The 227497-nt window shown below is 62.0% G+C and carries 224 protein-coding genes, 2 tRNA genes, 1 pseudogene and 2 riboswitches (2 of these 229 only partly in view); of the genes and pseudogenes, 103 read left to right on the plus strand and 124 right to left on the minus strand.

Translation table 11 applies throughout. The annotated features are described in order from the left end of the window. Positions 1–1274, plus strand: the 3' portion of a protein-coding gene (locus tag ACQK2M_RS16760; protein WP_425418724.1) for an undecaprenyl-phosphate glucose phosphotransferase. 259 nt of this gene lie to the left of the window's left edge; only the last 1274 of its 1533 coding nucleotides appear in the window; the start codon falls outside the window, past its left edge; it ends in the stop codon at positions 1272–1274. Continuing rightward, positions 1271–2530, plus strand: a complete 1260-nt coding sequence (locus tag ACQK2M_RS16765) for an O-antigen ligase family protein (RefSeq protein WP_425418725.1) — start codon at positions 1271–1273, stop codon at positions 2528–2530. Before ACQK2M_RS16760 ends, ACQK2M_RS16765 begins: the two co-directional genes overlap by 4 nt. Here ACQK2M_RS16765 and ACQK2M_RS16770 read toward each other — a convergent pair. The 9 genes from ACQK2M_RS16770 to ACQK2M_RS16810 all read right to left on the minus strand — a co-directional run bounded on the left by ACQK2M_RS16770 (position 2500) and on the right by ACQK2M_RS16810 (position 10227). Continuing rightward, positions 2500–3507 (minus strand): glycosyltransferase family 4 protein, encoded by a 1008-nt coding sequence (locus ACQK2M_RS16770; RefSeq protein WP_425420069.1) that lies wholly within the window; start codon positions 3505–3507, stop codon positions 2500–2502. The two genes, ACQK2M_RS16765 and ACQK2M_RS16770, sit on opposite strands and share 31 nt — an antisense overlap. Before the next feature lie 144 nt (positions 3508–3651). After that, positions 3652–3728: transfer RNA gene (locus tag ACQK2M_RS16775), tRNA-Pro, on the minus strand. Between the two features lie 76 nt (positions 3729–3804). Further along, on the minus strand, positions 3805–5643 hold the full coding sequence (gene glsA / locus ACQK2M_RS16780; protein ID WP_425418726.1) for a glutaminase A: 1839 nt from the start codon (positions 5641–5643) through the stop codon (positions 3805–3807). Between the two features lie 200 nt (positions 5644–5843). Further along, on the minus strand, positions 5844–6401 hold the full coding sequence (locus tag ACQK2M_RS16785) for a MerR family transcriptional regulator (protein WP_425418727.1): 558 nt from the start codon (positions 6399–6401) through the stop codon (positions 5844–5846). 124 nt (positions 6402–6525) lie between these two features. After that, entirely contained in the window at positions 6526–6846 is a 321-nt protein-coding gene (locus ACQK2M_RS16790) for an integration host factor subunit alpha (protein WP_223476810.1), read from the minus strand. A 97-nt stretch (positions 6847–6943) separates the two neighbouring features. Then, positions 6944–7915: a beta-ketoacyl-ACP synthase III gene (locus ACQK2M_RS16795; protein WP_425418728.1), complete on the minus strand. Its 972-nt coding sequence runs from the start codon at positions 7913–7915 to the stop codon at positions 6944–6946. Positions 7916–7925: 10 nt separating this feature from the next. Further along, on the minus strand, positions 7926–8990 hold the full coding sequence (gene plsX / locus ACQK2M_RS16800) for a phosphate acyltransferase PlsX (protein ID WP_223476812.1): 1065 nt from the start codon (positions 8988–8990) through the stop codon (positions 7926–7928). Between the two features lie 125 nt (positions 8991–9115). After that, positions 9116–9667 (minus strand): YceD family protein, encoded by a 552-nt coding sequence (locus tag ACQK2M_RS16805; RefSeq protein WP_425418729.1) that lies wholly within the window; start codon positions 9665–9667, stop codon positions 9116–9118. Further along, a complete protein-coding gene (locus ACQK2M_RS16810; protein WP_425418730.1) occupies positions 9667–10227 on the minus strand; it encodes a ubiquinol-cytochrome C chaperone family protein in 561 nt (186 codons plus the stop codon). Before ACQK2M_RS16810 ends, ACQK2M_RS16805 begins: the two co-directional genes overlap by 1 nt. A 150-nt stretch (positions 10228–10377) precedes the next feature. Between ACQK2M_RS16810 and ACQK2M_RS16815 the strand changes: the two genes are divergently transcribed. Then, positions 10378–10851: an outer membrane protein assembly factor BamE gene (locus tag ACQK2M_RS16815; protein WP_425420070.1), complete on the plus strand. Its 474-nt coding sequence runs from the start codon at positions 10378–10380 to the stop codon at positions 10849–10851. 82 nt (positions 10852–10933) lie between these two features. Here the strand turns inward: ACQK2M_RS16815 and ACQK2M_RS16820 are convergent, their stop codons facing one another. From ACQK2M_RS16820 to ACQK2M_RS16870, 11 genes are all read right to left on the minus strand, one after another. Next, complete coding sequence (locus ACQK2M_RS16820) at positions 10934–13069, minus strand: sodium-translocating pyrophosphatase (RefSeq protein WP_223476816.1); 2136 nt, start codon at positions 13067–13069, stop codon at positions 10934–10936. A 153-nt stretch (positions 13070–13222) separates the two neighbouring features. After that, positions 13223–14461, minus strand: coding sequence for an MFS transporter (locus ACQK2M_RS16825; RefSeq protein WP_425418731.1), 1239 nt, complete (start codon positions 14459–14461; stop codon positions 13223–13225). A gap of 9 nt (positions 14462–14470) precedes the next feature. Continuing rightward, positions 14471–14959, minus strand: coding sequence for a transcription antitermination factor NusB (nusB, locus tag ACQK2M_RS16830; RefSeq protein WP_223476818.1), 489 nt, complete (start codon positions 14957–14959; stop codon positions 14471–14473). Beyond that, complete coding sequence (locus ACQK2M_RS16835) at positions 14952–15398, minus strand: 6,7-dimethyl-8-ribityllumazine synthase (protein ID WP_425418732.1); 447 nt, start codon at positions 15396–15398, stop codon at positions 14952–14954. The genes nusB and ACQK2M_RS16835 overlap by 8 nt, the downstream gene beginning before the upstream one ends. 39 nt (positions 15399–15437) lie before the next feature. Next, the gene (locus ACQK2M_RS16840) at positions 15438–16064 is read right to left on the minus strand and encodes a riboflavin synthase (protein ID WP_425418733.1); all 627 of its coding nucleotides are present in this window, start codon (positions 16062–16064) and stop codon (positions 15438–15440) included. Beyond that, entirely contained in the window at positions 16064–17173 is a 1110-nt protein-coding gene (gene ribD / locus ACQK2M_RS16845) for a bifunctional diaminohydroxyphosphoribosylaminopyrimidine deaminase/5-amino-6-(5-phosphoribosylamino)uracil reductase RibD (protein ID WP_425418734.1), read from the minus strand. Before ribD ends, ACQK2M_RS16840 begins: the two co-directional genes overlap by 1 nt. 15 nt (positions 17174–17188) lie before the next feature. Then, the gene (gene nrdR / locus ACQK2M_RS16850) at positions 17189–17683 is read right to left on the minus strand and encodes a transcriptional regulator NrdR (RefSeq protein WP_223476822.1); all 495 of its coding nucleotides are present in this window, start codon (positions 17681–17683) and stop codon (positions 17189–17191) included. 9 nt (positions 17684–17692) lie between these two features. Continuing rightward, a complete protein-coding gene (glyA, locus tag ACQK2M_RS16855) occupies positions 17693–19012 on the minus strand; it encodes a serine hydroxymethyltransferase (protein ID WP_223476823.1) in 1320 nt (439 codons plus the stop codon). A gap of 145 nt (positions 19013–19157) precedes the next feature. Then, the gene (locus ACQK2M_RS16860) at positions 19158–20438 is read right to left on the minus strand and encodes a L,D-transpeptidase family protein (protein ID WP_223477263.1); all 1281 of its coding nucleotides are present in this window, start codon (positions 20436–20438) and stop codon (positions 19158–19160) included. Positions 20439–20729: 291 nt separating this feature from the next. Then, positions 20730–21239 carry a transcriptional regulator LdtR gene (gene ldtR, locus ACQK2M_RS16865; RefSeq protein ID WP_223477264.1) on the minus strand — a complete coding sequence of 170 codons (510 nt, stop codon included), beginning with the start codon at positions 21237–21239 and terminating at the stop codon, positions 20730–20732. Positions 21240–21387: 148 nt separating this feature from the next. After that, the gene (locus ACQK2M_RS16870; protein WP_425418735.1) at positions 21388–21813 is read right to left on the minus strand and encodes a DUF6163 family protein; all 426 of its coding nucleotides are present in this window, start codon (positions 21811–21813) and stop codon (positions 21388–21390) included. A gap of 209 nt (positions 21814–22022) precedes the next feature. Between ACQK2M_RS16870 and hemB the strand changes: the two genes are divergently transcribed. The 3 genes from hemB to ACQK2M_RS16885 all read left to right on the plus strand — a co-directional run bounded on the left by hemB (position 22023) and on the right by ACQK2M_RS16885 (position 24386). Beyond that, entirely contained in the window at positions 22023–23024 is a 1002-nt protein-coding gene (gene hemB / locus ACQK2M_RS16875) for a porphobilinogen synthase (protein ID WP_425418736.1), read from the plus strand. A gap of 65 nt (positions 23025–23089) precedes the next feature. After that, positions 23090–23566: an RDD family protein gene (locus ACQK2M_RS16880; protein ID WP_425418737.1), complete on the plus strand. Its 477-nt coding sequence runs from the start codon at positions 23090–23092 to the stop codon at positions 23564–23566. A 70-nt stretch (positions 23567–23636) separates the two neighbouring features. After that, complete coding sequence (locus tag ACQK2M_RS16885) at positions 23637–24386, plus strand: arginyltransferase (RefSeq protein ID WP_425418738.1); 750 nt, start codon at positions 23637–23639, stop codon at positions 24384–24386. A gap of 13 nt (positions 24387–24399) precedes the next feature. On the opposite strand, the gene ACQK2M_RS16890 is transcribed toward ACQK2M_RS16885, so the two are convergent. After that, positions 24400–24903 carry a flavin reductase family protein gene (locus ACQK2M_RS16890; RefSeq protein WP_425418739.1) on the minus strand — a complete coding sequence of 168 codons (504 nt, stop codon included), beginning with the start codon at positions 24901–24903 and terminating at the stop codon, positions 24400–24402. A 175-nt stretch (positions 24904–25078) separates the two neighbouring features. Continuing rightward, positions 25079–26236 (minus strand): LLM class flavin-dependent oxidoreductase, encoded by a 1158-nt coding sequence (locus ACQK2M_RS16895; RefSeq protein ID WP_425418740.1) that lies wholly within the window; start codon positions 26234–26236, stop codon positions 25079–25081. Between the two features lie 133 nt (positions 26237–26369). Between ACQK2M_RS16895 and ACQK2M_RS16900 the strand changes: the two genes are divergently transcribed. Continuing rightward, on the plus strand, positions 26370–27089 hold the full coding sequence (locus tag ACQK2M_RS16900; protein WP_425418741.1) for a GntR family transcriptional regulator: 720 nt from the start codon (positions 26370–26372) through the stop codon (positions 27087–27089). A 10-nt stretch (positions 27090–27099) separates the two neighbouring features. Here ACQK2M_RS16900 and ACQK2M_RS16905 read toward each other — a convergent pair whose 3' ends face one another. Further along, positions 27100–28083, minus strand: a complete 984-nt coding sequence (locus ACQK2M_RS16905; protein WP_223476831.1) for a glycoside hydrolase family 25 protein — start codon at positions 28081–28083, stop codon at positions 27100–27102. A gap of 193 nt (positions 28084–28276) precedes the next feature. On the opposite strand from ACQK2M_RS16905, the gene ACQK2M_RS16910 reads away from it, so the two are divergent. Then, positions 28277–28927 carry a BA14K family protein gene (locus ACQK2M_RS16910; RefSeq protein ID WP_425418742.1) on the plus strand — a complete coding sequence of 217 codons (651 nt, stop codon included), beginning with the start codon at positions 28277–28279 and terminating at the stop codon, positions 28925–28927. A gap of 27 nt (positions 28928–28954) precedes the next feature. On the opposite strand, the gene ACQK2M_RS16915 is transcribed toward ACQK2M_RS16910, so the two are convergent. Next, the gene (locus tag ACQK2M_RS16915) at positions 28955–29902 is read right to left on the minus strand and encodes a GlxA family transcriptional regulator (RefSeq protein ID WP_425418743.1); all 948 of its coding nucleotides are present in this window, start codon (positions 29900–29902) and stop codon (positions 28955–28957) included. 132 nt (positions 29903–30034) lie between these two features. Between ACQK2M_RS16915 and ACQK2M_RS16920 the strand changes: the two genes are divergently transcribed. Continuing rightward, complete coding sequence (locus ACQK2M_RS16920; RefSeq protein ID WP_425418744.1) at positions 30035–30958, plus strand: 3-keto-5-aminohexanoate cleavage protein; 924 nt, start codon at positions 30035–30037, stop codon at positions 30956–30958. Next, a complete protein-coding gene (locus tag ACQK2M_RS16925) occupies positions 30955–32394 on the plus strand; it encodes a carnitine 3-dehydrogenase (protein WP_425418745.1) in 1440 nt (479 codons plus the stop codon). The genes ACQK2M_RS16920 and ACQK2M_RS16925 overlap by 4 nt, the downstream gene beginning before the upstream one ends. Before the next feature lie 12 nt (positions 32395–32406). Here the strand turns inward: ACQK2M_RS16925 and parC are convergent, their stop codons facing one another. Further along, positions 32407–34689 (minus strand): DNA topoisomerase IV subunit A, encoded by a 2283-nt coding sequence (parC, locus tag ACQK2M_RS16930; RefSeq protein WP_425418746.1) that lies wholly within the window; start codon positions 34687–34689, stop codon positions 32407–32409. Between the two features lie 181 nt (positions 34690–34870). On the opposite strand from parC, the gene ACQK2M_RS16935 reads away from it, so the two are divergent. Beyond that, positions 34871–36292 (plus strand): putative bifunctional diguanylate cyclase/phosphodiesterase, encoded by a 1422-nt coding sequence (locus ACQK2M_RS16935; RefSeq protein ID WP_425418747.1) that lies wholly within the window; start codon positions 34871–34873, stop codon positions 36290–36292. Here ACQK2M_RS16935 and galE read toward each other — a convergent pair. The 5 genes from galE to mscL form a co-directional block, all read right to left on the minus strand. Further along, on the minus strand, positions 36264–37259 hold the full coding sequence (gene galE, locus ACQK2M_RS16940; protein WP_425418748.1) for a UDP-glucose 4-epimerase GalE: 996 nt from the start codon (positions 37257–37259) through the stop codon (positions 36264–36266). The two genes, ACQK2M_RS16935 and galE, sit on opposite strands and share 29 nt — an antisense overlap. Before the next feature lie 154 nt (positions 37260–37413). Beyond that, on the minus strand, positions 37414–38739 hold the full coding sequence (locus tag ACQK2M_RS16945; RefSeq protein WP_425418749.1) for an HlyD family type I secretion periplasmic adaptor subunit: 1326 nt from the start codon (positions 38737–38739) through the stop codon (positions 37414–37416). Next, positions 38736–40562, minus strand: coding sequence for a type I secretion system permease/ATPase (locus tag ACQK2M_RS16950; protein WP_425418750.1), 1827 nt, complete (start codon positions 40560–40562; stop codon positions 38736–38738). Before ACQK2M_RS16950 ends, ACQK2M_RS16945 begins: the two co-directional genes overlap by 4 nt. An 80-nt stretch (positions 40563–40642) precedes the next feature. Next, positions 40643–41833: a pyridoxal phosphate-dependent aminotransferase gene (locus ACQK2M_RS16955; protein ID WP_425418751.1), complete on the minus strand. Its 1191-nt coding sequence runs from the start codon at positions 41831–41833 to the stop codon at positions 40643–40645. A 72-nt stretch (positions 41834–41905) separates the two neighbouring features. Next, positions 41906–42319: a large conductance mechanosensitive channel protein MscL gene (mscL, locus tag ACQK2M_RS16960; protein WP_425418752.1), complete on the minus strand. Its 414-nt coding sequence runs from the start codon at positions 42317–42319 to the stop codon at positions 41906–41908. A gap of 158 nt (positions 42320–42477) precedes the next feature. On the opposite strand from mscL, the gene ACQK2M_RS16965 reads away from it, so the two are divergent. Next, positions 42478–45984 carry a PAS domain-containing hybrid sensor histidine kinase/response regulator gene (locus ACQK2M_RS16965; RefSeq protein ID WP_425418753.1) on the plus strand — a complete coding sequence of 1169 codons (3507 nt, stop codon included), beginning with the start codon at positions 42478–42480 and terminating at the stop codon, positions 45982–45984. A 31-nt stretch (positions 45985–46015) separates the two neighbouring features. On the opposite strand, the gene ACQK2M_RS16970 is transcribed toward ACQK2M_RS16965, so the two are convergent. Further along, positions 46016–46684 carry a response regulator gene (locus tag ACQK2M_RS16970; protein WP_425418754.1) on the minus strand — a complete coding sequence of 223 codons (669 nt, stop codon included), beginning with the start codon at positions 46682–46684 and terminating at the stop codon, positions 46016–46018. Between the two features lie 89 nt (positions 46685–46773). After that, on the minus strand, positions 46774–47091 hold the full coding sequence (locus ACQK2M_RS16975) for a hypothetical protein (protein ID WP_425418755.1): 318 nt from the start codon (positions 47089–47091) through the stop codon (positions 46774–46776). Between the two features lie 109 nt (positions 47092–47200). Here ACQK2M_RS16975 and ACQK2M_RS16980 point away from each other — a divergent pair, with 109 nt between their 5' ends. Beyond that, the gene (locus ACQK2M_RS16980) at positions 47201–48193 is read left to right on the plus strand and encodes an alpha/beta hydrolase (RefSeq protein WP_425418756.1); all 993 of its coding nucleotides are present in this window, start codon (positions 47201–47203) and stop codon (positions 48191–48193) included. Here ACQK2M_RS16980 and ACQK2M_RS16985 read toward each other — a convergent pair. The 4 genes from ACQK2M_RS16985 to ACQK2M_RS17000 form a co-directional block, all read right to left on the minus strand. Continuing rightward, complete coding sequence (locus tag ACQK2M_RS16985; RefSeq protein ID WP_425418757.1) at positions 48184–48951, minus strand: N-acetylmuramoyl-L-alanine amidase; 768 nt, start codon at positions 48949–48951, stop codon at positions 48184–48186. The two genes, ACQK2M_RS16980 and ACQK2M_RS16985, sit on opposite strands and share 10 nt — an antisense overlap. Next, on the minus strand, positions 48948–49685 hold the full coding sequence (locus ACQK2M_RS16990; protein WP_425418758.1) for a TerB family tellurite resistance protein: 738 nt from the start codon (positions 49683–49685) through the stop codon (positions 48948–48950). Before ACQK2M_RS16990 ends, ACQK2M_RS16985 begins: the two co-directional genes overlap by 4 nt. 125 nt (positions 49686–49810) lie before the next feature. Continuing rightward, positions 49811–50404, minus strand: a complete 594-nt coding sequence (locus ACQK2M_RS16995; RefSeq protein WP_425418759.1) for a hypothetical protein — start codon at positions 50402–50404, stop codon at positions 49811–49813. 116 nt (positions 50405–50520) lie between these two features. Then, entirely contained in the window at positions 50521–51027 is a 507-nt protein-coding gene (locus tag ACQK2M_RS17000) for a winged helix DNA-binding protein (protein WP_223476850.1), read from the minus strand. Between the two features lie 90 nt (positions 51028–51117). Between ACQK2M_RS17000 and ACQK2M_RS17005 the strand changes: the two genes are divergently transcribed. Then, complete coding sequence (locus ACQK2M_RS17005; protein WP_425418760.1) at positions 51118–54762, plus strand: hydantoinase B/oxoprolinase family protein; 3645 nt, start codon at positions 51118–51120, stop codon at positions 54760–54762. A gap of 3 nt (positions 54763–54765) precedes the next feature. On the opposite strand, the gene ACQK2M_RS17010 is transcribed toward ACQK2M_RS17005, so the two are convergent. Beyond that, the gene (locus ACQK2M_RS17010) at positions 54766–55104 is read right to left on the minus strand and encodes a DUF4440 domain-containing protein (RefSeq protein WP_425418761.1); all 339 of its coding nucleotides are present in this window, start codon (positions 55102–55104) and stop codon (positions 54766–54768) included. 79 nt (positions 55105–55183) lie between these two features. Here ACQK2M_RS17010 and ACQK2M_RS17015 point away from each other — a divergent pair, with 79 nt between their 5' ends. Then, positions 55184–55726, plus strand: coding sequence for a cupin domain-containing protein (locus tag ACQK2M_RS17015; RefSeq protein ID WP_425418762.1), 543 nt, complete (start codon positions 55184–55186; stop codon positions 55724–55726). Between the two features lie 172 nt (positions 55727–55898). Next, positions 55899–56465, plus strand: coding sequence for a transglycosylase SLT domain-containing protein (locus ACQK2M_RS17020; RefSeq protein WP_425418763.1), 567 nt, complete (start codon positions 55899–55901; stop codon positions 56463–56465). A 3-nt stretch (positions 56466–56468) separates the two neighbouring features. Here ACQK2M_RS17020 and ACQK2M_RS17025 read toward each other — a convergent pair whose 3' ends face one another. Next, entirely contained in the window at positions 56469–57851 is a 1383-nt protein-coding gene (locus ACQK2M_RS17025; protein WP_425418764.1) for a serine hydrolase domain-containing protein, read from the minus strand. 220 nt (positions 57852–58071) lie between these two features. On the opposite strand from ACQK2M_RS17025, the gene ACQK2M_RS17030 reads away from it, so the two are divergent. Beyond that, positions 58072–58839, plus strand: a complete 768-nt coding sequence (locus ACQK2M_RS17030) for a glycoside hydrolase family 25 protein (RefSeq protein WP_425420071.1) — start codon at positions 58072–58074, stop codon at positions 58837–58839. A 35-nt stretch (positions 58840–58874) separates the two neighbouring features. Continuing rightward, positions 58875–60056 carry a lytic murein transglycosylase gene (locus tag ACQK2M_RS17035; protein ID WP_425418765.1) on the plus strand — a complete coding sequence of 394 codons (1182 nt, stop codon included), beginning with the start codon at positions 58875–58877 and terminating at the stop codon, positions 60054–60056. A gap of 6 nt (positions 60057–60062) precedes the next feature. On the opposite strand, the gene ACQK2M_RS17040 is transcribed toward ACQK2M_RS17035, so the two are convergent. The 3 genes from ACQK2M_RS17040 to ACQK2M_RS17050 all read right to left on the minus strand — a co-directional run bounded on the left by ACQK2M_RS17040 (position 60063) and on the right by ACQK2M_RS17050 (position 62804). Further along, positions 60063–60308, minus strand: a complete 246-nt coding sequence (locus ACQK2M_RS17040; RefSeq protein ID WP_223476857.1) for a hypothetical protein — start codon at positions 60306–60308, stop codon at positions 60063–60065. Positions 60309–60402: 94 nt separating this feature from the next. Then, positions 60403–61581 (minus strand): MFS transporter, encoded by a 1179-nt coding sequence (locus ACQK2M_RS17045; protein ID WP_425418766.1) that lies wholly within the window; start codon positions 61579–61581, stop codon positions 60403–60405. Positions 61582–61583: 2 nt separating this feature from the next. Beyond that, entirely contained in the window at positions 61584–62804 is a 1221-nt protein-coding gene (locus tag ACQK2M_RS17050) for an alanine racemase (RefSeq protein ID WP_425418767.1), read from the minus strand. Between the two features lie 84 nt (positions 62805–62888). Between ACQK2M_RS17050 and ACQK2M_RS17055 the strand changes: the two genes are divergently transcribed. Continuing rightward, positions 62889–64127 (plus strand): amidase, encoded by a 1239-nt coding sequence (locus tag ACQK2M_RS17055; RefSeq protein ID WP_425418768.1) that lies wholly within the window; start codon positions 62889–62891, stop codon positions 64125–64127. 404 nt (positions 64128–64531) lie between these two features. Here the strand turns inward: ACQK2M_RS17055 and metF are convergent, their stop codons facing one another. Together metF and ACQK2M_RS17065 are read right to left on the minus strand one after the other, a co-directional pair. Continuing rightward, on the minus strand, positions 64532–65452 hold the full coding sequence (metF, locus tag ACQK2M_RS17060) for a methylenetetrahydrofolate reductase [NAD(P)H] (protein ID WP_425418769.1): 921 nt from the start codon (positions 65450–65452) through the stop codon (positions 64532–64534). After that, positions 65449–66468 carry an ArsR/SmtB family transcription factor gene (locus ACQK2M_RS17065; protein WP_425418770.1) on the minus strand — a complete coding sequence of 340 codons (1020 nt, stop codon included), beginning with the start codon at positions 66466–66468 and terminating at the stop codon, positions 65449–65451. The genes metF and ACQK2M_RS17065 overlap by 4 nt, the downstream gene beginning before the upstream one ends. A 77-nt stretch (positions 66469–66545) precedes the next feature. Between ACQK2M_RS17065 and ACQK2M_RS17070 the strand changes: the two genes are divergently transcribed. Beyond that, positions 66546–66884 carry a DUF2293 domain-containing protein gene (locus tag ACQK2M_RS17070; RefSeq protein WP_425418771.1) on the plus strand — a complete coding sequence of 113 codons (339 nt, stop codon included), beginning with the start codon at positions 66546–66548 and terminating at the stop codon, positions 66882–66884. Here ACQK2M_RS17070 and ACQK2M_RS17075 read toward each other — a convergent pair. Then, positions 66875–67465: an MOSC domain-containing protein gene (locus ACQK2M_RS17075; RefSeq protein ID WP_425418772.1), complete on the minus strand. Its 591-nt coding sequence runs from the start codon at positions 67463–67465 to the stop codon at positions 66875–66877. The two genes, ACQK2M_RS17070 and ACQK2M_RS17075, sit on opposite strands and share 10 nt — an antisense overlap. A 136-nt stretch (positions 67466–67601) precedes the next feature. On the opposite strand from ACQK2M_RS17075, the gene ACQK2M_RS17080 reads away from it, so the two are divergent. Further along, positions 67602–68783, plus strand: a complete 1182-nt coding sequence (locus ACQK2M_RS17080) for a hypothetical protein (RefSeq protein ID WP_425418773.1) — start codon at positions 67602–67604, stop codon at positions 68781–68783. Between the two features lie 41 nt (positions 68784–68824). On the opposite strand, the gene ACQK2M_RS17085 is transcribed toward ACQK2M_RS17080, so the two are convergent. Further along, positions 68825–69427: a hypothetical protein gene (locus tag ACQK2M_RS17085; protein ID WP_425418774.1), complete on the minus strand. Its 603-nt coding sequence runs from the start codon at positions 69425–69427 to the stop codon at positions 68825–68827. A gap of 38 nt (positions 69428–69465) precedes the next feature. Further along, positions 69466–71253 carry an aspartate--tRNA ligase gene (gene aspS, locus ACQK2M_RS17090; RefSeq protein ID WP_425418775.1) on the minus strand — a complete coding sequence of 596 codons (1788 nt, stop codon included), beginning with the start codon at positions 71251–71253 and terminating at the stop codon, positions 69466–69468. Positions 71254–71413: 160 nt separating this feature from the next. Here aspS and rnd point away from each other — a divergent pair, with 160 nt between their 5' ends. After that, positions 71414–72568, plus strand: coding sequence for a ribonuclease D (rnd, locus tag ACQK2M_RS17095; protein ID WP_425418776.1), 1155 nt, complete (start codon positions 71414–71416; stop codon positions 72566–72568). Between the two features lie 6 nt (positions 72569–72574). On the opposite strand, the gene ppx is transcribed toward rnd, so the two are convergent. The 5 genes from ppx to ACQK2M_RS17120 form a co-directional block, all read right to left on the minus strand. Then, on the minus strand, positions 72575–74095 hold the full coding sequence (ppx, locus tag ACQK2M_RS17100) for an exopolyphosphatase (protein WP_425418777.1): 1521 nt from the start codon (positions 74093–74095) through the stop codon (positions 72575–72577). 29 nt (positions 74096–74124) lie between these two features. After that, positions 74125–76332 carry an RNA degradosome polyphosphate kinase gene (locus tag ACQK2M_RS17105; RefSeq protein WP_425418778.1) on the minus strand — a complete coding sequence of 736 codons (2208 nt, stop codon included), beginning with the start codon at positions 76330–76332 and terminating at the stop codon, positions 74125–74127. 122 nt (positions 76333–76454) lie between these two features. After that, entirely contained in the window at positions 76455–77153 is a 699-nt protein-coding gene (locus tag ACQK2M_RS17110; protein ID WP_425418779.1) for an HdaA/DnaA family protein, read from the minus strand. 35 nt (positions 77154–77188) lie between these two features. Continuing rightward, a complete protein-coding gene (locus tag ACQK2M_RS17115) occupies positions 77189–78310 on the minus strand; it encodes an AI-2E family transporter (RefSeq protein ID WP_425418780.1) in 1122 nt (373 codons plus the stop codon). Next, positions 78307–78891 (minus strand): CDP-alcohol phosphatidyltransferase family protein, encoded by a 585-nt coding sequence (locus ACQK2M_RS17120; protein ID WP_425418781.1) that lies wholly within the window; start codon positions 78889–78891, stop codon positions 78307–78309. The genes ACQK2M_RS17115 and ACQK2M_RS17120 overlap by 4 nt, the downstream gene beginning before the upstream one ends. A gap of 169 nt (positions 78892–79060) precedes the next feature. Here ACQK2M_RS17120 and purM point away from each other — a divergent pair, with 169 nt between their 5' ends. From purM to ACQK2M_RS17135, 3 genes are all read left to right on the plus strand, one after another. Then, positions 79061–80143 carry a phosphoribosylformylglycinamidine cyclo-ligase gene (gene purM, locus ACQK2M_RS17125; RefSeq protein ID WP_425418782.1) on the plus strand — a complete coding sequence of 361 codons (1083 nt, stop codon included), beginning with the start codon at positions 79061–79063 and terminating at the stop codon, positions 80141–80143. Beyond that, positions 80140–80727, plus strand: coding sequence for a phosphoribosylglycinamide formyltransferase (gene purN, locus ACQK2M_RS17130; protein WP_425418783.1), 588 nt, complete (start codon positions 80140–80142; stop codon positions 80725–80727). Before purM ends, purN begins: the two co-directional genes overlap by 4 nt. A gap of 87 nt (positions 80728–80814) precedes the next feature. Further along, a complete protein-coding gene (locus tag ACQK2M_RS17135) occupies positions 80815–82113 on the plus strand; it encodes a flavin-dependent oxidoreductase (protein ID WP_425418784.1) in 1299 nt (432 codons plus the stop codon). 132 nt (positions 82114–82245) lie between these two features. Here the strand turns inward: ACQK2M_RS17135 and ACQK2M_RS17140 are convergent, their stop codons facing one another. The 3 genes from ACQK2M_RS17140 to ACQK2M_RS17150 all read right to left on the minus strand — a co-directional run bounded on the left by ACQK2M_RS17140 (position 82246) and on the right by ACQK2M_RS17150 (position 86090). Continuing rightward, positions 82246–82722 (minus strand): hypothetical protein, encoded by a 477-nt coding sequence (locus ACQK2M_RS17140; protein WP_425418785.1) that lies wholly within the window; start codon positions 82720–82722, stop codon positions 82246–82248. Positions 82723–82746: 24 nt separating this feature from the next. Beyond that, complete coding sequence (locus ACQK2M_RS17145) at positions 82747–83559, minus strand: IS5 family transposase (RefSeq protein WP_425416307.1); 813 nt, start codon at positions 83557–83559, stop codon at positions 82747–82749. Between the two features lie 425 nt (positions 83560–83984). Further along, on the minus strand, positions 83985–86090 hold the full coding sequence (locus ACQK2M_RS17150) for a molybdopterin-containing oxidoreductase family protein (RefSeq protein WP_425418786.1): 2106 nt from the start codon (positions 86088–86090) through the stop codon (positions 83985–83987). Between the two features lie 47 nt (positions 86091–86137). Between ACQK2M_RS17150 and ACQK2M_RS17155 the strand changes: the two genes are divergently transcribed. The 3 genes from ACQK2M_RS17155 (at position 86138) to ACQK2M_RS17165 (ending at position 88275) form a co-directional block, all read left to right on the plus strand. Continuing rightward, positions 86138–86995: a 23S rRNA (adenine(2030)-N(6))-methyltransferase RlmJ gene (locus tag ACQK2M_RS17155; RefSeq protein WP_425418787.1), complete on the plus strand. Its 858-nt coding sequence runs from the start codon at positions 86138–86140 to the stop codon at positions 86993–86995. A gap of 107 nt (positions 86996–87102) precedes the next feature. Beyond that, positions 87103–87564 carry a hypothetical protein gene (locus tag ACQK2M_RS17160; protein ID WP_425418788.1) on the plus strand — a complete coding sequence of 154 codons (462 nt, stop codon included), beginning with the start codon at positions 87103–87105 and terminating at the stop codon, positions 87562–87564. A gap of 18 nt (positions 87565–87582) precedes the next feature. Next, entirely contained in the window at positions 87583–88275 is a 693-nt protein-coding gene (locus tag ACQK2M_RS17165; RefSeq protein ID WP_425418789.1) for a ribonuclease T2 family protein, read from the plus strand. A gap of 27 nt (positions 88276–88302) precedes the next feature. Here the strand turns inward: ACQK2M_RS17165 and ACQK2M_RS17170 are convergent, their stop codons facing one another. Further along, positions 88303–88464: a hypothetical protein gene (locus ACQK2M_RS17170; RefSeq protein WP_425418790.1), complete on the minus strand. Its 162-nt coding sequence runs from the start codon at positions 88462–88464 to the stop codon at positions 88303–88305. 167 nt (positions 88465–88631) lie between these two features. Here ACQK2M_RS17170 and ACQK2M_RS17175 point away from each other — a divergent pair, with 167 nt between their 5' ends. Next, on the plus strand, positions 88632–89234 hold the full coding sequence (locus ACQK2M_RS17175) for a glutathione S-transferase (protein WP_425418791.1): 603 nt from the start codon (positions 88632–88634) through the stop codon (positions 89232–89234). Positions 89235–89294: 60 nt separating this feature from the next. Here the strand turns inward: ACQK2M_RS17175 and ACQK2M_RS17180 are convergent, their stop codons facing one another. Then, positions 89295–89939, minus strand: coding sequence for an outer membrane protein (locus ACQK2M_RS17180; RefSeq protein WP_425418792.1), 645 nt, complete (start codon positions 89937–89939; stop codon positions 89295–89297). 245 nt (positions 89940–90184) lie between these two features. Here ACQK2M_RS17180 and ACQK2M_RS17185 point away from each other — a divergent pair, with 245 nt between their 5' ends. The 6 genes from ACQK2M_RS17185 (at position 90185) to ACQK2M_RS17210 (ending at position 95355) form a co-directional block, all read left to right on the plus strand. Beyond that, positions 90185–91129, plus strand: coding sequence for a calcium/sodium antiporter (locus ACQK2M_RS17185; protein WP_223476883.1), 945 nt, complete (start codon positions 90185–90187; stop codon positions 91127–91129). A gap of 15 nt (positions 91130–91144) precedes the next feature. Next, the gene (locus ACQK2M_RS17190) at positions 91145–91906 is read left to right on the plus strand and encodes an SDR family oxidoreductase (protein WP_425418793.1); all 762 of its coding nucleotides are present in this window, start codon (positions 91145–91147) and stop codon (positions 91904–91906) included. Between the two features lie 64 nt (positions 91907–91970). Then, entirely contained in the window at positions 91971–93989 is a 2019-nt protein-coding gene (gene uvrC / locus ACQK2M_RS17195) for an excinuclease ABC subunit UvrC (RefSeq protein WP_425418794.1), read from the plus strand. A gap of 55 nt (positions 93990–94044) precedes the next feature. Further along, positions 94045–94641: a CDP-diacylglycerol--glycerol-3-phosphate 3-phosphatidyltransferase gene (gene pgsA / locus ACQK2M_RS17200; RefSeq protein WP_223476885.1), complete on the plus strand. Its 597-nt coding sequence runs from the start codon at positions 94045–94047 to the stop codon at positions 94639–94641. Further along, positions 94638–94895, plus strand: coding sequence for a molybdopterin converting factor subunit 1 (moaD, locus tag ACQK2M_RS17205; protein ID WP_425420072.1), 258 nt, complete (start codon positions 94638–94640; stop codon positions 94893–94895). Before pgsA ends, moaD begins: the two co-directional genes overlap by 4 nt. A 1-nt stretch (position 94896) precedes the next feature. After that, entirely contained in the window at positions 94897–95355 is a 459-nt protein-coding gene (locus tag ACQK2M_RS17210) for a molybdenum cofactor biosynthesis protein MoaE (protein WP_425418795.1), read from the plus strand. Positions 95356–95385: 30 nt separating this feature from the next. Here the strand turns inward: ACQK2M_RS17210 and ACQK2M_RS17215 are convergent, their stop codons facing one another. Then, complete coding sequence (locus ACQK2M_RS17215; protein ID WP_425418796.1) at positions 95386–96696, minus strand: PqqD family protein; 1311 nt, start codon at positions 96694–96696, stop codon at positions 95386–95388. A gap of 409 nt (positions 96697–97105) precedes the next feature. Between ACQK2M_RS17215 and ACQK2M_RS17220 the strand changes: the two genes are divergently transcribed. The 6 genes from ACQK2M_RS17220 (at position 97106) to ACQK2M_RS17245 (ending at position 100049) form a co-directional block, all read left to right on the plus strand. Then, complete coding sequence (locus tag ACQK2M_RS17220) at positions 97106–97324, plus strand: hypothetical protein (protein ID WP_425418797.1); 219 nt, start codon at positions 97106–97108, stop codon at positions 97322–97324. Positions 97325–97422: 98 nt separating this feature from the next. Beyond that, positions 97423–97683 (plus strand): hypothetical protein, encoded by a 261-nt coding sequence (locus ACQK2M_RS17225; RefSeq protein ID WP_425418798.1) that lies wholly within the window; start codon positions 97423–97425, stop codon positions 97681–97683. Positions 97684–97869: 186 nt separating this feature from the next. Then, the gene (locus ACQK2M_RS17230) at positions 97870–98085 is read left to right on the plus strand and encodes an Arm DNA-binding domain-containing protein (RefSeq protein WP_425418799.1); all 216 of its coding nucleotides are present in this window, start codon (positions 97870–97872) and stop codon (positions 98083–98085) included. 278 nt (positions 98086–98363) lie between these two features. Beyond that, complete coding sequence (locus tag ACQK2M_RS17235) at positions 98364–98780, plus strand: hypothetical protein (protein ID WP_425418800.1); 417 nt, start codon at positions 98364–98366, stop codon at positions 98778–98780. Positions 98781–98931: 151 nt separating this feature from the next. Further along, positions 98932–99597: a sulfotransferase family 2 domain-containing protein gene (locus ACQK2M_RS17240; protein WP_425418801.1), complete on the plus strand. Its 666-nt coding sequence runs from the start codon at positions 98932–98934 to the stop codon at positions 99595–99597. A 107-nt stretch (positions 99598–99704) separates the two neighbouring features. Further along, on the plus strand, positions 99705–100049 hold the full coding sequence (locus ACQK2M_RS17245) for a hypothetical protein (RefSeq protein ID WP_425418802.1): 345 nt from the start codon (positions 99705–99707) through the stop codon (positions 100047–100049). Between the two features lie 702 nt (positions 100050–100751). Here the strand turns inward: ACQK2M_RS17245 and ACQK2M_RS17250 are convergent. Next, positions 100752–100827 (minus strand) — tRNA-Ala (locus ACQK2M_RS17250). Positions 100828–100888: 61 nt separating this feature from the next. After that, positions 100889–101530 carry a PAQR family membrane homeostasis protein TrhA gene (gene trhA / locus ACQK2M_RS17255; RefSeq protein ID WP_425418803.1) on the minus strand — a complete coding sequence of 214 codons (642 nt, stop codon included), beginning with the start codon at positions 101528–101530 and terminating at the stop codon, positions 100889–100891. A gap of 136 nt (positions 101531–101666) precedes the next feature. Between trhA and ACQK2M_RS17260 the strand changes: the two genes are divergently transcribed. Next, positions 101667–102104, plus strand: coding sequence for an acyl-CoA thioesterase (locus tag ACQK2M_RS17260; protein ID WP_425418804.1), 438 nt, complete (start codon positions 101667–101669; stop codon positions 102102–102104). Between the two features lie 49 nt (positions 102105–102153). Here the strand turns inward: ACQK2M_RS17260 and ndk are convergent, their stop codons facing one another. Further along, entirely contained in the window at positions 102154–102576 is a 423-nt protein-coding gene (gene ndk / locus ACQK2M_RS17265) for a nucleoside-diphosphate kinase (protein ID WP_223476891.1), read from the minus strand. 326 nt (positions 102577–102902) lie between these two features. Here ndk and ACQK2M_RS17270 point away from each other — a divergent pair, with 326 nt between their 5' ends. The 4 genes from ACQK2M_RS17270 to ACQK2M_RS17285 all read left to right on the plus strand — a co-directional run bounded on the left by ACQK2M_RS17270 (position 102903) and on the right by ACQK2M_RS17285 (position 106841). Then, positions 102903–103091: a hypothetical protein gene (locus tag ACQK2M_RS17270; RefSeq protein ID WP_425418805.1), complete on the plus strand. Its 189-nt coding sequence runs from the start codon at positions 102903–102905 to the stop codon at positions 103089–103091. Between the two features lie 272 nt (positions 103092–103363). Next, positions 103364–103924, plus strand: a complete 561-nt coding sequence (locus ACQK2M_RS17275; protein ID WP_425418806.1) for a polysaccharide biosynthesis GNAT family N-acetyltransferase UppQ — start codon at positions 103364–103366, stop codon at positions 103922–103924. Between the two features lie 237 nt (positions 103925–104161). After that, positions 104162–104656, plus strand: a complete 495-nt coding sequence (locus ACQK2M_RS17280; protein WP_425418807.1) for a DinB family protein — start codon at positions 104162–104164, stop codon at positions 104654–104656. 292 nt (positions 104657–104948) lie between these two features. Next, positions 104949–106841, plus strand: a complete 1893-nt coding sequence (locus ACQK2M_RS17285; protein WP_425418808.1) for an ABC-F family ATP-binding cassette domain-containing protein — start codon at positions 104949–104951, stop codon at positions 106839–106841. Here the strand turns inward: ACQK2M_RS17285 and ACQK2M_RS17290 are convergent, their stop codons facing one another. The 5 genes from ACQK2M_RS17290 to ACQK2M_RS17310 form a co-directional block, all read right to left on the minus strand. Then, a complete protein-coding gene (locus ACQK2M_RS17290; RefSeq protein ID WP_425418809.1) occupies positions 106842–108194 on the minus strand; it encodes a hypothetical protein in 1353 nt (450 codons plus the stop codon). It abuts the gene before it with no gap. Positions 108195–108284: 90 nt separating this feature from the next. Continuing rightward, positions 108285–108944 (minus strand): hypothetical protein, encoded by a 660-nt coding sequence (locus ACQK2M_RS17295; RefSeq protein ID WP_425418810.1) that lies wholly within the window; start codon positions 108942–108944, stop codon positions 108285–108287. 12 nt (positions 108945–108956) lie between these two features. Beyond that, a complete protein-coding gene (locus ACQK2M_RS17300; RefSeq protein WP_425418811.1) occupies positions 108957–109661 on the minus strand; it encodes a class I SAM-dependent methyltransferase in 705 nt (234 codons plus the stop codon). Further along, positions 109658–110110 (minus strand): DNA polymerase III subunit chi, encoded by a 453-nt coding sequence (locus tag ACQK2M_RS17305; protein WP_425418812.1) that lies wholly within the window; start codon positions 110108–110110, stop codon positions 109658–109660. The genes ACQK2M_RS17300 and ACQK2M_RS17305 overlap by 4 nt, the downstream gene beginning before the upstream one ends. Positions 110111–110120: 10 nt before the next feature. Next, entirely contained in the window at positions 110121–111617 is a 1497-nt protein-coding gene (locus ACQK2M_RS17310; RefSeq protein ID WP_425418813.1) for a leucyl aminopeptidase, read from the minus strand. Positions 111618–111896: 279 nt separating this feature from the next. Between ACQK2M_RS17310 and ACQK2M_RS17315 the strand changes: the two genes are divergently transcribed. The 6 genes from ACQK2M_RS17315 (at position 111897) to rsmA (ending at position 119463) form a co-directional block, all read left to right on the plus strand. Beyond that, positions 111897–113078 (plus strand): LptF/LptG family permease, encoded by a 1182-nt coding sequence (locus ACQK2M_RS17315; protein WP_425418814.1) that lies wholly within the window; start codon positions 111897–111899, stop codon positions 113076–113078. A 4-nt stretch (positions 113079–113082) separates the two neighbouring features. Further along, positions 113083–114168: an LPS export ABC transporter permease LptG gene (gene lptG / locus ACQK2M_RS17320; protein WP_223476903.1), complete on the plus strand. Its 1086-nt coding sequence runs from the start codon at positions 113083–113085 to the stop codon at positions 114166–114168. Between the two features lie 47 nt (positions 114169–114215). Further along, positions 114216–116516 carry an LPS-assembly protein LptD gene (locus tag ACQK2M_RS17325; protein WP_425418815.1) on the plus strand — a complete coding sequence of 767 codons (2301 nt, stop codon included), beginning with the start codon at positions 114216–114218 and terminating at the stop codon, positions 116514–116516. A gap of 100 nt (positions 116517–116616) precedes the next feature. Then, on the plus strand, positions 116617–117561 hold the full coding sequence (locus ACQK2M_RS17330) for a peptidylprolyl isomerase (RefSeq protein WP_425418816.1): 945 nt from the start codon (positions 116617–116619) through the stop codon (positions 117559–117561). Between the two features lie 22 nt (positions 117562–117583). Then, complete coding sequence (gene pdxA / locus ACQK2M_RS17335) at positions 117584–118615, plus strand: 4-hydroxythreonine-4-phosphate dehydrogenase PdxA (protein ID WP_425418817.1); 1032 nt, start codon at positions 117584–117586, stop codon at positions 118613–118615. Continuing rightward, positions 118612–119463 carry a 16S rRNA (adenine(1518)-N(6)/adenine(1519)-N(6))-dimethyltransferase RsmA gene (rsmA, locus tag ACQK2M_RS17340; RefSeq protein ID WP_425418818.1) on the plus strand — a complete coding sequence of 284 codons (852 nt, stop codon included), beginning with the start codon at positions 118612–118614 and terminating at the stop codon, positions 119461–119463. Before pdxA ends, rsmA begins: the two co-directional genes overlap by 4 nt. 4 nt (positions 119464–119467) lie before the next feature. Here the strand turns inward: rsmA and gmk are convergent, their stop codons facing one another. The 7 genes from gmk to fabD all read right to left on the minus strand — a co-directional run bounded on the left by gmk (position 119468) and on the right by fabD (position 125836). Further along, positions 119468–120133, minus strand: a complete 666-nt coding sequence (gene gmk, locus ACQK2M_RS17345) for a guanylate kinase (RefSeq protein WP_425418819.1) — start codon at positions 120131–120133, stop codon at positions 119468–119470. A gap of 10 nt (positions 120134–120143) precedes the next feature. Beyond that, positions 120144–121031, minus strand: a complete 888-nt coding sequence (locus tag ACQK2M_RS17350) for a YicC/YloC family endoribonuclease (protein ID WP_425418820.1) — start codon at positions 121029–121031, stop codon at positions 120144–120146. 46 nt (positions 121032–121077) lie between these two features. Further along, positions 121078–122259: an endolytic transglycosylase MltG gene (gene mltG, locus ACQK2M_RS17355; RefSeq protein WP_425418821.1), complete on the minus strand. Its 1182-nt coding sequence runs from the start codon at positions 122257–122259 to the stop codon at positions 121078–121080. Between the two features lie 184 nt (positions 122260–122443). Further along, on the minus strand, positions 122444–123706 hold the full coding sequence (gene fabF / locus ACQK2M_RS17360) for a beta-ketoacyl-ACP synthase II (protein WP_223477269.1): 1263 nt from the start codon (positions 123704–123706) through the stop codon (positions 122444–122446). A 66-nt stretch (positions 123707–123772) separates the two neighbouring features. After that, entirely contained in the window at positions 123773–124009 is a 237-nt protein-coding gene (locus ACQK2M_RS17365) for an acyl carrier protein (protein ID WP_223476911.1), read from the minus strand. Positions 124010–124127: 118 nt separating this feature from the next. Next, entirely contained in the window at positions 124128–124865 is a 738-nt protein-coding gene (gene fabG, locus ACQK2M_RS17370; protein WP_425418822.1) for a 3-oxoacyl-[acyl-carrier-protein] reductase, read from the minus strand. A gap of 23 nt (positions 124866–124888) precedes the next feature. After that, the gene (gene fabD, locus ACQK2M_RS17375) at positions 124889–125836 is read right to left on the minus strand and encodes an ACP S-malonyltransferase (protein ID WP_425418823.1); all 948 of its coding nucleotides are present in this window, start codon (positions 125834–125836) and stop codon (positions 124889–124891) included. Between the two features lie 143 nt (positions 125837–125979). On the opposite strand from fabD, the gene ACQK2M_RS17380 reads away from it, so the two are divergent. From ACQK2M_RS17380 to ACQK2M_RS17445, 14 genes are all read left to right on the plus strand, one after another. Then, positions 125980–127629 carry an FAD-binding dehydrogenase gene (locus ACQK2M_RS17380; RefSeq protein WP_425418824.1) on the plus strand — a complete coding sequence of 550 codons (1650 nt, stop codon included), beginning with the start codon at positions 125980–125982 and terminating at the stop codon, positions 127627–127629. Between the two features lie 108 nt (positions 127630–127737). Next, positions 127738–128031 (plus strand): hypothetical protein, encoded by a 294-nt coding sequence (locus ACQK2M_RS17385; protein WP_425418825.1) that lies wholly within the window; start codon positions 127738–127740, stop codon positions 128029–128031. A gap of 244 nt (positions 128032–128275) precedes the next feature. Beyond that, entirely contained in the window at positions 128276–128728 is a 453-nt protein-coding gene (gene rpsF / locus ACQK2M_RS17390) for a 30S ribosomal protein S6 (protein WP_425418826.1), read from the plus strand. Beyond that, positions 128728–128976 (plus strand): 30S ribosomal protein S18, encoded by a 249-nt coding sequence (rpsR, locus tag ACQK2M_RS17395; protein WP_223476917.1) that lies wholly within the window; start codon positions 128728–128730, stop codon positions 128974–128976. Before rpsF ends, rpsR begins: the two co-directional genes overlap by 1 nt. 130 nt (positions 128977–129106) lie before the next feature. Further along, positions 129107–130081 (plus strand): DUF2232 domain-containing protein, encoded by a 975-nt coding sequence (locus tag ACQK2M_RS17400; protein WP_425418827.1) that lies wholly within the window; start codon positions 129107–129109, stop codon positions 130079–130081. A 21-nt stretch (positions 130082–130102) separates the two neighbouring features. Further along, complete coding sequence (rplI, locus tag ACQK2M_RS17405) at positions 130103–130726, plus strand: 50S ribosomal protein L9 (RefSeq protein ID WP_223476919.1); 624 nt, start codon at positions 130103–130105, stop codon at positions 130724–130726. 113 nt (positions 130727–130839) lie between these two features. Then, positions 130840–132099, plus strand: coding sequence for a class I SAM-dependent methyltransferase (locus tag ACQK2M_RS17410; RefSeq protein ID WP_425418828.1), 1260 nt, complete (start codon positions 130840–130842; stop codon positions 132097–132099). A 158-nt stretch (positions 132100–132257) separates the two neighbouring features. After that, a complete protein-coding gene (locus ACQK2M_RS17415; protein ID WP_223476921.1) occupies positions 132258–133757 on the plus strand; it encodes a replicative DNA helicase in 1500 nt (499 codons plus the stop codon). A 2-nt stretch (positions 133758–133759) separates the two neighbouring features. Beyond that, positions 133760–134917: an alanine racemase gene (alr, locus tag ACQK2M_RS17420; protein WP_425418829.1), complete on the plus strand. Its 1158-nt coding sequence runs from the start codon at positions 133760–133762 to the stop codon at positions 134915–134917. Between the two features lie 18 nt (positions 134918–134935). Next, on the plus strand, positions 134936–136345 hold the full coding sequence (radA, locus tag ACQK2M_RS17425; protein WP_425418830.1) for a DNA repair protein RadA: 1410 nt from the start codon (positions 134936–134938) through the stop codon (positions 136343–136345). 83 nt (positions 136346–136428) lie between these two features. Continuing rightward, the gene (locus tag ACQK2M_RS17430; protein ID WP_425418831.1) at positions 136429–136953 is read left to right on the plus strand and encodes a CvpA family protein; all 525 of its coding nucleotides are present in this window, start codon (positions 136429–136431) and stop codon (positions 136951–136953) included. Continuing rightward, on the plus strand, positions 136950–138413 hold the full coding sequence (gene purF / locus ACQK2M_RS17435) for an amidophosphoribosyltransferase (protein ID WP_223476925.1): 1464 nt from the start codon (positions 136950–136952) through the stop codon (positions 138411–138413). The genes ACQK2M_RS17430 and purF overlap by 4 nt, the downstream gene beginning before the upstream one ends. A 25-nt stretch (positions 138414–138438) precedes the next feature. Beyond that, a complete protein-coding gene (locus ACQK2M_RS17440) occupies positions 138439–139179 on the plus strand; it encodes an SDR family NAD(P)-dependent oxidoreductase (protein ID WP_425420073.1) in 741 nt (246 codons plus the stop codon). 134 nt (positions 139180–139313) lie between these two features. After that, positions 139314–141548: an AMP-binding protein gene (locus ACQK2M_RS17445; protein WP_425418832.1), complete on the plus strand. Its 2235-nt coding sequence runs from the start codon at positions 139314–139316 to the stop codon at positions 141546–141548. A gap of 4 nt (positions 141549–141552) precedes the next feature. On the opposite strand, the gene pssA is transcribed toward ACQK2M_RS17445, so the two are convergent. Both pssA and ACQK2M_RS17455 read right to left on the minus strand, forming a co-directional pair. Then, positions 141553–142389: a CDP-diacylglycerol--serine O-phosphatidyltransferase gene (pssA, locus tag ACQK2M_RS17450; RefSeq protein WP_425420074.1), complete on the minus strand. Its 837-nt coding sequence runs from the start codon at positions 142387–142389 to the stop codon at positions 141553–141555. A 14-nt stretch (positions 142390–142403) separates the two neighbouring features. Then, positions 142404–143102, minus strand: coding sequence for a phosphatidylserine decarboxylase (locus tag ACQK2M_RS17455; RefSeq protein WP_425418833.1), 699 nt, complete (start codon positions 143100–143102; stop codon positions 142404–142406). Positions 143103–143279: 177 nt separating this feature from the next. Between ACQK2M_RS17455 and ACQK2M_RS17460 the strand changes: the two genes are divergently transcribed. Further along, positions 143280–143705 (plus strand): hypothetical protein, encoded by a 426-nt coding sequence (locus tag ACQK2M_RS17460; protein WP_425418834.1) that lies wholly within the window; start codon positions 143280–143282, stop codon positions 143703–143705. Here the strand turns inward: ACQK2M_RS17460 and ACQK2M_RS17465 are convergent. From ACQK2M_RS17465 to ACQK2M_RS17475, 3 genes are all read right to left on the minus strand, one after another. Beyond that, entirely contained in the window at positions 143702–145618 is a 1917-nt protein-coding gene (locus ACQK2M_RS17465) for an ABCB family ABC transporter ATP-binding protein/permease (RefSeq protein ID WP_425418835.1), read from the minus strand. The genes ACQK2M_RS17460 and ACQK2M_RS17465 overlap by 4 nt on opposite strands. A gap of 12 nt (positions 145619–145630) precedes the next feature. After that, positions 145631–145957: an ArsR/SmtB family transcription factor gene (locus ACQK2M_RS17470; RefSeq protein WP_223476931.1), complete on the minus strand. Its 327-nt coding sequence runs from the start codon at positions 145955–145957 to the stop codon at positions 145631–145633. An 89-nt stretch (positions 145958–146046) separates the two neighbouring features. Then, complete coding sequence (locus ACQK2M_RS17475; protein ID WP_425418836.1) at positions 146047–148164, minus strand: LysM peptidoglycan-binding domain-containing protein; 2118 nt, start codon at positions 148162–148164, stop codon at positions 146047–146049. A 138-nt stretch (positions 148165–148302) separates the two neighbouring features. On the opposite strand from ACQK2M_RS17475, the gene ACQK2M_RS17480 reads away from it, so the two are divergent. Continuing rightward, complete coding sequence (locus ACQK2M_RS17480) at positions 148303–148908, plus strand: TIGR00730 family Rossman fold protein (protein WP_425418837.1); 606 nt, start codon at positions 148303–148305, stop codon at positions 148906–148908. Between the two features lie 18 nt (positions 148909–148926). Further along, a complete protein-coding gene (locus ACQK2M_RS17485) occupies positions 148927–149916 on the plus strand; it encodes a CorA family divalent cation transporter (protein WP_425418838.1) in 990 nt (329 codons plus the stop codon). On the opposite strand, the gene rarD is transcribed toward ACQK2M_RS17485, so the two are convergent. The 11 genes from rarD to ACQK2M_RS17540 form a co-directional block, all read right to left on the minus strand. Then, entirely contained in the window at positions 149913–150839 is a 927-nt protein-coding gene (gene rarD / locus ACQK2M_RS17490) for an EamA family transporter RarD (RefSeq protein ID WP_425418839.1), read from the minus strand. The two genes, ACQK2M_RS17485 and rarD, sit on opposite strands and share 4 nt — an antisense overlap. 91 nt (positions 150840–150930) lie before the next feature. Then, positions 150931–152550 (minus strand): citramalate synthase, encoded by a 1620-nt coding sequence (cimA, locus tag ACQK2M_RS17495; RefSeq protein WP_425418840.1) that lies wholly within the window; start codon positions 152548–152550, stop codon positions 150931–150933. A gap of 30 nt (positions 152551–152580) precedes the next feature. Further along, a complete protein-coding gene (pip, locus tag ACQK2M_RS17500) occupies positions 152581–153534 on the minus strand; it encodes a prolyl aminopeptidase (protein ID WP_425418841.1) in 954 nt (317 codons plus the stop codon). A gap of 17 nt (positions 153535–153551) precedes the next feature. Next, positions 153552–153674, minus strand: a complete 123-nt coding sequence (locus ACQK2M_RS17505) for a hypothetical protein (protein ID WP_274384750.1) — start codon at positions 153672–153674, stop codon at positions 153552–153554. A gap of 10 nt (positions 153675–153684) precedes the next feature. Further along, on the minus strand, positions 153685–154068 hold the full coding sequence (locus ACQK2M_RS17510) for a VOC family protein (protein ID WP_223476937.1): 384 nt from the start codon (positions 154066–154068) through the stop codon (positions 153685–153687). A gap of 75 nt (positions 154069–154143) precedes the next feature. Continuing rightward, complete coding sequence (locus tag ACQK2M_RS17515; protein WP_425418842.1) at positions 154144–154629, minus strand: GFA family protein; 486 nt, start codon at positions 154627–154629, stop codon at positions 154144–154146. After that, positions 154616–155101 carry a GFA family protein gene (locus ACQK2M_RS17520; protein ID WP_425418843.1) on the minus strand — a complete coding sequence of 162 codons (486 nt, stop codon included), beginning with the start codon at positions 155099–155101 and terminating at the stop codon, positions 154616–154618. The genes ACQK2M_RS17515 and ACQK2M_RS17520 overlap by 14 nt, the downstream gene beginning before the upstream one ends. Further along, a complete protein-coding gene (gene cysS / locus ACQK2M_RS17525) occupies positions 155098–156537 on the minus strand; it encodes a cysteine--tRNA ligase (protein WP_425418844.1) in 1440 nt (479 codons plus the stop codon). Before cysS ends, ACQK2M_RS17520 begins: the two co-directional genes overlap by 4 nt. 392 nt (positions 156538–156929) lie before the next feature. Beyond that, a complete protein-coding gene (locus tag ACQK2M_RS17530; RefSeq protein WP_425420075.1) occupies positions 156930–157529 on the minus strand; it encodes a LysE/ArgO family amino acid transporter in 600 nt (199 codons plus the stop codon). Between the two features lie 24 nt (positions 157530–157553). Beyond that, positions 157554–158327, minus strand: a complete 774-nt coding sequence (locus ACQK2M_RS17535) for an SOS response-associated peptidase (RefSeq protein WP_425418845.1) — start codon at positions 158325–158327, stop codon at positions 157554–157556. After that, positions 158327–158890, minus strand: a complete 564-nt coding sequence (locus ACQK2M_RS17540; protein ID WP_425418846.1) for a DUF2799 domain-containing protein — start codon at positions 158888–158890, stop codon at positions 158327–158329. The genes ACQK2M_RS17535 and ACQK2M_RS17540 overlap by 1 nt, the downstream gene beginning before the upstream one ends. A gap of 79 nt (positions 158891–158969) precedes the next feature. Between ACQK2M_RS17540 and ACQK2M_RS17545 the strand changes: the two genes are divergently transcribed. The 4 genes from ACQK2M_RS17545 to ACQK2M_RS17560 all read left to right on the plus strand — a co-directional run bounded on the left by ACQK2M_RS17545 (position 158970) and on the right by ACQK2M_RS17560 (position 160989). Then, complete coding sequence (locus tag ACQK2M_RS17545; protein WP_425418847.1) at positions 158970–159398, plus strand: NUDIX hydrolase; 429 nt, start codon at positions 158970–158972, stop codon at positions 159396–159398. Between the two features lie 81 nt (positions 159399–159479). After that, positions 159480–159872, plus strand: a complete 393-nt coding sequence (locus ACQK2M_RS17550) for a TIGR02301 family protein (protein WP_425418848.1) — start codon at positions 159480–159482, stop codon at positions 159870–159872. Positions 159873–159999: 127 nt separating this feature from the next. Continuing rightward, positions 160000–160260, plus strand: a complete 261-nt coding sequence (locus ACQK2M_RS17555; protein WP_425418849.1) for a hypothetical protein — start codon at positions 160000–160002, stop codon at positions 160258–160260. 87 nt (positions 160261–160347) lie between these two features. After that, the gene (locus tag ACQK2M_RS17560; protein WP_425418850.1) at positions 160348–160989 is read left to right on the plus strand and encodes a hypothetical protein; all 642 of its coding nucleotides are present in this window, start codon (positions 160348–160350) and stop codon (positions 160987–160989) included. Positions 160990–161143: 154 nt separating this feature from the next. Here ACQK2M_RS17560 and ACQK2M_RS17565 read toward each other — a convergent pair whose 3' ends face one another. After that, the gene (locus ACQK2M_RS17565; RefSeq protein ID WP_425418851.1) at positions 161144–162484 is read right to left on the minus strand and encodes a tetratricopeptide repeat protein; all 1341 of its coding nucleotides are present in this window, start codon (positions 162482–162484) and stop codon (positions 161144–161146) included. Positions 162485–162787: 303 nt separating this feature from the next. Between ACQK2M_RS17565 and ACQK2M_RS17570 the strand changes: the two genes are divergently transcribed. Both ACQK2M_RS17570 and ACQK2M_RS17575 read left to right on the plus strand, forming a co-directional pair. After that, a complete protein-coding gene (locus ACQK2M_RS17570) occupies positions 162788–163420 on the plus strand; it encodes a TetR/AcrR family transcriptional regulator (RefSeq protein WP_425418852.1) in 633 nt (210 codons plus the stop codon). A gap of 172 nt (positions 163421–163592) precedes the next feature. Further along, positions 163593–164030 carry a hypothetical protein gene (locus ACQK2M_RS17575; RefSeq protein WP_425418853.1) on the plus strand — a complete coding sequence of 146 codons (438 nt, stop codon included), beginning with the start codon at positions 163593–163595 and terminating at the stop codon, positions 164028–164030. Here ACQK2M_RS17575 and ACQK2M_RS17580 read toward each other — a convergent pair. After that, the gene (locus ACQK2M_RS17580; RefSeq protein ID WP_425418854.1) at positions 164003–165334 is read right to left on the minus strand and encodes a dihydroorotase; all 1332 of its coding nucleotides are present in this window, start codon (positions 165332–165334) and stop codon (positions 164003–164005) included. The genes ACQK2M_RS17575 and ACQK2M_RS17580 overlap by 28 nt on opposite strands. 84 nt (positions 165335–165418) lie before the next feature. On the opposite strand from ACQK2M_RS17580, the gene ACQK2M_RS17585 reads away from it, so the two are divergent. From ACQK2M_RS17585 to ACQK2M_RS17595, 3 genes are read left to right on the plus strand one after another with little or no spacing between them, the layout of a single operon-like run. Beyond that, the gene (locus ACQK2M_RS17585) at positions 165419–166273 is read left to right on the plus strand and encodes a YgfZ/GcvT domain-containing protein (protein WP_425418855.1); all 855 of its coding nucleotides are present in this window, start codon (positions 165419–165421) and stop codon (positions 166271–166273) included. Beyond that, a complete protein-coding gene (locus ACQK2M_RS17590) occupies positions 166270–166911 on the plus strand; it encodes a hydrolase (RefSeq protein WP_425420076.1) in 642 nt (213 codons plus the stop codon). The genes ACQK2M_RS17585 and ACQK2M_RS17590 overlap by 4 nt, the downstream gene beginning before the upstream one ends. Position 166912: 1 nt before the next feature. Continuing rightward, positions 166913–167443 carry a tyrosine phosphatase family protein gene (locus ACQK2M_RS17595; RefSeq protein ID WP_425418856.1) on the plus strand — a complete coding sequence of 177 codons (531 nt, stop codon included), beginning with the start codon at positions 166913–166915 and terminating at the stop codon, positions 167441–167443. Between the two features lie 110 nt (positions 167444–167553). Here the strand turns inward: ACQK2M_RS17595 and ACQK2M_RS17600 are convergent, their stop codons facing one another. The 3 genes from ACQK2M_RS17600 to ACQK2M_RS17610 form a co-directional block, all read right to left on the minus strand. Then, positions 167554–167961, minus strand: a complete 408-nt coding sequence (locus ACQK2M_RS17600) for a curlin (protein ID WP_425418857.1) — start codon at positions 167959–167961, stop codon at positions 167554–167556. 177 nt (positions 167962–168138) lie between these two features. Further along, positions 168139–168537 (minus strand): curli-like amyloid fiber formation chaperone CsgH, encoded by a 399-nt coding sequence (csgH, locus tag ACQK2M_RS17605; RefSeq protein WP_425418858.1) that lies wholly within the window; start codon positions 168535–168537, stop codon positions 168139–168141. A gap of 82 nt (positions 168538–168619) precedes the next feature. Beyond that, positions 168620–169054: a curlin gene (locus ACQK2M_RS17610; RefSeq protein WP_425420077.1), complete on the minus strand. Its 435-nt coding sequence runs from the start codon at positions 169052–169054 to the stop codon at positions 168620–168622. Between the two features lie 221 nt (positions 169055–169275). Between ACQK2M_RS17610 and ACQK2M_RS17615 the strand changes: the two are divergent. Beyond that, positions 169276–170123: pseudogene (locus ACQK2M_RS17615) on the plus strand (mechanosensitive ion channel family protein). A 41-nt stretch (positions 170124–170164) separates the two neighbouring features. Here the strand turns inward: ACQK2M_RS17615 and nadC are convergent. The 5 genes from nadC to ACQK2M_RS17640 all read right to left on the minus strand — a co-directional run bounded on the left by nadC (position 170165) and on the right by ACQK2M_RS17640 (position 175477). Continuing rightward, on the minus strand, positions 170165–171043 hold the full coding sequence (nadC, locus tag ACQK2M_RS17620; protein WP_425418859.1) for a carboxylating nicotinate-nucleotide diphosphorylase: 879 nt from the start codon (positions 171041–171043) through the stop codon (positions 170165–170167). A 36-nt stretch (positions 171044–171079) separates the two neighbouring features. Next, positions 171080–171589, minus strand: coding sequence for a GNAT family N-acetyltransferase (locus ACQK2M_RS17625; protein WP_425420078.1), 510 nt, complete (start codon positions 171587–171589; stop codon positions 171080–171082). A gap of 5 nt (positions 171590–171594) precedes the next feature. Then, on the minus strand, positions 171595–173160 hold the full coding sequence (locus ACQK2M_RS17630) for an L-aspartate oxidase (RefSeq protein ID WP_425418860.1): 1566 nt from the start codon (positions 173158–173160) through the stop codon (positions 171595–171597). 116 nt (positions 173161–173276) lie between these two features. Continuing rightward, positions 173277–174356 carry a quinolinate synthase NadA gene (nadA, locus tag ACQK2M_RS17635; protein ID WP_425418861.1) on the minus strand — a complete coding sequence of 360 codons (1080 nt, stop codon included), beginning with the start codon at positions 174354–174356 and terminating at the stop codon, positions 173277–173279. A 173-nt stretch (positions 174357–174529) separates the two neighbouring features. Next, entirely contained in the window at positions 174530–175477 is a 948-nt protein-coding gene (locus ACQK2M_RS17640; protein WP_425418862.1) for an AEC family transporter, read from the minus strand. A 119-nt stretch (positions 175478–175596) separates the two neighbouring features. Between ACQK2M_RS17640 and ACQK2M_RS17645 the strand changes: the two genes are divergently transcribed. Beyond that, entirely contained in the window at positions 175597–176034 is a 438-nt protein-coding gene (locus tag ACQK2M_RS17645; RefSeq protein WP_425418863.1) for a YqaA family protein, read from the plus strand. A gap of 4 nt (positions 176035–176038) precedes the next feature. On the opposite strand, the gene ACQK2M_RS17650 is transcribed toward ACQK2M_RS17645, so the two are convergent. Next, positions 176039–177427 (minus strand): aldehyde dehydrogenase, encoded by a 1389-nt coding sequence (locus tag ACQK2M_RS17650; protein WP_425418864.1) that lies wholly within the window; start codon positions 177425–177427, stop codon positions 176039–176041. A 137-nt stretch (positions 177428–177564) separates the two neighbouring features. On the opposite strand from ACQK2M_RS17650, the gene ACQK2M_RS17655 reads away from it, so the two are divergent. From ACQK2M_RS17655 to ACQK2M_RS17675, 5 genes are all read left to right on the plus strand, one after another. Continuing rightward, positions 177565–177897: an ArsR/SmtB family transcription factor gene (locus tag ACQK2M_RS17655; protein WP_223476962.1), complete on the plus strand. Its 333-nt coding sequence runs from the start codon at positions 177565–177567 to the stop codon at positions 177895–177897. A gap of 18 nt (positions 177898–177915) precedes the next feature. Further along, a complete protein-coding gene (locus ACQK2M_RS17660; protein WP_425418865.1) occupies positions 177916–178440 on the plus strand; it encodes an arsenate reductase ArsC in 525 nt (174 codons plus the stop codon). After that, positions 178437–178955: an arsenate reductase ArsC gene (locus ACQK2M_RS17665; RefSeq protein WP_425418866.1), complete on the plus strand. Its 519-nt coding sequence runs from the start codon at positions 178437–178439 to the stop codon at positions 178953–178955. Before ACQK2M_RS17660 ends, ACQK2M_RS17665 begins: the two co-directional genes overlap by 4 nt. Positions 178956–178959: 4 nt before the next feature. Beyond that, the gene (gene arsH / locus ACQK2M_RS17670) at positions 178960–179688 is read left to right on the plus strand and encodes an arsenical resistance protein ArsH (protein WP_425418867.1); all 729 of its coding nucleotides are present in this window, start codon (positions 178960–178962) and stop codon (positions 179686–179688) included. Positions 179689–179755: 67 nt separating this feature from the next. Then, positions 179756–179964: riboswitch (cobalamin riboswitch) on the plus strand. Between the two features lie 50 nt (positions 179965–180014). Then, positions 180015–180698 (plus strand): energy-coupling factor ABC transporter permease, encoded by a 684-nt coding sequence (locus ACQK2M_RS17675; protein WP_425418868.1) that lies wholly within the window; start codon positions 180015–180017, stop codon positions 180696–180698. 54 nt (positions 180699–180752) lie between these two features. Here ACQK2M_RS17675 and ACQK2M_RS17680 read toward each other — a convergent pair whose 3' ends face one another. Then, a complete protein-coding gene (locus ACQK2M_RS17680) occupies positions 180753–182060 on the minus strand; it encodes an HD-GYP domain-containing protein (RefSeq protein ID WP_425420079.1) in 1308 nt (435 codons plus the stop codon). Between the two features lie 258 nt (positions 182061–182318). Here ACQK2M_RS17680 and ACQK2M_RS17685 point away from each other — a divergent pair, with 258 nt between their 5' ends. Both ACQK2M_RS17685 and ACQK2M_RS17690 read left to right on the plus strand, forming a co-directional pair. Then, on the plus strand, positions 182319–183554 hold the full coding sequence (locus tag ACQK2M_RS17685; RefSeq protein WP_425418869.1) for an MFS transporter: 1236 nt from the start codon (positions 182319–182321) through the stop codon (positions 183552–183554). A gap of 81 nt (positions 183555–183635) precedes the next feature. Next, positions 183636–184088, plus strand: coding sequence for a TlpA family protein disulfide reductase (locus ACQK2M_RS17690; RefSeq protein ID WP_425418870.1), 453 nt, complete (start codon positions 183636–183638; stop codon positions 184086–184088). A 13-nt stretch (positions 184089–184101) separates the two neighbouring features. Here the strand turns inward: ACQK2M_RS17690 and ACQK2M_RS17695 are convergent, their stop codons facing one another. The 15 genes from ACQK2M_RS17695 to rpoZ form a co-directional block, all read right to left on the minus strand. Beyond that, a complete protein-coding gene (locus tag ACQK2M_RS17695) occupies positions 184102–184608 on the minus strand; it encodes a copper chaperone PCu(A)C (protein WP_425418871.1) in 507 nt (168 codons plus the stop codon). Positions 184609–184632: 24 nt separating this feature from the next. Continuing rightward, complete coding sequence (locus ACQK2M_RS17700) at positions 184633–185955, minus strand: ABC transporter permease (protein WP_425418872.1); 1323 nt, start codon at positions 185953–185955, stop codon at positions 184633–184635. 3 nt (positions 185956–185958) lie between these two features. Then, a complete protein-coding gene (locus ACQK2M_RS17705) occupies positions 185959–186633 on the minus strand; it encodes an ABC transporter ATP-binding protein (RefSeq protein WP_425418873.1) in 675 nt (224 codons plus the stop codon). An 81-nt stretch (positions 186634–186714) separates the two neighbouring features. After that, complete coding sequence (locus ACQK2M_RS17710; protein WP_223476972.1) at positions 186715–187140, minus strand: hypothetical protein; 426 nt, start codon at positions 187138–187140, stop codon at positions 186715–186717. 103 nt (positions 187141–187243) lie between these two features. Continuing rightward, positions 187244–188731 carry an alkaline phosphatase gene (locus ACQK2M_RS17715; protein WP_425418874.1) on the minus strand — a complete coding sequence of 496 codons (1488 nt, stop codon included), beginning with the start codon at positions 188729–188731 and terminating at the stop codon, positions 187244–187246. Positions 188732–188907: 176 nt separating this feature from the next. After that, a complete protein-coding gene (locus ACQK2M_RS17720) occupies positions 188908–189426 on the minus strand; it encodes a PaaI family thioesterase (protein ID WP_425418875.1) in 519 nt (172 codons plus the stop codon). Beyond that, positions 189423–190172 carry a DNA repair protein RecO gene (gene recO / locus ACQK2M_RS17725; RefSeq protein ID WP_223476975.1) on the minus strand — a complete coding sequence of 250 codons (750 nt, stop codon included), beginning with the start codon at positions 190170–190172 and terminating at the stop codon, positions 189423–189425. Before recO ends, ACQK2M_RS17720 begins: the two co-directional genes overlap by 4 nt. Positions 190173–190187: 15 nt before the next feature. Then, positions 190188–191102, minus strand: coding sequence for a GTPase Era (gene era, locus ACQK2M_RS17730; protein WP_425418876.1), 915 nt, complete (start codon positions 191100–191102; stop codon positions 190188–190190). Further along, positions 191095–191799, minus strand: a complete 705-nt coding sequence (gene rnc, locus ACQK2M_RS17735; protein ID WP_425418877.1) for a ribonuclease III — start codon at positions 191797–191799, stop codon at positions 191095–191097. The genes era and rnc overlap by 8 nt, the downstream gene beginning before the upstream one ends. Next, positions 191796–192539, minus strand: coding sequence for a signal peptidase I (lepB, locus tag ACQK2M_RS17740; RefSeq protein ID WP_223476978.1), 744 nt, complete (start codon positions 192537–192539; stop codon positions 191796–191798). The genes rnc and lepB overlap by 4 nt, the downstream gene beginning before the upstream one ends. Positions 192540–192641: 102 nt before the next feature. Continuing rightward, a complete protein-coding gene (acpS, locus tag ACQK2M_RS17745; protein WP_223476979.1) occupies positions 192642–193040 on the minus strand; it encodes a holo-ACP synthase in 399 nt (132 codons plus the stop codon). Beyond that, the gene (locus ACQK2M_RS17750; RefSeq protein WP_425418878.1) at positions 193037–193618 is read right to left on the minus strand and encodes a DUF2062 domain-containing protein; all 582 of its coding nucleotides are present in this window, start codon (positions 193616–193618) and stop codon (positions 193037–193039) included. Before ACQK2M_RS17750 ends, acpS begins: the two co-directional genes overlap by 4 nt. Before the next feature lie 125 nt (positions 193619–193743). After that, entirely contained in the window at positions 193744–194322 is a 579-nt protein-coding gene (gene pyrE / locus ACQK2M_RS17755) for an orotate phosphoribosyltransferase (protein ID WP_425420080.1), read from the minus strand. Between the two features lie 54 nt (positions 194323–194376). Further along, complete coding sequence (locus tag ACQK2M_RS17760; RefSeq protein ID WP_425418879.1) at positions 194377–196638, minus strand: RelA/SpoT family protein; 2262 nt, start codon at positions 196636–196638, stop codon at positions 194377–194379. Positions 196639–196734: 96 nt separating this feature from the next. Beyond that, positions 196735–197115, minus strand: a complete 381-nt coding sequence (gene rpoZ / locus ACQK2M_RS17765; protein ID WP_223476982.1) for a DNA-directed RNA polymerase subunit omega — start codon at positions 197113–197115, stop codon at positions 196735–196737. Positions 197116–197367: 252 nt separating this feature from the next. Between rpoZ and ACQK2M_RS17770 the strand changes: the two genes are divergently transcribed. The 5 genes from ACQK2M_RS17770 (at position 197368) to ACQK2M_RS17790 (ending at position 203249) form a co-directional block, all read left to right on the plus strand. Then, a complete protein-coding gene (locus ACQK2M_RS17770) occupies positions 197368–197964 on the plus strand; it encodes an NYN domain-containing protein (RefSeq protein ID WP_223476983.1) in 597 nt (198 codons plus the stop codon). Positions 197965–197975: 11 nt separating this feature from the next. Next, on the plus strand, positions 197976–198629 hold the full coding sequence (locus ACQK2M_RS17775) for a uracil-DNA glycosylase (RefSeq protein ID WP_425418880.1): 654 nt from the start codon (positions 197976–197978) through the stop codon (positions 198627–198629). Between the two features lie 156 nt (positions 198630–198785). Continuing rightward, positions 198786–199757: a hypothetical protein gene (locus ACQK2M_RS17780; protein WP_425418881.1), complete on the plus strand. Its 972-nt coding sequence runs from the start codon at positions 198786–198788 to the stop codon at positions 199755–199757. Between the two features lie 24 nt (positions 199758–199781). After that, positions 199782–201272, plus strand: a complete 1491-nt coding sequence (locus ACQK2M_RS17785) for an AMP-binding protein (protein ID WP_425418882.1) — start codon at positions 199782–199784, stop codon at positions 201270–201272. 21 nt (positions 201273–201293) lie between these two features. Next, a complete protein-coding gene (locus tag ACQK2M_RS17790; protein ID WP_425418883.1) occupies positions 201294–203249 on the plus strand; it encodes a tripartite tricarboxylate transporter permease in 1956 nt (651 codons plus the stop codon). Between the two features lie 24 nt (positions 203250–203273). On the opposite strand, the gene smpB is transcribed toward ACQK2M_RS17790, so the two are convergent. Both smpB and dapA read right to left on the minus strand, forming a co-directional pair. Next, positions 203274–203753 carry an SsrA-binding protein SmpB gene (gene smpB, locus ACQK2M_RS17795; protein ID WP_425418884.1) on the minus strand — a complete coding sequence of 160 codons (480 nt, stop codon included), beginning with the start codon at positions 203751–203753 and terminating at the stop codon, positions 203274–203276. A 25-nt stretch (positions 203754–203778) separates the two neighbouring features. Next, positions 203779–204675 carry a 4-hydroxy-tetrahydrodipicolinate synthase gene (gene dapA / locus ACQK2M_RS17800; protein WP_425418885.1) on the minus strand — a complete coding sequence of 299 codons (897 nt, stop codon included), beginning with the start codon at positions 204673–204675 and terminating at the stop codon, positions 203779–203781. Positions 204676–204871: 196 nt separating this feature from the next. Between dapA and ACQK2M_RS17805 the strand changes: the two genes are divergently transcribed. After that, complete coding sequence (locus ACQK2M_RS17805; protein ID WP_425418886.1) at positions 204872–206905, plus strand: transglycosylase SLT domain-containing protein; 2034 nt, start codon at positions 204872–204874, stop codon at positions 206903–206905. Positions 206906–206996: 91 nt separating this feature from the next. Next, positions 206997–207887 (plus strand): alpha/beta fold hydrolase, encoded by an 891-nt coding sequence (locus ACQK2M_RS17810; RefSeq protein WP_425418887.1) that lies wholly within the window; start codon positions 206997–206999, stop codon positions 207885–207887. A 29-nt stretch (positions 207888–207916) separates the two neighbouring features. Here the strand turns inward: ACQK2M_RS17810 and ACQK2M_RS17815 are convergent, their stop codons facing one another. From ACQK2M_RS17815 to ACQK2M_RS17840, 6 genes are all read right to left on the minus strand, one after another. Then, positions 207917–208633, minus strand: a complete 717-nt coding sequence (locus tag ACQK2M_RS17815) for a M23 family metallopeptidase (RefSeq protein WP_425418888.1) — start codon at positions 208631–208633, stop codon at positions 207917–207919. A gap of 124 nt (positions 208634–208757) precedes the next feature. Beyond that, positions 208758–210200: a class I adenylate-forming enzyme family protein gene (locus ACQK2M_RS17820; protein WP_425418889.1), complete on the minus strand. Its 1443-nt coding sequence runs from the start codon at positions 210198–210200 to the stop codon at positions 208758–208760. A 276-nt stretch (positions 210201–210476) separates the two neighbouring features. Further along, the gene (locus ACQK2M_RS17825) at positions 210477–212426 is read right to left on the minus strand and encodes a tripartite tricarboxylate transporter permease (RefSeq protein ID WP_425418890.1); all 1950 of its coding nucleotides are present in this window, start codon (positions 212424–212426) and stop codon (positions 210477–210479) included. Positions 212427–212591: 165 nt separating this feature from the next. After that, the gene (locus ACQK2M_RS17830) at positions 212592–213524 is read right to left on the minus strand and encodes a Bug family tripartite tricarboxylate transporter substrate binding protein (protein ID WP_425418891.1); all 933 of its coding nucleotides are present in this window, start codon (positions 213522–213524) and stop codon (positions 212592–212594) included. A gap of 127 nt (positions 213525–213651) precedes the next feature. Continuing rightward, a complete protein-coding gene (locus tag ACQK2M_RS17835; protein ID WP_425418892.1) occupies positions 213652–215100 on the minus strand; it encodes a class I adenylate-forming enzyme family protein in 1449 nt (482 codons plus the stop codon). 248 nt (positions 215101–215348) lie between these two features. Next, positions 215349–216428 (minus strand): porin, encoded by a 1080-nt coding sequence (locus ACQK2M_RS17840; protein ID WP_425418893.1) that lies wholly within the window; start codon positions 216426–216428, stop codon positions 215349–215351. A gap of 872 nt (positions 216429–217300) precedes the next feature. Here ACQK2M_RS17840 and ACQK2M_RS17845 point away from each other — a divergent pair. The 5 genes from ACQK2M_RS17845 (at position 217301) to ACQK2M_RS17865 (ending at position 223543) form a co-directional block, all read left to right on the plus strand. Further along, complete coding sequence (locus tag ACQK2M_RS17845; RefSeq protein ID WP_425418894.1) at positions 217301–218425, plus strand: porin; 1125 nt, start codon at positions 217301–217303, stop codon at positions 218423–218425. Between the two features lie 159 nt (positions 218426–218584). Continuing rightward, a riboswitch (glycine riboswitch) is annotated at positions 218585–218668 on the plus strand. Between the two features lie 155 nt (positions 218669–218823). Then, entirely contained in the window at positions 218824–219927 is a 1104-nt protein-coding gene (gene gcvT / locus ACQK2M_RS17850) for a glycine cleavage system aminomethyltransferase GcvT (RefSeq protein ID WP_425418895.1), read from the plus strand. Between the two features lie 4 nt (positions 219928–219931). After that, positions 219932–220300 (plus strand): glycine cleavage system protein GcvH, encoded by a 369-nt coding sequence (gene gcvH / locus ACQK2M_RS17855; RefSeq protein WP_223476993.1) that lies wholly within the window; start codon positions 219932–219934, stop codon positions 220298–220300. 8 nt (positions 220301–220308) lie between these two features. Then, positions 220309–223095 (plus strand): aminomethyl-transferring glycine dehydrogenase, encoded by a 2787-nt coding sequence (gene gcvP, locus ACQK2M_RS17860; protein ID WP_425418896.1) that lies wholly within the window; start codon positions 220309–220311, stop codon positions 223093–223095. Between the two features lie 73 nt (positions 223096–223168). Then, positions 223169–223543 carry a DUF423 domain-containing protein gene (locus ACQK2M_RS17865; protein ID WP_425418897.1) on the plus strand — a complete coding sequence of 125 codons (375 nt, stop codon included), beginning with the start codon at positions 223169–223171 and terminating at the stop codon, positions 223541–223543. 12 nt (positions 223544–223555) lie between these two features. On the opposite strand, the gene ACQK2M_RS17870 is transcribed toward ACQK2M_RS17865, so the two are convergent. Continuing rightward, entirely contained in the window at positions 223556–224401 is an 846-nt protein-coding gene (locus tag ACQK2M_RS17870; RefSeq protein ID WP_223477277.1) for a MurR/RpiR family transcriptional regulator, read from the minus strand. A gap of 124 nt (positions 224402–224525) precedes the next feature. Between ACQK2M_RS17870 and ACQK2M_RS17875 the strand changes: the two genes are divergently transcribed. The 4 genes in view from ACQK2M_RS17875 to ACQK2M_RS17890 are tightly spaced (at most 57 nt apart) and all read left to right on the plus strand, a layout consistent with a single transcriptional unit that may run on beyond the window. Beyond that, positions 224526–225341, plus strand: coding sequence for an N-formylglutamate amidohydrolase (locus tag ACQK2M_RS17875; RefSeq protein ID WP_425418898.1), 816 nt, complete (start codon positions 224526–224528; stop codon positions 225339–225341). Further along, the gene (locus ACQK2M_RS17880) at positions 225338–225844 is read left to right on the plus strand and encodes a TRAP transporter small permease subunit (protein ID WP_425418899.1); all 507 of its coding nucleotides are present in this window, start codon (positions 225338–225340) and stop codon (positions 225842–225844) included. Before ACQK2M_RS17875 ends, ACQK2M_RS17880 begins: the two co-directional genes overlap by 4 nt. Continuing rightward, positions 225844–227166 carry a TRAP transporter large permease gene (locus ACQK2M_RS17885; RefSeq protein ID WP_223476998.1) on the plus strand — a complete coding sequence of 441 codons (1323 nt, stop codon included), beginning with the start codon at positions 225844–225846 and terminating at the stop codon, positions 227164–227166. The genes ACQK2M_RS17880 and ACQK2M_RS17885 overlap by 1 nt, the downstream gene beginning before the upstream one ends. Before the next feature lie 57 nt (positions 227167–227223). Next, on the plus strand, positions 227224–227497 hold the beginning of the coding sequence (locus tag ACQK2M_RS17890) for a TRAP transporter substrate-binding protein (RefSeq protein WP_223476999.1). The gene runs 773 nt beyond the window's last position; 274 of the gene's 1047 nt are visible here — the first part of the coding sequence; it begins with the start codon at positions 227224–227226; the stop codon falls past the right edge of the window.

Here is a 227497-nt window from a genome sequence, read left to right on the forward strand (position 1 = left end):
CGACCTTCGGCGGCAGCCTTCTCTTCGTCGTCCTCAATGAAATCGGGGCCGGCTACACGATCCGCGCGCTGCGCAGGCCGCTCAAACGGTTCCCGCGTGTCATGCTCGCCTGGTCGGGAACCTTCGCGCTCCTGGCGGTCGCCGGCTTTCTCATGAAGATCTCGGAGGACTTCAGCCGCGTCTGGGGCGGCTCATGGTTCGTGGGCGGATTGGCCTTCCTGCTGCTGACGCGCATTGTCCTGTCATGGCGCATCCGCAAATGGGCGCGCGACGGCGCGATGGAACGCAGGGCCGTGATCGTCGGCGGCGGCAAGCCAGCCGAGAAGCTCATCCGGGCGCTTGAACTGCAACACGACAACGACATCCGAATCTGCGGCATCTTCGATGACCGCGACGACGCGCGTTCGCCGCCGATTGTCGCCGGCTATCCCAAGCTGGGCAATATTGCCGAACTGGTCTCGTTCACGCGGCGCGCGCATATCGACATGCTGATCGTCTCGCTGCCCCTGGATGCCGAAGACCGGGTCCTGACCATGCTGAAGAAGCTGTGGATCCTGCCGGTCGATATTCGCCTGTCGGCGCATTCCAACAAGCTGCGCTTCCGGCCGCGGACCTATTCCTTCATCGGCTCTGTGCCGATGCTCGACATTTTCGACCGTCCGATCCGCGACTGGGATTCGGTGGCGAAGCGCGCCTTCGACATATTCTTCTCGCTGCTGGGAATTGCGGTCTTCTCACCGGTCATGCTCGCCACGGCGATCGCGATCAAGCTGGACAGCAAGGGCCCGGTGATCTTCAAGCAAAAGCGCCACGGGTTCAACAACGAGCAGATCAACGTCTTCAAGTTCCGCTCGATGTATGTCGAGCAGTGCGACCCGACGGCGCGCGCGCAGGTGACCAAGGACGATCCGCGCGTCACCCGCGTCGGCCGCTTCATCCGCAAGACTTCGCTCGATGAATTGCCGCAGTTCTTCAACTCTCTGCGAGGCGAACTGTCGCTTGTCGGCCCTCGCCCGCATGCCGTGACCGCCCAGTCCTCCGACCGCCTCTATGCCGATGTGGTCGATGGCTATTTCGCGCGCCACCGCGTCAAGCCAGGCGTGACCGGCTGGGCGCAGATCAATGGCTGGCGTGGCGAAATCGATACCGACGAGAAGATCCGCAGGCGCACCGAGTTCGATCTCTACTATATCGAAAACTGGTCGCTCTGGTTCGACCTGAAAATTCTCTTCCTGACGCCGATTCGGCTGCTCAATACGGACAACGCCTATTGACCGACGCCGCGCTCACGCTACCGCAGGGTGCGGTCAACCGGGCGATCGGCGCCACGCTGGCGAGCGCGGCGATCTGGATCGGCGTCTTCCTGTCAGGCTTCGTCATTCGCGAACCGGCCCCCTATGAACTCTTCATGGTGGTGCTGATCGGGATCTGGGCGATGTCCGGGCTGTTGACGATCCCGCGCGCCGTGATGCTGCCGTTCCTACTGCTGATGGTTTTCAACATCGGCGGCGTCATCTCCATGACGCAGATGACGGAGTGGAAGAACGCACCGCTCTATATCGCGTCCTCGATATTCCTGGCGCTGAGCGGCGTGTTCTTCGCCTGCGTCATCGCCGCGCGGCCGGCGCGCCTGGCGCTTGTGTTCAATTCATGGACGGCGGCGGCGCTGCTGACGTCTCTCGCGGCGATCGCAGGCTATTTCCACCTGTTTCCGGGCGCGGAAATCTTCACGCGATACGGTCGCGCCAAGGGCGTCTTCGAGGACCCGAACGTCTTCGCGCCCTATCTCGTTCTGCCGGCCCTGTACGCCGTGCACGCATTGCTGACGCGGCCGGCGCGCTATCTGCTTCCGGCAGCAGCGGCGTCGGCCATCCTTTCCTTCGCGATCTTCCTGTCCTTCTCGCGCGCCGGCTGGGGGCTGTTGCTCATGTGCGGCGTGCTGCTGGTCGCCGCCCTCTTCCTCAACAGTACATCGGGGCGTTTCCGGCTGCGCATCCTGCTTCTGTCGCTGTTTGCGGCGGCTGGTGCCGTCGTGGTGCTGATCGTGGCGCTGCAGTTCGAGCAGATCCGAACGCTGTTCTTCGAACGCGCGCAACTCCTGCAGGATTACGACGCGGCGCGGCTTGGCCGGTTTGAGCGGCACTGGATCGGCTTGCTGAAAGCCGCCGAGACGCCGCTCGGCATCGGCCCGCTGGAGTTCGGACGCATCTTCGGCGAGGACACGCACAATATCTGGCTGAAGGCGCTGTTCGACTATTCATGGCTCGGCTTCGCGGCTTACCTTGCCCTCACCGTGCTGACGCTCGCGGCCGGCTTTCGGCTGCTGTTCCGCGACCGGCCGTGGCAGCCCTATCTCCTGTGCGCCTACATCGCCTATGTCGGGCACGTCGTGGTCGGCACCGTGATCGATACGGACCACTGGCGACACTTCTATCTGTTGCTGGGGATCATCTGGGGATGCATCGCGCTGGAAGCCCGCCATCACTATCCGCGCGACGATCAGGGTTTGGCGGCCAGCAGTTCCCGATAGATCGCGTTGATCGCATCGGCCTCTTTCTCGATACTGAACCGCGCCTGGACATGCTCGACGGTATTGTTCGACCATTGTTGCCGTTTTCCGGGATCATCCAGCAATTCTGCCGTTGCCTGTGTCAGGGCATCGAGATCCTCGATGTCGACCAGCGATCCTGTCTTTCCGTCGACCACGATATCCTCGAAGGCGCCGGCCCGCGTCGTGACCACCGGTACGCCGCAGGCCATGGCTTCGAGCGGCGTCAAGCCGAAGCCTTCCCAGCGTTGCGGCGCGATGTAGAGATCGAGCGCCCTGAACCAGGGCGAGATGTCCCAGTTCTTTTCCTCGGGCAGGAAGAGTATCCGGTTCTGCAGGCCGGCGGCGCGCACCTTTTCTGAAAGGCGAGCGGCATAGGCGCGGTTCTCCTCGGTGACGCCACCCATCATCACCGCCACGACATCCGGTCGTTCGGGCAACAGGCGGATCATCGCCTCGACGAAGAGATCGTTGCCCTTCTGGTGACGCACCCGGCCAAAGCAGCCGACCAGCACCGCGCTTTCGGGCAGCCGCAAGTCACGACGGATCGCCGCCTTGTCTTCGGCGGGCCGAAACAGTTGCGTGTCGATACCGTGGAGGATCACGGTGTTTTCGACGTCCAGAAAGGCCGCCGACTTCGAACTCGTCGCGATGACACGGTCCATGCGCGAGATCAGCCATTTCGTCAGCGGCTGGTGCCGGCGCTGTGCCGCCGAGGTGAACACCATTCGCAGGCGCTTGAAGAGAAGCCATTTCAGCGCGAGGCCGGCCGCCATCTCGACATTGCGGCGCGCATGCCAGATCCGCACGCCGGACGGGCCGCGACGGGACATGAAGACCAGATCGCGCAAGCGAACGCGCGGGACCGTATCAGGAATGGTCGGACCCGCGGCTGCGATCGCGACCGAGCGGGCCTGTACCGGAACGAGGCGAAACACCGTCGAGGTGACGCCGGACATGCGCTTTTTCAGATTGGGTGCGATGACATCGACTTCTTCGATGTCCACCGCATTCGGCCGTTCCCCGCGATGCAAGGCGTTTTCCATCCGTTTGCCATCGACACGCGATGCGGCACCGCGCGAATTCCGGGGATCCGGGCGAATTGGTCGGAGCGGCGGGATTCGAACCCACGACCCCTTGACCCCCAGTCAAGTGCGCTACCGGGCTGCGCTACGCTCCGAACCGCGGAAAGCCCTATAATCCCTGATGTAGGGAGGCAAGAAGAAAATCGGACAATCGACGTTTTGCAACGACAATCACTGCAAGGCACGGATTTCATCGTTGGCGAGGCGCAGCCTGTCGGAGAGGATGCGGACGAGGTTGCCGAGGATCGTGGGCAGGATTGCCGGGGCCTCGTCACTCATCTCGCGCAGGCGCTCGACGGAAAAGAGATAACAGATCACCGGCACGTCGGCGATGACATCGGCTGAGCGCTTGCCGCCGTCGAGAAGCGCCATTTCGCCGAACGGCGCGCCCTGCCCCACCGATCCGATCCGGCGTGTCCTCGAACCATCGACGGTGACCGAAACGCTGACCGAGCCGCGCGCGACCACGAAGAACACCCGCGCATCGTCGCCCTCGCTGATGATCCTGTCGCCAGCCGCGTACTGGAACGTCGTCGCCACGCCGGAGAGCCTCTGCAGGTCGTCTTTCGACAGTCCATCGAAAATGTCGATTTCGGCGAGCGGCAGGATACGGTCGTAGAGGCTGAAATCCGTCTCGGCGAGGATTTCGTCCTCGAACAGTTCGATGGCGAGATCCGTGTCGGAGACGAGGCGGACGCGCAGCGAGGAACCGACGCGCTCTTCCAGGGCGCTCTTCAGGCCCTGCAACTCCTCCTTGCCAGAGAGCTCGGTGAAGACGATCGTGCAGTCGCCCGACGATAATACAAGCGCCGTCTGGCAGATCAGCTCGATCGCTGTGCGGTCGGCATAGGCGGCGCGCTTGAAGTCGACGATCACGGTGCGGCCTTCGCGGGCGATTTCCGTCAGCCGCCGGAGAAATTTCTCGGCCGAGCCGAAAAACAGGGCGCCCTGGATTTCCATGACCGAAAGGCGTTTGCCGTGATCGGCCAGCATGTCGCGTTCCCACATCGAACGGACACGTTTTGAAGGCACGTCGGCGGCGGTGTATTCCCGGCGGATGACCGAGTGCACGTCGGTCCGGCCATCGAAGACATGCAGGCTGAAATCATGCGAGATCTTCTTGCAGGCCTCGACGCCGCGCACACTGTTGCCGACCCGGTCGAGCGGCGGCGAATAAACCGCAATCCCGAGCTGCCCCGGTATGACGGCGATGACGCCGCCGGAGACGCCGCTCTTGGCGGGGACACCGACATCGAAGGCCCATTGGCCAGCATAGTCATACATGCCGCAGGTGCTCATGACGGTCAACACGTCGCGGACGTGATCCGGTTCGAGCACGGTTTCGCCGGTGACCGGATTTGTGCCCTGCGCGGCCAGCGTCGCCGCCATGACGGCCATGTCCCGGCAATCCACGCTGATCGAGCATTGCTTGAAATAAAGCTCCAGCACGTCCTCGGGATCGCGGTCGAGCATGCCGGTGTTCAGCATCATGTAGGCGATGGCGCGGTTGCGATGACCTGTAGCGTGCTCGGAACGGAAAACCGATTCGTCGATGTCGAGGTCGCGGCCCGCGAAAAGACCGAAGTACCGCATCATCTCGTCGTAACGCCGATCCGCCGTCTCGCCCTCGACCAGCGAGGTCACGGCGATCGCGCCGGCATTCACCATCGGGTTGTAGGGCCGGTTGGAGACCTGGTCGAGAACGATGGAATTGAAGGATTCGCCGGTCGGTTCCACGCCGACGCGTTTGAGAACCGTCTCCATGCCATGCGTGTGCAGCGCGTATCCGTAGATGAACGGCTTCGACATGGATTGAATCGTGAAGCGGCTGTCGACGTCACCGGCCGTATAGACCTGGCCATCGACGGTGGCGATACAGATGCCGAAGGACCCGGGATCAGCCAGTCCGAGTTCGGGAATGTAAGTGGCGACTTCGCCGTCATCGTTGGATTGGAGCGATGCGTGAAGAGACTTCAGGTAGTCGCTGATCGGCGATACCGCCAATGTCATATGCACGTCCCCACAGTGAACCAGCCTCACGCGGACCGCCTTCCCCGCCGGGAGGAATGGTGCACCGCAACCAAGACGATTAATTCGGGAAATTCCCCTGCTGGCAAGATGCTCGCGAGCAAATTGCCAACAAAGTCCTTGAAATGCCCGCACAATCCGAAACTACGCACCCCAAGGGAAGCGTCAGCCGGACCCGGCGATCACCGCGATTGGTCGAGGAGCCGTTTGCATTCGAGCAGATCGAACAGCGCCTCCTGGAGAAGCGCCCGGTTTTCCTGCGACAGTTGAAACTTGTTGCCGTCCTGGCCATCGGCATCGGCTTTTCCACCCAGACCGAAGATCCCCTTGCCGCGCACCCTCGGTTCTCCCACCAACATGTTGGAGTCACCATCGGCGGCAACGGGCTGCCTTTCGCGCTTCTGTTCCTCCTCGACGACCCTCGCCGCATCGGCGTTCTTGCGGGTCATCTCCTCAAAGGCCGACATGTCGCCGGTTCCGATCGCGACGGCAAATTGCACGCCGTTTTCCCGCAACAACTTCTGGACGCCCTTGATCGTGTAGCCTTCCTCGTAGAGGAGGTGCTTGATGCCACGCAGCATGTCGACATCGTTCGGGCGGTAATAGCGCCGCCCGCCGCCGCGCTTCATCGGCTTGATTTGCGAGAAGCGTGTCTCCCAAAACCGCAATACGTGCTGTGGCAGATCCAGTTCTTCGGCCACTTCGCTGATCGTGCGAAATGCGTCGGGGCTCTTTTCCATCGGTCACCGTATTCCTTGCGAATCCCACGGATAGTACTCGCACCCCCGCCGCACGCAAAGCTTCGAGGGCGTTTCCTGCAAGATTTAATAGTAAAAGATACAGGCCGCCGTCGGCGAAAAAGAACTATTCCGCGTCCGGAGTGCCCTTGGAATGCGCGTCGGCGATCTTCTGCTTCAGGACGTTGGATGCCTTGAAGGTCATCACGCGACGCGGGGAAATCGGCACTTCCTCGCCGGTCTTCGGATTGCGGCCGATTCGCTCGGCTTTCGAGCGAACCTGAAAGGTCGCGAACGACGACAGCTTGACCGTTTCGCCGCGAACCACAGCGTCGCAAATCTCGTCGATTATCATCTCGACGAGAGAAGCGGATTCGCTGCGCGACAGGCCAACCTTGCGATAAACTGCCTCCGCCAGATCTGCACGCGTAAGCGTCTTGTCACCCATCTGACCGGGCTTCCCTCAACACACTGAAAATTCAAGGGAAAGGCTACCGTGTGACCGCACCACGGTCAAGCAAGCTAGGAAGGATAGTGGGTAATTTTTACCAACGCAGCAAGATAGCGCCCCATGTGAAGCCGCCACCCATCGCTTCGAGCAGGATCAGGTCGCCCTTTTTAATGCGTCCGTCCTCGACCGCGACCGAAAGCGCGAGCGGCACGGACGCCGCCGATGTATTTCCATGACGATCGACAGTAATGACGACTTTTTCTTCAGCGATTCCAAGCTTTTTCGCCGATGCCTCGATAATACGGCGGTTGGCCTGATGCGGCACGAACCAGTCGATATCGTCCGGCTTGATGCCGGCAATGGCGAAGGAATCCTCGATCACGTCGGTGATCATTCCGACAGCGTGCTTGAAAACCTCGCGTCCCTGCATGCGAAGGTGACCGACCGTTTTCGTCGTGGACGGACCGCCGTCGACATAGAGTTTTGTCTTGTGGCAACCGTCGGAACGCAGCTTGGCGGCAAGAATTCCGGTATCGGATGTCAGGCCGACACCCTCGGCAGCTTCGAGGACCACGGCTCCCGCACCATCGCCGAACAGGACGCAGGTCGTTCTGTCTTCCCAGTCAAGGAGCCGCGAGAAGGTCTCGGCGCCGATGACGAGGACGCGCTGCGCCACGCCTCCCCGGATATAGAGATCCGCCGTCGTCAGGGCGTATATGAAGCCGCTGCAGACGGCCTGCATGTCGAATGCTGCGCCGTGATGCATGCCGAGACGGTTCTGTATTTCGACGGCCGTCGCGGGAAAGGTGTTGTTCGGCGTCGAGGTCGCGAGGACGATCAGATCGATATCGGAAGGCTCAAGCCCGGCCGAGGCGAGCGCCTTGCGGGCGGCCGCCTCGCCGAGCGACGCCGTGGTCTCGTCTTCGCCCGCGATGTAGCGCTGGCGAATGCCGGTGCGCTGGACGATCCATTCGTCGGTCGTATCGACGACATGCTCGAATTCGCTGTTGGTCATGACGCGCTTCGGCAAAGCGCTTCCGATTCCTGTTACCGCAGATCTGATCATACGCTGGACTTCACTCCGAATTCGTGGCGGCGGCCGCATCGCCGGACGCGCCCAATGCTGGCTGGCCGTGGTAGTTCTTCAGATCGGTCTCGATCTTCTGCAACAGCGCGTTGCGCACCATGTCGTAGCCGACATCGACAGCCGCCGCGAAGCCCTCGTCATCCGTGCCGCCATGGCTCTTGATGACGATGCCGTTGAGGCCGAGAAAGACACCGCCATTGACCTTTCTCGGGTCCATCTTGTCGCGCAGACGGCGAAACGCGCCGCGCGCCATGAGATAGCCGATGCGCGCCATGAATGTCCGGCTCATCGCGGCGCGAAGATATTCCGCGATCTGCTTGGCGGTGCCTTCGGCCGTCTTCAGCGCGATATTGCCGGAAAAGCCCTCCGTGACCACGACATCCACCGTGCCCTGACCGAGATCGTCGCCTTCCACGAAGCCGCGATAGTCCAGTGTCGGGAGGTCGGCGAGCCGCAACAGACGCCCGGCTTCCTTGACCTCTTCCTGGCCCTTGATCTCCTCGACGCCGACATTCAGCAGGCCGACCGTCGGCCGCTTGACCTCGATCAGCGCCCGCGCCATCGCAGCGCCCATGACGGAGAAATCGACGAGTTGCTGCGCATCCGCACCGATCGTCGCGCCGACATCGAGCACGATGCTCTCGCCGCGCAAGGTCGGCCAGATCGCAGCGATCGCCGGTCGCTCGATGGCGGACATCGTGCGCAGGCAGAATTTCGACATGGCCATCAGCGCGCCGGTGTTTCCCGCCGATACGCAAACATCGGCCTCGCCGGTCTTGACCGCCTCGATCGCCTTCCACATGGACGACTTCCACCTGCCCTGCCGCAAGGCCTGGCTCGGCTTGTCGTCCATGCGCACCGCGACCTCGCAATGCTCGAAGCGCGAGGCTGCATTCAGTTTTTCATAGCGCTCGAGTACGGGAAGGACCTTGTCCTCCTGTCCGAAAAAGACAAAACGCAATTCCGGATGCCGCTCGAGCGATTTGGCCGCGCCGGGAATCACGACCGCAGGTCCGTGATCTCCTCCCATCGCGTCAATCGAGATTGTTATCAAACCATCCGATCCCGTCTTTGTTCCCCGCCTTCGGGCAGTTGGCCATTCGCCCTCGGCGTCCGGCGCGCCGAACATAACTTTTCTTCGGGATGTCTCAACACCTTATTTTTCCGGCGTCACCGGTTTCACAGCTTATCGCGCAGCGCCGCAAGGCCCGCGAAAGGCTTTTCCGACGCGTCTTCGCCGTCGCTGTCTTCCGCTTCCATCTCCGCGCCGGGCGCACGCGGATAGGGATCGATGTCGAGTGCGAAGAACTCCTCGGCAACCGCGCCGGCATCGATGACGCCGCCTTCGAATATCTCCGGAAGGTCGGGGCCGTCCGGATCGACGATCAGCGCGCCTTCCTCGTCAAGCGGACGCGCGAGCTTCGAGCCTTCCGGCAGGAACACTGCATCCACCGGCACGTCGAGATCGGTGACAAGAGGTTCAAGCGTAACGACGCATTCCTGCCGAATGCGAGCCTGGACGTTTCCGCGGATGCGAACGCCGTCCCTGCGCCAGCGCTTGAGTTCGAGTTCGGCGATGAAGCTGTCGACGGCAAGCAGGTCATGCGCTTCGGCCAGCGCGGCCTTCTGATCTTCGGTCGCCTCGATGCGAGCGGAAAATCCTGCCGACGGAAGGACCGAGACGACGACGGTATGCGAAACCGGGCTCTGCTTTTTGTCCGATCCAGCCATTATGCCGGCCTCCTATCCGCTTCCGCCGGGTCCGGAAAGCGGACGCCGCCGGCAAGCAATTCGCTGTCGGGGATCTCGGCGAGATACCGCGCCGAGCGCATCATGTAGCGGGCGATCCCGTCCCGGTCGATCACCGCCGGGTCCTCGGGAGCGACATTGCGCGCGAGCGCCTCGCCGAGTGCATCGGCGTCTTCGCTATCGAGCGCGGACCAATAGTGCCCCATGCGGCCATAGAACATGCGGGCGAGCTTCTTCATGCGCTTGGGCACCGACGGATCGCCAACGCCGAGTTCACGCATGGAGTGATCGACGTCCTTGAAGAACTCGTCGAGCACGTCCTGGACAAATTCATCGAGCGGGCTTTCCGCGCCGCGGGTGCGGTGGAGGAAGAGAATCATGTGCAGCCCGACGCTCTCGTAGCGCCCGAGCGGTGTGTCGGGCACGCCCCATTCTGCGTAGAGAACCGGGTTGCGCGCAGCCGCGACGATGGCGTCATAAGCCTTGTCGACGATCTTTTCGTTGAGCTTCCTCGGCGCGCGCCGAAACAGTGACATAATCATCGTGCAAAGGCACCTTCCATAGCACCGGCCGGAACAGGTCGGCGACCTTGCAACCGGACGTGAGTCGGTTTACCGATCCAGTCCCGAACAGGCCAGTGGCCGCTACGATTGACGGAGATGATGGTGACGCCGCAAAAAATCAAGAAAAGAATGCGATTGGCGACGACCCTCCCCGTTCTGCTTGCAAGCAGCGCGATCGTGCTGAGCGGTTGCACCACCGCGAAAGTGCTGTCTCCGAGCGAGACCTACAAGCAGGGCTTCGTCGTCGATGAGCAGACGCTGCAGCTCGTCCCGCCGGGCTCCAGCCGCGAACAGGTGCTGCTGACGCTGGGAACACCGACCACGAAAGAAGTGTTCGACAACGAGGTGTTCTACTACATCTCCCAGACCCGCCGTCGCGCCGCCGCCTTCCTGAAGCCGAAGCTGATCGACCAGCGCATCCTGGCGGTTTATTTCGATGACCAAGGCACGGTGGAACGGATCGCGAATTACGGCATGCAGGACGGGCGAGTCTTCGACTTCGCGTCCCGCACCACGCCGACCGGAGGCCGCGACCAGACCTTCCTGACGCAGATCCTTTCCGGCGGCCTGACCCCGAACAAGGACACCGTGCTCGCCCGCTGACCGGCGGCACGGTTTTTCTAGGCAACAAAAAACCGGCGGTGGGAGACCACCGCCGGTTTTCGTTTTTTCCGTCAGGCGCTGATCAGTGCGCCAAGACCGCCAGCAGCAGCAGAGCCACGATGTTGGTGATCTTGATGGCCGGGTTGACGGCCGGGCCGGCGGTGTCCTTGTAGGGGTCGCCGACGGTGTCGCCGGTGACGGACGCCTTGTGGGCTTCCGAACCCTTCTCGTGCTTGACACCGTCCTTGTCGACGAAGCCGTCCTCGAAGGACTTCTTGGCGTTGTCCCACGCGCCGCCGCCCGAGGTCATCGAGATGGCGACGAACAGACCGTTGACGATCACGCCGAGGAGCATCGCGCCAAGCGCGGCGAAGGCGGAAGCCTTGGAGCCCGAGATCAGCAGCACGCCGAAATAGACGACCAGAGGCGCCAGAACCGGCAGCAGCGACGGGATGATCATTTCCTTGATCGCCGCCTTGGTCAGCATGTCCACCGCACGGGCATAGTCCGGACGGTCCGTGCCTTCCATGATGCCCGGCTTTTCGCGGAACTGCCTGCGCACTTCCTCGACGACCGCGCCACCTGCACGGCCCACAGCCGTCATGGCGATGCCGCCGAACAGGTAGGGGATCAAACCGCCGAAGATCAGGCCGGCCACGACGTAGGGATTGGAGAGCGAGAAGGAGATCTCGCCGACATCCTGGAAGTAGGCGAACTGGTCTCCATTGGCGGCGAAGAACTCCAGGTCGTTCGAGTAGGCGGCAAACAGCACCAGGGCGCCGAGACCGGCGGAGCCGATGGCGTAGCCCTTGGTGACGGCCTTGGTGGTGTTGCCGACAGCATCGAGCGCATCGGTCGACTTGCGCACTTCCGGATCGAGACCTGACATCTCGGCGATACCGCCGGCGTTGTCGGTGACCGGGCCGAATGCGTCGAGCGCGACGATCATGCCGGCAAGACCGAGCATGGCGGTGACCGCGATGCCGGTGCCGAACAGACCCGCCAACTGGTAGGTCACGATGATACCGCCGACGATGACGATGGCCGGAAGAGCCGTCGATTCAAGCGAAACGGCCAGACCCTGGATGACGTTGGTGCCGTGGCCGGTGACCGAGGCCTGCGAGATCGAGTTGACCGGACGCTTGTTGGTGCCGGTGTAGTACTCGGTGATCACGACGATAAGGCCGGTGACCAGCAGACCGACGATGCCGCAGATGAACAGGTTCGTACCGGTGATCGCGATTTCGTTGACGGTTGCGATGTCGCCCCAGCCGACGGTCAGGGACGTCGCGGCGCCGAGGCCGATGATGGACAGGACACCGGTTGCGATGAGGCCCTTGTAGAGCGCGCCCATGATCGAGCCGTTGGCGCCGAGCTTCACGAAGAAGGTGCCCGCGATCGAGGTGATGAGGCACGCAGCGCCGATGGCGAGCGGGTAGAGCATCAGGTCCGGGAGCATCGCCGAGCCGGCGAAGAAGATCGCCGCGAGAACCATGGTCGCGACAACGGTCACGGCATAGGTCTCGAACAGGTCGGCGGCCATGCCCGCGCAGTCGCCGACATTGTCGCCGACATTGTCCGCGATGGTCGCCGGGTTGCGCGGATCGTCCTCGGGAATGCCCGCTTCGACCTTGCCGACGAGATCGCCGCCGACATCGGCACCCTTGGTGAAGATGCCGCCGCCGAGACGGGCGAAGATGGAGATCAGCGAAGCGCCGAAGCCGAGCGCGACGAGCGCGTCGATGACCGTGCGGTCATTGCCCGCCATGCCCATGACGGACGTCAGGATGTAGTAGTAGATGGAAACGCCGAGCAGCGCGAGGCCTGCAACCAGCATGCCGGTGATGGCGCCGGACTTGAATGCGATTTCGAGGCCGGCCGCGAGGCTGTGCGAGGCAGCCTGGGCGGTGCGCACGTTGGCGCGCACGGACACGTACATGCCGATATAGCCCGCGAGGCCGGAAAGGACCGCGCCGATCAGGAAGCCGATGGCGGCCACACCCGAGAGAAGGAGCCAGGCGATAATGAAGACCACGACGCCGACGATGGCGATGGTGGTGTACTGGCGGTTGAGATAAGCCTGCGCGCCTTCGCGAATTGCGCCTGCGATTTCCTGCATGCGCGCATTGCCCTGGTCGGCGGCGAGAACCGATTGCGTCGCCCAGATCGCATACACGATCGAAAGCAGCCCGCAAGCGATGACAGCTAGAAGAACCATTCCCGTTTCCTTTGATTATCTTCGGGCCGGAATTCCCCTCCCAGGCCCTCTTAGATACTGCGACAGCACGGATTCCGCGCTTGAAGTGGCGCATACGTAGTTTAAGCCGCAAGTCGAGGTCAAGCCGGGATAAGCGGTGTTCCGCCGGAATCCTTACTCGGCGGCTCCTGCTATAGTCTTATGCCGCGAACCGAGCACGAGAAGACCCAGAAGCACGAGACAGAAAGCGGCCACGGGGAAGACGATCCAGTTGAGCATTTCCCATCCGAAAGCGTTCAGCGTGAAGCCGGACATCAGCGACGCGAAGGCAACAGTGGAAAACAGCAGGAAGTCATGCAGGCCCTGCACCTTGTTCTTCTCGCTGACATGGTAGGATTCAGTCAGCATAGTGGTGGAGCCGATGAAGGCGAAGTTCCAGCCGACGCCGAGCAAGACCAGAGCCGACCAGAACTGCCAGAGCGCGATACCGGACAGGGCGACGATGGCGCAGCCGACGAGAAGCAGCATGCCGATCGCGACGATGCGCTCCTTGCCGAAACGGGCGATCAGGCGGCCGGTCACGAAGCTCGGTGCGAACATCGCCATGACGTGGAAGGAAATGCCGAGCGCGGCCTCGTCCGGCGTGAATCCGCAGCCGACCATGGCAAGCGGCGCACCGGTCATGACAAAGCTCATCAGCGCATAGGAGCCGACGCCACAGGCAAAGGCGACCATGAAGCGGGGCTGCAGGATGATCTGCGACAGCGGGCGCGCCGGTTCTCCGGTGACGCCGGCCGTGGTCTTGTTCTCGCGGGCAACATTCAGCGTGGAGAGGATCGCCGCGCCGATCAGGCCGAGCGCGATCAAGGCGACGAACGAGCCTGCAAACAGAACCGGTTCGAACAGGTCGCGCGTCCAAACGACTGTCTGCGGGCCGATCACGGCCGCAAAGACCCCGCCCCCGAGAACCCAGGAAATCGCACGCGGGCGGAAATGCGGCGGGGCGTTGTCGGCCGCGGCGAAGCGGTATTGCTGAACGAAGGAACCGCCCAGGCCCACGACGATGAGGCCGAACGCGAACAGCCAGAATTCGGAACGGAAAAGCGCGATGGCGGCAATCGCGCCACCAAGCGCGGTGATGATAGACCCGGTCACGAAGCCCGGACGTCTGCCGAGTGCACGCATCAGAAGCGCCGCCGGCAAGGCACCCAGGGCGACGCCGATGTTGAAGCCGGTCACCGGCGCGGTGGCAAGCGCGGTGTCGGCGCCGTTCAATTGCAGCAGGTAAAAACCCGCCAGACCGCCGAGCGATATCGAAATCGGGGCGGCTGAACCGACAACGGATTGCGCCGCCGCCAAAATAAGCGCCGTGCGCTTTGCGCTGTTCTCGGAAATTTCGGCCGGTTTGTGCATGACGTCCGACTACTTAGCAGTGGAGCGGTCTCGCGCAATGCGGTCAAGCACCGCATTGACAAGCCGAGGCTCTTCGCCGTCGCCATAGAAGGCGCGAGCGATATCGACATATTCGGAAATCGCGACCGCAGCGGGGAGATCCTTAATTCCAGTCAGCTCGAAAGCCCCTGCCCGCAGAATCGCGCGCAATGTGGAATCCAGCCGCGACAGCGGCCAGTCTTCCGTCAGCGCGTTGCGGACCACGGGATCGAGCTGCTTCTGACGGCTGACGACACCGGACAGGACCGAACGGAACCATGCCGGATCCGCCTCGCGATAGAGCTCGCCGTCGATTTCCTTGCCGAGACGAAACGTCTCGTATTCGGCCGCCGTTTCGAGCACGCCGCCACCCGACACGTCCATCTGGTATAGAGCCTGAACCGCAGCCAGACGCGCCGCACCACGCTTGTTGGCAGGCTTCGGACCAGCAGGTTTCTTCCTGTCTTCCAACTTAGTCATCCGCGCCAAGCTGCTTTCGCAGTTCGATCATCCTCAGCGCCGCACGGGCGGCAAATCCGCCCTTGTCCTTTTCAGACTTGCGCACGCGCGCCCAGGCCTGCGCCTGGTTTTCGACCGTCAGAATACCGTTGCCGATCGCAATCGATTCATCGACCGCGAGGTTCATCAATGCACGGTTGGATTCATTCGAAACGATGTCGAAATGGTAGGTCTCGCCACGGATGACCATGCCGAGCGCGACATAGCCATCATAGTCCCGGTCGCCGTCCAGCGCGATGGAGATCGCGGCCGGAATTTCGAGCGCGCCGGGAACCGTGACGACATCCCATGTCGCGCCGGCCTCTTCCAGCGCCACCTTCGCGCCCTCCAACAGGGCCTCCGACAATTCTTCGTAGAAACGTGCCTCGACGATCAGCACGTGGGGTGATTCCTTTGCCATGGACAGGCGGTCTCCGGAGGTTTTCGATTTGGCGGTGGCCTACGCCTCTTTGGCGGTCTCCGCAAGGCGTTTCACATAGCGCTCGACATATCGCGCCATCTGGTCGATTTCGAGATTAACCGCATCGCCAACGCCGCGTTCGCCCCAGGTCGTGACCTCCAGCGTATGGCGTATCAGCAGCACGTCGAAGACATCATCATCGACGCCGTTGACGGTCAGCGATGTGCCGTCGAGGGTGACGGATCCCTTCGGCGCGATGTAGCGCGACAGGTGAGACGGCGCCTCGATACGGAAGCGTATCGCCTCGCCCTCCTCCTCCCGCGCGACGATCCGGGCCATCCCGTCGACATGTCCGGACACCATGTGACCTCCGAACTCGTCGCCGGCTTTCATGGCCCGCTCCAGATTGAGGCGGGTTCCCTCGCTCCAGCCGCCGATGGTGGTCAGGCGCAGGGCTTCCTCCCATGCCTCGACCTCGAACCAGCGCGAATTGGAGCCGTTCTCGGGTTTCGCGACCACGGTCAGGCAAACGCCGGCACAGGCGATGGACGCGCCGACGTCGATGGTTTCGGGATCGTAGGCGGTTTCGATACGCAGTCGCCGGCCACCCGCGCGATCCGCGATCGAGGCAATACGGCCAACATCCGTGACAATACCGGTAAACATCAGCCTCTCCGGGTGAATTCGTGGCAACGGTCCGCGCCGAAGACCCACTCGCCGTTCGGCACATAGCTCTCGGGCAGTGTCGCGCGGGTGAACGGAGCCGCGATGCCATTCGCGCCGACGACGACGTCGCTTTCGAACAGCACGATCCGGTCGGCAAGGCCCTCGTCGAGAAACGCGCTCGCAACGGCCGCGCCACCTTCCACCAGCAGGCTCGACGCGCCGAGCGCCGCGAGATCGTCCAGCAGCTCCGGCAAGGCGATCTGTCCCTCGTGTTCCTCGCATGCAATGAGGCGCGCGCCCGCACCTTCCAGCACTTGCGCCGACAGCGACCCGGGATCGACCGTCGCAACCGCCAGCGGCGCTTCCGAAATAGACTGCACCAGCCGCGATGCGACGGGGAGCCTGGCATGGCGGTCGAGAACGACGCGCATCGGAGACTGGTGCCCAAGTCCCGGCAAACGGCAGGTCAGTTCCGGATCATCGTCGAGCGCCGTGCCGATCCCGACGAGGATCGCGTCGTGCTCGGCACGCATCATGTGGCTCTGGGCACGGGCGACATCGCCGGTGATCGGCACCTGCCCGGCTGCGGCGCGGCCGATCATGCCGTCGGCGGAAACCGCAAGTTTCAGAGTCACTTCACAGCGTTTCTTCTCGGATCTGATGAGGTAGCTCGACAGGACGGACCGCGCCTCTTCGGCGAGGACACCCGGTTCGACCTCGATTCCGCCCGCGCGCAGGATCGCATATCCCCTGCCAGATACGCGCTCATCCGGATCCGTGGCGGCGGCGACCACACGGGCGACGCCCGCGGATACCAGCGCATTGGCGCAAGGCGGCGTGCGGCCGTGATGCGCGCAGGGTTCAAGCGTGACATAGGCGGTCGCGCCGCGCGCGCGTTCCCCCGCTTCGGCGAGAGCCGCCGTCTCGGCATGTGGCCGACCGCCGATTGCGGTGATGCCGTGACCAACGATCACGGGACCCTGCCCCTCGTCCGCGACGATCAGCGTGCCAACGGACGGATTCGTGCCGGTGCGGCCAAGATGGCGGCGCGAAAGGCGAATACAGGCCGCCATGAAGCGGCGATCGAGGTCCGTGATGGTTTGTGTCATGGCGCGAAAGTGGCGCTATTCTTGCGAACCGGCAACCGGTTCATCGCTGTCGGGCGGCAAATTGCCGCCAAGTTCACCCAGAAGATCGTGAAAATCCTGGGGTTCGCGGAAGTTCTTGTAGACGGAGGCGAAGCGCACATAGGCGACGTCATCCATGCCCTTCAGAGCTTCCATGACAAGCGAACCGATATCCTCGACCGCAATATCCTGTTCGCCGGAACTCTCGAGCTGGCGCACGATACCGGAGACGGCGCGCTCCACGCGGTCGGGATCGATCTGGCGCTTGCGCAGCGCAACCTCGAAGGACCGGGCGAGCTTGTCGCGGTCGAACGGCACTTTCCGGCCGTTCTTCTTGATCACGTAGAGATCGCGAAGCTGGACGCGCTCGAAGGTCGTAAAACGGCCGCCGCAATCCGGGCAGACGCGGCGGCGGCGAATGGCCGCCCCGTCTTCAGCCGGGCGGCTATCCTTCACCTGGGTGTCGAGCGATTGGCAAAACGGGCAGCGCATGCCCGGTTGCTACTCCATACCGCCGTAGATCGGGAAGCGATCCGTCAGCGCAATCACATCTTTTTTGACCGCTTCCTCGATACCGGAATTGTCGCCATCCGGGCCGGACTGGCGCAAACCGTCGAGAACACGGGCGATCAGCGAGCCGATTTCGCGGAATTCCGCCTGCCCGAAGCCACGGGTCGTACCGGCCGGCGTGCCGAGACGGATGCCGGAGGTGACGAAGGGCTTTTCCGGGTCGAAGGGAACGCCGTTCTTGTTGCAGGTGATGTTGGCGCGGCCGAGCGCGGCTTCCGCCGCCTTGCCGGTCACCGTCTTAGGACGCAGGTCGGCCAACATCAGGTGGTTGTCGGTGCCGCCCGAGACGATATCGACGCCCTGCTCCTTCAGGCTTTCGGCAAGCGCCTTGGCATTGGCGACGACCGACTGGGCGTAGGATTTGAACTCCGGCTGCAGTGCTTCGCCGAAGGCGACGGCCTTGGCGGCGATCACATGCATCAGCGGACCGCCCTGCAGGCCCGGAAAGACAGCGGAATTGACCTTCTTGGCGATCGCCTCGTCATTGGTGAGGATCATGCCGCCGCGCGGACCGCGCAGCGATTTATGCGTCGTCGTCGTGCAGACATGGGCGTGCGGGATCGGCGACGGGTGCGCGCCACCTGCGACGAGACCGGCAATATGCGCCATGTCGACCATGAGATAGGCACCAACCGAATCCGCGATCTCGCGGAAGCGCTGCCAGTCCCAGATACGCGAGTAAGCCGTGCCGCCGGCGATGATCAGCTTCGGCTTGTGCTGTTCGGCCTTGGCGGCAATGTCGTCCAGATCGAGCAGATGATCGTCCTCACGGACGCCATAGGAGACGACGTTGAACCATTTGCCGGACATGTTGACCGGCGAACCGTGCGTGAGGTGGCCGCCGGAGTTGAGATCGAGGCCCATGAAGGTGTCGCCCGGCTGCAGCAGCGCCAGGAAGACGGCCTGGTTCATCTGGCTGCCGGAATTCGGCTGGACATTGGCGAAATTGCAGCCGAACAGCTTCTTGGCGCGCTCGATGGCCAGTTCCTCGGCGATGTCGACGAACTCGCAGCCACCGTAGTAGCGCTTGCCGGGATAACCCTCGGCGTATTTGTTCGTCATGATCGAGCCCTGCGCTTCCAGCACGGCGCGCGACACGATGTTCTCCGATGCGATCAGCTCGATCTCGTGGCGCTGGCGACCGAGTTCCTTGCGGATCGCGGAGAAGATCTCCGGATCGCGATCAGCCAGTGACTCGGTAAAAAACGCGTCGGAATACGCCTTTGCGGAAGCCGCGCTGTTCTGGGACATCGGTACCATTCCTTTCGGGTATGCGGGAAAATCGCCTGTTGCGGCGCGCAATATCACGTATCCCGGCGCAGTTCCATTGCCTGTACGCGAAACGCGTCGGCGGAATCAGGCAAGGCGTGGCCGGGCCGTAGCCCGGCAAACGCGATCAGAGGGTCGTGGTGGACGAAAGCTGCAATTCGTCGACGCCGTCGCGGCCGTAGATGTCATCGCGGAAGTGGACGACACCGTCGCCGGTCGACCAGGCGGAGATGTAGACGAAATAGACAGGAACCGGCGCGGCGAGCTGAACCTCGGTGTTCTCGCCGGTGGAGATCACGGCCTCGATCTGGCTGCGATTCCAGCCGGGCGTATCGCGCAGCAGCCACGACGACAGTTCACGGACATTGTGGACACGCACGCAGCCCGAGGATTCGAAACGCAGCAGCTGGCCGAAGATGCTCTGCTGCGGCGTGTCGTGCATGTAGACGGCATGCGGGTTCTGGAAGTTGATCTTGGTCGAGGACATGGCGTTGATCTTGCCCGGGTCCTGGCGGAAACGCAGATTCATCGTCAGCGCCTCGTCGGTCGACCAGTCGACCAGTTCCGGCGGCACCTCGTTGCCCTGCTGGTCGAACAGCCGGATCGAGTTGCGCGTCAGATAGGTCGGATCCTTGCGCATCAGAGGGATGATATCCTTCTGGATGATCGACTTCGGCGCGGTCCAGTACGGATTGAGGATGACCTCGTAGATATTCGAATTGAGAATCGGCGTCTGGCGATCGACCTTGCCGACAATGGCCTTGTGGTTCTGCGCGACGCGACCGTTCTCGACGGCCTCGATCTCGGCCGCAGGAATGTTGACCATCACGTAGCGGTCACCGAGATAGCCCGACATGGAGCGCAGGCGCACGAGATTGGTTTCGAGCTGGCCGAGCCGGGTCGAGGCGGAAACGTTGAGCGCGGCTAGCGTGACGGTGCCGATCACGCCGTCTGCTGGCATGCCGTGGCGCTGCTGGAATCGCTTCACCGCGGCATCGAGGAAGGTGTCAAAGACCTGGCTGTCGCCGGAATTGCGCGGCAGATCGCCGGAAATGATGAGACGGCGGCGCAACTGGCGCACGGCCGGATCGGAGGAACCGACTTTCAGCCGCTGGGTCAGGTTCACCTGGGGCCAGCCGCCCCTCGCAACGATATCGCGATAGGTGAAGATGGCCTGCTCGACATAGGAAGCCGTCGCCGGGCTGAGAATCGGCTGGCGGGTCTTGACCTCGGGGCTGCGTGTGCCGACGGCGTCGAACTGGTCATCCCAGTTGCCGCGGCGCGGAGACTGGAGGAATTCGTTGAGCGGTTCCTGCGCCCGTGCCGGGAGGAGACCCGACGCCATTGCTCCGGCGACTCCCATCCCTTTCAGGAAAGACCGACGATTCTTCTTGCCAAATTCGTTCATCATCCACCTGCGCATGCGCATCCACGACTACCGATCCACAGACCCATATGTTTGTCCGCCGGCGCGATCGTCAACCAATTTGTCGGAAACCAGCTTCACTGTTCCGCGATCCAGAGAGATGCGATCGGCCGATTTACGCGGACCTCACCATCGTCTGTGCCGCTGCTTCGGCAGCTTCCATATGAATATGGCCAATTCGTGTTTCGCGGCGCGCCGTCCGGCAGGGACGCAGACATGAAAAAGGGCGCGAACCGTGTCGCGCCCTTTCGGCATTTCCAGCAGTCGTCCGTATCAGAGGCGATAGAGAATCGTGTCGTTCCAGAACCGGTCGAGACGCTGCATCGCGCGGTTCATGGCCTGGAATTCCTCGGCGCCGATTCCACCGACCGTTTCGATGGACAGAATGTGGCGGTTGTAGAGCTCGGCGACCGTGTTGGCGACTTCCTTGCCTGTATCGGTGAGGCTGATGCGAACGGAACGGCGGTCGGTCCGGGACTTCTTGTGGTCGACGAAACCGAGTTCCACGAGCTTCTTGAGGTTGTAGGACACGTTGGAACCCAGGTAGTAGCCGCGCGAACGCAACTCGCCGGCAGTCAGCACGCTGTCACCGATATTGAACAGCAGCAGCGCCTGAACGGCATTGATATCGCTGCGGCCAGCCCGGTCGAACTCGTCCTTGACGACATCGAGCAGACGGCGGTGCAGGCGCTCGACGAGCTGCAGGGATTCAAGATAAAGTTCGCGGACGTCGGTTTCAGACGACGGAACGGGCTTTGCGCCCACCATATTGGTCGCATTCATCATGATCAGATTGCCTCTCTGTTATGTCGGTGACTTGTTTTTTTGTTTCACCGTTGAGAGGCAACCTAGCGAATGCCACTAAAATTCGACTTAAACACCAAAGTTAACATCCGATTACCCGCCGTTCCTTTCGAAACAGAGTCTATATTCAGTTAACGCGTTCGCGGTACCGCTGAAGCGCCAGCGACGCGAGGATGGCGGCGAGCGCCAAGAGCGCGATAACATGGCCAAAAACAACGGCAGGCCGGGAAATGTAGCTGTCGGCCCAGACCCCGTAGAGGGCGATTTCGAGCACGCTCGCAATCACCCACAGGACGATCCCCCAGGATGTCAGCATCCAGAGTCCCATTGAGGCACAGGGGAGCAACACGGCCAGCGAAACCCACGGCACCTGCCAATGAACAGGTAACTCGTCGAACCGAGGAAGGTCCGCGGCGGCGAGGCCGGTCAGCTGTGCCCAGTAGGACAAGCCGGAAATCATGGAGATGGCAGCCATGAGCCGGAGGAACCAGACGAACGCCAGCTGCGTAAAGCTTCCCTGTTCCTCTTTGATGTCGTCGGTGGTTGCCGCCACGAATTTGCCCTTTCGTTCGCCCAGTACCGTCGCCCCTTGGAATTGGCGATTTCGACATGCTAGTGCATTTCAGGTTTCAATAGAATCAAAATGCGCTGCCTGTCGCCATTGGCTCGAACACGCATTCCGGCGCGGATGTTTCAATCCAAACCTGAAGCGCACCAGGCGATCGCGCAATCGGAACAAGCAATAATCGACTGGATATCGCGATGAGACGAAGCGTTGACGAAATCACCGGGGGAAAGCGGCTGCGCCGCATGCGCAAGGCCGACTGGTCGCGCCGGCTGGTGGCCGAGAACGACCTGACCGTCAACGACCTGATCTGGCCGATCTTCCTGATCGAGGGCGAGAACCGGACGGAGCAGATTGCGGCGATGCCGGGTGTCGAGCGGCTGACCGTGGATCTTGCGGTACGCGCGGCGGAGGAAGCGGCGAAACTCGGCATTCCGGCGGTCGCGACGTTCCCGAACATCCCGATCGAAAAGCGCGACACGACCGGCAGCAACGCCGTCGAGGACGACAATCTCATCAATCGCGCGACGCGGGCGATCAAGGCGGCCGTTCCCGGGATCGGCATCATCACGGACGCCGCCCTTGATCCTTTCACCGACCACGGCCATGACGGGGTCCTGCGCGACGGAATCATCGTCAACGACGAATCGGTCGAGCAGATCGTGCGGGCGGCCGTGAGCCAGGCCGCCGCCGGCGCCGACATCATCGCACCGTCGGACATGATGGACGGCCGTATCGGCGCAATCCGCGACGCGCTGGACGAAAACGGATTCCAGGACGTCGCCATCATGTCCTATGCGACGAAATACGCGTCAGCCTTTTACGGACCCTATCGCGAGGCGATCGGCACGTCCGGTCTGCTGAAGGGCGACAAGAAGACCTACTATATCGACCCGGCCAACACCGAGGAAGCGCTGCGCGAGACGGAAGCCGATCTCCAGGAAGGCGCGGAGATGGTCATGGTCAAGCCAGGCATGCCCTATCTCGACATCTGCCGGCGCGTGAAAGAGACATTCCAGGTCCCGACCTTCGCCTACCAGGTGTCGGGCGAATACGCGATGATCGAGGCGGCGGCCGCCAATGGATGGATCGACGGCGAGCGTGTGATGATGGAAAGCCTGCTGGCCTTCAAGCGGGCGGGCTGCGACGGCGTCCTGACCTATTTCGCACCGCGCGCCGCGAAAATACTGGCTGGCTGAGGAACCGCCCTTCCCCTTGATATCGCGGGCATTCCCACCCACCTCAAAGCCGAAGAGGACAGGACATGCCGGACACACAGACATTCGATTCCAGAGCCGACGACTACGCGGAGCGCTATGACGACTGGCGCCTCTTCGAGGGGGTGCGCACGCGCCGGATCATGGCTTTCCTGATCGACTACGCGATGGTCATCCTGCTCATCGTCGTCGCGGTGCCGGTGATTTTCCTGCTTGGCTTTGCAACGTTCGGCGCTGCTTGGCTGCTCTATCTGATCCTGTCGCCCCTGATCGCGCTCACCTATATCGGTTGGACTGTCGGTGGGCCGTCGCAGGCGACGATCGGCATGCGGCTGGCCGGTATCCGGCTGGAACGCTATGACGGACGGCGAATCGATTTCCTCACCGCCGTCGTGCATTCGGTCCTGTTCTGGGCCTCCGCCGCCCTGTTCCTGCCGCTTCTGCTGGCGCCGCTGTTCCTTGAACACAAGCGAACGCTGCACGATCTGGCGCTCGGAACGGTTGTCGTGCGTTCATATCGTTGATCGGCACAAAGGCCGTCTTGACCTTTCCCGCGATCTCGCCAAATCTTCGCGCTGAAGCGAGACAGGCGGCATGACGCAGCATTCACCGAAATCACCGCAGTTCTTCCTGACTTCGCCGTCGCCATGCCCCTATCTGGACGGCGAGCACGAGCGAAAGGTCTTTACGCATCTGGTCGGCGAAAAGGCGGCGGAGATGAACGACCTGCTGACGCAGGGCGGTTTTCGCCGCAGCCAGAACATCGCCTACAGGCCGGCTTGCGAGACATGCCGGGCCTGCGTATCCGTTCGCATTGTCGCAGGCGAGTTCGAGCCGTCACGCAGCATGCGCCGGATCATGAGCGTCAATTCCGACCTGATCGGCGTCGAGACGCGGGCCGAGCCGACCAGCGAACAATATTCCCTCTTCCGCCGCTATCTCGACTCCCGCCACCGTACGGGCGGCATGTCGGAGATGACGGTGCTCGACTACGCGATGATGGTCGAAGACACCCATGTGCCGACCCGGATCATCGAATACCGCAAGCGTGGCGCGGACAGTTTCCTCAGCGGCCAGGGCGACGGGCCGCTGATCGCGGTCGCCCTGTCGGACCGCATGGCGGACGGCTTTTCGATGGTCTATTCCTTCTTCGATCCCGAACTGAAGCAGCGTTCGCTCGGAAGCTGGATGATCCTCGATCACATCGAAAGGGCGCGCTTGGAGGGCCTGCCGCATGTCTATCTGGGCTATTGGGTCGAGGGATCGCGCAAGATGGAATACAAGACCCGCTTCCGGCCGCAGGAACACCTGACAGCCACCGGATGGGATCGATACGAGGACTGAGACCCGCTGCGGGTCAGCCCTCCATATCGATGAACTTGCCGTGGACGTAGCCGAGCGGATGCCCGTCATTCGAGGCGAAATCCAGCACGCGGCCGATCAGAACGTCATGATCGCCGGCGGCGACCGCCGTTTCCAGCGCACAGTCGAACCAGGCAACCGATCCCTCGATAACCGTGCGGCCGTTCGCCAGACGCTTGACCGGCAGGCCGTCGAAACGCTCCGCCGGCGCACCGCGCGCGAAGCGGTGCGCGATATCTTCCTGGTCCGCACCGAGAATGCTCACGGTATAGCCGTCCGAACGCACGAATGCCTCATGGCTGGACGACGTCTTCTGGACGCTCCAAAGCACCATCGCCGGTTCGAGCGAAACCGTGTTGAACGAATTGCAGGTCATGCCGAAATCGGCATCGCGATACCGTGTGGTCACGATAGCAATTCCCGTCGCGAAGCACGCCATCGCCTTTTTCAGGTCGGAATGGTTCAACGCTTCGAGACTGAGATGCGCATCGGCGTTCATACTGTCGTTCTTCCTCAAGAAGCTTCCTTGCCTTCGGAGAGAGCTCGCATTCGGGGCCGCGTTTCAGCGCACTCACTGGAAATCATGTATTCGAGATGGGCCATTTGCGGTGGGTTTGCAACCACCGGCGCGGCAACAATGCGTTCAACGCCAACGCTCCCGCCGCCCTCGCCTCTCACCGTCGCACTCCCACGCCGAGCGGGGTCGCGGGCGTTTCGGAGGGCACGCGGCCGTAGATTTCCGGCAGCGAACAGGTCTTCAATTGCGGCAGGACCTTCTCGCCGAAGATTTCGCATTCGGCCTTGTGCGGATAGCCGGAAAGGATGAAGGCGCGAATGCCCATGGCACGGTAGCGTTCGAGCTTCGAGAGGACCTGATCCACCGACCCCACCAGCGCCGCGCCGCAGCCCGAGCGTGCCCGACCGACACCGGTCCACAGGTTCGGTTCGACATAGCCATCTCCATCCGCATTTTCTCGATTGGCGGCCTGCAGCGAGACGCCGTAGGTCTTCGCGTCGAGTGCGCGGTTGCGGATTTCCGTCCCGCGGTCGTCTTCGAGCCGCGATACGATCTCGTCGGCATATTCGCGGGCCTCGGCCTCGGTGTCGCGGACGATGACATGGACCCGCAGCCCGTAATCGATCACACGGCCATGGGCCTCGGCGCGGGCATGAGCCGTCCGCATGCGTTCGGCCAGCAGCTCCTCCGGCTCGGGCCACATCAGGTAGACGTCGCAGTGGTGGCCGCACAGCTCCACGGCATCTGGCGAATAGCCGCCGAAATAGAGCAGCGGCCCGCCATTTTGCTGATACGGCCTGACCGGGTCGGTCGACAGGCCCTTCAGATTGTAGATCTCGCCCTCGTAGTCGATCGTGTCGCGCGTCCAGGCCTGGCGCAGGATTTCCACGACCTCGGTCGAGCGCCGGTAGCGATAGTCGCTCGGGGCGTCCTCGCCCGGGAAGTTCGAGGAGATGACATTGAGGGTGAGACGGCCCTTCATGACGTGATCGACGGTAGCGACGGCCCGCGCCAGCATCGCCGGGTGCACCTCGCCGCAACGGATCGCCGCCAGCATGTTGATGCGCTCGGTGAGCGGCGCCATGGCGGAGACGAAGCTCCACGTGTCCTGACCGACCTGATAGGAGGACGGACACAGGATGTTGCGGAAGCCCAGACGATCCGCCGTGCGCACGATGTCGCTGGTGTGATCCCAGGATGAACGCAGATCGCCCTCAGGTACGCCAAGATGGCGGTAATCGTCCGAGCAGATCGGCGCAAACCATGCGACTTCGGCCGCATCGAGATCGGCACTCATTACCGGCACAACGGTCATTCAGTTTTCCTCCCGGCATTTTCCGGCCATTTCAGGCACATCGAGAATGTGTATCAATAGTGAATGAATTTGTTCCAGATGACAAGTCGAACCTGTCGCGCGTAGTATCGCGGCGCTTCGTCCGGGGGATGCATTGAGTCGCGCAGGGACCAGAGGCGGCAGCCTGCCGCTCTACATACAGATCACCGAATTGCTGAGCCGCGAAATCGCCGCCGGTATCTGGCCGGACGGCTCCCGCCTGCCGACCGAGGCCGAACTGTCGCAGCATCTCGGCGTCGCCGTCGGCACGCTGCGCAAGGCGCTGGCCTTGCTGGAGAAACGCGGATTGCTGGAACGCATCCAGGGATCGGGCACTTATGTGCGGCGCAAGACACGAACGGGCAGCATCTACGAGTTCTTCCATCTTGAACTGAAAAAGGGCGCGGGCCTGCCGACGGCCGAAATCCTGTCGCTCGATCTATGCGCGAAGCCGGATGTCCCACCCGCCTTCGGCGATGGAGCGTCGGACAATGCCTGGCGGGTTCGGCGACTGCGCCGGCTCGGCGGCGTGCCGGCGGCGCTCGAAGAAATCTGGTTCGACGCAAGACACGCGCCGAAACTCAGGTCCCCGGACCTGCCGGAATCAATGCACCTGTTCTATCGCGAGAGGCTGGGCTTCTGGATCGCGCGGGTGGAAGACAAGGTTTCGGTCGCCCCCTGCCCCGATTTCGCACCACCAAACACGCCCTTCGAGCAAGGAGCGGCGATGGGTTTCGTCGAGCGTGTCTCATGGAGCAACGCGGACAGAATCGAGGAATACTCGCGCAACTGGTTCGACCCGGCGACCGTCTGCTACGCGGCGCGGTGGGTATAGCGGACGCCGCTCAGAGCGTCCGCTTGCCGATCCAGCGCTGCCAGCTTTCCGCCGTGCCGTTGAAGACGTTCAGATCGATATGGCCATCGACGCCACCGGAAAGGCCGGTGCCGGAATACTGCCAGAAGGCCCAGTCACGGTCCGGATACACCTGTTTCGGATGCGCGACCACGGAACGCAGCCAGAAGGAATAGTCGGAAAACTGCCCGCGCAGATTGTCCCGATAGAAATCGGGCGCCGTGTAGATGATCGGGCGCTGGCCGTAATGGCGTTCAATGATGTCCATGAAGGTCTTCATCTCGCGTACGACATGATGGCGATCCGGACGCTTGCGGCAGTTGCGCGAATGGGCGTTCCACTCGACATCGATGACCGGCGGCAGCGCGCCTTCGGCTTTCGGCACGTTGCGGATGAACCACTCGGCCTGCGCCTTGGCGGTCGAGCACCAGTAATAGAAGTGATAGGCACCGCGCGGAATACCGGCTTCGGCGGCGGCGCGCCAGTTGCGTGCGAAGTGGGAATCCTTGTGATCATCGCCCTCGGTCGCCTTGATGAAAGCAAAGGACGCGCCATGGCGGCGGAGTGTCGGCCAATCGATATCGCCCTGATACTTCGAAACATCGACGCCATGCACCTGGAAAGGATGCGGGGCCGCTCCCTTGAAGGAGACGGGCTTCGCGTCGCTGAAGCGCTGGCGGTAGATCGTCTGGCGCCCCTGGTTCTTCTTCAATGCGTTTGAAGGCGGAACGAGCGCGACATGCTCCTCGGGCAGCGCGCCCGAAGGAAAAGCGGCCTCGCGCGCCTGCGAAACCGGCGTCGCCCCCGAAAGGGCGGTGATCATCTTGTCTTCGCCAACTTCGCCGGCCGGTTCCGGCGCGCTTGAAATCGAACTGACAATCTCATCGGACGGCTTCAGATCGAGCGCATCGATCCGAGAGGTTCCGGTACAGCCGCTGACGACCATCAGAAGGATGGCCGGGAATACGATACGCATGATTACCCGCTACGCAAAACAGTGTGGGTCGGCGGCACGGTTTCCCGCACCAAATGACCAGCGTTAACGGAAAATGACTAAGGCCGAGTCAATTCGAATGATTAACGGATGGTGAACAGCGCCCTCCCTGTCGCCGCAGGTCCACCGGAACCCAAATCGCGGATACGCATTATTCCAGAAAGGAGACTTCGACATGAAACCTTTCCTGGCGGCCATTGCCGGTTTTTTTGCCTCCGCAGTCGTGTTTGCGACCGGGGGCCTGGTAGCAATGAACCTGTTCATGACCGACTCGGCGCGCGACCTCGCCGACCGTGAGAACGTAGCGGCAGTCTGGTCTCCAACGCCCGTCGATACGGACACCGGAATGGAGCCGCGGGTCGTCGCCCCCTCCCTTGAAGACGGAAATCCGGACGGGCAGCGCGAAGCGAAAACGACATTGGTCGCCAGCCTGGGCGGCATGGAAGCCACCGCCAATATCGACGTGACCGAGACGGCCGGTATCGATGTGTCCCATACGTCCGACCCGATAGACATGTCCGAGCAGGCAATTCAGGCGCCGAGGGCGCATATCGAGTGGTGTCTCGATAATTACCGCTCCTACGATCCGGCTACGAACACCTACACGCCCTATAGCGGCGGCACGGAGCCGTGTGTCTCGCCGTATTCCGACACTGCCATGAACACACCGCAGGCCGAGGTCGAGCAGGTCGCCATGACTGACAGTTTCGAGCTTTCCGAGGAGCATATCCTCGAATGCATGAACCGTTACCGGTCCTACAGGCTGGAGGACAACAGCTACCTCCCCTATGTTGGCGGCCCGCGCCGTCAGTGCACGACCGACTGATCCACACACAAGCCACGCATCCGCCCGTCACCCTCTGATGGTGCGCGGGCGGTTGCCGTGTGACTTGCGGATTGGATGGCCATAGGCGCGGCGGAACGCCTTGCTCAGCGCAGCCGCCCCGGAATAGCCGCAACGCAGTGCAATCGCGTTCAGGTCATATTCGGAATTCGATGCAAGCTCGCGCGCATGGGCGAGCCTGATCATCTGAAAGTACCGACCGGGCGACATCCCAAGTTCTTCCTGAAACAAGCGATCCAACGTCCGAACGGACAGGCCCGCCCGGTTGGAAAGATCCGCCAGAGCCAACGGCGTTTCGATTGTCTCCACCATGAGGTCGACCACCTGACGAAGCTTTGCCGTGCCCCTGCTCGACAGCTTGCCGGGCCCACGATCCCCGGCCCGTTGGCGCTCGGCGTCATGCAGGAACATTGTCGATGCCATAAAGGCGCTCGCCGGGCCGAAACGGTCGGATATGAAGGCGAGGATGAGGTCCAGGGCCGTAGATGCGCCGCCGCAACTCCAGATACGGCCTTCTCTCACATAGCGATCATGGGCGACGCGAATGTCCGGATACTGTTCTGCGAATTCGGAGAGTGTGGCCCAGTGGATCGTCGCACTCGATCCGTTCAAAAGGCCTGCATCGGCCAGAAGCCACGCCCCCGCATCCGCAGCGAGGACGATGTCGCTCTGGCGTGACAGCGTGCGAAGGACCCTTGCGCTTGCCGATCCCGCGTGATCGCGAAAGCCATAGCCCGCGACAACCACCAGCATGTCAGCCGGCCCCGCATCGCGCCACGGCGTATCGACGGCGATGCTCAATCCGCTCGAACTTGTGGCCGGCACGTCGTCCGGCGTCACGATCCGCCAGCTGACATCCGCCTGCGCCTGATCGCGAACGGCGCGAAGCGGCTCCAGAAGGCAGGACAAGACCATATTGGAGAAGCCGTCGAAGAGAAGGAAAGTCACGCGCGCCATTGGGTTTGACCTGTAAGGACTATTTTGCGGCAGTTTAGGACAATAACGCAGCACATGCACAGCCTAGCATTGCGGAGATTGAAGCCCGGATGATCCGGGTCCTTTGGAAACAACCGCCCGCGGGAGACGCCGATGCCGCTCACAATGAACAAGGAAGTCTTTATCACCTGTGCCGTTACCGGCTCCGGCGGCACGCAGGACCGCTCGCCACATGTTCCGCGCAGCCCGAAACAGATCGCCGACAGTGCGATCGACGCGGCGAAAGCCGGCGCCGCGATCGTTCACTGCCATGTCCGCGATCCGGAGACGGGCGCGCCATCGCGCCGCCCGGAACTCTACCGTGAAGTGACCGAGCGAATCCGTGACGCGGAGATCGACGTTGTCCTGAACCTCACGGCGGGCATGGGCGGCGACATCGTTTTCGGATCGACCGAAGCGCCCTTTCCGCTCAACGCGGATGCGACCGACATGATCGGCGCGTCGGAAAGGCTGGTTCATGTCCGCGAATGCCTGCCCGAAATCTGTACGCTGGATTGCGGCACGATGAATTTCGCCGAAGCCGACTACGTGATGACCAATACACCCGGCATGCTACGCGCCATGGGCGCGATGATGACGGAGCTGGGCGTCAAACCGGAGATCGAAGCCTTCGATACCGGGCATTTGTGGTTCGCGAAGCAGCTTGTCTCGGAAGGCACGCTGGCGTCACCGGCGCTGGTCCAGCTTTGCATGGGCGTGCCATGGGGCGCACCCAACGACCTCAACACCTTCATGGCGATGGTCAATGCCGTTCCCGAAGACTGGTCATGGTCGGCATTCAGCCTTGGCCGGGACCAGATGGCCTATGTGGCGGCGGCGGTGCTGGCCGGCGGCAATGTCCGCGTCGGGCTGGAAGACAATCTCTGGCTCGAAAAGGGTGTTCTGGCGACCAATGCGCAACTGGTGGAGCGTGCCGTTACGCTGACCGAAGCCATGGGCGCGCGCGTCATCGGCCCGGAGGCGGTCCGGGAACGGCTCGGCCTCGTGAAACGCGCACCGGCGGACGCAACAGCATGACCGAAGGCACGAAACGAAAAGCGGCGATTGTCGGCGGCGGCGTCATCGGCGGCGGCTGGGCGGCACGGTTCCTGCTCAATGGCTGGAATGTCGCGGTGTTCGACCCCGATCCCGACGCCGAGCGGAAGATCGGCGAAGTGCTTGCCAATGCACGGCGCTCCCTGCCCGCGCTCTATGATCGCGCGCTGCCAGACGAGGGGACGCTTAGCTTTCAGACTGATCTGCGCGACGCGATCGCCGGTGCGGACTGGATTCAGGAGAGCATTCCGGAGCGGCTCGACCTCAAGCACAAGGTCCTTGCCGCGATTGGAGCAGACGCGTCTTCCGAGGCCGTCATCGGCTCATCGACATCGGGGTTCAAGCCGTCCGATCTCAATGCAGAGGGCGCGCGCGCGATCGTCGCGCACCCGTTCAATCCGGTCTACCTGCTTCCGCTGGTCGAACTCGTCGGAGACCGCGCAACCTGCGACAAGGCGGCGGATATCCTGCGCTCGATCGGCATGTTCCCGCTTACGCTTCGCAAGGAGATCGATGCGCATATCGCGGACCGACTGCTCGAAGCCGTCTGGCGCGAGAGCCTTTGGCTGGTGAAGGATGGCGTCGCGACGACCGAGGAAATCGACGAGGCGATCCGCATGGGGTTCGGCATACGCTGGGCCCAGATGGGTCTGTTCGAGACCTATCGCATCGCCGGCGGCGAAGCCGGGATGCAGCATTTCATGGCGCAATTCGGGCCTGCCCTGTCCTGGCCATGGACCAAGCTGATGGATGTGCCCGAGTTCACCGATGATCTGGTGGAGTTGATCGCCGGCCAGTCCGACGATCAATCCGGCCACATGTCAATTCGCGAGCTCGAAAGGCTGCGCGACGACAACATCGTCGGCATGGTCAGGGCGCTGCAGCGCACGGGCAGCGGCGCCGGCGGCGTCGTTCGCACGCATGAAGAGAGCCTGCCGACCGGCTCCGAGCTTCACGGACTGCCCGTGACCGCGACCCGGCAGGTGCCGGCAAGTTGGACCGACTATAACGGCCACATGAACGAGACCCATTATCTCGAGACCGCCTCGCAGGCGACCGACCGGTTCATGGAGATGATCGGCGCGGATGCCGGTTACGTGAAATCAGGTCGGAGCTATTTCACGGTGGAAACCCATGTCTGCTATCTCGGCGAGGTTCTCGCAGGCGACCGCCTCGTCGTCACCACGCAGGTCATGAGCGGCGCCGGCAAGAGAATGCACCTGTTCCATCGTCTCTGGCGGGACGGGGAAACACTTGCCGCCACGGTGGAGACGATGCTGATCCACATGGATCTCGGCACTCGAAAATCGTCTCTTCCGGAACCCGCGGTGGCCGATGCGCTCGAGCGCTACGCGACCCGACATGCCGGGATGGCGGCAGAAGGCAGCGGACGCGCGGTGGGTCAGCCCTCGGGCTGACCCGGCACGCCGCTATCCGAACTTGCCGTTGCGCGGGAAGCCTTTCGGCACCATGCGTCCGGCCCCGGCACGCACGCCGATCCATTCGGCCATCTCGTCCTTGGAGCGGGTATGGTTGCGACCGGAGGCGTCCTGCCATGTCAGGCCTTCCTCCAACCGGAAGACGCGCAGGTCGGCGATACCGCCATCCTTGTATTTCTGCAGCCTCACACCCTTGCCGCGCGCCATTTCGGGGATCTGAACCAGCGGGAACACCAGCAGCTTGCGGTTCTCGCCGACCGCCGCGACGTGATCGGCCTCGACCTCACCCGCATCGTCCATCGGCAGTTGAAGACAGAGCTTCGCCTCGTCGGGAAGCTTGATGTTCATGACCTGCTTGCCCTTGCGGGTGTTGGCGACGATATCGGCTTCCGGCACAACGAAGCCGTTGCCGACGGCGGAGGCGACCAGAAGCCTGCCCTTCGGCCTGTGCACGAAGGCCGTGACGATGTCCTGGGCGTTGTCCATGTCGACCATGATGCGGATCGGCTCGCCATGCCCTCGCCCGCCCGGCAAACGGTCGACGCCGAGCGTGTAGACCTTGCCGCCGGTGGTGAAGACGAGGACCTTGTCGGTGGTCACCGCGTGGAAGGCGAGCTTGAGCTTGTCGCCCTCCTTGAAAGACAGGGTCGAGAAGTCCTGAATGTGACCCTTCATGGCGCGCAGCCAGCCCTTTTCGGAGACGACGACGGTGACCGGCTCCTTCTCGATCATGGATTGGGCGACGGCTTCGAGATCGATATCGGCGGCTTCGGCAAAGGTGGAGCGGCGTGCGCCGAGTTCGGTATCCTTGCCGAACTTCTCCTTCACATTGCCGACCTCCCAGGCGATCGTCTTCCACTGCAGGTCATCGGAGGCGAGCAGTTTCTCGATGCCCTCCTTCTCGGCCATCAGCTCGTCATGTTCCTTGCGGATCTCGATTTCCTCGAGCTTGTTAAGAGCCCGCAAGCGCAGATTGAGGATCGCGTCGGCCTGGACCTCCGTCAGCTCGAAACGCTCGATCAGCTTCGCCTTCGGCTCGTCCTCGAAACGAACAATGCGAATGACCTCGTCGATGTTGAGGTAGGCGATCAGGAAACCGCCAAGCACTTCGAGACGCTTCTCGATGATGCCGAGGCGGTTCTTCGAGCGGCGGATCAGCACCTCGCGGCGGTGGTCGAGCCATTCGCGCAGCACTTCGCGCAGGTTCATCACCTTCGGCACGATGCCGCCCGAGAGCACGTTCATGTTGAGCGGCACGCGGGTTTCAAGATCGGTGAGCTTGTAGAGGGACTCCATCAGGATATCCGGATCCACCGAACGTGACTTCGGTTCGAGCACGATGCGGATATCCTCGGCGCTCTCGTCGCGGACATCCTCAAGCAGCGGGATCTTACGCGCCAGCAGCAACTCGGCGATCTTCTCGATCAGGCGCGACTTCTGCACCTGGTAGGGGATCTCGGTCACGACGATGACGTATCCGCCCCTGCCCGTCTCCTCCTTCTCCCAGCGGGCCCGGACGCGGAATGCGCCGCGGCCGGTGGCGTAGGATTCGAGGATCGACGCCTTCGGTTCGACGATGATGCCGCCTGTCGGGAAATCCGGGCCGGGCACGAACTCGACCAGTTTCTCGATGGTCGCGTTGGGGTGCTTGATGAGATGCAGAGCGGCATCGCACAGCTCGGCGGCGTTATGCGGCGGGATGTTTGTCGCCATGCCGACGGCGATGCCGGACGCGCCATTTGCGAGCAGGTTCGGAAATGCGCCCGGCAGGACGACCGGCTCGTCGTCCTCCTCGTTGTAGGTCTTGCGGAAATCGACAGAATCCTCGCCGATGCCTTCCAGCAACAGCATGGCGACGTCAGTCATGCGCGCTTCGGTGTAGCGCATGGCGGCCGCGTTATCGCCGTCGATATTGCCGAAATTGCCCTGCCCGTCGACCAGCGGATAGCGGACCGCGAAATCCTGGCTGAGGCGCACCAGCGCATCGTAGATCGCCTCGTCGCCATGCGGGTGGAACTTACCCATGACGTCGCCGACGATACGGGCGCATTTCTTGTAGGCCTGTTGCGGATCGAGCCGCAGCAGGCGCATGGCGTGGAGAATGCGGCGGTGAACCGGCTTCAGGCCGTCACGCGCATCGGGCAGCGCGCGGTGCATGATGGTCGACAGCGCATAGGCCAGATAGCGCTCTTCCAGCGCCGATTTCAGATCGACCGGTTCGATTTCCTTGCCGGGGCCGTTGCCCGAGCCGGGTGGTGTAACTTGCTTTGACATGGGATTGGGTTAACGCCCGCAGCGATTCGCGGCAAGCCGAAAGCCCGGAATTCCGGCGTTTTGCCCCGCAATTGCCGACAGACCCTAACGGCTTGACTGCTAAGTTACACGAGGTCGTGCACACCAAGCGTTAATACCGACTTGTTACGAAACATGATTGTATTTTGCAGGGGCGTTGCAAATGACGTATTCGGGGTCCGGACTCGGACTTCTGCCGGACGAGCATATCGACCTCTCCGAACGAATCCTCAAAAACGAGGAAGACGGGACGAGGTCGCTCACCGACCCGGTGACCGGGCTCGGCAATCTGCGCCGCATGAAGCTCAAGACCGACAAGCTTATCGAACAGCGCGCCGACGATCCGGCACCGTTCTCCATCGGTGTTTTCGATATCGACCGGTTTCGGCCTGTAAACGATCTGTTCGGGCGCAAGGCCGGCGACGAGATCCTGTCCCAGGTGGCGTTGCGCATTTCCGCCGCGCTTCCCGAGGACGCCATGCTCGCCCGCATTTCCGGCGACATGTTCGGGATGGCGCTGCCGACCTGCTTCTTCGAGAAAGACGCCGGACGGGTTGGCGCTTTGCTCAAGGACGTCTTCAACGCGCCCTTCGACCTCGGCGAACGCATCGTGCGCATGTCGGCCTCGTTCGGATTTTGCCAATACCCTTTCGCGGGAACCACATTCGACGAGCTTTTCGACAAGTGCGAATCCGCGCTCTACCAGGCGCGCAAGGCGGGTGCGGCGAATGTCAGCGTGTATACGCATGAAATGGCCCGCGAAATGCGGTTGCGCACCCAGATCGAGCAAGCGTTGCGCAAGGCTGTGGCCGCGCAGGAGATAGAGCCGCATTTCCAGCCCATCGTCGATCTGGCAAGCGGTGAGGTCAAAGGCTTCGAGTGCCTGGCGCGCTGGCGCGACGCCGAACTGGGCGACATCGCGCCTTCGACCTTCATTCCGCTTGCAGAACAGGCGGGATTCATCGACGCGCTGACAAAGCTGCTTTTCGCCAAGGCGATCCGCTGCGCGAAGCAGTGGCCGAAGAACATATTCCTGTCGTTCAACCTGTCATCCGTGCAATTGGTCGACCCGACGACCGCGTTTTCCGTTTTGGCGATGCTGCAGAAGATGGATTTCGATCCGCGCAGGATCGAGATCGAGATCACCGAAACGGCGATGATGTCCGACCCCGAGACGGCCGAGCGGATCATCGACGAATTGCGCGCCGTCGGTATACGCATCCTGCTCGACGACTTCGGAACCGGCCAGTCGAGCCTTGGGCGGTTGCGCGACTTCTCCTTCGACAAGGTCAAGATCGACCAGTCCTTCATCCAGGCATTGGGCGAGGACGAAAAGGCCGAACACATCGTGCGCGCCATCGTGAACATGTGCGAGGCTCTCGGTCTGAGCGTGATCGCGGAAGGCATCGAGACCGCAGCGAACGCGGACAAGCTGATCGGCCTCGGCTGCCTCGCCGGCCAAGGCTATTATTTCGGAAAGCCGGCAGACGCCGAAACGACGATTGGCTATTTCAGCACACCGAACAGCGCCGAGGACGGCAAACTCACCTGCCAGATTACCGAGCCGCACTGTTGCGCCGGCTGAGGCTATCCTCCCAGGCCAGCGCCGAGGACACGATCTCCGTCAGATCGTCATGCCGGGGTTGCCAACCGAATGCGCTGCGCGCGAGATCCGAATTGGCAACGATGGCGACTGCATCGCCCGCGCGGCGCGGGCCATAGCCGATGTCGAGTGCCCTGCCGGTGACGCGCTGAATGCAGTCGAGAACTTCCAGCACCGAATAGCCGCGCCCGTATCCGCAATTGGCGATCATGCTGTCGCCGCCGGCGCGCAGGCGTTTCAGCGCGAGCAAATGCGCCTCGGCGAGATCGGTGACGTGAATGTAATCCCGAATGCAGGTGCCGTCGGCGGTCGGGTAATCGGTGCCGAAGACCTGGATTCCGTCACGCTTGCCGAGCGCCGCCTCGCTGGCCACCTTGATCAGGTGTGTCGCGCCGGCCGTAGACTGTCCCGCGCGGCCGCGTGGATCCGCGCCCGCCACGTTGAAATAGCGGAGCGCCGTGAACGAGAAATCATGCGCCCTGGCCACGTCGGCGAGTATGAGCTCGGTCATCAGCTTGGACATGCCGTAGGGCGAGTCCGGGTTGCGCGCGTGATCCTCCTTCACCGGCTCCGCACCGACAGATCCGTAGACCGCAGCCGTGGAGGAAAAAATGAAGTGGCGCACGCCCGTGCGCACAGCCGCCTCGATCAGCGTGCGGGAATTGCTGGTGTTGTTCTCGTAGTAGGACAGCGGATCGGCGACCGATTCCGGCACGACGATCGATCCGGCGAAATGGATGATCGAATCCACGTCATTGTCGCGGATGACGGCCATTACCGTTTCCTTGTCCGCGATGTCGCCAATGACGAGCTTTGCCTCCGGCGCCACCGCCCACTCAAAGCCGGTCGAGAGCCTGTCGATCACGACGACGTCCTCGCCGGCGTCGAGCAACGCCCAAACCATGTGGCTGCCGATATAGCCGGCTCCGCCGGTTACCAAGACCGCCATCGGCCTCCTCCTTCGATATCCGCCGCGATGCGGCAACCGCCCAACGCCGGGCAGCCCGCAAGCTCATCCGCGGCAATCTAGCGGGCAAGGCTTAACACCTGATGGACATCCATCCGTGCCCTTCCTCGGCGGCATGAACCGCCTCAGAACTGTGTCACTGCTCGCGAAACGCCCTTGAAAAGGAGTCAGTCAGCGGCTTGAGCAGATATTCGAAGAAGGTCCGGTCACCAGTAGAGATCATCGCCTCGACGGGCATGCCCGGATAGATCTGGCTCCTGTCGACTTCCGTCGGCAGATCGTCGGTGATGCGGAGCCGGGCGATGAAATAGGGCTGCCCGTTCTTCGGATCGACAAGGCGGTCCGGCGAGACATAGGTGACTGTGCCTGGAACCTGCGGCGTCGTGCGCATATTGAGCGCAACGAAACGCAATTCGGCCTGCTGGCCAGGCCGGACGATATCGACATCGGCGGGGCTCAATTGCGCCTCGACGATCAGTTCATTTGATGTCGGCAGGAGGCGTGCGAGTTCCTCGCCCGGTCCGACCACATTGCCGGGTGTGTTCTGATTGATCCGGATGATCAGCCCGTCGGAGGGCGCGCGAACGACGACGCGCGCCAAGACGTCCTCGGCGGCGCTCAGTTGCTCCTCGATCTCGCCGATGCTTGCGCTGACGTCGTTCAGTTCCGTCAGCGACTGCTCGACGCGCTGGCTCTTCTGACGAACCAGTTGCTCCCTCGCCTCGGCCGTGCGGCTGCGCGTCTGTTCCATCTGCGATGTGATAGCGCCAATCTGGCCGATCAGGTCTGCCTGCGAACGAAGCAGCGCCGTATATTCGGAACGGTTCGTAAGCCCTTGGTCGAGCAGCTTTTCCTTGCGCTCGGTTTCATCGCTGACAACCGCAAGCTGCTCTTCCAGAGCCTGTTTCTGGGCTTTGAAGCCGACGATAGCCTCTTCGCCGGCGGCGACACGCTGATTGAGAATGACAACCTCGGACTCGAAGCGAACGAGCCGCGCGCGAAACTCGTCGCGCTGTTCCTCGAGAACATGGTCGAGGCCGTTCGCCCTGGCGACGTCAACCAGTTTCGCGTCGAACGTGACCTCTTCCGCGCTGTCGCGCTGGGCCTCGAGGCGCGCCTTGCGGGCGACCAGGTTGACCCAATGCTTGGTTCGCGTGTTGAGCGACGCCTGGGCGCGGGTACCGTCCATGGTAAAAAGCGGATCGCCGGCAGAGACCTGATCGCCCTCATGGACGTGGATTTTGCTGATAATGCCGCCCTCAAGATGCTGGACGACCTGGTTCTGGCCGGCCGCGCCGATCACGCCGACGACGATCGCCGCACCGGTCAATGGCGCGGTCGCGGCCCAAACGCCGAAGACGCCTATGAAGAGGATCAGCGCCATGTAGCCAACGAGCGCTATCTTCGAGGTTCCCGTCCTCACGGCCGCAGCCCATGCGGCATTGTTCGTTTCAGCGTTCATTGGTTCTTTTCCCGACCGTTTTCCGCGGAAACCGGGCGCAACCCCGGACCGAACGAGGCGAAGGGCGACTTCGCGCCTTCGTCCGCAGGCGGGGCGCTGCCATCCGACGGGGGCGCATCACGGTTGAGATTTGCGGCCTGCTTGCGCCTCGCGACTTCCTCCGCCAGTTTCTTCTGTTGGCGCGCCAGCACCTCGTCGCGCGGTCCGTAATCCTCGATCTCCCCGTCACGGAGAACCATCAGCGCATCGACCTTGTCGACGATGGCGCGGCGCTGGGTGATTATGACGACGGTGGTTCCCGAAACCCGCGCCTCCTCCAGCGCGGCTTCGAGCGCCCGGTCGCCGTCGGCATCGAGATTGGCGTTGGGTTCGTCGAGGACAAGCAGGCTGGGCTTGCCGAAAAAGGCGCGCGCCAGCCCGACCCGCTGGCGCTGGCCACCGGAAAGGACAGAGCCCTGCGCGCCGATTATCGTATCGTATCCATTCGGCATGGTCTGGATCAGTTGATGAACATGGGCGCGCTGCGCCGCCTCGATCACCTGCTGGTCCTCGGCGTCGGGCGAAAAGCGGGACACGTTCTGACGGATCGTGCCGGGTAACAGTTCGATGTCCTGCGGCAGATAGCCGATATGCCGACCGAGGTTTTCCGGATCCCAGTTCTGGAGATCCGCCTTGTCGATACGCACGACCCCGCTTCGCGGCCGGATCGCACCAACCAGGAGACGTGCGAGCGTCGACTTGCCCGCCCCACTCGGCCCCACGATGCCGACGACGATGCCCGGCGGGATCGAAAACGAAATACGCTTTATGACGGGTTTTGCATCCGGCGCGGAATTGGGCGCGAAATAGACAAGGCTTTCCACATCCATTCGTCCGACGGGCGCGGGCAACGCCGTACGCGGCTGTTCCTCGCGGACGGCACCGACCGCCTTGTTGAAACGCCGCCAGGCGGCACGAACTTCGACGAATTGCCGCCAGCCGCCAATCACCTGATCGATAGGCTGCAGTCCCCTGCCCGATATGATCGAAGCGGCGAAAATCATGCCCGCCGTCATTTCGCCGCCGACGACCAGCCATGCGCCAAAACCAAGAATGGCGATCTGCAATCCGAGACGCAGGAAGCGCGAAAGGCCGGCAAACAACGCATTGATGCGCGCAACATCGTCATTGGCCTGCAAGGCCGGCGCATGTTGGCTGCCCCAGGCGGCGATCGCGTTTCCCATCATGCCCATGGCGCGCAGGGTCTCCGCATTCTGCACGAAGGACTGGGCGGTCATCATCGCGCCGATAGTGTTCTCCGAAGCCCTCCGGACCGCTTCCGCGGTGGCGACCTGGTTGGCGATTGCGACCATCGTCAGAACCGCCGCGCCAACGGCCGCGAGCACGAACAGAACCGGATGGATGAACCAGAGCATCAAAATGAAAAGCGGCGCGAACGGCAGATCGAACAGGGCAAAGACCTGTCGGGACCCGATAAACCCGCGAATGGCGGAAAGATCGCGCAGCGCCTGAATGTCACCCATAGCGGCGCGCGGGGACTCCATGACCGCGGTCATCGCATCGCGGCTTTCCATGACATCGAGCCGTGTGGCAATGCGGTTGGCATATATCGCGCGTACTATTTCAAGCACGGCGAGGAGCAACAGGGCAAAGCCGGCAATAATGGACAGGAACAGCAAGGTTTCGAGGCTGGAGGACGGCAAGACGCGATCGTAAACCTGAAGCAAATACAACGGCATAACGAGCATCAGCATGTTCACAAAGAAGGAAAACACGCCAATCTCGACAGCTGCACGCTTCAAGTGCTTCCAAGTCGATTGCATTGCCCAAGTCCCATTCACCGCGCGGAATAAAACACAAAAAGGCACAAATCGCTAAAGAAACTGCTGAAAAGGTCTATTACTCAGTTTCTGGCAGCGATGAAGCCCTCAAGCCGCGCGGCGGCCTCCGCGATCTGGCCGAGATCCCGGTTGAAGCAGGCCCTGAAAAACCCCTCGCCTCCGAGGCCGAATGCGACGCCGGGCGCGAGGCCCACGCCAGTCTCATCCACGATACGAAGTGCGCTCGCCATCGAGTCCGTTACGCCCTCGATTTCGAAGAACAGGTAGAAGGCACCGTCGGGGCGGGCGAAGCGGACGCGTCCGGTCGCGCCGAGGCGAGAGGTCAGGATTTCGAGCGCTTCCGACGCCCTCTGGCGGTGAGAGGCGATCAGGTCGTCGCCGTCGTCCAGCGCCACGGTCGCGCCGCGCTGCATGAACTGCGGCACGCCCGATGTCGAATACTGAACGAGGTTCTCGAACACCGGCATCAGGGCCGGCGGCGCCTTGATCCAGCCCACTCTCCAGCCGGTCATTGCCCAGTTCTTTGAAAAGGAATTGACGTAAAGGATGCGATCGCCGTCTTCCTGAATGTCGAGGAAGGACGGCGCGCGAGTGCCCTGCCCGTACCAAAACAGCGAATAGATCTCGTCGGCGATGATCCAGAGCCCGTGCCGGCGCGCGAGCTCCAGGATCGCGGACAACGTCTCGCGGGTCGCGGCCCAACCGGTCGGATTGGACGGTGTGTTGATGAACAGGGCGCGGGTGCGCGGGGTGATCGCGGCTTCCAGCCGGGACATGTCCAGGGTCCATCCGGTTTCGGCGAAATCGAGACCGACCGGTACGGCCTTGCCGCCAGCGATCTCTAATGCAGCGGCGAAGTTCGGCCAAGCGGGCGAGAGATAGACGCATTCGTCTCCCGCGCCGGCGATCGCCTGGATCGCTAGTTGGATGGCCTGCATCCCCGAACCGACCACGACATAGTCACGCGGCCCGGACCGGATCCCGAAATGGCGCTCGTAATAGCGCGCCAGCGCCTCGCGCAGTTCGGGAATGCCCTGCTGCCAGGTGTAGAAGGTCTCGCCGTCCAGAAGCGCAGCGGCGGCCGGCTCGGATATGAACCGCGGCGTCGGCAAGTCGCCCTCGCCGACCCAGAGAGGAACAAGACCGTCACGGCCTCGCGCATGATCGACGACCGCGACGATACCGCTTGGCGGCGCATGAAGGGCCTCCGCGCGCAGGTGGAAACGCTCAAGCGACGACTGGGGGCTGGTCATGCGGAAATCCGTGGCGGGAACGAAAACCCCGGCCAACAGGCCGGGGCGTTTGCGATGCAATAATCGCGGCTGCTACTTTTTCAGGAGATCGCGGATCTCTGTCAAGAGTTGTACGTCGGCCGGCGGCGCGGGTGGTGCGGCGGGAGCCGGCTCTTCCTTCCGGCGCAGGTTGTTGACTGCCTTGACCATCATGAAGATGATCCAGGCGAGGATCAGGAAATTGATAATCTGGGTGAAGAAACTGCCGTAAGCCAGCACCGCGCCCTGTTCGCGCGCCGCTTCGAGCGTCGGCGCATCGATGCCCGAGGTCAGCGGCACGAAATAGTCCGAAAAGTCGAAGCCGCCGAAGATCGCACCGACGATCGGCATGATGATGTCGTCAGTCAGCGATTTGACGATTCCGCCAAACGCGCCGCCGATAATGACGCCGACGGCAAGGTCCATGACATTGCCCTTGGCGATAAATTCCTTGAACTCGTCGAGCATAAGATCCCTCCACCTTGCTCCAGAACGCCCCGCAGACGCGGCACCAATGATTATACCAGTGGCGCTCGGTTGTGAATTCGCCAGATTTGGGTCTATGCACAGCAATTGGACAGGTTCGGGCCGTTTTGATTGAATGCGGCCTTCTGACGGGAGGATGAATGCAGGGCGGCCTGATCATCATTGTGGCGCTCGGCTACCTGGCGATCCTGTTCGCCGTCGCCGCCTATGGCGATCGCAGGTCGCGGGGCGGACCAAGCAATGTTCCCCGCCCGAACATCTACGCCCTGAGCCTTGCGGTCTATTGTACGTCCTGGACATTCTTCGGTTCGGTGGGCGTCGCGTCGCAGAGCGGCTTCCAGTTCTTCACCATCTATCTGGGTCCCATCCTCGTCTTCACGCTCGGCTACAAGCTGATCGAACGGATCGTGGTGTTGTCGAAGGCGGAAAAGATCACGTCGATCGCCGACTTCCTGGCGGCGCGCTACGGCAAGAACGCCTGGGTGGCGGCGCTGGCGGCGGTGATCGCGGTGATCGGCACCGTTCCCTATATCGCCCTGCAATTGAAGGCGATTTCGGATTCGGTCACGCTCATGGCGGGCCACTATGACGTGTTCGGAAACAGCCAATACGCCTTCCGCCTCGACATCTCTCTGGTTGTCGCGCTGTTCTTGAGCGTCTTCGCGATATTGTTCGGCACGCGTCATGCCGACGCCACCGAACACCAGGACGGATTGATCCTCGCGGTGGCGCTGGAGTCGCTCGTCAAGATCATCGTCTTCCTGGTCGTCGCGTCCGCCGTCGTGTTTTTCATGTATGGCGGACCGGGCCCGATCTTCGATGCCATCCGCAATGACGAGCGTGTCGTATCGGCAATCTCGCGGGGCAGTTCACCGTCCACATGGATCGTGATGACGCTTCTCAGCGCCTCGGCGATTCTCGCGCTGCCGCGCCAGTTCCACGTCACCGTCGTCGAAAACCGCGCCGATGTCGAACTGCGCCGGGCGCGCTGGATGTTTCCGCTCTACCTGATCGTCATCAACGTGCTGGTTCTGCCGCTGGCCGTCGCCGGCATGCTCAATCTCGGTCCGGACGTCTCGCCGGATTCCTACGTGCTGGCGCTACCGCTTTCGGCGGGACAGGACTTCCTCGCATTCCTGACCTTTACCGGCGGCCTGTCCGCCGCCACCGCCATGGTGATCGTCGCCTCGGTGGCGCTGGCGGTGATGATCTCCAACGACCTCGTCATACCGCTTCTGCTGTGGCGGTCCGGAGGACGGCTCAGGACGGATTCCGGCGACTGGACGCGGGTGATCCTGAACATCCGGCGCATCTCGATCTTCATCATGCTGATCGCGGCCTTCGCGTATTACCGGGCGGCTGCGAACACGACACAACTCGCCGCGATCGGCTTGCTGTCGTTCGCTGCCGTGGCGCAATTCGCGCCGGCTCTCGTGATCGGGCTCTTCTGGCGCGGCGCGAACGCGCGCGGCGCGATCCTCGGCATGGGTGCCGGCTTCGTCGTCTGGGCCTACACGCTGCTGTTTCCCACCCTGCTCGGCGCGGACGATCCGTTCATCCGCAACGGTATTTTCGGAATCGACAGTCTGCGGCCGCAGGCGCTGTTCGGCGTCGTGGCCGAACCGCTCAATCACGGCGTGTTCTGGAGCTTGCTGGTCAATGTCGTCCTGCTGGTCATAGGGTCGATATCGCGGGCGCAATCTCCGCTGGAGCGATTGCAGGCCATCACCTTCGTGCCGCGCGACGCGCCCCAGACCGTGAAGATCCGCCGGTTCCGGACCACGATCACCATCAACGACCTGAAGGCCACGCTGAGCCGCTATGTCGGGCGGGCTCGCACCGAACGGGCCTTCGCCGCCTTCGAGGAACGCGAGGGCCGATCGCTCGACGGGCGCCAGACGACGGACATCACGGTCGTGCGCTATGCCGAGCAGATCCTCGCCTCGGCGGTCGGATCGTCCTCGGCACGGCTGGTCCTTTCGCTGCTGTTCGAGAAGGACGGCGCGTCATCGCGCGAAACCGTGCAACTGCTCGACGACGCCTCGGAGGCGCTGCAGCAGAACCGCGACCTGCTTCAGATGGCGCTCAACCAGATGGACCAGGGGATTTCGGTCTTCGACAAGAACCTGCGCCTGACCAACTGGAACACGCAGTTCCGCGCGCTTTTGAGCCTGCCGAGCGAGATGGGGCAATTCGGCTATCCGATCAAGCTGATCATGGAACGTCTCGTCAGCGACGGGCAGGTTTCGGAGGAGATGGCCTTCGAGGCGGTCGACAACATCACTGCGTTCAAGCGGGTCTGGCAGTTGCCGTTGAAACGCGGCGGGCGGATTCTCGAAGTCCGCTCCAATCCGATGCCCGATGGCGGCATCGTCGTGACCTACACAGACATCACCGGCCGGGTGGAAGCCGACGAGGCGCTGAAACGCGCCAAGGAAAGCCTGGAACAGCGCGTCGCGGCGCGGACCGCCGAACTGACGAACGTCAACCGGGAACTGGCGCGCGCGCAGGCGCTGGCGGAGGAAGCCAATCTCGGCAAGACGCGGTTCCTCGCCGCGGCCGGTCACGACATCTCGCAGCCTCTCAACGCGGCGCGTCTCTACACCTCTTCGCTCGTGGAGCGCACCGCCGGGAAGCGCTCGTCGGAGCGCGAAATCGCGACGAAGATCGATTCCTCGCTGCAGGCCGTGGAAAACATCATCGGCGCGGTCCTCGACATCTCTCGGCTCGACGCCGGCGCGATGACGCCCAACCCCTCGGTGTTCTCGCTCGGCGAATTGCTCAACCAGATCAAGACGGACTTCCAGCCCTTGGCCGACGAGAAGAAGCTCGAATTCGTCGTGGTGCCCTCAACCGCCGTGGTGGAGTCGGACCGGAACCTGCTGCGGCGACTTGTGCAGAACCTCGTTTCCAACGCGCTGAAATACACCAAGACCGGGAAGGTCCTGGTCGGGGTGCGCCGCGACGGCGACGACGCGCTGATCTGCGTTCACGACACCGGGATCGGCATCTCGTCGAAAAAGGCGAAGACCGTGTTCAAGGAGTTCGAGCGCCTGTCGGAAGGCGCGCGGATCGCGAGCGGCCTCGGTCTCGGGCTTTCCATCGTCGACCGGATATCGCGGGTTCTCGGCCTGACGATCGACATGAAGTCTCGTCAGAAAACCGGCACGATGTTCACGGTGCGGATCAAGCGTTCTTCGGAGGCGCTGATCGCGAAGCCGGCGCGTGTCAGCCGGGCAGCGGGCGCGCGCCAGGTGCTCGCGGGAATGGTGGTCGCCTGTATCGACAACGAGGAGACAATCCTGTCGGGCATGCGGGTCCTGCTGGAGGGCTGGGGCGCGCAGGTTATCGCGGCACCAACCCAGAAATCGCTGCTTGGAGAAATCTCGAAGGCCGGCGTGGTGCCGGACGTCATCATCGCCGACTACCATCTCGACGACGGTCACAACGGGCTCGACGTGATCGCCGCGATGCGGTCGCGGCTGTCGCCCAAGATGTTCGCGATCCTGGCAACGGCCGACCGGTCCGCGCCGCTGCGCGCGGCAGCGGCAAACGCGGATATCCACATCCTGAACAAGCCGCTCAAGCCGGCGGCGCTCAGAGCGCTTCTCTCAAATGTTTCGCAGGAACGCGCGGCGGCGGAATAATCCCAATGCGCCGCGTTCCGAGGATCCAGGACTATTCCTGGTCCTCGCGCAGCATGTCCGCGCCGATCTTCGACAGGAGGATGACGGCCTGGGTGCGGCTGTCGACATTGAGTTTCTGCAGCACGGCGGAGACATGGGCCTTGATGGTGGCCTCGGAGACGCCAAGCTCATAGGCGATCTGCTTGTTGAGCAGCCCCTCACCCAGCATGCCGAGCACACGCGCCTGCTGCGGGGTCAGCGTACGAATGCGCCGAATCAGGTCTTCGATCTCGGGATCGTGTTCACTGCCGAGATTCATCCCCTCCGGCAGGGCGATTTCGCCGGCCAGCACATTGGCGACGCCCTTGCGGATCGTCTCCATGCGCGCCGATTTCGAGATGAAGCCCGAAGCGCCGAGTTCGACGGAACGGCGCACTGTCGTGACATCGTCGGTTCCGGAGATCACGATGACGGGAACGGCAGGAAATGCCGCGCGAACGGAGACCAGCGCCGATAGCCCGCTTGAACCGGGCATCGAAAGGTCGAGCAGCACGAGGTCCATCTCGGGATTCTCGTTCAGCACAGTCATCGCGGCCCCGAAATCGCCGGCCTCGCTGATGACAGGCGTTTCGAGATCGTCGCCAAGCGGAACACTGATGGCAGATTTGATCGCATCCCTGAACAATGGATGATCGTCCGCTACCAGAATTTGTACCGCCATTGCCCTCTCCCCCTTATCGTCCGTGCGTCAGCCGTCCGACACCGCCCAATTATGACGGGCGCTAGACATGCGCTGTCAAGGCAAAGACGTCAACCGGCAGGCTTGCGGTCAGTAATGCGGCTCAAAACGACAGGAAAACGCACAATGAACCATATGGCCGTCCAGAGATTGCCGATGATCGGAATTGGCGCGATCCACAGGATCGCGGCCCAACGGCGCTCGAATGCAGCGATGACGACCGCGCTCAGGAGAAATCCGAAATAGAGGTCGGCGAGCGTCACGATGCCCCATGGATCGCTCGTCAGCCAGGCGCCGGCCGTTGCGAAGTCACCAACGATGACGGCCCAGACGATCAGCGCCGCGAATGCTGTTGCGAAAATGGCGAGGATTATGCGCAGGACCGTCATGACGTCTCCAGAATCTCAGGGGCATTCGGCTTGCCGTGAATGACGAAGCCGGTATCTGCGTGTTACGTGCCTTCAATCCAATTCGATCACCATACGACGGAGACCACCGATGGCGAAGTTTGCCGATCCGCAATGGCCAAATGCCGAGACGTTCTCGGAGGCGGCGATTGCGCCGGAGGTGCGCGAACACAATGCGGCGATCCTCGACCGGCTGTCACAGGCGCCCGACATCTGGAAATACGAGTTGCCGCTGATCCGAACCGCACGCGCGGCGGGACGCGGATCGTTCCCGATCTCGGCATCCGACCCGCATGCGGAAGTGCACATGGTGGACGGGGACGGCCACTCCATTCCGGTCCGTGTGCTGCGTCCGCGCGCGCGCGCCGCGCGGGGCGCCTATCTGCATATCCATGGCGGCGGCTGGGTGATGGGCACGCCTTCGGAAATGGACCATCGGATGCGGCAGATCGCCGAGAACACCGGCCTCGTCACCGTTTCGGTAGACTACAGGCTCGCGCCCGAACACCCCTATCCGGCGGCGCCCGACGATTGCGAGGCGGCAGCATTGTGGCTGATCGCATCGACCGCTCACGACATACCCCGCGAATTCCTTGCCATCGGCGGGGAATCCGCCGGCGCGCACCTGTCCGCCGTGACGCTTCTGCGCCTTCGCGACCGGCACGGGCTGTGGCCGTTCCGGGCGGCAAACCTCGTCGCTGGCTGCTACGACCTCGGCGGGACGCCAAGCGTGCGCAATTGGGGCAAGGACAAGCTGATTCTCAACACGCGTGATATCTTCAAGTTCACCGAGAATTTCCTGCAGGGCGGCGAGGACACGCGGTCTGCCGATGTCTCGCCGCTTTATGCAGCGCTCGACCGCATGCCGCCGGCGCTGTTTTCATGCGGCACGAAAGACCTGCTGATCGACGACACGATGATGATGGCGCAACGCTGGCACGCGGCCGGCAATGGCGTCGAACTGGGCATCTATCCGGGCGGCTGCCACGTCTTCCAGGGTTTCGACACGGCGCTGGCGGAAGAAAGCCTCTCCCAGATGGACGGCTTTCTCAACCGTATGATCGAGGCTTCCGCTCAGGCGTAAGCCGGGAGTGCCGATAGCAGGCGGTGCAGGGTTTCGACGGTCGAGGCGTCAGCGACACCATCGACGCGCTGCGGACGAAAATGGCGCTGAAAGGCGGCGACGTCGGCTGTCGTCATCTCGTCGAAGACGCCGGTAATGGCGGTGCGATAGCCATAGAGGGCGAGCATGGATTGCAGCGCCTCAACGGGCTGGCCGGTGTCGCCCGCCGAAAAGAACCGCCCCCCGCGCACCGGCGACGGCTCGATCCAGTGTCCGACCCCGCCCTCGGCGAGTATCGACCACGGGAACAATTCACCGGGGTCTCTCTTGCGTCCGGGCGCAACGTCAGAATGGGCGAGCACCCGCTCGGGCATGATTTCGTGGCGCGCGGAGATTTCCCGCGCCAACCGGCTCACCGCCGCGACTTGGGTTTCGGGGAAGGAAGGGAGGCCGTAATCGTGGCCGCCATTGACGATCTCGATCCCCACCGAGCGCGAATTGATGTCGGCTTCACCTTTCCAGCGGCTCTCGCCCGCATGCCATGCACGCAGCGCTTCCGGCACCATCTGAACCACGCGTCCATCCTCGTGAACGATGTAATGGCAGGAGACGCCGCTTTCCGGATTGCAGAGCCAGTCCTCGGCGGCCTGGCCGCTTTCCATGCCGGTGTAGTGCAACAGGAGAATATCGACGGATTTGCCGTCGCGCCGTTCGCCCGTGTTGGGCGAAACACGGACAGCCGCATCAGCGAAATCCGGCGCAAAGATCGGTTCGTTCATGCGCTTCGCGAACCCGCCTCGCCAGCGACGGCCTTGAGTTCCGGCTCGACAAGCTCCCACGCATCGTTGATGGCGGCGATGCGATCATTGGCGATCTTCACGAACTCCTCCGGCAGACCGCGAGACATCATCTGGTCCGGATGGTTCTCGCGCACAAGCTGGAGATATCGCCGGCGCGCATCGGCATATGTGGCGTCACGGTCGAGGCCGAGAATGCGCCACGGGTCGCGCTGACCGCGATCGACATGGCGCGCGGTGACGCGCTCGAACTCGACGCCCGAGATGCCGAAGATCGTCGCGACGTCGGTCAGGAATTCAAGCTCGTTGGGATGCACCACACCGTCGGCCTTGGCGATGTGGAACAGGCCGTCCAGCACATCTATGAGCAACGGGCAATCGGGCGCACCGGTGCCGCACAGTCCGGCAACCTGCTCGGCATAGACGCGGTAGCCGGCCACATCCTGCTTGGCGAGATTGTAGAGATTTGAGACGCGCCGCGCGTCGTCGGCCGGGATGTCGAATATCTCGCGAAACGCATCGACCTCCGATTCGGTCACGACGCCATCGGCCTTGGCCATCTTGGCCGACAGAGCGATCATCGCGATCGAAAAGGCGACGCGGCGGCGTGTCGCCGGATCGCCGGCAAACACCGTGCGCACGGCTTCCACCACCCCGGTCAGCGCGGTCGTCGCCTTGGCGGAGACGAAATCGGAGATTCGGACCCAAATCGACATCAATTCCCCTTACCGGATGAATTGAGGATTTGTAAGGGCGCTTTCGCGGCCTGAAACGGCGCACATTTCATGAAAAACACCCGGGCGATGAAGCCCGGGCGCCAGATTTTCCAGTCAAATGACCGTTACTGGGTCGTGCTCGCCGTCGTCTCGTCGGACGGCTCCATCACTGCGCCGGTCTGCATGCCGGCTTCGGCAGCCATCTCGACATCGCTGAGCGCGGCAAGCGCAGCCTCGAAGTCACCGGTCACGACGGCATTGCGCGCGGTGTCGACGGCTTCCTGGGCATCCTTCGGGTCATCGAGATTGTCGACCGCCCGCTCGACTTGAATCAGGGCCTGCACGGAAGCAGCTTCAGACTGCGTTTCGATCGCGTCTCGCGCGTCGGCAACGCTCTGCCGGACTTCCTCGACAGCGTCGGCGCCGGTCTCGTCCGCGCCTGTTGCGGCGGTCATCTGTTCGTCGATGGTCACGTCCGTATCAGTGCCGGCATCAGCCTGCATGTCGGTGTCGCCTGGCAAGGCGTTTTCATCGGTTTGGCCGGCATCGGCCATCGTGCCGGCGTCATCGTCCGTCGTCGGGATTGTGGTATCAACCTCGGCGGACTGCTCGGTCGCGACCGGATCCTGCTCGGCGCCATTCTGCGCGACATCGTCGCTGCAAGCGGCAAGAGCGACAAGCGAAGCGACGGAAACGGTGGAGAGAAGAATTCTACGCATGAGAGTATCCTTTCGTGGCTTGTTGTTCCGCCATTGCAACGAAAGGATGCCGTGAGGTTTCCATCACGCTTAATGACTCGCTGTTGCAGACCTTCAGACGAGCCCGGTCAGGAAACTCACATGGCCGCGGCGGCGCGCGCCGCCTGATCGTAGGAGCCGGAAAGCGCACGCAGCAACGCGGCGAGACGCGAAATATCCTCGGTGTCGAAACCGAGGCCCGATATGGCCGAAAGCAGAAGCCGGTCGCGCAGTTCGCCGTAGCGCTTGCAGATTTCCGTCCCCTTCTTCGTGATCGACACCGTCTTTTCCTTGCCGTCGCGCCCGGTGGTCACGAGGCCCTGCGCCTCCAGTTTCTTGACAGCGTAGGAAACGAGGTGCGTATCCTCGACATTGAGCACGAGGCAGATATCGGCCAGCGTCTTGGGGCGGTCGCGATGGTGTACGAGATGCACCACCAGCACTTCCAGCGGCGAATGGCCGGGCGCACCCGCCGCCGCCATGCAGCGGACCATCCAGCGATGATAGGCATGGTTCGACATGGTCATCGCGAATTCGAGCTCCGACGACTCGGGCAGGCGCGATTGCGCAAGATGCGCCGAGGAGACGACGTAATCGGTGCTCATGGACGGAACTCCCGTGAATTGGACAGGATCACGTTGACAAAATGTCGATAAATTGTCAACGTTGATACTCACCAAACAGGGAGAAGCGATATGTCGGACATCGGACGCTGGGACTTCTGGATCGACCGGGGCGGCACCTTCACGGATGTCCTCGGTGTCGATCCCGCCGGCACGGTCCATGCCTACAAGCTTCTGTCGGAAAACCCGGAAGCCTATCGTGACGCGGCCGTCCAGGGCATACGCGACCTCCTCGGTGTACCCAAGGGACAGGCTGTGCCGACGGTGCGGATTGGTACGGTGCGCATGGGCACCACCGTCGCCACCAATGCGCTGCTGGAGCGCAAGGGCGACCGCACGTTGCTGCTGATCACCAAGGGGTTCCGTGACGCCCTGCGCATCGCCTACCAGGCGCGCCCAGACATTTTCGCCAAGGAAATCATCCTGCCCGAACAGCTCTACGAGCGGGTGATCGAGGTGCCGGAACGCGTGCTGGCCGACGGCACGGTGGAAGTTCCCGTCGATCTCGCCAGCGTCGAGGTAGCGGTCCGCACCGCACTCGACGATGGCATCGAGGCCGTCGCCATCGCCTTCATGCACGCCTGGGCTCATCCGGAGCACGAACTGGCGGCGGAAGAGATGGTCTCGATGATGGGCTTTCCGCAGATCTCGGTCAGCCATAAGGTCTCTCCACTCGCCAAGCTGGTCGGGCGCGGCGACACGACGGTGGTCGATGCCTATCTGTCGCCGATCCTGCGCCGCTATGTCGACCAGGTCGCCAGCGAACTGGGCGTTTCGGACGCGCCGGGCGGCACGCGGCTGCAATTCATGATGTCGTCGGGCGGATTGACGGCGGCGGACCTGTTCCAGGGCAAGGATGCGATCCTGTCGGGGCCGGCCGGCGGCGTGGTCGGCATGGTCGAAACCGCGAAGGCGGAAGGGTTTCGCGACGTGATCGGCTTCGACATGGGCGGCACCTCGACCGACGTGGCGCATTATGCCGGTAGTTACGAACGCGCCTTCGACACGGAAGTCGCGGGCGTGCGCATCCGCGCGCCGATGATGCGCATCCACACGGTGGCGGCCGGCGGCGGCTCCGTCCTGCACTACGATGCGGGGCGCTTCCAGGTGGGCCCCGATTCGGCCGGGGCCAATCCCGGGCCGGCGGCCTATCGGCGCGGCGGACCGCTGACGGTCACCGACGCCAATGTGATGACGGGCAAGCTGGACCCCGCGCATTTCCCGGCGATTTTCGGACCCGAGCAGAACGAGCGTCTGGACGCCGATCTCGTGCGCGAAAAGTTCCGCGCGCTCGCCGAGAAGGTCGGAGACGACCGGACGCCGGAGGAAGTCGCGGAAGGCTTCATCACCATCGCGGTCGAAAATATGGCGAACGCGATCAAGAAGATCTCGGTGCAGCGCGGCTATGACGTGACCGGCTATGCGCTCAACTGCTTCGGCGGCGCCGGCGGCCAGCATGCATGCCTTGTGGCCGACGCGCTCGGCATGAAGGCGGTGCTGATCCACCCCTATTCCGGCCTGCTCTCGGCCTATGGAATCGGCCTTTCGAAGACCTACGCGTCGCGCCAACATGCGCTGGTCGAGACGCTCGCGGAGGAAAACCGGGACGCAATCGACGGATTGATCGCGGAACTGACAGCCGATGCCGCCGGAGAACTGACCGGACAGGACATCGACGCCGACGACATTACGACGCAGCCGGTTCTGCATATCCGCTACGCCGGCACCGACACCGCCCTCGAGGTGCAGTATGACGGCAAGGACCTCGATCGGGCAGCCAAGGATTTCGAAGCGGCGCATATGGCGCAGTTCGGCTTTACCGATCCGTCGCGCGAACTGATCGTCGAGGCGGTCGGCGTGGAAGCGGCGGAAAAAACGCCGGATCACGCCGAAGGCGAAGCCGAGACGCCTCCGGAGGAGAAGGAGCGCGAAGCAGACTTCGGGCAGAATGTCTTTACCGGCGGCGCATGGCAGGAGGCAGGGCTTTACCTGCGTACCGCGGACGCCCCTGCCCCGCTGACGCCCGGCGACACGGTGAAAGGTCCGGCGATCATCATCGAGGACAACCAGACCATTGTCGTCGAGCCCGGCTGGCAGGCGAATGTCACGGCGCACAACCAGATCCTGATGACCCGTTTCATCGAAAAGGACCGTGTCGCACCGATCGGCACCCATGCCGATCCGGTCATGCTGGAGGTGTTCAACAACCTCTTCATGTCGATCGCCGAGCAGATGGGCGTGACGTTGCAGAACACCGCCTCGTCGGTGAATATCAAGGAGCGGCTGGACTTCTCCTGCGCGGTGTTCGGCGCGACGGGCGCGCTTGTCGCCAACGCCCCGCACATGCCGGTGCATCTGGGCTCGATGGACCGCTCGGTGGAATCGATCATCCGCCAGAACCCGAACATGAAACCGGGCGACGTCTATGCGCTCAACGCGCCTTACAATGGCGGCACGCATCTGCCCGACATTACGGTCGTCACACCCGTGTTCGACGAGGCTGGCGAGGAAATCCTGTTCTTCGTCGCCTCGCGCGGCCACCACGCCGATGTCGGCGGCATGGCGCCGGGGTCGGCAACGCCGCGCGCGACGCATGTCGACGAGGAAGGCGTGCTGATCGACAATTTCAAGCTGGTCGAGGATGGCAGGCTGCGCGGCGATGCGTTCATCAAGCTGCTGACCGATCACCCGTGGCCGGCGCGCAATCCCAAGCAGAACCTCGCCGACATGCGCGCCCAGATCGCCGCGAACGAAAAGGGCGTGGCCGAACTGAGGAAGATGGTCGGCCATTTCACGCTGCCGGTGGTGCAGGCCTATATGAACCACGTGCAGGACAATGCCGAGGAAAGCGTGCGCCGGGTGATCGACGCGCTGGCGGATTGCGAGGCCGAGTACCCGACCGACAACGGCCAGACGATCAAGGTGAAGATCACCGTCGACAAGGAGAAACGCGAGGCGACCGTCGACTTCACCGGCACATCGCCAATGACGGACAACAATTTCAACGCGCCGGAACCGGTGACGCGCGCCGCCGTGCTGTATGTCTTCCGACTGATGGTGGAAGGCAATATCCCGATGAACGCGGGCTGCCTGAGGCCGATCAACATCGTCATTCCGGACGGATGCATGCTCAAGCCGAGCTATCCTGCGGCGGTCGTTGCGGGAAACACCGAGACGAGCCAGCATGTCACGAATTGCCTGCTCTATGCGCTCGACGCGCTGGCAAACGCGCAAGGCACGATGAACAATCTGACCTACGGCAATGCGCGCTACCAGAACTACGAGACGATCTGCTCCGGCTCACCGGCCGGCAAGATGAACTCTGGGCGCGGTTTCGGGGGGGCGTCGGGCGTCCATACGCACATGACGAACACCCGCATGACCGATCCGGAAATCCTCGAGATGCGCTATCCGATCGTCGTTGAGGAGTTCTCCATCCGGAAAGGATCAGGCGGCAAGGGCAAGTTCTCAGGCGGGGACGGCACACGGCGTGTGCTGCGCTTCCAGGAAGACATGGAATGCGCGATCCTGTCGAACCACCGCACCATTCCGCCGAAGGGGCTGGATGGCGGCGGCGACGGCGAATGCGGGCGAACCGAAATCCGCAGGCTCGACGGTACGATGGAAAAGCTGAAACATTGCGACCAGACCAGCGTGAAAGCCGGCGAAGCCGTGATCGTCACGACGCCGACGCCCGGCGGGTATCTGCCGGAGTAGAAGTCAGACGGGTGTCTGCTGATGGCCGGCGATACGCCAGTCGCCCTTGCGGCGTTCGTAGGTCGACATGCACAGCGCCTCGTAAGGCGCCCGTCCCTCGCTCTTGCCGATCGCACGATAGGCAAGCACGGCGAGGTCGCGGCGCTTGACGGCTTCCAAATTGGCGGCATCGACCGAGGTCCAGCGCGGGGTTCCCCTCAGTCCCCGGAGAATGGCGTCGCCCCGCAGGATACCGACCGGCTCGGGGAATACCATCACGGCATCCTCGGTCATGTGTTCGGCAAAGAAATTCTCGCCTTCCAGCCAGAGTCTGCGTTCTATGTCCCAAAGTTCAGTCGGCATTTTAAAGTATCCGCTCGCTTGAATGCATTCGACGTGGAACAATCTTGGCGGCGCATCGTTCCATAATCAGGAGGCGAAAATGTCCGCGACCTTGAACCTTGCACCTTGCGACAGCGTGGAAATCCATCGACTTGCGGCGAAACGCGGCGATGATGTTCCCAACAATGAGCGCTACCCGGCGCTTATCCTTTCCGATGTGCTTTCCGGTGAAACCGACCCGGCGGAGATTCATGCGCTCTATGCCGAAAACGGCTGGGGCGGCGCATGGACGTGGCAGGTTTTCGACTACCACCATTTTCACCCGGACGCCTTCGAGGTCCTTGCCGTCGCCAAGGGGAGTGCGACACTGATGCTCGGCGGTCCGCAGGGCCAGGAGGTCGAGGTCTCGGCAGGCGACGTCATCATCCTGCCGCCCGGCTACGGCCACAAGCAGATCGAGAAACGCGACGGCTTTACCGTGTGCGGCGGCTACCCGCCCGGTCAGGACAACTTCTCCACCATCCGCGACAGCGAGGGTTATGACGACCGCGTTCTGGCCACCATCCGCGACGTCGCGCCGCCGGATGTCGACCCGCTTTACGGACGGCCCTTCTCGCGGCTGGTCTCGATGAAAGACACCTAGCGCAGTCGACTTAGGTCAATCCGCTTCGCGGAGACAGGACGATGCCCAACTTCGCCGGATTGTGTTTCCAAATGTGTTATTCGGACCGCCTGCCCTGATTCCGCCCATATTGCCCTGAAAGAGCCAGAAAGGCCGTACAGGCTGACATTTCGGACATTTCAGGGTTCAGCGTATGCCGATCACCAATCCCCTGCCCGCCATCGCCGCGGCGCTTTGTATGACGAGCCTCGCGGGTTGCACGGCAAGCAGTGTCGTCGAGACATTGTCGGTCGCGCCGGCGGTTGCCGCCGGCCTATCGCTGAGCGAGGAAGAAGCGCGCGAGGCCGAGAGAGTGGTCGAAATGGCCTATGCCGCGACGGACAAGCCGAAAGCGTCAAAATCCCGCATGGCGATCGATCGCATGATCTCGCGCTACTCTTCGCAATACAACGTGCCGGAAAGGCTTGTGCACCGGGTGGTCAAACGCGAAAGCACTTACAATCCGAACGCCCAGAACGGCGGCCATTACGGGCTTATGCAGATCAAGCCGCAGACCGCGCGCACGATGGGATATCGCGGCGATGCGGCGGGGCTCTACGATGCCGAGACCAATCTCAAATACGGTGTGAAATATCTGCGCGGCGCATGGATGCTCGCTGACGGCAGCGAGGACCGGGCCGTCTATCTGTATTCCGCCGGCTATTATTACGTCGCCAAATCGCGCGGCATGCTCGTCGAGACCGGTTTGCGCTCCAAGTAACCGCTATTGCGGCCGGCCGAGCGTTTCTATCAGCGCTTCGACAAGGAATGCCGGCTTGTAGCCGAGCGCGGTGGGCGTCAGCCCCATGCGCACCACGACGAGATTCTCCGAAGGGACCACCGAAACCGACTGGCCGTCATGGCCCGACAGGAAGAAGGCATCCGCCGGCAGTTCCGGGTTGTCGCCCGGCAGCCAGGCATTCGAGGCACGGCGCCAGACATGGCCGCGGCCATAGTCGCCGCCGGATGCCGGGTGCGGCTCCACCATCCAGTCGACATAGCCGACCGGCAGAAGGGAACGACCGTTCCAGACACCGCGCTGCAAAAGGAACTGGCCGATACGCGCCCAGTCGCGCGCCGTCGCATAGAGATAGGACGAGCCAACGAACGTGCCGTGCTCGTCGGTTTCCAGGACGGCCGATGTCATGCCGAGCGGGTCGAACAGGGCGGCGCGCGGATAGGCCAGAGCCTCGGTCTCGTCCTCGAAGGCATTCTGCCACAGCCGCGACAGGATCACCGACGTTCCCGACGAGTATTCGAACACCTCGCCGATTCCACCCGGTGTTTCCGTATCGAGCGGCATGGAAGCAGCGAAAGCGGCCATGTCGGGCTCGAGATAGAGCATGCGGGTGACGTCCGACACGTCGCCATAGCCCTCGTTCCAGGTCAGGTCGCTGGCCATACCGAGCAAATCCGCAAGCGTGATCTCCGAACGGCCATCGGTCCAGTTGTCGAACAAGCCGGCCTCGTCGAGCGACAGGCGACCGTCGCGAACCAGCCTGCCAATCAGCGCCGACGTCACCGTCTTGGTCATCGACCAGCCGAGCAGGCGCGTCGTCTCGTCGAACCCCTCGCCATAGCGTTCGCCGATGATCCGGCCGTCCTTCACGACCACGACAGCACGCATGCCGGGTCCGGTCAGGGCCTCGTCGTTGAGGACAGCGTAAAGCTCTCCATCCTCCAGCGGCATGACTTCCGACCCTTCCGGCCAGAGCCCCTCGCCCGGCTCGTCGGCCTCGGGCGGCAGCGGCGCCGGCCGCCCGCGGGCCGCCTCGACATCGCCATCGGGAACGGCGGCGCAGCCCAGCCCTTCGCGGTAGAGCGCCGTGCCCTTTCCGAACATGCCAAAGAGGCCAGCGCGGACAATGCCGGTGGTGCGATCGACAGAGACCCGCATGATACGCAGAAGCGGATGGCCCGGCGCCTGGACGTCGGTTTCCAGGACCTCCTGCGGATCGCGTTCGGTCAGGAACGTATTGGAACAGACGATCTTGGCGGAATATCCCGAGCCGACCCGGATCAGTTCCGGCGGCGCGACGAAAAGCCAACCCACGGCTAAGACGATGATTGCCGCGACGATTCCGACGATCCCCTTGACGACCCGCATGGCTTACCCTGCCCTTTTTCTTATCGTTGAATGGAGCTAGTCGCGCCGGGTAGCCCGCGTCAACCATTTCTGGCGCCGACCGTATGGTGACGTCGCGACAGGCCACGCTGCGGACACAATTTTCGCGTGTTCAGGCGATGACGATGCGGTTACGCCGCGTTACAATCGCGTGGGGCAGTAAGGGGACGAATCGGTGCTTTCGCACTTCGGTCGCACAATCATGATCGCCGCCGCGCTGGCGCTGTCGGGCTGCTCGCAGATTTCCTACGACTTCACGGATTCCGTCCTGCCGCTGGCCGCGCAGCGTTTCGCCGACAATGATCCGGTCGAGACATTCGAGGGCGGAGCGCCGCACCGCTACGCAATCCACGGCATCGACGTTTCCAAATACCAGGGCGCGATCAACTGGCGCGCGGCGAAGAAATCGGGCGTCTCCTTTGCTTTCATCAAGGCAACGGAAGGCGGCGACCGCGTGGACGACCGCTTTCGCCACTACTGGCGCGAAGCGCGGGCCGCGGGCGTGCCGCGCGGCGCATACCATTTCTACTATTTCTGCCGCCCGGCAAAGGAACAGGCGGACTGGTTCATTCGTCACGTTCCGAAGGAACGGGGCATGCTTCCGCCCGTTCTCGACATGGAATGGAACCACCAGTCCCCGACGTGCCGAAAGCGCCCCGCCCCCGCACAAGTGCGCTCGGAAATGCGCGTGTTCCTCGACCGGCTCGAACGCCATTACGGCAAGCGGCCAATGATCTACACCACGCCCGATTTCTACGAGCGCAACATTGCCGGCCATTTCCTTAACGAGACTTTCTGGCTGCGCACGGTCAAGGCGCATCCGCGCGTGACCTATCCCGGACGCAACTGGACGTTCTGGCAATATACCGGGACGGGCGTCGTGCCCGGCATATCCGGCAATACCGATATCAATGTCTTTTCCGGCAGCGCCTCCGATTGGCGGGGCTGGATTTCCGCCAACCGAATCTGACAGATATTACCGACACCGCGAGGAGCCTTCCGACCATGAGAAACCATGCACGCATTCTTCTGGCCGGGCTTGCGCTTTCGGCAGTACCGGCGGCCGCGTTCGCGCAAAACGCACCCTGTGGCGGCGATTTCAGCGCATGGCGCGACGCGATGGTCGCGGAAGCGCGGGCCGCAGGGGTCGGCAACGCCGGTCTAAACGCCCTCTCCTCGGCACGGATCGACCCGGAGGTTCTCAAGAGAGACCGGGCGCAGGGCGTCTTCACGCTGGATTTCGCAACCTTCGCACGCCGGCTGATCTCACAGAACCGGATGGATGTCGGCCGCTCGAAGCTGAAACAATATGCCTCGACATTCCAGAAAGCGCGCTCGGAATACGGCGTCGCGCCGGAAGTGATCACGGCATTCTGGGGTCTCGAAACGGATTTCGGCGGCTATCAGGGCGATTTCAACACGCTGAACTCTATCGCCACACTGGCGCATGACTGCCGCCGGCCGGAACTGTTCCGGCCGCAATTGATCTCGCTTGCCCGGCTGATCGATCTCGGCGTCGTGCCGCGCGACATCACAGGCGCGTGGGCCGGCGAAATCGGCCAGGTCCAGGTGTTGCCGGACGACTACCTGACCAAGGGTCGCGACGGCGACGGCGACGGCCAGATCAAGCTCAAGACATCCTCGCCGGACGCGATCATGACGGCGGCGAATTTCCTGCAATCGCTGGGTTGGCGCGCGAACGAACCGTGGCTGATCGAAGTGAAGGTGCCCGCCGAAATGGAGTGGTACGACACAGGACTGCACGAGTCGCTGCCCGTCTCCGAATGGAAAGCGCGCGGCGTGACGCCTCGCAGCGGATCGCTTCCCGACAGCGCCGAGTCGCATCTTCTCATTCCGATGGGGCGCAAGGGGCCGGCTTTCATCGCCTATCCGAACTTCAAGGTGTTCCTGGAGTGGAACCAGTCGCTGACCTATGTCCTGACCGCCGCGTATTTCGCGACGCGGCTCGGCGGCGCGCCGATCTTCGATGAGGGCAATCCGGAGCCGGGCCTGAACCAGACGCAGATGAAGGCATTGCAGCGCGGGCTCACCGCGGACGGCTTCGATGTCGGCGAGATCGACGGCATTCTGGGCGCCGGAACGCGCGATGCGGTGCGCGAGGAACAGCGCCGTCTCGGCATGCCCGCCGACGCCTGGCCGACGGTAAAACTGCTCAACGCGCTCTGATCGGCGTCAAAGCTTGTCGAAATCGTCCTTGCTGGTCGGGATCAGCATGACGGCGGTCGCCAGATAGGCGAAGCCGAACGTGATGCCGAAGGTGAGGCCAAGCAGTGCGATGGCCGCGATCTTGTGATCGGTGTGGCCGATCAGTTCGCCCAGATGGCCGACATTGAAATGCACCATCGCGGCGGCAATCAGCCAGCCGATTACGATGCCGATAATGCTATTGATCAGGACGAACCGAACGAGTTTCGGCATGGGAGCATTCCCGTGTTGCTGGCATGGAGTCTAAGCGCATCCAGACGGCGTTCAATGGGACAAGTTGAAGCGACCGGGATATCCCCGCCGATCGTCAGGCGAGCGCGCGCAGGCGGGCCATCGCGTAGATGCCGAAAACCGGTCCGAGCGCCATCAGCGCCATCAGGGCGGGCCAGCCCCAAATCTCCGCGAGCACCGGCGTCGCCTGCACGGTGACGAAGGTCAGGGCGAAACCGAGCGCAGTTTGCAGCGTCATCAGGCTGCCAGCCTGGTGCGGCGGTGCGTTGTCGGCGACAAGCGCGGAAAACTGGGCGGAATCGGGACTGATCGATGCGCCCCACATCACGATGACGATGAACGTGAGCCAGACCGGGCCGCCGAATGTCAGCGCGGCCAGAAGTGCACAGATGCCGCTGACGGCCATTGCGGCCAGCGCGACACTGGCCTTGCCGATACGGTCGGCGCGCCGGCCGGCGATCATGCTCGTCACCGCGCCGGCAGCGATGGATATGAAGGCCGTGACGGCCGCGAACGCGACAGCGCGATCTTCCGGCATGTGCCGGCCATAGGAGAGAGCGGCTATCACGGCCACCCAGGCCCACATCGCGTAGAGCTCCCACATATGACCGAAATATCCGGCATAGGCGAGACGCACCCGGCGGTTGGTCCAGGCGGTGACGACCGCGCGTGGATCGAAACGGGTCGCCTGGGCATGATGCGGGCCAAGGCCGACCAGTTGGGCCAGCAGACCGCCGAGGATGGCGGCAAGCGAGGCGATCACGACCGTCGGCCGCCAGTCGGTTCCGCCGGCCAGCGCGAACAGGTGCGGCGCGGCGGACCCGAGGATCAGCGCTCCGACAAACGAGCCGACGATGAACCCCCGGTCGCGCTCGCCCCAGCCGACGGCGATCTGCATGCCGACCGGATAAACGCCGGCGAGAAGCGCGCCGGTCAGGCCGCGCGCGGCAATGGCGGGCGGGCTGCCCGGTGTCGAGATGAGCAGCGCCAGATTGGCGAGACCGGCAAGAACCGCCGCGACACCAAGGACGCGGCGAGGATCATAGCGGTCGGCAAGGCCCAGAATGGCGGATGCAAGCGCGCCGACGACGAAGCCGAGTTGCACTGCGCTCGACAAGACGGCTTGGTTGAACGGCGAAATGGGTGTTTCGGCCATCATGCCGGGCAGGATCGCCGCCGAGACGAACCAGAGCGACATCGCGCCGAAGACAGCGATCAGGAGCAGGACAAGCGACTGCCCCTTCCCGGCGGTCACGTTCAGTCCGCCATCGTTTCGAGGCTGGCGTAGCTTTCCGGCGCATCGCCCGCATCGAAGGGCTCGTCGATTTCGACGAAAGTGTCGGGATAGAATCCGTTGAAGCGGGTTCGAAGCGCCATGGAATATGCGCCGATATGGCCGATTTCGATCCAGTCGCCCGTGTCCACCGTTTCCGGCAGGTAGAACGGGCGCGTCAGGATATCGACCGAATCGCAGGTCGCGCCGCAGACCTTGAACGGGACGATTTTCGACGCATCACCGTTGCGGCGGCGGATGTTCGGATCGGGGATGAAGCGCGCCGGCAAGGTGATCTTGCCCGTCCATGAATCGGACAGCGACGCCCAGATGCCGTCATTGATGTAGAGCCGCCTGCCCTTTCGCAGCAGGACGCGCACGATCAGCGAGAAGGCGCGCGCGACGATCACGCGTCCCGGCTCCGCTACGAGGGGCATGTCGTCGAACTCCCACTCGGTGATGGACGCGCGCAAATCCTCCATCAGCGTTTCCAGCGGCGGTGGCGCGGGCGCCCTGCTCTTCGGATCGTGGCGATAGGCGGCGGGAAAGCCACCGCCGACATCGAGACCCGCAAGCGGAACGCCCGCCCTGTTGCGCACCCAATCGGCGGATGACAGCGCGCGCTCATAGGTTTTCGGATCCTCCACCTGGCTTCCGACATGGAAGCACAGGCCGGTCCGGAAACCGATGCCATGCAGGCGCTGCAGCAGTTCGACGGCATGGCCCGGGGCCGCGCCGAATTTTTTCGACAGTTCGTAGGCGGCGTGGCCCTTCGTTGCGAGGCGCACGAAGACGGTCATGGTCGTATGATCGATATCGAGCGCGCGGGCGATCCGGAGGATCTTCGCGACCTCGTCCTCGTGATCGACCACGAGAACGCGGATACCGTAGTGCTCCAGGGCCAGTCGGATATCCGACTGCGCCTTGACCGGATGCATGTAGAGAAGCTCGGCGTCAGGCGCGATGTCGCGGACCGCCGCGAATTCGGCCGGAGACGCGACGTCGAAGACATCGATGCCGGCCTCCACCAGCGTGCGGATCACCAACGGTTCGCCGTTGGTCTTGACGGCATAGGCCGTCGTGCCAAGGAATGACGCCTTGAAGGCGCGGGCATCCTCCCGCAACACATGCGGGCGAAAACAATAGACCGGCACGTCGGGCCTGAGCTTGAGGGCCGCGTCACGCGCCGTCGAAAACCGTTGCATGAAAAGAACTCTCCGTTTCTTTCGCCGGGCGGTGAGATGTGGTTAGAGCAGAGTTCGGTTTCATGCGCAAAGGGGGAGCGCAGCATGCTGTCGGTCACGAAAATTCTCGACGACATCGCCGCAGGCCGCGACACGGCGGAGGATGCGATCGCGCGCAGCCGGGCGCTGATCGCGGAAAAGGATGGCGAGATCGGTGCATTCGAGGCCCTGCCGGCGGAGGATGTGTCTGCCGGCAAAGATGGACCGCTTGCCGGCATCGCCGTCGGCGTGAAGGACATTTTCGACAGTCACGATATGCCAACCGGCTATGGCTCACCGATCTATGACGGTTTCCGGCCGCGCGCGGACGCGGCGATCGTCGCCATGGCGCGGGCGCGCGGCGCGTATGTGGCCGGGAAGACCGTGACGACGGAATTTGCGTTTCTCAATCCGGCACGCACGCTCAATCCGCACGATCCCGCGCACACGCCGGGCGGATCGTCCTCCGGTTCGGCGGCGGCGGTCGCGGCGGGCATGATACCGGCGGCCATCGGTACGCAGACCGGTGGATCGGTGGTCCGGCCCGCCTCGTTTTGCGGCGTCGCCGGCTACAAGCCGAGTTTCAGGCTGTTTCCGACCGTCGGGATGAAGACGTTTTCGTGGACGATGGACACGACCGGGTTCTTCGCGGCAAGCGTGAAGGATGTGGCGACCTTCGCCGCGCTGCTGTCGGGCCGCGACCTGGCAGCCGCCGATATCAGCGAAGCGCCGCGAATCGGGCTTTATCGCAGTTCCATCGACGAAGACGCTTCGCCCGACATGCGTTCAGCCGTGGAACAGGCGGCCGAAGCCGCCGCGAAGGCAGGCGCGCGGGTGACCGAGATCGATGAACCGGACGAAATCCGGCGCGGACGCGACGTCCATGCCATCGTCCAGGGGTTCGAGGGCGCGACATCGATGACCCACGAACTGGCATTCCATGAAGACGCCTTGAGTCCGATCTTGCGGGAAGCGCTGCTGGAAGGCCGCGACTTCACGCCGGAAATCTATGACGAAGCCCGGCGAGAGGCGCGGCACTCGCGCAAGGCGGCAACGGCCCTGTTCGACGATATCGACATCCTGCTGCTTCCCTCAGCGCCCGGCGCCGCGCCGCGCGATCTGGGCCAGACGGGCTCGGCGCTGTTCAACAAGGTGTGGACACTGAACGGCAATCCCAGCGTCAACATTCCGGGTCTTGCGGATGCGGCAGGCATGCCGCTCGGCGTCCAGGCGGTGGGACGGTTCGGGCGCGACAGGCTGTTGCTTGGCGCCGCGCACTGGGTCGAGCGCGCAATCGCTGCCTGATTTCGGACACAATCCCCGATTCGGGGCTGTCCACACGTCTGTGGATGAATTTTTTTCGATTATTCACTGGCGATCAAAAGTGCAATTCCAGCGCGGAGTTGGCGGCGATGGCTCGTAAAATGAGTCAACGGATTTCGCAGCGCAGCATCGTTTCCGCTTGTACCTTCGTATGATGTCCCTAGATTCAGAGCTGTTAAGCAAGGAGGCTTGCTATGGGACTGACACGTTCGATCAACTTCATGATGGTCTGCGCAGCGTTCGTATTTCTTGGCGCCCTTGTCTTCGGAGTCCTGCCCTGAGCGGGCTCTGTCACGGCAGTAGAGCCGTCCCCTGAAAACCAGAAAGCCCGGACCCGCCCCAAGGAGCGAGTCCGGGCTGACACAAGGCTCTCAGGCCGCCTGTAATCAGGCGGCGTGCAGTTCGCGCGCGTCGGTGTGGCCGCGAATGCCGAGCAACCGGCACACGGCGAAAACCAGGTCCGGCCGGTTCATCGTGTAGAAGTGGAAATCCTTGACGCCCCGATCGACCAGGTCGAACACCTGTTCGGCCGCGACCGCGGAGGCGACGAGCGCATGGGTGTGCGGGTCGTTTTCGAGCCCGTCGAAGCGGTCTGCAAGCCATGCGGGTACGGTCGTCCCGCATTTGGACGCGAAGTTGCGCACGGCGGCAAAGCTGTGAATGGGCGCGATGCCGGGTACGATCGGCACGTAGATACCGGCACGACGCACCCGCTCGACATATCGCTCATAGGTGTCGTTATCGAAGAAGAACTGCGTGATCGCGCGCGTCGCGCCATTGTCGACCTTGCGCTTCAGCATGTCCAGATCGGTGGCGAAATCCGGGCTTTCGGGATGGCGTTCCGGATAGGCGGCGACAGAAATGTCGAAATCGCCGAAGGCCTTGATGCCGGCGACGAGATGCGCGGCGTTCTGGTAACCCTCCGGATGCGGCCGGTATTGCGTGCCGACACCGCCGGCCGGATCGCCCCGCAGCGCCACGAAGCGGCGAATGCCCAGCGAAGCGAAGTCGCGCACCACCGCATCGACCTCGTCACGCGTGGCGTCGACGCAGGTAATGTGTGCCGCGGCGGGCGTGCTGCCGGTCGCTAAGACGGCTTCGAGCGTCTTGCGGCTGGTGTCGCGCGTCGACCCGCCTGCCCCGTAGGTGACGGATACGAAATCCGGATCGAGCGGGCTCAGACGGTTGATCGTGTCGGCGAGCGTCTCTTCCATTTTCGCGTTCTTCGGCGGAAAGAACTCGAAGGAAACTCTGATGTCCGGAGCGGTCCCGTGACCGTCGGCAACGCGTTTGACTGAATTCCTCATGCCACAAACTCCAGGGGCGATTGGGTTGACTCGTTTTCGTCGGCGATTTCCGTGCGCGGGTCGCGGGCGACCCAGATCTTCACGGTCAGTTTCTCGGGGTCGACCTTGCCGGCAGCCAAGGATTTCGACGGCCCGATTTCCAGTTCGGCCTGTCCGAACCAGGTCTCGATATCCGTATCCGAGAAGCCGAGGCGCTGGTGGGCGTGATCGTCGCGCAGGAAATCCAGTCCGTGCGGGGCAAAATCGACAATGACCAGCCGGCCACCGGGGCGCAGCGCCCTCGCCGCCTGGCGTATCGCCGCGACCGGATCGTCGAGATAGTGCAGGACCTGATGAATGGTGACGAGGTCGAAGCCGTTGTGCGCCACTGGCAGGTTGTAGACGTCACCGAGGCGAACCTCGGCGTTGCGCACGCCGGCCGCGTCGAGATTGGCGCGGGCGACATTGAGCATGTCGCGGTTTGAATCGATGCCGATGCCGTATTGATAGAGATCGGAGAACAGTTCGAGCAGACGCCCCGTCCCGGTGCCGAGATCGAGCATGTAGCGGACCGGCTTGTCGCCGATCAGGGAAACCAGGGCTTCTTCAACCTGCTTGTCGGCGACGTGATGGGAGCGGATTTCGTCCCAGCTCGCGGCGTTCTTGGAGAAGTAGCTGGATGCCTTTTCGCGACGGCTGACCTTGACCTCCTCCAGCCGTTCGGTGTCCCGGCGAATGGTCACGTCGGCGTCGTCGATGCGAGTGAGGAGTTCCTGCACCAGAACATCGGCGGCCGCATCGCGGCTCAGCCTGAACAGCGCCCAGGACCCCTCCTGCTGCCGGCTGATGAGGCGCGCGTCGAGCATCAGCTTGAGATGGCGCGAAACGCGTGGCTGCGACTGGCCGAGAATCTTCGTCAGCTCGGAGACGGTCAGGTCGGCTTCCGACAGCAATTTCAGGATACGCAGCCGCGTTGGCTCGGCTATTGTCTTGAGGACATCGACGATCGTATCGAGATGGAAACCAGACGTGCTCATGCGTTCTCCGTAAAGATATAAAGATATGTTTATGTCATTTTTCGACCAGTTGCAAGGTCCTCACGGGCGATAATGCGATGACAACGAAAAGGCAGGCGGAAATAACCAAGGCGCTCAGGCGGCTCGTGCCGATGATCCCGTTCAACGAGGCCGAGGATGTCAAGAAACTGTCCAAACAGCGCCATCTGCGGTCCCTGCCCGTTCCGGTCGCTGTCTGGCTGTCGCTGGTCGCGCATATCCGCCACCTCCACACCGACTATGACGAACTGATGGATGACGGCTACGACCGCGACGCGGCGCGCCATTTCGTGCTCGACGACATCAACGAGGTTCTCACCGGCTGGCAGGCAACGCGGTTACTGGATGGTAGCGAAACGGAGGCGGGTCTACCCGACCCAGTCGAGGATCAGGAATAGATCCACTGCTCGGGCAAACGGGCCTGGACCTTCTCTCCGACGGCGATCGTTCCGGGTTTCTCAACCCAGGCCAGCAAGCCACGGCGGCGCTTGGCCGCCGGGACGAAGGAGAGCGCGAGCCCGACATCGTCCGGCCGGCCGATGTTGCGGGCGATCGAGGCGCCAGCGATCTTGCAGGGGCCGTTCTGGAAATCGACCTTGAGCGTCACGCCGCCCTCGAAGAACAGCAGCGTCGCCGCCGGCAGCATGGAAAGCATCGGGATGCCCGACAACGTGATATTGCCGCCGATCCATTCCGGTTCGATCGCCTCGATCTCCATCTCGGCGGCGGCCTCGGCCAGTTCATCGCGCGACAGGAGCGTCAATTGCCGCTCGTTGCGCATCTCGGTGCCGCGCGGGTACCAGGGTTCGCGGCTGCCGGACTTTCGGGTCAGGCCCGCATGAAAATCGCCCGGAATGCCCTCATAGGCGAGTTCCAGTTCGCCGACCGGCGCGGTGACGAAATCGTCTCCGTTCGCGACAAAAAGACCTTCCACGACCGCCGAAAGCTTGCGGGAGGGAACAATCTCGGGAAGATTCATGACAACCGATTCCTGTTTACGGGCTGGCCGTGATTGCGGCGGCGTCCCATATTTCGCTCAATGTGCTGTTTGTCACACTAAGGCCCCCAACGACAGCGTAGAAAAGCTCCGCTTGTTATTTTGAAAGAGGATTTTCATGACCGTTTATCGCACTCTCGCCTCGTTGTCGGTCGCGTCGACCGTATTGTTCGCGCTCGCACCGCAGGCTCTCGCCGATGTCAACGCCGATGCGGTGTTCGACGGCCTGAAGCGGCAGATGGCCCTGCAGGGCGCGCAACTTGCCGCGGAATCGGTCGAACTGCGCGGCGGAGATGACATCGTGCTCTCCGGGGTCTCGGTCAATGCGCCGAGCGGCGAACAGGCCTTCAAGATCGACATGATCCTGCTCGAGGATGTCGCGGAAGCCGATAACGGCGCCTATGTGATCGGCCGGATCGCCGCGCCCGCCTTCACCAGCGAGAACGACGGCTACACGCTCGCCTTCGAGGGCGCTACGGTCGAGGGCTACTACGTGGCCGGGCCCGAAGAAACCGACCCGATCGCCAAGGCCGGGGTTTACAGGGGCGTCACGATCGGCGGGATCGCGGTCGCCAAGGGCAGTGCGCCGATCTTCACGCTGGACGGCATGACCGCCACCATGAGCGAATACAAGCCGGGCGGCACGATGGAATACGACGTCGACGTGAAAGATTTCACGGTCGACTTCAACCAGATCGACGATCCGAAGACCCGCGCGGCGATGACAGAACTCGGTTACGGCACACTGACGGGCCGGGTCACCGGGGAAGGAATGTGGAACACCTCCACCGGCGAGGCCTCGATGGTCCAGTCCATCGTGATCGACGAAGCCGCAACGCTGAACATGGACGTCGCGGTCGGCGGCTACACGCCGGAACTCGTCGCAGCCCTGCAAGAGATGAACGCACAGATGAAGGACCAGAGCGACGAAGCCGTCGGACTCGCGATGCTCGGCCTGATGCAGCAGTTGCAGATCGGAAATATTTCGATCGAACTGGTCGATGATTCCGTGACCGGACGCGCACTCGATTTCGTGGCCAAGCAGCAGGGCACGAACCGTGCGAACATCATAGCACAGGCCAAGGGCACCCTGCCCTTCGCGCTGGCACAGCTGAAGAATCCGGAATTCGCCGCCAAGGTTTCAGCCGCCGTCGGCGCCTTTCTCGACAATCCCGGCACGCTGAAGATCGCCGCGAGCCCGGCAAACCCGGTTCCCGTGGCGCAGATCATGGCCGCTGCAATGACGGCGCCGCAGTCTGTGATCGACGTTCTCGGCGTCACGGTCTCGGCGAACGAATAGAGCCAACGGCAATCAAAGCCCGGCGGGCGCTTCCGCCGGGCTCAGCCGTTCGTCAGTTCCTCGACACAGGTTTCCAGAATCAATTCAGCACCCTGGCGAAAAACCCTGAAGTTCTCCGGCGGCACTTCGCCGACATGGATGAAGCCGCTCATGCGCGCATCCACCGCCCGGCACAGTCCGGCGGCTGAATGATAGAAGACATAGTTGCAGAGATAGCCGCCGGCATCGTCCGACCAGGAGACGACGTGCCCCTGCCCCACGAGCGCCTGCGCGATGCGTACGAGCGGCAGTGTCGTTTCGACATGGTTGGCTCCGGGCAATATCGGCGAAGGATCGGGCCGCGTGCCGGCGTTGTCCGGCTGCGGCGATGCAATCCCGTTGCGCGCCAGGCGCTCCAGCCGGAAACCTTCGGTTTGCCTCGCGAGGCCGAAATGGATCGCAATGTCAGGACGGAAGCCGTTGCCGGCTTCCTCTAGTGCGGGAATCGCAAGGCCGTAATCGACAGGCAGAACCGCGAAACGGCACTCGACCGGCCGACCCGCCAGTGGCGGCTCGGCCTCGAAAGCGCGGATCAGATGCTCGGTCGGATTTTCCGGCGCGCCCGGAAAGGGCGTGAAGCCGGTGACAAGGAGGCGGATCGTCATCGCTCAGCCGCCTCCTCTTTCGCTTAGGAGCCTGCCGCTCAATCCTTGACGGGCGGAACCGCGCGCAGATGCAGTTCGCGCATCTGTGCCGGCGACGCCGGCGCGGGCGCGCCCATCAGGAGGTCTTCGGCCTGCTGGTTCATCGGGAACAGCGTGACCTCGCGCAGGTTCTTCGCGCCGACCAGCAGCATGACGATGCGGTCCACGCCGGCCGCCATGCCGCCATGCGGCGGCGCGCCGTAATGGAAGGCGCGGAACAGGCCGCCGAAGCGCTCCTCGACCGTCTGGGCGTCGAGCCCGACGATGCCGAACGCCTTGACCATCACCTCCGGCAGGTGATTTCGGATGCCGCCGGACGCGATCTCGAAGCCGTTGCAGACGAGGTCGTACTGCCACGCCTTGATGTTGAGCGGGTCTTCGTTTTCCAGAGCGCCGAGGCCGCCGCGCGGCATGGTGAAGGGGTTGTGGCCGAAATCGACCTTCTTTTCCTCTTCGTCCCACTCGTAGAACGGGAAGTCGACGATCCAGGCGAGTTCGAAGCGGTCGCGGTCGATGAGATCGAGTTCCTCACCGGCGCGGGTGCGCGCATCGCCGGCAAAACCGGCGAATTTCTTCGGATCGCCAGCGGCGAAGAAGCAGGCGTCGCCCGGCTTCAGGCCAAGCTGCAGGCGGATCGCCTCGGTGCGTTCCTCGCCGATATTCTTGGCGATCGGACCCGCGCCCTCGACCTTGCCGTTCTCTTCACGCCAGAAGATGTAGCCGAGGCCCGGCTGGCCCTGCCCCTGCGCCCAGGAGTTCATCCGGTCGCAGAATGCGCGCGAACCGCCCGTAGGCGCGGGAACGGCCCAGACCGCGCCGCGCGGGTCGTTGGCGAGGATGTTGGCGAAGACCTTGAAGCCGGAGCCGCGGAAATGCTCCGAGACGTCTTCCATGACGATCGGGTTGCGCAGGTCCGGTTTGTCGGTGCCGTATTTCAGGATCGCTTCGTCATAGGGAATGCGCGGGAACTCGCCGGTAACCGGCTTGCCCTCGGCGAATTCCTCGAAGACGCCGCGCACGACCGGTTCCATCGCGTCGAACACGTCATCCTGCTCGACGAAGCTCATTTCGAGGTCGAGCTGGTAGAATTCGCCCGGCAGGCGATCGGCGCGCGGGTCTTCGTCACGGAAGCAGGGCGCTATCTGGAAGTACCGGTCGAAACCGGAGACCATCAGCAACTGCTTGTATTGCTGCGGTGCCTGCGGCAGCGCGTAGAACTCGCCCGGATGGATTCGCGACGGTACGAGGAAGTCGCGCGCGCCTTCCGGAGAGGACGCGGTGAGAATCGGCGTCTGGAACTCGGTGAAGCCGGCCTCGTTCATGCGGTTGCGCATGGAGGAGATCACCTTCGTGCGGGTGACGAGGTTCTTGTGCAGCGTCTCGCGGCGCAGATCGAGAAAGCGATATTTCAGGCGGATGTCTTCCGGATAGTCCGGCTCGCCGAACACGGGCAGCGGCAATTCGGCCGCTTCCGAGAGGATTTCCATCTCGCGGGCGAAGATCTCGATCGCGCCGGTCGGAAGGTTCGGGTTCACCGTCTCGTCGGTCCGCGGCTTGACCTCGCCATCGACGCGGATGACCCACTCGCCACGAACTTTCTCGGCCGTGGAGAAGCAGGAGGAATCCGGATCGGCGACAACCTGCGTCACGCCGTAGTGGTCGCGCAGGTCGATGAAGAGGACGCCGCCGTGGTCGCGCACGCGATGGACCCAGCCGGAAATGCGCACGGTCGACCCGGCGTCGGCCTTGCGGAGGGCTCCACACGTATGGCTACGATAACGATGCATTGAATTCTGCCTTTGTCAGTTCGACGCGGTTGCGCGCCGAAGTTCCTGGTGTGCGGGAAATCGCGCGGAAAAGCGCATGGGCGGCACGATTTGTCAAGGCAAGCCCCAGTGCTGAACAAGCAATCGACAAACAAGGGCGTCGGAGCTAAAGACCGTGGCCATGAAGACCATAGAAACAACGGAAGAACTCGCCGCAACCTGCGCGCGCCTCGCCGATCACCCCTATATCACCGTCGATACGGAATTCATCCGCGAAACCACGTTCTGGCCGGTGCTTTGCCTGGTCCAGGTGGCGAGCGCCGACGAAGCCGTTCTGATCGACCCGCTCGCCAAGGGGATAGACCTCGCGCCGCTGTTCGCCCTGATGGCCGACCGTAGCGTGCTGAAGGTGTTCCATGCGGCGCGCCAGGATATCGAGATATTCTTCAATCTCGCCGGAGCGGTGCCGGAGCCGATCTTCGATACGCAGGTTGCCGCGATGGTTTGCGGATTCGGCGACGCGATCGCCTATGACCAGCTCGTCAAGCGCATCAGCGGCGCGCATATCGACAAGTCGTCGCGTTTCACCGACTGGCGGCAGAGACCGCTGAGCGAGCGTCAGCTTTCCTACGCGCTGGCCGACGTGACGCATCTGCGCGACGTCTACGAGCATCTCTCGGAACAGCTGAAGACGGAGAACCGCGAGCACTGGGTCGCCGAGGAGATGGGCGTGCTAACCGCGCCGGAGACCTACGACCTGCAGCCGGAGGACGCCTGGCAGCGTCTCAAGCTGCGCGTGCGCAAGCCCGTCGAATTGCAGATTCTCAAGAATGTCGCCGCCTGGCGCGAGACCGAGGCGCGCAACCGCAACCAGCCGCGCCGACGCGTCCTCAAGGACGACGCCGTCTACGAGATCGCGCAGCAGCAGCCGCAGTCGCCCGAGGCGCTGGCCAGGTTGCGATCGCTCAACAAGGGCATAGAGCGCTCTTCCCTCGCCGCACCGCTGATCGAGGCCGTGATGGACGCGCTAGCGATGGACAAGCAAGACCTGCCGCCTATCCCGCGTCCGCCAGCGTCACCCGAAGGCACGAGCGCCGCTGTCGATCTCCTGCGCGTGGTCCTGAAGCTCACCGCGGAGGAACAAGGCGTCGCCCAGAAGATCATCGCCACGACCGACGATCTGGAGAAGATCGCCATTCATGGCGAGGATGCCGATGTCGGGGCGTTGAAGGGCTGGCGACGGGAGGTGTTCGGCGACAAGGCGTTGCGCACGGTGCGCGGCGAACTGGCCATCTGCTTCCAGGAACGCAAGCTTTCCATTCTCGATGTCGGCTGACCGGCGTCAGACGTCGACGACGAGCGAGATGTCCCGGCCGATCGTCTTGGCGAGTTGGTTGACGCGCCCGAGCGGCCGTGCGCCGTGCAGTTCCGCCAAACGGCGTGGCAGGACGAGTTCCATAGAGCCGTCCGGTTTCTCGCGCCACGTGACATCGCCAATGACCCCGGGCATCGCCGCCGTAAACAGGTAGGCGACGCGGAAGAACGCGCCGAGATAGCGGCTGCGCTCCCAGATCCGATCACTGGTGATCAAGCGGATTTCCGGCGCCAGCGTGCCCGATTTCAACCCGTCATGGCGGAAATAGTTGGCGAGCGCGATATAGGCGCGGCCCGGATGGTCGATCTGGGTGAAGGATCCGTGGGCGATCACGTTGAGCGCCTGATCGCCTCGATAGTCGGGATGGGCACGCCAGGAGATGTCCGCCAGCCGGCATGCGGCCTCGCGATAGCGACGCTCGTCCTCGGTCTCGTCGATGCCGAAGGCCTTGAACGCCTTTCCGGTCCAGTCCGCCAATTCGCGGGCATGGCGCGGCGAGCGCGAGCGCAGAATCGACAGCTCCTCCGCCGCCTCGATGAGGGAATCGCGATTGCGCTGATGCTCGTCGAGAAGGCTGTAAAGATAGCCCTCGCGCACGCCGGCCGAGGAGAAGATGACCTTCGCCGGCTTCATGGCGCGGATCAGTTCGGCGAGCACGATGGCGCCATAGGGCAACAAGGCGCGCCGGGAGCGCGAAACGTCTTCGATGCCCGCCAGCTTCTCGACATTGTTGCGGCCGACCTTCTTGAGGAAGCCCGTCGCCTTCGCCGCATCCATCTCGTAATGATGCGTCACGTATAGCGGGTATTTCTTCGAGGCCATGTGCAACTTGGCGAGGTTTCGCCATGTGCCGCCGATCGCGTAGAAATTGCGGCCGCTTCCGTCCTTGAGGAAGGCCGCCTTTTTCAGGTCTTCGCGCGCGATCAACACGGCTTTTTCGTAGTCGCCGGCAGCACGTTCGGAGAGGCGGATCACGCCGATGGGCATCGTCATGCCGTCGCCGATATGCTTGCCCTGCATTTCGACCACTTCGAGGCTGCCGCCGCCGAGATCGCCCATGATGCCGTCGATGTCACGAAAAGCGGACTGGATGCCGTAGGCTGAATAGAGAGCCTCCTCGCGGCCGCTCAGCACGGTGATCTCCTGGCGAAGGATGCTTTCGGCCTCCTCGATGAAGGCTGCGCCGTTGCCGGCCTCGCGAGCGGCGGCCGTCGCGAGGATCATCAGCCGCTCCACGCGCGCCTGGTCGGCAAGTGCGCGGAACCGGCGCAACGCCGCCAACGCGTCGGTGACCGCGCGCGGGTCCATGTTGCCGGTTTCGGCGATACCGCGACCGAGGCCGCACTGGACTTTTTCGTTGAAGAGGACGGAGGGCGCGCGCACGAGCCCCTCGTAGATCACCAGACGAATCGAATTCGATCCGATGTCGATGACAGCGATCGGATGCCTGTTACGCAGGCGTCCCTGGGCGTCTTCGGTTTCAATCAAAATTCAGGTCCACAACCGAATCGCGGGTCTCAGGTCGAGTTCTTTTCTGCCCGTTTTTTATGCGCGATCAAACGGGGCGCCGAAGATTTCAACGACTTTCCGCGGCCGGAGAGGCTCGGATTGGTCATGAAATATTGCTGGGCGTCGAAAGATTGCTCGTTCTTCGACGGAATCATGCGGCGCGAATTGCCGTCCGGCAGCAGTTCGAAGCTCTGCTGGTTGTCGAGGAGGTTGGCGAGCATGATCTGGCCGAGCACCTGCTCGCGCACCGTTGGATTTTCCAGCGGAACCAGCGTTTCGACGCGGCGGTCCAGATTGCGCGGCATCAGGTCGGCGGAGCCGATATAGACGATCGCGTCATCCGACGGCAGGCCGTGTCCATTGCCGAAACAATAGATGCGGCTGTGCTCGAGGAAGCGCCCGACGATCGATTTGACGCGGATGTTCTCCGAAAGACCCGGCACCTGCGGGCGCAGGCAGCAAATGCCGCGCACGACCATGTCGATCTGAACGCCCGCCGCGCTTGCGTCATAAAGCGCGTCGATAATTTTTGCATCGACCAGCGCGTTCATCTTGAACCAGATCTCGGCCGGCCGGCCGGCCTTGGCGTGCTCGATCTCGTCGGCGATGTGCTTGAGAATGCGCTGGCGCATGAAACGCGGCGAGACCGCCAGCTTCAGGTCAGAGCCCGGATCGGAATAGCCGGTGATGAAATTGAAGACATATGCAACGTCACGGGCGATGACCGGATCGCAGGTGAAGTAGGACAGGTCGGTATAAATCTTGGCTGTGATCGGGTGGTAGTTGCCGGTGCCCAGATGGACATAGTTGCGCAGCTTGCCATCCTCGCGGCGCACGACCAGCGACATCTTGGCGTGGGTCTTCATTTCGAAGAAGCCGTAGACGACCTGAACGCCCGCGCGTTCCAGATCGCGTGCCCAGCGGATATTCGCTTCCTCGTCGAAGCGTGCCTTCAGCTCGATCAGCGCGGTGACCGACTTGCCGGCCTCCGCCGCATCGATGAGCGCGCGGATGATCGGGCTGTCCTTTGAGGTGCGGTAGAGCGTCTGCTTGACCGCGAGCAACGCCGGGTCCTGCGCTGCCTGACGGAGGAACTGCACCACGACGTCGAAGGACTCGTAGGGATGGTGGACAATGATGTCCTTCTCGCGAATCGCCGCGAAGCAATCGCCATTGTGATCGCGGATCCGCTCGGGAAACCGGGCCGAATACGGTGCGAATTTGAGATCGTCGCGATCGACGCCGACGATCTCCGACACCGTGTTCAGCGCAAGGAAACCCGGCTGCACGCTGACGCGGGTTTCCGGGACCTCAAGTTCATGGGCGACGAATTCGCGAAGGCCTTGCGGCATCTCGTGATCGAACTCGATGCGGATCACCTGCCCCCGGCGGCGGCGCTTCAGCGCGGTCTCGAACAGGCGCACGAGGTCCTCGGCTTCTTCCTCGACCTCGATATCGCTGTCGCGAATGATGCGGAAGGTGCCCTTCCCCTTGACCTCGTAGCCTGGATAGAGCGTGGCGATATGCAGCCCGATGATCTCTTCCAGGCTGATGAAGCGAAAGCGCGAGCCCTCGGTCGGAATGGATACAAAGCGGTCGAGCGCGACCGGGAAGCGCAACAGGGCGTTCATCTGCTGCCGGTTCTGGCGATTGACCAGTTCCAGCGCGATCGAGAAACCAAGATTGGGAATGAAGGGGAACGGGTGCGCCGGATCGATCGAGAGCGGCGTCAGCACCGGGAAAATGGTCTGCAGGAAGTGCTCCTCCAGCCAGATAAGATCGTCCTTTTCGAGCTGTTCGCTGCGCACGATGGCGATGCCCTGCGCCTCGAGTTCCTCCTGAAGCTCGGCGAGAACGATCTGCTGTTCGGTCTGCAAGCGACCGGCCTCGTCGAAAATCGCCTCGAGTTGTTCCTGCGGCGTCAGGCCGTCGGAAGACCGCTCCACGATGCCTTCACGCACCTGACCGGCAAGACCGGCGACGCGCACCATGAAGAACTCGTCCAGATTGTCGGCCGAAATCGACAGGAAGCGCAGACGCTCCAGAAGCGGCTGGTTGGCGTTGCGGGCCTCGTCGAGCACGCGCCAGTTGAACTGCAGCCAGGAAAATTCGCGGTTCACGAAGCGGGACGCATCATTCCTCGTCGCGATCGGCTCGCCAGACTCCGGCGTTTCCGGCTGCAGCTGCGTGCCGATCGTGTGAAGCGTGTCGGTCATATTGCGTCCAAGGATCCTGGTTCGTGCGGTTGTGGCAGTTCGGTGCGCCACTTACGCCCGAAATGCCACGGAACCGTGACACAGTCGAGCATGCGGAGCGTACAACAAAGCGACCGAAGCGCCTAGAATCCGAACTCGCCCTGGTTAACATCGTCCTCGCGGACGAAAGCGGCGGCGAATGACCGCGTGATCCGCGCCTTGCGGGCCAATGACGCCTTGTCCAGCCGGTCCACGATACGCCTCGCGCTGGCGAGGGATCGCTCGATGCGGCTGGCCAGAAAACGGATCACGGACGGATCGACCGCAATCTGCCGGTCGGCGAAGAGCTTGGTCATCACGCCGGTCAGCAGTTCGTCGTCGGGTTCGGCGATCTCGACTGTCGTGGCAGCCTGAATTCGCGAGCGAAGATCCGGCGTCCGGATGCGCCATGCACCCGGCCAGTGCGCCGACGTCATCAACAGGCTGCCGCCATTGGCGCGCACGGCGTTCATCAGGTGAAACAGCGCGTCCTCGTCGAATGTCTCCGGCTCGATACCGTCGAGCAGAACCGGCAAGCCGTCCTGCGCCGCGTCGAGGTCGGCCGACGTCAGACATGCCGGGTCGGCCTCATGAGCACCCGCCATTTCGCGCCAGATCGTCGCCAGATGCGTCTTGCCCGAACCGGGCGGACCGGCGACGACAACGAACGGACCGGGCCAGTTCGGCCAGCCCTCGACCAGCAAGACCGCCGCGCGATTGGCGCGCGTGACGATCAGGTCGTCGCGCGCCATCGAGCCGGACAGGCCGAGATCGAAAAGGAGTTGGGCGTCTTTGTCCGTCATTGCATCGGGCATTGGCCGTTCATCGCGGCCCAGCATTACTCATCGGCCGGCGTCACCCGCTCGGCGGGCTCCGAATCGCCGACATAGAGGTCCGAGTCCAGATATTTCTCCAGTGCGAAACGCACCAGAACGCCGATCGCGGCCGCTGCGGGAACGGCGATCAACAGCCCCGTGAAACCGAACAGCGCGCCGAAGGCGAACAGCGCAAACATCAGCCAGACGGGGTGCAGGCCGACGCTGTCGCCAACCAGCTTGGGCTGGAGAATATTGCCCTCGATCGCCTGTCCGACGAAGAAGACGGCGGCGACAGCGACAACCATGATCCAGTCCGGCCAGAACTGAACGAGGGCGACACCGATGGACAGAACGAGGCCGACGAGCGACCCGACATAGGGAATGAAGCTGATCAGCCCGGCGAACAGGCCAATCAGAAGCCCGAAGTTCAGGCCGGTGATGGTCAGTCCGATCGCGTAGAACAGGCCGAGGATCAGGCAGACAGTGCCCTGCCCCCGCACGAAGCCGGCAATCGTCTTGTTGATGTCGCGACCGAGGCGGCGAACGCTATCGATATGATCGCGCGGCACCCAGCCATCGACTTTCGCGATCATCCGATCCCAGTCGAGCAGCATGTAGAAAGCGACGACCGGCGTCACGATCAGCAGGCCGGCGACATCGATGACCGCCTTGCCGGATGACCAGATGCCCTGAAACACGGTCGTCACGAAGCCGGCGCCCTGCTTGAGCAATTCGTTGAAGCCGCTCTGGAGGTCCTCCGAATTGATGCCGACATAATTGGCCAGCCAGCCGGTTTCGAGGCTGACTTTCGAAAGCAGCCCCTGCAGACTCGATATATAGCTCGGCAAATTGGAAAACAGGCCATTGGCCTGCGTCACCAGGATCGGCACGATCACCGCGAGCGCGATTACCAGCATAACGACGAAACCCAGCAGGATCACGATCGTCGCGGCGAGGCGCGAAAAGCCCCGCCTTTCGAGGAAATCGGCAACCGGGTCCATGAAATAGGCCAGCGCCATGCCGGCCACGAAGGGCAGCAGGATCGACCGGAAGACATAGACGAAGAGGATAAAACCAACGATCGCCCCGAGCCAGAACAGGGCCTGGCGCTTCAGATTGGCGGTGGAAAGATGCTTGGTCACGTGAGCCTGTCCGTCTGTTCCGCGTATCCCGCCTCCCGACCGCCGAGACTGCGTATCAAAAGGCGACTGTAAGCCGCCGCCGAGACCGCGATCAGGATGACGACAAGCGCGATCAGACCATAATTCACAGCAGGAATCGACCACTCAAAGGCGTTTGCCGCCAGAAGCCAGGCTGCCATGGCGGTCAGAACAGCCGTGTTGATCTTGGAAATCGGCAGAGGCCGGATCGCGCCCGCCTTTCCGCGCGCCGCCATGAGGCCCGCACCCGCCAGAATCGCGATATCGCGCGCGACCACGAGCACCAGCAGCCAGACCGGGACGATGCCGACAATGGCAAGAGTCGCGAAGACCGCGATGGTCAACGCCTTGTCCGCCAGCGGATCGATATAGGCTCCTAGCGCCGAATCCTGATGGAAAAACCGCGCGATGAGCCCGTCGACCCCGTCGGAGATGCCGGCAATGGCGAACAGGACAAATGCCGTCATCCAGGCACCCTGCAGCACGGCCTGGACGATGAAGGGTATCATCGCCATGCGCGCGACAGAGATCGCGTTTGGTATTGTCCAGAATCGCGTGGTCATCGATATCCCGTCTTGTTTTCTGTCATATAGATATGCGCGGCGACCTGCGCAAAAGCCTTTCTCACAATGCTCGGGAAATTGCTGTGGCAGGCTCCCGCCGGGCACTGGAAAGACCGCCTGTGCCGTGCAATAGAGCGCGCAGGAAACCTAGTGCGGGACAGGCGCAGCCATGTCGGACTCATCGCAAAACACGGACGGCAAGAACGGCCTCTCCTACGCCGATGCGGGCGTCGATATCGATGCCGGCAACGCGCTGGTCGAGGCGATCAAGCCGATGGTGAAATCGACGCGCCGGTCGGGCGCAGACGGGACGATCGGCGGGTTCGGCGGATTGTTCGACCTGAAGGCGGCCGGTTTTTCCGACCCGGTGCTGGTTGCGGCCAATGACGGCGTCGGTACGAAACTGAAAGTCGCCATCGAGGCGAAGATTCACGACACGGTCGGGATCGACCTCGTCGCCATGTGCGTCAACGACCTGATCGTGCAAGGCGCGGAGCCGCTTTTCTTCCTCGACTATTTCGCCACCGGCAAGCTCGACGTGAAGCAAGGGTCCGACATCGTCTCCGGCATCGCCGAAGGCTGCCGGCAGGCGGGCTGCGCGCTGCTCGGCGGCGAGACGGCCGAAATGCCCGGCATGTATGGCGATGGCGACTACGACCTCGCCGGCTTCGCTGTCGGCGCGGCGGAACGCGGCACGCTCCTGCCGACAGCCGATATCGCCGAGGGCGACGTGATCCTAGGGCTCGCCTCGGACGGTGTTCATTCCAACGGCTATTCGCTGGTGCGGCGCATCGTGGAGATGTCGGGCCTCTCCTATGGCGCATCGGCGCCGTTCGACAAGGAACGCACGCTCGGCGAAGCGCTTCTCGACCCGACGCGCATCTATGTGAAGCCGGTGCTGGCGGCCATTCGCGAAACCGGCGCGATCAAGGCGCTGGCGCATATCACCGGCGGCGGGTTCCCGGAAAACATTCCGCGCGTGCTGCCCGACAGCATGGCCGCAGAGATCGACCTGTCCGCGATCCATGTGCCGCATGTCTTCGCCTGGCTCGCCGCGCAGGACGGCGTTGCGCGCGACGAGATGCTGCGCACCTTCAATTGCGGGGTCGGGATGATCGCCGTCGTGTCGCCGGAGCACAGCGAGGCCGTGGCCGAGGTGCTGGAACGCGAGGGCGAAACCGTGACCCGCATCGGCGTCATGACACGCCATGACGGCGCGCGGGTTTCCTATACCGGATCGCTCGACCTTTGACCGACACGCGAAAAAAGACCGCCGTGCTGATCTCAGGCCGCGGCTCCAACATGGAAGCGCTGATCCGCGCATCGAAAGCGCCGGACTATCCCGCCAAGATCGTGCTCGTGATATCCGACAATCCGGATGCGGGCGGGCTGGGCACCGCGCGCGGCGAAGGAATTCCGGCGCGGGCGATTTCGCGCAAATCCCACGGCTCGAAACACGCGCATGAGAAGGCAATCCATGATGCGCTGGAGGAGTTCGGCGTCGAGATTGTCTGCCTCGCCGGCTTCATGCGACTTCTTACCGGCGAATTTCTCGAACCGTGGGACGGCCGTATCATCAATATCCACCCTTCCCTGCTGCCGAAGCACAAGGGGCTGGATACCCATGCGCGTGCAATCGAGGCAGGCGACAGCGTGCATGGCTGTTCGGTGCATCATGTCACCGCTGGAATGGACGAAGGCCCCGTGATCTGTCAGGCCGAAGTGCCGATCCTGCCGGACGACACGGCGGATACGCTTGCCGCGAAAGTGCTCGTCGAAGAGCACCGTATCTATCCGCTGGCGCTGGAAAAGATCGCCCGCTCAATCCAGAACTAATCGCCCAAAGCCGCCCCAACGTAGCCGTTAGCGTTGCGTTGGCGAGGTTTCTTGCTATGAACGCCGGGCTTTGCGGAGGAACAGAGAATGCCCCAACCCCTCGTGATGATCGCCGGCGGCGGTATTGGCGGCCTTGCGACCGCGCTCACGCTCAACCAGATCGGCGTGCGCTGCGTCGTGTTCGAATCGGTGCGTGAACTGCGTCCGCTCGGGGTCGGGATCAACATCCAGCCAAACGCCGTGCGCGAGCTCTACGATCTCGGCATCGGGCCGGACGATCTCGACAAGGTCGGCGTGCCGGCACGAGAATGGGCGCTGGTCGGGCTGAACGGGAACGACATCTATTCTGAGCCCCGCGGATTGCTTGCCGGCTATAACTGGCCGCAATACGCCGTGCATCGCGGCCTCTTCCACGTGATGCTCCACGACACATTCGTCGCCCGGGCAGGCAAGGACGCCGTTCGGCTGGGATGTCGCGTATCCGGATATGAGAAGAATGCCGACGGCAGCGTGACGGCGATCATCGATCACGCCGATGGCTCGACATCGCGCGAGACCGGTACGCTGCTGATCGGCGCGGATGGTATCCACTCGGCGGTTCGCGCGCAGATGCATCCCGACCAGCCACCGATCCACTGGGGCGGCGCGATCATGTGGCGCGGCACGACGCAAGCGAAACCGATCCGCACGGGGTCGTCGTTTGTCGGTCTCGGCACGCACAAGCAACGCATGGTGATCTATCCGATCTCGCATCCCGACCCGGAAACCGGGCTCGCCACGATCAACTGGATCGCCGAGGTGACGGTGGACAATTCCGAGGGCTGGAAGAATTCCGGTTGGTTCAAGCCGGTGGAAATCGAAGACTTCATCCAGCATTTCGAAGGCTGGACCTATGACTGGCTTGACGTTCCGGCACTGCTGAGGGGCGCCGATATCGCCTACGAGAATCCGATGATCGACCGCGACCCGGTGTCCACCTGGCGTGACGGCAATGTCGCGCTGATGGGGGATTCAGCGCACGCCATGTATCCGACCGGCTCCAACGGCGCGAGCCAGGCGATTATCGATGCGCGGGTTCTCGGCACCTGCCTGCTGGAGCACGGGGTGACCCCGGAAGCGCTTGCCGTCTATAACGAACAGTTATGCGGACCTGTCTCGGAGCTCATCCTGCGCAATCGCGGTGCGGGACCCTTCGGCCTCCTCAACATGGTCGATGAGCGCTGCGGCGGCGAGTTCGACAATATCGACGATGTGATCCCGTCCGACGAGCGCGCGGAATTCATGGCGAAATACAAGGCGGCCGCCGGCTTCGCGATCGAGAAGCTGAACAGTTCGCCGCGGACGATTGCCGAAGGTGCAACAGTCGAGCAGACCGAGAAGGTGTAAGGACCTAAAGCGCCCTCACCCAGACTCTGGCATCGTGCACCGCTGCGCCTCCCTAGAGAATGCTCCCTCCAGCCACTTGGAGAGGGGATGAACTTGAACACATTTATATAACTTCAATATATAAATCATATTCTAGCAGTTTATTAAGATAGATACAATTCCCTGCTTAGTATTTACATTATAGGGAATAACATTACATTCCTCATATAGTTTTATCAACTCGCCTTGATCGGCTTGTCCGGATTTTTGAATTCCGGTATTAGAATTAGACCACCTATAGCCAATAGTGCCAGTAGCCCTTCCTTCGTAAAATGAAGAAATAGTAAAAAGCGACGAGATATTATTAAGGGCGACTGTATCCATTTTTTCCAATACAACTCTTTGCCCTCGGTTTAATACGCGCAATGGAGCTACATCTGGCGGCCCTTCAAGAACGATTTCTCGCGGCGGCAATCCAATCAGATTTGTTGCCATTTCCATGGTTCGAAGAAGGCATCCAATGTAATTTCGATAGACCGCACTCTTTTCGCCCTCTCTAAATTGCCTTAATAGCTGCTCAAGCTCGACTGCGTTAAATGATCCCTCACCACTGCCACCAGCAATTCTCAAGCGCTTCAGAGTCCGACTCGAAACTCATGCTGACCGGGCCAGTCGTCGTGTGAGCAGCATGACGGATGCGGCGTAGAGGAAGACCTCGGCGGAGGCGATGGTGCCTTCGAAATCCTTGGCCAGCCGTCGGTTGCGACTGATCCAGGCGAATGTGCGTTCGACCACCCAGCGGCGCGGCAGGACGTGGAAGCCGATCTGGTTGGCGATCTTCTTGACCACCTCGATGGCGATGCATGTTGCATCCTTGACCCTCTGGGCGCCATAGGCGCTGTCGGCGAAGGTGATTTCGACGAAAGGGAAGGATCGTCGTGACGCCTTGAGCAGCGGGACGGCACCGTCACGATCCTGAATGTCGGCCGGATGCGCCTGGATGACCAAGGCCCGGCCATCGGTATCGACCATGGCGTGGCGCTTGCGCCCTTTGATCTTCTTGCCAGCGTCAAAGCCCCTGGGGCCGCCGGCCTCGACGGTCTTGACGCTTTGGCTGTCGATCACCGCCGCCGAGGGACTGGCCTCACGTCCGGTCCGTTCTCGATCGGTCATGACAAGGTGGTGATTGATTGTCTGGAACAGACCTTCGCGGCGGAAGCGCAGGAACCAGCCATAGACCGTCGTCATCGGCGGGAAGTCCTTGGGCAGAAGCCGCCAGGCGATGCCACCCCGCAGCACATAGAAGATGGCGTTCATGATCTCGCGCATCGGCCATTGACGCGGCCGGCCGGTCCTTGCCGGCGCCGGCATGAAAGGGGCGAGAATTTCCCATTCCGCATCACTCAGATCGCTTCCATAACGCAGATGATCGCGGCTATGCTGCCGCCGGGTGGCCGGTGTCCACATGAGGCTCTCCAAACTGGCTTTGACAACCGTTTGGAATCACATTCGGGACCGGCCATCCAGCCTCGCCCCGAGTTTCAGGACGGCCTCTCAGCAATGCCGCGTTAATCTCCCCTTCCAAGTCAAAGGATTGCCCTCCTCCGCATGTGATCCCAGCTTGGCGTAGCCAGGATTCTTTTACGGATTGGGCTATGGCAGAAGTAAAACTGCCGGTAAGGGTTCCGACCAAGACAACCATTTGAAAAAGCGCTTTCAACATTGCCAACCCCTATGAACTTATCCAAGCGAAAATTCCATCACGTTCAGCTTCAGCTGGACAAAGTAGTTTCAAATTTAAAATGTAACCGAAAACAACCTAAGCTCAAAGAAATAAGGAAAGAATATTTTCAAACAAAGCGCCCGAGAGACGAATCTCATGCAATCCCCGTTTACGTAAGCGCCCTCACCCAGACTTTGGCATCGTGCACCGCCGCACCGCCATAGGGCGCGACGCTGTCCGCGCCCGTCAGCGTGTTGATACCGCAGCCGTTGAGATGCGCCTTGTTCGGCCACAGGCCCTCGGCGATCAGGGTGCCGCGCCCCGGCCGATCCGAGATCTTCAAATGCAGGTGGACCTCGCCCCGCGCATTGCCGAGCGCGACCGGCATGCCGTCCAGGAGACCGTATAAGGCCGCATCGTCGGGATGGATCATGACTTCCGGCCTGCGTTCCTTCTTCACCGAGCCGGGCGTTTCCTGAAAGGTGGAATTCAGGAAGGATCGCGCCGGCGACGTCGCGAGACGGAACGGGTGTTCGGTATCCGGATCCTCGGTGAGATCGAGGTAATCGGGGAATGCCGGCAGCCGGCCAGCCGGGCCTTGCGCTCCGAGCGCCTCCGGTGGCCGGGTGGGCGACGGACCCGTCATCCAGTCCGGCGAAAAGCGAAACTTGCCGTCCGAGTAGCCGAAGCCTTTCACGTAGTGCGAGGTGTCGAAATCCGGCTGGACATCGATCCAGCCCTTTTCTCTCAGTGTTTCGTAGGTCTCGCCGCAAGGTGCGATGACGGTATCGATCAATTCACGCTCCGTCTTGCCGAAGCCGGCCATATGCGAGACGCCGAGCCGTTTCGCCAATTCCTCGAAGACGAAGTGATTTGGCCGGGTTTCACCAGGCCCGTCGATCAGTTTCGGGCCAAGCATCACATGCTGATGGCCGCCGCCCTTGTAGATATCGTCATGCTCCATGAACATCGTTGCCGGCAGCACGACATCGGCCAGCTCCGCCGTGTCGGTCATGAATTGCTCATGGACCACCGTGAAGAGATCGTCACGCATCAGCCCCTGCCGAACCAGAGCCTGTTCCGGCATGACGTTGGCCGGGTTGGTGTTCTGGACCAGCATGGCGGTCACCGGCGGGCCACCATGAAGGGCTTCGGCGTCACCGGTCAGCACGCGTCCGATCTTGGACTGGTCGAGCCAGCGAATGGCGGGATCCGCATGGGCAGCGCCGATCAGTTCGCGCTTGTCGAACCGGTAGATATCGCCGTTGTTGTGAAATGCGCCGCCGCCTTCATACTGCCAGGCGCCAAGCACGGTCGGCACGCAGGCCGCCGCATGCATGGAGACCGCACCGTTGCGATTGCGGGTGAAGCCGTAGCCGAGCCGGAAGAAGGTCCGTTGCGTCGTGCCGACCAGTTTGGCGAACGCCTCGATGTCCTCGACGGAAAGACCGGTGATCGCCGCGGCCCATTGCGGTGTGCGAGTCTGCAAATGTGATTCAAGTTCCGCCGGCTTGTCGCTGAATTTTCTCATGAAATCGCGGTCGGCGTAGCCGTCGCGAAACGCTACATGCATGACCGCGCAGGCAAGCGCCGCATCCGTTCCCGGCCGAAGGACGAGGCCCATATCGGCCTGAGCGATCGTGTCGTTGACGTAAATGTCGATGGCGACGATGGTCGCGCCGCGTTCCTTGCGGGCCTTGATCGCGTGGGTCATCACATTGACCTGGGTGGCGACCGGATTGGTGCCCCAGGTGACGACGCAGTCGGATTTCTCCATCTCGCGCGGGTCAGGCCCGGCGAGCCTGCCGGTTCCCATGACGAAGCCCGTCCAGGCCATGTTCGTGCAGATCGTGTCGAACTGGTTGGAATAGCGCTTGGCATGACGCAGGCGATGAATGCCGTCTCGCTGCACCTGCCCCATGGTCCCGGCGAAATAATAGGGCCAGACGGTCTCCGAACCGAATTTCTCCTCTGCAGCGAGAAAGCGTTCGGCCACGAGGTCCAGCGCGGCATCCCAGGACGCCTGCCGCCACTCCCCGGCCCCCTTGGCGCCGCTGCGGATGAGCGGGTGCAAAAGCCGGTCGGGGTGATGGATACGCTCGGCGTATCGCGCCACCTTGGCGCAAATGACGCCGTCGGTGTAACTGTTGTCCTTGGCGCCGCGCACCCGGCCGATACGCGTGCCGTCGGCGACCTCGACCTCGAGGGCGCAGCAGGACGGGCAGTCATGCGGACAGGTGGAGCGGAATGTGTCGATCTTGGGCGCGATATTCATGGCGGAAAGACTAGCCTGATGGCGCGTGGCGCGATAGGAGCGATGCCATGAATTATCGCCACATTTTTCACGCCGGAAATTTCGCGGATGTGTTCAAGCACATCGTGCTGACCCGCGTCATCGCCTACATGCAGCGCAAGGAAGCCGCCTTCCGCGTTCTCGACACCCATGCCGGTCTCGGTCTTTACGACCTGTCGTCCGACCAGGCTCAGAAGACGGGCGAATGGAAAACGGGAATCGGCAAGGTTCTGGATGCGGCGGACAACGCACCGGCCGATGTTCGCGATTTGCTCGCGCCCTATCTCGACGCTGTTGGTTCATTCAATCCGGAAGGCGGGCTGACTCAGTATCCGGGGTCTCCGATGATCGCGCGCGCGATGTTCCGCAACCAGGACAGGCTGACCGCACTCGAATTGCACCCGGAAGACTTCGAGGTCCTCCATTCTCATTTCGAGGGCGACTTCCAGGCGCGTGTGACAAAGCTGGACGGCTGGCTTGGCATCAAGTCGCATCTGCCGCCGAAGGAACGCCGTGGCATCGTGCTCGTCGATCCGCCTTTCGAGGTCTATCACGAGTTCTTCAACATCCTCACGGCGTTGAAAGACGGCCACAAGCGGTTCGCGACAGGTACTTTCCTGCTCTGGTATCCGGTCAAGCACCGCAAGGGTATTTCGGAATTCCGCGACGAACTCAGGGCGCTGAAGATCCCGCGAATCCTCGATACCTCACTCGAGGTCCGTTCGTCGGGTGCCGATGTGCGTTTCGACGGCTCGGGCATGATCGTCGTCAATCCGCCCTACGCGCTGGAATCGGAATTGCGCACGATTTTGCCATGGCTGGCTTCCGTGCTGGAATTCCGCAAGGGATCGGGAAGTTACGCGATCAATTGGCTCGCCGGCGAATAGCGTTTTTCACATTCCGACTGTGACATCACTGCCATAGGTTGCGGGGTGACTGCCGAAGGCGATTGGGGTAATCAGATCGGCAACGGATTGCGCAAGGAGACCTCGCAATGACCACCCGGATTTCTTCTGCCATTCGCGGCGTCCTTGCCGCGGCAGTGTTCGCAACAGCTCCGATGACCGCGCTGGCTGCCGATCTGATCGCGCCGGGTGGCTCCTATGTCGTGGCCCAGCCCGACTCGGCATGCGCCAAGGATTCCTATCTGAAGTCGATCGAGCGGCGCTTCCGCATTCAGGCGCGTGAAGTCCACCACTGGCCGGACCTGTCGATCTCGTCCATCACGCAGATCCGCGAAAACCGCTATGTGCCGAGCTCCGAGCGCGCCCGCGCGGTCGACCAGCTCTATTGCCGCGCATCGGCTACGACCTCGGATGGCCACAGCCGCACGCTTTGGTATCTGGTGGAATTCGGCGCCGGTTTCGCTGGCGCGTTCGGCGACAATGTCGAGTTCTGCCTTTCGGGCCTCGACCGCTGGAACGTCTATGACGGTTACTGCCGGGTTCTGCGCTAAGCCATCCCTGTCCATCTCATGCGTTTGCTGATCCGCATCGCGGCGGCCTTCGCAGCGGGTGTCGCCCTTGCCGGGTGCGACGAAGCGGGATCGGGCGGCCCAATATCGACTACCGAGACGGTCGAGGTTCCCCTCGGCACCGGTTTCGATTTCTATGTTCTCGCCCTGTCATGGTCGCCCAGCTACTGCGCGTCCTTCGGAGACCGTGCCAACCGGCAGCAATGCGAAGCGGACGACCCCTTCGGATTTGTCGTGCATGGCTTGTGGCCGCAGTTCACGACCGGTTATCCGACGGAGTGCCCTACCGACCGGCCGCTCGGCGTATCGCGCGCACTGTCCGATTCGATGCTCGACATCATGCCTTCGACAGGCTTGATCCGGCATGAATGGCGCGAACACGGCACGTGTTCGGGCCTGTCGCAGGACGACTATTTTACCGCGACGCGGATGGCCTTCGAAGCGATCGCCATTCCGGCCTCCTTCGCCGCCGCCAGCAGTATCCGGACCGTCGATCCCGATACGGTCGAGGACGCGTTTGTTACCGCCAATCCCCGCATGCCGGACGATGCGATCGCCGTGACGTGCGACCGGCGGTATCTGCGCGAGGTGCGCATCTGCCTGTCGCGCGATCTCGCCAGTTTCGTCGCGTGTCCGGAAGTCGATGCGAACACCTGCTCCAGGGATGGCGCTGTCATGCCGGCTGCTCTCTGAGCAGCGCTATCCCAGGGCGCTGCCGGCCTATTCCTCGCCGTTTTCGTGGTTTTCCTCGACAATGGGGCCGCTCGAATCACGAGAGTGTTTCTTGCGATCCGCGGCGCCCTTGCCGTTATCATCGGACTTCTCGTGGCGAGCTTCGCGGTTTTCCTCGGCAATCGGGTCGCTTTTATCGTCCGTATTCATGTTTTGCTTCTCCTGGTGCTGCGTGCGACTACCGTCGCGCCACCGTTTCAACTGCAGAGGAAACGTGTTCCGGAACGCTCCGTTCCATCTATAAGGGAATCACATGACCGTTCATTTCGGTGTGCCGGCGGCGTTCGCCGCCATCTGACAAAGGAAGAAGATCACCCATGCCACGCCTGCTCTATTCGCCCGCCTCCCCCTACAGCGCCAAGGTCCGCATGGCGGCCGCGTGGCTCGACCTCGGGATCGAGCCGGAGACCGTGAACACGAATGACGAACCGGCCCTGCTGGTCGATAACAATCCGCTCGGCAAGATCCCGACCCTGATTCTCGACGACGGCTCGGCGCTGTTCGATAGCCGCGCGATCATGCAGGAACTCGATCGCATGAGCGGCCGCAGGCTGTTTCCGCGCAACGCGGCGAAGCGGATGGAGGCCGAACGGATGGAGGCGCTTGGCGACGGGCTGTGCGATTGCCTCCTTGCGCAGGTGTACGAGAAGCGCTTCCGGCCGGAAGAGAAAGTGCACCAGCCTTGGCTCGATCTGCAGGCGCGCAAGGTGACGCGCGGCCTCGACTGGCTCAATGACAACGCACCGCGCGTGACAAGCAAGCTGACCGGAGGGCAATTCGCCGTCGCGGCAATGCTCGGATATCTCGACCTGCGGTTCCCCGACCTCAACTGGCGTCGCGGCCGGCCCAAGCTGAAACGCTTCGAGGACCGGTTCGCGAAGCAGTTTCCGGAATACGAGACGCTGAAGTCGCACGGTTAAAAAAAGAAAAGCCCGTGCGGATCGCTCCGCACGGGCCCGTGTTGCCGGATTGCGTCCGGATTAGAACTTCAGGCCGATACCGGCTTTCACGCTGTGCTCGCTGAAGCCGGACGAGACCGTCGAGCCACCGAGATCGTAATCCTTCGAGCCATAGTCCGAATAACGGTATTCGAGACGGCTGAAGACGTTGTCAGTCAGCAGAGCCTCGGCGCCAGCGCCCACGGTCCAGCCGAGGTGGGTGTTGGTGTCGCTTCCCGTCCCGTTGTCCATTTCGTTGTTGGCAATAGCCAGGCCGGCGGTACCGTAAACCATGAACGGATCGACAGCGTAGCCAAGGCGGCCACGCACAGAACCGAACACGCCACGGTCGACCTCATTGGTGCCGTCCGAGCCGCTTGCGCCGGAATAGCCGACGTCACCTTCCGCACCATAGACGAAGGCACCGTTCTGGAAGTTCACGCCGGCAAAGGCGCCACCATTCCAGCCGTCGGCGTCGATATCGCCCGTATCGGCGTCGAACCGGGCCCAGTCGTAACCGCCGAAGGCACCAACATAGACTCCCGACCATGTGTCGGCCGGAACGATATTGATCGGGGCGGCCATCGGCGGCTCTGGCGGCGCCTCGACGGCATCCGCGGCCAGGGCGGCGTTGCCGGCGAGCGCCACGATGGCGATTCCTCCGGCCAATTTTGCAAACATACGCATGTCACTCTCCTTGAAGGTCGTCAGTATCGCGCCCGATGCTTTTGCGTTTCGGACGCTTCGTGCCCCAAACTCCCTGCCGAAGATTTCGTTCCCGATTGCGGCGATTGCGTTGCTGGATTGAGGAGATTCAGTGGCCGAAAAATGACAGTTCGGGAGTGTGTTCGACGCGCAACACCGCGGCGCTCCCTTCCTTCCTGAAATCCATGCCTATATAGACGAAACACGCTGTTTTCAGACGGACCTCCATGCTTCTTGACTTCATCATGCTCGCCGCCGGCCTGGTTCTCCTCGTATTTGCCGGCGACTACCTCGTAAAAGGTGCGGCGGGCCTGGCCGAAAGCCTGGGAATCCCTTCGCTGATCATCGGGCTCACGGTCGTCGCCTTCGGGACATCGGCACCGGAACTCGTCGTTTCGCTGCAATCCGCCCTGTCCGGCGCGCCCGATATCGCCGTCGGCAACGTGGTCGGCTCGAACATCGCGAACGTGCTGCTGGTCATGGGTATTCCGGCGATCATCGCAGCCATCCATGCCAAACAGCATGGATTGGCCCGCAATGTCGCGGTCATGCTGGTCTTCACTGTCGCGTTCATGTGGATGATCAGCGACGATAGGCTCGACCGGTTGGAGGCGGCCGGGCTGTTTGCCGGGCTATTGCTTTTCATTCTCGCGCAAGTGTTGAGAGCCCGTGCCCATGTCGAGGACGAGCAACCCGACGATTACCACGAGGAACTCGGCGAACTGCCCCACGCGACCGGCAGGATCGCGCTCTACCTCGCCGGCGGCCTGATCGGCCTGCCCATCGCCGCACAACTGACGGTCGCCGGCGCGTCCAACCTGGCCGAGACCTTCGGCGTGTCGCAGGCTGCCATCGGACTGACGATAGTCGCGATCGGCACATCTCTGCCGGAACTCGCGACCACCATGGCCGCGGCATGGCGCAAGGAAGTCGACGTCGCGCTCGGCAACATCATCGGCTCCAACATCTTCAATATCGGCGCCATCATGGGGATCACGGGCCTGATTATCCCGGTGCCCGTCTCGCACATCATGATCGAACGCGACATGTGGATCATGCTCGCCACCTCCGTGGCCCTCGCCGTGATCTGTTTTGGGCGGATCACGACAGGTCGGACACTGGGCGCCATCATGAGCGTGGCCTATCTCACCTATATCGTGATGGTATTCTGAGAGCGGAGATTGCAGGTGCAGGCTAAGGGAACCGCGCTCGTGACGGGCGGAGCGAAACGTATCGGACGCACTATCGTCGAGGATCTCGCGGCGAACGGCTATGCGGTCGCAATCCACGCGAACAGTTCCTTCGCTGAAGCGGAGGCGCTTGCGAATTCGCTGCGCGCCGCCGGGGCTGACGCCTATGCGGTGCAGGCCGATTTGTGCAAGGCGGAGGGGATGACCGCCCTCATCGCGCAGGCGACGGATCTCGCCGGTCCGATCGACCTTCTCGTCAACAACGCCTCCGTCTTCGAACATGATGCGTTGGGCGAATTGAGCGAGGATGTGTGGGACCGGCATTTCGACATCCACGTCAAAGCCCCTGCTTTCCTCGCGCAGGCCTTCGCGGCCGCCCTTCCCTCCGGAACGAACGGGCTCATCGTCAACATGATCGACCAGCGCGTGTGGCGGCTAACACCAAATTTCTTCTCCTACACGCTTTCGAAATCCGCGCTTTGGACCGCGACGCGGACAATGGCGCAGGCCCTGGCCCCGCAAATCCGCGTCAACGGAATCGGGCTGGGACCGACATTGAAGAGCGCCCGGCAAAGCGAAGAGGATTTCGCCCGGCAGCAGGAGGCGGTGCCCCTTCAACATGGGGCGGGGCTGACGGAAATCGGCGCGACAATCCGCTATCTCGCGGAAAACGGTTCGATCACAGGACAGATGATCGCGCTCGATGGCGGCCAGCATCTGGCGTGGGAAACGCCGGACGTTGCGGGAATAGCCGAATAGCCCATCTGTCAGCATTCGAACGAGAGCTATTGATGATGCGGCCTCCGAGAGCTGATATGCACCGATGAACGCGAAACCGATTCCCGAAGACAAGATCGCCGAGGCGGAGTTCGATGGCGGCGACGATCCCGTCGTCGCGACGCTCGGCAAGTACCTTGCCTGGGACACGGCAGACAATCTTTCCGAAGAGCTGCATGGCGCGGAGCTGATCAAGGCCTATGTGAAACGCCTGCCCAACGCGCCGGGCGTCTATCGCATGTTCAATGCCGATGGCGACGTGCTCTATGTCGGCAAGGCGGCGAGCCTGAAAAAGCGCGTGACGAACTACGCGCAGGGCCGAGGCCACTCGAACCGCATCACAAAGATGATCACGCTGACGGCGGCGATGGAATTCGTCACGACGCGCACCGAGACCGAAGCGCTGCTGCTTGAAGCCAATTTGATCAAGCGACTGCGTCCGCGCTTCAACGTGCTGATGCGCGACGACAAGTCGTTTCCCTATATCCTGATCACCGGCGACCACGAAGCACCCGGCATCTTCAAGCATCGCGGCGCGCAGACGAAGAAGGGCGACTATTTCGGGCCCTTCGCATCGGCGTCCGCCGTGGGGCGCACGATCAATTCGCTGCAGCGCGCCTTCCTGCTCAGAACCTGCACCGACAGCGTTTACGAGAGCCGCACGCGCCCCTGCCTGCTCTACCAGATCAAGCGCTGTTCCGGCCCGTGTACCGGAGAAATCTCCGCGGAAGGCTATGGGAAACTGGTCAGGGAGGCCAAGGCGTTCCTCTCCGGGCGCAGCCAGGCCGTGCAGGCGGACATGTCGAAATCGATGCAAGCGGCGGCGGAGGAACTCGATTTCGAGCGTGCGGCCGTCTATCGCGACCGGATTTCCGCGCTCACAGCCGTCCAGAGCCATCAGGGGATCAACCCGCAAACGGTCGAGGAAGCCGACGTCTTCGCGATCCAGCAGCAGGGCGGCATGACCTGCATTCAGGTGTTCTTCTTCCGGACAGGCCAGAACTGGGGTAACCGCGCCTATTTCCCCAAGGCCGACACTGCGCTGGAGCCGCAGGATGTGCTCGGCGCCTTCATCTCGCAGTTCTACGACAACAAGCCGGTGCCGCGCCTGATCCTGACCTCCGAAACGTTGCCGGAAAGCGACCTGCTGGCCGAAGCGCTGTCCTTGAAGGCGCCGCGCAAGGTCACCGTGACGCGGCCGCAGCGCGGCGAACGGCGCGATCTCGTCGATCACGCGCTGGCGAATGCCAAGGAGGCGCTCGGCCGGCGGCTTGCCGAGACCTCCTCGCAGGCCAAGCTGATGGCGGGCATGGCCGAAGCGCTGCAGCTTTCGCGCGTGCCTCGCCGTGTCGAGGTCTACGACAACTCCCATATCATGGGCACGAACGCGGTCGGCGCGATGGTGGTCGCCGGTCCGGAGGGATTTGCGAAGAACCAGTACCGCAAGTTCAACATCAAGTCCGAAACGGCCACACCCGGCGATGATTTCGCGATGATGCGCGAGGTCATGGAGCGGCGCTTCTCGCGGCTGGTGAAGGAGGAAGGCGTTCCCGACCGCGAGGCGGCGAATGGAGACGACGAGGCCGATCCGGTTTCCGATGCCCTGCCCGCCTGGCCGGATCTGCTGCTGATCGATGGCGGGCTCGGCCAGATCAATGCCGTGATGACGATCCTGAAGGACCTCGGCGTCGACCAGGCGGTGGATGTCGTCGGTGTCGCAAAGGGCGTCGATCGCGATGCCGGGCGCGAACGGTTCTTCATTCCGGGCAAGGCCGATTTCACGCTGCCGCCCCGCGATCCGGTGCTCTATTTCATCCAGCGGTTACGAGACGAGGCGCACCGTTTCGCCATCGGTTCTCACCGCGCGCGGCGCAAGAAGGAGATGGTGAAGAACCCGCTCGACGAAGTCGGCGGCATCGGACCGGCACGCAAGCGCGCCCTGCTGCACCATTTCGGAACCGCCAAGGGCGTGGCGCGCGCGGCACTCGACGACCTCGAGAAAGTCGACGGGATTTCCGAGGCGATGGCACGCCAGATCTACGACCATTTCCGCCAATCGCAGTGAAACGGGATGAGATGCCGCACTTGACCAGCGCGGCTTCCGGTGCTTCTCACATTTTATGTCACGCAGCGCCTACAACCTGCCGAATATCCTGACCTACGCGCGTATCCTCGCGGTGCCGCTGATCGTGCTCTGTTTCTTTCTCGAGGGACGGCTGCAATCGAGCGATTTCGCGCGCTGGCTTGCTCTCGGTATTTTCATCGTCGCGAGTCTGACCGATTTCCTCGACGGCTACCTCGCGCGCAAGTGGCAACAGACCTCGAATATCGGGCGGATGCTCGACCCGATCGCCGACAAGCTTGTCGTCTCGGTGGTGCTTCTGCTTCTGGCGGCCGAGGGATCGCTGAAGAACTGGAGCCTGTGGGCGGCTGTCATCATTCTGTGCCGGGAAATCCTGGTCTCGGGTTTGCGCGAGTATCTCGCCTCGCTGGAAGTCAGCGTGCCGGTGACATGGCTCGCCAAATGGAAGACCGCGATCCAGCTTGTCGCGATAGGCTTCCTGCTGGCCGGCCCTTCCGGCGACAAGATCGTGCCCTATGTCACCGAGACGGGCCACGTGCTGCTGTGGATATCGGCAATCGTGACCCTCTATACCGGTTGGGATTATTTCCGCTCCGGCCTGAAACACGTGATCAATGACGAGGCGGACCGCTGATGACCAAGCTGGTCTATTTCGCCTGGGTGCGCGAACGCATCGGCCTTCCCGAGGAGGAAGTGGACTTGCCGGAAACGGTGAAGACCGGCGCGGACCTGCTTGCCTGGATGAAGACGCGTGGCGAGAACTACGAAGCCGCGCTGGCGATGGACAATGCCATTCGCATCGCCGTCGATCAGGAACATGTCGAGCATGGCGAGGCGCTTGGCGCGCCGCGCGAGATCGCGCTGTTTCCGCCGATGACCGGGGGCTGAAATGGCGGCGGAGCCCGTCATCCGTGTTCAGCGGGACAATTTCGACGCTGCCGCAGAAAGCGCGCGGCTGACGGAGGACCGCACCGATGTCGGCGCGGTCGTCACCTTCACGGGCCTCTGCCGCGACGAGAACGGCACATTGTCCGCGCTGGAACTGGAGCACTATCCGGGCATGGCCGAGGCCGAAATCGGCCGGATCGCCAGGCAAGCGACTGAACGCTGGCCGCTGACCGGCCTGACCGTCATTCATCGCTTCGGAAAAATCGCGCCCGGCGAGAATATCGTCCTGGTTGCGGCCGCCTCCTCCCACCGTCAGGCTTCCTTCGAAGCGGCCGATTTCCTGATGGATTTCCTGAAAACGCGAGCGCCTTTCTGGAAGAAGGAGCATCGAACCGACGGAAGCGACGGGGGCTGGGTCGAGGCGAAACAGGCAGATGACACCGCCGCCGAACGGTGGTGAGTCGCATCGCCGTTCATCGGCTCGTCGAATTCAACCGCGCAGACGGCGGAACAATCGTACCAGCGATGTCATAGCCGATGGCGAACTGCTATCGGGCCTCGAACCCCGCACAGTCCCGTTTACCGATCCGGCCGTCGCATCCGCATCCTTCGAAAGCAGGAGATGATGCAAACGCGCCGCCGAACCCAGCAGCCTGCCGCGTCGAGCGTATTCGAGCGCAAACCCCGCCTTGCCCGTCAGTGCGATATCTTCGCGGTCATAAACACCGTCGTTGAACGCAAATTTCGAGAATTCCTCCCTGTAATTGCTCGTGTGCCACATATGCATGTGGATAGCATCGTTCGGTTCTTTATTATCGGTGTGGGCATCCAAAACACCTCTTCGAATCTCCAGATCGGGGACTAGCTCGTTGAGAACAATTTCAGAGGAATAAAGGGAGAGGACGCCGATCCACCAATCCGGCCAACTCGTGTCTCGCCAGTCAGCTTCGCGCAGCAGGATCGGGATCGTTTTGAGGACTTCATTTGCCGATTTCACGACCAGGCTCGACTCTCCGTACCAAGTCGGTCCGATATTGGAGTGACGGCCGAAGTTCTTGTATCCCTGCCTCTGCGCGAACTCACTCAATCGTTGATGCGTGACATCCGTCTTGTATCCGCCGCCGCCGGTCAGGAATTTGGCCGGACGGGTATCGGCCAGCGCCGGCAGCAGCAGCGTATCCACATCGCAGGCCAGGATATAATCGTAAGCGGTATCTTCCTTTGACACCGACAGGAAATGATTGGCGTAGGGATATCCGTTGAAGCCGTGCTTCTTCAACATCGGATGCTTGAACGTCTGCTTGATCGACTCGGCGAAACGATAAGGGATACGCGGATCGATCAGGCTTTCCGCTCCGGACGGGATGGTGACCCGAAAATCGAAATCCGGATGCTGCAGATCGAGGAAAGACTGGTAAAGCGCGTGAAGCTGCCAGTTCAGCGAATGATTGGCCGGTTCGCAATAACATGCGACAAGAATCTTGCCATGTCCGGGCGTGATCGCGCCTCTCGCGAACCCGCTTTCTCCGGAACGCGCCCTCAGCGCCCCGAACTCCGCCAGCTTCTCCAGCGCGTTGATGACATCGATTGAAACCGCGGCACTGTCCTGCGGATAGAACGAGGCGATCTCCTGCGAGATTTCAATCGCGTCCCGGCTGCCGTCGCACATCCGCCAGATCACCGACGCAATCTCGTCCATCGCTATCGGTTGTTTTGAAAGTGCACTGACCAATCGATGGCCGCCATCAGCGGTTTGCTCAAAATACCCATCCGTCTGAACAAGTTTGGGTATTTCAGTCATACAGCCACCTCACCTTCGCGTTTTCGTTTGACCGGTAACATGGGCATTCTTCGCCAACACTCTGTTTTGCGCGGTGCCGTGGACAATGGCTGGCTCGATCAACGTCGTCCAAGTTACAAGATTCGACACCAGACATTATCCGGGATTCCCCCTATGTTTTCCGAGGAGAATGGGTTGGACATCATCAGCGCGGGCGGCGCGGCCGTCTTTGAACAAAGTGTGCGACGCCATGACGCAGTGGCTTCACTTCGCGCGCGCAGGTCTGGATCTTTCCAATGCCCGGCTCGTCTTAGGGTCTAGAACCGAAACTGCGTCCAGGCCTATCCCCAATTCCCCACGCAACAAGACTATCCAAAATCCCTCTCTCAAGTTACGCTACGTAATGTGGGATATAATATGAGAACACTATATGACACCAGGGCCCACGACGAACGCTAAAGGCGACAGCGACCTCGATTGCGAAATGGACTTGCTATGGCAGTTTCAGGCCTCGGTTGAACGCGCCTTGAAAGCGGGCTGGGCGGAAGACGAAGTCGCCAACGCGCTTCTAAGCCTCGCGCTGCAGTTCAAAGAGGGTCTGCTCGATGAAGCGATGATCGAGTCACCGCCTTCCAAGACGCTCCAATAGCGATGAGAATGGCGGAGATTTCGCAGGCATTTGAAACGCCCGGTTAACCTCTCGGCAACTAATCTCGGAACGGTGTCGCGTAACCCGAGGTGTTGGCCATGTTCGAACCCATTGTTTCCTTCATAACAGGCATGGTTCGCAGGAACGGGCTTGTGTTCGGCTTCGGCGGCGCCCTGTTCGCGACCTACAGCGCGGTCGACATATCCTTTACGTCCAGACCCGAGAACGCCTCGATTATCATAGGGCTTGGCCTGTTCGCGTTTCTCGCCACGATCTGGGGCATTCTGGGATACGCCATTGGGGCCGCGATACGCTGGATATCCGCACATCTGCACAATCGGCATCACGTGCATCACTGACCCGCTGCGCTTCTGGCGACAATTCAGACGAAAGCCAAAACCCGACGCGCCGGGTGTCCTAGACACAATCACGGTTATGCAGCCCGTTTCCGGGAGTTTTCGACTTGAGGAAAACTGGTGGAGCCGAGGTTCGCTAAACCCTTGTTTCATTCTGTTCCGTCCGTCTCGCGAAACTCCTTGTGGACAATGGCGCGGGCGATCCACGAGCTAACAGACAGGCAAGTCAAAGCCGCGAAGGAACGCGGCAGACTTAGCGATGGCGGGCTTTACCTTCGCGTCACGCCCTCCCCGGACAATGTGTCCCGCGCATGGCCTTTCATGTGGATGCCAAAGGGCGGCAAGCGGAAGGAAATCGGGATAGGCCGTATCCTGAAATTTCGCTTTCCGATGCACGCGAGATAGCGACCGGCTACCGCACCACGATTGCCAAGGGCGGCGCCCCGTCCGCAGAGCGGGGAAAGATACCGTCAAGACATTCGCGGATTGTGCAGCCGAGTTAATCGCCGCCAAGTCGCGGGAATGGACGAACGCCAAGCATCGCTACAATTGGGAACAAACACTAGGCGACAGCTATTGCAAGGCGATCCGCAGCCGCCCCGTTAATACCGCAGATCGCACACATCCGAAACGGTGACGTTATTCGTTACTTTACCCAACAGGGCGGGAAATATCTTGGCTTTGTGGCCCTTGAGAACGGTCAAAAAACCTCCCCGCCCGCATCCAGGTTTCAGCTTGGCGGTGACAAGGTTGTCCCGGTCAATGAAATTGTCATCGACAATAGCACGTCGCCGAAAACGGTTACGGATAGGTCCGTCGCGGTCATTGCCGACGACGTTACGGTGACGATTACAATCCGCGACAAGACGGCTGACGAACTCGATAGCGAGGCAACCGTCAGCGCGGCGTTAAAGGCCACCGGTGTATATGGCTTGCTGCACAAGCTTCAACTCGCGGGCACCTTCTATTGCGTCAATGAAATCCGCGCGCTGAATAGTCAAACACTGCTCACGGTCGATGCTTTTCTCTCAGCCCTTGCTAGCTTCGCGGCTCAGATGCCTGACGCCAAGTTCCGCAACAAGATCAAAGCGCTGGTCTAGCCACAGTAGGAAGGAACACGCATGGACCTCAATCTAGGCGATACGCGCCTGATTATCCGAGAGGTGCGCTTTGGCAGCTCGGCGGGGTTTCTTAACACCATTTTGCGACGTAAGACATATCCGAGTCTTACAATACTATGTGGCGAACCCTTTGTCCTATTATCCAGAGCATAACCTGATTTTTATCCATGTGCCTAAGACAGCGGGAACGGCGATTAATCGATTGCTAGAGCCGTTTCAGACTGCGGGCGAGAAGACCCAATGGCGGCGGTTTCTGAACAATCTGCCCGTTCGCCAGAACCCAGACCGCATATTCATTCCCGTGCATGCTTCGGCGGCTTGGCACAGAAGAGCGCTAGGCCCGGAAATCTACGACAACGCCGCAAGCTTCGCGGTGGTGCGCGATCCATACCGGCGATTGATTTCGGCTTATGAATTCGTTCGCCAGACGCCAGAACATAGACGGTATGAACGTACATTGAAACTGGACTTCACCGCCTACCTGAAAAGCCGCTACAGCCGGCTATCTCAGTTGCGCTTCATCGGCACACCGGATCGCAGCCGCGTGATGGTGAAGCATATATTCCGCTTCGAAACGTTGCACGACGATCTGAACCCATTCCTTTCCCGCCTAGGAATAGATGCGGCCCTCCCTATTGGCGGGAATCTGAAAACCTCCGAGAAGATGCCTCTCGACCACTATCTCACCGCAGAGAATATTGAGATTATCAATCGAGCCTGTGATGCAGATTTTCGTTTTTTAGGCTACCCAAAGCGAGAAGCGACTGGCTCGATAGCAGGAATGCGACACACTTGAAAACAATCAGGGAAATCAAGAATGGCGAATTGCGGCGGCGCAAGACAGGGGCAGGACGAAAGCCCGGAAGCGTTGCAATCAGATAGGCAGAAACACTTTCGGATGCGATGGACGGCGGCACGCTTCCAGTCGAATATCTGCTTACTTTGATGCGCGACGAAACAAGCGACGAAAAAACCCGATCATGGGCGGCAGAGAAAACCGCACCGTTCTGTCATCCGCGCCCGGCACCAACGCCCCGCACGGTTGAGATAGACATTCCTGATATTTCGACGATTGATGGCATCAAGGCGGCAATCGCCAAGGTGGCGCAAGAGGCCGCACTTGGAAACCTGGCCCCTGCCGAAGCGCAATCTTTCGTATCGATTATCGACGCACAGAAAGACGCCATCACGACCGGCGAGATTCTGGAACGGCTGGAGCGACTAGAACGGCAACAGGAAGGGAAATAGCATGGCGAACACCGCACAGATTCAACGCCGATTGTCGGCGCTCGAAAACTGACAGCCGAAAGAAGACAATCCCGTTACCCGTATCGATCGGCAGATCATAAACCCGGACGGAACGCACGGCGAAACCCTTGTACGAGAGATCGGCAAAGGCGGCTACAGGGTGCAAGCGGCATGACTTCAATGGCGAATATCGAGCGGCGGCTAAAGGCAGTCGAGGAACGCGCCGGGAGCGATGACACATTTACGGCGACGTCAATCGTTCTAGTCGGCATCTGCCCGGCAGTGGACGGCGGCGAGCCGACAGAGGGACGGCGCAGCGTCTTGTGGTCTGCGGATCTTCGCACGCCCGCCGAATTTGCAGGCTAGGCGGCAAATCGACGCCGCCTAGAACCAGCCCCGGCGACTATTGCAGACTTTCAGGCGTGAAGGTTAGAGGCGCACCATTCCAGAACAGCCGATCTCCGTCGAAAGTCAGAGTGGACGCTTCCCCCTCGCATTCCGCAGCCGTAGCCCTTTCACTTCATGCGCTCGAATGTGCAGATATTTGGCGACGGGCGTAACTTGCGCAATCCTGGCCGAATCCGGACAGCGATCACGGAAACATGAATAGGGGCAAATCTGCCGGGTTTCCTACCCCTAAGTAGGCAAGCTAAAAGCGTAAATCAGATTACCTAGATTTTTCAAAATCTTGGGAGGTTAGCTTGGTGGAGCCGAGGGGAATCGAACCCCTGACCTCGTCATTGCGAACGACGCGCTCTCCCATCTGAGCTACGGCCCCAACAGCGCAAATCACTGATGCACGCGGACGCATTTGTCCATAGGGTCGGCAAAATTTTCTGTCAGGCCAAGGCGAAAGCGCCGGTCGTCACGGCTATGAAATGGCAGGAGGACGCGGCAAGCACGAAGGCGTGCCAGATGGCGTTCTGGTATTTCAGCCCTTCCCAGACATGGAAGATGACGCCGATCGAATAAAGCACCCCTCCCGCCAATATCAGTATGGAGACCGCAATGGGCAGCGTGGCGAAGATTGGCCAGGCAAGCGTCAGGCTGGCCCACCCCAGCACGAGGAAAATACCGACGGAAACGCCTTCGAGCCGGTGACCGAAGGCGACCTTTCCGACCGCTCCCAACAGGGCGGCAATCCAGACGAATGCCAGAACGCCATAGGAAAACGCGGTCCCGATCATCAAAACCAGCGGTGTGTAGGTGCCCGCGATCTTCAGAAAGATCGCCGCCTGGTCGAGTTTGCGCAGAACCGCCCTCGAGCCGGCATGGCTGATCATGTGATAGGCTGCGGACACGCTGAAAAGCGTCACGACCGTCAGGCCATAAATGGCGAGCGCGGTCGAATAGGACATTTCGAGCGTCGGCACGGCGATGACGAGAAGAATAGCGACCGCGATCACGCTCGCCGTTATGCCGACGACATGAATGACGCCATCGGCAATGCGCTCGGCACGCGTGTAATCGGGGTAGGTCATGGTCCCTCCGCGGCTGGTTCGAGCAAACCCTATATCAGGAATTGCAGCAACACAGTGTCAAAGCAGTATGAAGGCGTTTTGTCGCATCGCACAATGGGGTATCGGCTTTCGGGACGACTATACCGGAGCCATTGCCATGACAGACCCCGCCAACCTTCCCCTCGAAGCGTTTCCCTCGCAGACCGTCCAGACGCTGCGCTACGCCGACATGGACAGCGCCGGCCATGTCAACAACGCGGTCTATGCCACCCTGTCGGAAGCCGGCCGCACGCCGGTACTTTACGACCCGGCACGTGGCATGCCGCCGGAAGGCTGTCACTTTTCGATCGTGAAGCTCACCATCAATTACATGGCCGAGATGACATGGCCGGGCGACGTGACGATCGGGACGGGCATCACGCGGATCGGCGGATCGTCCGTGAGCATCCGACAGGCGATCTTCAAGGACGGGCGATGCTGCGCCACGGCCGAAAACGTCGTCGTGCTGACAGATTCCACGGCGCGGAAATCCTCCCCGCTGCCGAAGCATGCCCGGGAGTGGTTCGAGACACTGCTGATCTCCGAACAGGCATGAAAAAACCGGGCTCAAGGGCCCGGTCTCTTCAAAACGAATGCAGGTAGGCTCAGCCGACGACGTCGCAGCCTGCGAACCAGAAGGCGATTTCCTCGGCGGCGGTTTCCGGAGCGTCGGAACCGTGCACGGAGTTCTCGCCGATCGAATTGGCGAAGCGCTTACGGATCGTGCCCTCTGCCGCATCGGCCGGGTTGGTCGCGCCCATGACTTCGCGGTTCTTCGCGATGGCGTTCTCGCCTTCAAGCACCTGAACGACCGTCGGGCCCGACGACATGAATTCCGTCAGTTCGCCGAAGAAGGGGCGCTCCTTGTGAACGGCGTAGAACGCCTCGGCCTGACGCTGGCTCATCCAGACGCGGCGGGATGCGACGACGCGCAGGCCGGCCTCCTCCAGCATCTGGGTGATCGCGCCGGTCAGGTTGCGCGCGGTGGCGTCCGGCTTGATCATGGAAAAGGTGCGCTCGATGGCCATGTAAACAGTCCTCTTGGTCGTGATTGGGGGAGAATTGGAATTCGCGCGGTCTATAGCGGTCCGCGCCTGCCTTGCCAAGGGGCCCGCCACACCACGCGTCAGGCGGATCGGGGCGTCTCGGCGAGAGGGTTTTCGGCGCGGCTTCTCACATAGGGCGCTTCGTTCGCGACCGCCCTTCCCCCCTGAGCGAAGGATAAGCGATCCGTTCGTTGTTTACCGTTCGTTTTCCATGTCTCGCGGATGCGCGGAACGACTTTCAATCCCCCGCATTTTCCCGGCTCTGGCGAAACGATTGCCCGCAACGAAGCAAGGAAAGGAGGTAAAGCATGCGAAATGCAGACGATTTTCTCGAAATGCTGGCGCGCGCTTGCTACTTTACTGTTTCCAGGCAGGCCCACACCGTCGATCCGGAAGTGATTAGAACTTTCGACCGCAACCGCGATTGCGACTCGACGAACCCGTTTTCCGCCGTGACCGAGTTTTCCGACAGTGAAGACCGCATTTCGGGCGAATGAATCGCCTTACGACGGGAAATGACTTCCCAAACAGGCCGCTGAAAAGCGGCCTGTTTCTTTTTCATCTCCCTCGATCCGCTATCCGATAGTCGTATCGGAAAGATGCCGCTTCAAATTGAAACACATTTGTGAGCGACTACACCGCGATCTTTACCGTTTCTTTTCCAAATTCCCTGTCCAAGAAATACTTTCCGAACCATTCGTTTTGCTGCCCATTTCCAGTTCATGTCCGGCATGAAGCTGAAGGACATTTTGGATCAAGGAGAATTTCCATGCATACCCTGAACCGGAATATTTATGCTCTTCTGATCGGAGCCAGCGTGTTTGCCTTCGCCTCCCCCTCCCATGCCCAGGTCGATGTCTCTGTCGGCGACGGAGGCGGCGTCAGCGCCAATGTCGGCGGGTCTGGAGGTGTCGATGCCGATGTGAGCGCCGATGTCGGCGGCGGCAGCGGGATCGACGCCGATGCGACAGCTTCGATCGGTGGCGATGACGGCGTCAATGCGGACGCCAATGCGACACTAGGAGGTGACGAAGGCGTTGCCGCGAACGTGAATGCGAATATCGACGGCGGAGACGGCGTGAATGCCGATGTCGGCGTCAATGCCGGCGGTGACGGAGCCGATGCCGACATCTCGATCGGTCTCGGCGACCTGCTGGGTGGCGGCAATGGCGACGGTTCGGGGAGCGGCTCCGACGACATCGAAACGATTGTCGCATCGATGTCGGGCGACGACATCGCCCGGTACAAGAAGCCGTGCGAGAGCGTCGTCAACGCCAACAAGTATCCGGCCGAGCTGCGGGAACTCTGCCGTATGATCCTGCTCAAGTAAACGGATCGATCAAGTTCGGGCGGCCGGCATGGCCGCCCGTTTTCACGCGCGCCACAGGTCGGCTATCAACGAAAATCGCATAGCTGGACCGAAAAGCGGATGCACCGCCTTTCATCTTGCCCCGCCTCGTTTCCTCTGGCATCCGATGGATGCGGCAGACTTGCCCCGAAGCACGCATCGCCGCACGACCACGACGGAAAAGGGGAACGCGCGATGGACGGATTACGGCATTATAGGATGTTCGCGGCCTATAATCGCTGGGCGAATGCCCGCCTCTACGACGCCGCGGAACTGTTGTCGGAAGACGAATGGTCCCGCGACGTGCATGCGTTTTTCGGTTCGATGCAGGGGACGCTCAATCACATCCTGGTCGCCGACCGGATCTGGATGAACCGCTTTACCGGAACGGGCGAAACGCACAGGGTGTTGAGCGATGTTCCGCATCCCGACTTCGCCGAACTCAGGTTTGAGCGCGGAAAGATGGACGACCGCATCGTCGATTGGGTGGAGACTCTGACCGAGGAAGCGCTGGCTGGGCTATTCTCATACACTCCGGTCACCAACCCGAAGGAAGTGACACAGCCGCTGGCGTCGCCGCTTGCCCATTTCTTCAATCACCAGACCCATCACCGCGGCCATGCGCATATGATCCTGTCGGTACTCGGCCACGAACCACCGCCGCTCGACCTGATCTATTTCCTGCGTACGGAGGAAGGCGAGCCCTTTTTCTGAGGGCGAAGACAGAGCAGCCAGATTCGCGACGCCCGAACTTCCGCGGTTCTGGCGCTGCCAGCAACGTCATCATGCGCGCGGCGCTACGAATAACCCAATCAGACGGCCCGCCTCGCGAATGTGGTGAACCAACCCAACGAACAGGGGGCGAGAGTTTTCTGCCTTGGAGCCCCGGGCAGGATCGGGCGCTTCCGGATGTCGAAGACGGCCTGACCATCAGTACGGAACGCGCCGGGTTTTCCGTGCCAGCGAACGGCTTGCGCTTCGCACCCGTTTCAGCCACAAGCCCGCCATGCTTCAAATCTCCGATCTCACCTTCCGCATGATGGGCCGCCCGCTGTTCGAAGGCGCCACAGCCGTTGTTCCCGAGGGAATGAAGGTCGGTCTCGTCGGCCGCAACGGCACCGGCAAGACAACCCTGTTCAAGATGATGACGGGCGAGCTTTCTCCCGAAAGCGGCTCGATCGAATTGCCGAAAGGCCTGCGCATCGGTCAGGTGGCGCAGGAAGCGCCGGGAACGGAACAGACGCTGCTCGAGGTGGTTCTGGCCGCCGATCGCGAACGAACCGCGCTTCTGGCCGAGGCGGAGACCGCGACGGATCCGGATCGCATCGCCGCGATCCATGTGCGCCTGAGCGATATCGACGCGCACTCGGCGGAGGCGCGCGCCGGTGCGATCCTGCACGGCCTGGGCTTCGACGCCGAAGCGCAATCCATGCCCTGCTCGTCATTTTCCGGCGGCTGGCGGATGCGCGTCGCGCTTGCCGCGGTTCTGTTTTCGCAACCCGACCTGCTGATGCTCGACGAGCCGACCAACTATCTCGACCTCGAGGGCACTTTGTGGCTGGAAAACTACGTCCAGCGCTATCCGCACACGGTCATCATCATCAGCCACGACCGCGATCTGCTGAACTCGACTACCAATGCGATCCTGCACCTGGAGCATCGCAAGCTCACATTCTATCGCGGCAATTACGATCAGTTCGCCCGCGCCCGGGCCGAGCGACTGATGCAGCAGACCAAGATGGCGGAAAAGCAGGCCGCCAAGCGCAAGCACATGGAAGCGTTCGTCGAACGTTTTCGCGCCAAGGCCTCGAAGGCGCGCCAGGCACAGAGCCGCCTGAAGGCGCTGGAAAAAATGGCGCAGGTCGATATCGCCATCGACAGCGACGTACAGCCGATCCGCCTCCCCTCGCCCGAACGCCAGCCGGCGTCGCCCATCATCGCCATGGAAGGCGTGAGCGCGGGCTATGTCGAGGGCAATCCGATATTGCAGCAGCTGAATTTGCGCATCGATGCGGACGACCGCATCGCGCTTCTCGGCGCCAATGGCAACGGCAAGTCGACCTTCGCCAAGCTCGTGGCCAAGCGCCTCCCCGAGATGGGCGGCAAGGTGACCCGCGCCGACAAGCTGCGCATCGCGATGTTCGCGCAGCACCAGCTGGACGACCTCGTTCCCGAACATACGCCCTATGACCATGTGCGGGCGCTGATGGCCGACCAGCCCGAAGCCAAGGTCAGGGCCCGTGTCGCGCAGATGGGACTTGGCGGCGACCGCATGAACACCAAGGAAAGAGACCTTTCCGGCGGTGAGCGCGCACGGCTTCTGATCGGCCTCGTGACCTTCGACGCGCCGCACCTGCTGATCCTCGACGAACCGACCAACCATCTGGACATCGACAGCCGGTCGGCGCTGGCGGAAGCGCTCAACGACTACAAGGGCGCGGTTATCCTGATCAGCCACGACCGGCACCTGATCGAGGCCTGCGTCGAGCGCCTGTGGCTGGTCCATGACGGGGCTGTCGAACCCTATGACGACGATCTCGAAGCCTATCGCAAGCTTATCCTGAAGGGCCCGGTCAAATCCGGCGGGACCGAAAACGGCGACGACCCGGCCACGCCATCGCTGTCCGGCAAGGAACGGCGCAAGCAGGCTGCGGCGCGGCGCAAGGAATACGCGCCGCTCAAGAAGAAGATCGCCGACTTCGAGAGCCGGATCGAGAAGGCGCAGAAAGAGATCCTCGCCATCGAGGCCGAGATGACAAAACCGGACGTCGCCAATGACGGCGACAAGGTGATCGAGCTCTCGAAGAAGCGATCCTATCTGGAAAGCAGGATCGCCGAATGGGAGGAGAACTGGATCGCCTGTACAGCCGAGTACGAGGAAGCGATGGCGGACGCCTGATCAGTCCGCCATGCTTCGCGCCAGCCGCGCGGCAAGGTCATTCAGATAGGGCCCGAGCCAGGGACCGTAGAAATTCAAGATGCGCGTTTCGTATTTCGCAGCGCCGAAAAAGTCGTCGTCACTGATCACGTATCCCAGATAGTCGCCATTGAAACTTGTCGGGATGACGGTCAGGCCCGTATCGCTCAAGCCGTCTGCAAGCCGGCCGGCGAGTTGTCCGGAGTAATCGCCGGGAAAGCCGATCAGCATCGCAGGGCCGATACGCAAGGCATGCAGATGCGAGTGGTCGGGGGCGACCCAGCGCGTCGATAGCGGACTGAGCCGCAACGAAGTGGTTACGGGAACGCGGACGGGCGGCAGTTCGACCGGCAGATAAGCGTTGGCGAGCGTCGCCGTCCGGTCATACCCGGCTTCCTGGATCGGAGCGGTCAGCATATCGGCAAGGCGCTCGCCGACCTTGACCGCCATCTCTTCACGCGTCTCTGCGGCAGGGCGAAGCGCGGACGCGTCTCCCACGGAGCCGGCCGCAAACATGACATTGGTCGCGCCGGTCTCCGCCCTTACCCGGTCAACGAGAGCGCCCGGGTAATCGGCATTGATCGCATGACTTTGGTGTCCGGCAACCGTGGCATGCGCCCCGAAACTCGCAAGCGCCACAATGGGCGGTCCATCCGGACGATCGAGCGGACGAAACAGGAGCGCGGACAGCTGATCGAAAGTGGCGCGCGTCCTGTCGATTCGGTTCCACTGGGTTCCAGTCGCTTCGACAGCGACGAGCGCGGTCTCCACCGGAACCAATTCCGCGCGCGATCGCGACACGGCGTCGGCGAGTTGCTGCGAAAGGCGTTTCGCATAGTCGGCGTCATAATTGCCGATGACGAGTTTCTCGAGCGGATGATCGGCCCACTGGCCTGGTCCGCCATGCGTGTGGGTGGCCGTAAAGAAGATCTCGCCGGGTTCAAGGCCGACGTCGGCCAAGACCGCGCCTGCCAGGTCGTCATTCACAAGAAGCAGGTCGACCGCAAGGACGGTGACCTCAACGTCGCCGACAGCGAGGGTCAGAGCCCGGGCATAACAGCGCGAAAAGACCGAATCCGAAGCGAACGGTCTCCTGCCGGTAAAGCCAGCAAGTTGGTGTCCGACGGGAGGCGTAATCTCGACTTCGGCAAACCCCGCGCGAAGTCGGCCTGTCGCGGAAGCTGGCGCATCGAGCCGGCGAACGGTGTCCGAGAAATAACCGGCCTGTGCATAGGGTGTGTTGTCCGCCGGCCATGGACCGACAAAGATCAAAGAGACCAGCAGAATGGAGAGCGGAAGCAGAAATCTGCGGCGCCGGTACCAAGGCTTCTTCAAGTTACGGCCCCTCTACTCCGGGTGCGAGGGTCTCTTGTATCGGGGCGTTCGGGCGAAAAACAACATCGCGCGGCCGCCATACGCGGGAGGTCACTCCTGATCGCCGTCCCTGCCCCATTTCATGGCGGGCTTGCTCTTTTCAGGTTCCGGTTCCGCCTGTCGATAACCGATGGAGGATGTTTTCGATGCTGACGCAGCCGGCTGTGAACGCCTGCGCTGGCGACGCCCCCCAAGCAGAAGCATTACCCCGCCGATGACGATCATCGTGAAACCGATAGGACGGAGATCGAATAGAAAACCGCCCATATTGCCCTGAAGGATCAAGTCGGCCGACAGCACCGGAAGATTGTCGAAATCGCCGGGCTTGAGCGTGAAGGTGTAATCCCCCGGCAGGATATCATCGATCGTCACGACCTCGGCCAGCAGGTTTCCGTTGTCCAGGTGCAATGCAGATTTCGACGAAAACAGGATGGGAGTGGAATGGAAGAGACCGCGCCGGTCCTCGATATCGAGGATCATTCTCGATTCCCGATAAGCATCATAGGCATCGGCAGGGATCACCACCTCCACCGACACGGCAATGGGACCGTCATCGTCCGAGATATAGACGGAGGCCGGACTGGATCCATCAGCGGACGAAAAGATCGCGTAGCGTCCGATCTCGAAACCGGCCGGGCGGATGTCGAAAAACTGTCCGCCGAACGCGGCCACCAAACCGGCGAGCAGGATGATCAGCCCGAGAAACCGCATGAACACCTCCGCCTAGACGCGCTTGCGCCACTCGCTGAACGCATTCGGGATCTTGCGTCCGTGCCGCGACAGGTGGAACAGGTCCTCGTGAACCAATTCGAAGCCCAAGCCTTCAAACAGGCGCAATTGCGGCTCTTCCAGCGGCCAAGGCGGCCCATCGATATGCGCACCCTCGGGCCTGTAGCGGGCATAGACCAGCAGCGTTCCGCCCGGCCGGACGAGCCCGGCGACCGCCGCGGCAGTCCGATCCAGCATGGACGGGTGCAAAGACTGCAGCGTGTAGCACTCATTGACCAGATCGAACGCACCCTTCCACTCCGGAGGCAGTTCGAACAGGTCCGCTGTGCGATACTCCACGGGCGAGTCCGGGAAGCGCTTCCGCGCCCAGCGAATGGCCTGTTCGGACAGATCGAACCCGGTCGTCACATAGCCAGCCTCGGCTAACGCCTCGGCGTTATCGCCCAGCCCGCACGCGACATCGACGGCGGTCGCGACGCCGTCGCCCTTGTGGCGCAGAAGCCATTCGTGAAGCTTCGCCTTGGCAGCCAGGTCGGCCCACGGCACCATGCCGGGATCGCCCTCCGCGCGACGATAGACTTCCTTGAAGAATTCATGGCGTTCGGACTGGGTGTGTGCGCTGTCGCGATCGAGTGAATCGACTTTTTCCCTATTCGCCGCCTGGCGTTCCCGGAGGTCCCGGTTTTCGTCCCCGTTCATGCCTTCTTCTCCCAGCCTCCGCCGGCGTTCTGCTGGTAGTAGGACAGATTGTGGCCGGCCGCTTTCAGCTCTTTCCAGTTTCCGCGCGCCGCGTCGAGCGCCTGCTCGTCGAGGCCGTCGAACATCAGGACAACCCGCTCATAGGCTGTCACATCGTGCGGCGGCGATGCGCCATCGACGAGGAAACGGATATGCGACCCGTTCACATTGTCCGGCGAGACGGTGAGAAAGACCGGATGGTCGGCCGGCCTCTCGTCGCCGTCGCGACCATGCGGCAGGAACGTTTCGGGGCGATAGGACCACAAATGCAAATCCAGCGCATCGCGTTTTTCAGCCGCCGATGTCTGGATCGAGGCTCTCCACCCCCTGCCGACCGACTTCTCGACGAGCGTTGGCAACGCCTCTTCGAGGGGCGACTCGGTCAGGTGGTAGAAGAAGATCTCGGCCATCCGGGCGCGGTCAGCCCTCGTAGTGGTCGGCGACCAGTCGATCCAGCAGCCGCACGCCGTATCCGGAGCCCCAGGACTGGTTCGTGTCGCTCGCCGGCGAAGCCATGGCCGTACCCGCAATGTCGAGATGGCTCCACGGCACATCGCCGACAAAACGCTTCAGGAACTGCGCCGCCGTAATCGATCCGGCGTGGCGGCTGCCGACATTCTTCATGTCGGCAAACCGGGAGTCGATCATCTTGTCGTATTCCGGGCCCATCGGCATGCGCCAGACGCGATCGCCGGTCACCTCGCCCGCTTCAAACAACTGATCCGCGAGTTCGTCGTCATTGGCGAACATGCCGGCGCGGTTCTGCCCCAGCGCAATCAGGATTGCGCCGGTAAGGGTCGCGAGGTTGATCATGAATTTCGGCTTGTAGGTTTCCTTGCAGTACCAAAGCGCGTCGCACAGGACGAGCCGGCCCTCGGCGTCGGTATTGATGACTTCGATCGTCTGGCCCGACATGGAGGTGACGATGTCGCCCGGACGTTGGGCATTGCCATCCGGCATGTTTTCGACCAGCCCGATAATGCCGATGACATTGGCCTTCGCCTTGCGCGCCGCCAGTGCATGCATCAGCCCCGTAACGGCGGCGGCTCCGCCCATATCGCCCTTCATGTCCTCCATGCCGCCGGCAGGCTTGATGGAGATGCCGCCGGTATCGAACACCACGCCCTTTCCGATAAAGGCGACGGGCTTGTCCTTGGCCTTGCCGCCTTTCCAGTGCATCACGGCGAGCCGTGGCGGACGGACCGAGCCCTGCGCGACGCCGAGCAGCGCGCCCATGCCGAGCTTCTTCATTTCCTTTTCGGTCAGAATCTCCACCTCGACACCAAGCGCGGACAGCGCCTCGGCACGAGCGGCAAACTCCACCGGGCCGAGAATGTTGGCCGGCTCGTTGACCAGATCCCGCGCGAGCATGATGCCACGCGCGATCCCCTCAGCGGTCTGCCACGCCTTCTTGCAGGCGGACGACTTGTCGCTCATCAGCGTGACCTTTTGCGCGGAAGGCTTTTCGTCCTTTTCGTCGCCGTCTTTCTTCACGGTCTTGTATTTGTCGAAATCATAGGCGCGCAGCAGCATGCCCTGGGCGAAGTCCGCCGCGGCTTCCGGCGAGATATCGACACCGTCGCATTCGAGCAGAACGGAAACGTTCTTTTCCGACGCCGTCTTCGCGCGCACGGTGCCGCCAAACGCCGTCCAGTCGGACGGCTTGATTGCATCGGCATCGCCGATACCGACGATCAGGATCCTGTCGACCGGAGAACCGGCCGGCGCGACGATATCGACAACCGATTTCGCCTTGCCGTCGAATTTCGAAACATCGATCGCCTTGGCGATGACGCCGGAAGGATCGGCCTCCTCCGCCATTGCCGGCGGTTTTCCGCCCTTGGCCACCAGAAACACGGCAGCGCCCTTTTTCGGCGCGGTTGATTTTGCGAAGGTGAAAGTCGGATGAACGGTCATGGAAATCCTGCAGGGTTGCGGCGATGTCGGAGACGCTCACGAAAAGCTTACAAGCGCGCGTGCGTCCACTCTTGATTTTGGTGTTCGCTGTGGCGATAGCAAGGGCACGCGCCTGCGGCAACGTTCTATTAACCAAGTCCCTTCGCAAAAAATTCAGCACGCGGGGCTTTATTGTTAATGAAGCATTGCGGAAGGCCGGACCTTTTTATCGACTTCACCGAGGCTCATGACGACGCGCAGTGAAGTGGCCAGCGCAGCCAAGACCCGAGGACATGCGTCTTGAATATCCTGCAGCGCTATATCTTTCGCCGGGTTGTTGTCCTCAGCATTGCCTCCTTCGTCGCGGTGTTGATCGTCGTCTGGGTGACCCAGATTCTTTCGCGGATCGACTTCGCGATCGTTACGGGCGCTTCGCTCGCCGCTTTCTTCAGGGCAGTCGTACTGATGACGCCGGCGCTGGTCGGGGTGATCCTGCCGATTTCGATCGTCATCGGCATGGTGCAGGTGCTCAACACGATGAATGCGGATTCGGAAATGCCGGTCATTTCGTCTGCCGGCATGTCGCGGATGATGGTCGCCAAACCCATTCTCGTGACGTCGGCCATCGCGAGCATTCTGGTTCTGCTGTCCAGCCATTTCGTCGAGCCGCAATCGCTGCGCGGGCTCCGCAACGCGCTGGTCTCGATGCGCACCGATCTCGTCTCGAACTTCCTGCGGGAAGGCACATTCACGAAGCTCGACGAGAACCTGACGATCTATATCGACAGGAACCTGCCCGGGAACGTCCTGTCCGGCATCATGGTGTCGGACACCAGGGATCCGGCGACCGAACTCATCTACTATGCACAGACCGGTGTCGTGACGGAGATCGACGGGAATGATGTGGTTGTCATGACCAACGGCCAAATTCACCGTGAGAACGTGAAGGACGGTTCCGTGTCCGTTATCCGTTTCAATTCCTATGCGATATCGCTGTCACAATTCGGCTCGACCGCGACCACAGCGTCGTACTATCCGCCGATGGAGCATGACACAATCGAACTGCTCAATCCGGATCCGGAGAGCTATTACGCAAAGAAAACGCCGGACTGGCTGCGTACGGAATTTCACCGGCGCATGACAGACTGGCTTCATCCGTTCCTGTACGGCCTCATCGCGCTCGTCGTCGCCGGACAGACACGGTCACATCGCCAGAACAGCTTCAACACCTTCTTCCTCGCTGTCGGCGCAACCCTTCTTTACAAGGGTGCGGCCTACGCCGCCTACGGGGTCGCGCGTCACGACAGCGGACTGGCGTGGACACTCTATGCGATACCGCTTGGCGGGATCGTATTGTCGGCAGGGATGTATCTGAACGGCATAACCGTTGCCGCGCCCGACTGGATCGCCCGGGTGGCGACAGAGCTTTTTGATGCAGTCCGGCGGTTCCGGATCCGTCACGCACGCGCAAGGACGACGTGACGAAATGGGTGGCACGCTTCGTTCATATTTCTTCTTCAAGGCGTTGAACATGATCCTCCTGTTCATGCTTGGCGTGATCGCGCTCGCCTTCCTGATCGATTTCACCGAATTCTCGAACCGCACGGGCAATCTGCCGCAATACAGCGTCGCGACGGCTCTCATGCTTTCGGTTTTCCGGATGCCTTACATCGTGCAGGTCGCCCTGCCCTTCATCGTGCTCTTCGCGACGACCGCGATGCTCATGCTCATGAACCGAAAATACGAGCTCGTCGTCGCCCGGTCGGTCGGCGTCTCGGCGTGGCAGTTCCTGTTTCCGGTCATGGCAGCGGCGCTGGTAATCGGGATTTTCACGATCACCGTCATCAATCCGGCCGGTACGCACGGCTTTTCCTACGCCAATGCGGTCGAGGGCGAGTGGCGCGCGAGGCCGTCGAAAGGCCTGCTCAACCAGGAGAGGCCCTGGCTGAGGCAGGCACAGGACGATGGTGGCAGCATGCTGATCGGAGCGACCCGCGCCACACCGGAGGGCGCGACACTCTACGAGGCCGTCTTTCTGGATATCGATGCCGACCACATCATGCGCCGGCGCATCGACGCGGCTACAGCGAGACTGGAAGACGGACGATGGGTCCTCGACGACGTCACGATCAGCCGGGCCGGCCGGTCGGAGAAGCAGGAGCGGATGGAAATCCCCACGGCGCTCAATATCGCCGTCATCAAGGAAGCACTGGTTCCTCCCGAAATGATCTCGATCTATGAACTGGGCGGGCAAATCGAGGCCGCAAACTCCTTTGGCGTTTCGGCCTATCCCTTCCGGATGCAGTTCCATTCGCTCATCGCGATGCCCGCGCTGCTGGTGACGATGTCGCTCGTCGCAGCCACCGTATCGCTTCGGTTCGTGCGATCCGGCCAGTCCTCGACCATGATTCTGACTGGCATGGGTGCCGGCTTCGTGCTTTATGTTTTAACAGCGGTCACGAAATCTTTCGGGAGTTCGGGACAAATTCCCCCGGTCCTGGCCGCATGGCTGCCGGTAGCGGTTGCGACTCTCTTCGGCGTCGCGTATTTGCTTCATCGGGAGGACGGGTAGTGAATGGAGCGGCGGGACAGGTGTTGTCCAAACACTTGAAATTATTGATGCTCGGGATTGCCGCGACCGCTGTTCTGGGCAGCGGTTCCGTAACGACTCCCGTTCATGCGCAGACCGTTCAATCCGTCGCCGGCCTGACCGGCGTCGACGACGATTCACCGCTGCTTCTGCAGGCCGACGAACTGGTCTATGACCGCGACCGCCAGACCGTTGCCGCGGTCGGCGGCGTTCAGGTCGATTACGGCGGAACCCGGATGGTCGCGGACCGTCTGGTCTATAACCAGATGACTCGCCGCCTGGTCGCCATCGGCAATGTCGAGATTCTCCAGCCCGATGGAACGCGCGCCACGGCAGACGAATTCGACGTGACCGACGATTTCCGCGAAGGGTTCGTCAACGCGTTGCGCATCGTCACGCCCGACGAGACCCGTTTCGCCGCCGAGAGCGCGGTGCGAGAACGCGGCGAAGTCACGACATTCAACAACGGCATCTACACGGCCTGCGCACCCTGCGAAGAACACCCGGAAAAGCCGCCGATCTGGCAGATCAAGGCGCAGCGCATCATCTGGAACGGGACGGAAAAGACCGTCCGTTTCGAGAATGCGTCCTTCGAGTTTCTCGGCGTGCCACTCGCGTCGCTGCCGGTCTTCACGACCGCCGATCCGACGGTGAAGCGCAAGACAGGCTTTCTTGCTCCAAGTTTCCGCTTTTCGGATGAAACAGGTTTCGGCGCGTCGATCCCCTATTTCATCGCTCACGCCCCGAATGCCGACCTTCGGCTCACGGGAACGGGCATGACGCGCCAGGGGTTCCTCGGCGAGGCGGAATTCCGTCACCGGCTGACCAACGGCATGTATTCCCTACAGATCGCAGGCATCCATCAGATGGCGCCTGGCGCATTCAGTACGGCGCAGGATTCATCCAACACCAATCGCGGCATGATCGGCACCAAAGGCCGGTTCGAAGTCAATCCGCGCTGGACCTTCGGGTGGGACGTGCTCGCCCAGACCGACAAGAACTTCTCGCGCACCTACGAGATCAAGGGCTTCACGGACAGGGTACAGCGCAACGACATCTACCTGACCGGGCTGAACGACAGGAACTTTTTCGACCTGCATGCGATGAGCTTCGATGTGCAGGAGAGCGACGCAGACGGCACGGGGCGCGACGCTTTGCAGCCGTGGGTGTTGCCGACCTTCGACTACAACACGATCAGCGACTATCCGCTGGCCGGCGGCGAGTTGTCGTTCAACGTCAATGCGCGGGGAATCTGGCGGGACGACGAAGATCAAAACGGCATTTACGGAGACGGAAATTTCTCCACACACGGGTTGGACGGAACGAACGGCCGAATTACTGCGGAGACTGACTGGAAACGTACCTTCGTCACAACCGGTGGTCTAGCGATTTCCCCGATAGTCGCGGCGCGCGCCGACGGCGGCTATCTCAATACAACGACTACGGGCTTTACTTCAGACACCGACGCAATGATCGCAGGTGACGGCTCGATGAGTCGCTGGATGGTGACAGCTGGCGTCGAGATGCGCTGGCCTATTCTCTTCACCACCGCCCAGTCGAGCCATGTCATCGAGCCGATCGGACAGATATTCGTACGGCCCGACGAGACGGACGCCGGCATGTTCGCCAACGAGGACGCACAGAGCTTCGTCTTCGACACGACCAACCTGTTCGAGCGGGACAAATTCTCCGGCTATGACCGCGTCGAGGGCGGGACACGCGCCAATCTCGGCGTCAGATATACCGGCGCCGTGGGCGACGACATCGCGCTGTACGGAATGTTCGGCCAGTCCTATCACCTCGCCGGCATGAACTCCTTCGCAGCGCCGGATATGGTGAATGCCGGCGCCGACTCCGGTCTTGAAACCGATGTGTCCGATTTCGTCGGCATGGCGGGCGCATCCTATGAGGACAAGTTCTCCACCGCCGTTCGCGGGCGTTTCGATGAAAAAACATTCGATGTTCGCCGGGCGGAAGCGGAACTGGCCTACACCTCTCATGCGCTCGTGGCGTCCGCGGGCTACGCCTATATCGACGCGCAGCCGACATACGGATTCGCGACCGAACGCCAGGAGGTCAACGGCAGCGCCACATTGCGTTTCGAGGAGTTCTGGCGGGTCTCCGGCAACGCGACCTACGACATCACCAATCGGCGGCTAGCGCGAACCGGAATTGGCCTCGCCTATGACGACGAGTGCTTCGCTATCGGCCTCCACTGGCTACAGACCCGCGACAACACGAACGTGAAAACGAACACGTTCGGCTTCAGGATCGCATTGCGCACGCTTGGCGATTTCGGGACCGACATCAACGATTCCAGCAACTACTAGAGTTTCGTGCCGTCATGCTTTCGCCCAAGATATGGGGCATCGCGACGATCAGAAGCCCGTATAGCGGGGTGGCAACGACAAACAGAATGGCGGATTGGACATGACTGGCTGGACCAAAGCACTTCGCAAACCGAGAACCATGGCTGCCGTGCTCGCGCTGACGATGGCCATTCCCGCGACATCGCTCGTTTCGGTTTCCTCGGCCCAAGCCTCGGATATCAAGGTCGTTGTCAACGATCAGGCTGTAACGTCCTACGACATCGCGCGCCGCAAGGCATTCCTGCAGTTGCAGCGGCGGAAGGGCAACCTCACCCAGATGGCGACCGACGAGCTTATCGAGGAAGCGCTGAAGCGCAGTGCCGTCCAACGCGCCGGATATCGCATTCCCGAGAACCGTGTGAACGAGGCCTTTGCGATTTTCGCGCGCGGCAACAAGATGTCGACGAAGCAGATGACGCAGATCCTGAATCAATCCGGGGTCACGGCAAAGCACTTCAAGGAGTTCATCAAGCTTCAGATCGGATGGGGACAACTCGTTCAGGCGCAGTCCGGCCGACGCGCCGGGCTGATGAACGAGCAGGAAGTCGTCGCCAAGATGCTGGAGCGCGGCGGTCCCAAGCCGACTTCGACGGAGTATACGCTTCAAAAGGTCATCTTCGTGGTTCCGAAATCGCAGCGCGGAAGGCTGGCTCAGCGCCGTTCCGAGGCGAACTCCATGCGCGGCCGTATCGGCGACTGCTCGAACACGATCGCCGTGGCAAGCCAGTTGCGCGACGTGACCGTGCAGGATCTCGGCCGGGTGCTTGAACTGCAATTGCCGGATGGCTGGAAAGACGAGGTCAGCGGTTTGCAGGCGGGCCAGACCACCCGTACCAAGGATTCCGAGAATGGCGTCGAATTCCTGGTCGTTTGCCGTGCGCGGCAGGTCTCGGACGACCGTGTCGCACAGTTGCAGTTTTCCACCGAGGAGCTCAAGAACGGCGGCAACTCCGGCGAAGACCTACTGAAACTGCTGCGCGAAAACGCCCGTATCCAGCGCCGCTGACGGATCACGGCCAGGGGATGCAATGAACACGGTTTCACCGCTGCCGCTGGCCGTTTCGATCGGAGATCCCGGCGGCATCGGTCCCGATGTCATCCTCGCGGCCTGGAGAATGCGCCGCGAAGCGGAGCTTCCGCCCTTCTACGTCCTTGCCGATCCCTTTCAGCTTGCTGCGCGCGCGCATGAATTGGGGTTCGATCTCCCGATCATCGAGTGCGCGCCGAGCGATACAGCCGCGCATTTCGACGCCGCGCTGCCCATTTTCGCCCTTCAGAACCGGTTTTCCGCCGTATCAGGCGCGCCGGACGCAGCCAATGCGCCGGGTATCATTGAAGCCATAGACAGGGCCGTCGCCGATGCAATGGAAGGCCGGGCGGCCGGTATCGTGACCGCACCGATCTCCAAGAAGCCGCTTTATGATGCGGGTTTTCGTCATCCCGGACACACCGAATATCTGGCGGCGCTGGCGAAGCAGCATACCGGCAGGGACGTGCTGCCGGTGATGATGCTTGCCGGACCGAAGCTGCGCGCAGTGCCGGTGACGATCCATATCCCGCTCCAGCGCGTGTTCGACGACCTGACCACGGAGCTAATCGTCGAGACCTGCCGCATCGTGCATCGCGACCTCGCCGCGCGGTTCGGCATCGCCTCGCCCCGGCTCGCTGTTGCCGGTCTCAATCCTCATGCCGGCGAAGGCGGCGCGCTCGGCTCGGAGGACAACGACATCGTCCTTCCGGCGATCGAGCAACTTGTCGCTTCGGGCATCGACGCACGCGGCCCCCTGCCCGCCGACACGATGTTCCATGATCGCGCGCGCGCGACCTACGATGCGGCCATATGCATGTATCACGACCAGGCGCTGATCCCGGCCAAGACGCTGGGTTTCGACGACAGCGTCAACGCCACGCTGGGGCTTCCCTTCATACGCACTTCGCCCGACCACGGAACGGCGTTCGACATTGCCGGCACGGGCAAGGCACTGCCCGACAGTTTCATCGCGGCCCTGCGCATGGCTGCCGAAATGGCCGGAAACAGCCGGAGGGCGGAAGCGGCGTGACCGACGCGGCGGAACAGAAAACGGCAATCGACGGATTGCCGCCGCTGCGCGCGGTGATCGAGAAGCACGGTCTCGCGACGAAGAAATCGCTCGGCCAGAATTTCCTGCTCGACCTCAATCTGACCGGACGGATCGCGCGGGCGGCGGGCGACCTTGAGGGGCACACGGTCATCGAAGTCGGCCCCGGCCCCGGCGGTCTCACGCGGGCCCTGCTGATGCATGGCGCGGCGAAGGTGGTCGTTATCGAACGCGACGCCCGTTGCCTGCCGGCGCTGGAAGAAATTTCAGCGCATTATCCCGGCAGGCTCGAGATCGTCGAAGGCGATGCCCTCAAGGCGGATTTCGCAACGCTCGCCGGCGAGAAGCCCGCCAAGATCGTCGCCAATCTGCCCTACAATGTCGGCACGCAACTGCTCGTGAACTGGCTGGAAACCGAGCCCTGGCCGCCGTTCTTCGACTCGCTGACGCTGATGTTCCAGCGCGAGGTCGCGGAACGCATCGTCGCGGCGCCCGGCAGCGGTTCATACGGACGTCTCGGCGTGCTCGCCGGGTGGCGAACGGAGGCGCGCATCCAGTTCGACGTGCCGCCGCAGGCCTTCTGGCCACCGCCCAAGGTCACGTCCTCGGTCGTGCATCTGGTTCCGCGCCAGGACCCTATCGCCACGGATGCGCGCCGCCTGTCACTGACGACGCAACACGCCTTCGGCCAAAGGCGAAAGATGCTGCGCCAGAGCCTGAAAGCGATCGGCGGTCAGGCGCTGCTCGATGCCGCCGGCATAGACGGGGCGCGGCGCGCGGAAACGCTTTCCATCGAGGAGTTCTGCCGCCTGGCGAACGCGTCGACCTGAGGAATCAGGGCTTTTCTTTCAGCAGGCCGTCAACGAAATCGAACAGGCCGGGGCGGCGGTCCCGGCGCAGCCGCTCGGCCTTGACGATCGCGCGGACGTTGTCGAAGGCGCGATCGAGATCGTCATTGACGATGACGTAGTCGTAGGTGCGCCACTGCTCGATTTCCGTCGCGGCATTGGTCAGGCGTTTCTGGATCGTCGCTTCGTCGTCTTCGGCCCTGCGATGCAGGCGCGCCTTCAGTTCCGCCATCGTCGGCGGGAGCACGAAGATCGACACCACGTCGGCGCGCATCTTCTCGGCAAGCTGGTGCGCGCCCTGCCAGTCGATATCGAACAGAATGTCACGGCCGTCGGCCATGGCCTGCTCGACCGGATCGCGTGGCGAGCCGTAAAAATTGCCGTGCACCTCAGCCGATTCCAGAAGGTCGTCACTGTCACGCATCCGCTCGAAGTCGCGCGGTGTGATGAAATGATAATGGACACCGTCGATCTCGCTTGCGCGCCGGGCGCGCGTCGTCACGCTGACGGAAAGTTCCAGCCCGCCATCCGTTTCGAGCAGATTGCGCGCGATGGTGGACTTGCCCGCGCCCGACGGCGAGGACAGGACCAGCATGAGACCGCGCCGCCGGATCGAGGCGGAAGGCGGTCGTTTGTCTCCGGCGTCCGTCATGATTTTCTTCTCACTGCAAATTTTGAACCTGTTCGCGAAACTGGTCGATTACCGCTTTCAGATCGAGGCCGATGGCCGTCAATGCGGCGGACGACGACTTCGAGCAGATCGTGTTGGTTTCGCGATTGAACTCCTGGGCGAGGAAATCGAGCTTGCGACCGATCGGGCCGCCTTCGGCAAGCATGCGCTGTGCTGACGTCGCATGCGCACGCAATCGATCCAGTTCCTCGCGGATGTCGGTCTTGGTCGCCAGAAGCGCCGCCTCGGCGTGCAGGCGTGCCTCGTCGAACTGGCCTGAGCCGTCCAGAAGCGCGCTGACCTGTTCCTTGAGCCGCTCCCGGATCGCTTCTGGCCGGCTGCCGGGATCCGCCTCCGCGCGATCGGTGAGACCGGAGATCGTCGCGACATGGCCAGAGAGTATGGAGCGCAAGGCTTCGCCCTCGCCGACACGCGCAATCACAAGCGCGTCGAGCGCTTCGTCGAGCGCGTCGAGGCAATGCTGCTCGGCGAGCTCGGGATCGAGGTTTACGTCGGTGTCGTCGGACAGTACCACGCCGCGCAGTGACAGGAGGCCATCGGCCGTCGGCGGCGCAATCGCGCATTCGTCCGCCAGCTTCCTTGCGGTTTCCGCGATCAAGCGAAAGCGCTCTTCGTCGACAGGCGTAACGACACCGCCGGACACCGGTTTGGCGGAGAGGAAAACCTGCACGCTGCCGCGCGCGACGCGCTCGGAGACGCGTTTCTTGATCGCAGATTCCAGCCTTTCCAGGCCGGATGGCAAGCGCAGGCGGATATCGAGGCCCTTGTTGTTGACGGAGCGGATATCACACGCCGCCTCGACGCCATCGGCACGGCGCGCGGCGCTGGCGAAACCGGTCATGCTCTGCACTTCGGTCATTGTTCGCTCCACGCCGCAATCGAACGCGCGCGCCGCAGACCGGTCATCAGTTCCCGGCCGGCTGGCTTTCGCCGTTCGCTGCCGCTTCCTCCGCAGCCTTTGCTGCCTCTGCCGCGCGCTGCCGTTCGATCTCGCGCCAGCGGCGCACATTGGCGTTGTGCTCGGCCAACGTCTTCGCGAAGACGTGCCCGCCGGTTCCATCGGCGACGAAATAGAGATCGTCGGTGACCGACGGGTTGGCGACGGCTTCGAGGGCGGCGCGGCCCGGAATCGCGATCGGCCCGGGCGGCAGGCCGACGATCTGGTAGGTGTTGTAGGGCGTCGGCTTGTCGATATCGGACCGATAGATCGGGCGATCGGACGGTTTGCCCTCGCCGCCGAACAGGCCATAGATAATCGTCGGATCGGACTGCAGTTTCATGCCCTTGCGCAGACGGTTGATGAAGACTCCGGCAACACGCGAGCGTTCGTTCGGGACCGCGGTCTCCTTCTCGACAATGGAGGCCAGGGTGACGAACTCGTTGATGTCTTCGATCGGAAGATCGGCGCGCCGGTTCGCCCATGTCTCCTCGATGATCGCGCGCTGCTGCGCTTCCATCGTGCGGATCAGTTCGGCGCGCGTCGTACCGCGGGAGAACTTCTGCGTGTCTGCGACAAGCATGCCTTCTTCCGGCAAGGTCTCCGGCATCTCGCCCGTAAGAAGCTCGTTTTCCGCGACGCGATCGAGAGCCTGCGCGACGGTCATGCCCTCGACCACGGTCAGGGGATGAAGGATCGCCCTGCCCGACACGAGGATATCCATGATTTCCTTCATGGAAGCATTCGCCTTGAACTCATACTCGCCGGCCTTGAAATCGGACTCGTGGCCGTAGACGCGGACGCCCGCCTCGAAGATGCGTGCGTTGGAAATGATGTTTCGGCTTTCGAGACTCGATGCAATCTGCCCGAGGCTGGCGCCAGGACGCACGGCGTGGGTGACGGCGAGCGAGCTCGGTCCGGCTTCCTCGAAACGCACTTTGCCGTAATACAGCGCGCCGCCGATGGCGATCATGCCAACGACGACCAAAGTGATAAGGAAGTTGAAGAAGACGACGACCTGGCTTCGAGCCTGACGGGCCCGGCTGGGCGGACCTACGGCCGGTTCGGGGCGAAGCGCCTGTTTCGGCGATTGCAGGATAATGCGTTCGTCGCGCGTATCGCGAAAGCCGCTCGGCTGACTTCCATCCATCGGCCTGCGCCCAAATTGCTGATCGGTGCTCACGTCGAAACCCTATGCTGATCGCCGATTTTCACAGCGTAATCGTGTCGATACAAGTGTCCGGGCCGCGTCAGACGTATCTATCCATATGATTCATTACGCGCCGGAAGCCGGTACCGTGTAGAAATGAATATGGCGAAACCTTGCTGTGCGGTCACGCCTGATAGCGGCGCAGGACCAGCGAGGCATTGGTTCCGCCGAAACCAAACGAGTTCGACAGCGCCACATTTATCTCGCGCTCACGCTTGACGTGCGGCACGAGGTCTATCGCTGTCTCGACGTCTGGATTGTCGAGATTGAGCGTCGGCGGCGCGACATTGTCACGGATCGCGAGCATGCAGAAGATCGCTTCGACGGCGCCGGCCGCGCCAAGCAGGTGGCCGATCGACGACTTGGTCGATGACATGGAAACCTTCGAGGCCGAATTTCCGACGACCCGTTCGACGGCGCCGAGCTCGATCGTATCGGCCATCGTCGAAGTGCCGTGCGCGTTGATGTAATCGACGTCGGCCGCCTCGATGCCGGCGCGCTTGAGGGCGGAGCGCATGCAGCGTTCGGCGCCCTCGCCGTCCTCGGACGGCGCAGTGATGTGATAGGCATCACCGGACAGGCCGTAGCCGATCACTTCGGCATAAATCTTCGCACCGCGCGCCTTGGCGTGTTCGAGTTCCTCAAGCACGACGATGCCGGAGCCCTCACCCATGACGAAACCGTCACGGTCGCGGTCGTAAGGCCGCGAAGCGGCGGTCGGATCATCGTTGCGGTCAGTCGAAAGCGCCTTGCACGCCGCGAACCCGGCCAGCGAAATGCGGCTGATCGGCGATTCCGTGCCGCCGGCGACCATCACGTCGGCGTCGCCCAGGGCGATCAGACGGCTGGCATCGCCGATGGCGTGGGCACCGGTCGAGCAGGCGGTGACGACCGAATGGTTCGGACCGCGAAGCTTGTGGCGAATGGATACCTGGCCGCCGGCCAGATTGATCAGGCGGCCGGGAATGAAGAATGGAGATACACGGCGAGGCCCGCGGTCGCGCAGCGTGTAGCCCGCCTCCACGATTCCCTCGATACCGCCGATGCCCGATCCGACAAGCACGCCCGTCGCGATCTGATCCTCATCGGTCTCGGGATGCCAATCGGCATCGGCGAGCGCCTGATCGGCCGCAGCCATCGCGTAGAGGATGAAGGGGTCGACCTTGCGCTGTTCCTTCGGCTCCATCCAGTCGTCGGCATTGAACGTGCCATCGGAGCCGTCGCCAACCGGAATGCGGCAGGCGATTTGAGCGGGCAGATCACTCACATCAAACTCAGTTACCCGACCGGCACCACTCTGGCCGTCGAGAATTCGTGTCCATGTGTGATCGACATTTCCGCCCAATGGCGAAACCATGCCGATGCCGGTAACGACAACGCGCCGCAGATTCATCGCACTACACCTGAAAACGCCGGCGGATCTGCCGCCGGCGTGGGTAAGCTACAACGCCGATCAGGCGTTGGCTTTTTCAATGAACTTCACGGCGTCGCCGACCGTCAGGATGGTCTCGGCCGCATCGTCGGGGATTTCGACGCCGAATTCTTCCTCGAAGGCCATCACGAGTTCGACGGTGTCGAGGCTGTCCGCGCCGAGATCGTCGATAAAGCTCGCGCTTTCGGTTACTTTCTCGGCATCGACGCCCAGATGTTCAACAACGATCTTTTTGACCCGTTCTGCGATGTCGCTCATGTCGGTTCCCTCGACTTTGGAGTTTTCAGATTGTGGTTATCTTCAAGGTTCGGGCTAATCAAGTCGCAACAGATAGTTTGAGACAACTTTGTTGGCCCGAGGAAAGGGCAAAACGCCCTTAAATCATTGCCATTCCGCCATTCACATGGACAGTCTGACCGGTGACGTAGGCGGCTTCCTCAGCCGCAAGGAACGCAACGGACGCAGCCACTTCCGGGCCAGTTCCCATGCGTTTCATCGGAATCGCACCCATGATCGCGTCTTTCTGCTTGTCGTTGAGCTTGTCGGTCATCGCGCTTTCGATGAAGCCCGGAGCAACGCAGTTCACGGTGATATTGCGCGAGGCGACTTCCTGCGCGAGCGATTTGGAAAATCCGATCATGCCCGCTTTGGAAGCGCAATAATTGGCCTGGCCGGGATTGCCGGTGACGCCGACGACAGAGGTGATGTTGACGATGCGGCCGTAGCGGCGGCGCATCATCGGGTGGGTGAGCTGGCGGGTCAGCCGGAAGACCGAAGTCAGATTGACCTCAAGCACGGCATCCCAGTCATCGTCCGACATGCGCACAAACAACCCGTCGCGGGTGATGCCTGCATTGTTGACCAGGATGTCCACGCCCTCGAGGGTTTCCTCGGCGGTTTCGCCGAGCGCCTTGACGGCGTCACGATCCGTCAGGTCGGCGGGAAAGACGTGCACGCGGTCGCCGAGATCGCCGGCAAGCGCATCGAGCTTCTCGCGACGCGTTCCGTGCAGCCCGACAATCGCGCCCTGGGCGTGCAGCGTGCGGGCAATCGCCTCGCCGATGCCGCCGGATGCGCCCGTCACCAGGGCCTTGCGGCCGGTCAGTTCAAACATATCGTCGTCCTTCCGCTTTCGGGTCAGGCGTTCGTCTGGAGGAACGCTTCTATATCGGCGGGGGTGTTGATGGCAACGCCGGCAAGCGACCTGTCGATACGGCGCGCCAGACCGGTCAGCACCTTGCCGGAGCCGGCTTCAGCCAGCGTCGCGACGCCGTTTCCCGCGAACCATTCGATCGTTTCGCGCCAGCGCACCTGCCCGGTCACCTGCTCGACCAGCCGGTCGGCGATGGCCGCGGGTTCGGTCGCCGGGGCCACCGTTACATTGGCGACAACCGCCACCGAGGGGACGTTGATCGTCACGTTCGACAGCGCCTCGCGCATCGCGTCGGCGGCCGGCGCCATCAGGGCCGAATGGAACGGCGCGGAGACGGGAAGCATCAAGGCGCGCTTGGCACCCTTGTCGGACGCGAGCGCGGCAGCCCGCTCCACGGCGGCCTTCGCGCCGGATATCACGAGCTGGCCGCCGCCATTGTCATTGGCGATCTGGCAGACGCCGCCGGTTTCACCTGCTGCCGCTTCGCAAACGAATTCCACATCATCGACTTCGAGGCCGATGATCGCAGCCATCGCGCCCTCGCCGACCGGAACGGCCGCCTGCATGGCATTGCCGCGAATGCGAAGAAGGCGTGCCGTGTCGGCGAGCGAAAATGTGCCCGCCGCGCAATGGGCCGAATATTCGCCGAGGGAATGGCCGGCGACATAGGCCGCCTTTTCCGCAAGCGCGTAACCATTCGCCTCAAGCACTCGCACGACCGCCACCGAAACGGCCATCAGCGCCGGCTGCGCGTTCGCGGTCAGGGTGAGCTTGTCTTCCGGGCCGTCCCACATGGTGGATGTCAGTTTTTCGCCGAGCGCTTCGTCGACCTCCGCGAACACGTCGCGGGCTTCCGAAAAACTGTCGGCGAGCTCCTTGCCCATGCCAACGGCCTGGCTGCCCTGTCCGGGGAAGGTGAATGCGATGGTCATGTGCGGCCTCGTTTCGAAATTCGCGCCGGTTTGGTGAATACGCCTCGCCGTGTCAAGACCGGGATATGGTGGTCGCGGCATTGCGATTGCAAGGGAGCCCCGCGAGCGTATCATGCCGGACCGGTCCGGCGCGGGAGGAATTCTTGGACTCTTCATACGATGTCATCGTTGTCGGTGCGGGCCTTGCCGGCCTTGCCGCGGCCGCGGAACTGGGCGATCGCGGCAAGCGCGTCCTGATCCTCGACCAGGAGGGCGAACAGTCGCTCGGCGGTCAGGCTTTCTGGTCGCTTGGCGGCCTCTTCATGATCGACACGCCGGAACAGAGGCGCATGCGGATTCGCGACAGTCTCGACCTCGCGACCATCAACTGGATGGGGTCCGCCGGGTTCGACCGGCCGGAAGACCACTGGCCGAAAAAGTGGGCGCAAGCCTATCTCGATTTCGCCGCCGGCGAGATGCGGCCCTGGCTGCATGCGATGGGAATGCGGTGGTTTCCGGTGGTCGGGTGGGCCGAGCGTGGCGGCGCGTTCGCCGACGGGCACGGCAATTCCGTCCCGCGCTTTCATATTACCTGGGGTACCGGCCCGGGCACGCTGGCGCCTTTCATCCGGCGGGTCAGGGAACACGATGCCGCGGGTCTCGTCGCCTTCGCCTTCCGGCATCGCGTCAACGCAATCGAGACGACAGACGGCGCGGTAACCGGCGTCTCCGGGGACGTCCTCTCACCAACGGATGTCGAGCGCGGCAAGGAATCAAGCCGCGATGTCAGCGGCGATTTCCGTTTCACAGCTGCCAATGTGATCGTGACGACCGGCGGGATCGGCGGGGATTTCGAGGCCGTGTGCGAGGCGTGGCCGCGCGACCGGCTTGGCGAACCGCCCGATCAGATGGTCTGCGGTGTGCCCGCCCATGTCGACGGGCGCGGCATCGCCATTGCCCGAGCGGCGGGCGGCGCGACGATAAACGAGGACCGGATGTGGCACTACACGGAGGGCCTGCGCAACTGGAACCCGATCTGGCCGAATCACGGCATCCGCATCCTGCCGGGCCCTTCCTCCATGTGGTTCGACGCCACGGGCAACCGCCTGCCCGCGCCGTGCCTGCCCGGCTTCGACACGCTGGCGACCCTGAAACATCTACGCAGCACCGGCCACGATCATTCATGGTTCATCCTGACCCAGAAGGTGATCGAGAAGGAATTCGCGCTGTCCGGGTCGGAGCAGAATCCCGATCTGACCTCCGGCAAGTGGGCGGCCGTCTTGAAATCGCGGCTCGGCAAGGGGGCAACGGAAGCCGTCGAGGCCTTCAAGGAGCATGGCGAGGACTTCATTGTCCGCGACAATCTGGAGGAACTTGTCGCTGGCATGAACCAGCTTGCCGGCGCGCATCTGATCGATCCGGCGGCGATCCGGGCGCAGATCGAGGCGCGGGACGCGCAGATCGCGAACCCCTATTCGAAAGATGCGCAGGTGACCGCGATCAACGGCGCGCGCAACTATCTCGGCGACAAGCTGATCCGGACCGCGAAACCGCATCGCTTCCTCGACCCCGCCAACGGCCCGCTGATCGCCGTGCGGCTGCACATATTGACCCGCAAGACGCTGGGCGGGCTGCACACCGATCTTACCTCGCGCGTCTTCGGACCGAATGGCGAACCAGTGCCGGGGCTTTATGCGGCCGGCGAAGCCGCCGGTTTCGGCGGCGGTGGTTATCACGGCTACAATGCGCTGGAAGGCACGTTTCTCGGCGGCTGCATCTTTTCGGGCCGCGCCGCCGGGCGGGCCGCGGGGTAAATGGAAAAAATTTTCATCTCCCGCGCCATCGGGACTTGAAATCGTCGTGAGGCAGGCGGAAATCTATCGACGCACAGCCCCGCGTGGTGGCTCTTTCGAGTATCAGACATGTCGCAACAGACCGCGATCGCCTCGTCCCGTTCCCAAGACGTTTCCCAATCCGAACCCCTCATGCCGCTTTCCCTGCCGATCCTGATCGGAATCACGGGGATGGTTCTCTTCGTCGTCTCGCAGATGCTGGTTGTCACGGGCCTCGCCATCTGGGCGATCGGTGGCTATTTCCACCTGCACCTCATCGGGTTTTCCATCCTGATCGCGCTTGCCTCCATTCCGGTTGGCCTGGCGAGCTGGAAAGTCCTGATCATGGCGATTGCAGCGGAACGGGATCCCGCGAACAACTAGGGCTGTCGCGAGGCTTGCGCTTCGGGACGAATTCTGTATAAGCGCCCAATCTGCCGGTCAGCTGGGGGCTGAACGGAGGATGGCTTGTTGCCATAGTCGGGCCTGAAGGTCCGCGCCTCCGGTGTCTCCGCTCTCGACCCGTCAAGTTCGAAGCGCCTTTCTCTCCCTCTTCAAGAGGTCCGGGACAGTCGCAGAGGCTTAGCCGCTGACCAGCCGATGAAAGAGAAACGAAAGGCAAGAAACAATGGCTTATTACGAGCACGTGTTCCTTGCACGTCAGGACATCTCGTCCCAGCAGGCTGAAGAGCTTGTTGCGCATTTCAAGGGTATCCTCGAAGAGCGCGGCGGCAAGGTTGGCAAGGTGGAAAGCTGGGGGCTCAAGTCGCTCCAGTTCCGCATCAACAAGAACCGCAAGGCGCATTTCGCGCTGATGAACATCGACGCACCGGCAGACGCCGTGCAGGAGATGGAGCGCCAGATGCGCATCCACGAAGATGTGCTGCGCTACATGACCATCCGCGTCGACGAACTCGATGACGGCCCGTCGGCCATGATGAAGCGCAACGACCGTGACGACCGTGGCCCGCGCCGCGATCGCGACGATCGTGGCCCGCGTCGCGACCGTGACGACCGTCCGCCGCGTGACGACCGCCCGCCGCGCGAAGACCGTAACGAAAACCGTGGGAGCGCCAACTGATGGTCGACATCAACCAGATCCCGACCCGCCGTCCGTTCCACCGTCGCCGCAAGACCTGCCCGTTCTCCGGCGCCAATGCTCCGGTGATCGACTACAAGGACGTTCGTCTCCTGCAGCGCTACATTTCCGAGCGCGGCAAGATCGTTCCGTCCCGCATCACGGCGGTCAGCCAGAAGAAGCAGCGCGAACTGGCCAAGGCCATCAAGCGCGCCCGTTTCCTGGGCCTTCTCCCCTACGTGGTGAAGTAATTTTTCGAGGCCGGGGCGTTCGCGCCCCGGCTTTCGACTGCGCGTCCGCAACCGGGTACGGACGTGACACGAAAATCCCGAGTTGGGGCCAATACGCCTCTAACTGCTGAAGCGGCAGGACAGCGACCAGATGAACCAGACGCAGACATTGCAGATATATGGCATTGGCGCGCTTGCCGGCGCGACAACGGCCCTTCTGTGTCTCGGTATGGCCAGCGGTTCGATGCTCGCCGTCATCATGTTCTTCATTTCTCCAGTCCCGCTAATGGTCGCGGGCCTCGGCTTCGGGCTGAAGGCCGCGCTGACCGGCGCATTGTTCGCCGTCGGGGGCACGTTCCTGTTCGCAAACGGCCTCGTCGCGGCACTTGTCGCGCTCGCGATCGCCGGACCGGCCTGCGCGACCGGCTACTGGCTCAACATGGCCCGGCCCGCGGAAGAGATCGGCGGACCGCCCGGACAACTCGCTTGGTATCCCCTCGCCGACGTTCTTTTCGCCAATGCCCTGTTTACCGGTCTCGCCTATGTGGTGCTCGGCGCACTGATCGGCTTCGGACCGGACCTTGCCCGCGAGCTGGCAGCTGAACTGATCGCGCGGTTTCGGGAAACCAATCCGGAGCTCGTCTTCTCGCCCGAGGGCGAGGCCAGCCTGCGCGATTTCCTTCTGACGATCGTCCCCATCGCCCAGCCCTTCTTCTGGATGCTGACCCTGACGCTGTCGATCCGCATCGCGACGGCGATCGCGCGGCGCTCCGGTCTGATGAAGCGCCCGCAGGAGGACTGGCCGCTTGCGCTGCGCATGCCCCGCACGGCGACCTTCGCCTTCCTTGTTGCCGTTCTGATCAGCCTCGTACCCGGCGGCCTGGGTCTGGCCGGCAGCAGCATCGCCGGCGCGCTCGGCGCGGGCTTCACCATGGCCGGCCTCGCCGTCGTCCACGCGCGAACCCGGGGCATGAGCGGCCGCGCCGTGATCCTGCTGCTGGCTTATCTCAGCATCGTGCTTATCGGTTTTACCGTTCTCGCCTTTTTCGTCATCGGCATCTTCGGCGCGGGCCGGCATATAGCGCTGTCGAAGCCGGCCCCACCCAATCCAACACCCAAATCCTAGACACCGAAAGGAACCACAACCATGCAAGTCATTCTGCTTGAACGCATCGCCAAGCTCGGCCAGATCGGCGACGAAGTCGCCGTCAAGGACGGTTTCGCGCGCAACTACCTGCTCCCGACCGGACGCGCCCTGCGCGCCAATGCGGCCAACCGTGCCCGTTTCGAAGCCGAGCGCAGCCAGATCGAGGCACGCAACGCCGAGCGCAAGTCCGCCGCCTCGACCATCGCCGAAGGCCTCAATGGCAAGACTGTCACGGTCGTTCGCTCCGCCGGCGAAACCGGCCAGCTTTACGGTTCTGTCTCGACCCGCGACATCGCCGATATCCTCACGAGTGAAGGCTTCCAGGTTTCGCGCAACCAGGTCGACCTGAAGAACCCGATCAAGGCGATCGGCCTGCACGAAGTCGAAATCGTGCTTCACCCGGAAGTCGAGACCAAGGTGACGCTGAACGTCGCCCGCTCCTCCGACGAAGCCGAGCGCCAGGCAGCCGGCGAGGACCTGACCTCGGCCGAAGCGATCTACGGCGTCGATGAAGACGCGCAGCTCGAAACCTTCGACCCGGATGCGGAAGAATTCTTCGAGGAAGGCGCAGAGCCGACCAACGAAGAGGCCGAGGAAGCAGCGGACGAAGAAGACGCTTCCTGATCCCGGCACGCTGCCGACCAAGCCAATTCAGACGGCTCCGGTTTCACAGCCGGAGCCGTCTTGACTCACGAGGGCCAAATTTCGTTCAATAACAGTCCTTTCGGACGAACGGCATGTCTACGTCGATACTGAAGCTTTTGCATCGGTTCCTCGACCGGCTCGACCTAAAAGGCTCGCTGCTGGTCACCTTTCCCGATCAGGAGACCCGCCGCTACGGCGACGGGACCGGTGACCCCGTCCATATCGAAATCCGGGAATGGCGCACCCTGTGGCGCATCGCGCTCGCGCCCGATCCCGCAGTCCCGGAAGCCTATATGGACGGCGATCTCGTCTTCCTGGAGGGCGACCCGATCACATTCCTCAAGATCGTGTATTCCGGTCGGACGATGGCGCCCGGCCAGGAAATCCACCCGGTGCTGCCGGCGGACAAGCTGCGCTTTGTGCTGCGACGGGTCCACCAGTTCAATCCGGTCGGCCGCGCCCGGGCCAATGTTCAGCACCACTACGATCTTTCGCGCAGTCTCTACGACCTGTTCCTCGACGAGGACCGGCAGTATTCCTGCGCCTATTTCGAGAATCCGAACGTCTCGCTTGAAGACGCCCAAATCGCCAAGAAGCGGCATATCGCCGGCAAGCTGCTGTTGGAGCCCGGCATGCAGGTGCTCGATATCGGATCGGGATGGGGCGGACTGGGGCTTACGCTGGCGCAGGAGCATGGCGCGCAGGTACGCGGCGTCACGCTTTCCGACGAGCAGTTCCGGCTCTCGCGCAAGCGCGCCAAGGAAGCCGGTCTGACGGACCGGGTGCAGTTCGACCTGATCGACTATCGCGAGATCGACGGCCAGTTCGACCGGATCGTCTCGGTCGGCATGTTCGAACATGTCGGCGTCAACCACTACAGCGAATATTTCAACAAGTCGCGCGCGCTGCTCAAGGATGACGGCGTCATGCTTATGCACACGATCGGGCGGACGGGACCGCCCAGCGTGACCTCGGCCTTCATTCGCAAATATATCTTCCCCGGCGGCTACATTCCGGCGCTGTCGGAAATCATGCAGCCGGTCGAACGATCCGGCCTGCACGTCACCGATGTCGAGGTGCTGACCGACCACTACGCGGAGACGCTGAAGAACTGGCGCGAGCGCTTCATGGCGCGACGCGACGAGGCGGTCGCGCTTTATGACGAGCGATTCGCCCGGATGTGGGAATTCTACCTGGCAGCGTCGGAAGCCTCGTTCCGCTACCAGGACATGGTGGTGTTCCAGGTTCAGTTGGCGAAAAACAAGCTTTCGATACCACGCACCCGCGACTACATCACCGAATTCGACCACGGCGGCACCGCGAAACGGGGCGGAATACGCGCTGCGGAATGATCCCCAAAAGGGGTTTCGAATCATCTAGAATCGTCAAGCGGAAAAAATAAATATTCCGAGTTTGTGCACCGGCTGTGAATCACGGGCGTGAAGCGCAATGCGTTCCCATCACCCGGGGATCAGGAGCTATAGGTGAGCCCCCAAGGCAGGAGACGGTAATGGCTGACGCGGCCCTCAAATTCGACGACGACACCAATTCGGGCGGTGAGCTATATCGAGAGGCTCCCAACAATATCGAGGCGGAGCAGGCCCTGCTCGGCGCGATCCTCGTCAACAACGACGCCTTCTACCGGGTTTCCGATTTCCTGAAGCCGGAACATTTCTACGAGCCGTTGCATCGACAGATCTACGCCGTTGCGGCCGACCAGATCCGCATGGGCAAAATCTCCAATCCGGTGACGATCAAGACCTTTCTGCCGTCCGAGGAGAAACTGGGCGATATCACCGTCTCGCAATATCTCGCTCGCCTTGCCGCCGAAGCCGTCACGATCATCAACGCCGAAGACTATGGACGCGCGATCTACGATCTCGCAACGCGCCGCGCGCTGATCGGCATCGGCGAGGACATGGTCAACATCGCCTTCGACGCGCCGGTGGAAATGGCCCCGCAGCACCAGATCGAGGACGCCGAACGCCGACTGTTCGAACTGGCGGAGACCGGCCGCTATGACGGCGGGTTCCAGCCCTTCACCGACGCGGTTCGAATCGCCATCGACATGGCCAACGCCGCCTTCCAGCGCGACGGCCACCTGTCCGGCATTTCGACCGGCATCAATGCCCTGGACGCGCGCATGGGCGGGTTGCAGCCTTCGGACCTGATCATCCTCGCGGGACGCCCGGGCATGGGCAAGACGTCGCTTGCCACCAACATCGCCTTCAACATCGCCAACGCGTTTCACGGCGAGCAGCAGTCCGACGGTTCGGTCAAGGCCGTCGATGGCGGCGTGGTCGGCTTCTACTCGCTGGAAATGTCGTCCGAACAGCTGGCGACACGTATCATTTCCGAGCAGACCGAAATCTCCTCCTCCAAGATTCGCCGCGGCGAGATCACCGAAAGCGACTTCGAGAAACTGGTCGCCTGCTCCAACATGATGCAGCGCCTGCCCCTCTATATCGACCAGACGGGCGGCATCTCCATCGCCCAGCTCGCGGCACGCGCGCGGCGCCTGAAGCGCCAGCGTGGTCTCGACGTGATGGTGATCGACTACGTCCAGCTGATGACCGGTTCGTCCGCCAAGGCCAGCCAGAACCGCGTTCAGGAGATCACCGAGATCACGACCGGGCTCAAGGCGCTGGCGAAGGAACTCAACGTGCCGATCATCGCTCTGTCCCAGCTGTCGCGTCAGGTGGAAAGCCGCGACGACAAGCGGCCTCAGCTTTCGGACCTGCGTGAATCGGGTTCCATCGAGCAGGACGCCGACGTCGTGATGTTCGTCTACCGCGAGGAATATTATCTCAAGAACAAGGAACCGAAGCCCGGCACCGAGGAATATGTGGCCTGGGAAGGCGAGTTGGCCGAAGCCATGGGCAAGGCCGAAGTGATTATCGCCAAGCAGCGCCATGGCCCGACAGGCTCCGTGCCGCTCGGCTTCCAGGCCGAATTTACGCGTTTCTCCGACCTTGCTTACGAAGACCGCCTGCCGGAACGGTTCGAGTAGCCGTGCAGGTCACCTCAACCGGAGCCGATCCGCGTCTCGCAGGGGCGCGCCTGACCATCGATCTCGACGCGCTGGTGGCCAATTGGCGCGACCTGTCGGAACGCTCCAGCCCTGCCAAATGCGCCGCCGTCGTCAAGGCCGACGCCTACGGGCTCGGTGTCGAGCATGTCGTTCCAGTGCTGATGAAGGCCGGGTGCGAGACGTTTTTCGTCGCGCTTCCTGAGGAAGGCGTGGCCGTGCGCCGGATCGCGCCAAAGGCCGATATCTTCATCCTCAACGGCGTCCACGCGCAATCGGCGGCGACGATGGTCGAGGCCAGCCTGATTCCCGTCCTCTCCGGCATCGAGCAGATCGAATTGTGGGCGCGGTTCTGCCGCGAACGCTGGCTGCACGCGCCATGCGCCATCGGCGTCGACACCGGTATGAACCGGCTTGGCCTGACTGTCGAGGAAGCCTTGGCTTTCCGTGCCCGCAATATCGCGGACCATCTCGTCTCGCCGGTGCTGGTCATGAGCCACCTGGCTTGCGGCGACGCGCCGGACCATCCGCTCAACAAGCAGCAACGCGAGTCTTTTCAGCGGGTTGCGGCAGCTTTTGACGATATCGATTCAAGTCTCGCCAATTCAGCCGGTATCTTCCTCGGCGACGGTTTTCTCTTCGATGTGACGCGCCCGGGCATCGCGCTCTATGGCGGGCGGGCGTCGGGCACCGGACAAAATCCGGTGCGGCCGGTGGTGAGCCTGCATGCGCGCATCGCGCAAATAAGGCAGGTACCGAAGGGCGAGACAGTCTCCTACGGCGCGACGCAGACGCTTGCGCGCGACAGCCGGATCGCGACCGTGTCTGTCGGCTATGCGGACGGCTATCCGCGCGCGGGATCAGGCGCCGGCGTGCCCTTGCGCGAAGCCGTCACCGACGGACAATCCGGCTTCATTGACGGCCGGCATGTTCCGCTGGTCGGCCGGATCACCATGGACCTGACGCTGTTCGATGTCACCGATGTGGACGAGGAATCGCTCGCGGAAGGCTGGATCGAGCTGATCGGCCCAAACATTCCTTTGGACGAAGCGGCGCAAGCGGCCGGAACCATCGGCTACGAACTTCTCACCAGCCTCGGCAAACGCTATGAGCGGCGTTATCTGAAGTACGCCGACGCCTGATTCCCGGAAAGCGACTGCTTGGCCAAGGTCCGCACCCAATTCATCTGCCAGAACTGCGGCACCGTGCATGCCCGCTGGGCGGGCAAGTGCGATTCCTGCGGCGAATGGAACACCATCGTCGAGGAGGATCCGTCCGGCGGTATCGGCGGCGGTCCGGGTCGCCAGCCCAAGAACAAAGGCCGCGCTGTCGCGCTGACGACGCTGTCCGGCGATATCGAGGACGCCCCGCGCATCCTGACCGGCATTCCCGAACTCGACCGCGTCACCGGCGGCGGCATCGTGCGCGGATCGGCTCTGCTGGTGGGCGGCGATCCGGGAATCGGCAAATCGACGCTTCTGATGCAGGCTGCCGCGGCGCTTTCCCGCAACGGACACAAGGTTATCTACGTGTCCGGCGAGGAAGCGGTCGCGCAGGTGCGGCTGCGCGCGCAACGGCTTGGCGCAGCGGACACCGACGTCATGCTGGCCGCCGAGACCAATGTGGAAGACATTCTCGCCACGCTGGCGCTCGAGCAACGGCCCGACCTCGTCATTCTCGATTCCGTGCAGACGCTGTGGACGGATGCGGCGGAATCGGCGCCGGGCACGGTGACGCAGGTGCGCGCGGCATCGCAATCGATGATCCGATACGCCAAATCGACCGGCGCGGCCGTGATCCTTGTCGGTCATGTCACCAAGGAAGGCCAGATCGCCGGGCCGCGCGTGGTCGAGCACATGGTCGACGGCGTTCTCTATTTCGAGGGCGAAGGCGGCCATCACTATCGCATCCTGCGCACCGTGAAGAACCGCTTCGGGCCGACCGACGAGATTGGCGTGTTCGAGATGGGATCGGGCGGGCTGCGCGAAGTGTCGAACCCGTCGGAACTGTTCCTCGGCGAACGCAACGAAAGCGCGCCGGGCGCGGCGGTTTTTGCCGGCATGGAAGGCACGCGGCCCGTGCTGGTGGAAATCCAGGCGCTGGTCGCCCCCTCCTCTCTCGGTACACCGCGCCGCGCCGTTGTCGGCTGGGATTCGGCGCGGCTATCGATGATCATCGCGGTGCTGGAAGCCCATTGCGGCATTCGCCTTGGTCAGCACGACGTTTACCTCAACGTGGCGGGCGGATATCGCATATCCGAACCCGCCGCGGATATCGCGGTTGCGGCAGCGCTGGTCTCTTCCCTTGCCGGACTTGCCCTGCCGTCCGATTGCGTTTATTTCGGCGAAGTCAGCCTCTCGGGCGCAATCAGGCCTGTCGCACATGCCGCGCAACGCCTGAAAGAGGCCGAAAAGCTGGGATTCAAGTCCGCCGTAATGCCAAAAGGCAGTCAAGATGTTCCCGAGGCCAGCAAGCAGAGCTCTGTCGAGATCGCGGCTCTTCCCGATCTCGTTGCACGCATTGCCGGCGGAACTGTTTTGACTCGCGAGCGCGACGATGACGATATTTAGTGGCGCGCAAGCGTCGGGGACAAACACGGCACGCGATCGGGTCAGGGGCCCAATAAACGCGTCTGCTTCGGAGACCAGAATTCATGCCCATTACCCTGCTTGACGGCCTCTTGCTGGGTCTGACGCTCGTTTCAGCGGTTCTTGCAATGGTTCGCGGTCTTTCGCGCGAACTGCTCTCGATCGTTTCCTGGGGCGTCGCCGCGGTGGTCGCCTTCTTGTTCTACAAACAGGCGGCGCCGCTGGTGCAACCCTATGTCGATCATGAACTCATCGCCCAGCTCGTCGCCGGCGGACTGATCTTCCTGGTGACGCTGATCGTGGTGACCATCATCACGATGCGCATCGCGGACCTGATCATCGACAGCCGTATCGGGCCGCTCGACCGTACGCTCGGTTTCGTATTCGGCGCGGCGCGCGGGGTCCTGATCGCGGCGGTTGCGGTATGGTTCCTCGGCTTCTTCGTCGGTGACCGGGAAATCGCCTGGATCGACGGCGCGAAATCGAAACCGTTCCTCGATTCGCTGGCGCAAAGCATCGTCAACATGTTGCCGGAAGATCTCGATAACATCATCCCGGGCGGAGATAACGCGGACAGCACCGAGGCATGACCTTGACCGACGCAGTCACGGCGGAAGCCGACGACCACTTCCATGACGAATGCGGCGTGTTCGGCATTTTCGGACGCGCCGACGCGGCCTCCTTCGTGGCGCTCGGACTGCACGCCTTGCAGCATCGCGGCCAGGACGCGGCGGGCATCGTCACTTTCGACGGTTCGCAATTCCACGCGGAACGCCATGTCGGCCTGATCGGCGACAATTTCACGAAAGCCTCGGTCATCGCCCGCCTCGACGGCGACCGCGCGATTGGCCATACGCGCTACCCGACGACGGGCGACACCGGCCTGCGCAACGTCCAGCCCTTCTTCGCGGAACTCGAATCGGGTGGCCTCGCCCTCGCCCATAACGGCAACGTCACCAACGCGATGACCGTGCAGCGCGAATTGCAGCGGGCCGGCGCGATCTTCTCGTCGACCTCGGATACGGAGACGCTGCTGCATCTCGTCGCCGTCAGTCCCGAGAAGGACCTGCTCTCGAAGTTCATCGACGCGGTAAAGAAACTCGAAGGCGCTTACTCGTTCGTGGCCCTGTCGTCGAAAAAGATGATCGGCTGCCGCGACCCGCAGGGCATTCGCCCGCTCGTTCTTGGTGATCTCGACGGATCATGGATCCTTGCGTCGGAGACATGCGCGCTCGACATCATGGGTGCGCGCTACGTTCGCGACGTCAAGCCGGGCGAACTGGTGGTGGTGACCGAAACCGGCATCACCAGCCATTTCCCCTTCGAGCCGCAAAAGCCCCGTTTCTGTGTGTTCGAGTATGTTTATTTCGCGCGACCGGACTCCTATATCGAGGGACGCAACGTCTACGAAGCGCGCAAGCAGATCGGCGTCGAACTCGCGAAGGAAAACGTCGTCGAAGCCGATATTGTCGTGCCCGTGCCCGATTCCGGCGTGCCGGCGGCGATCGGTTATGCCCAGGAGGCAGGCCTGCCTTTCGAACTCGGCATCATCCGCAACCACTATGTGGGGCGCACCTTCATCCAGCCGACCGACGCAATCCGCCACATGGGCGTGAAGCTGAAGCACAATGCGAACCGGCACTATATCGAAGGCAAGCGCGTGATCCTCGTCGACGATTCCATCGTCCGCGGCACGACCAGCCAGAAAATCGTGCAGATGGTGCGCGAAGCCGGTGCGAAGGAAGTGCATATGCGCATCGCCTCCCCGCCGACGGTTTCGTCCTGCTATTACGGCGTGAACACGCCGGAAACCAACAAGCTGCTCGCCTCGCGCATGAGCGTCGATGAAATGGCCGACTTCATTCGCGTCGACTCCCTCGGCTTCCTGTCGATCGACGGGCTCTACCGCGCCGTCGGCGAATCCGCCCGTGACGCCGAACAGCCGCAATTCTGCGACGCCTGCTTTACCGGCGCCTATCCGACCCGGCTGCTCGACCGCGACGGCACGGACAATGTCCGCCAGCTTTCGATCCTGGCCGGCGGAAACTGATCTCCGAACGAGCGATATCATGGATATGAAACCCGACCTCTCCGGCCGCCTAGCCCTCGTGACCGGCGCGTCTCGCGGCATCGGCCGCGAAATCGCATTGCAGATGGCTGCTCTCGGCGCTCACGTTATCGCCGTCGCGCGGACAGCAGGCGGGCTCGAGGAACTCGACGACGAAATCAGGGCCGGTGGCGGCGAAGCGACGCTGGTCCCCCTCGATTTGAGGGATTTCGACGGGATCGACCGGCTCGGCGGTGCGATTCACGAGCGCTGGGGAAAACTCGACATCCTGGTCGCCAATGCCGCGATCCTCGGACCGATCTCGCCGATTGGCCATATCAAGGCGAAGGATTTCGAGCAGGTGATGGCGATCAACGTCACCGCGACATGGCGGCTGATGCGCACGACCGATCCGCTGCTGCGCGAATCCGATGCCGGCCGCGTAATCGTCATGTCATCCGGCGCCGCTCACAGCTGCAAACCGTTCTGGGGCGCTTATTCGGCCTCGAAGGCGACCGTCGAGGCGCTGGCGCGGACATGGGCCGCCGAAGCGCAAAACACGCCGCTGCGCATCAACAGCGTCAATCCCGGCGCGACGCGCACGAAAATGCGTGCGCAGGCGATGCCGGGAGAAGACCCCGAAACGCTGCCGACCGCCGCGGAGATCGCTTCGAAGATCGTTCCGCTCGCCGGATCCGGCATTACCGAGACCGGGAAATTTTGGGACGCCCCCACCGAAAAGTGGCTGGATTACATCCGGCCGGCCTGAGGCGAGATCGCTGAAAGCTCGAATTCGAGCCTGAAACACCTATATTTTTAACGATTGACCTATGGTGAGCAACCGCTATCGTTTTTTGCGAAAGCGGGCGGGAAGATCCGCGTACATTCTCCGGGAGGAGCCATATGGGACTGGTTATCGCCTTGATCGTCGCGGTTTTGGCCGCCGGGCTGATCGCCGCTGCACTATACGAGACCTTTACACGCGGGATCAGATTCCGGCAGGCGCTGTATTTTGCGCCGCTGAAACTGCTCTACCGCATAGACACGCGCGCCATTCGCCACGCGCATGCATCCGGCCGTCCGGTTATCTACGTGATTTGTGAGCAATCGAAGCTCGACCCCGTGATTTGCCAGGCGATCCTGCCGGAAGACACGCTGCATGTTCTCGACCCGGAATCCGCGACCAGTTGGCTGGTTCAGACCTTCCGGACGCTCGCCAAGTCGGTCGTCTTCGGCAAGGAACACATGGTCACGAACCGCCGCCTCGTCCGTCATCTCAAGGGCAAGGGGCGCATGGCGGTCTATCTGCCCGATGCGGTGGAACCGGACGCTGCCGGGATGCGGCTTTACCGTGCGGTGACCCTGCTTGCGCGCAAGTCGAATGCGCAGGTCGTGCCGATCTTCGTGCGGAACAGCCGTTTCCTTCCCTCCTCCTTCACGCCGGCCTCCATGGCGCCGCGCAAGCTGCTTCCAAAGCTCGTCGTCCATGCGCTGCCCGCCGAGCGAATCGACACGCTGGTCGAAAAGGCCGGACGCCGCTTTGTCACGCCGCCCAACGCCCTGTTCGACCACATGGCGCGTGTGCGCTACGAGGCGACGAATTACTCCGTCGGCCTGTTCGAAGCTTTCGTGGAGGCGGCGCGGACATATGGTCCCAAGCGAGTCATCCTCGAGGATACCGTCACGGGATCACTCTCCTACAAGATGATGCTGATCGGCGCGCGGGTTCTCGGCAAGCGATTCATCGGCATGTCGAAACGCGGCGAAGCGATGGGCATTCTCCTGCCCAACGCAAATGGCGTCGTCGTCACCTTCCTGGCACTGCAAACGGCTGGGCGGGTCGCCGCGATGCTGAACTATTCCGCTGGCGCGGCGAATATCGTTTCCGCGATCAATACGGCGAAGATCAGGACCGTGCTGTCGTCACGCGTCTTCATCGAAAAGGCTGAACTGCAGGCGATCGTGGACGCGATCGAGGCGAATGGCACGACAATCATCTGGCTCGAAGATGTCCGTCAGACCGTGACAACCGTGGAGAAACTTTCGGCGGCGCTGCAGTGGACGCGTCCGCTGGTCGCCGTCGATCCGGAAGAGCCCGCGGTCATTCTGTTCACATCGGGCTCGGAAGGCACGCCGAAGGGTGTCGTGCTGTCGCATCACAATCTGCGCGCCAATGCCGCGCAGGCGGAATCGCGTTTCTCGATTTCGGTCGAGGACACGCTGTTCAACGTGTTGCCCGTCTTCCATTCCTTCGGGCTGCTCGGCGGTACGATCCTGCCGCTTCTCTATGGCGTTCGGCTGTTCCTCTACCCCTCACCGCTGCATTACAAGCTGATCCCTGCCGCTGCGGCCAAGGTGCGCCCGACCATCATGTTCGGGACAGACACATTCCTGATGGGCTATGCGCGAACCGCCAAGGATACCGATTTCGAGAGCCTGCGTTTTGTCGTGGCCGGTGCGGAAGCGGTGAAGGCACAGACGCGCGACCTCTATCGCGACCGTTTCGGTTGCCGGGTTCTGGAAGGGTTCGGCATGACCGAAGCGTCGCCCGTCGTCGCCGCCAACACCTGCTCGCAGGATCGGCCCGGCACGGTCGGCCGGTTGTTCCCCGGCATATCGGTGCGCATCGAGCCGGTGGAAGGTATTGACGAAGGCGGACGCCTCTGGGTCAACGGACCGAATGTCATGCTCGGCTACCTGAAGGCCGATCGGCCCGGCGAGTTGCAACCGCTTTCCGACCAATGGCACGATTCCGGCGATATCGTCGCGATCGACCGGGAGGGCTATGTCGCGGTGCGTGGCAGGGCGAAGCGTTTCGCCAAGATCGGCGGCGAAATGGTGTCGCTCGGCGCAGTCGAGATGCTCGTCCAGTCCCTGTGGCCGGAGGACCAGCATGCGGCGGTTTCCGTGCCCGACCGGCGCAAGGGCGAACGCATCGTACTGGCGACGACAAAAAAGGATCCGGACAAGAAGGAAGTCGTCGCCTACGGCAAGCGCAACGGGGTGACCGAACTCATGCTGCCTTCGGAGATCCTTCCCTTCCCGGACATCCCCGTTCTCGGTTCCGGCAAGGTCGATTACGTGACGACGCTGAAGCGCATCGAGCAGAAGCTGGGGAACAAGGACAAGGCGGCCTGAGGGTTCAGTCCGCGTTGTTCTTCACGGCTGCGGCATGCGCCGCTGCCTGCTTGCGCCACATGCGCAGGCTGTATGGCAGGAAGGCGAGATAGGCGAGAACCGACAGGGTCAGTGTTTCCCAGGTATATGTCGCCAGCATCGCGACGTAGAAAACCACGCCGAGGATAAGCGGCATCACCTGGGCGCGCGGAATGCGCGCGCCGAGCGTCTTGCCCGACCAGACCGGCAAGTTGGACACCAGAAGGAACGCGACGAGCAGCGTGTAGCAGGCCACGCCAGTTGCGTAGTACCAGTCGGGCGCGATGCCGAGGAAACCGAGATAGACCGGCAACAAGACGAGAAATGCGCCGGCGGGGGCCGGCACGCCCGTGAAATAGGCGCTCTGCCATTTCGGGCTGTCCTTGTTTTCCATCATCACGTTGAAACGTGCGAGGCGCAGGCCGCAGGCGATGGCATAAAGCAGCGCGGCGATCCAGCCGAACGACCGCGCCTGATCGAGCACGAAGGAATAAAGAACCAGCGCCGGCGCGACGCCGAAATTGACGATATCGGCCAGCGAATCCATTTCCGCACCGAATTTCGAGCTGCCCTTGACCAGTCGGGCGACGCGACCGTCGACACCATCGAGAAGCGCGGCGAGAAGGACCATCAGCACGGCGTCGTCGAAACGGTGCTCGAAGGCGAGCCGCACACCGGTCAGGCCGGCGCATATCGCGAGAACCGTGATGATGTTCGGCAGGACGAAGCGCAGCGGGATGTCACGCAAGCGCTTGTTGTTGTTCGCCGACTCGCCGTTTTCTCCGGGGCCATCGGGTTCGAACGGGGGGAACGGGCCCTCGATCTCCATGCCTTACCTCAACTCGTCCGGCTCAACGGGGTTTCCGTGTCGTCGCGATAATCCGCGATCACGGTCTCCCCCGCTATGGCGGTCTGACCGACAAAAACCCGCGTTGTCGCCCCTGCGGGCAGATAGAGATCGACACGAGATCCGAAGCGGATCAGGCCGAACCGTTCGCCGGCCGAGAGATCCTCGTCCTGCTTGACCCAGCAAAGGATACGGCGCGCGACGAGACCGGCCACTTGCACCACGCCGAGCGAACCGTGCGCGGTCTCGATCACCAGCCCGTTTCGCTCGTTCTCCGTGCTGGCCTTGTCGAGATCCGCGTTCAGGAACTTGCCCGGGCGGTAGGCGATGGTAGTCACCTTTCCCCGCACGGGGGCGCGATTGATGTGGACGGAGAAGACATTCATGAAGACGGAGACCCGGGTCATCGGCGTATCGCCGAGACCAAGTTCCACGGGCGGCACGGCAGGACCGACAGCCGACACAATGCCATCGGCGGGGCTTATCACAAGCGCATCATCGACCGGCGTCACGCGCTGGGGATCGCGGAAGAAATATGCGCACCATGCCGTCAGGACGAGGCCAAGATAGAAAAGCGGCGACCACAGCCAGCCGATGATGATCGTGCCGACCGCAAAGGCCGCCACGAAGGGCCACCCCTCGCGGTGCACGGGCACCATAGTCTTCCTAATCGTATCAGCCAGGCTCACGGCCATCCTCCGGTAATTCTCCTGCACCAATATGGGCAAGCTCCCCACGATGCAATGCGCCGCATGAATCAGCGGCGGATGGAGCAGGAATAACGGCGTGCGGAACTGACAATACGACGCTTGTTTTAAGGTCGTGGACGACACAAACTGCCCTAAAGGCAAGCGGGGATCCCATTCATGATCATTCTGGCAAAGATCATCCACTTCTTGTGCTTCAGCGTCGGCATCGGCGGTGGGGTGGCCGCGATGCTGGCCGGCATTCGGGCGAAGGGCGCTGCTGCGGAAGCCGTGCTGGTTCTGCGCGGCATCCAGAAGACGCTCGGGCGCATCTCCTTCGTCGCGATCATGCTGCTTTGGGTGACCGGTCTTTACATGGTCTACGCAATCCGGGACGGCTGGGCCGGGCTCGGCGTCTTTTTCTGGCTCAAGATTCTCGCCGTCCTGGTGCTGACGGGCGCATCGCTGACGGCGCAGTATTTTAGGCTGACGGCGGCGAAGCGCGATCCGGCCGTGATGGGGCCGCGCATGGCGAAGATCGACATGACCGCGAGCGGTTCGGCAGTCGTGGCCCTGATCTTCGCCGTATTCGCCTTTACCGGCTAGCTGTCCGAACCCGATGGCGTTCCGGTATCGCCGGGCAATGGAAACCGTTTTCGTACGACGATTCCCATCTCGTCGGTTTCGCGCGCCTCGCGCAGCTTGCGCTCGGCCTCGATGGCTTCGGACTGGCGCGCCCACATCTGCGTGTAGAGACCGTTCTGGTCCAGCAGGTCGGCATGCGTGCCGCGCTCGGCGATCAGGCCTTCCTTGAGCACGATGATTTCGTCGCAGCCGATCACCGTCGACAGGCGGTGTGCGATCACGAGCGTCGTCCGCCCCTCCGACACGTAGTCCAGCGCCTGCTGGATTTCCTGCTCGGTCGCCGTGTCGAGGGCGGACGTCGCCTCGTCGAGGACCTGGATCGGTGGGGCTTTCAGGATGGTACGGGCAATCGCGACACGCTGTTTCTCGCCGCCCGAGAGCTTGAGGCCGCGTTCGCCGACCATCGTGTCGAATCCGTCCGGCAGAGAGCGGATGAAATCGCCGATCTGCGCCAGTTCGGCCGCCTGTTCGACCTCGGCATCGCTCGCGTCGATACGGCCGTAGCGGATGTTGTAGCGGATCGAATCGTTGAACAGCACCGTGTCCTGCGGCACCATGCCGATCGCCGAGCGCAATGATTTTTGCGTCACCTCGCGCACATCCTGCCCGTCGATCGTGATGGAGCCGTCCTGCACGTCGTAGAAGCGGTAGAGCAGCCGGGAAATGGTCGACTTGCCCGCACCCGACGGGCCGACGATCGCGACGGACTTGCCTGCCGGCACCTTGAAACTGATGCCTTTCAGGATCGGGCGCTGCCGGTCATAGGCGAACTTGACGTCATCGAAGACGATATGCCCGTCCCGCACGACGAGGTCCTTCGCCTCCGGCTTGTCCGTCACCTCCGGCTTCACATCGAGCAGGTCGAACATCTGCTCGATATCGGTCAGGCCCTGACGGATCTCGCGGTAGATGAAGCCGATGAAATTGAGCGGAATGGACAGCTGGATCAGCATTGCGTTGATGAAGACAAAATCGCCCAGCGTCTGCTCGCCCGCCTGCACGGCGCGCGCCGACAGCCACATCATCGCCAGCATGCCGACGCCGAAAATGAAGGCCTGACCGAAGTTGAGCCAGCCAAGCGAGGTCCAGACCTTGGTGGCGGCCCGCTCATACCCGGCCATGGCCCCGTCGAAACGGCGGGCTTCCATGTCCTCATTGCCGAAATATTTCACGGTCTCGAAATTGAGCAGCGAGTCGATCGCCTTGGTGTTGGCGTCAGTGTCGGATGCGTTCATGTCGCGGCGGATCTGGATGCGCCAGTCACTCGCGCGGATGGTGAACCAGCCATAGAGATAGATGGTCACGGCCGTCACCGCGACATACTGCCAGCCATAGGCGAAACCGAAAATGATCGCGACCAGAACGAATTCGAGGATGGTCGGCGCGGTGTTGAGGATCGTGAAGCGGACAATGGCCTCGATGCCCTTGGTGCCGCGCTCGATGATGCGCGACAAGCCGCCGGTGCGGCGCTCGAGATGGAAACGCAGCGACAGTCCGTGCATGTGCACGAAGGTTTTATAGGCGAGCTGGCGAACGGCGTTCTGGCCGACGCTGGCAAACAACGCGTCGCGCAACTGGTTGAGCCCGGCCTGGGCGACGCGAAACACGTTGTAGGCGACGACCAGCATGACCGGACCGAGCAGCAGCGCAGGCATCCAGCCGGGCGCCTTCATTTCGCCGTCGAGCGCGTCCGTCGCCCATTTGAACCCGTAGGGCACCAGCATCAGGACAAGCTTGGCAAGAACGAGAAAGACGGTCGCCTGGACGACGCGCAATTTCAGGTCCGGGCGTTCCGCCGGCCACATATAGGGCCACAGATTGCGAATGGTCTGCAGCGTCGATCCGCTTTCGGCGGAAACGGTCTTAGAGGGCAAGGATCACTCCGATCAGTCGTGTTTCGACGTGCAGCAATTGGCCGCGCAGCATTCGTCGATCATCGAGTTCAGTTCCCGCGATACGCTGCGCAGCGCTTCGCGATTCAGGCGGTAGGTCGAACGCGGCATCCTGCGTTCATGGGTGATGAGCCCCGCTTCGAGCAGGACCTTGAGGTGCTGGGATACGGTCGACTGCGCAAGCGGCAGACTGTCGACGACATCGCCGCAGCCGCAGCCTTCAAAACGGGAAAGATGGTTCAGAATTGCGAGACGCGCCGGATGGGACAGCGCAGCGAGACGCCCGGCAATTTCTTCGTTTTGTGCAGGATCTGATTTCATCGTAGATCGACGATATACGATGCATTTGACCGGCCCGCAACCCGTTCGAATGACAAACGGGCCGGATTTCTCCGGCCCGTCGCGTCAAATCAGTCTTGGGGCTCCGCGTCTTCGGGTAACGCGAAAATCTGGCCCGGCCAAATCCGGTCCGGATCCTTGATCTGGTCCTGGTTCGCCAAGTAGATCGTGGTGTAGCGCGTCCCCTCGCCATAAACCCGGCGCGAGATGTGCCAGAGCGTATCGCCACGCCGGATGATTACGGATGACTCCGTTTGCCGCAATTTCCCCGTGACGGTGATGTCGTCCGACACTTCCGGCGGACCATCGGTCTCGGCTGCGGCAATTACGGTTTGGGCCTCGACGGCGGGTTGGGCTGCGGTGTCAGCCTCCGCTGCTCCGGGCTCGTCCGGTGCAGTTTCCGATGCGGCGGAAGCCATGTCCGTTTCTGCAGCGGGTTCCGTGGTCGCAGCTTCCGGCGCGGATGCTGTTTCGGCGTTCGGCTCAGATGCAGAGCCGGCTTCGGCCGTCGCGGAGGCAGGCTCGTTGCCGGTCTCCGCGAACGGGGACGCCGTGTCTGTTTCCGTGGACGCTTCCGCAGTCGCGGCTTCCGGTGCCGGTTCATCGGCGGGTTCGCTTGCGGCGGCAGCGGAAACGTCGGCTTCCGCGCCCTCATCGCCGGAGGTTTCCGCCTCGGCCATTTCAGGGGCAGTTCCCTGCGTGTCGCCGGCGACGGTCTCGGAGGTTGCGGCTTCGGCCGGTTCCGTTACTTCCTGTTCCGCGCCGGACACTGATTCCGCGGACGCGGCTTCTTCGGGCTCCGCTTCGTTACCCGTCGAGGCGGCAGCGGTTTCCGATTCCGCCATCGGTTCGCTCGAGGCTTCTTCCGCTTCAGCGGGTTCGGCCGCAGCGGCGGAGGGAGGCGTCGCATCTTCGGCAATCGCCGCGAGACGCTCGCCTTCGCTGCGCGTGAACGGCACCGCCGCACGGGCAATGACATCCGCCGTTGCCGGGTCGATCACATCTGCTCGGATGATGTAGTCGCCGATCGCCAGTTCGCGGCGAACCTCGACGAGGAACCGTCCGCCGGGGCTCGCGGTCGTGTCACCGAGGAGAAACTCGTTTGCATAGACGCGGACCTGCACGCCGGGCGACGCCGAGCCAGCGACAAAGACAATCTCGTTGTCGATCTCCACAGCTTCGATACGGATAGGCACGGCCGGTTGTTCCGGTGTCGAGCCGGCGGCATCACCATCTTCGGATGCTTCGGTTTCGGCCACCTCATCGCTGGCGTCGGGCGCCGTACCGTCTTGCGTCTCGACCGCCGCGACTTCCGTTTCCGCTTCCGCATCGGCGGCGGGAGATGGTGTCTCGGCACTGCCTTCCGGTTCGGAAGCGCTTTCCTGCTGCGTTTCCGCAGCGACTTCCTGCTCGCTTTCCGGCATTTCTGCCGCGGCAACTTCACTTTCCGCAGCTGCCTCTTCGTCGGCCTCGGGCGTGTTGATCAGGCGAGACGGAGCACCGGGCCGTTCGACCAGCGCCAGCAGTTCACCCTCGCGACCCGGTTCGGGAACCGAAACGATCGCCGTTTCCTCCGACATCGCCACGTCGCCATCTTCCTCGATCGAGCGCAGCACGATCTCGTAATCTCCCGGCGGAAGCGGCTCGTCGAGAACGGCAACGAAATCGCCATTCGGCTCGGCCTTCGCCTCGGCAAGGGTTTCCGATCCGCTCAAGACCTCGACATCGGCATTGGGACCGGCCTGCCCCGCGACCAGCGTGGAGCCGTCCGGTTCGACGCGCAGCAATCCGAAGCTCGGAACCACCACTTCGGCTTGCTGGGCGGCATCGCCGTCATCGGGCGACTGCGTCGAATCCGTTTCGCCGGCGGGCGTGTCACCAGCGTCAGGCGTATCGGTTGCATCGGGCGTATCGGGTGCGTCGGCTTGCGCAGCTTCGTCTCCGGCTTCGGACGCTTCGTCCGTTTCCGCTTCGCCGGCCGGCGCGCTTTCCGCAGCCGCGTCCTCTTCCGTCGAGGCGGATGGCGCCATGGCCTGGTCTTCACCATCTCCGCTTTCGGCATCTGCCACAGCCGGTTCGGAGAATTGGTCGAGATAGGCGTTAATCCGGCTCGAAATGCTCGGAGTGTTCGCAGCTGCAACAAGCGCCAGGACAGCGCCGAAAAGCCACACAGAAATCTTGTTGTTCATTGTTTTCTACCAGTTTGCAGACTCTTCCTTACCACCGCCGGTCCGGCGGGCTCAATGTTTGTCAACAGGAGTTTTGCTGCATTGCGTCATTTTACACAGAAGCCTTGACGCCGCCGCATGTCAAAGCAATAGGAAGGCATGACTTCCAAACCGATCCAATCCATCTGCGTCTATTGCGGTTCGTCTCCTGGCAACGACCCGGCCTATCTTGCCGCCGGCCGGACACTCGGCCGTGCCATCGGCGAGGCCGGGCTGCGGCTTGTCTATGGCGGCGGTACGAAGGGCATCATGGGCGCAGTCGCCGCCGGCACGATGGAGGCCGGCGGCAAGGTGCTTGGCATTATCCCGCGTTTCCTGATGAACAAGGAAGCGACCGAGAAGGCGCTTGGCGCGCTCGACGAGTTGGTCGTCACCGAGGACATGCATGAACGCAAGCATCGCATGTTTGAGGAGTCGGATGCCTTCGTGACCCTGCCGGGCGGAATCGGCACGCTGGAGGAAGTGATCGAGATCATGACCTGGGGCCAACTCGGCCGCCACACCAAGCCGATCGTGCTCGCCAATATCAACGGATTCTGGAACCCGCTGTCGATGCTGCTGGATCACATGGGAAGCGCCGGCTTCATCCATACGGCGCATCGCGTCAAACCGCTCGTGCTGGACACGGCCGAACAGATCGTGCCGGCTATCCTTGCCGCGCAAAACCATGACGACGGCGACACGGCCGTCATCGAGATGCTCTAGGGCTTCGCGAGACGCATTGTGACCGGCAAGAAACACGCCCACGCCGGACATTTCCACGACCAAGCCGGCAAGCTCTATTCATACGCCATCGGCGCGGACGGCAAGATCGTGCCGGAAGACGGCGATATCCACTGGCGCTGGACCGGATTCGCGCTGAGCGACGCGCGGGCCCGCTCCGCCATCGCCGCGATTCCCGACCTGCCGGCGGAAGCGCAACGCTGCCTGCTGTCGAGCGGTCGGCGCGTCTACATGAAGCGGTCGGGAGACTGGCTGTTCGGAACCCTGCCGGATATTCACCACCGCCATTATGCAGACTCCGAGGAACTCGGGCTGTTCCACTTCGCGTTCAACCGCGAAACACTGCTGACCTCGCGCAAGAAGCCGCTACAGACGATCGACGACATCAGGCGCAAACTCGAGGAAGGACAAGCCCCGCTCCCCTCGCCTGCGCGTTTCGTCGACGCGGTCATAACCCATCTGCTCGATCTGCTGGAAGACAAGCTCGAAGACTTGTTCGAGGCTCTCGACTCCATCGAGGACCGCATCATCGGCGGGCGCTGGGCGGGCGAACGCGAACGACTTGCACCGCTGCGCCAGCGCGCCATCGTCGTGCACCGGCATTTGTTTCTGGTCACCGGGCTGTTCCGGCCGCTCACTTCGGCCGACATCGCCGCGACCGCGCCGGAGATTGCCTCGGCGCTCGACAACAACGCCGCCCATGCGAGCGCCCTGCTGCATGACAGCGAGCAAGTGCAGGCGCGCGCACTGCTGCTGCAGGAAGAGATCATGGCGCGGCTGTCGGAACGCACCAACAAGCTCCTCTATCTCCTGTCGGTACTAACTGCGGTGCTGATGCCCGCGACGATCATCTCGGGCCTGTTCGGCATGAACCTGCACGGTATTCCCTTCACGGAATCCCATGTGGGGTTCTGGGAAGCCGCGTTCCTCTCGGCTGTGGGGTCGGCGGCCGTGTTCCTGTTCGTGCGCCGGCTCGGCAAGAAGGACTAGGCCCGCTTCGGCGAACGACGAAACAGGGAAATCGTATAGATTGCGACTGCTGCCCAGATGAACAGGAATGCGATCAGCTGCCAGTGCGAGAACGGCTCGCCGAATATGAAAACGGCGGTCAGGAAGATGAGCGTCGGCGTGATATATTGCAGGATGCCCATCGTCGCGTAGCGCAGTTCCTTTGCTCCGAAGGCATAGAGGATCAGCGGAACGGCCGTCACCGGGCCTGCAAGCATCAGGAGCCCCATGTCGGCGGCGCCCGTCTGGCCGAAATGGCCTGTGCCGGTCGCGGTCAACCACGCGACGATCGCGAGCGCCGGGACAGAAAGCAGCATGACCTCCAGCATGAAGCCTTGGGTCGGCCCGATCGGCAGCGTTTTGCGCAGGAAGCCGTAGAGGCCGAACGTGGAAGCCAGGGCGAGCGATACCCATGGCAATCCGCCCGCCTTGAAGGTCAGTATCGTGACGGCGATGACAGCGCAGGCGATGGCGATTGCCTGCAGCCGCGTGAATCGTTCGCCGAGAAAAATGGCGCCCAGCACCACATTGGCGAGTGGATTGATATAGTAGCCAAGCGCTGTCTCAAGGGCGCGGTCGGCCGCGATTGCCCAGACATAGATGCCCCAGTTGACGGAGATCAGCCCCGCCGTCAGGGCCGCGAGCGCAAGCGTCTTCGGAGATCGCAATGCGTTGCGCAGATCCGCGGTGCGCCGAAGCGCGATCAGAAGCACTCCAGCCACGGGAACGGACCACAGGACGCGATGCGCGACGACCTCGAAGGGCGGAATGTGGGAGACGGCCTTCATGTAGAAGGGCAGAACACCCCAAAAGAAGAAAGCGCCGAGCGCAAAGGCGAAACCGGCCAGCGGTTCGGCGGGCTGGGCGTTGGCGCCGGTGTTCTTGCTGGCCACGGTGTCGGACATTTCGGTGACCTACACCCTGCCCAAATTTCGGGCAATCGGCCGATTGTCACCGCGACAATCGGCAAGCGGCCAGATCAGTTGTTGGCCGAACCTATTCCGCTGCGGCCAGCCCGGCGTTGCCGCGGTTCTTCATCAGCTTGAAGGTGATCGAGTCCATCAGCGCCTCGAAAGATGCGTCGATGATGTTCTCCGAGACACCGACAGTCCACCAGCGCATGCCGGAAGCATCGGCGGATTCGATGAGGACGCGCGTGATGGCCTCGGTGCCGCCATTGAGGATGCGCACCTTATAGTCGACCAGTTCGAGGTCGGCGATTTCGGCCTGGTATTTGCCCAGATCCTTGCGCAACGCCATGTCGAGCGCATTGACCGGACCGTTGGAGCTTTCGGCGACCGACATGCGCTCCTCGCCGTCGATATTCACCTTCACAACCGCCTCGGCGACCGTAATGATCTTGCCGACGGCGTTGTGACGCCGTTCGACGAGAGACCGGAACGAAACGACTTCGAAGAAATCCGGCACCTCGCCCAGCGTACGCCGCGCCAACAGTTCGAAGCTCGCATCGGCACCTTCATAGGCATAGCCGACCGCCTCGCGGTCCTTGACGATGGCGATCAACGTATCGAGACGCGGATCGGACTTCGCGACGACGACGCCGCGACGGTTCAGCTCACTGACGAAATTGGATTTGCCGCCCTGGTCGGACACCATGATGTGGCGGATATTGCCGACCTTTTCCGGTTCAACATGCTCGTAGGTCGAAGGATCCTTGATCAGCGCGGAGGCGTGGATGCCGGCCTTGGTTGCGAATGCCGTCGACCCAACATAGGGCGCCTGTTGCGCCGGCGAGCGGTTGAGCAGTTCGTCGAACCAGCGCGAAAGACGCGTCAGGCCTTCCAGTTTCTCATTCGAGACTCCGATCTCGAAACGTTCCGACCACGCAGGCTTGAGCGCCAGAGTCGCGATCAGCGTGACGATATTGGCATTTCCGCAGCGCTCGCCGATGCCGTTCAGCGTGCCCTGGATCTGGCGTACGCCAGCATCGACCGCCGCGAGCGAATTGGCGACAGCCTGCTCCGTATCGTTATGGGCGTGGATTCCGAGCCGCTCGCCCGGCACGCCTGCGGCAATCACCGTGGCGATGATCTCGCGCACCTCGTGCGGCTGGGTTCCGCCATTGGTGTCGCACAGCACGATCCAGCGCGCGCCGGCCTCGAAGGCGGCCTTGGCGCAGGATAACGCATAGTCCGGATTGGCCTTGTAACCGTCGAAGAAATGCTCGCAATCGACCAGTGCCTCCTTGCCGGCCGCGACAGTCGCCTCGACGGATTGGCGGATGGATTCGAGATTTTCCTCGTTCGTGCAGCCGAGCGCGACGCGGACATGCAGGTCCCAGCTTTTCGCCACGTAACAGACGGCGTCCGACTTCGAGCCGTTGAGCGCGGCGACGCCCGGATCGTTGGAGACAGAGACCCCTGCCCGCTTGGTCATGCCGAAGGCGACGAACTGCGCTTTTACCGTGCGCTTGCGCTCGAAAAACGCGGTGTCGGTGGGGTTGGCGCCGGGATAGCCGCCCTCGACATAATCGAGGCCGAATTCGTCCAGCATCTGCGCAATCGCAATCTTGTCCTCGACCGAGAAATCGATGCCGGGCGTCTGCTGCCCGTCACGCAATGTCGTGTCGAAGAGATAGATGCGTTCGCGTGTCATGTCTTTTCCCGTCACGGCCTTTCTGGCCCTTTATTTTCCGGCGAAACGATCCGTCGCGCGGATCAGCCGATCGAGGATGCCGGGTTCGGAATAGGCATGCCCCGCGCCCTCAACCAGATGAAACTCCGCTCCGGGCCATGCCTTGTGCAAGGCCCAGGCATATTTCGCCGGGCACGGCATATCATAACGGCCATGAACGATGACACCCGGAATTTCGCCAAGGCGATGTGCGTCGCGGATCAACTGATTGTCGTCCAGCCAGCCTCCATGGACGAAATAGTGGCATTCGATGCGCGCGAAGGCTTCCGCGTAGTCCTCTGCCGAAAAGGCGGCGTCGAGCTCGGGATCCGGAAGAAGCGTGATGACGCCGCCTTCCCACGTGCTCCACGCCTTTGCCGCTTCCATGCGGATGGAACGGTCATCGCTTGTGAGGCGGCGGTAGTAGGCAGCCATCATTTCGTGGCGCTCGTCCGGTGGGATCGGCGCGACAAAGCGCTCCCACTTGTCCGGAAACATCTCCGAAACGCCGAACTGATAGAACCAGTCGAGTTCGGGCCGGCTGAGCGTATAGACGCCGCGGACGATCAGTTCGCTGACGCGATCCGGGTGTTTCTCGGTGTAAGCCAGCGCCAGCGTCGATCCCCACGAGCCGCCGAAAACCTGCCATTTCTCCACGCCGACCATCTCACGCAGGCGCTCGATATCGGCGACCAGATGCCAGGTGGTGTTGGCTTCCAGCGAGGCGTGCGGAACGGACCGGCCGCAACCGCGCTGGTCGAACAACAGCACGTCGTAACGCTCGGGATCGAACAGGCGGCGATGATCGGGCGAGAAGCCTCCGCCCGGGCCGCCGTGGAGAAAGACCGCCGGTTTGGCACCCGGCGTGCCTGATCGTTCCCAGTAGACGGAGTGACCATCACCGACGTCGAGATGGCCTTTCGCATAGGGTTCGATGGCCGGATAAAGCCCGCGCAGATCGCTCATGCGCATTCTCCCGAAGGCTAAGAAAATATTCCGGCGTAGTAAAGCACGGCGAGCACGATCACAACGACCAGCACGCCCTTGCCGATCAGGCCGTAGAGCAGCCATTTGGGCATTTGTGTCTGCGGGTTGCGTTCCGTCATCGCGGAATTCCTATTCGGGCTTGTGGCACACGGCTTCGATGTTGTGGCCGTCGGGATCGCGCACGAAGGCGCCGTAATAGTTCTCGTGATAGTAGGGCCGCAGGCCGGGGGCGCCGTTATCGGTTCCGCCGGCGGCCATCGCTGCGGCATAGAACGCATCGACATCGGCGCGGCTGTCCGCCGTGAAGGCGATGTGGATCGGCGGGGTCTGTTTCTCGCCCTCGTGCAGCCAGAAGACCGGCCGCTCGCGCCCATAGCCGCCGACCTTGACGCCTCCGGTGAATTCCGGCGGGACCATCATGAGAAACGATGCACCGACGGGCGCCAGCGCCTGGTCATAGAATGCCCTCGCCGCCTCGAAGTCGGCAACGCTCAGTCCGATGTGATCGATCATCGCGCAGTCTCCGTTGATTCATCCGCCCCTATATCGGGTCGGCAACCGACTCGCGCCACGCGGCGAAACGTCCCGTCAGGCAGGCGGCCAGTCGTCGGTATCGTGATCCGGGTGCTGGTGGTTGCTGTCGCGGATTGCCTTCAGCTCCTCGTGGGTAAAATCGTTTTCGCTCACCTTCTGGCGCACGCCCGTCCATTCGGCGACGAAGGGCACCCGCGATTCCACCGAGTCTTCCGACACCGGCTTATAGCGTGACGGATCGTCCAGGCTGCCGAGCGTCACGAGCAAGTGCGCGCTGTCGACAGGATCGAAGAATAGCGGGGTGCCGCAATCCCGGCAGAAGCCGCGCCGGACGATGTCGGAGGAATGGAACCAGCCGGGGTCTCCGCGCGTGACCATGACGGCCTCGCGCGCCGCGCCCGCCAGCGGCATGAAATAGTTGCCCGCCGCCTTCTGGCACATGCGGCAATGGCAAAGATGCGGATTGTCGAGTTCCGTCTCGACGCGGTAGCGCACGGCGCCGCATTGGCAGCCGCCGGTGATTTCCTCAGCCATGATCATCCTCCGGTGGCCATATGTCGGTGTCGTGATCCGGGTGCTGGCGGGTTTGCAGCGTCGCAAGGAAACCGGCAGCGTCGGCGTCGTCCATCGTGTGACGTTCGGGCAGCGACGGGATCGCATCGCAGAAGGACAATTTGCCTTCCACGCCATAAGAGACAGTTGGCGGGCAGGCTTCGGGATTGTCGAGCGCGACCACTGCGAGCGACAAGCCATCCGGTGCGTCATAGGCGAGCGGCGTGCCGCAGGCGGCGCAGAATCCGCGCCGCGCCGCGTTGGAGGACTGGAACCAGGCCGGTTCGCCGCGCGTCCATTCGACCTCGTTGCCGCGCACCGAAACGAGGATCAATGCGTGGCTGGCCGAGGCTTTCTGGCACATGCGGCAATAGCACACCGAGGATTCTCCCGGCTTGCCGTGGATGCGAAAACGCACCGCGCCGCACTGGCAGCCGCCGGAATGGGTTTGCGCGGTCAACGCCTGACTTCCCACGTCGTAATGCGCTCGCCGGTTTCGGAGTCCTTTCCGTCCTTTAGCTGGATTCCTTCAGACAGGAGTTCATCGCGGATGCGGTCGGCTTCGGCCCAGTTCTTGTCGCGGATGAAGGCGAGACGCTGGTTTACCTTTCGATGAATTGCCGCTTCATCGCCTATACGGTCAACGAGTGCCGAAATCACTGCCTGTGACCACTTATTAAAACCGGAAAGATCGACACCGAGCAGGTCCAAATCGGCCTTAGAGGTGACCTTCTGTATCGCGGCATACGTATCAAGGTCATTTACAAGTGCAGCGACCACATCGGAATTTAGCGTAGTGCTCTCCTTCATTTCCGGTCGCTTGGACCATTTGTTCAAAATGGCTTCCGCCTCTTCGAGGCGGCGAACCGAAAAGTCGATCGGCTCGCGGTAGTGGGTCATCAGCATCGCGAGGCGCAGCACTTCGCCCGGCCATTTTCGACCGCCGAAATTCTCCGTCGCCATCAACTCGTGGATGGTGAAGAAATTGCCCTCGGACTTGGACATCTTCCGGCCTTCGACCTGCAGGAAGCCGTTGTGCATCCAGACATTGGCCATGCGGTCGTTGCCATGGGCGCAGCAGGACTGCGCGATCTCGTTTTCATGGTGCGGAAAGATGAGGTCGAGACCGCCGCCATGAATGTCGAACACCGGACCGAGATGGTGCTCGCTCATCACCGAGCACTCGATATGCCAGCCGGGGCGGCCGTGGATGTTCACTTCCCCCTCGGGAGACGGGAATTTGCCGTCCCAGCCGGGCTCGTCGGGATCGGATTCCTTCCACAGGACGAAATCGGCCGGGTTCTTCTTGTGCGCCTCGACGGCGATGCGCGCGCCAGCCTGCTGCTCGTCGAGATTTCGCTTCGACAAGCCGCCATAGGCCGGCATGGAGGCGACGTCGAACAGGACTTCCCTGCCCTCGCTTCCCGCCGCGACATAGGCGTGGCCGCCGTCGATCAGCGTGCGGATCATCGCGATCATGCCCTCGATATGCTCGGTCGCGCGGGGTTGGACCGTCGGCTCTAGGCAGCCGAGCGCGGCGGTGTCTTCCAGATATTGCGCCAGCGTCTTCTCGGTCACCTGCCGGATTGCGGCGTTGAGGCTCATGCGGCCGGCGTCGATCTCGTCGGAATAATCACGCAGCGCCCGCGCGTTGATCTTGTCATCGACGTCCGTGATGTTGCGGACATAGGTGACGTGATCCGCACCGTAGACATGGCGCAACAGACGAAAGAGCACGTCGAAGACGATCGCGGGACGCGCATTGCCGATATGAGCGTAGTCGTAGACCGTCGGGCCGCAGACATACATGCGCACATTCGCGGGATCGATGGGCGTGAACCGCTCCTTTTGGCGCGTCAGCGTGTTGTAAAAGGTCAGGACTGGCGTCTCGGTCATTTTGGGTGTGTCCCGGGGTTTCCTGCAATCGCAGAGGTCATTGACAAGGCTTGGACGCAAACGCAACCCGTCCGCCTCGCGATGCGTGACAGGGTGAGGCCGCCGGTCATCAATCCACGTTCATTTTCGCTTATTAGACATGGCGAAAAAGGAATGCCGGCAGACTACAATAAGTTGCCTTCTCGAAGGCACGGCAACGGGTTTTCGCCTCGGCATGTCTCCGGCATCCTTTGCGACCGGCCTTCTCCACGCCCGCGGACCAGGGGAACAAGGAAGGTCGGGCCCGTCGCCACCCTCACCAGGCAAGTTTCCGCCCGCAAAATATTGCTGTTGAGCAAGGTGCGCGCTTTGGGTGCCTCGCCGCCGGCAATCTGCGGGTTCCGCTGAACTGATCACCTCAGCAGGGTGATCGCCAGCGCGAACATGACGATAGCGATGGCGACGTCGAGGACGCGCCATGCTTGCGGACGGGCAAAAAGCGGCTGCAGCAGCCTTGCGCCGTAACCAAGTGCATAAAACCAAACGAAGGAGGCCGAAACCGCCCCAATCCCGAAGGCCAGACGCGCAATGCCCTCGAAGCCGGCCGAGATTCCACCGACCAGCACGACCGTATCCAGATAGACATGCGGATTGAGGAAGGTGAAGGAAAGACACGTCGCGACGGCCTTGGCCAGTGACGTACCGCCGCTGCGTTTCGCGGTCATCGCACCCGGGTTCCAGGCGCGGCGAAGCGCGATCAACCCGTAGACGGTCAGGAAGGCCGCGCCGGCCCATGTCACCAGCCGGATGGCGGTGGCGCTCGTCGCGATCAGCGTGCCAAAGCCACCAACGCCAAGCGCGATCAGCAGCGCATCGGACAGGCTGCATATCAGGCAGAGGACAAAAACATGTTCGCGCAACAAACCCTGGCGCAGGATGAAGGCGTTCTGCGCACCGATGGCGATGATCAGCGACCCGCCGAGCAGGAAGCCGGACAGGCCGGCGGACAGGATCGGCAGCTGTGTCATGAAAAATTCTCAGAGAAACGACATCTGGCCTTCATCGGACGACGGCGTGCTATCGCCCGGTTTGTCGCTCTTCGCAACGAAATCCTTGGGTTCGACGCGGTCCTGAACGTCGGGGCTCGTATTCGCCACCTTGTTGACCTTGTCTGAGACAGGGATCGCCTCGAAGTATCCCAACGGCGCGGGCTTGATCAGGTCCGCGACGTGGCGCGGCTCCTGTGTTCGGCAATCGAGCCAGCGCGCGAAATCCTCAGGCATGATCGTGACCGGCATACGGTCGTGAACGAAAGAGACGTCGGCATTCGCGGCGGTGGTGATGATCGCCGCCGAGTCCATCTCGCTGCCCTCCGGTGCCATCCAGTTTTCCATCAGGCCGGCAAAGGCGCAAATTCCGCCGCCGGCGGGGCGTACCCAATAGGCCTGCGACTGGCCCGTGGCCTTGTCACGCTTCCATTCATAGAAACCGGAGGCCGGGATCAGGGCGCGCTTGTGGCGCATCGCCGTGCGGAAGGAGGCCTTGGTCGCCGCAGTTTCGCCCCGCGCATTGATCAGCAGCGGGAAGTCCTTCGGATCCTTCACCCATGACGGCAACAGGCCCCAGCGCACGAGATGTGCTTCGCGGTCCGGCCTGTTCGAGCCCGGTTCGAGCGGCGGTCCCGCGGTGACCACGAGGATCGGCTGCGTCGGCGCGATATTGTAGCGCGGCGGAAACGCCTCCAGCCCGTCGAGGGCAAAGAAAGCCTCCACCTCCTCGGGCGACTGCAACAGGGAGAAGCGGCCGCACATCAGCCGGACGTCGCGAGCCGAAGCTTGTACAAATCGGCTTTTCGCTCGGCGCGGTTCAGACGGTTCTGCGCCCGGAACAGTTCGCTGCGCTTCAACTCGATCTCCACCTGGGCCGCCTGCCGCTCGTCAGGTCCGGCCACGGCCAGCGCCTTAATGGCATCGTCCAGTTCATCCTCGAGGCGCTCGACGGCGTCTTTCGCCCAGTTGACGTCCCGCCCGATATCGTAGGCCTCGCGATAGGCAAAGGCGAGATCGGCCGGACAGGCGCTCGAATACCCCCTGCCCTTCAGGCCGATATCCAGACCGTTGCGCGGCGTGCAGTGGCGGCGGATACCGTCCTGCCATCCCGCCTGCCAGGCAGTCACGTCGACGGTGATGCCGAACCGGTTGCAGGCTTCCTGATGTCGCGCGACGTGGGATTGCTGGCGTCCGGCGAAGCCGTCCGTCGCTCCGAGCGTGCGCCAGTCGGAAGAGGTGCATTCCTTTTCGTTCAGTGTCTGGCAGGATGCCAGTGCAAGCGCCCCGACGAATGCCAGGATCAGCAAACTCAGTCTCGCAATCATCGTTAGCCCCTTTTCACCCACTGCACCTTGCGCGCCGACGATGCTACATACGTGCCCCAGCCGGAGTACGAATTGCAACATGAACGACACGCAACCCATGCCACGTATCGCCGTTTCCGTGGCGGCGCGACACCCTGAAACGGGAAGTTTCCTGCTGGTGCGGCGGGGCCGCCCGCCCGCCAAGGACCTTTGGGCCTTCCCGGGCGGACGCCTCGATTACGGCGAGACGCTCGCTGATGCAGCGCTGCGTGAGTTGCGGGAGGAAACGGGCTTGTCGGCGACAGGCATCGTTTTTCACACGCTCTATGAACTGATGAGCGACGGCTCGGATGGCGACACGCCGCATCATTACGTTCTTGCCGTCCACCGCGCGACGGCGAGTGGCGAGCCGGTCGCCGCGGACGATGCGGATGATGCCGGCTGGTTCACCGTGCCGGAAATGCAGGCGATCGAAATCACCGCCTCGACACTCGCGGTCGCGAGGGAGATCGACGCGGAGTATGAATAGCGTCTTGGCGCGAGCCGGCGATATCGGATAGGAAACAGGCGGAGCGCGGGCCGTCATCACCCGCGCCGTGGAGCGAGATACGTGTTCACCGCCCGAAAATACATTGGCGCCATCGCGGTCGCCGCAACTCTGTTGTCGTCAGCGACGCTGCCGGCGCACGCACAGATTTCGGCGACCGTCCCCTATGACGAAAAGCTGACGCGGCTCGCGGAGGTGCTGGGATCGATCCACTATCTGCGCAATCTTTGCGGCGAAATTTCCAACGACTGGCGCGACGAGATGCAGGATATGCTCGTTGCCGAAAATCCCGAGCCGTTCCGGCGCGCGCGCCTTATCGCGAGCTTCAATCGCGGCTACCGGACCTTCGACAGTATTTACGTGACATGCACCGATCAGGCTCTTGCCGCGATCGAACGCTACATGGCCGAGGGGCTCGGCCTTTCGCGCGAGATCAACAATCGCTACGGCGAATAGCCGAATGTGATCGGCAATTAAGCCCCCATTAACGGTTTTGCCGCTTGCCACTTTTTTTCCTGCGTCAGTGCCGATATGTTAACGGCTAGTAAATGGGGTGTGCCAAATTGGCGTGGTGTGACAGAGTATGATGGACGTTACGATCAACGAGATGGATGAGATCATCGAGCGCGAAAAGAGGATCGCGGCGCGCGAATTCCACAGCGAAGCCTGGGCCGACGGGGCCATGGAAGGCATCGAGCCATCCATTCTCGCGGATGCGGCGATCGCGACGGCTCTCGAAGAAACCATCCGCGAACAGGGCGAGGACGCCGCGCTGACCTTGGTCGAGTCCTTGCGCGATCGGATCCTTTGCGGAGAATTCACGCCGAACCGGACGGTGCAGTAGACTTCGTACCGGGCGGCCAACGGGGGCGACATGGCGGTCTTCGCACAATGTGTTCGCAAACCAACGCGCCGCCTTGCGTCGCCGGTCATGGCACTGGCACTTTTCATTCCAGCTTTCGCGTTCGCGCAAACCGGCGATCTCGCACCGCCGCCTTCCGGCGCTGTTCCACTGCCCGACCCCATCATGCGACCGGCGACGCCCGATCCCGATAACCCGCTCGCGCCGCCCGGCGGCTCGCGGGGTGGCGTATTGCAATCGGCAGAACCCATCATCGGCGGGTCGGTGGAAGATCTTCCCGTCCCTGTGCAGCGCATGCGCAGCCTCATCATGGAGGCGGCGCGCAACGCGGATTTCGAGGCGTTGCGTCCACTGATCGGAACCGGCCAGAACAGGACGCAACTCTCTTTCGGGGTCGTCGATGGCGATCCGATCGAGTACATCCGCAGCCAGTCCGGCGATCCGGAAGGTTACGAGATCCTCGCCATCCTCCATGAGGTATTGGAGGCAGACTATGCGATCTATGACCCCGGCACACCAAACGAGTTTTTCGTCTGGCCCTATTTCATGGCGACTTCTCTCGAGACGCTGACGCCCGTTCAACGCGTCGAACTTTTCAAGCTCCTGACGGCCGGTGACTACGAGAATATGCGCGAATTCGGCGCATATATATTCTATCGCGTCGGTATTACGCCCGACGGCCGCTGGCGCTTCTTCGTGGCGGGCGACTAGGGCGCGCTGCCGCGAACGACCGTCTGCGGCACACCGGACAGAGAGGCCCTTCGATCCGGGAACAGGAATCCGGCCCGGCGGCCTTGAGCGGCGCCGGGCCGGAATGGTGTCATAAACTCAGACCTATTGCCGAAAAACGCATGGCTGCGCGACGTCATTCAGCGGCAACAAGCTGCGGCTCGATTGCGTTCGCGCGCTTCAGGAAACGAGCGTTGACCGGACTGTGCGGCTTCACGGCGAGGCGTTCGTTGATCAACGCTTCCGCAACCCCGCGATTGCCCGACCGCACCGCAGCTTCGGTCAACGTCCAGTCGATGATGTCACGCTGCGCGTGGCTGCCCCCGAAGGAATTCACCACGAATCTCGCCCGGTGGAGCTTTTCGACGGCATCGCCGTACCTTCCCTCCCAGAACGCGCGGAAGCCCTCGATCAAAGGCAGGCCGGTCGCCTTGGCCCAGCATGCGGTTTCATCGCGGCTCTCGGGCGCTGAACGATACTGATTCAGGATCCGTTCCACCTCTTCGGTGCGCCCGGCTCCAAGATAGGCCATTGCGGCGTGCCAGTCGTTGAAAGGATAAAGCTTGCCATCGGCGTGATTGCGCCAGCTTTCAGCGACCCCGGACCAGCGATCGCCGACATCGTGATCGCCCAGGTGCAGACGCCAGAGCAGCGCGGACGCATCGACCAGGTCGAGCGCCACCTGGCTTTCCTCGCCGCGAACCCTGGTGTCGTAGAGCTCGATCACCTTGTCGGACTGGCCGAGATCAAGGTGATACAGGGCGTTGTGCCACCAGTTGTGCACCTTGAAGAAGTTGTCATCGCCGGTCCAGTGCGGTTCGCGCGACGCCATCCATTCGATGCCGTCTTCGGCGCGGCCCTGCATTTCAAGGACATGCGCGACGGCGTGATGCGCCCAGCAGTCCAGCGGTTCGCGCTCGACCGCTTCACGGCCGACCTCTTCGGCGCGGGCATAGTCCCCGGCCTCCTCCAGACCAAACGCATACATGCCGAGCAAAACGGCATAGCCCGGCTGGTCGGCCGACCACTGCGGCAGAACCCGCGCAATCCGGTCACGCAAGTTGCGTGCGTTGGCCCGGTAGAAGTCCATCAGGTGCCCGGCCTGCAAACCCAGGATGTCGTGCGGAAAATCCATGTTATGGCGATCCAGCCTGACGGCCGCCTCGGTCCAGTTGTTGGCGAGAAGCGCCTCAAGCGCCGAAACATGCGATGTCTCGATGTCGGTCTTGGCGAAATTGCGAGCGGCCGACAGTATCGACCTTGCCTCCGACGCCGCCTCGGGCTCTGTCGCCAAACCGAACAAATAGGCCTTCAGGATGTGGGCCATGGCGTATTCGGGCGCAATTTCGATCGCCTGATCAACCAGCGCAACCGGGTCACCGCGGTAGATGTTAAGGGCCCGCACAGCGGCGTTGAAATGCTGCGCGGCTTCGGCGTTCGAACCGCTTGCTGCGGCGGAAAAAATATCATCGTTCATGTCCGTCTCCTTTATCAGGGTCTTGTGTTTCCGATCCGGCGAATGGCCGCTGAAACCTCAATGGGCGCGGCAGCATGCGGTCCGAATGTGCAGCAACCCAATACCGGGTTTTGCAAACGGAACGCAGTGAACTCATGGGTCAGTCGTACATCTTTATTTTTTTGTATAAAAACCAATATCTTATCAGCTCCCAACCTGGCGGCCGGCGACGAGAACGGCAATAACGCTCCACCAAACTGGACCGCAGATACAGTACCTGTGGTACAGTTTCTGCAAGTATTACCGGCGTCAAGGAATGACTGGATGGCAAATCTGGACGTGCCAAAGAAGCAGCAAATCCTGGAGGCCGCGCAGGCGGCCATTCTGGCGAAGGGATTTTCGGCAACGTCAATCGACGAACTGATCGCCGAAGTCGGAATTTCGAAAAGCGGATTTTTCTACCACTTTCGCGACAAGACGATTTTGGCTCGTGCCCTGCTCGAACGATACATCGAACAGGATGATGTGGTTTTCGACCGCGCTTTCGACGAAGCCGACGAGCTGAGCGAGGACCCGCTGCACAGTTTTCTGATTGCACTGAAGCTGCTGGCGAAGGTCTTCGACGACATGCCGAACGGACACCCTGGCTGCATGGTGGCGTGTATCTGCTATCATGAACAGCTGTTCGACCAGGAAGTCCGGAACATCAATGCCAAGGCGGTGCTGTCGTGGCGCACCCGCTTTCGAAAGCGCATCGAGAGAATTGCCGAGCGCTACGAGCCCAGGATCAATATCGATCTGGACGACCTTGCCGATATGTTCTCGGTCGTGGGCGACGGCGGAATCATCCTGTCCAGGGTGGTTGGCGACAAGTCCCTGCTGCCCCGGCAGTTGCTGCTGTACCGCGATTTTGTACGGCTTATATTCGAACCCGTGCAGGTTTCGGAAAAACCATAGGTTCGGCTGGCGAGATTTCGCCGCTTCGGCGCGAATCGAGGGCCAAGCGACAGATCGTCGAAGTGGATCGGACGTCGCCAAATGCCGGATCGGGGCATAAAGATCGGAGCGCTCTTGGATTCCGGACCCGGAGCTCTGATATAAAGCGGAGCGGACGATACGGAGGGGTATCATGACGACCATGCCACGGCTGACCGGGCAGGATTTCGACATTGTCAGGAAAGAGCGTTCGTCGCGGTGGTCGCTTGTCCGGCGGCTCCTCATCTTCCAAGTCAAGCTTTTCACCGATGGACTGCGGGACCTGTTCCTCAGCCCGATCTCGTTTTTGTTCGCCGGCATCGGCATCGTTTTCGGCGGGCGCGATCCACACGCCGCCTTCAATCGGTTGATGAACGCGGGCCAGATCACGGACAACTGGATCGATCTGTTCGGGCACCACGCGCGCGAAGGCGACCGTCCGAGCCTCGAACGGATGATCGACGAAGTGGAAAATGCGTTGCGCGCCGATCATGCGCGGGGCGGCGTCACGGCGGAAGCCGAACGCCGGTTCAGGACGCTTGCCGAGGAATTGATGCGTCGCGCTCAGCCGGGCAGAGCCTCGGAGAACTGAACCGGTTCGCCGCGTGACGGCGTCACGATTTCGCCTTCCCACATCACACATGCGCCACGAATGACCGTGCCGACCGGCCAGCCGGTCACCTGCTTGCCGTCATAGGGCGTCCAGCCAGCTTTCGAACCGGCTTGCTCGTTGCGGATCGTTTCGACGCGTTTCATGTCGACAATCGTGAAATCGGCGTCGTAGCCGGCGGCGATGCGGCCCTTGCGCGCAATGCCGAACAGCCGGTTCGGACCGTGCGAAGAAAGATCGACGAAGCGCTCCAGCGTCAGTTTCCCGGCATTCACATGGTCGAGCATGATCGGCACCAGCGTCTGGACGCCGGTCATGCCGGAGGGCGATGCGGGATAGGGTTTCGCCTTTTCTTCCAGCGTGTGCGGCGCGTGATCCGAGCCGAGCACGTCGATCACTCCCTGCTCCACGCCGCGCCAGATGCCGTCGCGGTGGTGCGGCGCACGAACCGGCGGGTTCATCTGGATCAACGTGCCGAGCCGTTCGTAATCGTCGGCGGTCAGGGTCAGATGGTGCGGCGTCGCTTCGGCGGTGGCGACATCCTTGTGCTGCTGCAGAAACCCGATTTCCTCGGCGGTCGAGATATGAAGGACATGGATGCGCGCACGTGTTTCGCGGGCGATGCGGACAAGGCGCTCGGTGCACATCAGTGCCGCGACCTCGTCACGCCAGACCGAATGGGACGACGGGTCGTCATGAACCCGCAGGTCTGCCCGGTCTCGCAGCCGGAACTCATCCTCGGAGTGGAATGCTGCCCTTCTGCGCGTGTTGCGCAGTACGGCGGCTACCCCTTCGTCGTCCTCCACCAGCAGATCGCCGGTCGAAGACCCCATGAAGACCTTGATGCCCGCCGCGCCTGGAAGACGCTCGAGTTCGCCAACAATGCCAGCGTTCTCGCGCGTACCGCCGACCCAGAAGGCGAAGTCGCAATGCATGCGGTGACGCGCCCGCGAAACCTTGTCGGCAAGCGCTTCCTCACTGGTGGTCAACGGGTTTGTGTTCGGCATCTCGAAGACGGCGGTGACGCCGCCGAGGACGGCCGCGCGCGAACCGCTTTCGAGGTCTTCCTTGTGTTCCAGCCCCGGTTCACGGAAATGCACCTGGCTGTCGATGACGCCCGGCAGGATGTGCAATCCGGTGCAGTCGATGGTTTCGCCCGCGTCAGCCGCCGATAACGAACCGATTTCCGCGATACGTCCATCGCGCACGCCGATATCGCGTTGCCCCTGCCCGTCGTGGTTCACCACGGTGCCGTTCTTCAAAACGAGGTCGAATGTTCCGCTCATGCCTGTCCATCTCTTGCCGCGCCGATGCCCCGGGCTTACGTAGCACATACCCTGAAAGCAAGCGCGCGAAGCGAATCTGGTACCATGCCCTTCTATTTTCCAACGGATCGGAGCGTCTTTTCGATAAGCGGCGAGGATGCGGAGCATTTCCTGCAGAACCTTGTCACCTGCAATATCGAAAGCCTGCCTGAAGGTGTCGCGCGGGCGGGCGCCCTGTTGACGCCGCAAGGCAAGATCATGTGGGACTTCCTCGTTCTGCGAGACGGAACCGGCGGATATCTCATCGATCTTCGCTCCGACCTTGCAGACGCTTTCGTTCGCAGGCTCACAATGTACAAGCTGAGGGCCAAGGTCGAAATTGCCGAGTCCGCAAAGGCGCTTGCGGCGATTTCCTGGCAAAATGATTCAACTCCGTCCGGCCTCGTGGCGCTCGACAGCCGGTTCCCGGAAAGCCTCCAGGTCAGGCGGCACTATGGATCGGCGCCCGACGGCACCGACGACCGAGACGGATGGACCGCCTTGCGCATCGCCCATGGCGTCGCCGAAAGCGGTCCGGATTTCGAACCGGGCGACGTCTTTCCGCATGATGTCTCCTACGACCAGAATGGCGGCGTCGATTTCCGCAAGGGCTGTTATGTCGGACAGGAAGTCGTGTCGCGTATGCAGCATCGCGGGACCGCCCGACGACGGCTGGTGATCGCGTCGTCTGATGTACCGCTTCCCGCTCCCGGAACAGCGCTTGAAGCCGGCGGCAAGACGGTGGGTGCACTCGGTTCGGTCGCGGGCGATACGGCGCTCGCCCTGGCGCGGCTGGACCGGGCCAGGGATGCGATGGACGCCGGCACGCCGATCACGGTCGACGGACATGCCGTCGCACTGTCGCTGCCGCCCACTGTCGGCTATCGGTGGCCGGACGAAACGGCCGACAAGGGAGACTGAGCATGCCGGATCGCGAGGGGGCGCCTCCGCGCGCATGGCAACGCATGCTGTCCGGGCGACGGCTCGATCTGCTCGATCCCTCCCCGCTCGACATCGAAATCTCCGACATCGCGCACGGGCTTGCCCGTGTGGCGCGCTGGAACGGCCAGACACATGGCGACCATGCCTATTCCGTTGCCCAGCATTCGCTGCTCGTAGAGGAGATCGTCGGACATCTGTCGCCAGGATGCTCAGCCGGCCTGAGGCTCGCGGCGCTGCTGCACGATGCACCGGAATATGTGATCGGCGACATGATCTCCCCGTTCAAGAAGGTGCTCGGCGGCAATTACAAGGCTGTCGAAGCGCGACTCGAGGCGGCGGTTCATATCCGCTTCGGGCTTCCGCCAAATCCGGCGAAATCAATCAAGACCAAGATCAAGCGCGCCGATCAGGTTTCCGCCTATTTCGAGGCGACGATTCTGGCCGGGTTTTCGGACAAGGAAGCGGTGACCTATTTCGGCGGGCCGCGCGGTTTCGCGCCGGACGGGCTGGACCTGACACCATTGCCGGCGGCCGACGTGCAGGCCGCTTATCTCGAACGTTTCGCGGCAGTGGAAGCCGATTTCCAAGCCGAAGAAGCAAACAGGAAAAGAGCCTGACATGCCCTATCTCGTCGTCTGTCCGCTTACAAAGGTGCGAGACACCGCGACCGCCACCGGCGCGAGGCGCATGCTGACCGTCATCAATACCGGCACACCGGTGGAAAGGCCGCAGCAGATCGACGAGGACCAGCATCTGTTCCTCGGGTTCAACGATATTGCGATGCCGATGGAAGGCATGACCCTGCCCGGTGAGGAACATGTTCGCGCGATCCTCGACTTCGGCGCGGCGTGGGACCAGGCAACGCCGATGATCGTGCATTGCTTTGCCGGAATTTCACGCTCGACGGCATCGGCATACATGATCGCGCTGGCGCTGAACCCGGACCGCGACGAGCGCGAACTGGCACAGGAACTGCGCTTTCGCGCGCCGTCGGCGACGCCCAATCCGAAACTGGTCGAAATCGCCGACGCCGTGCTCGGGCGGCAGGGACGGATGGTCGACGCGATCCGGGAGATCGGACGTGGAGAGGATGCTTTCGAAGGTGTGACCTTCAAATTGCCGCTCGCAGCCGACGATACGGATTACTGACGCGAAAAAGCGCCGAAGGGCGGCCGAATTCGACCGCCCCCAGCACTTACGGACCGGTCCAGCCTCGTGGTCATGCCCCTGAACCACGCTGCCAGACTGTCCTTTGAAGATTACCAGCCGAAGACGAGCGTCGCGCCGGTCCCGCCATTGCCGTTCTGGACGACATCGGTGTTTGTGTTCTCGCCGAACTGGAACACGCCGTAGGCGTTGTCGTTTCCGTTCTGCTGCAAGGTGCCGGAATGTCCGTTGCCCTGCTGGTGCACGACGCCGAAATTGCCGCCGCCGTTCTGGGCGATGCCGGCCATGTTGTTGATGCCGAGCTGGTTGATGTTGGCGCCGTTCTGCAAGCCGTTGACGATCGAGTAGATCTGGAGGCCGGCGCGCATCGCCTGCTCTTCCTCGGCGCTGCCGGGCGCGATGTCGATGGCGATCTGTCCGCCGGCGGCAGCCGGAGCGGTGTAGCCGGAAACGGCGATGAGAGCGGCGGTAAGGCCTGCGATCAGGGTGTTGCGGGGCATTGTCATTCTCCTCTTTGAATTGCCAGGCTTGGCCTGTTTTCTGTTTTGAGAATGCCCGAACCGCGCTGAACCGAATTGGAATCGGCCGTTCAGGAGCCGTTCATCGCCACCGCCCGCCCAAAGCGAATCGGGCCCCGCCGAAAGCGGGACCCGTTTGGCATCGACGTGCGGGGGAGGTCAGATGACGCCGCCGACGCGCTTCTCGCAGGCATAGGACTGGCCGCCGGCCGAGATATCGACGCGGACGTCATAGACGCCGCCGCGATTGCCGAGCATCAGTTTGCCGATGCGCGCATCGTCGCCCGGTCCGGCATTGAAGCCGCCTCCCTGGGAGACGTTCGCGCTGCCGCCGGAGCCGCCGCCATTCACCTGGAAGCGGTAGGAGCCGGTGACGTCGCGATCGGCATGAATGACCGCCTGCAACACGAGGGTGCGGCCGGACGCATCGGCGTCGATCTCGCAGCTGACGGAATCGCCGGACATGGCGGTTTCCGTTGCGCCCGCCGAACATCCGGCGACGGCGACAAGGGCGAGAAGCGCGGCGTGCGCGGGCTTGAACTTACTGGTCTTCAACATGGCTTTTCTCCTCTTGGAGGGAACGGGACGCTGCCGGGCGGAAATCATTCCGGCCCGGCAGCGGTTCGCAAGTGTTTCGCGATTACGGGCAGGTCTGGACGAAGGCCGCGACGTTGCCGCCACCGGTCTGGCTCACGCCGGCCGAGCAACCGTCGCCGACCTGGACACCGGCGGCAATGTTGCCGTTGCCGTCCTGGCTCATGATCGCGTTGTGGTTGGCACCGAACTGGCCGACGCCGGCGGCATTGCCGTTGCCCTGCTGCCAGGTCTCGCCGTAGTTGTTGAAGCCGTCCTGGCCGACGGCTGCGGTGTTGCCGTTGCCGTACTGCTCGCTGACGGCGCCGTTGAAGATGCCGTTCTGCATGATGCCGATCTGGTTGCCGAAGCCGGTCTGTGCGCCGCCGGCCTGGTTGCCGAAACCGAACTGGTCAAGGAACACATCGTTAGCGGAAGCCGGCACGGAAACGATTCCGATCAGGGCGGCGAAGGTAGTTGCGATAAGGGTCTTGCGGGGCATGTCATTTCTCCTCTTGGATGCGGCTCCAGACCGCGTTTCGATGCCCCAGTTGTAGAAAGCCGCCTCCGAACCGACGCTGAACCCTGCGTTCACATGGCGTTCAGGAAAAAACACCGCATCGGTCCACAGCGGAATCCCCTTTCCCGCCGCCGGAATGAAACCGATGCGGGTGGAATCGCGTAGTATCGACTGTGGTTCAGTCTGGAATGAAGGAGACCCTCTTGGAAAACGAAGCAGCAACGCAAATCGGGGCCGCGGCCGCGACCATCTGGGAAAAGGCGAGCGCTCTCATCATCGAGTATACGTTTTCCGTCATCGGCGCGATCGTGATCCTGATCATCGGCTTCATCGTCGCCGCCTGGTCAAACGCTGGGTACAGTCGGCGCTGTCGCGGCTGAGCCATAGCGACGAAACGCTGACGATGTTCCTTGCCAAGGCGGCGCGCTACGCGGTGCTGGTGCTCGTCTTCGTCATGGTGCTGACCCAGTTCGGAGTGCAGACGGCCTCGATCATCGCCGCGCTCGGCGCCGCCGGCCTCGCCATCGGCCTGGCGCTGCAGGGCACGCTGCAAAATATCGCCGCCGGCATCATGCTGCTGTTCCTGAGACCGTTCCAGGTCGGCGACTTCATCTCGACGTCGAGCGCGAGCGGCGTGGTCAAGGAGATTGGCCTTTTCGCGACCGAATTCGAGACGCTGGACGGGCTTTATCTGCTGGCGCCCAATTCAGAGATCTGGAACAGCGCGGTAACCAACTATTCGCGCAAGCCGAAACGGCGCTTCGATCTGGTGGTCGGGATCGGCTATGACGACGACATCAACAAGGCCTTCGCCGCCTTCCAGTCGATCGTCGACGGCCATGAGAAGGTTCTGCAGGATCCCGAGCCGTTCATCTATGTCTCCAATCTCGGCGACAGCTCGGTCGAAGTGACCTGCCGTATCTGGATGAACACGGCCGATTGGTGGACCGTGTCGCGCGAACTGACCAAGATGGCGAAGGAACGCTTCGACGCCGACGGGCTGTCGATCCCCTTCCCGCAGCGCGACGTGCATTTGTATCAGGCAGCCTGAGGCGGTCGCTCCCCGTCATTCCGGGGCGCGTCGGGCTGGGTTTATCCGATCCGGATATCCAGCCCGACATCAAGCGTCGGGGCGGCCATGGTTATTTTCGAGGTTGAGATGTAGTCGACGCCCGTCTCGGCGATGGCGCGGATGGTCTCGAAGGCGACGTTGCCGGAAGCTTCGAGCGCGACGCGGCCGGCATTGTCGGCCTGGTTGATGGCGACGGCTTCGGCCAGTTGATCGTTGGTCATGTTGTCGAGCAGCACCGCGTCCGGCGACGCGGTAAGCGCTTCGCGGAACTGGTCAAGCGTGTCGACCTCAACCTCGACCTTGACCAGATGGCCGGCATAAGCGCGCGCCCTCTCGACGGCCTTGGCGACACCGCCGGAGACGGCGATGTGGTTGTCCTTGATAAGGATCGCGTCGTCGAGGCCGTAGCGGTGGTTGGAGCCGCCGCCGCAGCGCACGGCGTATTTGTCGAAGGCGCGGTGGCCGGGGATGGTCTTGCGGGTGCAAGTGACCTTCGCCTCGGTGTGCGCGATCTCGGCGGCGAAGCGCGCGGTATAGGTGGCGATGCCGGACATGCGCATCAGAAAGTTGAGCGCCACGCGTTCGGCGGACAGGATGGCGCGGGCATTCCCCGAGATGGTTGCGACGGCATCGCCGGGTTTCACCCGGTCGCCGTCAGAAACCTTCGCATCGAAGGTCAGGGCCGGGTCCATCAGGGCGAAGGCCGTTTCAGCAAGGCCAATACCGGCGATCACGCCCTCCTCGCGCGAGGCGAGCTCGGCGGTCGCGGTGGCGTCGGGCGCGATGGTCGCGCTGGTCGTGATGTCGCCGGCGCGGCCGAGATCTTCCAGAAGCGCGGCGCGCACCGCCTCCTCCACCATCACGCGCGGCAGGCTTGGAAGAAAGGAAGCGGAGGTCATCGGTCGCACCTGGTTCGATTTTGAAACGGCTGCATCCTAGTCGGATCGCGGCGTGTCGTGAAAGGCGGGATGAAAACGGACACCGCCTTTCGGCATCGGGCCGGCGAGATGCAGCGACATGAGATATTCGGGCGGATAGCCCTGCATATGGAGATCCGAAGCGGCCGCGAAGCCGAAACGCCTGTAATATTCCGGGTTGCCGAGCAAGACGACGCCTTGGACGCCATTTCCCTTCACTTCATCGAGCGAATGCCGGATCAATGCCTGTCCGATGCCCTTTCCCTGCTGAGCGGGGAAAACGGAGACCGGTCCGAGCCCCAGCCATTGCGAGGGTTCGTCGTCTATGGTGACGGGCGAAAAAGCGATGTGGGCGACAATGTCGTTGTCGCGCAGCGCGACAAGCGAAAGCGTCAGCGCGCCCGAGGCGCGCAGTGCGTCGATTATCTCCGCCTCGTTTCCGCTGGCATAATGCCTGCCGTCGAAAGCCGCCTTGGTGAGCGCGAAAATCGAGGTCTCATCGTCCGGTTCCTCCGGACGAAATCGCAACGCATTCAAGAGAGCAGCTCCGGTATCACCGCATCCGCCTGCTCCAGCGTCACCAAGGTGCGCCGTTTCCAGGCGGGGTCTTCATTCGGATAGTCGGTTCGGAAGTGACCGCCGCGGCTTTCGGTGCGATTGAGCGCGCAGACGGCAACGAGTTTCGCGGTGGCCAGCACGTTCAGGAAGCGCTCGGTGTTGGCCTCCTCCTCGAGCTCCATGATCGTACGCAGCGCGTTCCTCATGCCCTCCCCGTCGCGCAGCACGCCGAGATGGGCGCTCATGGTTTTGCGCAGCAGCTTCATAGGCTCGGAATCGGGGCGCGGCTCGATGCGGCCGCTGTCCTTGGACCCCTTCGACCAGTCGGCCGGGGCATCCGCCAGCGTCTCGCCGCCAAGCGCGGCGGCGACGCGCGAGGAAAAGACCACTGCCTCTAGCAGCGAATTGGACGCCAGCCGGTTGGCGCCGTGGGCACCTGTGGAAGTCACCTCCCCGCAGGCCCAAAGGCCCGGAAGCGAGGTGCGGCCATCCAGGTCGGTCCAGATGCCACCCATGAAATAATGCGCGGCCGGGACGACGGGGATTGGCTGTGCAACAGGATCGATACCGGCCTCCATGCAGTAGCCGTAGACGGTCGGGAACTCCTCGGCGAAGGTCTTGCCGACAGCCTTGGTGCAATCGAGGAAAGCGCCGCGCCCGGCCTGGACCTCGCGGAAGATGCCGCGCGCGACGACATCGCGGGGGGCCAGTTCCGCGTCGGGGTGGAGCGGCACCATGAAGCGCTCGCCGTCCTTGTTGAGCAGCGTTGCGCCATGGCCGCGCAGCGCCTCGGTGGCGAGCGGGGCCGGATCCTTGCCGACATTGATGGCGGTCGGGTGGAACTGGACGAATTCGAGGTCGGCCATGCGGGCACCAGCGCGAGCCGCCATGCCGACGCCACCGCCGCGCGCTTCCGCCGGATTGGTGGTGACCTCGTAGAGATGGCCGATGCCGCCGGCGGCGATAACCACCTGCGAACCGTAGATGGCGGTGATCTCGCCGTCATGCTCGCCATTGCCGTTGCCGAGCGCCTGAAGACCTACGATGCGGCCGTCCTCAACCAGAAGCCGTTCGACGACATAGCCGCCGAGGACGCGGATGGACGGCGTGTTCTTCACCGTCTCGACCAGCGACTGCATGATGGCGCGACCCGCCATGTCGCCGCGAACGCGCACGATGCGGCTTTCGGAATGCGCTGCCTCGCGGCTGACCTGCAAACGGCCTTCAAGATCGCGATCGAATGGCACGCCGTAGTCGAGAAGGTCGTGGATGCGGTCCGAGGCCTGCGAGGCCATCATGCGGGCAACCGCCTCGTCGACGATGCCGTCGCCAGCGACCAGCGTGTCGGCGACATGTTTCTCGACCGTGTCACCCTCGCCCACCGCAGCGGCGATGCCGGCCTGCGCCCAAGCGGACGAGGCGCCGCGCCCGATCGGCGCGGCGGTGATCACCGTCACCGCCTTCGGCGCCAGCTTCAATGCGCAGAACAGGCCGGCGAGCCCGCCGCCAATGATCAGCACGCTATCGTCTTGTCTATCCAATCGCCTTCCATCCCCTCGCCGTCACGCGCTCGATGCGCGTGACATCAAACCGTCATGTTCCCCATACGCCGGAGACGCATGACTGCGCCAGCCCCTATACGGCAGGCGACCTGACCCTAGTGCTTCAGGTTGACCATCCGCTCGACGGCGAGACGTGCGCGGTCGGCGATGGCGGGATCGACGAGGATTTCCTCTTTCATCTCGCAGATCGAATCGAGGATCTTCGGCAAGGTAATGCGCTTCATGTGCGGGCACAGGTTGCACGGCTTGACGAACTGCACCTCGGGCACCTCGGACTCGATGTTCGAGGCCATCGAGCATTCCGTCACCAGAAGCACCTTGGGCGGTTTCTGGTCCTTGACGTAGTTGATCATGCCGGAGGTCGAGCCCGTGTAATCCGCGACCTCGACAACTTCGCGCGGACACTCGGGATGGGCGACGATCTCGATCTCGGGGTCGGCTTCCTTGTACGCAAGGAGTTCAGCGGCGGTGAAACGTTCGTGGACCTCGCAATGGCCCTTCCATGTGAGGATCTTCACCTTGGTCTGGGCGGCGACATTCTGTGCCAGATACTCATCGGGAATGCACAGGACCGTGTCGACACCAAAGGATTCAACCACCTGCACAGCATTCGAGGACGTGCAGCAGATATCGGTCTCGGCCTTCACCTCGGCGGAGGTGTTCACATAGGTGACAACCGGCACGCCGGGATAGCGCTCGCGCAACAGGCGGACATCGGCGCCGGTGATCGACTCGGCAAGGCTGCAGCCTGCCTTCATGTCCGGTATCAACACCGTCTTTTCCGGATTGAGCAGCTTCGACGTCTCGGCCATGAAGTGAACGCCGCACTGAATGATGACCTCGGCGTCGACCTTGGTCGCCTCCTTGGCGAGTTGCAGCGAGTCGCCGACGATGTCGGCGACGCAGTGATAGATCTCGGGCGTCTGGTAGTTATGCGCCAGAATAACCGCGTTGCGCTCCTTCTTCAGCCGGTTGATGGCGGCGATGTAGGGCGCGTAGACCGGCCACTCGATCTTCGGGAGATGATCCTTGACCTTTTCGTAGAGATGGGCGGTTTCTTCCGCGATCTCGGGAGTCCACTCCAACTCGGGGCGCTCGATGACGCCGAAACGCTCGGCGGCACTCGGCGTTGCGGTTGCCCGCAGTTCAGTTGCGGTTTCGGTGGATTGACTCATCGCATTCTTCCCGTCGGGGCCGGTTTTGCGGCCCGTTTTTCATTGCGCCCCCTCGGGCCACAAGCGTTTTACGCTCTGCGAAAGGGTTTTGGCCAGCGCTTACGGAATGTAGTTGCTCACAAACTCGCGCGATTTCAATCCCTTCCCCTTCGCATGGGCGGCAGCCATGCGCGCTAACCGGCCAGGGCCCAGAGAAGTAGACTGACCGTCACGAAGGAGACCACCGTGGTGGCCAGCAGCGCAATGGCGCTGAACCCTTCGCGTTCGTATTTCTGCGCGAGGATCGGATAGATGCCGAAGATCGGCATGGCCGCCGACAGGATGACCGCCTCGCGGAACGGTGACGGGATCGGCGCAAGCCCCGACAGGGCGACAAGCGAGACCGAGGCGAGCATGATCAGCGGATGCGCCACCAGCTTGCCGATCACAACGGGGACGACCCGGCTCGCCATCCCGGCCACGGGAAGCCCGACAAGGGTCCCGCCAATAAAGAACAGCGAGAGCGCGGCACTGGACGATGCGAAGAGATCGACCGATTTGACGAACGGCTGCGGGAGCGGAAGGCCGAAGATGGAGACGACAAGGCCGGCTGCGAGCGCAATCACGATCGGATTGACCGCGAGCCGCTTCAATGCGCCCCACAGGACAGCCAGCGGATGCGCCTCGGCGCCCCTCGCCCTTTCCGCCAACATCAGAAGCAGAGGCACGATGACGATGTTCTCGACGAACATGTTGAGCGCCAGTACCGTTCCGGCGATCGACGGGAACGTCAGCAGGAGAATGGGATAGCCGACGAATCCACTGTTCGGGCAGGACATCCCCATCGCCGAAAATGCGGCGGTGGCGCGGTCCTGGCCCAGCACCTTGCGGGTGACGAGATAACCCAAAACGACCATCGCCAGCGTGCCGCCGAGATAGGCGGCCACGTAGGATGTATTCACGATTTCCGTGAACTGACGCTGCGACAGAGCGCGGAAAAGCAGCGCGGGCAATGCCAGATACAGCACGTAACGGCCAAGGACCCGCATATCGGATGCTTCAAAGAGGCCGAATCTTGTAGCCAGATAGCCGACAGCAATTGTTATATAAATCGGACCGGTTACGGAAAAAACTTCAAGCACTGTTCGACACGCTTCGCGGAAACAAGGATGACCAACCTCTGCATGGCATTGCTGACGGGTTCAAGCGCTATGTCAAGCGAACCGCCTGAACAGATCGGCGGCGGCCGGAATGTATACGCATGACGGGGCTGGCCGTTTATGCCGGGCTTTTCGGTATCGCGTTCCTCGCGGCGACGATCCTGCCCGCGCAATCGGAACTGGGACTGGCGGGACTTCTGGCATCCGGCAACTATCCTGCCTGGGCCCTTCTCGCGGCCGCGAGCCTGGGCAACACGCTTGGGGCGGTGGTCAACTGGTTTCTCGGCGGCGCAATCGAGCGGTACGGGACGCGGCGGTGGTTTCCCGCGAGCACGAAACAGCTCGAACGCGCCAGGCGCTGGTATTCGAAATGGGGCCGCTGGAGCCTTCTTCTGAGCTGGATGCCGATCGGCGGCGATGCGCTCACCGTGGTGGCCGGCGTGCTGCGCGAACCGCTGCTCTCTTTTCTCGTGCTGGTCGCGATTGCCAAGACCGTTCGCTATCTCGTGGTCGCGGCCATTGTGCTGCGATGGATGTGACGGATCACATCATCCATGGCACGAGCCGCTTGAGCAGCCGCAGCGGCATTTTGTAGGGCGGGTATTTCAGCGAGGGGTCGATGCGGGTCGAGCGCCTGACCACGGCGCGCATATGCGAAAAGGTTTCAAAGCCCACCTTGCCGTGATAGGCGCCCATTCCGCTTGCGCCGACACCGCCGAAAGGCAGTTCCATGTTGATAAACTGGGCGAATACATCGTTGATCGCCGCGCCACCGGACGAAAGTGTTTCGAGGATCTTGTCGGCACGGGCTGTGTCCGCGGTGAAAGCGTAAAGGGCGAGCGGCTTCGGGCGGGCCTGCAACGCCGCGATCTCCGTATCGAGATCGTCAAACGGGATCACCGGAAGGATCGGCCCGAAAATCTCGTCGGCCATCACCGGATCGTCCCAGCCAATCCCCGACAGCACGGTCGGCGCGATGTAGCGCTGCTCGCGTGAGGTCTGGCCACCATGAACGGCCCTGCCCCGTTCGAGAAACGTCTCCAGCCGATCGAAATGGTGTTCGTTGACGATACGGGCATAGTCCGGGCTTTGCGCCGGGTCCGTGCCGTAGAAATCGCTCAACGCCTCGCCAATCGCATCGAGTAATGCCTTCTCGACCGATCTCTCGACGAGAACGTAATCGGGGGCGATGCAGGTCTGACCGGCATTGTAGAACTTGCCCCAGACGATGCGCCGTCCGGCGGTTTTCAGGTCGGCGTCAGCCGCGACGATACATGGGTTCTTGCCGCCCAATTCGAGCGTGACGGGCGTCAGGTGTTTCGCAGCCTCCGCCATCACGATCTTACCGACCCGCGTGCTGCCGGTGTAGAACAGATAGTCGAAATCCTGCCTGAGCAACGCCTGCGTCGGCTCTATACCTCCCTCGACGACCGCGAGAACCTCCGGATCGAATGTCTGGCCGATCATCTCTGCGACAAGCGCGGAAGTGGCCGGCGCGAGTTCGGATGGCTTGATGACCGCGCAATTGCCTGCCGCTAGCGCCGAGATGGCGGGAGCGAGAAGGAGAAGCAAAGGGTAGTTCCAGGGAGCAATGATCAGCGCAGTGCCGTAGGGTTCTGGAACGACCCTGCTCTTGCCGGGAAAGATGAGCCAAGGGGTCCCGACACTTCTGGGCCGGGCCCAACCTGCGAGCCGTTTGAGCGCGACGTCGATTTCGAGTGTCACGACCGCGATTTCGCTGGAAAAGGCCTCGAATGCGGGACGGCCGAGATCGAGACGCATCGCTTCGATAATGTCGTCTTCGCGCGACGCGAGCATGTCCCGCATTGCCTCGAGCTGGCGTCGGCGAAACGCGAGATCGCGGGTCGCGCCAGTCCGGAAAAACCGGCGCTGTCTTTCGGCGATATCATCAATCGCGATCGCGTCCATCATCCAATCCTCCCCGCGGCCTGCGTCTTGTCATCGTCAAGATAAACTGCTCGGCCCCCGCATACGGATGCGGGGCGCGCACTCGCCCACTGCTATCAGCAGTTGTTGACTTTTCCCAATATATCAATATTTCTTGAAATATGGATAAATCAAATGCAATCGAAGCGCTTCACGCGCTCGCCCAGGATACACGGCTCGATGTCTTTCGGCTGTTGGTGAAACAAGGCGCCGAAGGCATGGCGGCCGGCGATATCGCGGAGGCGCTCGGCGTGCGCCAGAACACGATGTCGGCCAACCTCTCGGTCCTGGCCAAGGCCGGCATGGTGCGAAGCGAGCGCGAGGGCCGCGTAATCCGGTATTTCGCGAATTTCGACGGCATGCGCAGCCTGCTCGCCTTCCTGATGGAGGATTGCTGCGGCGGAAATCCGGAGCTGTGCAAGCCCGTTTTGGATGAAATCGTCTGTGCCTGTTGAGGAAAAAAGGAGGCCACCATGGCCGCTGACATCTACAACGTCCTGTTTCTCTGCACCGGGAACTCCGCCCGGTCGATCATCGCCGAGGCCATTCTCAACCGGGAAGGCATGGGGCGCTTCAAGGCCTACTCGGCGGGCTCGCATCCGAAGGACGCGGTGCATCCCTATACGCTCGATCTTCTCGACGGACTGAACTTCGACACATCGTTTGCCCGCTCCAAAAGCTGGGAGGAATTCACCGCCCCCGATGCGCCGGTGATGGATTTCGTCTTTACGGTCTGCGACCAGGCGGCCGCCGAGGCCTGCCCTGTCTGGCCCGGACAGCCGATGTCGGCGCATTGGGGTGTTCCCGATCCGGCGGCGGCGGAGGGCAACGAGGCCTTTAGGCGGCTCGCATTTTCCGACACGTTCCGCATGCTCAACAACCGTATCTCGATCTTCACGAGCCTGCCGCTTTCGTCGCTGGACAGCCTGTCGCTGCAAAAGCATCTCGACGAAATCGGCCAGAAGACGGACCACGCAAACCCTTCGGAACCTGCATGAAAAACATCCTGATCCTGTGTACCGCCAATTCGGCGCGGTCGATCCTCGGGGAGGCGATCCTTGCGAAACTGGGCGTCGGCCGCGTGCGGGCCTTTTCGGCCGGGTCGACACCGCGCGGTACGCCCAATCCGGACGGGATCGCCCTTCTGAAGGAATACGGCCACGAGACATCCGGCCTCCGATCGAAGAGCTGGGACGAGTTCGACGGCGCTGACGCGCCGAAGATGGATGTCGTTATCACCGTCTGCGACAATGCGGCGGGCGAGAGCTGCCCGATCTGGCCCGGCGCGCCCGTCCAGGCACATTGGGGCATTCCGGACCCGGCCGGCCATGGCGAGACCGAGGAAGAGCGCCGCGCCGCCTTCGCCGAGACCTACCGGCTGCTCGAAATGCGAATCACGGCGCTGATGGCTCTCCCCTTCGAGGAGATGAATCCGAAAGACCTGAAGGTGGCTCTGAACACGATCGGTCGCCTCGAAGGCGCAACCGACCTCGCCATTTCCTACGCAAGCTGACTTCATGACCTGGAAAGACGACTTGAGCCTGCCCAACGTGCAGGACGACCTCTTGAACGCGATCGATGTCGACGCGCTGACCGGCCCGAATGCCTCCACTCACAAGCCGCGAGTGCTGATGCTCTACGGCTCGCTGCGCGAACGTTCCTATAGCCGTTTCATGACCTACGAGGCGGCGCGGCTGCTGCACCGGTTCGGCGCGGAGGTGCGGGTGTTCGACCCGCAGGGGCTGCCGATGCTCGATTCGGAGCCGGCGGATCATCCGAAGGTGCAGGAGTTGCGGGAGCTGTCGCTCTGGTCCGAGGCGCAGGTGTGGTGCTCGCCGGAACGGCACGGCGCGATGACGGGCATTATGAAAACCCAGATCGACTGGCTTCCGCTCGCGCCGATCGGCGGCATCCGGCCGACACAGGGGCGAACGTTGGCGGTGATGCAGGTCAATGGCGGCTCACAGAGCTTCAACGCCGTCAACCAGATGCGCATTCTCGGCCGCTGGATGCGGATGATCACGATCCCGAACCAGTCCTCGGTGCCGAAAGCCTGGCTGGAATTCGACGATGACGGCCGGATGAAGCCCTCCTCCTATTACAACCGTGTCGTCGATGTGATGGAGGAACTGATGAAATTCACCATCCTGACGCGCGACCGCTCCGCCTATCTGACGGACCGCTATTCAGAACGCGTCGAGAGCGTCGAAGAAGTGCACAAGCGGGTCGGCCTGAAGAACATCTGACGCGAAGGCTGTCGAATTCGCGGCGGTCGATGACGCGCGAACTCATTGTCACGGGCTTCGCGTTTCGATAGGATTCGCTTGTTCGGGTTCCAGGGAGGCCAAGCCTCCCGGATGAAAAGGGAACACGGTAGGGATGACCCAAAGGGGGCCTGATCCGTGACTGCCCACGCAACTGTGAGCGTGAGCCGCATCCACATGCCACTGGGTTTGACCTGGGAAGGCGGATGACGGCGACGAAGCGCGAGTCAGGAGACCTGCCCGGACAGACCTGAAACGGTGACGCATCGCGTCGCCAACTGCACGATGGGTGCAAGAAAGGAACTGTCATGCATATCGAACCCGGCGTCGTCGACGGCGCCAAAATCGTTTTGTCCTACGCAACCGCGGCGGCCTCCTTCGGGCTGGCCGGCAAGATGGCGCTCGACACTATCCGCAAGGATGGCGGTATCGTATCGCTGGCCGCACGCTCGGTGATCACCACCGCGCTGGTTTTTACGTTCTTCGAAGTTCTGCCGCATTATCCAGTGGGCGTATCGGAGGTTCACCTGATCCTCGGCTCGACGCTGTTCCTGATCTTCGGCGGCGGTGCGGCCGCGATCGGCCTTGCGCTCGGCCTGCTGCTCCAGGGCGTATTCTTCGCGCCCTTCGACCTGCCGCAATACGGCATGAACGTCACCACATTGCTGGTTCCGCTTTATGCGATGAGCCTGCTGGCCCACAAGATCATCCCTGAAAAGACAGCCTACAGGGACGTGAAGTATCTGCAGGCGCTGGCGCTCTCGACATCCTATCAGGGCGGCATCGTCCTCTGGGTGGGTTTCTGGGCGCTTTATGGCCACGGCTTCGCCGCATCGAATCTCGCGCAGGTCGCCTCCTTCGGCGCCGCCTACATGACCGTGATCATCCTCGAGCCGTTGGTCGATCTGGCGGTGCTTTGGGTCGCAAAGAACACCTCGAAGCTGACCGACAACGGGCTCTTCAACGGCAGGCTGCATAACGCGCCCGCTTGATCGGATATCCTGATCTGACATGACGGCCTTCGGCGCCATACGCCGGAGGCCTTTTCACGCGGCGACCTCACCCTCGCCTTCCGGCGTTCCAAGCCGGAGAAGGCCACGCGCAAGCGCTTCCACGCAATCCCCGTCGAATGCCGCGCCGATACCCTGCCTGAGGATGGCAAGCGCCCTGGCGACCGGCATAGCCGCACGGTAGGGCCGTTCCGCGGCCAGCGCGTCGAAAACATCCGCGACGGTGAGGATGCGCACTTCGAGAACGATTTCGTCTCCCCGCAACCGGTAGGGATAGCCCTCGCCGTCGAGCCTTTCATGATGCGCGCCGGCGATGGGTGCGATGTCGGCAAAGGCCGATACGCGTTCGAGGATGCGTTCGCTGTGCCAGGGGTGGCTGCGCACCGACTGCCATTCCTGGTCGTCGAGCTTGCCCGGCTTGTCGAGGATCTGGTTGCTGACGGCGAGCTTGCCGATATCGTGCAGCAGCGCGGCGCGGCGCAGCCAGCGGCGATGGTCCGGCGCGAGGCCCAGTTCCTCGGCGATCATGTCGGTATAGAACATGACCCGGCTGGAATGGTTGGCGGTAAAGGGGCTCTTGGCATCGACCACGTCGGCAAAGGCCGACGCGACATCATCGAGATATTCCTCGTCGCCATCCACTTCGCGATTTGCGGGGTCCATCGAATAGACCGTCTCGGCGAGGTCATCGCCAGCCATCGCGGTCCAGAATACCTCATCCTGCTGGACAGCGACAAAGGCTTCCACCAGCTCGGGATCGAACCAGACCCCAGAGCGGGTGGTGATTTCGGCGATCGCGGCCTCGCGACCGTGCTCCCAGGCGAAAACGTCGGCGACCTGCGCGAGCAGCGCGATGTTGGCCGCGCGCGGAATGGCGCCCGCCGCCAGCCGGTCCGGCTTGCCCGATCCGTCCCAGTGCTCGTCGAGCGAGCGGATGCCGTTCTGGACGCGTTCGGAAAATCCCAGCTTGGCGGCGATGTCGGCACCGCGATGGCAGCGCGTCTCGATCAGTTCGCGCGAAATCTCGCCGCCATTGCGGAGTATGTTGACGATGGCGCGGATGCGTTCCGTCAGGCCGGATTCGAGCCCGGTCCTGGCGAAAACGAACCGAAGCGCGGCCGAAAGGCTGCCATCGACAGTCTTGAAATCGCGTTTAAAGCCGATGTCGTCGGTTAAATAGAGTTCGCAAATGCGCGCCGCATTGCTCGAACAGCCGAGATCCTTCAACAGCAGCGTGTAATAGAGGTCGCCAAGTTCCTCGGCATCCATCCCGACCGCCCGGCCGATATGGGTGCCGATCCAGCAACAGCGCAGGCAATGGCCTGCGGGCTGTCCCTCCGTCATGTCGAGCGCGTAGGACAACGCGCCCAGGATCTCCGAAAGGCGGAAGCTTGCCGTGCCGGCGCGTCGGCCGAGTTCGAGGTAACGCGATTTCACGCCGCCAGTCTCCATGGTCGGCGTCAAAGTAGACAGCGACGTGTTAAACAATCGTGAGGCCCCAATGGTCTCAACAGAATTGTATCGGGCACATTTGCCTGCTTGGCGCTTACGGCGAAGCCGAATAAAACTCTGCGGGTCTACGGGCCCAGAGGAGAATGCGGGATGAGCACCGCGACAGTTTCCAGAAGCGATCCGGGATTTCCCTGGCTGATCATCGCAAGCGGCTGTCTGATTACGGCGCTGACTTTCGGCCCTCGCTCGGCGATGGGCTTCTTCCAGTTGCCGATGCTGGCGGATACCGGATGGTCGCGTGCCGATTTCGGTCTCGCCATGGCAATCCAGAACCTGATGTGGGGCCTTGGGCAACCTCTGTTCGGCGCGCTTGCCGACAAGAAAGGTACATGGCGTGTCCTGGCGCTCTCGGCCGTACTCTACGCCACCGGGCTCGCGATGATGGCGGCACCCCAGAGCATCTGGTTCCTGCACGCCGGCGGCGGCGTTCTCGTCGGGCTGGGCGTTGCGTCCGGCTCCTTCGGCATCATTCTCGCCGCCTTCGCGCGCAATGTTACGGCGGATCAGCGTTCCCTGGCATTCGGAATGGGCACCGCAGCGGGTTCGGCCGGCATGTTCCTTTTCGCGCCGATCAGCCAGTCGCTGATCGACTCATTCGGATGGTCGGACGCGTTGCTCGTCATGTCCGCGATGATGCTGATCGTCCCGGTCCTGGCGGTGCCTTTGCGAGGCAATTCATCCTCCGGCACGCAGAAGCAGACCGACATCGACCAGACGATCGCCGAAGCGCTGCGCGAGGCATTCGGGCATCAAAGCTACCTTCTGTTGACCGCCGGTTTCTTCGTCTGCGGTTTCCAGGTCGCATTCATCACCGCGCATTTTCCCGCCTATATCGGCGACATCGGTATCGACGCGCGCTACGCGGTGATCGGGATCGCGTTGATCGGGTTCTTCAACATCATCGGTTCGCTGGCCTCGGGCGTGATCGGTCAGAAATACTCCAAACCGATCTTCCTGGCACTGATCTATATCGGCCGATCCATAGCGGTGACGGCCTTCCTGCTGCTGCCGCAAACGGCGACGTCGGTCATCATCTTCTCGGCGGTGATGGGCATTCTGTGGCTCTCGACAGTGCCGCCGACCAATGCGCTGGTCGCGATCATGTTCGGCACGCGCTATCTCGGCATGCTGGGCGGGATCGTTTTCCTGTCGCACCAGATCGGCTCGTTCCTCGGCGTGTGGCTCGGCGGATATCTTTATGACATTTTCGGCACCTACGATCCCGTCTGGTGGCTCGGTGTCGCGCTCGGCCTGTTCGCGGCCGCGGTCCACTGGCCGATCAAGGAGCAACCGGTTCCCCGGCCGGCTCTCACCGCAGCGGAGTAGTCTCTCATGCTAAAATCCATGCTTGCCCTCGCCCTCCTCTGCTCGTTGCCGGGCGTGGCGCGAGCCGATGGAGCCTTTGTCATGAGCGAACCACGCGTCGTCTCCAGCGCGGATGTCGACGTGGTCAACGAGATCGGGCGGACGCATGTGTTGGCGGATTTCCTGCCTGTCGGTAAACCCGGCATCCTGCATTTCTGGGCCACGTGGTGCGGACCCTGCCGCGAAGAATTGCCAAGTCTCGACGCCTATTCGAACGCACTGACAGAAGACGAACTCGCAACCCGCCTGATCGTCGTGGCCGTGGAGCCCTCGCCGCGCGAAAAGATCGACCGTTTTCTCGACGATCTGGGCCTGCCCGGTTTCGCGACCCTGCAGGATGCCGGAAACCGGTCAGGCGCCGTTTTCGGCCTGTTCGGCATGCCTGCGACCATTCTGATCGATGCAGAGGGCCGCGTGGTCGGGCAGCATTCAGGCCCGCTCGACTGGAGCGACGAATCCGTGCGCGCGGAACTCGCCGCGCATCTGAACGGCTGAGGCTTATCCGCGATTAGTGCTGATGGCCGACATGGCTGTGATGGCGCGCGTCGGAGGCTTCGACCTGGAAGAACATTTCGATATGGCCGAAATCGAATTCGATCTCGATTTCATGTTCCTCGCCCTGAACCAGCGGCATGGACAGGCCGTTCAGGCGCAGGGCAAGACCATCGGGCGTCAGCGTCATTTCGGTACCGGCCTTGATCGGCACCGGCGGCAAGGCGACATAGTCCGGCTCGCCATCCTTCAACTGAAAGCCCACCAGTTCGACCGATGAGGCGATCTCGCTCTCGCCGCCGGTGATGGCGATGTCGCGGTCCGACGCGTTCTCGATATCGACGAAAACAAACGCCGTCTTGCCGGTCGTGGCACGTGCCCATGCGTGTACAGTGCGGACGCCGTCCACCTCGCCTTCGTGATGCGAATGGTCGTCGTGGTCCTCCGCGAGCGCCGTCGCCACAAAGACCGGCTGGGAAAAGCAGATAGATGCCGTCAGAACGGCGGAAAGCACGCGGATCATGAAACGCCCCTTGATGTAATGTTGTTACGCCCGCAGGTCAGTAACGATGTTGCGTGACAGAGCCATGAAGGCAGGCGTCAGGGCGAGAATGACCGTGAGGCTGACGAAGCCGGCAACGAGGTGGAATTCCGGCCAGCCGAGCGTCGCGGTGACGAGAATGTCGGTGCGCGCGGTGACGACGCGCGAAATCGCGCCGACCGCCGCAAAGCCCACGGCGACACCCAACAATGCGCCGGCCCCAATGAGCACCGCCGCATAGGACCAGACAACCGAGAAGACGAAACGGTCCGGCGCGCCGAGCGCGCGCAGCAGCGCAAGGCGGCGGGCATAGAGGCGGGTCAACACGACGAGCCCGGCGAGCACGCCGGCGGTCACCAGAACCTGGGTCAGGACCGCCATGACGCTCATGACCTGACGGACATCGCCAAGCATGGAGTGCAGCCCGGACAATACGGCGCCGGGGAAGACGGCCATCGTCTTGTCGGTGGTGAATTCCGAGCGCAGGGCGTAATTCGCCCAGAGCTGATCGGCGCGCACGAGGACCGCGGGCGTGCCAGGGAAATAGTCCGGATCGAAGGGCGGGCCGATACGGCCGGCATCGCCCGGCGCATGGCCGGATGCAAGGCCGTGGACAGCCCAGACATCCTCCACCGGCACGAGGATCGCCTTGTCCCACGGGCTGCCGGTCAGCCGCATCTTGCCGACGACGGTGATGTCATGACCCTCATGGGCGTCGTGCTCCGCGGCATCGCCGACGCCGTGGGCGGGCACGAAACTGTCGCCGACCTGCAAGGGAACACGCGCACCGGCGACCGCCTCGCCCATGGCCGCGAACATGCGGCCCTCGACGAGTTCGCCGGCCAGATGGGTGACGAATTGCGGCGTCGTGCCGATGACCGGCGACGCCTGATAGCTGTCGCCATAGGCGATCGGCGCGGCGAGCGAGACATTCTCGTGGGTGGCGATGCGGTTGTAGGTGGGGCCGTCGATCAGGGGCACGTCGACGGGCTGCAGATAGACGGCGGCCATCAACATTTGCACTTGCGAGCCGGGCGCGGCGACGACAAGATCGAATTTCTCGGCGGCGCGCGCCGTGCCCTTGCGCAGCCCGCGCTCCTGCGCGATCAGCCCGACGCCGATGCCGACCGAAATGGCGATCAGCGCGATGAAGAGCGCATTTGTCCAGCGGTAGCGCCACATCATCGCCCGCACGAGACCGAAGGGGCGGTAGCCGTGCGTGACGATGAGGCCGGTCACGAGCGCGGGCAGCAACAGGACCACGAACCAGAGCACGTCCTGCGCGGAGGCGGGCAGAGAGTTCCAGAGATCCATTACCGGTGCGAACATGGATCAGCCCTCGCCTGTCCAGCAGCCATCGACGATATCGATGACGCGATCCATGCGTTCATGCAGGGCGGCGTCATGGCTGACCGCGATCAATGTCTTGCCGCGCGTCTCGGCCAGCTCCGCGAGATCGCCGATCAGCCTGTCGGCGGCGGCCCGGTCGAGGCTGGCGGTCGGTTCGTCGGCGAGAATGACCGGCGGATCGGCGGCCAGCGCCCGCGAGACCGCGACGCGCTGGCGTTCGCCGCCCGAAAACGTATCGACTACGCGGTCGGCGTGGTCGCCGAGGCCCAGATGGGCAAGCATCGCGGCCGCGCCACTGGCGATGCGATCACCTTCGGACCTTGCCGCATAGGACGCCGCGAGCGCGGCGTTGCCGAGCGCCGGCAATTCCTCGAACAGGAGGAAGTCCTGGAAAATCATGCCGACGCGCTCGCGGCGGAAACGGGCGCGTTGGGGGGCGTTCATGGCGGAAATCGCCTCATCGCCCCATGTCACCGTCCCGGACTTCAGAGCGATGAGGCCCGCGATCGCGTAAAGAAAGGTGGACTTGCCGGCTCCCGACGGGCCGCGCACGCCGATACGGCTTCCGGCGGGAATGTCGAGCGCGCCGATGCGCAAGAGCCGGCGTCCGCGGTCGCCCTCGACGACAAGGTCGCGGACAGACAGGGCGAGACCCATCAGTCTAATCCTTTTTCCGATCTTGGGGCGAATCCGCGCTCGGCGCGGGCCTGCGAACCTTGCGGTTCGCGGAAGCGCCCATCAACCTCTCCCGTAGGTGGCGTCGACCAGCCGCACGCGGCTGACGAAACCCAGTTCCGGATCGGTGTAGGTGCCGAGCGCGAGTTCGCCGCTGGTAACGATGCGGATATTGAAGGGCACTGTCTTCAAGGTTCGCTTGGTGTAAACGGCGAGGATGTCATCCGGCCATTCGGCCTCGGTCTCGCAAAACGGGCAAACCGCCATCGGCCGCTTGGTCAGCACGAAGAATGACGATTCGGCCTTGAGCGGCGGCGCCATGAAACCCTGAACGGAAATGCGGCTGCCCTCCATGGATTTCGCGTAATCGGAAAAGGACAGATCCTTGTTGTAGAGATCGCGCATGCGCACGACGCCATCGTCCTGCGCCAGCGCGTGCGGCGCAAATCCAACAGCGAGGCTCGCGCCGAGAAAGGTTCTCCGGTCCATTCTTGTCCTCACTTCAACGATCGTTTCAGCTTAAAGCCATATCAGTCGGGGACGAGGAAAGGCCCGCAACGTGGCGGGCCTTTCCCGTTTGCGTATGCGTCGGTTATTCGGCGGTGACCGCCTGGTGCATCACGTGGAAGATCACGTTCTGCTCAAGCGTGCCGGTCAGCAGATGTGCCCAGGGGCCCTTGGCGAAGGAGACAACGTCCTCGCCCGAATGGGTCTCGGAAGACATCGGGATCAGCGCCTGCTGCAGATATTCCGGGTCGGTCGCGGTTTCTTCATCGACATTCGGACGGGTGCCGAAATAGGAGCCGTCGGCCTGCTCGGTCATGACCGAACCGGCGCCGTTCAGGTAACCGATGACGGTGTAAGGCTTGCCGTCGGCGCCGAGCAGCGGCTCGCCGGAATTCTCGACCTGGCCAGCCTTGATGCCCATGCAGAGGCCCAGAATGCTGGAACCGCGGCCGCAATAGCCGTTGAAGGCGATCGCGTGTTCGTGGTCGGCGGTGACGATGATCAGGGTGTCCTCGTCATCGGTCAGTTCGTCCGCCAGAGCGACGGCCTTGGTGAATTCCTGACCGTCCGTGAGGGTGCGGTAGGCGTTGCCGGCATGGTTCGCGTGGTCGACGCGGCCCGCTTCGACTTCCAGGTAGAAGCCGTCGCCGTTCTGGCTCAGCTGCTCGATGGCGGCCTTGGTCAGGTCGGTCAGGGACGGCTCGTCATCGTCGGCGCGGTCGTATTCGTATTTCATGTGGCTGTCTTCGAACAGGCCGAGAACCGGCGTGGAGCCGTCGAGCTTCAGCGCGTTGAAGGACGCGGTGTCGTAGGCGTATTGCGCGCCGGCAGCCTGAGCTTCCTCGATCAGGTTGCGGCCGTCGATGCGGCGCCCCTTGCCGCCATCCATGGTCTCGACATCCTTCGGCGCGAAGTAGCGCGAGCCGCCGCCGAAAGCGAGATCGACCGTGCCGGCGGACATGGCGTCGAACAGCTGCTGGGCGATATCGGTGCAGCCTTCCGGCGCTTCGCCTTCCCAGTTGCGATCAGCCGTCTTGGCGTAAACGGCGGCCGGCGTGGCGTGGGTGATGCGCGCGGTCGAGACGATACCGACCGACTTGCCCATGCCCGTGACGATTTCGGAGAAGGTCGTCAGCTTGTTGCCTTCCTCGGAGGCGCAATCCTTGTTCACGCCGGCTTCGGAGAGGTTGATCGTGTTGAAGATCTGCTTGACGCCAGTGTTCATCGAACCGGCGGTCGGGGCGGAATCCGGTGTCTGGGCGTTGATGTTGTAGGTCTTGATCAGCGCGGTATAGGGATAGGTCTCGTAGGGCAGCACGTTTTCGGAACCGAGCATACCCTTGGACTGGCCGTCGAACAGGCGGACGGCGTAGTTGGTGCCGACACCGTTTCCGTCAGCCACGAACAGAATGACGTTCTTCGCCTTCTTCGTGTTGGGCTGTGCGGCAATCTTTTCCTGAATGACTTTCTGTGCCGAGGTGAACCAGTCGCTGCTGGCCTGGGGCAGGTCCTGGGCGAAAGCGGCGGATGCGGAAAGCGTCGCGAGAAGCGCCGCGGTGACGGTCGTTTTCATGGGTGTCTCCCTGTGTGATGGATGACGGTGGTCGTCTTCCGCCTCGTATCCGCCGTGCATGACAATTGAATAACGGCAACAGGGAAAAGTCCTTCGATATCAATATGTTATTTTATAACATTTCGTTCTCAACAAGGTTACGATGCGGAATGAGAGATAAGAAATTTCGAGGTGTTTCAGGACTTTGCGCGCGCCGGGAAGATCGAGCAGGTTTCGGTGCCGAAGGCGAGCAGCCGACCTCGGCTGTCGGTCAGGCGGGCTTCCGACACGCCGATCGTGCGCCCGCGGCTGACGATGTTCGCCTCGCAGGAGACCTCGCCCATATCCGGCAGGACGGGACGCAAAAGGTTGAGTTTGAACTCCGTCGTTGCAAGCGCCTCGCCCTTCTTCAAGACGGACTGGACAACGCATGCAAGCGCGGAATCCATGATCGTCGCTGTCCAGCCGCCATGCACTGTCCCGCCGGGATTGAGGTAGTCGGTTTTGGGCACACCCCTGAACACCACCCTGCCCTCGTCGGCTTCCGTGAGGGCGAATGTCAGAACCTTCGAGATGGGGGGCGCGGGCAGATCGCCGGAGATGATGGCCCGCAGGATCTCCAGCCCGGTCATTTCGTGATAGGCAGCGATAGGTATCGGGCCGAAGCCGCCGATTGCCGCTACGCCCGGCATGATCTCGTCATTCGATACACTCACGTACTGTGCTCCCTGCTATCCGAAAAAGCCCGACCGACCGCGTTGATGAAGCCTGCGCGTGCATCGGGCTCCTTGATGGCGCGCGGCTCATAGACATGCCGGCGTAGAAAAAAGGCCGTCAGATCGAAGGCGGCCGCCATTTCCGCCGCCGTCGGCACGGCGGAGGGCTGGCCGCCAAGGAAAGCCGGCAGCGCCATGAGCTTGTCTTTCCAGGGGTCACCGGCCAGACGGCTGACCGCGCGGCCGGTTTTCGGCGACACGTAGATCAGGTCGTTGCGCTGGCCGGTTCCCGCGCAGGCGGTGAGATCGAGACCGAAGCCCAGCTCCTCCAGCAGGCGCAATTCGAAGCGAACCATCAGAGGACCAGCGAGTTCCGGTTCGCACAAATGTTCGATGATGACTTCCATCGCGCGGAACAATTCCGAGTGTCGGTCGCGTTCCGGCAACAGGCGCAGATGGCCGGCGAGCAGCTGGATACCGTAAATGCCGGAGGGGTGTTCCATCAGCCGCGCCGCGGCAAGCGCCATGGGCTCGACCTGGAACGTACCGAGATGGTCCTCAAGGCGTGCGCGCCATGTGAGATCGACTTCGTTGCCGGGCTGTAGCACAGGCTGCTGGCGGCGCGAGCGCCCGCCGCGGACCAATCCGAGGTGCCGGCCGCGCTGCTCGGTCATCACTTCGAGGATCAGGCTGGTCTCACCATGCCTTCGTGTGCCGATAATGATGCCGCGGTCCCGCCATTCCATGGCGCGGAGATTGCGTCAGTCGGCGGAAAAGTCCAGCCCCATCTCGCGATAACGCTCCGGATCATTGCCCCAGTTCTCGCGCACCTTGACGAAGAGGAAGAGATGGACGGGCTGCTCGAGGATCTCCGCGATCTCCTTGCGTGACGCCTGGCCGATTGCCTTGATCGTCTCGCCCTTGTGTCCGAGCACGATCTTCTTCTGGCTGTCGCGCTCGACAAAGATCACCTGCTGGATCTTCACCGAGCCGTCCTTCTTTTCCTCCCACGTTTCCGTCTCGACGGTGGAGGAATAGGGCAATTCCTGGTGTAGGCGCAGATAGAGCTTCTCGCGGGTAATCTCGGCCGCGAGCTGGCGCATCGGCAGGTCGGAGATCTGGTCCTCCGGATAGTACCAGGGCCCCTCCGGGACAGTCTCCGCCAGTTTCTTGAGAAGATCCTTGCAGCCGTAACCTTCCGAGGCCGAGATCATGAACGTCTCGGCGAATTCCGCGCGCTCGTTGATTTCCTTCGCCAGTTCAAGAAGCCGCGGCGGCTCGACGGTGTCGATCTTGTTGAGCACCAGATATTTCGTCTGACGGATATCCGGCAGCACCTCGAGGATGCGTTCCTCGTCCTCGCGGATGCCTTTGCGCGCATCGACAAGCACGAGGACGATGTCTGCATCGCGGGCACCGGACCAGGCCGACGTCACCATGGCGCGGTCGAGGCGGCGCTTCGGTGCGAAGACGCCCGGCGCATCCATGAAAACGAGCTGGGTGCGATCGACGGTGGCAATGCCGCGAACCAGCGCGCGCGTCGTCTGTACCTTGTGGGTGACAATCGACACTTTCGTGCCGACAAGCTGATTGACCAGCGTGGACTTGCCGGCGTTCGGGGCGCCGATCAGCGCGATGAACCCCGAACGTGACGGGGCTTCTTTTGTCTCAGTCATTTTCACGCACTTTCTCACGCTGAAGCAGCCGTTCCGCGGCCGCCTGCTCGGCGATACGTTTCGAGCGCCCTTCGGCGATCTCGGGTTTCAATCCACCGACAGTCACCGAAACCGTGAAGACGGGATCGTGATCCGGACCGACGCGCGAAACGACTTCATATACGGGTGTCGCAGCGTGGGCGCGATGCGCCCATTCCTGCAATTCGGTCTTGGCGTCGCGGCGCGCGGCCTCTGCTTCCGACGCCCGGCCCTTCCAGTAACGGCGGATAAAAGGCCGTACGGCGTCGAGACCGCCGTCGAGATAGATCGTCGCGATGAGCGACTCGACAACGTCGGCGCGCAGGTTCTTGCGGTGACTGTCGCGAAGCTGGCGGACATCCGATCCGGTCCGGATGAAATCGCCGAGCGACAGTTCATCCGCCACCGCAGCAAGCGTGTTCGCATTCACCAACTGGTTGAGCCGCACAGACAATTCGCCCTCGTCGGCCGACTGGAACTCCTCGAACAGCATCTCGGCGACGCAAAGGCCAAGCACCCGGTCGCCGAGAAATTCGAGACGTTCATAGTCGCGCCCGGCGCGCCCGCGGGCGCTGGCATGCGTCAGCGCGCGGTCGAGGCGACCGGCATCGACGAAACGATGCCCCGTAATCTCCTCCAGCCGCCGCAGCATTTCGGGCGAAACCGCCGCCTTCGTCATTTCGAGGCGGAATGGAAGAACCGGTCGAACCGCAATTCGGACGGCCAGCGCCAGATCTCCAGCGGCGACGCTCCGCCGGCAATGGAGAAGAAGATGATATTCGCCCGTCCGACGAAATTCTCCAGCGGGACGTAGCCGACGCCAAAGCGGCTGTCGTTGGAGTTGTCGCGGTTGTCGCCCATCATGAAATAATGGCCTTCCGGCACAATGAATTCGCGAGTGTTGTCGGCGCTAGAATTTGGCGACAGGTCAAGCGTGCGGTAGCTGACGCCATTGGGCAGCGTTTCGGTGTAGACGTCGACCGGACCGAATTTCTCCGTCACGTCGGGATCGTCGATCTGGCCGGCGGATTCGCGCTTCACAGCTTCGCCGTTGATGTAGAGCTGCCCGTCGCGCATCTGGATCGTATCGCCCGGAAGGCCGATCACGCGCTTGATGTAATCGACATTGGAAACCGGGTGCTTGAACACCGCGACATCGCCGCGTTCCGGGGTTCCCGACCAGATGCGGCCGGAGAAGATATTCGGCGAAAACGGCAGCGAATGGCGCGAATAGCCGTATGCGAACTTGGAAACGAACAGGTAGTCGCCTTCCAGCAGGGTCGGGCGCATCGAGCCTGACGGGATGGAAAAGGGCTGGAACAACAGCGTGCGGATGAGCAGCGCGAGAATGAGCGCCTGGACGATGACCGAGACGATCTCGCCCAGTGAATTTTGTTTGGTTTCGGTCTTTTCAGCCACGAAATTTCATCCCGTTGTCGTTATTTTCCCGGTCGTGCGACCGGTCTTATCCTTTCGGACCCAAGGCCGCAATTCCAGATGCGGGAACACGCCGGCGCGAATCTATTCCGGTACAGCCTCAATGATGACGAAGGCCTGCGCAAGCGGCATATCGTCCGTGATCGTGACATGGATGACGGGCTTGTGCCCCTGCGGCATCATGGCGTGAAGACGCTCCGCCGCACCGCCCGTCAGTTGCATTGTGGGCTTGCCGCCCGGAAGGTTCACGACGCCCATGTCGCGCCAGAAAACACCACGCGATAGGCCCGTTCCCAAGGCTTTTGCACAAGCCTCCTTGGCTGCGAAGCGCTTGGCGTAGGACGCGGCCCGCAGACGACGACGATCCGACTTGGCGCGCTCGACTTCCGTGAAGACCCGCTCGGTGAAGCGCGTACCGAAACGTTCGAGAGATTTCTCGACGCGGCGGATGTCGATCAGGTCGCTGCCCAGTCCGATGATCACGCTTCGAACTCCGGATTTTCTCCCGCGGCGCGGCGATGCGATTCGAAATGCATGCTGCGGCGGCTCTGGAAGGCGGTCACGGCAACGCGCGTCAGAACGTAGAGGAATGCGGCGACGAGCAGCCCGAGCGGCACGCCGCCGATCAGCATCGGCTTGAGGATCGGATCCCAGATCGCGAGGATCTCACCATTGTGCAGAAGCGAGCCGACATTGACGGGCTTGGGCGATGCCCCCGCTTCCGCCATTCCGAGGATCGCGGTTCCCGCGCCGTGCGTTGCCGCCCAGATCGCGGGGAACGTCAGAGGATTGCCGACGGCTGTGCCGAGTGCGGCAGCGATCATGTTGCCCGCGAGAAGCCAGGCCAGCACGAAGGCGAGAATGAAGTGCAATCCCATGAAGGGTGTGAAGGATGCGAAAGCGCCAGCCGCGACACCGGCGGCGATGGCATGTGGCGTCGCCTTGATGCGAAGCATCCGCTTCCAGTAGTAGCGGAAGGAACGCGCGTAGTTGCGGCGTGGCATCATCCAGACACGCAGTCTGCTACGCCAATTCTCGCGTTCCCTGCGTCCAAAAATCATAGAGGCCACACCTGTCGAAAACCGGTCTTCCCACGCGTAGCGGCGAAATCTCTACGCAAGGTAACCGCCCATGAGATAGTCAGCCCCGCCCCCGGCATCAAGCTTCGCTGTGCGGGCCGCAATGATCACAGGCTCCTGCTGCCCGGCTTGATCGCCGGTATGGCAGCCAATTCCGGCGGCAATTTGTCTGCCGGATAGGCCGGAACCTCGTATTCGGCCAACGCGATGAGCGGGACGCCGACATCGGCCTTGCCTGCTGACCGGTCAATCAGGCAGCCGGCGGCCAGCACCTCCGCACCGAGTTCCTTCAGGCTTTCCACGGTCTCGCGGATGGACAGGCCCGTGGTGACGATGTCCTCGATAATGACGACGCGTGCGCCCTTCTCCATCTCGAAACGGCGCAGCTTGAAGACCCCCGCCTCGCGCTCGACCCAGATCGCCGGCGCGCCAAGATGGCGCGAGGTTTCATATGCGGGGATGATCCCGCCGACCGCCGGACCGACGACATAATCAATCCCGCCCAGTCCCGCAGCTTCGATCTTGGCGGCGAGCGCCTTGCAGAGAATTTCCGTCTTGTCCGGATGCATGAAGACACGTGCCTTTTGCAGGAAGACCGGGCTCCGGAGGCCCGATGTCAGAATGAAGTGCCCGTGCAGCACCGCTCCCGCACTCTCAAAAACGTCAAGCACGTCCTGCGTTGTCATTTCATGCGTCATGCATCGTCCCCGTTATCCGTCTCGTATCCTGAGCAGCGACCGTCATCCATTCGCGCGCTCGACCGTCGATACCGCCTCCGCGTCCCGCAGCCGCGCAATCAAACCATTGAGATGCTTCAAATCCCAGACTTCGAGATCGAAATTCATCTCCGTGAAATCGGGCGCGGTGCGAACCATGGAGAGCGTGTGAATATTGGCATCCATATTGCCGATGATCTGCGCGATTTCGGCCAGCGAGCCCGGCGCGTTGATCGCCGTGACCACGATCTGGGCGGAAAAGCGCTGGCGGTCCAGGCCGTCGAGATCCCAGCGCACGTCGATCCAGCGTTCCGGCTGGTCATCATAAGCCGCCAGCGAGGGAGACTGGATGGGATAGATCGTGATTCCTTTGCCCGGCGTGGAAATCCCGATGATGCGGTCTCCGGGAACCGCACCTTCGGGCGAAAAACGCACCGGAATATCGCTCGCAGCACCGCGGATCGGCACTGCACGATCGATCGCGTCACGCGTCGCGACGCCCTTGTCGTCCTCGGGGCCCGTATTGCCCGGGATGCGGAACATCATGCCTGTCGCGCTGGTCAAATTGAACCAGCCATCACCTTCGACGCCGCCAGCCGGGAGAGCGGAACTGCGCGCATCCTGGTAGTCGGGGAAGACGGCGCGCACGACATCGTCGGAGGGGATCTCCCCTCGCCCGACCGCAGCCAGCACGTCGTCGACCTCCTTCTGGCCAAGCCGTCTGACACCCTGTTTCAGAATGTCTCGGGAGAACTCCTTGCCGGCCCGCTCGAAGGCGCGCTCAAGGATGCGATGGCCGAGGCCGGCATATTGCTTGCGAATCGCCATGCGCGAGGCGCGGCGGATCGCCGACCGGGCCTTTCCGGTCACGACGACATGCTCCCACGCCGCCGGTGGCGTCTGCGCGTTCGAGCGCACGACCTCAACCTCGTCGCCGTTTTGCAGGCGCGTGACCAGCGGCATGATGCGGCCGTTGATCTTGGCGCCGACGCAGGAATTGCCGATATCGGTGTGAACCGCATAGGCGAAATCGACCGGGGTCGCACCGCGCGGCAGCGCGATCAGGCGGCCCTTCGGCGTGAAACAGAAAACCTGGTCCTGGAACAGTTCCAGCTTGGTGTGCTCCAGGAACTCCTCGGGATTGTCGCCTTCGGAAAGCGACTCGATGGTCCGGCGCAGCCATGCGTAGGCATTCGAATCACGCGACAGGGCGACACCGGCCTCGTCGTGGCCGTTCGTCTTCGCCGCGGCGGACTTGTCCTTGTAGAGCGCATGCGCGGCGATGCCGTATTCGGCGACCTCGTGCATTTCCTGGGTGCGTATCTGCAGTTCGACACGCTGTTTCGACGGGCCGACAATGGTGGTGTGGATCGACCGATAGTCGTTCTGCTTCGGCGTCGAGATATAATCCTTGAAGCGTCCGGGCACGGTGTTCCACTTGCGATGGACGATGCCGAGCGCGCGATAGCAGTCATCGACCTTCTCGACGATGATGCGGAAGCCGAACACATCCGACAATTGTTCGAAGGACAGCGCCTTCGATTCCATCTTGCGAAAGACCGACCACGGCTTTTTCTGACGGCTGTAGACCTCGGCATTGATGCCGTTCGCGGCGAGCAGGTTCTGCAGGGTCTCGGTGATCTCACCAAGCGTTTCGCGGTTGTACTCCCCCAGTTCCGCGAGCCGGTCCGTGATGGTGCGATAGGCCTCCGGATTGATATGGCGAAATGCCAGTTCCTCCAGTTCCTCGCGCATGTCCTGCATGCCCATGCGGCCGGCAAGCGGCGCATAGATGTCCATCGTCTCCTCGGCAATGCGGGCGCGCTTGTGCGGCGGCACGAAATCGAGGGTGCGCATATTGTGGAGACGATCGGCGAGCTTGACGAGCAGGACGCGCACATCATCGGCGATTGCGAGGAGGAGCTTGCGAAGATTTTCCGCCTGCGCGGCGCGCTTGGATACCAGATCGAGCTTCTTGAGCTTGGTCAGCCCATCGACAAGGCGACCGATATCTTCGCCGAACATCTCCTCGATTTCACGGCGCGTCGCGGATGTGTCCTCGATCGTGTCATGCAGCAGGCCAACGGCGACCGTGCTCTCGTCGAGCCGCATGTCCGTCAGGATGGCGGCAACTTCGAGCGGATGGGAGAAATAGGGATCGCCGGACGCCCGCTTCTGGTCGCCGTGCTTCTGCATGGCATAGACATATGCCTTGTTGAGCAGCGCCTCATTGACCTGCGGCTTGTAACGCTGGATGCGTTCGACCAGTTCGTACTGGCGCATCATTGGCGCAAATTCCCAAAAGAAAAGACGCGCGGACCGATCCGTCCGCGCGCCTTGAAAAAACCATCCATGGCAATGCCTTGAAGGTCGGCGAACCGATCAGAGATCGTCGGATTTTTCCGGCGGGACAAGTCCCTCGATTCCGGCGAGCAGTTCTTCTTCCGACATCCGGTCGAAGGTGATCGCTTCGGGAGCATCCTCGGATTCCGCGGCCTCGGCGGTGTCGACGACATCGCTCTCCGGCTCGTCCACTTCGACATGCTTCTGCAGCGAGTGGATCAGGTCTTCCTTCAGATCGCCCGGAGAAAGCGTCTGGTCGGCGATTTCGCGCAGTGCGACCACCGGATTCTTGTCGTTGTCACGATCGACCGTGATCGGCGCGCCCTGCGACACCTGGCGGGCGCGATGCGCAGCCAGGAGTACGAGATCAAAACGGTTCTCGACCTTGTCAATACAGTCTTCGACGGTAACGCGAGCCATATTGCGTTTCCCTTACGTCAATAATTATGTGGAGGTTCATATCCATCAGGACTATGATGGCTATACCGCTTTATGGCGGACAGCGCAACTCGAATGGCAGCAAGCGCGCGAATGCGGCGCAATCAAGGCGGCAGACACAAAACAGCCCGTTTTCCGGCGCATGAGCCAAATTGCAGGGTTTGATTCAATCCGGCATTCATGGGATGCCGATACTATTCGCACAACAACAATTTTCGGGCAAAGGCCTACAAGATGTTTGATCCACGCGAGAAGATCGCCTTGTTCATCGACGGTGCCAACCTTTACGCTGCGGCCAAGTCACTCGGATTCGATATCGACTATCGCAAGCTGCTGAAGGCGTTCCAGTCCCGCGGCTACCTGCTTCGCGCGTATTATTACACCGCGCTCGTCGAGGATCAGGAGTATTCCTCTATCCGGCCGCTGATCGACTGGCTCGATTACAATGGCTACAAGGTCGTCACCAAGCCGGCGAAGGAATTCACCGACTCCGCGGGCCGTCGCAAGATCAAGGGCAACATGGATATCGAGCTGACGATCGACGCCATGGAACTCGCCGATTCGGTGGACCATTTCGTGATCTTCTCCGGTGACGGCGACTTCCGCTCGCTCGTCGAGGCGCTGCAGCGGCGCGGCCGCAAGGTTTCCGTCGTGTCGACGATGTCGACACAGCCGCCGATGATCGCCGACGACCTTCGCCGCCAGGCCGACCATTTCATGGACCTGAAGGGATTACAGGGCGAAATCGGACGCGACGCGTCGGAACGCCCTGCCCCGCGGCAGTCGGTCACCGCGCGTGACCACGACGAAGACGACGATACAGACTACTGACCGAAGGCTCCTTGACTGTCTCCGCCGCCGAGCCCGAGAGGGACTGCGCGCTTTGTCCGCGCCTGCACGACTTCATCGCCGAATGGCGGGTGCGCGAGCCCGGCTGGCACAATGCGCCGGTTTCCACATGGCTGCCGCCGGAGGGCCCGCAATGCGTTCGCCTCCTGATCGTCGGCCTCGCACCCGGCCTGCGCGGCGCAAACCGGACCGGGCGGCCGTTTACCGGCGATTTCTCGGGCGACATGCTTTACGCGACACTCAAGGCGCACGGATTTGCGACCGGAACGTTCGAATCCCGCTCCGACGACAGTCTGCGCCTCTCTGGAACAGCCGTCACGAATGCGGTGCGGTGCCTGCCGCCGGGGAACAAACCCGTCGCGGCGGAGGTCAATACCTGCCGGCAGTTCCTGACGGCGACAATCGACCGGTTCACAAACCTTCAGGCGATCGTGACGCTCGGAAAGATCGCGCATGACTCCACGATCCGGGCCTTCGGCGAACGTGTCGCCGTTCATCCGTTCAAGCATGATGTGGCGACTGAAATCGGCGGAATTTCAATCGTTTCCAGCTATCATTGCTCGCGCTACAACATCAATACCGGAGTGTTGACGCCGGCGATGTTCGAGCAGGTCTTTCAGAAAGCGGCGCATCTCGCCGCCGATTAATGCGCAGACGACAAGAGCCACCCTGAAGCGCCGTTCGTCGGCAACTTTTCACCAAGTTTCAACGGTCGCAGAGGAAGAATTGCGTGACGTTACGATGACGTGACGTTATCTAGACGAAATCAACCCTGACAGTTTTCGGCGCTAATGGAATTTCTAATGATCAGACCTGCCTTGTACGCCATTGTGGCCGCCGCAATCGGCCTTGTTTCCGCGAATACTTCGGTGGCCGATACCTTCTTGAAAGTTGGAGTGACAGCGGGCGGCGGATATGACTTTGCCGCGCGGCTAATGGCTCCCTACCTAGAGAAGCATCTCGGCGGCGAGGGTGTCATCGTGCAGAATGTCCAAGGAGCATCGAGCCTCAACCTCGCCAGACAGATGCAGGTTTCCGACGCCGACAATGAAATCGGATTGATCCTCGCCAGCCAGATTGTCCGGGCGCGTTTGAACCCAGACGCCGTCGCCGTAGACTTCTCCGCGTTCCAGTGGCTGGGCAGCCTGAATTCGGTGACGAGCATTTGCCTGACCTCCAAGGAATCAGGCGTTGACACATTCGAGAAGCTCATTTCCGAAGACATCAAGATGGGAGCGACATCGCAGACCGGCGGGTTCTATCAACTCGCTGCCTTGGTCAAGAATAGTTTCGGCGGAAAGTACGAGATTATCACTGGTTTCAAGGGCCTTACCGATATCGAGGCGGCCGTCCAACGTGGCGAGATCGCGGGTTATTGTGGTAGCCAGTTGGACCGCTATATCCGGAACAACCAAAAGGGCACGTACAACCTGATCGGATCTGCCGCCAACGAAATCGAGCTGGACGGAAAAATTATTCCTAGTTTCGCATCCTTCGCGTCGAACGACGAGACCCAAGCCGCGATCAAGCTCTTTAGTGCTCGCGACGAAATCTACTACCCGTTCTTCATGGCGCCGGGTGCTTCGCAAGAGGCGGTGATGCGTTATCGCGCGGCCTTCGACGCCGTAATGAAAGATCCGGAGTTTCTCAAGGAAGCGTTAGCAGTCTATATCGACATGAACCCCGCCAACGGATCGGCGCTGGAAGCAAAGATCAAGGCCGTATCCGAATCGGATCCAGCTACGGTGAGCCGCCTTATCGAACTGACCAAGTGACACAGCGAAGCGCTCCGTAACGACATGACGCTGGGAAAAAACATCGGAGCCGCAGTCCTCGAAGCGGCTGACCGGTATCGCGGGCGAATTGCATTCTCCGGCCCCGACGGGGACTTGGATTACGAGAGTTTTGCGAGCCTCGTGGCGATGTTGGCGCTCTTGTTGCGGCAGCATGGTGTTACTCGCGGGGATTGCGTCGCTGTTGCCGTGGACGAACCGAGAGAGGCGATAGCCGCGATAGCTGCTTGCTCTCTACTCGGCGCCGCCTGGGCCCCAGAATACGGCCTGACGAGCAGGTCTATCGCGGACCACGTAACCCATACGCTGATCGCACCGGGGCCGAGAAAATCGGATCGTGTGATTGCTGGAAAGGCCATCATCTTTGATTTGCATCCGGTTAGCGCAATCGATGCGATGGCCGTGTTGAACGCGGAAAAACCGGACGGTTTCTCCGATGGGTCCAACATGTCTCGGCTTGGCGCATCCTCGGGAACAACGGGTGAGAAAAAAGCCATCTATGTATCAGTCGAAGACGAATGGGCGCGCATTACCTGGGTCTCCGCAGCGACGCCGAGGAACCAAAGGTTCACTTCGATGTGCCTGTTTCGCTCTGATTCCGGCGTCGGCGCGAACACCCGTATTCGCACGCTCCTATCCGGCGGGGTAAACATCGAGCGAGCAGGCCCGCTTGTCCTAGCGCGAAAGGAGATCTCGCAAACTGTCGGCTCGCCGGAACAATATACAAAATTGTTCGCGAGCATGCACAACGCTGGGGTCGAAAGACAACTTCCGCTTGCGCTTGTGGGGGGCGCCCGTCCGGGAGAGGTGTTCATGAACGCGATGCGGAAACACTTTGAGAGGATAACGGTTTTCTACGGATCGACCGAACTCGGAAGCGTCGCGGAATACACGATAGCCGCCGATGAGAGCTACGATGGCCGTCTCGAGCCGATCAACAACCTGGCCGACGTCCAAATCGTCGATGACGAACACCGGCCAGTATCCGACGGGACCATCGGGCGGGTGCGCATCAGGGGCAAGCATGGGATGCCCCACTACATCGACGACGATATAGCAAACAGCAAGTCGTTCCGAAACGGATGGTTCTTTCCAGGCGATCTCGGGCGTATAGACGACCTAGGCTTTCTCCATATCGAGGGACGCTCAAACGATACCGCAAATCTTGGCGGCGTGAAGATGGACATGTTGCGGTATGATGACTTCATCCAAAATTTTAGCGGGATCGAAGACGGATACTGTTTTGTCAAAGCGGATGAATTCGGGGTCGACCGGCTTTTTTTCATTTTGCGGTTCGCCGAGGGAAGCGACATCGGAAAAACGGTGATCGACCTCCTCCAGAACATGCAGAGCGAAAGCTGGTTCAATGCCGGCCCAACGGCAATCTATGCGTCGCGAGAAGTTCCCCGTACGGAGACGGGAAAGGCGATCAGGCAAAAAGCGTCGGACCTTTGCGCAGAGCTAAGCCCTATACTGGAAAAATCCGGAATTGCTTGATGCTGAAATCTGCGCGACAGCATGTCTGATCCCGGCATTTTTCTAGACGGAATATTCAATATCGTCACACTATCCATGCTGCTCGCCGGCGTGATGACTGGGCTGGTCCTTGGCATCATACCGGGCGTTGGCGGCCTGTTCGGACTCGTCATGCTGGTGCCATTCACCTATCATCTCGATCCGTTCGCGGCCACCGCGCTGCTGCTCGGGGTCACTGCGGTGACTTCAATTTCCGATACGATACCCGCCGTCCTACTAGGCGTGCCCGGCACTGTCGCGGCGATCGCCACCGTGGAGGACGGGCATCCCCTCGCCAAACAGAACCAGGCAGAACGGGCATTGGGCGCCGCATTTTCGGCATCGATGATCGGCGGTATCTTCGGAGCGGTGGTCCTAGCGGCGGTCATCCCATTCCTGCGGCCGATCGTGACGACTATGCAGATGCCGGATTTCCTAGCCGTGTCACTGATGGGCATGCTCTTCGTCGCGCTAATATCGGGACGCGACAGTTTCAAGGGGCTGGCGTCTCTATGCATCGGTGTTTTGCTGGCCTTTATCGGACTCGACAATAACACCGGCGAGGAACGGTTCACCGGAGGACTGATCTATTTATGGGACGGGATGCCGCTGGAAATCTTGTTTCTCGGCATCTTCGGCTTTCCGGAAATCATCGATCTGCTACAGCGCGGCAGGATCAGCGAAGGCCCTCGCCGCCTAGCCGACAATATCGGCCTGCGTGCCGGCATCGGCGACACTCTGAGAAATTGGCGCTTAGTGTTTCAAAGCAGTTCGCTGGGCGCGGTGCTTGGCGCCATTCCGGGGGTCGGGGTGACCGTCATTGACTGGGTCGCATATGGGCTGGCGAAGAGGCAGAACCGCGACGAGCCAGAATTCGGCAAAGGTAACATCAAAGGTGTAATCGCCCCGGAAAGCGCCAACAACGCCAAGGAAGGCGGCTATCTCATTCCAACGATTGCGCTCGGCCTGCCGGGGTCGGTGACGATGACGATCTTGCTCGGCGCGTTCAACGTGCAAGGGCTTGTGCCCGGCCCGCAGATGCTCGGAGAAAATGTCGGCCTGATTTATGCGATGGTGTTCTTCATATGCGCGGCGAATATCGTCGGCACCGCGACCTGCATCGCCTTCGCGCGGCCCTTCGCCCGCATCGCCACCATCCCGACATATTACATATTCCCGGTGGCGACGGTCTTCCTCGTCCTGGGCGCCTTCTACCGTAATACCGACCCCAAGGACATTCTTGTCTTTGTCTTGGCTGGCGCGCTCGGCTACTACATGAAGCACAAGGGATGGTCGCGGGCTGCCCTATCCCTCGGCTTCGTGCTCGGCGCGAGTGTCGAGCGGTTCTTCTTTCTTTCGCTGCAGCTGCACCAAGGCTGGGATTTCTTTCGACCCACGGTCGTGATCGCGGCTGCTGCGGTGTTGACCGTCACGTTTTTCGGTGTGCGTAAGGCGCGAAGGATTCCGAACGAGGAGACGAGAGCACCGGACACAACAGCGGATTTTCTGGGCTATGTCGTACTGTTGTCCCTCGCCGGACTGATGACCTTCCACGCGACGGAGCTCAGTTTCGTGGCAGGACTGTTTCCGACCATTATGGGCGTGGCCACCATCCTCGCCGCAGCGACGCTGGTCGCGCGTTTCGCCCTCGACATGAAGACCCGCGGCGCAGCCGTGTGGCCATCGGGTACCGCGCAGGCGTTGTGGCGCGGCGTCCGCGTTCCGGCGTCGATGGCCGCCTATTGCGTTTCGTTCTTCGTACTCATCCTGGCATTTGGCCATCTGGCGGCGGTAGCGATCTACGTATTCGCGACGTTTATGCGGCATGCGCCAAAGAGGATCGTGTCGGCGCTGGTCCTCTCGCTTTGCGTCGCCACTGTGGCTTACGCGGTGTTCGACCACCTAGTGTCGGTTCCTTGGCCGGAGCCGTGGATAAAACAGATCGCGGAATTATTTTAGGAGAGCGCGGACAATGCCAACCGGCTAGCCGTGTTCCTTGAGAATTCGCGCTTTCTGGCGGTCCCAATCGCGCTTCTTGACTGTTTCACGCTTGTCGACGGTCTTCTTGCCCTTGGCGATGGCGACCGCCAGCTTGGCGCGGCCGCGGTCGTTGAAATAGAGCTTCAGCGGAACGAGGGTCATGCCCTCCCGGTCGGCCGCCTGCGCGAACTTCGCCATTTCCCGCTTGTGCAGCAGCAGTTTTCGGCGGCGGCGCGGCTCGTGATTGAAGCGGTTTGCCTCGAGATATTCCGGGATGTGGGAATTGATCAGCCAGATCTCGCCGCCTTCTTCCGAGACGTAGCTCTCGGCAATATTTGCTTCGCCATTGCGCAACGACTTGACCTCGGTGCCATGCAGCACGAGGCCCGCCTCAACCGTATCCTGGATATCGAAGTTGAACCGCGCTCTGCGGTTTTCGGCGACGACCTTGTTCGTCGGATCTGTCTTTTTTCTGGGTGCCATTTGCGAAAGGTGTGGTTTCGCCGGCTCAGTTCAAGAGACCGGCGTGCCGCATCGCCTCGTCGATGGCCTTCGCCGTCGATTCCTCGACCGGCACCATCGGCGAGCGCAGCCGGTTCTTAACCCGGCCCAGCCGCGAAAGTGCGTATTTGGACCCAGCCACGCCGGGCTCGATGAACAGCGCCTTGTGCAGCGGCATCAGCTTGTCCTGGAGTTCCAGCGCCTTGGCGTAGTCCCCTGCCTGGCAGGCCGCCTGAAATTCCGAACACAGCCGCGGGGCGACATTGGCCGTCACGGAAATGCAGCCGACGCCGCCATGGGCGTTGAAGCCGAGTGCGGAACCATCCTCGCCGGACAGCTGGATAAAATCATGCCCGCAGGTGATGCGCTGTTCGGAAACCCGCTCGACCTTGCCGGTCGCATCCTTGACGCCCCAGACATTGGGAAAGTCAGCCACGAGCCGCCCCATGGTCTGCGGCGTCATGTCGATGATCGAACGGCCGGGAATGTTGTAGATGATGATCGGGACGTCGATCGCCTGAGCGACAGCCGCGAAATGCTCGTAGAGACCGCGCTGGTTGGGCTTGTTGTAATAGGGCGTGACGACAAGCACCGCATCCGCGCCGGCGCTTTCGGCATGCATCGCCAGATCGACAGCTTCATGGGTGTTGTTGGACCCGGCACCCGCGATGATCGGGGCGCGGCCGGCAGACGCCTCGATGCAGACCTCGATAACGCTCTTGTGCTCGTCATGGCTCAGCGTCGGCGATTCGCCGGTCGTGCCGACCGGAACCAGGCACTTGGTGCCCTCCGTCACCTGCCAGTCCACCAGTGCACGAAACGACGCCTCGTCGAACGCGCCGGACGTATCGAACGGGGTAACCAGCGCGGTCATAGACCCGCGCAACGCCGAACGCTCAACCATAAAAACCCGTCTCCCGCATGCACTTGCGCGCTTTGCCGCGCATCTGTCTTGAAATTTCGGCGCACCATAGTCGGGCGGCCTGTCGGCGGCAAGCGCCGAGATCACGCCGATTTGTGCGCTTCTTCACTGTCCGTTCACCATAAACGGGTCATTGTTGTAGAATATCGGCAAGGAGGAACCGGAGCCGGGAAGAGCCATGCCATTGTCACGCCGCCCAGCCATATTCGCCGCAGTCGCAGGTCTGCATGCCGCCGTGATCGGAGCGCTGGTTCTCAGCGATTCGACGCCGGGGGTGGACCAGCGCACGACCGCCTCCATCGCGATGGACCGACCGGAAGAAGGCCCGGCACGAACACATCTCGTCGAAGCGCTCGAAGCGCTGGAGGGAGGTGACTTCGAAAGCCTTCGGAAATTGAGACGTAACCTTCCGGAAGACAGCCTCGACGGGCGGATCGTCGATTGGGTCGCCGCGTATTCCGGTCGCGCCGCGATCAGCTCGGATGAAATCGCGGCTACAATGCGTGCCCTCGAAGGCTGGCCGGACATGTCCCGGTTGCGCGCCAATTACGAGCGGGCGCTGGCTCGCGAAGACCATTCTCCGAAGGAAATCGCCGCAGCCTATACCGACAAGACGCCACAAACGCTGGCTGGCGCGATTTCCCTGGCCCGCGCCAGCATCGGCCTCGACGACGTCGAGGGCGCCCGCGCGGCGCTGCTGCCATGGTGGACGACCGAGCCGCTCGATGTGCGCAGCGAATTGCAGATTTTGTCCGAGTTCTCCGAAGTTCTGACAAAGGACGATCATCGCCGACGTTTCCTGGCGCTGATGTATCGAGATCGTATCCGGGCCGCCGAGCGAGTTGCGCAATCGGCCGGAATGACGCCGTTCCTCGATCCGTGGTCGGCGGCGATCCGCCTCCACAAGAATGCGCTCGAACTCCTCGACGAAGCCGACGAGAGCGTGCGCAATTCGCCGCATCTCCTCTTTGCGAAGATCAAATGGCTGCGCCGCAAGGAACGCGATGACGAAGCCGCCAAACTGCTGCTCGAATCACCGGTCGAGCCGGACGAACTGGTCGATCCGGATGAGTGGTGGACGGAACGGCGCATCGTCTCGCGCGACGCATTCGAGCACGGAAACCACGAGGCGGCCTACCGGATCGCCTCGATGCATCGCGGCGGCTCTGCGGAGACGCAGGTGGAAGCTGCGTTTCACGCCGGCTGGTACGCGCTGCGCGGCCTGAAGGACCCAAAGAAGGCCGCAGCCCATTTTGCCCTGATCGAAAATCTCTCCAGCGGCGCGATCTCGCGGGCCCGGGGTGCCTACTGGCTCGGCCGTGCCTATGAAGCGATGGAATCGCCGGAGGCGGAAACGCACTACAAGCGCGCGGCCGAATTGGAGATGACCTTTTATGGCCAACTCGCCCGCCAACGCCTCGGCCTTGACCTTTCCGGTATCAAGCGGCCTTCGGTGACACCCGACGACACCAGCCGCTTCCGCTCGACGGAACCTGTGGCGGCCATGCAAAGGCTGCAGGAGATCGGGCGTACCGATCTCGCCCGCAAGATGGCCTATGGTCTCGGCCGCAAACTCGAAAACACGCCGTCGGTCACGCAACTGGTTGCGCATTGGGAGAAGATGGAGGAGCGCTTCACTGCCCTGCGCATCGCCAAAGCCGCCCAGTGGCGTGGCGTCGAAACGGGAGCACTGACGCATCCCATCGGCGCAATTCCGGCCTCAACCCCGATCAAGCCTGAGGAAAGACCCCTCGCCTATGCCATCGCGCGTCAGGAAAGCGAGTTCAACGTCGCCGCAAGGTCGCGCGCGAACGCACTCGGATTGATGCAATTGCTGCCGGGGACGGCCAAGGAGGTCGCCCGACAGGCCGGACTTGCCTATCAGCCGTCACGTCTCAATTCGGACGGGGCCTACAACGCGACGCTGGGCACGGAATACCTGAAGCGCCAACTCGATCGCTTCGGCGGCTCCTATATCCTGACCTTCATCGCCTACAATGCCGGCCCCAGCCGCGTTGGCCAGTGGATCGAGCGTTTCGGCGACCCGCGCGGCAAGCCGCTGGACGAGGTGGTCGACTGGATCGAGCAAATCCCCTTCACGGAAACTCGCGGTTACGTGCAGCGCGTGATGGAAAACCTGCAAGTCTACAAGGCGCGCTTCGGCGAACCCACGGACATTGCAAGCGACCTCCGGTTCGGCTGGACAGATTGATTCCGGAAAATTTCGCAACCGGCTGAAAACCATAAACAATCCGCCTCGGCTCGCGCCTGGCCTCGAAACCTGTAGACAATCACTTCGCACAATGGTCATCAACGAAACGAAGCGTGGCAAGAGTGTCTTCTATTCCGCGCCCGACGGTCTGAAACTGCATGCGGTCGATTACGGCGTGCGAAACGTCGAGACACTGCCGGTCGTCTGTCTTGCCGGTCTTAGCCGAAACGCGCGGGATTTCGCCCGTCTCGCGGTTCATCTCGCGGAAGACGCTTCGCCCCAGCGCCGGGTCATCTGCTTCGACTATCGCGGCCGGGGATTGTCCGATCATGACAGCGACTGGACGCACTACAACATCCTGACGGAAGCCGAGGACGTGATTACCGGTCTCGAAAAATTCGGTATCGAGCAGGCAACACTCATCGGCACGTCGCGGGGCGGCCTGATTGCCATGGCGATCGCCGCGATGCGACCCGGGCTCCTGCGCGCCGTCATCCTGAACGATGTCGGCCCGGTCATCGGGATCGAGAGCCTGCTGGCCATTCGCACGATGCTCGCCGATCCGCCCGAACCGAAGGACTGGGCCGAAGCCATCGCGATCCAGAAGTCCCTTATGGGCAAGGCCTTTCCCGCGTTGACCGAAGAGGACTGGATCTACGAGGCGCATGCGAAGTTCAGGCAGATCGGAGACACGCTAGTGGCCGATCACGACCCGGCGCTCGGCAAAACGCTCGACGCCCTGGTACCCGGTGAGGAACTGCCGGCACTCTGGCCGCAATTCGACGCGTTACGCGATATCCCGGTGATGGTTCTTCGGGGAGAGAATTCCGGACTGCTGTCGCAAGAAACCGTCGATGAAATGGCGGCGCGCCATCCCCGACTGCAATGTGTCAATGTCGAAGGCCAAGGGCATGCGCCTCTGCTCCACACGGCAGGCTTGCCTCAAATGATTCAGCGTTTTCTGGATCAGGCCGGGACATAGCCCGCTCGATCAATTACGGCTCGCAGCAGTCAGCCTTCGGGCCGTTTCAGGTTTGCGAGAGAGCCAATGGCCTGTTCAGGCGGCGGTACGGCAGCAGGCCCCTTGCCGCGGCAGAGGACGGGATAGGTCGCGCGGAACACGGTATCGTCGATCTCGACATCGGGGTCGAAACAGGTGACGCGCCCTTCCCCATTCGCCCAGAGGCGATGCGGATCGATTGGATGCAGCCCGCGTCCGCCCGGCTTGATCTGGCGGCGAATCTCGAAATGCAGATGCAGGATTCCAGCCGCCAGCGCTCCCGTGCGGCCCAGCGTTCCGATCTGTTGCCCGCGAACCACAGTGTCTCCGACAGAGACCATCCGCTTGTCCAGATGCTTGTAAACCGTCTGGGTCCTGCGACCGGTGCCATCAATGCCGTGATCGATGACGACCTGATTTCCGTACATCGGCTCCACGTAGGAACGGGTCACGCGCCCGGATGCTGCGGCAAGAACCGGCGTACCGATCTTCGCGACGACATCTATACCTTCGTGACTGTAAGGCACGCCGTTGTCGGATCCGGGGATGTTGCCAATCCGGAATTCCTGACGGATCGACGGGGCGTTGGCCGGCATGGAGACCGCAATCCTGGCTTTCACGTCGCCCAGATACTTCGCCGCATCGCCGTACTCGGAGACGCAACCGGCGATAAGCATGGCTGACAAAACGACGGAACAAGCACCGAAAAAGTGTCTTGCATGCTTCATTCTTTCACTCCGCGGTCCGCGTACATATTTGTAGCTTGTTTTCTAACAATCTTCACCCTAGTCGAGCGCGCGACAGCAAAATCACTACCCATCTCGCGCCCGGGGCAGTATTGAAATTCCAACATCAAGCGGCGGACTTCACCTGTTCGGCCACTTCCTGGCGTTTGACCTTTCCGTTCTCACCACGCGGAACGGATGCCACGAGTTGAACCGACGCAATATCGTATGGCTGCCTTTTTGATTTCAGGTATTTATTCACCGCATCGGTATCGATTTCTCGGGAAGCCCTGACAAGCGCGATAATTACATCAAATCCGCCCGGCCCCGGCACGACGCCAACCGCCACATCCTCGATTTCCGGCATCTGAATAAGAGTATTTTCTATTCGTTCCGGGTCGAATTTGTTTCCACCGTAGTTGATTACGTTTTTCTTACGACCCGTAGTGACCAGGAATCCATTAGCGTCGATGTGTCCGACATCGCCGGGAGCGAACCACTCGTGGTCGACAATTTCGATACGCCTATTGTCGCGATAAAAGCCAAGCGGGCTGCCTGGAGGCGGCGTAATCCTGATCTCCCCCGTTTCGCCTGAAGGCAGCGTATTTCCAAACTCGTCCACGGCCTCTACGGTCATGCCGGTTACCGGTTTGCCGACGGCGCCGTCAATCGACGCTAATTCTTCGTAGGGCGATAAGGCGACAAGTCCGAGTTCGGTCAATCCATACGCCGGGATGAGGTGGTGGCACAGCTTTTCGTTAGCGGCTTCTAACATGCGAGGGGCACAATAGGATCCACCTGTATAGATGGAGTTGACCTTCTGAAAACGGCGGGGGGTTGTTTCAAGTGCGTTCAGCATTCCAACGAGTGAATATGGCGGCGCCGCCAAATATGTCGGCTGATAGAGTGCGATAGCGTCAAGTGCTTGCTCATGGGACAATGTGCCAGTCAAAACAACCTGACCGCCCTTTTTCCATGTTATAAGCATGTCAATGAAGCTGATCATCGTACCCGCAAGAAACAGCGACAGATAACGGACATCGCCATCGAAAAATACTTCATGCTCTTTTAGCTTAATCCGAAAGTCCAAGTTTGCACGGTTGGCATGAAAAAGCTTGTTGTTTCCCGTTGAGCCCGACGATGCGAACAGCGCGGCATACTGAGGGTTTTTCTCAGGCCGTTTCGGCGTGCCGCGCGGCTGTGTCCAATCGGAAGTCAATGGGACAACGCGTTTTGCGGGCATTGATTGGCCCCGCAATGACGTATCATCCGAAAGCAGAACATCAAGCTCGACATTATGGTTGGCGTAGACTGACGGGTCCTTGGGAAAAGCAATAGTCATCCCGGCGCGCATCAGACCACAGTACAACAACAATTCCATGTACGGATTGCCGCAGCGAACCCCGACAAGGCTGCCGGGAGCGATATTCGATGCTAACGCCAAGGCCGAGATGTTTCTGGTGGCGTGCGCGAAGGCGGCGTAACTCAAATATACGTTATGACCGATCAGTGCGAGCGAGCTCGGATTTCGCTTGGCGTGTTCCTCGATAGCCTTGAAAATATCGACCATTATTCCGTCACTTCCGCATCGGTTCCATTGTTTGACATGTCCAGTTTTTCTATCATTTTGCAGCGGGGTCCGAAACTATGTTCTCAAGTCAAGATCGACAAAGAGGGCTGCGGCGTAGCTCACGACCAAGGCCCTGTGCCCCTTTAGCTTCGGGACTTAAACCCTCATACATTCTGATCGTTACCGGCATTCATCGCGGATGAAACGTTGGGATCCGGCAGGCCTTCGTCGCACAGGAAACCGACCATTTGCCGCGGCCATTTTAAAAGTTTTCCATCATGTAAATCCGAACAGGAGCGGGTCTGGCCATGGCATGGCAAGCAGCAAATCAAATATTAGCCAAATCACCAAGGTTGCGCCTGCGGTGATAAAAAACGCCGCCTTTGTGGATGTTTTCGCCCGAAACTTCAGGTTTGCCAGCAGGAATCCGATTATTGATAAAAACCATCCAAAGCACAGGAAGCACACCAGGAACGCGCCAATATTGGCGAGATATCTGATGTGCCAACCGGGGACACAGATTGCATTGCGAAGCGGCACATCTTGAATCAGAGCAGTGCGCATCAAGCGCAAATCGTTAAGAAACAGGATCGCCGAGAGTGCAACGGAGACGGAGAATACGACGATCGGAAACAAAGACGCCCCGAGCGGCCAGTCCTTCGATGACATGAGACCGAACAATGAAAATGCCAACGCGCAAATGCTCATGAACATAGCCGGGACGGAGAAATTCGGTCGGTCATCGCCACCGCGTTGGCGAAGAGCTCTCAGCCATTCGGGCAGGTAGCGAAAAAAACTTGCGATCGCCAGCGCAAGTATGATCATGACGATGGGTCGTGTCAGCCATGACCAGCCGTAAATCGAATGGGAAATAAAGAAGTACCGCTCGACGCTCGGTCCCAGAATGAAGCCGAGTGCGAATGCCGGCTTTGACCATTTCGCCGCATCAAGAGCGAGTCCAATGATCCCGAATACAAAGAGCACGGCAAAATCGCCGGCATCCCTGCTCGCCTGAAACGCTCCAAGCACAACGAAAACAAGGACGACAGGAACAATAATACCCGATGAAACCAACGAAAGACGCGCGAAGTACGGACTCAGGCCAAGGCAAATCACGGTACCCATGATATTTGCCAGTCCTATTGAGAATACCATCACGACCGTCAGGTCGAGATGCTTAGTGAGCATGTCCGGACCGGGCACGATACCCTGAACCATGAGCGCGCCAAGCAGAATGGTCATGCTGGCACTACCAGGAATGCCGAAAGCAACAGTGGGTACCAGCGCGCCGCCTTCCTTGGCATTGTTTGCAGCTTCCGGCGCTATCACGCCGCGCACATCACCTTTGCCAAACTTGTGATCGCCTTTTACCGTGCGATTCGCGATGCCGTAGGCGATCCAGTCGATTATGGAGACGCCTATGCCAGGTATCGCACCGAGAATTGCACCTAAAGCGCTCATCCGAGCGACCAAGGGAAGATTAGAAAGCGTATCCCGAATACCGGCGAAGAGGCTGTTATTTGGCGACACAGGCAAATCGCTGTCCACAATCGACTTCGATTTCGACAGAACAAAAAGCTCTGGAATGCCGAACAAGCCCAAGAAAAGCGGCACCAGAGGAATCCCCTCCCAAAGATAGACGGTTCCGTATGTCCATCTGTCGGTAGCGGTTTGAGACGATAGACCTATTAGAGCCACGGCAAGTCCCGCGCATACGGAAAGCAGCCCGCGAAGAGGGTTAGCGGCCGATAGGGTCGCAACCATCGAAAGACCGAAAACTGCTATGGCAAACAGTTCTGGCGACGCGACGTTGCGAACGACAGGTTGCATGACCGGAATTGCAAGGGCCAGTGCGACGGCCCCTACGACGCCACCTATCATGGATGCGCTGAATGCTGCACCAAACGCGCGGCCGCTTTCGCCGTTGCGGGCCATCGCATGCCCGTCGATAACCGTGGCGGCCGATCCCACCGTACCTGGAACGCCAAAAAGGACCGCTGAAATTGTGTCGCTTGTCGTGGTCACCGATCCCATGCCGAGCAGAAGCGCAATAGCGGCATAGGCATCGAGATTGTAGGTGAACGGCACCAGCAGCGCCATTCCGATTATACCGCTCAGCCCCGGTATGACACCAATCACCAATCCGCATAATACGCCAATGAAGAGAAACATGAGCCGCGCGGGCTCGCTCAACTCAACGAATGCCGAAAAAAAAGCGTCGGCCAATCTCTTACACCGCTTCTATCGCGAATTGGCGGAGTGCCGGTTGAATCCCCACACCTTCAATCCGACCCTCCCCAATCACGACCGCAAGATGCGATCGCCTTTTCAGTCTCATACTTCGATGCGCTCTCGGAACGTCAACTCAACCCGAAAGCGCCCCAAACCGACCTATTCCAAAAGCTCGGTTGCCCGCTTCAGGGCCGCCTCATCGGATGCCTGAAGGTCCTCGACCATCTGTTGGATTTCATCGCCGGGAACCGCATCCACGTCCAGCCCGAGCGACGCAGCCTCAGCGAGAAACTCTGAATCTTCTGTCATCTTCGTAAAGGCCTGGCGAAGTGTATCCGCAACTTCCGGATCCGTTGATGGCGGAGCGACAAAGGCGCGATAGAAGCGCAGCGGCGCAAGAACCAGCGCGGCAGCTTTCTTGTCCAAGTCAGACTCAATCATGTCGTAGAAGAGCGGAAGATCGGGAAGATCCTTGTTTTTCGTCAAACCGATCTGGCCGATCCGGTTAAACTTGTTCTCCTCCGGCGAGCCTTTCAGCGAAGACCATGAATAGCCGCAGCGCGCTTGCAACTCGTCCTGCTCCATCGCGAGCATGATTTCCGGGCCGCCAGGATAGCCGGTGACGATCCTGAAATTCGCGCCAAACAGATTTTTCAACAATGCGGGGAACTGATAAGTCGTCGCACCCCGGTCGGTTGCACCGACAATGAAATCCTTCGAGAGGAAATCCTCCACAGTGGAGACGCCCGACTGCTTCGTCATGACGCAGACGGATGTCTCGTTGGCGAGGCTGCCGATCCAGACCAGCTCGGTCGGATCGAAGCGCGCGCCCTTCTCGTCGAAAAGCGGAAACGTCGACATGGACGAATTCACCAATGCGATAAGGGAGCCGTCATTTGCGTCGCTGGCAACGGTCGTCAGTGTCAATTTCAGGCTGCCGCCTCCTGGCTGATTCTGGACAACAAAATCCGGGTTGCCCGGCAGATATTTGCCAAGATGGCGCGCAACCAGCCGACCGAACGTGTCATAGCCGCCGCCGGCGCTGTATCCGACGCGAAGTTCCACCGTATCAGCGCTGAATTCCGCTGCCATGGCGGAAATCGGAGACATTACAATCGCAGATACGAATGCACACGCGGCCATCAATGCTGACCTAAGCGGCCATGCGCAAAGCGCATTCCCTTTAAGACATAGAGACATGGGTATTCCTCCCTTTTGTTTAATGTTTGGCAGGCGATTTAATCTGCTCGAGCACCGCTCGCCTGTCGATCTTTCCGTTCGTGTTACGTGGTATGGAAGAAACGCGACGGATCGAATCGATCCGATAAATCTGACGGTTTTTCTCAAGGAACTGATTCAGCTGCTCCAGCTGAATGGGACCGCTCGACTTGACCAATGCTACGATCACGTCATATCCCGAAGCACTGCGAAATGGTCCGACGGCAACGTCCTCGATCCCGTCAATACGGATCAAAGCCGATTCGACACGTTCAGGATCGACCTTGTTACCGCCCATATTTATGACGCTGCTCTTCCGTCCGGATATGATCAGATTGTTTTTCTCGTCGACACGACCAATATCGCCCGGATAAAACCAGCCGTCCTTTAGCGGAGAGATCAACTCGCCGGAGCTAAAATAGCTCAGCGGACTTTCGGCAGGCGGCTTGACGCGAAGTTCGCCGGTTTCGCCTTGTGGAAGCGGCGCTCCGGAGTCATCCACCGTCTCAACCGCCAAGCCCGCCATGATTGCGCCGACTGCGCCATCGATACCGGCAATATCTTCCAGTTCGGCGAAAGCTATCCGGCCAGTTTCCGTCGCACCGTAGGACGTAATCACGTGCGAGGCGAGAAGCTCCTTTGCACTCGCACGCACCTGCGGTGAACAATAGGCTCCAGCTACCCTTAGGTAGTCGATTTTCCGTAATTTGCGCGGATTTGTCTTCAATCCCTCCAGTAGCGACACGAGGGTATAAGGCGGCGTGTTGACATAGGTCGGCTGGAAGACCGTAATCGCATCCAGCGTTTGGGCTGGAGGCATCGCGTCAAGGCGAACAACCTGACCGCCTTTTACGAGAGTAATGACAGCGTCGAGAAAACTTGTCATCGAATTCGGCTGGGAGAGCGTCATGAAGCGCATGTCCTCGTGGAACCACGGCTCCCCCGATTTCACATCTACGCGATAATCTATGTTCTCACGCGATGCAAAAAGAAGCTTGCTGGCGCCGGTCGAACCGGAAGATGCGAATATCAATCCATAATCGGTCGGTTCTATCTTCCGATTGGAGAATTCGTGCGGCTGCACCCAATCCGGCGTCAAGGGAATATGGCGTCGGGCAGCGACATCCTTACCACCATGCGTGCTTCCGTCGGTGAGTAGAACATCCAGCACGACGCCATGTTCGGCATATGTCGATTTGTTACCCGCGATACCTACCCTCATACCGGCGCGCATCAGGCCGAGATTTGTCAGGATTTCCACATTGGGATTTCTGCAGCGGACGCCCACAAGGCTTCCAGGCGAGATATTCATTGTCAACGCCCTGGTTGCGATATTCCTGATGCCATCCGAAAGGCCGGAATAGTTCAGTGACGCAGCGGGGCTTATAAATGCATAACTACCGGGCGTATGTTTTGCGTGGCGGTCGATAGCATCGAATATGTCTGTCATGGCGGAGCTACAATTATCGGCTGGCAGGAGTGCTGGCTTTCCCTAGCATTCCTTGGCGTGACGCGGAATGATTCCCTTTGGATATTTTCAGGCCAAGCCATCTATCCGAACAGATTTCCTGAAGCCTTACCGATCCGCACCAAAAAGCAAGATTCGCAATCTCACTCCTGAAATCAACTATCCGCATCCAAACGAAAAAACCCGGCGGTTGCCCGCCGGGTTCGTCTTACAAGGCATGCACGCGAGGCTTAGAAGGAAGCCTGGAAGCGCAGGAAGTTGCTCCAACCGGTGGCATTTTCCGGATCGCCGGTGTTGCCGTCGTCGAAATCCCAATACTGGACGCTTGCCTTCACTGCGAGATTCGCAGCCAGAGCGTAGTCGAGCGTCACGCCGGCCTTCCACATCGTGTCTTCCGGATCGCCATCGCCAGTATTGTACCACGAACGGTACGAGAAGCCGGGAGTGACCGTCAGCTTGTCGCTAACGGCAGCGGCGTAGGACACTTCAGCGACCCAATGCAGAGCACCGCCATCATCCGGGCTCGTCGCGCTCCCAGTGTACATGTTGACGTTGTTTTCAGCCCAGGTACCGCGAGCCTGAAGCGTACCCATGCCAACATCGGCAGAGATACGGCCGACCACACCGCCGCCAGAGGCTCCGAAGTCATAGAAGCCGGTCACGGTTGCCGCAATAGCGCCGCTCGTGAAGCCGAGCTGGCCCGTCGCACCGAACTTGGCGCCATCTTCGCTATCCCAGACGAGACCATCGTAAGCATCGATCGACGCACCGAAGCTGATGGCACCGGCAGTGCCGGAATACTGGATCGAATGGAACTTGTTGGTCAGACCGTTGGAGTCGGTTTCACCGTTGATGCCGTTGTCCAGGAAGCCACCGAAGTAACCCATGGTCAGGCCGGCGAACGACAGCTTGACGACGTCGAGGTCAACATCGCTGCCACCAGGAGTTTCGAACTCGAGGTAGGTTTCGATCGGGCCGATTTCGCTGTCGGTCCAGGACGAAAGAGCGAACTGGCCAGTCGATGAGAAGCCCATCTTGGCTGCATCTTCGTCCGTGATACCCCAATCGGAGTCAGCACCGTCCATGCCGCCGTCATCAGACCAATGGCTGATCTGGAAACGTGCCCAGCCCGAAATCTTCAGGCAGGTTTCGGAACCCGGAATGTAGAAGTAACCGGCACCGGCCGCGTCGCAGACGCGAACGTATTCGACCATTTCCGGTTCCGGGATGATCACAGCGTCGGCAGCGCGAGCGCCGGAGACAGCGACGAGAGCCGCTGCGGAGCCGAGGAGAAGGCTCTTGATTTTCATTGTCTGACCTCCAGTCAAAGTTAAAAACGGGTCTGGGTATTTAGCTGAAGGACAGCGACCTGTCCCATCCCCTGGTTCGAAAGAAGCACACTTTCATGTCCAACTCTCGCAACGATAAATACCGAAAGCAGAATCCGGCGCAACAGCCCAAGGCCTTGAAAATGCGGGCCGGCACATCTTCCCTAGGGTGATGTTGCAGAAATGACACGGCTTTCGCAGGCGCATCCGCGCAAAAGCGCCGGAATCCCGACAAACCCTAACAAACAGATAATTTGTCAGACGAAAAAGTTCGAAAACGATTCGATTCGAAACGGCAGTCGAGCGACGAGGCGATCAAAGATGCCTCTTTATTAATGCCGCAGATGACGCCTCTCTTTCGTTCGCCCTTTGATAATGAAGAAATCAGATCGGGCACAATCGACATCGAGAGGCATTAACAGAATGCCGAGCGGATTGTCGCCACCAGTTGGCGCAGGAGCCTCAATCTAGATTCAAAGAGCGCATTCCCTCCGGACCGAGTCCCGGATTCGGGCCGATTCGGCAAACTTGCAAAGATCTACCGGCGTGGAAGCCAGCGCCCTCAAAGGCGCGAACCGTCCATCGGAATGGCAAGATCTCATTACAAGACCTCGCAATCGGCCAATTCTGTGTCTTTCGGGCAACAGCGCATCTCAAACCTTCGAAAATCCAAAATTTGCAGACCGAAACAGCTTGCCCCGCAATCCTGAGGAGAGTGTATTACGCTCCGGGATGGGCGAAGTTCGTCGATCTTTCAACCATGGGGTGAAGTTGTTAATGCCGGTTTGGGGGCAACCCGTCTGATAGAGCATTGGCACCTTTGATCCGTCGAAACTTTGACTGGAGGTCAGACAATGAAAATCAAGAGCCTACTTCTCGGCTCCGCAGCGGCCCTCGTCGCTGTCTCCGGCGCTCGCGCTGCCGACGCCGTGATCATTCCGGAACCGGAGATGGTCGAATACGTCCGCGTCTGCGACGCGGCCGGTGCCGGCTACTTCTACATTCCGGGTTCCGAAACCTGCCTGAAGATCGCAGGCTGGGCCCGTTTCCAGATTAACCATACGTCGGACTCTTTTGATAATGGCGCTCTGGACGGATGGGGCACGACCGCGGAAGATGCCGGCAAGATCGGCTTCGCTTCGACCGGCCAGTTCAACATCTCGTCCTGGACCGACAGCGAGATCGGCCCGATCGAAACCTATGTCGAGTTCGAAACTCCCGGTGGCAGCGATGTTGACCTCGACGTCGTGAAGCTCTCGTTCGCTGGCCTGACCATGGGTTACTTCGGTGGCTTCTTGGACAACGGCATCAACGGCGAAACCGACTCCAACGGCCTGACCAACAAGTTCAACTCGATCCAGTATTCCGGCACTGCCGGTGCGATCAGCTTCGGTGCGTCGATCGACCAGAGCGCGGATCTCGGCAATGTGTGGGACAGTGAAGATGGGGCCAAGTTCGGTGTGACCGGCATGCTCGGCTTCTCATCGGGTGCCATCTCAGCGACCGTGGTCGGTTACTACGATCTCGGCACGGAATTGGGCGGCGTCGTCGTTCGCGGTTCGGCCGATATCGGGCCGGGCGCACTGCAGGGCCGCTTCACCTGGAACCAGGGCGGCAACGTGGCCGGTACGGGAACGTCCATGTACGCCACCGCGACGTCGGACAGCCCTGATCCGGGCGACGATGGTCACCTGCATTGGGTCGCCGAGGCGTCCTATGCGGCCCAGGTCAGCGACAAGTTGACCGTTACTCCGGGCTTCTCCTGGAGGCAGTGGCGCAACGACGAGTTCGGCAGCGAATCTGACGACCGCATGTGGAAAGCCGGCGTCACGCTCGATTACGCTCTGGCAGCCAACCTCGCGGTCAAGGCGAGCGTCCAGTACTGGGATTTCCGCGACGCTAATCGCTCTGCCGTTCCGGGCGGACTTGACGACGCCACGGGCTGGAGCAATTTCCTTCGCTTCCAGGCTTCGTTCTAATCGTCTGACGCAAGTCAGTTGATGAAAACCCGGCGGGCAACCGCCGGGTTTTTTTTGCGCGCTTCATACAGTCGACGCGATTGGAGCCCTGTCTACGGAATCGGCGTGACACGCACCTTTCCCCGCGCTAGTCTCCAAACAGCTCACGGGTTTCGGCCCGGTCCGTCAGTGGGAGAGCGCCGAAAGGCCGCCGAAGGGGAAATCGCCCGAAATCTCTCAGGCAAAAAGAACCGCTGACTGATCAAGGCACTCTGGAAAGTCGGGGCAAATGCCCCGCGCCGAAGGTGTAAGTGTTCCCGACAGAGTTCCGGGAATGCGAGTCTCTCAGGCTTCCGACAGAGGGGCACATCCCGCCATCGCCGATGGCCGGGTCGTGCTGACTGACGGAAAGGGTGCCGATGACCGAGAGCGATTCGCCGAAACAACTGCCACTTCACACGCTGCATGAGCGCGCGGGCGCGAAATTCGGCCCGTTCGCCGGATGGTCCATGCCCCTCTCCTATCCGCTTGGCGTGATGAAGGAGCATCTGCACACGCGGACCCATGCCGGATTGTTCGACATCTCCCATATGCGGCTTTTTGAGGTGGCCGGCACCGACGCCGCAGCGTTCATTGCCCAAATCTGTCCGGTGGAGGCCGGCTCACACCCCATCGGGGCGAGCAAATATACCTTCCTGCTCAACACCGACGCAGGAATCCTCGACGACCTGATCGTCACCCGCCTTGCCGACGACCGCTTCATGATTGTCGCCAATGCGGCGCGTGCCGAAGCGGACGAAGCCTGGATGCGCGATGCGCTCCAGGACATGAATGCGACGATCGAAGCACTCGACCGGGTTTTTCTGGCGCTACAGGGGCCGGACGCGGCGCAGGTCATGACCGATTCCGGCTTCGACATCGCCGGAATGTCCTTCATGAGCGGGATGGAGCCGCGGCCCGGCTGGTTTCTGACGCGCTCCGGCTACACCGGCGAGGACGGTTTCGAGATCGCCCTGCCCCATGACCGGGCCGAAGCCTTCGCCGACAATCTCGTCATGGACGAACGCGTCGAATGGATCGGCCTTGCCGCGCGCGACAGCCTGCGCCTCGAGGCCGGTCTTTGCCTCTACGGAAACGATCTCGACGAATCGACCGACCCGATCAGCGCGGGACTGACTTGGGCTGTTCCGAAAAGCCTGCGCGAGGGTGGCTCCTATATCGGCGCCGAACGGCTGGCGGAAATCCACGCCTCCGGCCCGGAAGAAAAGCGCGTCGGGCTGCAAGCCGAGGGCCGGCAACCGGTGCGCGCCGGAGCAATTCTGACCGACAGCGACGGCAAACCCGCCGGACGCGTCACCTCGGGCGGGTTCGGCCCTTCCGTCGAGCACCCCGTCGCCATGGGATATGTGCGCACAGATCTCGCTCAGCCCGGCTCCGAGGTTACCGCTGATGTCCGCGGACGGCAGGTGCCGATGCGTGTGACCAAACTTCCCTTCATCGTCAAACGCAGCCAAAAAGGATGAACCCTTGAGCACCACCTATTACACCGAAGACCACGAGTGGATCCGCGTCGAAAACGGCGTGGCGACCGTCGGCATCACCGAACATGCCCAGGAGCAACTCGGCGACCTCGTCTTCGTCGAACTGCCCTCGCCCGGAGCCAGTGTCTCGAAAGGTGACGCGCTGGTGGTGGTCGAATCGGTCAAGGCGGCATCGGATGTCTACGCGCCGGTGGATGGCGAGGTGAAGAGCGTCAACGAGGCGCTGACGTCCGAGCCCGGTCTTATCAATTCGGCTGCGGAGGCCGATGGCTGGCTGTGGACGATGAGCATCGCCGACGAAAGCCAGCTCGAAGGCCTGATGGACGCCGACGCCTACAAGAACTCGCTGGACTGAGGATCGCCATGAACGCCGTGACAAGCGCATTCGACCGCCGTCATATCGGCCTGTCCGAGGCGGATATCCGCGCCATGCTGACGAAGATCGGCATACCGTCCGTTGAGACGCTGATTTCCGAAACCGTGCCGGCCGCTATCCGGCTCGATCGCCCGCTCGACCTGCCGGAGCCCGCGAGCGAGGCGCAGGCGCTCGGCGAATTGCAAGCCATGATGGCACGCAACACGGTGATGAAGAGCTTCATCGGCCAAGGCTATCACGGATGCCACGTGCCGCCGGTGATCCAGCGCAACCTGTTCGAGAATCCGGCCTGGTACACGGCCTATACGCCTTACCAGCCGGAAATCAGCCAGGGACGGCTGGAACTCCTGTTTCATTTCCAGACGCTTGTGGCGGAATTGACCGGCCTGCCCGTCGCATCCGCCTCGCTGCTGGACGAGGCGACGGCGGTGACGGAAGCCGTCGGCGTGGCGTTGCGCCATCATCGCGACAAGCGGCGCGAGATCGTCTTTGTCGGCGAACCGCATCCGCAGACACTCGATGTCGTCCGGACTCGTTGCCACGCGCTTGGCATGACCATCGCAGATGAGATCGGCGGGAACACCGCAGCCGTGGTCGCCTCATGGCCGGATACAAAAGGTGTGTATGGCAATCACACAGACACGATTTCGCGCGCGAAGGATGCCGGCGCGTTGATCGTCGCCGTCGCCGATCCGCTGGCGCTGACGCTGCTCGAAACACCCGCGTCATGGGGCGCGGATATCGCGGTCGGCTCGATGCAGCGTTTTGGCGTGCCGCTCGGCTATGGCGGGCCGCATGCCGGCTATATGGCGGTGTCGGATGCGCTGACACGGCTGTTGCCCGGCCGTCTGGTCGGCGAATCGGTTGATGCCATGGGCCGGCCGGCCTACCGCCTGGCCTTGCAGACCCGCGAACAGCACATCCGCCGCGACAAGGCGACCTCCAATATCTGCACCGCGCAGGCGCTGCTCGCCAACATGGCGGCGGCCTATGCGATCTGGCACGGGCCGAAAGGACTGCGCGCCATTGCAGAGCAAGTGCACGGGTTGGCGGCGCGCTTCGCGGCAGCCGCCGGCGTGACGGGCACCAGGTTCTTCGACAGCGTTACCGTCCGGGCTCCGGGCCAGGCGAAGGATATCGCAAAGGAAGCAGAAGCCGGCGGCAGACTGATGCGCGTGATCGATGAAGACACGGTCTCGGTCACCTTCGACGAGACCTCGACCGACGCCGATCTTGACGCGCTGGCAGGGCTTTTTGACAAGAAACTGCCGGATTCCGCATCGGAAGCGCTGCCCCCGCGACGAGACGAAGCTCACCTCCTCACCCAGCCGGTCTTCCATGAAAACCGGTCGGAAACGGAGATGATGCGCTTCCTGCGGCGGCTCGCAGACAAGGATCTGGCGCTCGACCGGGCCATGATCCCGCTCGGCTCCTGTACGATGAAGCTGAACGCGGCCGCGGAAATGCTGCCGGTGAGCTGGAACGAAGTGGCCAATCTGCATCCCTTTGCACCGAAGGCGCATGCGGAAGGCTATCATGCGATGTTCGCCGATCTGGAGAGCTGGCTCGCGGAGATCACAGGGCTCGACGCGGTTTCGCTACAACCCAATGCCGGTAGCCAGGGCGAATATGCGGGCCTTCTTGCAATCCGGCGCTACCATGAATCGCGCGGGGACGATCAGCGCACCGTCTGCCTGATCCCCTCCTCCGCGCATGGAACGAACCCGGCATCCGCCCATGTCGCCGGGCTCGACGTTGTCGTCGTCAAATGCACGGATACCGGCGATGTCGATATCGGCGACCTGACGGAGAAGGCCGAAGCCAATGCGGACAGGCTCGCGGGACTGATGATCACCTATCCGTCGACGCACGGCGTTTTCGAGGAAGGTATCCGCGAAATCTGCGATATCGTCCATCAACACGGCGGACAGGTCTATCTGGACGGGGCCAATCTGAATGCGCTCGTGGGGCTGGCGCGGCTCGGCGATTTCGGCGCCGACGTCTGCCACATGAATTTGCACAAGACCTTCTGTATTCCGCATGGCGGCGGCGGACCGGGCATTGGTCCGATCGGGGTCAAGGCGCATCTCGCTCCGTTCCTGCCGGGACATGTCTCTGAGGGAACCGACAATGCGGTGGCCGCAGCGGCTTACGGCAGCGCTTCGATCCTGCCGATCACATGGATGTATATCCGCATGATGGGCGCGCAGGGACTGAAGCGGGCGTCGGAAATGGCGATCCTTTCGGCCAACTATATCGCGACGCAGCTCGAACCGCATTATCCCATTCTCTACAAGGGCCGGAAGAACCGTGTCGCGCATGAATGCATCGTCGACACGCGCATCTTCAAACACACGGCAAGCGTCACGGTGGAAGACATCGCCAAGCGCCTGATCGATTACGGCTTTCACGCGCCGACCATGTCCTGGCCCGTCGCCGGGACACTGATGGTCGAGCCGACGGAATCCGAACCGAAGGCGGAGCTGGACCGGTTCTGCGACGCGATGATCTCGATTGCGGGCGAAGCCGAGCGGGTCATGCAGGGAGACTGGCCGCGCAGCGACAATCCGCTCGTCAACGCGCCGCACACCGCCGACGATGTGCTGGCCGATGACTGGGCTCATCCCTACCCGCGCAAACTGGCGGCGACACCCGGTGGCGATACGGCGGCCTCGAAATACTGGCCGCCGGTCGCACGCGTCGACAATGTACATGGCGACCGACATTTGGTGTGCACCTGCCCGCCGGTCGAAAGCTACGCAGCCAGCGGCTGAGGCGAAAGGTAGCGGCAAGCAGGCTTGTCCCGGCGCATCACCAACCGCATATGCGCCGGGAAGGAGAAACGCGATGACGCAACCAGCCGACAAGAACCGTGCCATGCTGCTGGGCGCAGGCATTCTGGGGATCGGCGGCGTTGCGGCGGCCGCGGCAAGCGCGCATGCGGCGAGTGATCCGCGCCTGCTCGGTTCGGTCGCTCTCGTCTGTATCGCTCACGCGCCAGCGATGCTGGCGCTCGGACTGTCCGGCCGAAAAGACCTTATTCTCCGGCTCGCCGGCCTGCTGCTCTTTGCCGGCGCGGCTCTTTTTTCCGCGGATATCGCCATGCGGGCCTTTGCCGGCGACCGGCTTTTCGCCATGGCCGCGCCAAGCGGTGGTATCGCGATGATGGCGGGTTGGCTCGCTGTCGCGGTTTCGGCGTTCACCCCATCTCGGGAAGCATGACGCCTGCCCCTGTCAGTTCTGGTTTCTGAACAGCTTCGTCTTTCCGAACATCGACTCGAGTTCCTCGATACGATCCTTGGACTCCTCCCACCTCGCCGCCTGAACGTCGGCGATCAGAGCCTCGACAAGCAACATGATGGCGATGGTCGAGTCCCAGCTCGACGGCGCCTCAACGAGCGCATGGAAGCAATGATCGGCAAGACGGCTGATCGGCGATCCCCACTGGTCCGTGAACAGGACAATGCTGCAGTCTCGATCGCGCGCCAGCCGCGCCAGCTTGAGCATGTCCGATTCGTATCGGCGGATATCGAACAGGACGAGCACCGCCGTGTCGTCGATATCGAGCAGATATTGCGGCCACACATTCGGTGACTGGCTGAGCAGCGTCACGTTCGCGCGAATGATCTGAAGGTGATTGAAGAAATAGTCCGCGTTTGACCGCGTGATACGGCCGCCCGCCAGATAGACGTGGCGTTTCGGGTCGGCGAGGATCGAGACGACCGCGTCGAACGCCTCGGGGTTGAGACGTTGCAGCGTGTTTCGAATATTCGAGGAGACGGAGTCGGCGAACTGGTTGAGCGTGTGTTCGTCCGAGACATTGGCGCGCCCCGCGTCGCGCCGCGAAATCGGCTCCTTGATCTGCGCGGCGATTTCCTCTCGGATCGCGCCCTGCATGTCCGGAAAGCCATCGAAGCCGAGTTTTCGCGCCGTTCGGATCACGGTCGGCGTCGAAACGCCTGCCATTCGCGCCACCTCGGTGATCGATCCAAGGCCGGAAACCGGGTAATCCTGCAACAACACGCTGACCAGCTGACGCTCGGATGGCGTCAGTGTTTCCATGCGCTCCTGTATGCGCATTTTCACCGATGGCAGCGTTTCAGCCACGGGCGCTCCTTTCGTGTCGGGAGGTAACTCCGAAAATGTAGCGTTGTCTACTGAAACGATGTTGACAGAAACTTTTTTGTTGTAATGAATTATACGCATGGAAGCCCACGCACACAGAGCCGCCATCCTCGCGCCGTCAGAGGAACCTGCCGCCGAGGTCATCAACCCGGATGGCGGCGCGCCAATCGTGCTCGTTTGCGAACATGCCAGCGCCTACATGCCCGAGAGCACCGCAGGTCTCGGTCTGCGCTCGGAAGACCGGCTGTCGCACGCGGCCTGGGACATCGGTGCGCTCGCGGTCGCATCACGCCTTTCCGCCCTGCTCGACGCCCCACTGGTCGCCTCGCGCGTTTCGCGCCTTGTCTATGACTGCAACCGGCCGCCGGAAGCGCCCGATTCCATCCCCGCGAAAAGCGAACTGATCGAGGCGCCCGCCAACGCCAACCTCACGATCGCCGAGCGGCAGGCGCGTATCGCGGAAGTCTACGAGCCCTTCAGGGCGCTTCTCACGGAAACCATTGTCGGTCGCGGACCAGCGCTGCCCGCGCTCATCACGGTCCACAGTTTCACACCGAGCTTCTTCGGCGTCGAACGCAAGGTGGAACTCGGCCTGCTGCACGACACCGACGACCGGCTGGCGACCGCCATGCTGGCCGCCGCACCGGAATTCACGTCCCTGAAGGCGGCTCTCAACGAGCCCTACGGTCCGAAGGACGGCGTTACCCACACCTTGAAAGAACATGCGCTGGAGGCCGGGCTTCTCAACGTGATGATCGAAATTCGCAACGATTTCGTCGCTGATGACGCAGGTGCCGAGCAGGTAGCCTCGTCGCTCGCCAGAATGATTGAACGCGGGCTGGAGGCATGTGAGCATCCGGTGCATTCAGCAGTCGGAAAGAGGCAGTCGGGATGAGTTCGCTTGCCCGCAGTTACGTGCGCATCGTGGATGCGATCAACCGCCGGCTCGGGCGGATCATGATGTACGGCATCTTCGTCATGATCGCGATCCTGCTGTGGTCATCGATCTCGAAGACCTTCTTTCTCCCTTCGCTCTGGACGCTTGAAACCGCGCAGTTCGCGATGGTCGCCTACTATATCCTCGGCGGCCCCTACTCCATCCAGTTGGGATCCAACGTGCGCATGGACCTTTTCTATGGCGGATGGTCCGACAAGACGAAGGCGTGGTTCGACTGCTTCACCGTGCTGTTTCTGATCTTCTTTCTGGTCGTCCTGCTTCTCGGCGGCATCGAGAGCACGGAATACTCGCTGAAATACGGTGAGCGCAGCCCGACCGCCTGGCGGCCCTATCTCTGGCCGATCAAGATTGCGATGTGCGTCGGCTTCGTTCTGATGATCCTGCAAAGCGTTTCCGAACTCATCAAGGACATTTTTCGCATCCGCGGAGAGGCCATCTGATGTCCTATGAGATGATCGCCATCACGATGTTCTCCGCGATGATGCTGATGCTGCTGACCGGGCAGCGCGTCTTCGGCGCGATCGGCTTCGTCGCAGCGGCGGCAGCCATCCTGCTGTGGGGCACGGGCGGCTTCAACATACCCTTCTCCGCAGCCATGAAGCTGATGAAATGGTATCCGCTTCTGACGCTGCCGATGTTCATCTTCATGGGCTACGTGCTGTCGGAATCGAAGATCGCCGACGACCTCTACAAGATGTTCCACGTCTGGATGGGCCCGATAAATGGCGGGCTCGCCATCGGCACGATCCTGCTGATGGTGCTGATCTCGGCGATGAACGGACTGTCGGTCGCCGGCATGGCGATCGGCGCGACCATCGCCCTGCCCGAACTGCTCAAGCGCCGCTACGACAAGCTGATGGTGACCGGCGTGATCCAGGCCGGATCGTCGCTTGGAATCCTCGTGCCGCCATCCGTGGTGCTCGTGCTTTACGCGATGATCGCCCGCCAGCCGGTCGGGCAGTTGTGGCTTGCCGGGATCATTCCGGGCCTGCTGATGGCCGGGCTTTTCGTGCTCTACATCGCGATCCGCTGCCGCATCAATCCCGAACTCGGCCCGGCTCTGTCGAAGGAAGAGCGCGACGTGCCGATGGCGGAGAAGCTGAGGCTCCTGCGCGCCGGCATCCTGCCGCTGGTGATCTTCGCGACGATGATGGTGCCATTCGTCAACGGGTGGACCTCGCTCGTGGAAAGTTCGGCCATCGGCGCGGTGACGGCATTCCTGGCTGCGGTCGTGAAGGGCCGGATGACGAAGGAAGTCTTCGAGACCTCCGTGCGGCAGACGCTGGCGATCTCGTGCATGTTCATGTGGATCATTCTCGCCGCGCTCGGTTTCGGTGCGGTCTTCGACGGGCTCGGCGCGGTCAAGGCGATCGAGAGCTTCTTCACCGAACAGCTCGGGCTGTCTCCCTGGGCGATCCTCATCCTGATGCAGCTCAGCTTCATCCTGATGGGAACGTTCCTCGACGACACCGCCATGCTGGTGATCGTCGCGCCACTTTATATCCCGCTGGTGCGGGCGCTCGGCTTCGATCTGATCTGGTACGGCGTGCTCTACACGATAACCACGCAGATCGCCTACATGACACCGCCATTCGGCTACAACCTGTTCCTCATGCGCGCCATGGCGCCGCCGGAAATCGGTCTGCGCGACATCTATCGCTCGATCGTGCCCTTCGTCTTCGTGATGGTCTTCGCGCTGGCGATCGTGATGGCGTTTCCGCAGATCGCGCTTTGGCTGCCGGAACAGGTTTACGGGAGATAAGGAGACCCCGGTCCACGGGGCGAGTGCATGAACTCAGCAACCACCCAGGAGGTGACCATGACCACGAGACGCAGTTTCATCAAGAATGCCGGTATCGGCGCAGCCGGCGTTGCGGCCGGCAGCACCCTCGCCGCACCCGCGATCGCCCAGTCCAAAATCACGTGGCGGCTTCAGACCTATGCAGGTCCGGCGCTGGCCGAGCATGTCATCAAGCCGGCCGTCGACAGCTTCAACAAGATCGCCGGCGACGAGATGGAGATCGAACTCTTCACCGCCGACCAGTTGGTCCCGACCGGCGAACTGTTCCGCGCTATGCAGAACGGGACCATTG

It is taken from the genome of Oricola indica, from assembly GCF_965227485.1.
Taxonomy (GTDB): domain Bacteria; phylum Pseudomonadota; class Alphaproteobacteria; order Rhizobiales; family Rhizobiaceae; genus Oricola; species Oricola indica.

Bases quoted from the DNA above. Each gene is read 5' to 3' on its own strand.
- ACQK2M_RS17120 (WP_425418781.1), bottom strand. From the start codon at position 78,891: ATGACCACGCGATTCTGGACAATACCAAACGCGATCTCTGTCGCGCGC.
- ACQK2M_RS17280 (WP_425418807.1), top strand. From the start codon at position 104,162: ATGTTCGCGGCCTATAATCGCTGGGCGAATGCCCGCCTCTACGACGCC.
- ACQK2M_RS17005 (WP_425418760.1), top strand. From the start codon at position 51,118: ATGTCGGACATCGGACGCTGGGACTTCTGGATCGACCGGGGCGGCACC.
- ACQK2M_RS17785 (WP_425418882.1), top strand. From the start codon at position 199,782: ATGACGCTGGGAAAAAACATCGGAGCCGCAGTCCTCGAAGCGGCTGAC.
- gmk (WP_425418819.1), bottom strand. From the start codon at position 120,133: ATGACGGACGCCGGAGACAAACGACCGCCTTCCGCCTCGATCCGGCGG.
- ACQK2M_RS17385 (WP_425418825.1), top strand. From the start codon at position 127,738: ATGTCGCAACAGACCGCGATCGCCTCGTCCCGTTCCCAAGACGTTTCC.
- ACQK2M_RS17600 (WP_425418857.1), bottom strand. From the start codon at position 167,961: ATGCCCCGCAACACCCTGATCGCAGGCCTTACCGCCGCTCTCATCGCC.
- ACQK2M_RS16825 (WP_425418731.1), bottom strand. From the start codon at position 14,461: ATGCACAAACCGGCCGAAATTTCCGAGAACAGCGCAAAGCGCACGGCG.
- ACQK2M_RS17080 (WP_425418773.1), top strand. From the start codon at position 67,602: ATGACCGTTTATCGCACTCTCGCCTCGTTGTCGGTCGCGTCGACCGTA.
- ACQK2M_RS17010 (WP_425418761.1), bottom strand. From the start codon at position 55,104: ATGCCGACTGAACTTTGGGACATAGAACGCAGACTCTGGCTGGAAGGC.
- galE (WP_425418748.1), bottom strand. From the start codon at position 37,259: ATGGCGGTCTTGGTAACCGGCGGAGCCGGCTATATCGGCAGCCACATG.
- ACQK2M_RS16970 (WP_425418754.1), bottom strand. From the start codon at position 46,684: ATGGCGGTACAAATTCTGGTAGCGGACGATCATCCATTGTTCAGGGAT.
- ACQK2M_RS16785 (WP_425418727.1), bottom strand. From the start codon at position 6,401: ATGGAAAAGAGCCCCGACGCATTTCGCACGATCAGCGAAGTGGCCGAA.
- cimA (WP_425418840.1), bottom strand. From the start codon at position 152,550: ATGACACGCGAACGCATCTATCTCTTCGACACGACATTGCGTGACGGG.
- rpoZ (WP_223476982.1), bottom strand. From the start codon at position 197,115: ATGGCTCGCGTTACCGTCGAAGACTGTATTGACAAGGTCGAGAACCGT.
- ACQK2M_RS17040 (WP_223476857.1), bottom strand. From the start codon at position 60,308: ATGCCGAAACTCGTTCGGTTCGTCCTGATCAATAGCATTATCGGCATC.
- ACQK2M_RS17185 (WP_223476883.1), top strand. From the start codon at position 90,185: ATGCTTCTTGACTTCATCATGCTCGCCGCCGGCCTGGTTCTCCTCGTA.
- ACQK2M_RS16950 (WP_425418750.1), bottom strand. From the start codon at position 40,562: ATGCAATCGACTTGGAAGCACTTGAAGCGTGCAGCTGTCGAGATTGGC.
- ACQK2M_RS17810 (WP_425418887.1), top strand. From the start codon at position 206,997: ATGGTCATCAACGAAACGAAGCGTGGCAAGAGTGTCTTCTATTCCGCG.
- ACQK2M_RS16980 (WP_425418756.1), top strand. From the start codon at position 47,201: ATGGCGAAGTTTGCCGATCCGCAATGGCCAAATGCCGAGACGTTCTCG.
- ACQK2M_RS17170 (WP_425418790.1), bottom strand. From the start codon at position 88,464: ATGAATACGGACGATAAAAGCGACCCGATTGCCGAGGAAAACCGCGAA.
- gcvT (WP_425418895.1), top strand. From the start codon at position 218,824: ATGACCGAGAGCGATTCGCCGAAACAACTGCCACTTCACACGCTGCAT.
- ACQK2M_RS17295 (WP_425418810.1), bottom strand. From the start codon at position 108,944: ATGCGGTTTCTCGGGCTGATCATCCTGCTCGCCGGTTTGGTGGCCGCG.
- ldtR (WP_223477264.1), bottom strand. From the start codon at position 21,239: ATGAATGCGACCAATATGGTGGGCGCAAAGCCCGTTCCGTCGTCTGAA.
- ACQK2M_RS17230 (WP_425418799.1), top strand. From the start codon at position 97,870: ATGGCGCGGGCGATCCACGAGCTAACAGACAGGCAAGTCAAAGCCGCG.
- ACQK2M_RS17780 (WP_425418881.1), top strand. From the start codon at position 198,786: ATGATCAGACCTGCCTTGTACGCCATTGTGGCCGCCGCAATCGGCCTT.
- glsA (WP_425418726.1), bottom strand. From the start codon at position 5,643: ATGACATTGGCGGTATCGCCGATCAGCGACTACCTGAAGTCTCTTCAC.
- ACQK2M_RS17815 (WP_425418888.1), bottom strand. From the start codon at position 208,633: ATGAAGCATGCAAGACACTTTTTCGGTGCTTGTTCCGTCGTTTTGTCA.
- parC (WP_425418746.1), bottom strand. From the start codon at position 34,689: ATGTCAAAGCAAGTTACACCACCCGGCTCGGGCAACGGCCCCGGCAAG.
- ACQK2M_RS17015 (WP_425418762.1), top strand. From the start codon at position 55,184: ATGTCCGCGACCTTGAACCTTGCACCTTGCGACAGCGTGGAAATCCAT.
- ACQK2M_RS17805 (WP_425418886.1), top strand. From the start codon at position 204,872: ATGCCATTGTCACGCCGCCCAGCCATATTCGCCGCAGTCGCAGGTCTG.
- ACQK2M_RS17570 (WP_425418852.1), top strand. From the start codon at position 162,788: ATGGCAAATCTGGACGTGCCAAAGAAGCAGCAAATCCTGGAGGCCGCG.
- ACQK2M_RS17020 (WP_425418763.1), top strand. From the start codon at position 55,899: ATGCCGATCACCAATCCCCTGCCCGCCATCGCCGCGGCGCTTTGTATG.
- ACQK2M_RS17220 (WP_425418797.1), top strand. From the start codon at position 97,106: ATGACACCAGGGCCCACGACGAACGCTAAAGGCGACAGCGACCTCGAT.
- ACQK2M_RS16805 (WP_425418729.1), bottom strand. From the start codon at position 9,667: ATGGCTGGATCGGACAAAAAGCAGAGCCCGGTTTCGCATACCGTCGTC.
- ACQK2M_RS17835 (WP_425418892.1), bottom strand. From the start codon at position 215,100: ATGACAGACATATTCGATGCTATCGACCGCCACGCAAAACATACGCCC.
- ACQK2M_RS17580 (WP_425418854.1), bottom strand. From the start codon at position 165,334: ATGAGCGGAACATTCGACCTCGTTTTGAAGAACGGCACCGTGGTGAAC.
- rnd (WP_425418776.1), top strand. From the start codon at position 71,414: ATGAAGACCATAGAAACAACGGAAGAACTCGCCGCAACCTGCGCGCGC.
- ACQK2M_RS16790 (WP_223476810.1), bottom strand. From the start codon at position 6,846: ATGGGTGACAAGACGCTTACGCGTGCAGATCTGGCGGAGGCAGTTTAT.
- nrdR (WP_223476822.1), bottom strand. From the start codon at position 17,683: ATGCGCTGCCCGTTTTGCCAATCGCTCGACACCCAGGTGAAGGATAGC.
- ACQK2M_RS17660 (WP_425418865.1), top strand. From the start codon at position 177,916: ATGGCCGCTGACATCTACAACGTCCTGTTTCTCTGCACCGGGAACTCC.
- ACQK2M_RS17165 (WP_425418789.1), top strand. From the start codon at position 87,583: ATGCGTTTGCTGATCCGCATCGCGGCGGCCTTCGCAGCGGGTGTCGCC.
- ACQK2M_RS17880 (WP_425418899.1), top strand. From the start codon at position 225,338: ATGAGTTCGCTTGCCCGCAGTTACGTGCGCATCGTGGATGCGATCAAC.
- ACQK2M_RS17210 (WP_425418795.1), top strand. From the start codon at position 94,897: ATGGCGGCGGAGCCCGTCATCCGTGTTCAGCGGGACAATTTCGACGCT.
- ACQK2M_RS17680 (WP_425420079.1), bottom strand. From the start codon at position 182,060: ATGACGGAGGGACAGCCCGCAGGCCATTGCCTGCGCTGTTGCTGGATC.
- ACQK2M_RS16860 (WP_223477263.1), bottom strand. From the start codon at position 20,438: ATGAACGAATTTGGCAAGAAGAATCGTCGGTCTTTCCTGAAAGGGATG.
- ACQK2M_RS17000 (WP_223476850.1), bottom strand. From the start codon at position 51,027: ATGAGCACCGATTACGTCGTCTCCTCGGCGCATCTTGCGCAATCGCGC.
- ACQK2M_RS17535 (WP_425418845.1), bottom strand. From the start codon at position 158,327: ATGTGCGGCCGCTTCTCCCTGTTGCAGTCGCCCGAGGAGGTGGAGGCT.
- ribD (WP_425418734.1), bottom strand. From the start codon at position 17,173: ATGACACAAACCATCACGGACCTCGATCGCCGCTTCATGGCGGCCTGT.
- ACQK2M_RS17545 (WP_425418847.1), top strand. From the start codon at position 158,970: ATGAACGACACGCAACCCATGCCACGTATCGCCGTTTCCGTGGCGGCG.
- ACQK2M_RS16815 (WP_425420070.1), top strand. From the start codon at position 10,378: ATGCGATTGGCGACGACCCTCCCCGTTCTGCTTGCAAGCAGCGCGATC.
- ACQK2M_RS17305 (WP_425418812.1), bottom strand. From the start codon at position 110,110: ATGGCCGAGATCTTCTTCTACCACCTGACCGAGTCGCCCCTCGAAGAG.
- ACQK2M_RS17475 (WP_425418836.1), bottom strand. From the start codon at position 148,164: ATGAACAACAAGATTTCTGTGTGGCTTTTCGGCGCTGTCCTGGCGCTT.
- rplI (WP_223476919.1), top strand. From the start codon at position 130,103: ATGCAAGTCATTCTGCTTGAACGCATCGCCAAGCTCGGCCAGATCGGC.
- ACQK2M_RS17365 (WP_223476911.1), bottom strand. From the start codon at position 124,009: ATGAGCGACATCGCAGAACGGGTCAAAAAGATCGTTGTTGAACATCTG.
- ACQK2M_RS17175 (WP_425418791.1), top strand. From the start codon at position 88,632: ATGCCACGCCTGCTCTATTCGCCCGCCTCCCCCTACAGCGCCAAGGTC.
- ACQK2M_RS17710 (WP_223476972.1), bottom strand. From the start codon at position 187,140: ATGGACCGGAGAACCTTTCTCGGCGCGAGCCTCGCTGTTGGATTTGCG.
- fabD (WP_425418823.1), bottom strand. From the start codon at position 125,836: ATGACCATCGCATTCACCTTCCCCGGACAGGGCAGCCAGGCCGTTGGC.
- ACQK2M_RS17760 (WP_425418879.1), bottom strand. From the start codon at position 196,638: ATGATGCGCCAGTACGAACTGGTCGAACGCATCCAGCGTTACAAGCCG.
- ACQK2M_RS17215 (WP_425418796.1), bottom strand. From the start codon at position 96,696: ATGACTGAAATACCCAAACTTGTTCAGACGGATGGGTATTTTGAGCAA.
- ACQK2M_RS17225 (WP_425418798.1), top strand. From the start codon at position 97,423: ATGTTCGAACCCATTGTTTCCTTCATAACAGGCATGGTTCGCAGGAAC.
- ACQK2M_RS17050 (WP_425418767.1), bottom strand. From the start codon at position 62,804: ATGCAACGGTTTTCGACGGCGCGTGACGCGGCCCTCAAGCTCAGGCCC.
- ACQK2M_RS17840 (WP_425418893.1), bottom strand. From the start codon at position 216,428: ATGAAAATCAAGAGCCTTCTCCTCGGCTCCGCAGCGGCTCTCGTCGCT.
- ACQK2M_RS17025 (WP_425418764.1), bottom strand. From the start codon at position 57,851: ATGCGGGTCGTCAAGGGGATCGTCGGAATCGTCGCGGCAATCATCGTC.
- gcvP (WP_425418896.1), top strand. From the start codon at position 220,309: ATGAACGCCGTGACAAGCGCATTCGACCGCCGTCATATCGGCCTGTCC.
- ACQK2M_RS17870 (WP_223477277.1), bottom strand. From the start codon at position 224,401: ATGCGCATACAGGAGCGCATGGAAACACTGACGCCATCCGAGCGTCAG.
- metF (WP_425418769.1), bottom strand. From the start codon at position 65,452: ATGAGGAATTCAGTCAAACGCGTTGCCGACGGTCACGGGACCGCTCCG.
- ACQK2M_RS17135 (WP_425418784.1), top strand. From the start codon at position 80,815: ATGCCCCAACCCCTCGTGATGATCGCCGGCGGCGGTATTGGCGGCCTT.
- ACQK2M_RS17410 (WP_425418828.1), top strand. From the start codon at position 130,840: ATGTCTACGTCGATACTGAAGCTTTTGCATCGGTTCCTCGACCGGCTC.
- ACQK2M_RS16945 (WP_425418749.1), bottom strand. From the start codon at position 38,739: ATGAACGCTGAAACGAACAATGCCGCATGGGCTGCGGCCGTGAGGACG.
- csgH (WP_425418858.1), bottom strand. From the start codon at position 168,537: ATGTTGAAGACCAGTAAGTTCAAGCCCGCGCACGCCGCGCTTCTCGCC.
- ACQK2M_RS17695 (WP_425418871.1), bottom strand. From the start codon at position 184,608: ATGATCCGCGTGCTTTCCGCCGTTCTGACGGCATCTATCTGCTTTTCC.
- ACQK2M_RS17055 (WP_425418768.1), top strand. From the start codon at position 62,889: ATGCTGTCGGTCACGAAAATTCTCGACGACATCGCCGCAGGCCGCGAC.
- mltG (WP_425418821.1), bottom strand. From the start codon at position 122,259: ATGGATGGAAGTCAGCCGAGCGGCTTTCGCGATACGCGCGACGAACGC.
- aspS (WP_425418775.1), bottom strand. From the start codon at position 71,253: ATGCATCGTTATCGTAGCCATACGTGTGGAGCCCTCCGCAAGGCCGAC.
- ACQK2M_RS16890 (WP_425418739.1), bottom strand. From the start codon at position 24,903: ATGAACGCCGATGCGCATCTCAGTCTCGAAGCGTTGAACCATTCCGAC.
- ACQK2M_RS17325 (WP_425418815.1), top strand. From the start codon at position 114,216: ATGCTCGGGATTGCCGCGACCGCTGTTCTGGGCAGCGGTTCCGTAACG.
- ACQK2M_RS17510 (WP_223476937.1), bottom strand. From the start codon at position 154,068: ATGATCGATCACATCGGACTGAGCGTTGCCGACTTCGAGGCGGCGAGG.
- ACQK2M_RS17575 (WP_425418853.1), top strand. From the start codon at position 163,593: ATGACGACCATGCCACGGCTGACCGGGCAGGATTTCGACATTGTCAGG.
- ACQK2M_RS17245 (WP_425418802.1), top strand. From the start codon at position 99,705: ATGGACGGCGGCACGCTTCCAGTCGAATATCTGCTTACTTTGATGCGC.
- ACQK2M_RS16910 (WP_425418742.1), top strand. From the start codon at position 28,277: ATGAAACCTTTCCTGGCGGCCATTGCCGGTTTTTTTGCCTCCGCAGTC.
- ACQK2M_RS17515 (WP_425418842.1), bottom strand. From the start codon at position 154,629: ATGATCATGGCTGAGGAAATCACCGGCGGCTGCCAATGCGGCGCCGTG.
- ACQK2M_RS17400 (WP_425418827.1), top strand. From the start codon at position 129,107: ATGAACCAGACGCAGACATTGCAGATATATGGCATTGGCGCGCTTGCC.
- ACQK2M_RS17830 (WP_425418891.1), bottom strand. From the start codon at position 213,524: ATGGCAGCGGAATTCAGCGCTGATACGGTGGAACTTCGCGTCGGATAC.
- nusB (WP_223476818.1), bottom strand. From the start codon at position 14,959: ATGACTAAGTTGGAAGACAGGAAGAAACCTGCTGGTCCGAAGCCTGCC.
- ACQK2M_RS17645 (WP_425418863.1), top strand. From the start codon at position 175,597: ATGACGGGGCTGGCCGTTTATGCCGGGCTTTTCGGTATCGCGTTCCTC.
- ACQK2M_RS16955 (WP_425418751.1), bottom strand. From the start codon at position 41,833: ATGACCAGCCCCCAGTCGTCGCTTGAGCGTTTCCACCTGCGCGCGGAG.
- nadA (WP_425418861.1), bottom strand. From the start codon at position 174,356: ATGAGTCAATCCACCGAAACCGCAACTGAACTGCGGGCAACCGCAACG.
- ACQK2M_RS17310 (WP_425418813.1), bottom strand. From the start codon at position 111,617: ATGACCGTTCATCCGACTTTCACCTTCGCAAAATCAACCGCGCCGAAA.
- ACQK2M_RS16920 (WP_425418744.1), top strand. From the start codon at position 30,035: ATGCCGCTCACAATGAACAAGGAAGTCTTTATCACCTGTGCCGTTACC.
- ACQK2M_RS17430 (WP_425418831.1), top strand. From the start codon at position 136,429: ATGCCCATTACCCTGCTTGACGGCCTCTTGCTGGGTCTGACGCTCGTT.
- ACQK2M_RS17685 (WP_425418869.1), top strand. From the start codon at position 182,319: ATGAGCACCGCGACAGTTTCCAGAAGCGATCCGGGATTTCCCTGGCTG.
- ACQK2M_RS16925 (WP_425418745.1), top strand. From the start codon at position 30,955: ATGACCGAAGGCACGAAACGAAAAGCGGCGATTGTCGGCGGCGGCGTC.
- ACQK2M_RS17285 (WP_425418808.1), top strand. From the start codon at position 104,949: ATGCTTCAAATCTCCGATCTCACCTTCCGCATGATGGGCCGCCCGCTG.
- ACQK2M_RS17105 (WP_425418778.1), bottom strand. From the start codon at position 76,332: ATGACCGACACGCTTCACACGATCGGCACGCAGCTGCAGCCGGAAACG.
- ACQK2M_RS17155 (WP_425418787.1), top strand. From the start codon at position 86,138: ATGAATTATCGCCACATTTTTCACGCCGGAAATTTCGCGGATGTGTTC.
- ACQK2M_RS17480 (WP_425418837.1), top strand. From the start codon at position 148,303: ATGACTTCCAAACCGATCCAATCCATCTGCGTCTATTGCGGTTCGTCT.
- ACQK2M_RS16975 (WP_425418755.1), bottom strand. From the start codon at position 47,091: ATGACGGTCCTGCGCATAATCCTCGCCATTTTCGCAACAGCATTCGCG.
- ACQK2M_RS17330 (WP_425418816.1), top strand. From the start codon at position 116,617: ATGACTGGCTGGACCAAAGCACTTCGCAAACCGAGAACCATGGCTGCC.
- ACQK2M_RS17470 (WP_223476931.1), bottom strand. From the start codon at position 145,957: ATGAAATCAGATCCTGCACAAAACGAAGAAATTGCCGGGCGTCTCGCT.
- ACQK2M_RS17885 (WP_223476998.1), top strand. From the start codon at position 225,844: ATGTCCTATGAGATGATCGCCATCACGATGTTCTCCGCGATGATGCTG.
- era (WP_425418876.1), bottom strand. From the start codon at position 191,102: ATGACTGAGACAAAAGAAGCCCCGTCACGTTCGGGGTTCATCGCGCTG.
- pip (WP_425418841.1), bottom strand. From the start codon at position 153,534: ATGAGCGATCTGCGCGGGCTTTATCCGGCCATCGAACCCTATGCGAAA.
- ACQK2M_RS16895 (WP_425418740.1), bottom strand. From the start codon at position 26,236: ATGACCGTTGTGCCGGTAATGAGTGCCGATCTCGATGCGGCCGAAGTC.
- ACQK2M_RS16915 (WP_425418743.1), bottom strand. From the start codon at position 29,902: ATGGCGCGCGTGACTTTCCTTCTCTTCGACGGCTTCTCCAATATGGTC.
- pyrE (WP_425420080.1), bottom strand. From the start codon at position 194,322: ATGACAACGCAGGACGTGCTTGACGTTTTTGAGAGTGCGGGAGCGGTG.
- pdxA (WP_425418817.1), top strand. From the start codon at position 117,584: ATGAACACGGTTTCACCGCTGCCGCTGGCCGTTTCGATCGGAGATCCC.
- ACQK2M_RS17750 (WP_425418878.1), bottom strand. From the start codon at position 193,618: ATGATTTTTGGACGCAGGGAACGCGAGAATTGGCGTAGCAGACTGCGT.
- ACQK2M_RS17845 (WP_425418894.1), top strand. From the start codon at position 217,301: ATGAAAATCAAGAGCCTACTTCTCGGCTCCGCAGCGGCCCTCGTCGCT.
- ACQK2M_RS17790 (WP_425418883.1), top strand. From the start codon at position 201,294: ATGTCTGATCCCGGCATTTTTCTAGACGGAATATTCAATATCGTCACA.
- cysS (WP_425418844.1), bottom strand. From the start codon at position 156,537: ATGACCGAGACGCCAGTCCTGACCTTTTACAACACGCTGACGCGCCAA.
- ACQK2M_RS17690 (WP_425418870.1), top strand. From the start codon at position 183,636: ATGAGCGAACCACGCGTCGTCTCCAGCGCGGATGTCGACGTGGTCAAC.
- rpsF (WP_425418826.1), top strand. From the start codon at position 128,276: ATGGCTTATTACGAGCACGTGTTCCTTGCACGTCAGGACATCTCGTCC.
- ACQK2M_RS17555 (WP_425418849.1), top strand. From the start codon at position 160,000: ATGATGGACGTTACGATCAACGAGATGGATGAGATCATCGAGCGCGAA.
- ACQK2M_RS17440 (WP_425420073.1), top strand. From the start codon at position 138,439: ATGAAACCCGACCTCTCCGGCCGCCTAGCCCTCGTGACCGGCGCGTCT.
- ACQK2M_RS17270 (WP_425418805.1), top strand. From the start codon at position 102,903: ATGCGAAATGCAGACGATTTTCTCGAAATGCTGGCGCGCGCTTGCTAC.
- ACQK2M_RS16935 (WP_425418747.1), top strand. From the start codon at position 34,871: ATGACGTATTCGGGGTCCGGACTCGGACTTCTGCCGGACGAGCATATC.
- ACQK2M_RS17275 (WP_425418806.1), top strand. From the start codon at position 103,364: ATGCATACCCTGAACCGGAATATTTATGCTCTTCTGATCGGAGCCAGC.
- ACQK2M_RS17085 (WP_425418774.1), bottom strand. From the start codon at position 69,427: ATGACGATCCGCCTCCTTGTCACCGGCTTCACGCCCTTTCCGGGCGCG.
- ACQK2M_RS16990 (WP_425418758.1), bottom strand. From the start codon at position 49,685: ATGTCGATTTGGGTCCGAATCTCCGATTTCGTCTCCGCCAAGGCGACG.
- ACQK2M_RS17875 (WP_425418898.1), top strand. From the start codon at position 224,526: ATGGAAGCCCACGCACACAGAGCCGCCATCCTCGCGCCGTCAGAGGAA.
- ACQK2M_RS17445 (WP_425418832.1), top strand. From the start codon at position 139,314: ATGGGACTGGTTATCGCCTTGATCGTCGCGGTTTTGGCCGCCGGGCTG.
- ACQK2M_RS17540 (WP_425418846.1), bottom strand. From the start codon at position 158,890: ATGATTGCGAGACTGAGTTTGCTGATCCTGGCATTCGTCGGGGCGCTT.
- pgsA (WP_223476885.1), top strand. From the start codon at position 94,045: ATGTCACGCAGCGCCTACAACCTGCCGAATATCCTGACCTACGCGCGT.
- ACQK2M_RS17700 (WP_425418872.1), bottom strand. From the start codon at position 185,955: ATGTTCGCACCGGTAATGGATCTCTGGAACTCTCTGCCCGCCTCCGCG.
- ACQK2M_RS17160 (WP_425418788.1), top strand. From the start codon at position 87,103: ATGACCACCCGGATTTCTTCTGCCATTCGCGGCGTCCTTGCCGCGGCA.
- mscL (WP_425418752.1), bottom strand. From the start codon at position 42,319: ATGCTCGACGAGTTCAAGGAATTTATCGCCAAGGGCAATGTCATGGAC.
- recO (WP_223476975.1), bottom strand. From the start codon at position 190,172: ATGGAATGGCGGGACCGCGGCATCATTATCGGCACACGAAGGCATGGT.
- ACQK2M_RS17610 (WP_425420077.1), bottom strand. From the start codon at position 169,054: ATGCCCCGCAAGACCCTTATCGCAACTACCTTCGCCGCCCTGATCGGA.
- ndk (WP_223476891.1), bottom strand. From the start codon at position 102,576: ATGGCCATCGAGCGCACCTTTTCCATGATCAAGCCGGACGCCACCGCG.
- ACQK2M_RS17300 (WP_425418811.1), bottom strand. From the start codon at position 109,661: ATGAACGGGGACGAAAACCGGGACCTCCGGGAACGCCAGGCGGCGAAT.
- ACQK2M_RS16885 (WP_425418738.1), top strand. From the start codon at position 23,637: ATGACGCAGCATTCACCGAAATCACCGCAGTTCTTCCTGACTTCGCCG.
- ACQK2M_RS17350 (WP_425418820.1), bottom strand. From the start codon at position 121,031: ATGACCGAAGTGCAGAGCATGACCGGTTTCGCCAGCGCCGCGCGCCGT.
- rpsR (WP_223476917.1), top strand. From the start codon at position 128,728: ATGGTCGACATCAACCAGATCCCGACCCGCCGTCCGTTCCACCGTCGC.
- fabG (WP_425418822.1), bottom strand. From the start codon at position 124,865: ATGTTTGAACTGACCGGCCGCAAGGCCCTGGTGACGGGCGCATCCGGC.
- ACQK2M_RS16995 (WP_425418759.1), bottom strand. From the start codon at position 50,404: ATGCGTAGAATTCTTCTCTCCACCGTTTCCGTCGCTTCGCTTGTCGCT.
- nadC (WP_425418859.1), bottom strand. From the start codon at position 171,043: ATGACCTCCGCTTCCTTTCTTCCAAGCCTGCCGCGCGTGATGGTGGAG.
- trhA (WP_425418803.1), bottom strand. From the start codon at position 101,530: ATGACCTACCCCGATTACACGCGTGCCGAGCGCATTGCCGATGGCGTC.
- ACQK2M_RS16840 (WP_425418733.1), bottom strand. From the start codon at position 16,064: ATGTTTACCGGTATTGTCACGGATGTTGGCCGTATTGCCTCGATCGCG.
- ACQK2M_RS17595 (WP_425418856.1), top strand. From the start codon at position 166,913: ATGCCCTATCTCGTCGTCTGTCCGCTTACAAAGGTGCGAGACACCGCG.
- ACQK2M_RS17460 (WP_425418834.1), top strand. From the start codon at position 143,280: ATGATCATTCTGGCAAAGATCATCCACTTCTTGTGCTTCAGCGTCGGC.
- ACQK2M_RS16835 (WP_425418732.1), bottom strand. From the start codon at position 15,398: ATGGCAAAGGAATCACCCCACGTGCTGATCGTCGAGGCACGTTTCTAC.
- ACQK2M_RS17715 (WP_425418874.1), bottom strand. From the start codon at position 188,731: ATGAAAACGACCGTCACCGCGGCGCTTCTCGCGACGCTTTCCGCATCC.
- ACQK2M_RS16820 (WP_223476816.1), bottom strand. From the start codon at position 13,069: ATGGTTCTTCTAGCTGTCATCGCTTGCGGGCTGCTTTCGATCGTGTAT.
- ACQK2M_RS16770 (WP_425420069.1), bottom strand. From the start codon at position 3,507: ATGTCCGGCGTCACCTCGACGGTGTTTCGCCTCGTTCCGGTACAGGCC.
- ACQK2M_RS17150 (WP_425418786.1), bottom strand. From the start codon at position 86,090: ATGAATATCGCGCCCAAGATCGACACATTCCGCTCCACCTGTCCGCAT.
- purM (WP_425418782.1), top strand. From the start codon at position 79,061: ATGTCGGACTCATCGCAAAACACGGACGGCAAGAACGGCCTCTCCTAC.
- dapA (WP_425418885.1), bottom strand. From the start codon at position 204,675: ATGGTTGAGCGTTCGGCGTTGCGCGGGTCTATGACCGCGCTGGTTACC.
- ACQK2M_RS16905 (WP_223476831.1), bottom strand. From the start codon at position 28,083: ATGCGTATCGTATTCCCGGCCATCCTTCTGATGGTCGTCAGCGGCTGT.
- lptG (WP_223476903.1), top strand. From the start codon at position 113,083: ATGGGTGGCACGCTTCGTTCATATTTCTTCTTCAAGGCGTTGAACATG.
- ACQK2M_RS17770 (WP_223476983.1), top strand. From the start codon at position 197,368: ATGTTTGATCCACGCGAGAAGATCGCCTTGTTCATCGACGGTGCCAAC.
- ACQK2M_RS17110 (WP_425418779.1), bottom strand. From the start codon at position 77,153: ATGACGGACAAAGACGCCCAACTCCTTTTCGATCTCGGCCTGTCCGGC.
- ACQK2M_RS16810 (WP_425418730.1), bottom strand. From the start codon at position 10,227: ATGATTATGTCACTGTTTCGGCGCGCGCCGAGGAAGCTCAACGAAAAG.
- glyA (WP_223476823.1), bottom strand. From the start codon at position 19,012: ATGTCCCAGAACAGCGCGGCTTCCGCAAAGGCGTATTCCGACGCGTTT.
- ACQK2M_RS17585 (WP_425418855.1), top strand. From the start codon at position 165,419: ATGCCCTTCTATTTTCCAACGGATCGGAGCGTCTTTTCGATAAGCGGC.
- ACQK2M_RS17655 (WP_223476962.1), top strand. From the start codon at position 177,565: ATGGATAAATCAAATGCAATCGAAGCGCTTCACGCGCTCGCCCAGGAT.
- ACQK2M_RS16965 (WP_425418753.1), top strand. From the start codon at position 42,478: ATGCAGGGCGGCCTGATCATCATTGTGGCGCTCGGCTACCTGGCGATC.
- arsH (WP_425418867.1), top strand. From the start codon at position 178,960: ATGACCTGGAAAGACGACTTGAGCCTGCCCAACGTGCAGGACGACCTC.
- ACQK2M_RS17070 (WP_425418771.1), top strand. From the start codon at position 66,546: ATGACAACGAAAAGGCAGGCGGAAATAACCAAGGCGCTCAGGCGGCTC.
- ACQK2M_RS17505 (WP_274384750.1), bottom strand. From the start codon at position 153,674: ATGACGGAACGCAACCCGCAGACACAAATGCCCAAATGGCTGCTCTAC.
- ACQK2M_RS17565 (WP_425418851.1), bottom strand. From the start codon at position 162,484: ATGAACGATGATATTTTTTCCGCCGCAGCAAGCGGTTCGAACGCCGAA.
- ACQK2M_RS17035 (WP_425418765.1), top strand. From the start codon at position 58,875: ATGAGAAACCATGCACGCATTCTTCTGGCCGGGCTTGCGCTTTCGGCA.
- rarD (WP_425418839.1), bottom strand. From the start codon at position 150,839: ATGTCCGACACCGTGGCCAGCAAGAACACCGGCGCCAACGCCCAGCCC.
- ACQK2M_RS17075 (WP_425418772.1), bottom strand. From the start codon at position 67,465: ATGAATCTTCCCGAGATTGTTCCCTCCCGCAAGCTTTCGGCGGTCGTG.
- ACQK2M_RS17145 (WP_425416307.1), bottom strand. From the start codon at position 83,559: ATGTGGACACCGGCCACCCGGCGGCAGCATAGCCGCGATCATCTGCGT.
- ACQK2M_RS17030 (WP_425420071.1), top strand. From the start codon at position 58,072: ATGATCGCCGCCGCGCTGGCGCTGTCGGGCTGCTCGCAGATTTCCTAC.
- ACQK2M_RS17415 (WP_223476921.1), top strand. From the start codon at position 132,258: ATGGCTGACGCGGCCCTCAAATTCGACGACGACACCAATTCGGGCGGT.
- ACQK2M_RS17260 (WP_425418804.1), top strand. From the start codon at position 101,667: ATGACAGACCCCGCCAACCTTCCCCTCGAAGCGTTTCCCTCGCAGACC.
- smpB (WP_425418884.1), bottom strand. From the start codon at position 203,753: ATGGCACCCAGAAAAAAGACAGATCCGACGAACAAGGTCGTCGCCGAA.
- ACQK2M_RS17675 (WP_425418868.1), top strand. From the start codon at position 180,015: ATGCATATCGAACCCGGCGTCGTCGACGGCGCCAAAATCGTTTTGTCC.
- ACQK2M_RS17560 (WP_425418850.1), top strand. From the start codon at position 160,348: ATGGCACTGGCACTTTTCATTCCAGCTTTCGCGTTCGCGCAAACCGGC.
- uvrC (WP_425418794.1), top strand. From the start codon at position 91,971: ATGAACGCGAAACCGATTCCCGAAGACAAGATCGCCGAGGCGGAGTTC.
- ACQK2M_RS17705 (WP_425418873.1), bottom strand. From the start codon at position 186,633: ATGGGTCTCGCCCTGTCTGTCCGCGACCTTGTCGTCGAGGGCGACCGC.
- ACQK2M_RS17865 (WP_425418897.1), top strand. From the start codon at position 223,169: ATGACGCAACCAGCCGACAAGAACCGTGCCATGCTGCTGGGCGCAGGC.
- ACQK2M_RS16795 (WP_425418728.1), bottom strand. From the start codon at position 7,915: ATGATCAGATCTGCGGTAACAGGAATCGGAAGCGCTTTGCCGAAGCGC.
- ACQK2M_RS17065 (WP_425418770.1), bottom strand. From the start codon at position 66,468: ATGAGCACGTCTGGTTTCCATCTCGATACGATCGTCGATGTCCTCAAG.
- ACQK2M_RS17180 (WP_425418792.1), bottom strand. From the start codon at position 89,939: ATGCGTATGTTTGCAAAATTGGCCGGAGGAATCGCCATCGTGGCGCTC.
- ACQK2M_RS17665 (WP_425418866.1), top strand. From the start codon at position 178,437: ATGAAAAACATCCTGATCCTGTGTACCGCCAATTCGGCGCGGTCGATC.
- ACQK2M_RS17650 (WP_425418864.1), bottom strand. From the start codon at position 177,427: ATGATGGACGCGATCGCGATTGATGATATCGCCGAAAGACAGCGCCGG.
- rnc (WP_425418877.1), bottom strand. From the start codon at position 191,799: ATGACGAAGGCGGCGGTTTCGCCCGAAATGCTGCGGCGGCTGGAGGAG.
- ACQK2M_RS16880 (WP_425418737.1), top strand. From the start codon at position 23,090: ATGCCGGACACACAGACATTCGATTCCAGAGCCGACGACTACGCGGAG.
- ACQK2M_RS17820 (WP_425418889.1), bottom strand. From the start codon at position 210,200: ATGGTCGATATTTTCAAGGCTATCGAGGAACACGCCAAGCGAAATCCG.
- hemB (WP_425418736.1), top strand. From the start codon at position 22,023: ATGAGACGAAGCGTTGACGAAATCACCGGGGGAAAGCGGCTGCGCCGC.
- purF (WP_223476925.1), top strand. From the start codon at position 136,950: ATGACCTTGACCGACGCAGTCACGGCGGAAGCCGACGACCACTTCCAT.
- ACQK2M_RS16985 (WP_425418757.1), bottom strand. From the start codon at position 48,951: ATGAACGAACCGATCTTTGCGCCGGATTTCGCTGATGCGGCTGTCCGT.